Source organism: Kribbella sp. NPDC000426 (assembly GCF_040300265.1).
In the GTDB taxonomy this organism is placed as follows: Bacteria; Actinomycetota; Actinomycetes; order Propionibacteriales; family Kribbellaceae; genus Kribbella.
Genome location: NZ_JBEPDK010000004.1, coordinates 1 through 228,724, shown reverse-complemented (window position 1 = coordinate 228,724; position 228,724 = coordinate 1). Strand labels below are relative to the sequence as shown.

Sequence of the window (228,724 nt, the reverse complement as noted above, 5' to 3'; positions counted from 1 at the left end):
GCCCCGGTGGTCGCCGTCGCCGCCGTCGGCGCCGCGGTGGCCGGCACCCTCGTGATCACCAACCGGGCGCCCTCCGACCCCGGTGTCGCCGGCACCGCGACGGCGGCAGTTCCGACCCCGACAGGCCTTCCGGTCGTGTCCGACGCCGAGGCGATCGCTGCCTACACGGAGTCCTGCGAGCGACGCCTGCACTCGAAGCTCGACCGACCGCTGACGGTGGCTTGGGCACGGCGGGTGCCGGCCGCGAATCCCAGGACCACCGACATCCTGATGGTCGTCAAGGGGTCCGGAGCCTCGGGCGTTGCCACCTGCGTGGTCCCCGCCGGGGGAGGCGGGTGGCAGCGGGATCCGTCGTTCCTCGATGTGCCGACGAAGAAGCAAGGCCTCACAGGCGTCTCCGGCGGCACCTCTTCGGCACCGACGGGCTCCCGGATCTGGACGCTCTACCGGGCCCGTCCCGAGATCGCCCGGATCGAGTCGCGCCTGGTCTGGAAGAGCGTCGTGAGCCCGTGGCAGCGCGGCACCATCGACGACGGTTACGCGTACGCCGACAACCGGGTCACCGCGGTCGTCGACGCGATGTACGTGGAGCAGGAGGTGCGCGCGTACGACGCCCAGGGTCGGCCGGTCCCGGTCGAGCTGAAGACGAAGTAGGGCGTCAGCGGCGGCGGGACATGGTGCGGGCGAAGTTGATGCTGACCAGGCCGATCCAGGCGATCAGCACGCCGAACGGGCCGATCATGCCGGCCGCGATCGCCGTGATCGGGATCGCCGCGACGATCGACACGATCGCCAGTGCCAGTCCCCCGGGATCGGTCTCGCGGCTGGGATGCCGTCGCGGGGCCGGCTCGGGGTACGGGCTGACGCGTCGCTGGACATCCCGGGCATCGAGCTTCTCCAGGAAGCTGTCGATGATCTCGTTCTCGTACTCCGGCCCCAGCTCCTGGCGGGCCGCCACCGCGGCCCGCAGGTCCTTCCGCACCTCATCCGTCGCCATAACAGCAAGCTAGAGCCGCCGCTCCGCCGTACCAATCAGGGAAACCCCCCGATCGCACCGGGTGTTTTGTCTACCCCCTGACGACGAACCGCCCCCGGACCAGCAGGTCCGGGGGCGGTTCGCAGCGTCCTACAGGTACTGACCCGTGTTGGTCGCGGTGTCGATGGAGCGACCCGGCTCGGTGCCCTGCTTGCCGGAGATGAGCGTGCGGATGTAGACGATCCGTTCGCCCTTCTTGCCGGAGATCCGGGCCCAGTCGTCCGGGTTCGTGGTGTTCGGCAGGTCCTCGTTCTCCTTGAACTCGTCCACGCAGGCCTGGAGCAGGTGCTGTACCCGCAGGCCCTTCTGGTTGTCGTCCAGGAAGGCCTTGATCGCCATCTTCTTCGCCCGGTCGACGATGTTCTGGATCATCGCGCCCGAGTTGAAGTCCTTGAAGTACAGGACCTCCTTGTCACCGTTGGCGTAGGTGACCTCGAGGAAGCGGTTCTCGTCGGCCTCGGTGTACATCCGCTCCACCGTGCGCTGGATCATGCCGTCCACGCACGCCTGCCGGTCGCCGCCGAACTCGCCGAGGTCGTCGACGTGCAACGGCAGCCCACTGGTCAGGTACTTCGAGAAGATGTCCCGGGCCGCCTCCGCGTCGGGGCGCTCGATCTTGATCTTCACGTCCAGCCGGCCGGGCCGCAGGATCGCGGGGTCGATCATGTCCTCGCGGTTGGAGGCGCCGATGACCAGGACGTTCTCCAGGCCCTCGACACCGTCGATCTCGCTCAGCAGCTGCGGAACGATGGTGTTCTCCACGTCGGACGACACGCCGGATCCGCGGGTGCGGAACAGCGAGTCCATCTCGTCGAAGAACACGATCACCGGCATACCTTCGGAGGCCTTCTCCCGGGCCCGTTGGAAGACCAGGCGGATGTGCCGCTCGGTCTCACCGACGTACTTGTTCAGCAGCTCGGGGCCCTTGATGTTGAGGAAGAACGACTTCTGCTCGGCGACGCCGGTCTTCTCCGCCACCTTCTTGGCCAGCGAGTTCGCCACCGCCTTCGCGATCAGCGTCTTGCCGCAGCCTGGCGGGCCGTACAGCAGCACGCCCTTCGGCGGCTTCAACTCGTGCTCGAGGAACAGGTCCTTGTGCAGGTACGGCAGCTCGACGGCGTCCCGGATCTGTTCGATCTGGCCGGTCAGGCCGCCGATCTGGGTGTAGTCGATGTCCGGGACCTCTTCGAGCACCAGCTCCTCGACCTCGGACTTCGGGATCTTCTCGTAGACATACCCGGAGCGGGCCTCGAGCAGCAGCGAGTCGCCGCTGCGCAGCGGGATGTCGAGCAGCGGCGACGCGAGCCGCACCACCCGCTCCTCGTCCGCCTGCGCGATGACCAGCGCCCGCTCGCCGTCGGCGAGCAGCTCCTTCAGCATCACCACGTCGCCGACGACCTCGAAGTCACAGGCCTCGACCACGTTGAGTGCTTCGTTCAGCATCAGTTCCTGGCCGAGCTTGAGCGCGTCCAGGTCCACCGACGGGCTCGCCGCGACCCGGAGTTTCCGGCCGCCGGTGAACACGTCGAGCGTGTCGTCTTCGTTCCGTCCGAGGAAGGTGCCGAATCCGGACGGCGGTTGCGCCAGCCGGTCGACTTCCTCCTTCAGGGCGATGATCTTCTCTCGCGCCTCCCGCAGCGTGTCGGCCAGCCGCTCGTTCTGAGCGGTGACACTCGCCAAGGAGGCCTGTGTTTCGGACAGCCTGCTTTCGAGCGACCGGCTGTCTGCCGGGTGCTCGAGCAGCCGCCGTCGCAACGCCGCGACTTCGGCCTCCAGGTACCGGACCTGGTTACGCAGTTCTGCCGCGGTAGGACTCTCGTCTCCAGCCACGATCATCACCTCACCATGTGGGGCTCGACCCTATGGACCTTACCCAGAAAACCTCGCCGGGCAAGCTGAATCCCATCACGTGTCGGTTGCGGATGAATCAGTTGCCTTCGGCATGTCGCCGGTTGATTCCGAACGGACCTCTTCGCGACGGGGTCCGAGGTAATCGTCGCCATACGCACCGGGCGCGGGGCGCCGCTTCTTCCGGGGTGCCTGCACCCCGTGCGCCATCCTTCGTGCTGTGACCAGGAAGGCGGTGTGACCTTGCATCCGGTGGCCCGGACGAACCGCAAGACCTTCTACATGCCAGTCTCGCACGAGAGACTCCCACGCGCGCGGCTCGGTGAACTCACCGTGTGCCCTCAGCGTCTCCACGAAGCGGCTCAGCTGCGTCGTGGTAGCCACGTAGGCGCAGAACACCCCGCCGGGTGACAGCGCCTCGGCGACGACGTCGACGCACTCCCACGGCGCCAGCATGTCGAGTACGACGCGATCCACGTCCTGCTCGTTGAGCTTCTCGACCAGGTCGCCGACCTCCAGCCGCCAGGCCGGGTGCTCGCCGCCGAAGAAACCGGTGACGTTCTTCCGGGCGACCTCGGCGAAGTCCTCCCGGCGCTCGAACGAGATCACCTGTCCGTGAACCCCGACCGCCCGCAGCAACGCCGTGGTCAGCGCGCCGGAACCGGCCCCCGCCTCGACCACCTTGGCGCCCGGGAAGATGTCGGCCATCGTCACGATCTGCGCCGTGTCCTTGGGGTAGATCACGGCCGCGCCGCGCGGCATCGACACCGAGTAGTCGGCCATCAGCGGGCGCAACGCGAGGTACTCGACGCCGCCCTTGGACCTGATCACGACCGCGTCCGGGCCGTCGATCAGGTCGTCGTGCGCGATCCCGCCCTTGGTGGTGTGGAAGATCTTCCCGCGCTCGAGGTTGACCGAGTGGCGGCGGCCCTTCGAGTCCTGCAGGGTGATCCACTCGCCCTCCTGCAGCGGTCCGTGATGGACCCCGGAGTACGCCTGGTCGGGAAAGTCACGCAAGTCAGCCATAAGGCGCTCACCTTAACTTTCGGTCACCGCAACCGAGTAATCAGCGCGAACGGAACGCCTTTTCGACGTCCGCGGTCGCGAGCACGCCGTACACCGCGCCGCTCGCGTCGAGGACCAGGTACTCCGAGGCGGGGTGCTCGCGCAACGTGGCGAGGATCTCCTCGCCGGTGTCGTTGACGCCGATGATGTGGCCCGCGCCGATCGCGGTGGAAACCTCGCTCACGGTGGTCCAGGGCCGCTGGTTCGGGGCGACCGCCGCGACCGCGGTCTCCGACACGAGCGCGTGCGGCTTGCCGTCGCCGTCGATCACCACGACCGCGCCGGCCTGGGTCTGACCCGCCAGCCGGACCGCCTCGGAGATCGGCGTACCGGAATGTACGGCGACTGCGCGGCGGGCCAGCGTCCGGACCTGGAGGCTGGGCAGCTTGCGTCGCAGCCGGGCCTGCATCAGCGACGCCGTCGAGCCGCTCCACAGGAAGAAGCCGACCAGCAGCGCGATGATGAAGTCGATCATCGACGGTTGCCAGCCCCAGATCTCCTCGAGCAGCACCGGCACCGCCAGCACCGAGATCGCCAGCAGCCGCCCGGCCCACGCGGCCACGATCGTGCCGGTGTGCATGTTGCCGGTGATCTTCCAGACGATCGCGCGCAGCACCCAGCCGCCGTCGAGCGGCAGACCGGGCAGCAGGTTGGTGACGCCCACGATCAGGTTCGCGATGCCGAGCTCCCACAGCGCGACGTACCCGACGCCCTCGTCGAAGGCCCGGGACCCGAGGTACGCGAGCCCGCCGACGACCAGCGACGCGATCGGGCCGACCACCGAGACGGCGAATTCCTCGAGCGGTGACTTCCGCTCGCCCTCGATGTGGGTGCCGGCTGCGAAGAAGCCAAGGTTGATCTCGGAGACGCCGATGCCGAACCGCAGCGCCATCAGCGCGTGCGCCAGCTCGTGGACCAAAATCGACAGCGTGAACGCGACCACGAACGCGAACGCCGCGGCGTACCGCCAGCCGCCGAGCTCGGGGAACTGCTGGCCGATGATCGCGGCGAACCCGACCGCGAGCAGCATCGCCACCGGCAGCCAGGTGAAGCGCATCGTCAGCCGGATCCCGCGGACACGACCGAGCACCCAGGTCCCGGGCGGTGGCGGGCCGGCCGGCTGGGCTGGATTCTGGGGATCACGCGTGTCTGGCATCAACCCAAACCTACTTGGCCGACGGTAACTCCGTGCTACACACCCACCGTGAGAGTTGCGGTGTACCCCTGATCGACATCTCCGGTGACGGTGGCGAGCTGATGTACGCCGTCGTCGTCGCCGAACACGTTGTCGTTCTCGAGCGAGGTCCGGCTCAGGTTCTCCGCGCTTCCGTCGTACCCGTTGGCGGCGTAGACAGCGCTGCACGCGTCCTTCGGGAGGGCCAGTTGCGACGTACGCGTGATCTGCCCGGCCTTCGTCGCGTCGTCGATGCTGGAGTAGACCTCGAAGTGGATGTGCGGCCAGCGGCCTTGGTACGCCGCAGGGAAGATCGTGGTGAACGTGACCTTGCCGGTCGCGTCTGCTGATTGGACTCCTCGGAGGTAGTTCTCCTCGGTCGCGCCGTCGGAATACAACGAGTAGCGGCCTTGGGCGTCGCAGTGCCAGAGGTAGATCGCGGCGCCCTCGAACGGGCTGTCCTTGTCGGCGTCGAGGACGGTCAGCTCGACGGACAGCGGTACGCCGGTCGCCTGGCCGGATGCTGTGCCGAAGGACCTGGTGATGTCCTTGCGGACGATGCCGGACTGGTTCAGGACGTTGGGCCCGTTGGAGCCGTCGCCTGGGAACGGACCGCCGGTCTCCTCCGGAATCTCGTCGACGGCGCGGCCGGACGACGCCGTGCTGCTCGTCGGCGTGCCTCCGGAGGTCGGCGTCGTGCCGGTGGCCGGGGTGGTGCCGGTGGCCGGCGTGGTGCCAATGGCCGGCGTGGTGCCAATGGCCGGGGTGCCGGCGTTCGGCGCATCCTGCGACGGCAGCCAGGCCGGCGCCGGCCACGACGCCGAGAAAGCGGCGGCGCCGCAGCGTCGCGAGGTCGTACCCCAGCCCACGATCGTGGTTCGGCGGCGGCTGCTCGGGAGGCGTCATGCGTCCAGGATGGCAATCGCGGCCGATAGCGGGCCGAAAGGCGGCTGGGAGTTTGCTGGGTTTTCCACAGGGCGGAGTGGGGTGCGCGCGAAGTGTCGGTAGTTGTGCCTAGGGTTTCGGTATGAGCGTTGCAGCCGCAGTCGATCCGCACGAGCACTCGCGTGGGGCGTTGTCGCCGTCCCGGGCGGCGGATTTCATGAGCTGCCCGCTGAAGTACCGGTTCCGGGTCGTGGACCGGCTGCCGGAGAAGCCGTCGGCCGCTGCCGTGCGCGGGACCGTCGTCCACGCCGTGCTGGAGCGCCTGTTCGACCTGCCGCGCGGCGAGCGGACGCTGGAGCAGGCGGCGGAGATGCTCGAGCCGCAGTGGGAGCGGATCCTCGAGGAGGAGCCCGAGGTCGCCGAGCTGTTCGCCGAGGACGCGAGCGGCGAGGAGCTGGCGAAGTGGCTCGCCGAGGCACACCAGCTGCTCGGGAAGTACTTCACTCTCGAAGACCCCAACGCCCTCGAGCCCGCCGAGCGCGAGCTGTATGTCGAGACCGCCCTGGAGTCCGGTCTGGTGCTGCGCGGGTACGTCGACCGCCTGGACGTCGCGCCGACCGGCGAGATCCGCGTGGTCGACTACAAGACCGGTCGCTCGCCGTCGGAGTTCTTCGAGGCCAAGGCGCTGTTCCAGATGAAGTTCTACGCCCTCGTGCTGTGGAAGCTGCGCGGTGTCGTCCCGGCCATGCTCCAACTGGTGTATCTGGGCAACGGCGAGATCGTCCGCTACGTCCCCGACGAGGCCGACCTGCGCGCCTGCGAGCGCAAGGTCTCCGCGCTCTGGATCGCGATCACCCGCGCCCTCGACTCCGGCGACTGGCGCCCCAGCCCCGGCCCGCTGTGCGACTGGTGCGACCACAAACCCCTCTGCCCCGCCTGGGGCGGCACACCCCCGCCCCTCCCGACCCGCTCGGTCGAAGAGGTAGCCGCCGAATCAGCCGGCATCGACCTGATCACAGTCGACGGCTGATCCCCCACCTCCACCCCGCCGGAGGAACCCTCGGTCGATACCGTTCGTCGCATGGGCGTGGCTGATGCGGCGGTGCGAGCGGTCGGGGTGTGGAAGGTGTACGGCGGTGGGCAGACGCAGGTGGATGCGTTGGCCGACGTGAGTGTGGAGTTCGGGAAGGGCCGGTTCACCGCGATCATGGGGCCGTCCGGCTCCGGGAAGTCCACGTTGCTGCACTGTCTGGCCGGGCTGGACAAGCCGTCGGACGGGAAGGTGCTGCTCGGTGACGTCGACCTGACCACGCTGCCCGAGAAGCAGCTGACCCATCTGCGCCGGGACCGGATCGGGTTCGTCTTCCAGGCGTTCAACCTGGTCCCGACACTGACCGCGCTGGAGAACATCACGCTTCCGCTCGACCTGGCCGGGCGGAAGCCTGATCAGGAGTGGCTGACTACGGTCATCGACGCGATCGGCCTCAGCGACCGGCTGAGCCACAAGCCGGCCGAGCTGTCCGGCGGCCAGCAGCAGCGCGTCGCCTGCGCCCGCGCCCTCGTGTCCCGCCCGGACGTGGTGTTCGCGGACGAGCCGACCGGCAACCTCGACTCCCGCTCCTCCGCCGACGTCCTCGACTTCCTCCACCGCTCCGTCCGCGACTTCGGCCAGACGGTCGTCATGGTCACGCACGACCCGAGCGCCGCGTCGTACGCCGACCGGGTGCTGTTCCTGGCCGACGGCACGCTGCAGTCCGAGCTGCTCGACCCGACCGCCGAGTTGGTGCTCGACACGATGAAGAAGCTCGAAACGGCCCTGCCTGCCGAACACGTGGCCGGCTGATGTTCCGGCTCGGCCTCCGCTCGGTCCTCGCGCACCGGCTCAGATTCGTCCTGTGCACGCTCGCCGTCACGCTCGGGGTTGCGTTCGCCGGCGGCGCGATGGTTTTCACCGACACCCTGTCCCACGCGCTGAAGAAGAACTTCGCGGTCAGTACGGCGGATATCACCGTCACGCCGGCGTCCCCGGTCGAGACCGGCACCGACCGCCCCGCGACGTTCCAGTCCGAGGTCGCGGACCGGGTCGCCGCCGTGCCCGGGGTGGCGAGCGCGATCCCGCAGCTGATGGTCAGCGATGTCGAGATCCTCGGGCCGGACGGCAAGAAGGTCGAGAACTACGGACTGACCAGCTTCGGGGCCGCCTGGCCACGGGACGCGGCGAGCGCGCCGTTCAAGCTGGTCGACGGGACCCCGCCGTACGGCGGCAGTCAGCTGGCGCTCGACGAGTCGACGGCCAGTCGGGCCGGCTACGACATCGGCGACCAGGTCAGGATCGTCACGCCGACCCAGGCCCTCACCGCGACGCTGACCGGCACCACTACACCTGCCGTTGCAGGTGCCGCGGCGGGCGCGCCGCTGGTCACCTTCGACGGTGCGACGGCTCAGCGCCTGCTGCTCGGCAAGGCGGGCTGGACGTCGGTCACCGTCGCGCTGAAGCCGGGAGCCGACCCCGATACCGTCAGCAAGGCGATCGCCACGACGATCGGCGACTCGGTGAAGGTGCGGACCGCGAAGCAGGTCTCGGCCGACGGGCAGCACGACCTCGACACCACCTTCGGCGGCTTCAGCACGGTGCTCGTGCTGTTCGCCTGCCTCGCGTTGTTCGTCGGCACGTTCCTGATCGTCAACACGTTCGCGATGGTCGTCGCACAGCGGTCCCGCGAGCTCGCGATGCTGCGGGCGATCGGCGCATCCCGCGGTCAGGTCACCAGCTCGATCGTCGCCGAGAGCGCCATCATCGGCTTCCTCGGCTCGACGCTCGGCCTGTTGATCGGCATCGGCGTCGCCGTCGCGATTCGCTTCACGTACGAAACGCTCGACCTCCGCATCCCGACCGCGTCGCTGCAGGTCACCCCGACCACGATCATCGCCTGCTACGTGATCGGCACCGGCGTCACGATCGCCGCCGCGGCACCGGCTGCCCGTCGCGCGGGGAAGCTCCCCCCGATCGCCGCGATGCGCGACGACGTCTCGGTACCGGAGCGCTCGCTGCTCACCCGGATCCTGATCGGCGGCTTCGTCCTGCTGATGGCCGTCCTGTTCTACGCGATCGGCCTGAACACCGGCGGCCTGCCGGGCGTCGTACTCATCGTCCTCGGCGCCGGCACCGCGACCATCGGCATCGTCATGCTCAGCCCGCTGCTCAGCCGGTACGTCGTCCGCGCGCTGATGTACCCGTTCGGCCGCAAGGCGCCGGTCACCCTCGGCCGCCGCAACGCCGAGCGGAACCCGCGCCGTACGTCGGCCACCGCGTCCGCGTTGATGATCTCGGTCTCGCTGATCAGCGGCCTGATGGTGATCGCCGCGTCGGCGAAGGCGTCGATCAACCAGAACATCGCCGACGCGCTCGGCACCTCCCAGATCCTCGTCACCACCGACGGCACGCCGGCCTTCAGCCCCCAGGTCGGCGACCGGACGGAGAAGGTCACCGGCGTACGGTCCGTGCACCGGGTCCGGACGGAGACCGGCAAGGTCGGGAAGACGAACGTGCAGGTCACCGGTGTCAGCGACGGCACGCTGGACGGCCCGATCACGACCAAGTTCGACTCCGGCTCCGCGGCCGCGCTCGGCTCCGGCCAGGCGCTCCTCCCCCGCAACCTCGCGACCACCCTCGGCGTCACTGTCGGCAAGACCTTCGAGGTGGCCACTGCGAACGGGACCCACAAGCTGACCGTCGGCGGGATCCTCGCACCGAACCGGCAGCTCAACGCGGTGATCGTCTCGCTGCCGACGTACCAGACCATCGGCGGCGCGACCAGCGACAACCTCCTGTACGTCGAAGTTGCTGATGGCAACCAAGTGGGTCGGGTCCGGGCCGGCATCCTCGGCCAGTTGACCAAGGACTACCCGTCGATCCAGGTCCGCGACCAGCAGGCGTACGCCGCGGCGGCCCGCGAACCGGTGAACGGCGTACTTGCGGCGGTCGGCTTCCTGCTCGTGCTCGCGGTTCTGATCGCGCTGCTCGGCATCGTGAACACGCTCGGGCTCGGCGTGGTCGAGCGGACCCGGGAGATCGGCCTGTTGCGGGCGGTCGGGATGGACGCGCCGCAGCTGAGCCGGATGCTCCGGGTCGAGTCGATCGCGATCACGATGCTTGGATCGCTGCTGGGCTTGGCACTCGGTGTCGGTGTCGCGGCCGCGATCCAGTCCGCGATGGTCGACAACGGCCTCAACGTCCGCGACATCCCGGTGCTCCAACTGGTCGCCGCGGTGGCGGCCGCGATGCTGTTCGGCGTACTCGCTGCGGTCTGGCCGTCACGCCGCGCGAGACGGCTCAATGTGCTGCGGGCAATCGCTGCCGAGTGAGCACTGCAGTGAACTTCTGAGGTGAAGCCATACCAGTGATTCACAGGTAATCTGCCGTTGTGCCGGGGACTGTGCAGTCGATCGAGCGGGCCGCGGCGGTGCTGCGACTTCTCGCCGCCGCGCCTGACGGGCTGGGGGTCGCCGACCTCGGCAACGCCCTCGGCCTGGCGAAGACGACCGTGCACGGAATCCTGCGGACCCTGCACCAGGTCGGTTTCGTCGAGCAGGATCGCAGCGGCGCGCACTATCACCTGAGCGACGCGTTCGGCCGGCTCGGCGAGAGCTACCTCGATCCGAACGAGCTCCGCAGCCGTGCGATCAACTGGGCCGACTCGCTGGCGTCCCGCAGCGGCGAGGTCGTTCGCGTCGGCCGCCTGGTCGAGGGCAAGGTCGTCGTGGTGCACCACGTGTTCCGGCCCGACGACAGCGACCAGGACCTCGACGTCGGTACGACGCTGCCGCCGCACGCGACTGCGCTGGGCAAGGCAGTGCTCGCGTACGACGCCAGCGGCGCCTCTCGGCCGCGGGTCCTCGAAGCGTTCACCACGAGGACGATCACTGATCCAGCTCGGTTGGCCGAGGAGCTCGCGGCTGTCCGAGCCCGCGGCTGGGCCAGCGAGTTCGAGGAGCACACGGTCGAGCTGGCGAGTATCGCCGCCCCGATCCGCGGCCTGGGCGGCTTGGTCGTCGGTGCCGTCGGCCTGGCCGGCCGGGTCGAGCGCATCTGCGACAGCCGCCTCCGCCACCGCGCCGACCTGGTCACGATGGTCCGCGCCACCGCCGAGGCCATCGCCCGCGACCTCCGGGCGGAAGCATGACTGTGATCGGGGGGTGGGGAGATGGCTGAGCAGTATGTGGCTGCGGTGGATCAGGGGACGAACTCGACGCGGTGCATCCTGTTCGATCGGCGCGGGCGGTTGGTGTCGGTGGCGCAACGTGAGCACCACCAGCTGTTCCCGCGGCCGGGGTGGGTGGAGCACGACGCCGGCGAGATCTGGAACAACGTCACCCGGGTGGTGCCCGCGGCGATCAAGCAGATCGGCGCCTCGCCGTCCCAGATCGTTGCCATCGGCATCGCCAACCAGCGCGAGACCAGCCTGCTCTGGGACCGGCTGACCGGCCGGCCGATCGGGCATGCGGTGACCTGGCAGGACACCCGGACCGACCGGCTCGTCACCGAACTCGCCGGCACCGAGGGCCCGGACCGGTTCGCGGAGTTGTGCGGTCTCCCGCTGACGACGTACTTCTCGGCGCCGCGGATCAAGTGGATGCTCGACCACACGCCGGGGCTGCGGCAGCGCGCGGAGCGCGGCGAGATCCTGTTCGGCACGATGGAGAGCTGGCTGATCTGGAACTTCACCGGCGGCGCGAAGGGCGGGCTGCACGCCACCGACGTGACCAACGCGAGCCGCACGATGCTGATGAACATCGAGACGCTCGAATGGGACGATCGGCTGCTCGAGGCGTTCGACGTACCGCGGGCGATCCTGCCGGAGATCCGCCCGTCGTCCGGGGTGTTCGCGACCGCGACCGAGGTCCTGCCCGGGGTCCGGATCGGTGCCGCGCTCGGCGACCAGCAGGCTGCCCTGTTCGGTCAGACCTGCTTCAGCGCCGGTGAGGCGAAGTGCACGTACGGCACCGGTTCGTTCCTGTTGCTGCACACCGGGCAGGAGATCGTCCGGTCGAAGCACGGGATGCTGACCACGGTCGCGTACCAGATCGGTGACCAGCCCGCGTCGTACGCGCTGGAAGGCTCGATGGCGGTGACCGGGTCGCTGGTGCAGTGGTTCCGGGACGGGCTCGGGATGATCCACACCGCGGCAGAGATCGAGACGCTGGCGCGCACGGTGGAGGACAACGGCGGCGCGTACATCGTGCCGGCGTTCTCCGGCCTGTTCGCACCGCACTGGCGCAGCGAGGCGCGCGGCGTGATCGCCGGGCTTACCGGGTACATCACCAAGGGCCATCTGGCGCGTGCGGTCCTCGAAGCGACCGGCTTCCAGACGCTCGAGGTCGTCGACGCGATGAACGCGGACTCCGGGATCGCGCTGACCGCACTCAAGGTCGACGGCGGGATGACCGCGAACAACCTGCTGATGCAGTTCCTCGCCGACCTGCTCGACGTTCGCGTCGTACGCCCGATGGTGACCGAGACCGTCTCCCTCGGCGCCGCGTACGCCGCCGGCCTGGCCGTCGGGTACTGGCCCGACCTGGAAGGGCTGCGCAGCAACTGGCACCGCGCCGGGCAGTGGATGCCGCACATGGATCCGGCCCGCCGCGAGACGGAGTACGCGAACTGGCAGGCCGCCGTCCAGCGGACCTTCAACTGGATCCGGCCCGAGGACCAGGAGCTTTAGCAACCCTTTCGGGCAGGGGCGAAGAGTGTCAGCCGTGATGTGGCTGTCAAACGCTTGATACACCGGTTGCCTAGCGTCCTGAGCTCAACCACTCGGGAGGAGAAAGCTGATGTCTTCAGTACGCAGGATCGTGGCCGCGGCCGCACTGGGTCTCACCTCGGTCGCGATCGCTCCGGTGATCGCCCAAGCAGGCCCGGTGAGCCCGCAGGCCGGTCTGGTGATCACCCACATCAAGTGCAACGAGCAGGAAGACAACACCGGTGCGGACGACGCGTACCTCGTGGTCGACGGCGCCACCATCTGGGGACCGGTCCAGATGACCACGGGCGACAGCAAGGACGTGCAGCGGGTCGCCGTCCCGCAGGGCAAGGTGCTGACGCTGATGGAGGGTGACTGGCCGGACGACGACGACAACCTCGGCGCCAAGACCATCAACGGTCCCGGTGACTACACGTTCACCGACGACGGCGCCAACTACGTCGTGACCGTCGCGAACGGCTGACAGACGGATGGGGAGGACCGCGTTGGTCCTCCCCGTCCGGGGGTCAGGCTGGGGAGACGATGTCCGGGGCCTCGAGGCGGACCTTGTCGGCGGACTCGTCGTCGGGCTGGTCCTGCGAGTCGCGTTCGGACTGGACTCGCCGGGTGTAGAACGAGACCTCGCGCTCGATCGTCTCCTCGTCCCAGCCCAGGATCGGCGCGACCAGCCGGGCCGCGGCCTCCGCCGCGCCGACGCCGCGGTCCCAGGCCTCGATCGAGATCCGGGTGCGCCGGGCGAGGATGTCGTCGAGGTGACGAGCGCCCTCGGCCTTCGCGCCGTACACGATCTCGGCCTTCAGGTAGTCCTGGGTGCCGGGCAGTTGCTCGCCCAGCGACGGGTCCTCCTCGACGAGCTTCAGTACTTCCTCGATCAGCGCGCCGTACCGGTTCAGCAGATGCTCGATCCGGGCCACGTGCAGACCGGACCGCTGCGCGATCAGGTGGCGCTGGTTCCACAACGCGTGGTACCCGTCGGCGCCGACCAGCGGGATGTTCTTCGTCACGCTCTTCGGCACCCGTCCGTCGAGCGCGTCGGCGACCGCGTCGATCGCGTCCTTCGCCATCACCCGGTACGTCGTGTACTTGCCACCGGCAACTACCACGAGACCCGGCGCGCTGTGCGCCACGACGTGCTCGCGGGACAGCTTCGACGTGCTCTCCGACTCACCGGCGAGCAGCGGCCGCAGTCCGGCGTACACGCCCTCGACGTCCTCGCGGGTGAGCGGGGTCGTCAGCACGGCGTTCACGTGGTCGAGCAGGTACTCGATGTCCTTGCTCGTCGCGGCCGGGTGCGCCTTGTCCAGATGCCAGTCGGTGTCCGTCGTGCCGATCAGCCAGTGCCGGCCCCACGGGATGATGAACAGCACGGACTTCTCCGTCCGCAGGATCATCCCGGTGCTGGACTGGATCCGGTCCTTCGGTACGACGAGGTGGATGCCCTTCGACGCCCGCACGTGGTACTGCCCGCGCTCCCCCACCATCGCCTGCGTGTCGTCGGTCCAGACGCCGGTCGCGTTCACGACCTGCTTCGCGCGGACCTCGAACTCGCGACCGCTCTCCAGGTCCTTCGCCTGCACGCCGGTGACCCGCTCGCCCTGACGCAGGAAGCCCGTCACCTTGACGCGGTTCGCCACGTGCGCGCCGTACGACGCGGCCGTGCGCGCGAGCTCCATCGTGTGACGGGCGTCGTCGACCTGGGCGTCGTAGTACTGCAGTGCGCCGACCAGGGCGGACTTCTTCAACGACGGGACCAGGCGCATCGCGCCGCGGCGGGTCAGGTGGCGGTGGATCGGCAGGCCGGCGCCGTACCCGGAGCTGACCGCCATCCCGTCGTACAGCGCGACGCCGGAGCCGGCGTAGAACCGCTCCCACCAGCGGTGCTGGAGCGGGTACAGGAACGGGACCGGCTTGACCAGGTGCGGCGCCAGGCGTTGCAGCAGCAGACCGCGCTCCTGCAACGCCTCGTGCACCAGCCGGAAATCGAGCATCTCCAGGTAGCGCAGGCCGCCGTGGATCAGCTTGCTGGACCGGCTGGAGGTCCCGCTCGCGAAGTCGCGCGCCTCCAGCAGTCCGGTGGTCAGACCCCGGGTCGCAGCGTCGAGTGCCGACCCGGTGCCGACCACCCCGCCACCGATCACCAGGACGTCCAGTTCGCGTCCGTCGGCCATCGCGTCGATCGCGTCGGCTCTCGCTTGCGGTGACAGAGCAACTACAGCCACAGTGCTTTTCCTTCCGAATTCGTTCTTCCGTTGACGATCAGTCGACGTCGACCCAGTCGAGGGTCCGCTGCACGGCCTTCTGCCAGCCGGCGTACCCCTGCTCGCGCTGCTCGTCGGACCACCGCGGCTCCCACCGCTTGTCCTCGTTCCAGTTCTGGACCAGCTCTTCCTTGGTCTTCCAGAACCCGACCGCGAGACCGGCCGCGTACGCCGCGCCCAGTGCCGTGGTCTCCGCGACGACCGGCTTGCTCACCGGTACGCCGAGGATGTCGGCCTGCATCTGCATCGCCAGCTCGTTGGCCGTCACACCGCCGTCGACCTTGAGTACGTCGAGCCGCACGCCGGAGTCCTTCTCCATCGCGTCGGTGACGTCCTTGCTCTGGTAGCAGATCGCTTCCAGTGTTGCGCGCGCCAGGTGAGCGTTGGTGTTGAACCGCGACAGCCCGACGATCGCCCCGCGTGCGTCGGACCGCCAGTACGGCGCGAACAGCCCGGAGAACGCGGGCACGAAGTACACGCCGCCGTTGTCCTCGACCTGCTTGGCGAGCGTCTCGATCTCCGCGGCACCCGAGATGATGCCCAGCTGGTCGCGCAGCCACTGCACGGCCGACCCGGTCACGGCGATCGAGCCCTCCAGCGCGTAGACCGGCGCCTCGTCGCCGAACTTGTAGCACATCGTGCTGAGCAGACCGGCCTTCGACCGGACCAGCTCGGTGCCGGTGTTCAGCAGCATGAAGTTACCGGTGCCGTAGGTGTTCTTCGCCTCGCCCGGGTTGAAGCAGACCTGGCCGACGGTCGCCGCCTGCTGGTCGCCGAGGTCGCCGGTCAGCGGCACCACGCCGCCCACCGGGCCGTTGGCCAGCGTCTCGCCGTACTTGTTCGGGTCCGACGACGGACGGATCTCCGGCAGCATCTGCCGCGGGATGTTGAAGAAGCTGATCAGCTCGTCGTCCCAGTCGAGCGTCTCCAGGTTCATCAGCATCGTCCGGCTGGCGTTCGTCACATCGGTGATGTGGACGCCGCCCTCGGTGCCGCCGGTCAGGTTCCACAGCAGCCAGGTGTCGGTGTTGCCGAACACGGCGTCACCGGCCTCGGCGGCCTCGCGGACCCCGTCGACGTTCTCCAGGATCCATTGCACCTTGCCGGCCGAGAAGTACGTCGCCGGCGGCAGACCGGCCTTCTGCCGGATCACGTCGCCCTTGCCCTCGCGCTCCAGCGCCGAGGCGATCCGGTCGGTCCGGGTGTCCTGCCAGACGATCGCGTTGTAGTACGGGCGACCGGTCTTGCGGTTCCACACCACCGCGGTCTCGCGCTGGTTGGTGATGCCGAGCGCGGCCAGGTCGCTGGCCTGCAGGTTGTTCGCGTTCAACGCGGTCCGGATCACCGAGTTGGTCCGCTCCATGATCTCCACCGGGTTGTGCTCGACCCACCCCGCCTGCGGCAGGATCTGCTCGTGCTCCAGCTGGTGGATGCCCACCGCGTTGCCGGAGTGGTCGAAGATCATGAATCGGGTGCTCGTGGTGCCCTGGTCGACGGCACCGACGAAGTCAGCCATGGAAAGTCCTCTCCTCACAAAGCGCGGTGCTGCGCTGCATCATGCTGTCGCCTCCTCCTCGGGAACCCGTCCCGGTTCCTCGTCCGCGTCGCCCACCGGCAAGTACCGGCCGACCAGCAGGTCGTAGAGCAGACCGCCGACGAGCGCCCCAATGATCGGTCCCACGATCGGAACCCAGAAATACGGATCTCCGAACTGGTCCTTGAACGCTCCTCCGTAACCGGTCAGGTAGGAGGCCAACCGCGGACCGAAGTCACGCGCCGGGTTGATCGCGTACCCGGCCAGGGTGCCCCAGGCCATCCCGATACCGACGACCAGCAGGCCGATGATGAACGGGCCGAGGTTCGCCGCGGGTGCTGTGTTGCGCAGGTCGACGAGGGCCAGGATGACCAGCATCAGGATCGCCGTGCCGATGACCTGGTCCAGGAATCCGCTCCACATGCCGGCCCCGAGCTCGACGTTGCCGTTGCCCGGGAGGGTGGAGAAGACGCCCTGGCTCTTGATCGTCAGTCCGGGGTCGAAGTGGTGCAGGACCTTGGAGTAGTTCCAGCGGACCACCAGAGCCGCCGCGAACGCGCCCAGAAACTGCGCCCCGATGTATGGCAGCACCTTCCGCCAGGCGAACCCGCGGAAGACCGCCAGCGCGATCGTGACCGCGGGATTGATGTGGCCACCGCTGAGCCGGGCGGACACGTAGACGCCCATGATGACGCCGATTCCCCAGGCCCACGAGATTGAGTCGTGATCCCCGATGCCGCCCGCCACCACTTGGGCGACCACCCCGACACCGAACAGGATCAGGATGAACGTTCCGGCGAATTCCGCCGAACACTCCCCCAGAAGGGTTCTAGGTTTGACCGCTTCGGTCGTAGCCATGCTTGGCCTCCCTTCCACGCCGTGACGACCACGGCTGGCTGGAATCTAGGAGCGACAACCGGACGAGACAACGCCCACCGTTCGACATTGTCGAACGCCGATTCCCGCCACCCGGGCTGCGACACACGGTGATACCCTGATCACTCAAGGAGAACTTCAGGCTGGTCGGCGACGACGATAGGTTGACCTTCCGCGTCCGACTCGTCCGAGGAGCTCCCGCCAGTGGCTCTGTCGCCCTACACCTTCCGCGGTGCGCTGTCCGTGCTCGACCTGGACCGGCGGAGCCGCTCGGTGCTCGACCGCCTGTTCGGTACGGCGATCTTCGCCGGGGCGGGCGCGGCGACGGTCGTCGGCGGCCCGGTCGCCGGGATCACGGCCGCGGCCTGGCTCTCGCTGGTCGACCCCAAGAACGAGGCGGTCAGCCTGCTCGACGCAGCCGTGAGCGAGCTGTCCAAGCGGCTGCGCGGCACGAAGGACCAGAACCAGCTCGAGCTGATCGCCACCGCCCACACGATCACCGCCGTCTCCTCGTTCTTCGACGCACTGCAGCACATCATCGGACCTGTCTACCGCGACCTCGCCCTGACCGACACGGAACGGCGGCGTCTCCTCGACGTACCCGAGGCCGATCACGACGACCTCTTCGACGTCGCCGTACCGCTGTCGTCGCCGAAGCTCGGGATGGAGGAGAACCTCGAGCGCAATCTGAAGCCGTACTACGAACACCTCGGCCGCCGCTGCCTCGACTTCTTCACCGGCCTCGAGGCGTGGACCCGGCTCGCCCCCACCCCGTCCTCCGGCCTCCTGGACGCGATCGTCGAACGCGCCGCCTGGCTCTACCGAAGCCGCATGCTCGAGCTCAGCCCGTCCGCTCCGTTCGGCCTATGGGTGACACTCAACGAGTTCTCGGCGACCCGCGAGCTGGTCCGCGCGCAGTCGAAGGCCCTGGGCGAGCTGCACACGATGCTGGCCATGGTCATGCCGGGGACGCCCGCGCCGCGGAACAGCTACCGCGAGAAGCTGTCGCTCGCGGCCCGCGAGATCCTCGACGAACCGCTGCTCCGCTCCCGGACCCGATCCGTCGCATCGCCGACGGTCCGGGACGGCTTCGTCGAGCCGTCGTTCCACCACGCCGTCGCAGATCACCGATCGCGTCCGGCCGACGAGGGCTGGTGGTCGCTGCGGCCGGAGCATTCGTCGCTCGTCGACTACCTCGCCAGCTATCTGGCCAGTCCTGAAGGCGCCCGTCGGCCCTTGCTGCTCCTCGGTCATCCGGGCGCCGGGAAGTCGTTGCTGACCGAGGTCCTGGCGGCACAGCTGCCGGCCGATGCGTTTGCCGTCGTACGGGTGCCGCTGCGGTCGATCAACCCGGACGACGACCTGACGATCCAGATCAACAAGGAGCTGCAACGTACGCTCCAGCGGCCTCAGGCGGACCTGGACGAGCTGCGCCAGGAGTGCGGCTCGTGCGAGGACTGCGACGATCCGGCGGCCTGCCCGCACCGGTGCCGCCTCGTCGTACTCCTCGACGGCTTCGACGAGCTCGTCCAGGCGACCGGGGCGACGCAATCGGCGTACCTGACGAAGGTGGAGGCGTTCCAGAAGCGGGCCCGCACGTTGGGTACGCCGACGTCGGTGATCGTCACGTCCCGCACGGTCGTCGCCGACCGCGCCGACATCGCCCCGGAGACGCCGATCATCAAGCTCCGGGAGTTCGACCGCGAGCGGGTCGGGCAATGGCTGGCGGCCTGGAACGCGGCCCACGGCGCGGACCCTGACTTCGCGCCGCTGGAGCTCGGCGAGATGACGGAGTCACCCCAGGTCAGCGAGCTGACCTGCCATCCGCTGCTGCTGCTCATGCTCGCCGTCTACCTCGCCGAACTCGGCACCGGCAAACTCGGCGGAGCCGACCTGACCCAGAGCGAGCTCTACCAGCGGATCATCGACCGCTTCATCAGCCGCCAGGTCACCGAGAAGACCGCCCCGGACCTTTCGGAAGCGGATCAGAAGCTCCTGGAGCATCAACAACGCCGCCGGCTCCAGTACGCCGCGCTCGGCATGTTCAACCGCGGCCGCCAGCACATCACCGACACCGAACTCAACGCGGACCTGACCGCCCTGGAAGCAGCCACGAGTACGTCGCCGGCCGTCCAGCCGCTGAGCTCCGCCGACCGGGTCCTCGGCGAGTTCATGTTCGTCCACAACCCCCGCGCCGATCGGGAACAGCGCAGCGCGTACGAGTTCCTGCACGCCACCTTCGGCGAGTACCTGGTCGCGGAACTCGTGCTGCAGCACCTCGCCCGGCTGACGCGGTACCGCGAGGTCGAGGCCGGCGACCCTGCGCTCACCGCCGGCGGGGATCTGGACGACAGCTTCCTTCGCCGTCTGCTGAGCCATCAGCCACTGAGCACCCGTCAGCCGACCCTCACGTTCGTCTGCGAACTGGCCCCGGCCGACCGCCGGTCCCTCCTCGAGACCATCACCCAGCTCCTGCGCGCCCACCTGAACCGCCCGGACACCGCCGACGACCTGTACGGCCCGCTCCCCTACGACCCCGTACGCCGCCGCGCCGCCTACACCGCGAACCTCGTGCTGCTCCGCGTCGTCCTGGACGACAAGCCGGTGCCGATCACCGCCCTGACCGGCGACTCCCTCGAGCGCTGGCAGCGTTGCGTCCGCCTGTGGCGTGCGGGGCTGGATCATCAGGCCTGGTTCAGCGTCATCGAGACCCTGGGGACCGCCGACGCCGAAGACTTGGCGCTGGAGCGACGCACGACGTCCTGGTCGAACCCTGATGTGCAGGAGGCCGAGCTCGTCGGCGAACGCGAGACGATGGCCCAGTTGATCGCCGGACACCTGGCCACCGACGGCGGTCAGCAATGGAGCGTCACGGACCTGACGGCGATCGGCCAGCTCTCGGAGATCCACTTCACTGCCACCGGCACCCCCGGCCTCCAGGGGATGTTGCCGTGGGACGAGGACTTGTACGAGGACGTCGTCGTCTCGGAGGAACCGCTCAACAGCAGCCTCCGGCGAGCCCTGCTGATCCAGCTGTCGCGGACCGCGGGCGACCTGCCGGACCCGCTGGTGAAGAAGCTGCTGGCACGAGCCTTGCCTCCCCCGGCGGACCAGCACCTGCGGCTCAGCGCCGAGCTCGCGGCCGTCGTGGCCGCCAAGCCGGCCCTCCTGGACGAGATTCCGGCTCTGGGCGGCTTCATCATGGCCGTCGAAGCCAACAACTCCGCGGCCGTGATCGCGATCCTCTGGCGTGCCGAGCAGCAGGCCGACGAGGCGACGGCGGCGCGGTTGCGCGACTTCCGCAAGCACCTGGAGCTCCGGGTGGTCCGCAAGCTGCCGTTCCGGCTCAACGCCGGCTACTTCACACCCGAGTTCGTCACGTATCTGCGAACCGAGCAGCCGGGCCATTGGACCGTGGAGGCGGACGTCGCAGGCATGTTCGAGGACCTTCCCGACTACGCCCTCGCGGCGATCGAGTTCGAGGACGCGATGTACGTCGCCCGGACCTGGCCCACGGTCGGCGCCCGCTTCCTCCGGTCCTACATCGAGGCCTGCGGCGGACTCGACGCCGACCCGCGCTTCGCGAGCGTTCGGCCGCAGCTGTCCGAACAGATTCCGACCTGAGATGCCAACCTGTCGGCGGTGCTGGGCGTCTCGCCTTTGGGTCTAGTCGGCTTGGAGGGGTTGGATGAGTGTGTCGCTGCTTGGGGGATGGTTTCCGGCGGTGCTGGATGTGGTGGCGGGGGGTGCGTTGGTTGCTGCCGTGGGGTGGCGGGATCGGCGGTGGCGGCTGGGGAGGTTGCCGGTTGTCGCGTTGGGGGCCGTGTTCGTGACGTTGTTCGCGGCGTACCCGGGGGCCGCCCTCATCGGGTTGACGGATCCGTTGCCGTTCTCGGTGTGGTTGTGGTTCGGGCTGGCCGTGGCGGCGTTGATCGTGCTGGGGGCCGGGTGGCGGACGGCGCGGTGGTGGCGGCGGGGTACGGCGGTGGTCGCGGCGGCACTGGCTGCGTTGGTGTGCGCGAACGGGATCAACCAGTTCGTCGGCTACTACCCGACGATCGACTCCGCGGTGAACGACTGGACCGACACACCGCTGCCGGGTCAGGTATCGATGTCGGGTCTCGCCCACACGGCCAGTACGACGAAGCTGCCGCCGGCCGGGCGGCTGGTCGCTGTGAACATCCCGGCGACATACAGCCATTTCAAGCACCGGCAGGAGCTGGTGTACCTGCCGCCGATCTGGTTCCGCGGTGACCACCGGCCCGCGCTGCCGGTCGTCGAGCTCATCGGCGGTGAGCGCGGCGGTCCGGGCGACTGGGTGCGGCTCGGCAACGCCATCCAGGTGTCCGACGCGTACGCGCACCGGCACCACGGGTATGCGCCGATCCTGGTCTTCGTCGACGCGACCGAGCGGTTCGACAACGACACCGAGTGCGTCAACGGCCCGCGCGGGAACTCCGCCGACCACCTGGACCAGGACATCCCGCACTACGTCGAGAAGACCTTCGGCGCCTCGCACGACCCGCGGCAGTGGGCCGTCGCCGGGTTCTCGATGGGCGGCACCTGCGCCATCGACCTGGTCGTCGAGCACCCGGACGTCTTCGACCACTTCGTCGACATCTCCGGCGACCTCGCGCCGTACACGACCACGCCCGCGGCCAGCCTGCACGACCTGTACGGCGGCAACGTGGCGCTCGAGCAGGCCAACGAGCCGCTGCTGGTGATGCGTGCCCATGGCAAGTACACGAACGTCAACGGCCTGTTCCTCACCAGCACCCAGGAGCTGCGTCACCAGCACGAGGCCGAGGAGCTCTCGACGGCCGCCGCCAAGGTCGGGATCTGGTCCCGGGTCGAGATCTCGCCCGGCACGCACGTGTGGCAGTTCGCCGCCCCCGCGTTCGCCACGGCCTATCCTTGGCTGGCGAACCAGCTCGCGCTCCCGGCGAGCCCTCATCACGGAACGAGGCACACGAAAACGGCGTGATCCAGACACTCCGACGACTCGCGATCGGTCTGGTCGTCCTGGCGATCGTCACCGCGATCAGCAGCGCCGACACGATCAGCGAGGTCCTCCGGCCGCAGCCCCAGGCTGCCGGTCAGGTCCGGGTCGTCGCGCTCGGCGACTCGGTCACGTCCGGCCACAACTGCAACTGCTCCGCGTTCCCCCAGATGTACGGCGACCTGCTCCACGACCGCTCCGGCGGGTCCGTGATCGTCAACAACCTCGGCGTCGCCGGCATCGACTCGAACGGCCTGCTGCAACTGCTGAACCAGTCGCCCGCCGAGCAGGCCACCGCCGCGGCCGACGTCGTACTGATCACGATCGGAGCCAACGATTTCGGCGACCACCACGACGACGTCACCAGCGGACAGTGCACCGGCGACTGCGTGTCCGACGAGTTCGAGCAGCTCCAGGCCAACCTGGGCAAGATCCTCGAGCGCATCCACGTCCTGCGGGCCGGGCTCCCGACCACGATCCTGATGACCGGGTACTGGAACGTCTTCAAGGACGGCGACGTCGCCGAACGCCAGTACACCCCGAGCGGCCGGATCGCCAGTGACCAGCTCACCGTCCGTACCAACGCCGCGATCGCGGCCGCGGCCCGCGCGGACGACGCGACGTACGTCGACATCTACACCCCGTTCGAGGACAGCAGCGACATCACCGGCCTGCTCGCCGCCGACGGCGACCACCCGGACGCGGCCGGTCACGCCCTGATCGCCCGCACTCTTCTCGCCGCAACACCCAACCCTTTGACGACGTCCGCACGTCAGGGAGGGTAGATCGACCGAGGGGAACCAGATGAGCTTCGCGGACTTCGCGACCAGCCGGCACGCCGCGCTCTACCGGTACGCGTACCTGCTGGCCGGCGACCGCGGTCTGGCCGAGGACCTCGTCCAGGAAGCCCTGGTCAAGACGTACGTCGGCTGGCACCGCCTCCGCGACCCGAACAACGCCGAGGCCTACACCCGCCGCGTGATCACCACGACCGCGATCGGCTGGTGGCGCCGCAAGTCGTGGCGCGCCGAGCTGCCGAACGACGACGTACCGGACCGCCCCGCCGACCCGGACGACGTCACCGCCCGGGTCTGGCTGTGGCACGAGCTGCAGAAACTCCCGCCCAGGCAACGCGCGGCGCTGGTACTGCGGTACTACGAGGACCTCACCGAGCCGCAGACGGCCGAGGTGCTCGGCTGCAGCGTCGGGACCGTGAAGAGCCAGGTCTCCGACGCACTCAAGAAGCTCCGGACCCGTCTCGGGTCCGACGTCGTGCTGAAAGCAGGGATGACGGAATGACCGACCTCCTCCGCGAGACCCTCAACGAGCACGCCGACGGGATCGAACCGCCGCCTCTCGACCTCGACGGCATCGTTGCTGCCGGCAACCGGCAGGTCTCGCGCCGGCGCGCCCTGACCGTCCTCGGCGGCGCGGTCGCGACGGCAGCCGTCGCGGTGGGCGGCGCAGCCGTGCTCCGGCCGCGCGGGCAGCAACCCCAACCGGCGCGGCCGGCTCCATTCGCCGAGCGCCGCGTAACGTATGCCCTGGGCAACGAGATCCACTACGGCCAGGACGTTGTCAGTGTCACTCCGCACCGGGTGAACGCCTTCGTGCAGACCGACGCCGGCTTCGTGTTCCTTGACGAAGGCAACAACATCCACATCGCCGACCGCGCCGGTGTCCGGTCGACCGGCAAGGCCGCGTGGACCCTGACGGCCGACCACCGCGGCAGCTTGGTCGCGTGGGTCGAGGGCTTCAACGACCGCTGCGAGTCGGTGGTGTACGACGTCGCGACGAGCCGCGAGCTCGTCCGAACAGCGATCGGCAACGCCATCCCCCCGAACGTCAGCCTCGCCTACAGCCCCAGGATCGTCGCCCTCGACGGCACGACGGCGTACTTCGGAACGCTGAAAGGTCTGTACCGCTGGAACATCGCCACGAACAAGGGCGAACTGATCGCCGAGGTATCACCGGTCGCCGTCCGCACCGTCACAGCCGGCCGGATCGTCCACCAGGTCCCGCTCGAACAACCCGGGACCGGCACCAGCCTCGCCATCGGAACGACGGTGTCCGCGACCGCCCCCGCCAGGTTCGTCGGCCAGCAGGCGTTCCTCTCACCCGGCGCGCGGTACCTCGTCACGGAACCGGACGACGCGATGCCGGGCATTCAGCCGCTCTGGGCGGATCTGCTGATGTACGACGCCACCACCGCGACGCCGTCCCACATGCCGCGCGACTACTTCAGCACGGTCTTCGGGCAGTGGCTCGATGACACGACCTTCACCGCCGCGGCCGGACGCAACACTTCGCCGGCGCCGGTCGCGGATCTGGTCGTCGTCGACGCCGCGACCGGCTCCGTCCGGGTCGTACTGGAGAAGTTTTCGACCTTCACCTTCGGCAGGTCGGCACCGCGAACGACCGCGTTCGCGCTGCCGACCGGTTCGCCGATCGTGGATCGCTAGTCGGCCTTGGCGGCCGGCTGGTTCTCCGGGAAGTGGCAGGCGGTCTGGTGGCCGGGGGCCAGCTCGACCAGCGGCGGTTCGACGGCCTTGCAGATGTCCTGGGCCTTCCAGCACCGGGTGTGGAAGCGGCAGGCCGGCGGCGGGTTGATCGGGCTCGGGACGTCGCCTTGCAACCGGATCCGCTCCTGCTTGCCCTTCCGCTTGGTGTCCGGCACCGGGACCGCGGACAGCAGCGCGACCGTGTACGGGTGCATCGGCTTCTCGTACAGGCTCACCCGGTCGGCGAGCTCGACGATCTTGCCGAGGTACATGACCGCGACCCGGTCCGACACATGCCGTACGACGGACAGGTCGTGCGCGATCATCACGTACGTCAGGTCGAACTCTTCCTGCAGGTCCTCGAGCAGGTTCACGACCTGGGCCTGGATCGACACGTCCAGCGCCGACACCGGCTCGTCGGCCACGATCAGCTTCGGCCGCAGCGCGAGCGTGCGGGCGATACCGATGCGCTGCCGCTGCCCGCCGGAGAACTCGTGCGGGTACCGGTTGTAGTGCTCCGGGCTCAGACCGACCAGCTCGAGCAGCTCCTGCACGGCCTTCTTCACGCCGTTCTCGGTCTTCACGTGCTGCAGCTTGAACGGCGCGCCGACGATCTTGCCGACCGTGTGCCGCGGGTTCAGCGAACCGTACGGGTCCTGGAAGATCATCTGCACGTCGCGGCGCAGCGGCCGCATCCGGGCCTCGCCGAGCTTGCTGATGTCACGGCCCTCGAAGACGATCCGGCCGTCGGTCGGCGTCTCCAGCCGGGTGAGCAGCCGGCCCGTCGTGGTCTTGCCGCAGCCCGACTCGCCCACCAGCGACAACGTCTCGCCGCGGGTCACGTTGAACGTCAGGCCGTCGACCGCCTGGACGGCGCCGACCTGGCGCTGCAGGATGCCCTTGCGGATGGGGAAGTGCTTGACGAGTCCGGTGACCGACAGCAGTTCCTCGCCCATCGCGGGAACGGCAGGAGTCGATGCAGACTCAGAGCCGGCGTCAGTAGTAGTCACAGTCGTCCCGTCACAGGTTCGGCTTGATGTCGGTCTCCCACGCCTGCTGGCGGTTCTTCGGGGAGAGATGGCAGGCGACCTTGTGGCCGTTGCCGATGTCGAGCAACTCCGGACGCTCGGTCTCGCTGGCGCCGCCGTTCAGGTGCGCGTAGTTGCAGCGCGGGTTGAACGCGCAGCCCGGCGGCACGTTGATCAGGCTCGGCGGCGTGCCCTTGATCGGTATCAGCCGCTCGGTGCGCTCCCGGTCGATCCGCGGCATCGAACCGAGCAGACCCCAGGTGTACGGGTGCTGCGGCTCGTCGAAGATCTCCTCCGCGGTGCCGTACTCCGCCGCGCGCCCGGCGTACATCACCTGGATGTCGTCGGCCAGCTCGGCGACCACGCCGAGGTCGTGGGTGATGATGATGACCGCGGAGTTGAACTCGCGCTGCAGGTCGCGGATCAGGTCCAGGATCTGCGCCTGCACGGTGACGTCGAGGGCCGTGGTCGGCTCGTCGGCGATCAGCAGGTCCGGGTCGCAGGACAGCGCCATCGCGATCATCGCGCGCTGCCGCATACCGCCGGAGAACTGGTGCGGGTAGGCGTCCACGCGCCGGTCCGGCTGCGGGATGCCGACCCGGTCCAGCATCTCGATCGCGTGCTTCTTCGCGACCTGCTTGCTGACCTGGTTGTGCACCCGGTAGGCCTCGATGATCTGGTGCCCGACGGTGTAGAAGGGGTGCATCGCCGACAGCGGGTCCTGGAAGATCATCGCCATCCGCTTGCCGCGCAGCAACCGGACCTCTTCCCGGCTGGCCGAGACCAGGTCCTGCCCGTCCAGGAAGATCTGGCCGCTGATCCTGGCGACACCCGGCGGGTGCAGGCCCATGATCGACAGGCTGGTCACGCTCTTGCCCGAGCCGGACTCCCCCACGATGCCGAGGGTCTTACCGCGCTCGAGCTGGAACGAGATGCCGTCGACGGACTTCACCAGACCGTCGTCGGTCGGGAAGTGCACCTTGAGGTCGCGGACGTCGAGGAATGCCTCGCCGCGGTCGATCCGCTGCACGGATTCCGGCGGCTGGCTGAGGTCTTCAGACTCGGTCACGAGATCCGCACTCTCGGGTCGACGACGGCGTACAGCAGGTCAACGATCAGGTTGGCCAGCACGATGAAGAAGGCGGCGACCAGCGTCACGCCGAGCACCTTCGGCAGGTCGTTGGCGCGCAGCGCGATGACGGCGTACTGACCGATGCCCGGCAGCGAGAACGTGGTCTCGGTGAGGATCGCACCGCCCATCAGCAGCCCGAGGTCCAGGCCGAAGATCGTCAGGATCGGCGTCAGCGCGGACCGCAGCCCGTGTTTGAGGATGACGTCCCGCTCCGTCAGGCCCTTGGCCCGTGCCGTCCGGACGTAATCGTCGTTCATCGTCTCGAGCATGCCGGCCCGGGTGAGTCGCGCGTACGCCGCGGCGTACAGGAACGCGAGCGTCGTCCACGGAAGTATCAGGTCGTAGGCCCACCAGATCGGATTGGTCTCGTCGAGTGGGTTCGTACCGCCTTGCGCGGTCCAGCCGAGGCCGTAGCTGAAGATCGAGAGCGACAGCAGGCCGGTGAAGAAGATCGGCAGCGACACCCCGGCCAGTGCCACCGACATCAGTGATCGGTCCAGGACCGATCCGCGTCTCAGCGCGGAGATGACACCGGTGCCGACACCGGTGACGAGCCAGATGAACGCCGCACCGCCGGCCAGCGAGGCGGTGACGGGTATTCGTGACACCAGGTCCGGCCAGACCGGCTGCTGGGTCAGGAACGAGTAGCCGAAGCACGGCGGCGGGCAGTGCTCGGTCGACGGGCCGTAGTTGTAGTCGGTCCCGACGACCAGGCCCTTCACGAAGCGCCCGTACTGCACGTAGAGCGGATCGGTGAAGCCGAGCCGCTCCGCGGTCTGGTGGATCTGTTCCTTGCCGACACTGCGGCCCACGTACCGCGAGGCCAGGTCGTCCGCCGTGGCACCGCCGAGTCGCGGGACCAGGAAGAAGATCGAGAACGTGACTGCCGTGACGATGAAGAGCAGGATGACTGCCCCGATCAACCGGCGGACGAGATATGCGAGCACCGTGTGCGGCGTGGTGGCCGGTGATCATCGCTGATCACCGGCCACCTCAGCCTTCACCTACCTCTGCTGGCGAAATGATGGTTGGTCAGGGCAACTACTTCTGCGCGAGCCCGATCGCCGCGTAGTCGTACATGTTCTGACCGTCGTTGCTGAAGACGTTGGCCAGGGTGTCCGGACGGTACAGCAGGCCCTTGGCCCAGATGCCCGGCAGCGCCGCCGCCTGCTCCATGACCTTCTTGTCGACGTCGACCCACAGCTTGTTACGGGCGGTCTCGTCGGTGGTGGACATCGCCTGGTCGATCAGCTTGTCGACCTCGGGGATCCGGATACCCAGGTTGGTGTTACCACCGGTGTCCCGGATGACCCGGCTGTCGACGATCTGGCTGAGGAAGCCGAAGCCGTCGTTCCAGTCCGCGCCCCAGCTGTAGACGATCAGGCCGAGACGGTTCGCCTTCGCGAAGTCCGGCTTGCCGGCGTACAGCTTGGTGTAGTCACCGGTCGGGTACGGCTTGGTGGTCAGGTTGATGCCGACCCGCTTCAGCGACTGCTGCAGCGTCTCGGCGACCGCCTTCTCCTTGGCCCGGTCGGTGCGGTAGGTGATGTTGATCGCGAAGCCGTTCGGCTGACCGCACTGCTTCAGCTCGTCCTTGGCCTTGTCGACGTTTCCGTTCTTGTCGGTCAGGAAGCCGTAGTCGTCGAAGCTCTCCGCACCGGTGACACCCGGCGGCATCAGGTTCGTCGCGATGTCGCCGCCGATCGGACCGCCGTACGCGCGCTGGTAGCCCTCGTGGTCGGCGGCGTACAGGACGGCCTTGCGGCAGTGCACGTTGTCCAGCGGCGGGACCTGGCTGTTCAGCACGGTCCAGTTCAGCCGCGGCGCCGGCACGTTGTCGGCGTGCGCCTTCAGGTTCGGGTCGGCCAGGATCTTCGCCTGGGTCTCAGGCTGCACACCGGTACCGGCGAGGTCGACGTCCAGGTCACCGGCCAGCAGCCGGTTGTCGATGTCCGTGCCGTCGACGTTGTACGCGATGGTGATCTTGTCCGGCAGTGCCTTGCGGCCCGAGTCCGGGTCGGTGGCCGGGTCGTACTGGTCGTTGCGGACCAGGTCGAAGCCCTTGTTCGCGTCGTAGGTGCCGAACTTGTACGGGCCCGTCGCGATCGGGTGCTCCTTGTACTTCGCACCCGTGTCCTTGGCCTGCGGCACCGGGGCCGTCGACGGCAGCTGCGCGAAGTAGTCGAAGCTCGCGAACGGCTTGCTCAGGTGGAACACGATGGTCTGGTCGTCCGGCGTCTCGATCGCCTGTGCGACCCCGGCCAGCGACTTGTCCTTGTAGACGCTGTAGCCCTTCGGGACGCCCTTCAGGAAGTCGTTGAAGTACGTCGGGCCGTTCGGCAGCGTCGCCTTGTCCAGCGAACGCGCGACGGCGTACTTCACGTCCTTCGAGGTGACCGGCGTGCCGTCCTCGTACTTGACGCCCTTGCGGAGCTTGTACGTCCAGGTCATCGCGTTGTCACTGGGCACACCAGGAGCCTCGGCCAGGTCCGGGACCGGCTTCGCGCCCTCGGCGCCGGGCACCGCCTTGAACGTCATCAGCGGACGGACATAGTTGCGAACCAGGTTCCAGGACAGGCCGTAGTAGGTGTCACCGGGGTCAGTGGAGTCCCACTGCTCGGTGATCGCCATCCGCAGCGTGCCGCCCTTCTTGTCGCTCGGGTTGAAGTTCTTCCCGACGGCCGCGTTGAACTCGGCCTTCGCGGAACTCCCACCGCTGGACCCCCCGCCAGGCGTCGCCTTGGGTCCCCCGCAAGCCACCAGGCTGAGGGCGACGGCCGCACTGACGGCGGTAACCGTCGTGATGCGATTCCATCTCATCTGTTGTTGCACCCCTTTTTTCGTGAGAGCCAGGCTCCCTGGTTGGAGAGAAGTCCTAGCGCGACCGCGGGTCGAGCGCGTCGCGCAGCCCGTCGCCGAACAGGTTGAACGCCAGCACGGTGATGAAGATCGCCAGACCCGGCGAGAGCATGTACCACGGGTCGACGGCGTACCACTTGGCCGCGATCGACAGCATGTCTCCCCAGCTGGCGGTCGGCGGACGGACGCCGACGCCGAGGTAGGACAGGCCCGCCTCGAACAGCACGTTGGTCGGGATCAGCAGCGTCGCGTAGACCAGGATCGGGGCGATCAGATTCGGGAGCAGCTCGGTGAACAGGATGTACGGGCGGCGCGCGCCGAGGCTGCGGGCCGCGTCGACGAACTCGCGCTCACGCAGTGACAGCGTCTGGCCGCGGATGATCCGGCCGATGTACGGCCAGCTGAAGAAGCCGATGATGAACACGATCAGCCCCACCCGCAGCGCATCGCCGGTCAGGCCGAGCAGCGTGTCCGGCACCGCACCGACCAGCGCCAACGCGAACAGCACCAGCGGGAACGCCAGGAAGATGTCCATCAGCCGGCTGATCACCGCGTCGACCCAGCCGCCGAAGTACCCGGCGACGACACCCATCACGACGCCGATGACCACCGACATCAGCGTCGCCAGGAAGGCGATCAGCAGCGAGATCCGGGCGCCGTAGACGATCCGGGCGAAGATGTCGCGGCCGTTGAGCGGCTCGACGCCGAGCGGGTGGTCCCAGCTGATGCCCCCGAACCGGCCGAGCGGCACCTGCCGCGACGGGTCGACCAGATCCTGGTGGAAGTCGTTCGGGGTGACGCCGACGAGTTTGCACAGCAACGGCGCGAAGATCGCGACCAGGATCAGGAGCAGCACGACGACGCCGCCGCCGATCGCGACCTTGTCGCGCTTCAGCCGCGTCCAGGAGATCTGCCACAGCGACCTGCCCTCGATCTTGCCGACGCCCTCGAGGATGGCGTCAGGCTGGGCCGACGATGCTCCGGGCTCGACCTCGAGTGGCGCACTCACGCGATAGGTCCCCCTGACTGGTTCGGTTTTGAACAGGAACGAAATCCCGTATGGCTGCGGCCTTAACCTGCCGCCATTACAGCGCGGAGTCAAACGCGGAAAGTGCTGCGTTGCCCGATCGTGATCGTCAGGAAATCGTCCCGTATCGTGGACGTTCCGCAGTAAACCACGGTGTCGCACCCACGGTCGCCGGGGCCTCGCGAACCGTTACTGCCATGGCATTTTTGTGTCAGTACCGAGATCAGAGCCGAGATCAGCGCCGTAATCCGGAGAGGTAAAGGAAGGACAACGGATCCACGCCGGCCTTGACGTTCTGAATGTCGTTGTGGGCGACTACGCAGAGCCGTCCCTGCCAGCTCGGGATCACCGGCACCTCCCGCGCGATCACGGTCTGTAGCTGCCCGATGAGCTCGTCGCGCTTCAGCCCGTTCTGCTCGGTCCGTTGCTGCTGCAGCAGCTTCGTGGCGGCGGCCGAGCGGTACCCGTTCTGGAACGGTACGTCGGTGACGAACGGCGCCAGGTAATCGTCGGCGTCCGGGTACTCCGGGATCCAGCCGAACTGGTACATGTCGTACGCCCCGGCCTTCGCCGCCACCTGGTACTGCGGCCACTCCGCACTCCGCAAGGTCACCCGGAACAGGCCGGACGCCTCCAGCTGGCGCTTCAGCTCGAGCACCTCGGCCTTCGCGCCGGTGCCGAACTGCGTCGGCGTCCAGCCGACCGTCAACGGGACCGGCGCGGCGATGTTCGCGGCCTTGAGGATCGCCGCGGCCGCCGTCTTGCTCGGCTGCTTGTACTCGGTCTTGAACGCGTCGGTCTGACCGCCGAACCCGGGCGGCACCACGGAGTACAGCGGCGACACGTGGTCGCCGTACGCCTTCTTCGCGATCGCCGGCCGGTCGATCAGCTGGGCGACCGCTTGCCGGATCGCCGGCTTGCGGGCCAGCAGCGACTTCATCTGGAAGGCGAAGAACCGGATCTCCGCGGAGTTGGTCTCGACCACCTGCACCTGGTCGGACTTGCGCAGCTTGTCCAGCAGGCTCGGGCCGAACCCGTGGAAGGCGACGTCCGCCTGGCCGGACGTGACGGCCTGGTAGAGCGCGGTCGAGTCCTTCAGCCGGCTGATCGTGGCGCCGTCGTTCTGCGCGGCCCGCGGGCCCTTGTACCCGGCGAACTTGGCGAGCGTGACCTCGACGCCGGGTTTGTACGCCGCCAGCTGGTACGGCCCGCTACCGACCGCCTTGCCGTCGAGCAGTTGGTTCGCCGGGTACGACTGCTCGTCGACGATCGACGCGGCGGTCGTGGTCAGCAGGTACGGCAGGCGGGCGTCGGGGGCGGTCAGGTTGAACACCGCGGTCAGGTCGTCCGGAGTGGTCACGGACTTCACCGAGGAGAACAGGTGAGCCGCTCCCCCGGGCGTCTTCAGCCGCATCATCCGGTCGAAGCTGAACTTCACGTCCGACGAGGTCAAGTCGTGCCCGTTCGGGAAGGTGAGGTGCTCCTTCAGGCTGCACGTGTAGGTCGTCGGCGAGTCGAACTGACAGTCCGCTGCGTCCGGCACCGGGGTCGGCTTGTCGGGCAGGATCGTCAGCAGCGTCTGGTACAGGTTCGCCTGGACGGTGCGGGAGTCGGCGTCGTACGGGCCGGCCGGGTCGAGGGAGGACATCGAGTCGGTGGTGACGACCCGCAGCAGCATCAGCTTCGGCGACGACTCACCCGGGTGCGGCGCATTGTCGTCCGGCTGACCGCAGGCAGCCAGAGACACCCCCAGGGCACCCACCGCCACGGCCGCCGACATCCGGCGCACCCACTCACTCACCGTCTCACCTTCCCCAGACTGATACCCAGACAACGCCCCCGCGGGCACCAAAGTGACGGTAGCCCGTCAATGGAGCAGGGAGCGCAGCGACTCCGGGGTGAGCGGTTCGAGCGACTTCACGACCAGCCGGCGCGGCGCGTCCGGGATCGAGATCCACTGCGGTACGGCGACGACGTACGCGCCGGCCGCCGTACCGGCCTGGGTGCCTGTCATCGAGTCCTCGATCACCACGCAGTTGGCCGGGTCGACGCCGAGCTTGGCGGCGGCGGTCAGGTAGGGCTCCGGGTTCGGCTTGCCCAATGTCACCTCGTCGCCGGCGACGATCACGTCGAACGGGTCCGGCGGCAGGTGCAGGAGGACCGCGTCGATCATCTGCCGGTACGACGCCGAGACCAGCGCGCACGGCACCTCTTCCTTCCGCAGCGCCTGCAGCAGCTCGAGCGCGCCTGGCTGGAACGTGACCTCCCGACGGAGCGCCACGATCACCTCGGAGAACATCCGCTCGGCCAGCTCCTCGGCGGTGATCACGCCGGCCGGGATCCGCGCCATCCAGACCTGGACGGCGTCGCGCAGGTCGCTGCCGATCAGCGTCATGCAGTCGTCGATCGTCCAGGTCGCGCCGAGCTCGGCGAGCAGCTCGAGCTGGACCTCCGCCCAGACCTTCTCGGAGTCGACCAACGTCCCGTCCATGTCCCACAGCACCGCTTGCAGGGCCGGCAACTACCGCTCCTCTGTGTCGTCTCTTCGATCAGGTCGGTTCCATTCTCCCTGGTCGGGCCAGCTCCGGACCGTCCGGGTCTCACCCGACACGTTCCGCTGCGCGTGAAACGGGGCACACCGGTGCGCCGGAACACGTAGGCTGGCAGTCCGGTTCCCGCCGGATTGCCTACAGACGACAGGGGGCCTGCGAGTGGTTGACCTCGCGAACCTGAGGGACCCGGTCGTGATCGCCGCGTTCGAGGGCTGGAACGACGCGGCCGAGGCGGCCACCGGAGCGGTCGACCATCTCGTCGACGAATGGGACGCGGAGCTCGTCACGGCGATCGACCCCGAGGACTACTACGACTTCCAGGTGAACCGTCCCCAGGTCGGCCTCGACGACGACGGCGTACGGCGGTTGTCCTGGCCGACGACCCGGATCTACCTGGCCCGGCCCGACGACACCGGCCGCGACGTGCTGCTGATCCGCGGTATCGAGCCGAACATGCGCTGGCGCGCGTTCTCCCGCGAGCTGCTGGAGATCGTCGACGAGTCCAACGCGCAGATCGTCGTCGTGCTCGGCGCGCTGCTCGCCGACTCGCCGCACACCCGCCCGATCCCGGTGTCCGCGACGTCGTCCGACCCGGAGCTCACGGCGTCCTGGAGCCTGGAGGCGTCGACGTACGAGGGCCCGACTGGCATCACCGGTGTGTTCGCCGACCTGTGCACCACGCTCGGCGTCCCGTCGGTCTCGATCTGGTCCGCGATCCCGCACTACATCGCCGGCACACCCTGCCCGAAGGCCTCGCTCGCTCTGCTCGGCAAGATCGAGGCGCTGCTCGACCTGGCCATCCCCGAGGGTGAGCTGCCGGAGCTGGCCCGCGCCTGGCAGCGCGGCGCCGACGAGCTCAGCGAAGAGGACCCCGAGGTCGCGGAGTATGTCCAGTCGCTCGAGGAGCAGCGCGACACGGCCGACCTCCCGGAAGCCACCGGCGAGGCGATCGCGGCCGAGTTCGAGCGCTACCTCAGACGCCGTAACAAGAACCACCCGAGCGATTAGGACTAAGCCGGCATCTCACGGGTCGCGGTGGTGATCACGTCGTCGAGGACCGCGCGGGAGGTGGTCAGGTCGGCGATCATCTGGTCGATGCGGTCCCGCTCAGCGGTCAGCGACATGACCAGCTCGGGCGTGGCCCGCTCGTTCGGGCCACCGTCCGGGTCCCGCATGCACGGCAGCAGTTCAGCGATCTTCTTGCTGTGCAGCCCGGCCGCGAACAACTCCTGGATCAGGATCACCCGGTCAACCGCGCGTTCGGCGTACTCACGCTGACCGCCGGCCGTCCGGTCCGACACGAGCAGGCCCTGCGCTTCGTAGTACCGCAGCGACCGCACGCTGACTCCAGCCCGCTCCGCCAGCTCGCCGATCCGCACCACGCCTCCAGGACTTGAACCTGACACTGATGTCAGACTTTACCGTCCCGGTATGACGCTCTACGACTACAGCCCGATCACCGAACGACCCGCCCTGAACTGGCCCGATGGCAAGCGCGTGGCCTTCTACGTCGGCCTCAATATCGAGCACTTCCTGCCCGACGAACCTTCCACCAGCATCTGGCCGCTCGACCTCAAGCCCGACCCGTTGAACCACGGTTGGCGCGAGTACGGCGCACGGGTCGGCATCTGGCGGATCATCGACATCCTCGACCGGTACGGCGTGCGCGCGAGCGCGCTGATCAACTCGATGGTTGCCGAGCACAACCCGCAGATCCTCAAGGCGGGTTCCGAACGCGACTGGGCCTGGCTCGCGCACGGGCAGACCAACTCGATCCTGCACACCGGCTACGAGCCCGACGAGGAACGCCGCATCCTGACGGATATCACCAGCACGATCGAGACCGCCACCGGCAAGCGGCCGAAGGGCTGGATGGGGCCGGCGCTGACCGAGACCCACAACACCCCGGAGCTGCTCGCCGACCTCGGGTACCAGTACGTCCTCGACTGGACCAACGACGACCAGCCGTACCGCCTCAACGTCCCCGGGATGCTCAGCGTCCCGTACACCCTCGAGCTCAACGACCTCGGCCTGTTCCTCCGCGGCCTGTCCGGCCCCGACTTCCTCCAGATGGTGAAGGACCAGTACGACGTACTGCGCGAAGAGGGCGGCCGGGTGATGGCGCTCGCGCTGCATCCGTTCGTGATCGGGCAGCCGTTCCGGGCGAAGTACCTGAACCTCGCGCTGGAGTACATTGCCGCGCAGAGCGACGCCTGGCTGACCACGAGTGACGACATCGCCGCCCACTACTCGACCACGTAACCCGGCGGGGCATGGCGCGTTGTTACTAATGGGTTTATTCTCGTCCGGATAACTGGGGGGTGACGGCGCGCCGTCACCGGGAGCACGGGGAGTAACGCATGCGGAACGAGCGGGGCGGTAGTTCGATCCCTGCCCTCGCCGTGCTCGTGCTGCTCGGCATCGTCGCCGCGGTCGGCATCTTCGGCAACAAGGCCGGCAAGCACATCACCGTCGACCTCGCTACGCTGACGGCCTCGACGACCGCCACCACGATCGCGACCGCACCGCTCGATACGCAGCCGTTCACCGGCACCGACGGTCTGGTCGTCCACCCGCGCGCCGAGGCCGCGCTGTTCACCGCCCCGAACGCCGACGCGTTCGGGAAGATCGGGCCGACGCAGTTCGGCCAGACCTGGCTGCCGGTGGTCGAGCAGACCGACGGATGGGTCCGGGTCCTGCTCCCCTCCAAGCCCAACCGGTCCACCGGCTGGCTCCAGGACGAGGATCTCGACCGCGCCTCCTCGTCATACCTGATCCGCGTGCACACCAGCTCGCGGACCATCGAGCTCTTCCACAACAACAAGAGCCTCGGCAGCTGGAAGGCCGGGGTCGGCGCGAAGAAGACGCCGACACCGCCCGGCCGGACGTTCCTGCTCGGCTCGATCATCGACCACAAGCGGTCGGCGTCCCCGATCGTGCTCCCGCTGGGTGCACACAGTCCCACCTTGGACACGTTCGGTGGCGGCCCTGGTACGGTCGCGATCCACGGCTGGCCGAATCCGCACGTCTTCGGCGCGGCGATCAGCGCCGGCTGCGTCCGGGTGCCGAAGACCGCCCTCGCCGATCTGCAGAAGGTTCCGCTCGGGACGCTCGTCCTGATCGACAGCAAATAAGGGAGATTCCGATGCGACGACAGTTGACTCCGACCGTGCTCACGGCTGCGGCCGTGGCGGGGGTCGTGACGTTCAGCCTGGTCGCCAGTGCGCCGGCCGGCAACGCCGCGGCCCGGCCGTCGTCGGCTTACGCCGTGAGCGCGGAAGGCCAGGTGCCGATCCCGAAGACGCCGTACGCCGAATCGCTCGACGGCAAGCGGCAGACGACCTCCGCGCTGGAGCTCCCGAAGAACCCGCTGCTCTCGGTCCGGGCCGGTACGGCGACCGCGGGCAACGACTCCGCGTCGGTCGAGCTGTTCGACATCGTGGTCGGTCCGGACATCCTCAGCCAGGTGCAGATCCCGCCGGAGCTGAAGCAGCAGTGCGCGAGCCTGCCGAAGACCGGCGCCGAGGATCTGCCGCTGCCGGACATCGCGCTGCCCGACCTGGGCCTGCCGCTGCCGAAGCTGAGCACCAAGGACCTGCCGGTCAAGAACCTCCCCGACCTGTGCAACCTGCTGCTCAACCCGCCGACGTCGCTGCTCGCCATCGACTCGCTGAACGTCTACTGCTCGGGTGACTCCGGCGGCGTCGACCTCGGCACGATCACGCTGCTCGGTCAGACCCTGAAGCTGCCGAGCACGAAGCAGGGCGCGTCCCTGCCGTCCAACCCGCTGGCGGCCATCAGCGTCAACAGCCAGGGCAAGCACTCGGACGGCTCGTTCACGATCACCGGCCTGAGCATCAACCTGGGCGGCGGCGCCGAGGTCATCAACCTCGCCTCGGCCACCTGTGCCAAGCCCGCTGCGAAGCCGAAGCCCACTCCCAAGCCGACCCAGCCGGACGTCCAGGCCCCGCCCGTCGACCACGTCCCCGCGGCCCCCGTCCCCACCCCCGTCAAAACCCACCAGCCCGTCACCGGCTGACCTACATCATGCGAGTTGGGGAGGATCCTGCACCGAATCGGGCGCAAGATCCTCCCCAACCTCTGTTAGAGCTTGACGCCCAGTAGGGCGTCTACGGCTTGGGCGACGAGGGCGGGAGCCTCGTGGTCGTCGCCTTCGGTTTCGGCCCAGGCGTCGACGGCGGCCAGGGCCGCGACCGTGTCCAGGTCGTTCGTGAGCGCGGCCCGCAGCGCATCGACCGCCGCCGCGCCGTCGGGCCCGGACCCGCGGCCCACCGCACCGCGCCACACGTCCAGCCGTGCCTGCGCGTCGGTCAGGTCCGACTCCATCCAGAACCAGTCGGTGCGGTAGTGATGCGTGAGCAGCGCCAGCCGGATCGCCATCGGGTCCGCGCCCGCCAGCCGCTCCTTCGACACCAGCACCAAGTTGCCCTTGGATTTAGACATCTTCTCGCCGTCGAGCCCGACCATCGCCTGGTGCACGTACGCCCGCGCGAACGGGTGCTTACCGGTTGCGACCTGCGCACCGCTCGCCGACATCTCGTGGTGCGGGAAGATCAGGTCGGAACCGCCGCCCTGGACGTCGAACGTCATCCCGAGGTACTTCAGCGCGATCGCCGAGCACTCCACATGCCACCCCGGCCGGCCGCGCCCGAGCGCCGAGTCCCACGAGGGCTCCCCCGGCCGCTCGTGCCGCCAGAGCAGGCTGTCCAGCGGGTCCTGCTTGCCCTCACGGTCCGGGTCGCCGCCGCGCTCCGCGAACAGCTCCCGCATGGTCTCGCGGTCGTAGTTCGACACGCCGCCGAACAGCGGGTCGGTCTTCACCGCGAAGTACAGGTCGCCGTCGACGGAGTACACGGCCCCGGCCCGGCGCAGGTCCTCGACCGCGTCCGAGACTAGGCCGATCGACTCGACGACGCCGATGTAGTGCTGCGGCGGGATCACCCGCAGCGCGGTCATGTCGTCGCGGAACAACTGGATCTCCTGCGCGGCCAGATCGGTCCACTCCACGCCGGTCGCGGTCGCCCGCTCGAGTAGCGGGTCGTCGACGTCGGTGATGTTCTGGGTGTAGTGGACGTCGTACCCGCTGTCCCGCCACAGCCGGTTGATCAGGTCGAACGTGACGTACGTCGCCGCGTGGCCCATGTGCGTCGCGTCGTACGGCGTGATGCCGCACACGTACATCCGGGCGGTCTCGCTGTCGACGGGCGGCACCTCGACCAGGCCGCGGGAGGCGGTGTCGTAGAGGCGCAGCCGCCGGGCCGGCCCGGGTACGACCGGGATGTCTGGTTTCGTCCACGCCTGCATGTATCGGAGCTTATGCCAGTCCGATTTTCAATGACGCGACACGGTTCCAATCCGTGGTCGCCCACACCGGCCGAGGACCGGTCCGGTAGGTCGGCGCCGGAGGCCTAGAACGCCGGCCAGGGGATCGCGGGCCAGTCGTCGCTCGGGTACGGGAAGGTGCCGGTCTTGAGCAGCGTCGCGCAGCGCTCGCGGGTCGCGGTCAGCTCGACCGTGGTGATCAGTTCGCACAGTTGTTGCCCGAAGCCACCAGCCAGCTGATCGGCCAACCGGCGTACGTCGTCGAGCAGGTCGGCCGGGATCGGGTCGCCGGCCCAGCCCCACAGCACCGTCCGGAGCTTGTCGTCGGCGTTGAAGGTGACGCCGTGGTCCACGCCGTACACGCGGCCGTCGCCCGGGTTCAGCACGTGGCCGCCCTTGCGGTCGGCATTGTTGACGACGGCATCGAACACTGCCATCCGCTTCAGCGCCTCGTTGTCCGCGTGCACGAGCGTGACCGGATTGTGCCGGCCGTCGAGCGCCTCGAGGACGCCGACCCAGCCCTTCGGCACGCGGCCCTGCGGCACGATGTCGACCAGCTCGGTCTCCCCCGGGCCGAGCTCGGCCTCGTCGATCCACAGCTGCACCATGCCCTCGCCGAGCGGCCCGTCCCGCAGCAGCGTCGGCGGCACGACCGACCAGCCGAGCGCCTCGGAGACGACGTACGCCGCGAACTCGCGCTGCGCCAGCGTGCCGTCGGGGAAGTCCCACAGCGGCCGCTCGCCCTCGACCGGCTTGTAGACCACCGTCGCGGTCTCGCCGTCCAGGCTCACCGAGCCCTGGAACGTACCGTTCGAGGCCGCGACGAGGCGGCCGTGCAGTGACAGCTCCCCGCGGGCGAGCAGGTCGGGATCGGTCATCATTCGGGCAGGTGCCGGCGGTAACCGTTGGCGCGCGGGCAGATGTGTCCGTCGGCGTCGATCGGCCGGCCGCAGAACGGGCAGCTCGGGCGACCGGACGCGACCAGCGCGACCGCGCGCCGGGCGAATGCCCTGGCCTGCTCCTCGGTGATCCGGACGACGAACACCTCGGCGTCGTCTGACTCCATCGCGGCCGTGACCGGATCGGTCTCCTCGAGGTCGGCCTGCTCACCGGTGACGACCGCGAACACCTCGATCACCACCCGCTCGGCGTCGGCCTCCCAGGCCAGCGTCATCGTCCCGGCCCGGAACTCCTCCTCGATCGGCTGCTCCAGCGGCGCCGTGTCGTCGGCCGAGGTCTGCGTCACCGGATCGCGGTCGAAGCGCCGGGCGACCTCGTCCAGCATCACGTCGAGCCGCTCCGCGAGTGCCATCACCTGTTCCTTCTCGCACGCGACCGACGTCAGCCGTTGCCCGGCCCTGGCCTGCAGGAAGAACGTCCTCGCACCCGGTTCCCCGACGGTGCCGGCGACGAACCGCTCTGGGTCGTCGTAGGTGTGTACAACTCGCGCCATACCTAGACCCTATTACCGTCCGCCTACTACCGCGTCCGAGGACTGCTTCTTGGGCTTGCCTTTCGCTGACGGCTTAGGGACCAGCGAGGCCAGCTCGCTGCCGGAGTCGTTCAGGCGGACCAGGAACGGGCGGGTCGCGGTGTAGGTGATGATCGTGGTCGACGCGGTGTCCACGACGATCCGCTGGAACGTGTCCAGGTGCTGGCCGAGCGCGTCCGCGACGATCGCCTTGATCACGTCGCCGTGCGAGACCGCGACCCAGATCGCGTTGCTGCCATGGGACTTGGCCAGCTCCTGGTCGTGCGCCCGTACGGCGTCGACCGCGCGCTGCTGCATCGCCCGCATCGACTCGCCGTTCGGGAACGTGACCGCGGACGGGTGCTGCTGGACGACGGCCCAGAGCGGGTCCTTCGCCAGCGTCGCGATCTTCTTGCCGGTCCAGTCGCCGTACCCGCACTCCGTCAGCCGGCGGTCGGTTGCCGGACGCAACGCGGGGTGGTGCTCGGCGTGGTGCTTCGCGATCGCGGCCGCGGTCTGTTTGCAGCGCTCGAGCGGCGAGGTGACGATCGCGGCCAGCGGCAGCTCGGCCAGCCGCTGCGCGACCGCCTCGGCCTGCTCGACACCGGTCGCATCCAGCTTCACACCGGGCGTCCGACCGGCCAGCGTGCCGGAAGTGTTCGCTGCACTACGACCGTGCCGGACCAGAATCACCGTGGGCATGGTGTGCACGTTATCCGGTCCGGCAAACCGTGATGCCATCATGGGTGGGTGATCGTGGACTGCGGGGTGTACGCCGAGGGGGAACGGCGGGATCTGCCCAAGGACCCGGAGACCGTTGCCCAGGCCATCGACGACGACCACGAGTCGTTCGGGTGGATCGGGCTGCACGACCCGTCCGACGCCGAGATGGAGCGGGTGCAGCGGCTGTTCGACCTGCACGACCTCGCGGTCGAGGACGCGCTGCAGATCCACCAGCGGCCGAAGGTCGAACGCTTCGGCGACATGATCCTCGTCGTCCTGCGGACCCTCTGGTACGTCGACGAGGGCGACGCGGTCGAGACCGGCCAGGTGACCGCGTTCATCGGCCAGCGGTACGTCGTGACCGTGCGCCACGGGGAAGGCGGCGAGCTCGCGACCACCCGCCACCAGCTGGAGGAGCGCGCGTCGATGCTAGGGCACGGGCCGGCCGCCGTCCTGTGGGCGATCTGCGACGCGATCGTGGACCAGTACGAGACCGTCGCCGAACAGGTCGAGATCGACGTCGACGAGATCGAGAGCTCGGTCTTCTCACCCGAGCGGACCAGCGACGCCGAACGGATCTACCGGCTCAAGCGCGAGGTGCTCGAGATGCGCCGGGCGATCGATCCGCTCCGTGAGCCGATGGAGGAGTTCGCGCACGGCGTCGCGGGGCTCGGCCCGAAGGCGAGCCCGTTCTTCCGCGACGTCGCCGACCACCTCACCCGCGTGTCCGAGCAGACCGAGTCCATCGACGTCCTGCTGCAGTCGGCGCTGAACGCACACCTCGCCCGGGTGTCCGTCCAGCAGAACGACGACATGCGAAAGATCTCGGCCTGGGTTGCCATCGCAGCCGTGCCCACGATGCTGGCGGGCATCTACGGCATGAACTTCGACAACATGCCAGAACTCCGCTGGCACTTCGGGTACTACGCCGTACTCCTGCTGATGGCCGTCGTCTGCACCACCATGTACCGCTTCTTCCGCAAAGTCGGCTGGCTCTAGGTTGCTGTGATCGTGCTGGTGGCCAGGAGGATCACCAGGACGATGCCCAGCAGGACCCGGTAGAAGGCGAACACCTCGATCGTGTGCTTGGCGACGAAGCGGAGCAGCCAGGCGATCGAGGCGTAAGCGACGATGAAGCTGACCACCGTGCCGACGAGCAGCGGCACGGCGCCCACGTTGCCGTGAAGCGCGTCCTTCAGCTCGTAGACGCCGGCGCCGACGAGCGCAGGGATGCCCAGGAGGAACGAGATCCGGGTGGCCGCGACCCGGTCCAGACCTCGGAAGAGGCCGGCCGAGATCGTGGCGCCGGAGCGGGAGATGCCGGGGATGAGGGCCAGGCACTGGACCAGGCCCATGACGAGCGCATCGACGAACGTGATGCGGGTCAGCGGCCGTTCCTTGGTGCCGATGCGTTCGGCGGCGACCATCACGATCGACCAGCCGATCAGTGCGGCGGCGACCCACCACAGGCTGCGGAGCGGGCCGGAGATCAGGTCGCGGGCGAGGAAGCCGACGATCACGATCGGGACCGAGCCGACGATGACGTACCAGCCCATCCGGTGGTCGAACTCGCCGCGGTGTTCGGGGTTCGCCAGCCCGCGGACCCAGGCGACGGCGATCCGGGAGATGTCCTTCCAGAAATACAGGACGACCGCGGCGATCGCGCCGACCTGGATCACCGCGGTGAAGCCGGTGATCGACGGGTCGTCGATCTTCAGGCCGAGCATCTTCGACACGATGGTCAGGTGCCCGGTGCTGGAGACCGGGAGGAATTCGGTCAGGCCCTCGACGATGCCGAGGATGATGGAGTCCCAGATCGTCATCAGCCCGCGACCCCGGACAGCTCGAGCGCCTCGGCGGCGGTGTGCAGGTCGGCGATCCGCTGCTCGAGGGTCGACGCGAACGGCGTCAGCGCGACGGTGGTCGCCCCGGCCTCGGCGTACGCCGTCAGCTTCTCGGCCATCCGCTCCTTCGAACCGAGCAGCGAGATCGAGTCCAGGAACCCGAACGGTACGGCGGCCATCGCCTCGCGGTGCTTCTTGTCCAGGTACAGGTCCTGGATCTGCTTGGCCTCCTCGGCGTACCCCATCCGGACCGCGAGCGCGTTGTAGAAGTTCTTCTCCCGGCTGCCCATGCCGCCGATGTACAGCGCGGCGTACCCCCGGACCGGATCGGCCGCGACCTGCAGGTCGTCACCCGTCATCAGCGGAGTGGTGACCACGACATCGAATCCATCGAGGTCCTGCTGACGGACTGCGCGGCCCGCCTTGATGTGCGTCAACTGCTCTCCCAGATAGGCAGGATCGTTCAGGATGCCGAGCCAGCCGTCGGCGATCTCGCCGGCCAGCTCGAGGTTCTTCGGACCGACCGCCGCCAGGTACACCGGCACGTGGTCGCGGATCGGCCGCACGGTCAGTTTCAGCGCCTTGCCCGGTCCGTCCGGCAGCGGCAGCGTGAAGTGCTTCCCCTCGTACGCGACCGTCTCCCGCCGGAGCGCCGCGTTCACGATGTCAACGTACTCACGCGTCCTGAGCAGAGGCTGAGAAAAACGGACCCCGTGCCACCCCTCCGAGACCTGCGGCCCCGACACGCCCAGCCCCAGCCGGAACCGGCCGTTCGACAGCCGGTCCAGGGTCGCGGCCGTCATCGCGGTCATGGCCGGCGTCCGCGCCGGGATCTGGAAAACGGCCGCGCCGACGTCGATCGTGGTGGTCTGGGCGGCGATCCAGCTGAGCAGCGTGGCCGCGTCCGAGCCGTACGCCTCCGCGGCCCAGGTGACCGCGAAGCCGAGTGCCTCGGCCTCCTTCACCAGCCTCAGGTGGTCGAGGTGGTCGTCGCCGCCGAAGACGAAGCCGATGTTGAGTCCGAGTCGCATGACTGGCGAGCCTAGCGAGAGGTTGTCGGTGGCCCGCAATAGGCTCGGGTCATGCAGCAGCGCTATCTCGGTCACAGTGGTCTGGCGGTGAGCCGGCTCGGCCTGGGCACCATGTCGTGGGGCCGGGACACCGACGAGCATGAGGCGCGCGAGCAGCTGGCCGCGTTCGTGTCCGCGGGCGGGACGCTGATCGACACCGCCGCGGCGTACGGCGACGGTGACAGCGAGCTGCTGATCGGGTCGCTGCTCGGCGACGTGGTGGACCGCGACGACCTGGTGATCGCGACCAAGGCCGGGTTCAGCGTCCGCCGGGGCGAGCGGATCACCGACACCTCGCGCGGTGCCCTGCTGCGTGACCTCGACGGCTCGCTGCGGCGGCTCGGGGTCGACCACATCGACCTTTGGCAGCTGCACACCTGGTCCGACGACGTCCCGCTGGAGGAGACGCTGTCGGCGCTGGATCACGCGGTCAGCTCCGGCAAGGTGCGGTATGTCGGCATCTCGAACTACGCGGGCTGGAAGTCGGCCCGGGCTGTCACCTGGCAGCAGGCGTGGCCGGGCCGAGCGGTCCCGGTGTCGAACCAGGTGGAGTACTCGCTGCTCGCCCGGGACGCCGAGGTGGACGCCCTCCGGGCCGCCGCCGGGCTCGGCATCGGAGTGCTGGCGTGGTCCCCGCTCGGGCGCGGTGTGCTGACCGGGAAGTACCGGACCGGCATCCCGGCGGACTCGCGGGCGGCGTCTCAGCATCTGTCCAGATTCGTCGACCCCTATCTCGATGCGCGGGCTTCAGGCATCGTGGAAGCGGTTGCCCGGGCAGCGGACGGGCTCGGCTGGACCCCGCTCGAGGTCGCGCTGACCTGGGTGCGGGACCGGCCCGGCGTGTCGGCGGCCATCGTCGGAGCCCGGACTGCGCTGCAATTGAAGTCGGTGCTCGGAGTGGAGGAACTCACCCTGCCGCCCGCGATCGCGGCGGCGCTGGAGGATGTTTCGTGAGGGCTTTGTTGTTGAGGTAGCAGGAGGTGCGGATGGCCGAATACGAGCTGCAGCAGTTCGAGGTGTCCAGGACGGAGTCCCGCGGTGCGGTGCGCAGGTTGCTCACCGAGCACGCGGAGTACGGCGGGTGGGAGCTTGCCCGTCTGCGTCGCTATCCCGACGGCACCCGGCGCGTCTGGCTCCGCCGCCGCATCATCCGCGTGATGCGGACCCTCTGAGCAACACACTCACCAGCTCGCGCTGGCTCCCGACGCCGACCTTGTCGAACGACGCCCGCACGTGTTCCTGCACGGTGTGCGGCGACAGACACAACCGCTCGACGATCTGCCGCGTGGAGTAGCCGCGCAACAGCAGCCCCGTGACCCGTTGCTGGGCCGGGGTGAGTCCGTGCAGATCCAGCAGCAACGACCCCAGCTGGCCCGCTGTCACCGGCTCGATCACGACGACGATCTGCCCGTCCTCCCCGAGCCGCGACGCCTGAAGCTGTAACCAGTCGCCGGTCCGCGTCCTGACCTTCACCCTCGCGGTCGCCTGGTCGAGCTGCATCCGCGCGGCCACCGCCCGAACCGCAACGGGCAGCTCACCCGCCCGCAGGTTGTCCGCCTGCGGGTTGTGCGCCTGCAGGTGGGGCCGGCCGCCGGGGGTCCGGCTCGCGCCGAGCTCCGAGAGCCAGTGGTCCGCCTCGGCGCTCGACGACTGCAGCCGGAGCCGGGTGTCCAGCATCACCACGCCCGGCCCGACTCTCGGGCCTCCGGCATACCAAACGGTATGGTCTGTCAGGCCCGGATCAAACTCCTGCGTCTCGGAGGCGGTGGGGCGGAGTCCGAGGCGTAGGGCCTCGCCGAGGTGCGGCGCAAGACGGCGTACCAGCTGGACCTCGTGGTCCGCGAAGCCTGCCTGCGCCTTCTCGCGGTGCAGGCACAGGACGCCCCAGCAGCGGCCGTTCGACAGCAGCGCGGCGCGGAGCTCGTCGCCGAGACCGAGCGGGCGCATGACCTCGGCGTACCGCGGGCTGCTCCCCCAGTCGCCCTTCGTCGCCTGGCCCAGCGACCGCACCGGATCACGGCCGCCGGCCAGTACGGCGAACTTGTTCACGTCGTCCTGCCCGAACTCGTTCGCGATGAACTGCTCGGTGACGGCGCCCAGCGGCTCGTCGACCATCGCCGACGTGAACAGCACCGTCGCCGGATCCACCGTCGCGAAGAACGCCGCGTCGACCGTCAGCACACCCCGCAGCCGCGCGAGCACCTCGGACCGCAACTGATCGGCGTCCAGCCCCGCGTAACAGCGCTGGATCAGCACTTCCAGGCGATCCATCGGCCCCTACCCCCGCCCCGCCCCCATGATCGGGATGCTACGCCGGTACGACGCCGAGTTGCCGGAGCAGACCCAGGTCGTCGAGCCGGCCCCAGCGCTCGACGATCAGGCCGTCGCGGAGCCGCCAGATGTTGATCCCCGGCAGGCTGACCGCCTTGCCGTCGGGTGGCACGCCCATCACCTGGCCGCGCTGCGTCCCGCCGGCCGTGAAGCGTTCGACGACGAGGTCGCCCTCGGCGATCAGCTCGTGCAGGTCGCTGTGCCAGTCCGGGAACGCGGCCCGCATCATCTTCGCGGCGTCCCGCATCCCCTCCCGGTCCGCGCTGACCCCGAACGGCGGGTCGTGGTTGATGAAGTCCTCGGCCAGGTAGGTGTCCACGACGCCGAGATCCCCCTTGGTGAACAGTCCGTCGATGAAGTCCTTGACGACGGTCTTGTTGCTCTCTGTTGTGCTCATGGCTCGATCGTGCGCGGGTCCGGATCCCGGCTGTACCCCGATTAGTTGGGGTTCTCCCGGTGAAATATCTCTGCGACAGAGGTAATCTCGGAGATGTGACCGAGACTCTCGCCGAGGACCTGCTGGCCGCCATCGGGCTGGTGCGCCGTCGCCTTCGCCGAACTGCGGGCCGGCCGTTGGCGCTCAGCACGCTGACCGGCTCGCAGGCGGAGCTGGTCCGGCTCGTACGGCGCAACCCGGGCATCTCCGTCGCCGAGGCCGCCGCCGAGCTCGGTCTCGTCGCGAACACCGTGTCGACCCTGGTCGGCCAGCTCACCGAGCGCGGCATGCTGCTGCGCGCCCCCGACGAGACGGACCGCCGGGTCGCCCGGCTGACCCTGACCGAGCCCGCACGCGAGCAGGTCGAAGCCTGGCGCGACCGCCGCGCCGCCCTCGTCACAGAGGCGCTCGACGGTCTCGCAGGCGAGGACCGAGACGCCATCCGGGCCGCCTTACCGGTCCTCGCCGTCCTCGCGGAGCGGCTACATCCGAACCAGGAAGCCCAGATGTCACACGCACACGGCGCCTTCAAATGACACGAAGGAGCGCGTTTGACGTCCTCCACCGCCCGAAGGCGGAGGATTCCAACCGCTGCGGGTTGAGGTTTGCGGTTCATGGCCGTGCCTTACTGCGCAAGAAGGCTCCCCGCACTGCCACGGCCCGCCCGGCCGCGGTTATTGCTTGTGCTTCGACTGCTGACTGCTTGGTTATCGCAGCCAGGGAGGACGCTACCTCGCCCGACCGACAAAACCTGAAGGGAGGGAGATGGCGTCTGTGCAGCTCGGTCAACGACCGCGATCCAGCGCCATCAAACCTATGAGTGCCGAACCCGCGTCGGCAGTGCCGGCCGCCGAGATCATCGGGTTGAGTCACCGGTTCGGCGACCATCTCGCGGTCGACAGCCTCGACCTGACCGTCTCCCCCGGTGAGTGCTTCGGCCTGCTCGGTCCGAACGGCGCCGGCAAGACCACGACCCTCCGGGTGCTCAACACGCTCTACCCGCCGCAGTCGGGTTCGGTCCGCGTCTTCGGCCTCGATGTCCGCAGCGATGCCATGTCGGTACGGCGGATGCTCGGCTACGTCCCGCAGCAGTTGTCGATCGAGGGCGCGCTCACCGGCCGGGAGAACGTGTCGTGGTTCGCCCGGTTGTTCGACGTACCGCGGCGTGAACGGGCGGCTCGGGTGGCCGAAGTACTCGAGATCGTCGACCTGACCGATGCGGCAGACCGGCTCGCATCGACGTACTCCGGCGGGATGGTACGGCGCCTCGAGCTTGCGCAGGCGCTGGTGAATCGGCCCGCGCTGCTCGTGCTCGACGAGCCGACCGTCGGGCTGGATCCGGTCGCGCGGGACTCGGTGTGGGCGCGCGTACAGGACATGCAGGAGCGGTACGGGATGACCGTGCTGCTGACCACGCACTACATGGAGGAGGCCGACATCCTCTGCGACCGGGTTGCGCTGATGCACCTGGGCCGGCTGCGGGCGCTCGGCACCCCGACCGACTTGAAGGCCGAGCTCGGCCCCGAGGCGAGCCTCGAGGACGTGTTCCGGCACCACACCGGCGAGAGCCTCGCCGACGGCGAGAAGGGAGGCCTGCGCGATGTCCGTGGCACCCGTCGCACCGCCCAGCGCCTGGGTTGATTCGCGGCCGCGAGCGGCGCTCCGGCTGTTCTCCAGGATCGGCACGTTCTGCCTGGTCGAGCTGCAGAAGCTGCGGCACGACCGGACCGAACTCATCACCCGCGCGATCCAGCCGATCCTGTGGCTGGTGATCTTCGGCCAGACGTTCAGCCGGATCCGCGCCATCCCGACCGGCAACGTCCCGTACCTCGACTACCTCGCGCCCGGCATCATCGCCCAGTCGGCGCTGTTCGTCGCGATCTTCTACGGCATCCAGATCATCTGGGAACGCGACGCCGGCATCCTCACCAAGCTCCTCGTCACGCCCAGCCCGCGCTCGGCGCTGGTCGCGGGCAAGGCGTTCGCGGCCGGCGTCCGGACGATCTCGCAAGCGATCGTGGTGATCATCGTCGCCGCGCTGCTCGGCGTGCATCTGACCTGGAATCCGTTGAAGCTTCTCGCCGTTCTTGTCGTCGTAGTACTGGGCGCGGCGTTCTTCTCGTGCCTCTCGATGACCATCGCCGGCCTGGTCCTGCGCCGCGACCGCCTGATGGGTATCGGCCAGGCGATCACGATGCCGCTGTTCTTCGCGTCGAGCGCGCTGTACCCGATCGCGATCATGCCCGGCTGGCTGAAGGTGCTGAGCCACGCGAATCCCCTGACCTACGAGGTCAGCGCCCTCCGCGGCCTCCTCATCGGCCAACCCACCAACTACCTTTTGGACTTCGCAGTCCTGATCGTGGCCGCGTTCGCAGGCATCTGCGCAGCCTCGGCGTTGCTCAGCCGGCTGGCGCGCTAGAGGTCGTGGCGGACCCAGACGTTGGGTTCGACGTAGACGGCGTGGTTGTGGGTGACGTCTGCGTGGACGGGGACCAGGGCCTTGGGTACGACGACGTCGCCGGTGGTGTCGAACGGGAGGCCGGTCCACTCGCGCCACTCGTCGAGGGTGCCGGCGATGACCATCGAGCGTGGGGCGACCTGGACGATCGTGCCGCCGGCTTTGACGTGGACGCGTAGCCAGGGATCGATCGGCAGGCCGTCCGGCCGGGTCTCCTGGATGTACTGCGTCATCGGTTGGTGCGGGTCGGTCTTGCCGTTCGGGCGGACCGGCGCGTACAGGGCGGTGTGGCCTTTCGCCTTCACGGCTTGGCGCATGGCAGCGAGCATGTCGTGCGAGAGGCCGCGGCCGAGGTGGGTCGGACGGATCAGGATCTCGAGCGCACTCGACACGTTCGGCTCGCGGCCGGTGCGGAGGTCCTGGAAGCCCCAGTGCAGGACGCGGTCCCAGCCGCCGGTGGGCAGGTCGGTGCGGTCCTCGTCCGGGTACACGAACGGGATGCTCCGGCCGTGCGCGACCAGCTCGCCGTCCTCGGTCGCGACGATGCACTGGTCCGGGAAATGCCGTGGCACCTGACCCATGAACGCGTTGCCGATCGGGTCGTTGTGCATGAACGCCGGCCAGACGTCGGCGAACTCGTACAGCTTGTCCAGGTACTCAGGCCGCTCGGCCAGCGTGCTGATCACGATCGCTCGACTGTTCTCCGGCATGTGCCGCAGTCTGGCACTGCACCAGGACGGTCAGCGACACAATTGCGGTGACGAGTCCGGCGCCGACCAGGGTGTGCTCGGCGCCCAGCGTGGCGATGATCGGGCCGCCGCACAGCATGCCGGCGGAGCTGCCCGCATTCACCACGACCGTCTGTCCCGACAACAGCGCGCGCCGATCGGCGCCCGATGACTCCCGGGTGATCAACTGGGAGATCGCGGCGTTCCCGACGGCGACGGTCAGGCCGGCCCCTGCCCCGAGAGCCGCGATCGCCGGCGGTGTCGACCACAGGCCCATGCCGACGAAGCACAGACCGGCGCTGGCCCACGCGATCGAGGCGAGCGGCACCGGCCTGACCCGGCGGATGACCGCGAGCGAAGCGGCCGACCCGATCAGCGAGCCGACGCCGTACCCGGTCATGCCGGCGGCCAGGTAGACCCCCGGGCGCCCGCGTTGCTCACCGATAATCGACAGGCCGAGACTGAACGCGAACCACATCACGCAGCCGGTCCCGCGAACGATCCAGCCCTGGAGTACGCCGGGCCGGCCTTCGAGGCTCGCGCGGATCGACGGCGTCGCCGTAGCGTCCGGGGCGCGTTCCGCCCGCACTGTGCAGGCGAGAAGACCGGCTACGAGTACTGCGACAGCCTCGATCCACAGCAGACCGTTGGTGAGACCGGTCGACACGGCGAGCGCGCCGGCCGAGGGTCCGAGCAGCATGCCGATCCTACGCAGACCGTCCTGCCACGTGAGCAGTACGACGGCCTGCCCCTCGCGCCGGCGGTCTCCGGTGTCGGCCAGCAGCGCTGATCGCCCCGGGCTCGACAGCGCGTCACCGAAGCCGAGGAGCAATCCGCTCAGCACGAGCAGTCCCGGCGTGAGCAGGCCCACCTCGGCCGCTGCCGGTACGGACGCCAGCGCGAGAGCAGAAATCGCCGCCACGACGGCGAGCCGGGGACCGGAGTCCACCCACTGACGAGCCTTCCGTGCCCACCACGGCGAGAGCAGCATCGGTACGCCGGCAACCCCGCCGACCAGTCCGGTCGCGGCGACAGAGCCGGTCTCCCGCAGGATCACCAGCGGCAGCGCGACCTGCGTGAATCGGAGCGCGAAGTCCGCCACTCCTCCCCCGGCCAGTAGTGCGATCGCTTCGGTCCGGGCCTTCATGCCTTTGATTCTTGGCGAATCCGGTCCGCTCAGGTAGCCGTCGGGAGTTGGGTGATTGCCATAGGCTGAGCCTATGGCCTCATTACCAGCGGTAGAGGATCTGCGTCTGGTCCAGGCGATCAGCCGGACCGGCGCCGTCGCCACCGCCGCCCGTGAGCTGCGCATCTCGCAGCCGTCGGCTTCGCAGCGGCTGAGCCGACTGGAGCGGACCTGCGGCGTGAAGCTCTTCGAGCGCGACACCCGGGGCGCCACGCCGACCCCGGCCGGCGCCGAACTGAGTCGCCGCGCCGACCACATCCTGCGCCACCTCGAGGAGGTGTACGACGCGACCCGAGCTGCCGCGACCGGGCAGCGCCTGGTGATCGGCACCTTCGGGGGCCTGTCGCCGATCCTCTTCCCGGTCCTCGACGCTCTGCTGCCCGACATCGACATCGAGCAGCAGGTCGACCACGGTCACTTCCTGGTCGAGCGCGTCGCCGAGGGCACGATGGACGCCGCCTTCATCGCGATCGCCGAGCAGATGACCCTCCCCCGCGGGACCGTCGCCCGGCGCATCGGGTACGACGACCTCGTGCTGTTCGTTCCGTCCGGCGCCCGACCACCTGGTCGCGGCCGGCAGCCCCTCAAGGGCCGGCCGATCGTGTTCGCGACGTACGACCGCCGCGTGGACGAGATCCACGCCCGCCTGGTCGCCCTCGGCGCGACCCCGCGCCGCGGCGTCAACCTCGGCACCACCGTCGCCATGGCCCGCCGCCGCTCCCACCTGGCCCTGGTCCCCCGCACCGCCCTCGCCACCGAACTCCGCCCCGGCGAGCACCTCGCAACCGCACCGTTCCGCTACCGCCTCACCCTCTCCGTCGTCACCACCCCAACCCCACCCAAGACCCTGATGACCCACCTCCCCGACCTCCGCGCCACGTTGAACTTGTCGTGAACAACGGCGCGTCGGGGCGGTTGAGGCGGCAGACTCGGGGGCATGAACGTGGGGCGGTTGGCGCGTGGGCGGCGGGTGTTGGCGGGGTTCTGGGGTGCCACGGTCGTGCAGGTCGCGGCGGTGGCTTTTGACGTCAAGATCCTCAAGCAGGCCAGTAAGGCGACGTTGATGCCGCTGTTGTGGCAGTGGTCGCGCACGCAGGACGCGCCGCCGCTGCTTCAGGCGGCGCTGCTTGCGTCCGCAGCTGGGGATCTCTTGCTCGAGACTGATGCGCAGCTGGCCGGGATGGCGGCCTTCGCGGCAGCGCACGCGTGCTACCTCGCGGTGTTCCTTGCCAATCCGGCGCAGCGGTCCTGGCGGGTGCTCGCGGCGTACGCGGCGCTGTGGGCGGCGCTGATCGCGGTGCTGTCGCCGGGGCTCGGGGGTCAGCGCGTGCCCGTGGCGGTGTACGCGTTGTTGCTCACGGCAACTGCGGTCGCGTCGCGCTGGCACAGCTCGCGGAGCGGGGTCGGCGGTGCGCTGTTCCTGGTCTCGGATGCGTTGATCGCGGTGCGGATGTCCGGGCGGGACTTCCCCGGCCGCGGCGCGCTGACGATGTCGACGTACGCCGTCGGTCAGTACCTGCTGACCTCAGGAGTGACCAAATCTGACCGGTAGTGGTCATCCTCGTTGACCGCCGGTGGCCTCCGCTGTGGGGTGAAGGGTATGGCGACCGTCGACGACGTACGACGACAGTTCCGGAACCCGCCGCCCGAGGCGCGGCCGATGATGCGCTGGTGGTGGTTCGGGCCGTCCATCGACCGAGACGAGATCGACCGCGAGCTGGGCGCGATGGCCGCGGCGGGGCTGGGCGGCGCGGAGGTCGCGTTCGTCTACCCGATGGGCCCGGTCACGGCGCCGTTCGGGTCGCCGGAGCTGCTCGACCTGGTCGGACACGCGGCGCGGACGGCGCGTTCGCTCGGGCTGCGGCTCGACGTGACGCTCGGCAGCGGCTGGTCGTACGGCGGCCCGCACGTCGGGATCGAGCACGCGGCCCGGCAGCTGCACTGGGATCGGCGCGAGATCGGCGCGGCGGCGTACGACGTGCCGATCGTTGCGGCCTGGCCGGGTGACGAGTTCGTCGCTGCTTTCGTCGGCGACGGGTCGCTCGGCGCGCCGTCGTCGTACGTCGAGGTGCCGGTGCGCGACGGGGTGATCGAGGTACCGGCCGGCGGGCAACCGCGGGAGGTGCTGATCGCGACGTCGCGGGTGACCGGACAGAACGTGAAGCGGGCCGCCGTCGGCGCTGAGGGGCACACGCTCGACCACTACTCGGCGGCCGCGGCGAACGAGCACATCCGGCGGGTCGCTGAGCCTTTGCTGCAGGCGGCGACGCCGGAGCTGCTCGGGTCCGTGTTCTGCGACAGCCTCGAGGTGTACAAGGGCGACTGGACGCCGGGGATCTTCGAGGAGTTCGCCAAACGCCGGGGGTACGACCTGCGGCCGCGGCTGTGTGAGCTGTTCGTCGCCCGCGGCGAGTGGAGGCAGCTGCGAATCGATTTCGGGCGGACGCTGTCGGAGCTGTACGAGGACAATTTCCTGAAGGTGTTCCAGCAGTGGGCGGCCGGGCACGGCGTACCGTTCCGCATCCAGAGCTACGGCGAACCGCCGGCGACGATGAGCAGCTACCGGTTCGCGGACATGTTCGAGGGCGAGGGCTGGGGCTGGACGCGCATCCCGGAGACTCGCTGGGCGTCGTCGGCGGCCAACATCTACGGGCGGTCGGTCGTGTCGGCGGAGGTCTGGACCTGGGTGCATTCGCCGTCGTTCCGCGCGACGCCGCTCGACCTCCAGGGTGAGGCGCACGAACACTTCCTGTCCGGCGTGAACCAGCTCATCGGCCACGGCTGGCCGTACTCGCCGACCGACGGACCCGGCCTCGGCTGGATCTTCTACGCGGCCGGCGCCCTCGACGACCGCAACCCATGGTGGCCGGTGGCAACCGATCTGTTCGGCTCGCTCCACCGCCTGTCCTGGCTCCTCCAGCAAGGTACGCCGGTCCGCCCGGTCAAGATCTACATCCCGGCCTCCGACGCGTACGCCGACAACGGCGTCGACGAGCCGAACAACCTGTACCGCGTAGTCCGCCGCCTGATCCCGGAGAGCATCCCGCGCACGATCCGTGAGGCCGGGCTCGACTTCGACCTGATCGACGACGACGCCACCTCCGTCGTCGATCCTGCGGACGTGCCGCTGATCGTCGTACCGGAAGGAAGTACGACGCCCCCGGACACTCGGCGTTGGCTCGACGCTGTGATCGCGTCGGGCGGGCAGGTGGTCAGCGATCCGGCCGGTCACTTGCCGACGGCACCGATCACACCGCCGCCCGGCGTGGGCGTCGTCCACCGCCGGCTCGACGACGGCGAGTTCTACTTCGTCGCCAACACCTCGGCCGAGTCCCGCACCCTGACCTTCGACCATCCGATGGAGAACTGGACCGCCGCCAACGAGCCGACGCTCAGCCTCACACTGCACCCGTACGAGTCCGCCGTACTGACCTCCGCCACGGCCGCCGGCACCCAGCCGGCCGACCAGCTCGTCGGATCGGTCGACGGCAGCTGGTCTGTTGCCTTTGACAACAACACTCGCCCGGTCACGCTCCCCCACCGCTGGGAAGACGATCCCGAGCTGGCGACGTACTCCGGCTCCGCCACCTACGAAGTCGAGCTGCAACTGGAGCAGACAGACGGCAGGCTCCTCCTGGACTTCGGCCCCGGCGAGCCCGTCGCCCTCGACAGCGAGCCCTATCTGCCGGGCAACTCCTACCGCGCCCTCATCATCCCGCCGGTGGGCGTCGCCGCTGAGATCTACCTCAACGACAAGCCCTGCGGCACCCTCTGGGCTCCGCCGTACCGCGTCGACGTTACCGACGCCGCACGGGCAGGCGCCAACGTCCTGCGCATCGTCGTACACAACACGGCGGCGAACGCGCTCTCCGCCGATCGGCACCTGCTGGAAACGGAAGCGGATGTGACGGCGGAGTTCGGGCGACGCTTCGACCTGCAGCATGTCGAGCACGCCGCCGACTACCTGCACTCCGGGCTGCTCGCCGTACCGAGGCTCGTCCGGCAGGTCTAGCTCGGTTCGTGTGCCTCGGCGTGCCGTTCGTGGTGGTGGATGACCTCGGCGATGACGAACGCGAGGAACTTCTCGGCGAAGACCGGGTCGAGACCGGACTCGGCGGCGAGCGCGCGGAGCCGGGCCACCTGGGCCTGCTCGCGCGACTTGTCGGCGGGCGGCATCCCCGTCCGCGCCTTCAGCGCACCCACCTGCTGGGTGCACTTGAAGCGCTCGGCCAGCAGGTGGATCAGCGCGGCGTCGATGTTGTCGATGCTGCTACGGAGCCGGGAGAGTTCCTCGGTGGGCGTCGCGTTCATGCCTGGTCCAGGAAGCGGTCGAGCACCCGGGAGCCGAACTCGAGCGACGCCGTCGGCACCCGCTCGTCGATGCCGTGGAACATGCCCATGAAGTCCAGATCCGGCGGCAGCTGTAGCGGTACGAACCCGAAGCATCGCACGCCGAGCCGGCTCCACGACTTCGCGTCCGTGCCACCCGACATCAGCAGCGGGGCGAACCGGCTCTGCGAGTCCTCGGCCGCGATGCACGCCTTCATCGCCTCGACCAGTCCCCCGCTGAACTCGGTCTCCAGCGCGATGTCGTTGACGACCGTCTCCCGCTGCACCTTGTCGCCGAGCAGCTCGTCGATGGTCGCGTAGAACTCGTCCTCGTACCCGGGCAGGAACCGGCCGTCGATATGCGCCTCGGCGTCGCCGGGGATCACGTTCACCTTGTAGCCGGCGTTCAGCATCGTCGGGTTCGAGGTGTTGCGGATCGTGGCGCCGAACATCCGGCTGAATGTACCCAGCTTCGCCAACGTCGAGGTCATGTCCTCGGGATCGAGCTCGACCCCGAGCACGTCCTCCAGCGTCTTCAGGAACTCACGCACGGTCGGCGTGATCCGCAGCGGCCACTCGTGCGCGCCGATCCGAGTGACCGCCTCGACCAGGTTGGTGACCGCGTTGTCGTTGTTCACCATCGACCCGTGACCCGCCGTACCGCGGGCCTTGAGCCGCATCCAGTTCATACCCTTCTCGGCCGTCTCGATCAGGTACAGCCGCAGGTCGTCCTTGACCGTGATCGAGAACCCGCCGACCTCGCCGATGCCCTCGGTGCAGTCGGCGACGGTCTCCGGGTGGTTGTTGATCAGCCACTGTGCGCCGTACACGCCGCCGGCCTCTTCGTCGGCGGTGAAGACCAGCCGCACCGGCCGCCGCGGCTTCACGCCGGCCCGCTGCCGGGCGCGCACCACCGACAGCACCATCGCGTCGAAGTCCTTCATGTCGACCGCGCCGCGACCCCACACGCAGCCGTCGAAGATCTCGCCGGCGAACGGGTCGACCTTCCAGTCCTTCGGGTCCGCCGGTACGACGTCCAGGTGCCCGTGGACGAGCAGCGGGTCCGCATCCTGGTCCTCGCCGTCCCAGTGGGCGACCAGTGTCGCGCGGCCCGGCTCCGACTCGTAGATCGTCGACGCGATCCCGACCTCGTCCAGCTTCGCGGCGACGTACTCGGCCGCGACCCGCTCCCCGTTGCTCTTGCCGTTGCCGTAGTTCGTGGTGTCGATCCGGATCAGCTCACTGCAGAGCTCCACCACCTCGGCGTCGGGGGCGTACGACGGACGGTCGCTTGGGGTCGTCATGGTGCCCATCCTCCCCCACCGCGCCCGGGGAGGCATCCCGAGGTCGGTCAGACCAGCGTGATCGAGTCCCCGGAGATCGTGATCTCCTTCGGCGGCAGCGGACGCGGCGCCGGTCCGGCCACCACGGAGCCGTCCTTCACGGAGTACTTGCTGCCGTGGCACGGGCAGTCGATGGTGCCGTTGGCAACAGTCGTGACCTGGCAGCCCTGATGCGTGCAGGTCGAGCTGAACGCCTTGAACGTACCCTTCACCGGCTGCGTGACGACGACCTGGTTCTGGTCGAAGATCTTGCCCTCGCCGACCGGGATCTCCTCGGTCTTCCCGAGTACGGCGTTCGCGGGCGCGGTCTGGCTCTGCGCGTTCTGCGGCGGCGGGTTCGAGGGTTCGCCGTACTTCGAGCAGCCGGCGGCCGTCGCTCCGAGTACGACGGCCAGCACTGCGCGACGGCCTGGTGGGTGCGTCATCGGATCACTCCGAACGTCGTGAAGAACCACAGCGCCGACGTCAGCCAGAGGCCGATCAGCGCGGTGAACAAGGCCCCGCCGACGACCGGCAGGAGCCACTTGGGGGTGTCGGTCCGGCTCAGGACGAGCATCTTCGCGACGAACGCGCCGTAGAAGAAGCAGCCGAGCAACGAGTGGATCAGCACGCGCGGTTCGCCGTACTGGAAGCCGAGTGCATAGAGACAGTGCGCGACCACGGGGAGCGTGACGACGACGGCCACACGGCCGGACCAGCGGTGGAGCGGCGCGACCTTGGGGCGGCCGTGGTACAGGAGGTAGGCGCTGACCACCTGGACCAGGCCCAGGATCGCCGCGAGTGTGGCGAGCCAGGTTTTGACGGATTGGAAGCTCGAGAAGCCGGAGAGGTTGATCGCGACGCCGGTAGGCTCGTGGAGGCGGCCGTAGACACCGAGGGCGACGGCCACCGCGGCGCCGAGCGCCAGCGGGACGGCGATCGTGGTCGCTTTGTGAACCTGTGTTGTGCTCATCAGAACGTCTCATCTCCGACGACTGCCTGCGCGGTCACGGGTACGCCGTTCACGGTCGCGGCGCGGGTGGTGGTGTCGAGCAGCGGAGCGGGTGCCGGCGTACCGTCGTCGTCCACACCGACCTGCTTGCCGTCGGGCAGGACGATCCAGCCGATCGTGCTGGTGGAGTTCTTCGCGCGGTACAGGCCTGCGGGCGGGCCGGCCTTGGCGATCGAGAACCGCAGCGTGCGGCCGCTGAGTGTGAACGTGCCGGTGGCGGTATTGGTCGTGATGATCGCGGTCAGGCGCTCGCCGGTCTTGGAGCGGAGCAGGAGCCGGCCGTTGGTGTAGGTGCCGGCCAGCCAGGCTTCCAGGCTGCGGCCGTCGCAGACGTACGCCGCGGCTCGATCGCCCTTCGTGGCGATCGCCAACGAGGTTTGGCGTTCGTTGGTCCGACCCGCATAGACGGCTGGGGGTTTGGCGACGGCTGTAGTGGCGGGCGCGGGTGGCGGCGTCGTTTCTCGGGTGGCGGCGTAGTTTTCTCGGGTGCCGTCGGCGTGACGGTGCCTTGGGCGGCCGGCGTCACCGCGGGGGGACTGCTCGCGGGAGTCGGGTTCCCGGTCTGGGTGCTGTTGACCACCAGGAACCCGGCCAGCCCGACGGCCGTCACCGCCAACGTCACCAACGGACTTCGCTGCCCCATCGCCGCCCCACCACCCCAAGACTCAGCCCGACGCCGGTCTCACCCCGAGACGAGGATCCCGCCGACCCTTCGCCTGGTCAACGGCTCGGCGGCCGAGCCGGTTCAGAGGACTTTCAGCCCGTACATCTCGCCGAGCGGATCCGAGATCAACTCGATCCGCGCGCCGTCTGGGTCGCGGAAGTAGATCGACGTACCGCTCTCCTCCTGGAACTCGACCTCGTGCGCGGTCAGGCTCTGCTTGAGCTGCTCCCACTGCGCCGGCTCCACCGAGATCGCCATGTGGTGCAGGCCGCCGAGCACCTCGGCGTACGGCCCGAGATCCAGGCCGGGGAAGTCGAAGAACGCCAGCAGGTTCCCGTTGCCGATGTCGAAGAAGAAGTGCGTCGAGCCCTCGTAGTCCCGGTTCCCGACCATCTCGGTCAACGGGAACCCGAGCACGTCCTGGTAGAACTTCACCGTCCGCTCGACGTCAGCACACAGCAACGCCGTGTGATGCAGCCCCCGCGCGGACGACTTCGCGCCGGCCTTCAGGTACTCCGTCCTGATCCGGTCCCGCTCGGCTTCGATGGCAGACAGGTCGATGTCGGTCATGCGATCCCCTCAGATCCGGAAGAACAGGTTCAGGTACCGGTCCGCAACAGCCCGGTCGCCACGGATCGTACCGGCGTTGCTCCGGCCGAACGCGGTCAGCACGAAGCTCCCCGGGTCGAACTCGATGACCGCCGGCAGCCCGCTCACGTCACCGGCCGCGTAGTCCATCCCGTCCGGCCCGACCGTCACACGCGTGTCGCCGGCGTTCCGTCCGCTGGTGATCCGGATGCCGAGTTCGCACGGATCCTTGGCCCCGGTCGTGTACTTCCAGAGCACGAACATGAACGGGACCAGCAGGTCGGCCGCCGCGCCCGACAGCCCGTGCGCGCGGCCCGTCCCCTGCCGGATGTCCCAGGAATGGACGCCGTAGTCCATCAACTGGAACGCCGGGAAGAAGAACGCCGGCAGCGGACCCATGTAGAAGTGCGGGACGGTCAGCCCCGCCCACTCGTCCGGCCCGAGCGCGTCGAAGATCCCCATCACCTTGTCGAAGTCGGTCCGGAGCCGCTCGACCAGCTCCTCCCGGGGTACGTCGCGCAGCGCCAGCGCCTGGTTGTCCACCCGCTCGGCCATCCCCGGCAGCCCGTACGCCGCCGGCACTTCGGCGTGCGAGCGGGCGGCGTCGAACGCAACGAAGTACGCCTCGGTGGTGTCCGTGAGATGCGCCACCACGTCCCGCACCTGCCAGTGCCCGGCCCCGGTCGGCGCCTGCCACACGTCGTCCGAGTCGACCATCCCGAAGAACAGCTCCGCCTCCTCCCGAACCACCCGAAGCATCGTCCCCTTGCCCTCGAAGGCCATCCCGTTCCACGCGTCCACGACGCACCTCCTCCGCCCCAGGACCCCTTCCTTGAATTTCAAACTACGCCGCCCCGACCCGCCCGTCACCACCCCGACCGCCCGATGTGAATTCCACCCCTGGAGTTTGCTACTGTTCTCCGGTCGGCACCGCACCCCGGTGCAGACCACTCGTCCGGGTGGCGGAATAGGCAGACGCGCTAGCTTGAGGTGCTAGTGCCCTTCGCGGGGCGTGGGGGTTCAAGTCCCCCCTCGGACACACGTCTTAACCCCACGCAGGGCGGGAGTTATCGACACTTCCGCTACCTGCAGTCTGTGGTCGTAGGCGATCGCCAGGCCCAAGGCTTCGTACAGCTCGGCCAGATCCTCGCGGTCCGCGCGATCCAGCGCCTTGGCCATGTCACCGAGCTGCGTCACCAGGATGCGGATGTCGTTTGCCGTCAGTTGAGGCACTGGATCGACGGCCTTCAGTCCAGATTCCGCAGCTCGCTTGTCGGCCGCTGCCGCGTTGTATTGCTCGGTGAGTGTCTCCGGATCCCAGCCCACCTCGATCGCCCGCCGCAGGCGCTCCATCGTCGACTCTGCGGCCGCGATACGGCGCCGGAATGATTGCGCTTGGGTCTCAATCCTGTCGGCCAGTTCGTCGGCGTCGGCCAGCGCCTCGACAGTGCTGTCGACATGAGCCGGGTCGAACAACCGCGCGATCCACGCGTTGATCTTGCCGGTCAGATGGTCCTCGCGCAGATAGACGTTCGGCGGATGATCCTGCAGCGCGGGTGACCCGGGAGCGAGGCTTCGGGCTCGGCAGCGGTAGAACGTCGCGTGTGATCGGTGCGAGCCCTCCATCCGTCGCCCGCAGATCGTGCACTGGATCCGTCTACGCAGCACGTAGGTGTGCGACGACGCGACGCGGGTCCTTGTTGCTCGCGCCCGCTCGGACATGCTTGCCCCGGCCCGCGCGGACATCTCGAACTGCACTCGCGTGAACGCCTCAACCGACACGATCGCCGGATGGGCAGGCTCGCGTGATCGAACGATCTTCGAGGCCGGCGAACGCCTGTACCTGACAACGTGGCCCGCCGCGACATCATCCGGGTCGAGCAGCTCCTCGACCTTCTGCCACCTGCCGTAGATCGCATAGCCGGTATACCTCGGATTGCACAGGATCGCTCTGACCGTAGAGCCCTGCCAGCCGTCGCCTGCACGATGCCGGTTCTGATGAGGAGTATGGGCTGCCGGGCAAGGGATGTGCTCGACATTCAGCAACTGGGCGATGCCCTTGTGCCCCACTCCCTCGAGGTACAGCGCGAAGATCCGTTCGACGACCGGAGCCGCGACCTCGTCGACGGCGAGGACTCGTAGCCGGTAGCCCTCCTGCGCCTTCCGCGGATTCGGGTGCGGACCTGCGTCGACAACTTGATAGCCGTACGGCGCACGCCCGCCCTGATGCTTGCCGTCGATCAGCACCTGAGCTGCCATCGCGGCTCGAACGCGACGTTGCACGTGCTGACGTTCTGACTTCGACAGGCCGCCCGTGATCGTCATCGCCATGTCGTGCACCGTGTTCTCGGCGTCGAACCGTCCGCCGAGGCTCGGGATCCAGAGAGATACGCCGTACCGGTCGAACTTCGGCCACGTCAGGCTGAACTGGTTGCCGAACCAACAGCGAGTCGCTTCACCGACAACCAGTCCATCCCACCCGCGGTTGGGATTCTTCAAGGCCTGCAACGCACGATTGGCCTCGTCCCGTCGTTCCCACGGCAACGAACGCGACTGCCCGATGTCAAAGAACTCCTCCACAACCAGGCCACCAAGCGGCTCGACGAACCGGTTTGCCTCTCCCAGCTGCCATGCCTTGGACGTCTTCGGATCCTGATTGTCCTCGGTCGAGCACCTTCCGTAGAACGCCAGCCGCCCAATGCCGGTGCCCGTCGGGTGGTCGGGCAGCGCCTCGGTGCCCAGCAGATCATCCAGGGTCGCCCACGGATCTACGCTGTCGCCGCTCATGACGCCCTCTCCCCCGGCCGAGACACATCGTCGGTGCCGCGCCTTGCCCGCGCCAGTCGCACAACTATCCGCCGCACCACGCGGGCGGCCTGCGGATACAGCGCCGGCAGCCTGCCCGGCATCCTCACCTGAATCTGCGGATCCTCACCCACGCGGCCTGCATCTGGCTTCTCCATACCTACTCAACGCATCAGCCACGCAGACTTCCGGCGAGCGAATACGCCGCACAGCCGATCGAGTAAGCAACGATTCGCAACGCTGCCCAACGTCTACGGCTTCGCCGCATGTGTCGACTCAACCGGCCGACCGCGTTGCTGGACGCGTTGGCCGGAGCATTGCGGTCAGGATCGGCCCGTCGACGGACGGTTGCTGTGTGCTGATCGGCTCGTAGCCCCAGGATTCGTACAGCGCCTTGACCTTCCCATCGCCGTTCAAGGCGTTGACCAACAACGACACCTGCGCCTCGGGACGATTGCGGAGCAACTCGTCATGGATCAGCAGCGCGATCCCCTGACCCCGCCACGGCTTGCGCAGCATGATCTCCTTCACCGCCACCGTCGACGTCTCCGTGCAGCCGTCGGGCAGCGGGGTGGTCATCCGGCGCCACCAGCGATCATCGGGCGTGAGGGAGTTCGCGTACGCAAACCCCACCGGCTCGTCCGCGTCGTAGCCGATGACAACTTCCCACCTGGGATCTGACGCATGCCGCGCGAGCTGTTCCCCGAAGCGCTCGACTGAGTAGTTCGGCAGATGAAGCTGATCCGCGCGCACGTCGGCATACACCTCGATCATCGTGCTCCACACATCGTCGATCACGGTGGAGTGGCGCAGCGCAATACCGTCAGGGGTCACAGAAACTTCCTCAGTGAGTCATGTGCGTATTGATCCCAGGCGGTTGCCGGGTCGCTCGATGGTGCAGCTATCTGCAGTGTGCTGCCGAAGTCTTGGAGCATCGAGTTGATGCGCGGATGTACACCGGTCGGCTCGATCGGGATCGACATCGCGGTGGCGACCGCTTCCTCCAGATCGCCTTGGCCGAGCTGTGCTTTGGCCAGTCGCGCGGTCGTGATCGATCGAGTACGACGCATGCCGGGCCGCAGAAGAGCGAGGCTCCGATGCGCGTGGCCCTCGGCCATCTCATAGTCCCCGAGCGCTATGTAGCCCGCTAGGGCAAGATTCTCTAACTCGGCTTGGTCGTAGAACGCGGTCAGCCAGAGCGGACGCTCGTCACCGGGTTCAGATCTGACCAGGGCATCCTCGGCATGAACAATGGCCTGGCGTACTGCACGGTGATCGCCGGTCTGCCCCAGGATCGCCGCATGTCTTGCGTGGCCGAGTGACGCGAACATCGGATCTCGCCTCGCAACCGGCAGCCGACGCGCGACATCGTTCGCAGCCAATGCGTCGACCGGCCGCGCCATGTGACGATACAGGCTGCCGGCGTGTGACCAGATCCTGAACTGGATCGCTGGATCGCCTGACATCGTGGCCAGGCCCGCTGCTCGATCGAAGTGTCGTTGCGCGGTGTCGAACCGGCGCCCGTCGATCGCGGCCCACATTGCACTCGACGTGAACGAGGCCGCGCATCCGTAGAGCGCACTTCGAATGCGCTGACTCGCAGTCCCCCGCGCCTGCAGCGCGAGGGCTTCACCGGCGAGCGCGGACGCTTGCGTCTCGATGGTGAGCTTTCCGCCGTACTGGTGATCGCTCGCAACGATCAACGCGAACTTGGACAACAGCCGCTCGACGTCACCAGCACCGACCCGAGAACGGGCAGCGCGATGCGTCGACGCCCCAGCGGCGACCATGACTGTCGCCGCGGACGTACCGATGAACCGCCGCCTCGGGACGGGCCCCGGCTCGGCCGGAGCGACGAATCCGAGATCCGTGATCGGACAGCCGAAGACTGCGGAGAGTGCGTCGCGCTGGCGGTGATGTGGCCAGCGAGTCTTCCCAGTCAGCCAGTTCCGCACCGTTCGATCGCTGACGGTGCCTCCGTAGCCAGCGCGCCGAAGGTCGGCGTTGACCGCCTCGGCCAACTCGGCCTGGGTCAGGCCGACCTCGGCCATCCGCGCCTTCAGGACCTGGTTTCCATCCATACCCCAACAATATGTACGGCCAGTCACCAGCCGACAGCGTTCTGCCGGAAATTTCCGGTTGGCGCCGAGCAACAGGCAGCAACTTCTTCCTTACGTTCCGCAGTCAGAGGTCCTTGGATGGAGACCAAGGACCTCGAAGGGGAACTCCAATGAACATCGATGCACAGCTCGAACACTCAGCCAGGAGGGTCACGGCACCACGCCGGTTCGTCCTCCGTCGCGCCGTCGATGTCAGCGGAGTCAGCGGCACCGGCGACGTGGCGGAAGGAGTCGAGTGGTCGGACGGGACCGTGGCGCTGCGGTGGCGCGGAAAGTGGGCTACCACCGTCGTCTGGGACTACGGCCTCGACGCCCTGCTTGCAGTACACGGCCACAACGGTTCCACCGTCGTGCGGTGGCTCGACGCCGACCGCCCGGCCTGAGCGGCCCGCGAGTTCGATGGCCGAGCAGGAACTCTGGCGCGTGCAGCTGTGGCTGGGCGACTACCTGATCGAGGAGCACGTCGCCCCGACTGCACTGGCGGAGCAGTACGCGCTCGTCATCACCCTTCGGATCCGCGGTCTGCCGGGCCGACACCTGCGGTGTCAGCGGATCGCCTACGCCGCAACCCAGAAGCCGGCCGGCGCGGGACGAGATAGCGAGTCCGTCCTGGGCCGGCCGTTCCAAACCCTCACCGACATTGGAGATTCACCATGAGCAACGAGATGAGCGCAGTTCCCTTCGGCGTCCGTCACCTGGCGTCCGGGCCGGACACCACGCCGATGGAACTGCCGATGACCTACAGCGGCAACCTCCAATTGAACGTATCCGCGACCGGCAACCCGTACCACGCAATCGCCGCGGCCCTGCCGGAGACCAACACCGAGACACCGATCCCCGACGGCCAGCGGCCAGGATCGGACACTTCGACCGACAACTACTGACCCATGGACACAGTCCTGGTGCTGACCGGTCGCGACGACCTCACCGCCGACGCCGTCATCGACGAGCTGACCCGGCGAAATGCGTCGGTCGTCCGGTACGACACCTCCGACTTCCCGCAGTCGTCCCGCGTCACCGCCACACTCGGGACGCAAGGCTGGAACGGGCACCTGACCGGTGACCGGTCGGTTGACCTCAGCGCGGTCAGCGCCGTGTGGTGGCGACGCCCCGCCGAATTCGCTGTGCCGAGCACCTGGCCGGACGAAGCCCGGGCATTCGCAGTATCTGAGGCGCGCGTCGGAGTTCTCGGCGTACTGGGATCGCTTCCGGTTCGATGGATCAATCATCCGGCCAAGGACTCGGCCGCCAACTACAAGCCAGTGCAACTGGCCGTCGCGGCGCGCGCAGGCCTCGACGTACCGAAGACGATCATCACCTCAGATCCAGCTCATGCACGGGAGTTCATCGGCGCCGACGAGGTCATCTACAAAGGCCTCAGCGGCGGCGTGCTCACCGCGGAACGCCGTCATCGATACCTGCCGACCACGGTGCTGCGCGCCGATGAGATCGACGCGAGCCTCACCGGCACTGCGCATCTGTTTCAAGAGCGAGTCCGCAAGCAATGCGAAGTACGCCTGACCGTGATCGGGCAGCGGATGTTCCCGGTCGCGATCCACGCCGGAAGCGCGGCTGCCAGACTGGACTGGAGAACGGACTACCCATCCCTCACCTACGGCCCGATCGAGCTTCCGGTTGACGTCGAGAAGGGTGTCCGGCTGCTGATGGACGAGTTGGGCTTGTTCTTCGGGGCGATCGACTTCGCCGTGACCCCGGACGGCCGATGGGTGTTCTTCGAAGTGAACCCCAACGGCCAATGGCACTGGCTCGCGGTCAAGGCCGGCGTACCGATGATCGAGGCAATGGCCGACGCCCTCCAAGGAAAGGACGATTGACTCCGTGACTGACTGGACCGACGCCGCCCGCAAGCTCGCCGACCAGGTAACCGCAACGGCACCGGAGTGGCACGACTCGGTCGGCTCCACACCTCGGCACCAACTCGTGCCGAGGTGGTGGGAGCCGATTCCCGACAGCTATCCGTTCGCCTGGGGACTCCGAACGCCGCAGCCGAACCATCAGTGGGCAGAGATCTACGCCGACGAGACGCTGGTGACCCGTGTGGGCTCCTTTCACGCGGACGCTGCTGACTTGTCCGATCGTCCGACGGGTCTCCCGACCTCGTCCTCGACGCTGCCCGGCTTGATCGTGCGCATGCTCCACCTGCTCGACCCCGACGAGCAGAACCGTGTGCTGGACGTCGGCACTGGCTCCGGCTATTCCGCCGCCCTCCTCGCCCGTCGCCTCGGCGACACGCAGGTGACCAGCATCGATGTAGACGCCTACCTCGTCGACGCCGCCCGCGAACGCCTCGCCGACTTCGGCCGAACACCACACCTCGAGGTCGCCGATGCCACCGGCTCGCTACCGGACACCGACTATGACCGCATCATCGCAACCGTCTCTGTCCGACCCATCCCGCGGGCATGGCTCGACGCGCTCCGACCTGGCGGAAAGATCGTCACCACCATCACCGGCACCTCACTCCTCATCAACGCCGAGAAACACGCAGACGGAGTCGTCCGTGGCCGCGTCCAACCCGATCCGGCCACCTTCATGCGCACCCGCCGCGACACGGACTACCCAGCTCGCCTCGACCACGTGTACGACGACGCCCGCGACCAGCCAGGCACCGACACCCGCCCAGTGGCCGGCCCCCTGCCCGACCTGTGGGAAGACTGGGAACTGCGCTGCCTGTACGAACTCGACACCCCCGACATCGAGAACCGCTCCGCAACCCGCGAAGACGGCACCCAACTCCTGTGGCTCCTAGCAGCCGACGGATCCTGGGCCCGCGCCGACAGCGAATCCAAGACGGTCCATCAGAGCGGCCCGCGCCGCCTATGGGACGACTTGGAGCGCGTCCAAGCCAAATGGACAGCCGCAGGTCACTTCCCCCTCCACACCATGACCGTCGAACTGGGCACCGACGGGAGCATCCTCACCAGCAGCGACGGCAACTGGACACTCGAACTGTGACCGGGTCTCGACACCACGCCTCATCCTCGACCACGACGGTAGCCGCGATCTCCGAAGCGAGCGGTCGATGGGTGCGCTGATGACAACCTCAGTGACTCCGGGGACCTCCTTCGACATGCCGCGATTCGGTCGATGACGTCCTTCACATGCGACCTTCCCACGGTCGACGAGTCTCGCCATTGGCGCACGTCGACCGCCAAACTGGTCAATGTTGTCTGAGGCGGCTACCTCCCGAGTCCCCCTCGGAGATGGTGTAGATCTTCTTCAGCGTGGCATGGCTTTGGCGCAGAACTCTGGATATCGCCTCTGACCTGCAGTTCTGGCTCTGATCGATCATCAGCAGTTGCGAGCGTTTCGCAACCTCTCACGGAGCTGTGACGGAGCGGGAATTTGCCTATAGCAACAGTCTGATCGCTGCAGGCGGGGCATCGGATCCCGCATCCCCGACAACCAAGGAGGTCACCCAGATCGTCCACGACCTTTGGTAGGGCGCGTCGAGCGACCCACAATCAGCCGCAATTTGTTGCCAAATTCAATCGGGAAGGTGGTCGCGCGGGCCACTGCTCGGGCGGTGTGTCTGGCGCTGGCCGAGGGGAAGGCCCGGATGTCCCCGTCTACAGATGCGCGACACTCATCCGCTAGGCGATCTGCGACAGCCGAAGGGGACGGATCGCGGCAGATGAGTGCATTCCATGCATCGCGCGCACTGGCACTCGTCCTGGTAGCTTGTGCCGTCGTAGGAGAGGTTGGATGAATGGGTTTTGATGACTGGCTGGTTGCCGAGACCCTTTTGGAGCAGGCGCGCAGCATCGATGGCCCGAGGGCGACGTGTCCACGCTCGAGGTTGTCGATGTTTGTCATCGGCGATCGCGGGGTGCCACCCGCGTGACTGGTTGATGGTCCCGCCTGTCTGACCTACGCGGTTAGGCAGGACGAGGATGTAGCCGCCAATGGTGGATGCGATCCGGTAGAAATCATCCGAGTCCCTTGCGATTTCTTCGGCCAGGTCAGGAGCGAACCTGTTGGTCCAGCCTGGAGTCGACCAAGTCCTGATGATGCCGTCACTGCCAAGCCAAAACTCGGCGCCATCGGCGACACGGAGTCGAATGGCGTATCCGGGGTCGTAGGTGATCTCGAGTTCGGAGGGCCCGACACCCAGGTACGGCACGACTCCACAGGGCGCGATGCCACAGATAGAGACGCTCACAGTCGCGATCCGGGCCGCCGCCGCCCTGGTAGTACGACGCGAAGTCGAGGTCAGGATCGTTGGTTGCGCTCACGGCTGCCATTATTCACCGATTTGATCTGCGTTTGCGGAACGCACCCATTTCGACATGAGGGGAATTCGAGGTCAGCTATTATGAAGGATCGAGCCAGAAGTACTCTCCAGAAACATGATTGATCATGACCACCTGCCCGGCCGTATCATTCAACGACTCGGCCACCACCGCTGCAGCTTCGGCGAACCGCCTCTGGGCGAGATCCAACATATCAATCGGAAACTCAGCTCCACCAATAGAGACAAACCCAGTAGTTGCCGCGTCTACCGAGACCGACAGTCTTTTCCGCAAGGCTTGACGTATTTGATCGGATACTCGCGATTCAGTGCTCTTCTTGCGCCTCAGGCTATGATCCTCGCCGTAACTAGAAAGGCGTCGCGCAATGTTAGCGCTTTCGCCTATATAGATTGCCCGCTCGCCATGCGTCCCCAGTGGGATGATGATCCTATACAGGCCTGCTTTTCTGGGTGCTCGAACGGGCGACCACACGATGTGGGAAAGATCAGGATTCGTGTAGGGATCCGAAAAATCGCCGACACTCCGCCACTTGAGGCGCACGCCGATTTCTGTCGTCTTAGATCGATGCTTCCTCGACTTCTCCACCCCCGTATCGTACGCTGATCGGGGAATTGATTCGATCTGCAAATCGCTGGACGCACAAGCGATCGGAGGTGAAGTCACAGGCTCCGGGCACTCATGACCTTGTTCAAGGAGCGCCTCAGTCGCACTCAACTCGGCACGACCGTGCCGCGCGAATACCACAAAGCGTCGACGAGCTGTTGCTTCGTCTCCGCCGCACGAAGTCTTTTGTCGACAGTCTTTGGAGTCCGAGCATCAGAGCGTCCACGGGTCGACCGTAGGGATGAGCATCGCGCAAGTAGGTCTCCGAACCGCTCTTCAGGAACGTCCTCAACTCGGCAGATCCGTGCGTTGCTCCGACACGTGGACAGAGTTCTAGCATGTCGCACATCAGTTGGCGGATCGGCAGTAGCCTCGAGCCTCTCGACAATCGCCTCACTGAACCACCAAGCCAACCACCCGAGCCGGAGCGTCGCCCTTCGACCCATCCGCGTTCACCTGGTGCCTCCGTCTAGTCCTGGATCCCGCGGCCCAGGACCTCCGTCCCAGGTCACCGAGACTCAACGGCTGCCACAGACAACTTTTCGCCAGAACCGATCACTTCGTGAGCTACGCCCTGCGCAATCTGAGTCGCGGCGGAGGAATCGCCCAGCGCTCTGACGAGCTGCAGACGGCGGACGTGGGTGCAGGCAGATTGGGACGACGAAGCCTTCTGCGAGTACGTGGGTGAACAAGCCGAACTGTCCGATAACAGACAGCCCTGGACCTCGGCGGGGCAGGTCGCCAGAAACTGTCGGGGCGGACGGCTACCGTCTGCTTCAACACCGACGACGGATGAGGTTAATGTGGGGAAGAGGAACTACAGCGAAGCGACCAGAAGCGCGCTCTTCGCGCTCAGCACGAAGTGCTACTTTCCCGAGTGCAATCAGCCAACCATCACCTTCTTCGACGACGAACCGGAGAAGAAGGTACAGATTGCCCACATACATGCGGTCTCACCCAACGGGCCGCGCTGGATCACGGACGTGGACGTCGACGCGTTCGCCAACCTGATTCTTTTGTGTACGCTCCATCACCGAAAAGTCGACAACAAGGCTAACGAGGAGATCTACCCGGCAGGCCTTCTTCGAAAATGGAAGGCGGCGGCAGAGCGTGAGGTCCGCTCGAAGGTCGATGGACTGGATCGTCTCACCGAGCAGCGGCTCGAAGAGATGCTCGAGCAGTCCACGCGCCTCGTGCGGACCGAACTTGAGTCGGCTCTTCAAGTCGTCCACGGGATCAACGAAGGAGCGGCGGATCTGCTCCGTGCAGTCCTGCAGAGACTCAACGATCACTATCTCGACAACGACGCCATCGCCTCCTTGGCGGAATCCTCCTACCGTCTGATGAACCTCGAGGACAATGTGGCTGTTCTCTGGGAAGCCTCCCGACGTCTGGATGGACTGGAAGGGAATGCTCAGCTTCTCTCCGGTGCCGGCGAGACGCTTGACGGCTTGGAATGGCGGATCGAGGCGCTGACGCGAGCGGCTGGTGCTGCTGAGGCGTCGGCAGATCGGGCAGCTGAGTTGGTGGACTCGATCGACAACGCCGGCGATCGAGTTCTTCTCCAGTTGCAGGTTGCTGCGTCGTCGATCGATCTCGGTGTCATCAGCAGGGACGCCAATCGTTGGAAGTACTTCGCCGCGGGCGTCATCGTCGCTACCGTCCTCGCTATCACTGGTGCTGTCGTGCAAGCTCACGGCATCTGACGACCGGCAAGCTAATCGAACGGGCGGGTCGGCGCCCCAAGAGTTCACCGGTCCGTACGACGGGGCCGAAGCGCAGAGATACTTCCATCGGGGCTCTGTCCGTCGACGACCTCGACGGAACCTTCGCTCTCACGCTCGTCGCCGGCGCCACAGAGGTCTCCGCACCGGGTCCGGAGGCGCCCGCTTCGCTTACGTAAAGTACCTAGCGGGCAACCTCCTGGAGCTGATCAGCAACAGATCATTGCCTGCAGGCTTCGGCTCATGCGGGCATCCGCTTTGCTCACCAAGTCAACGATCGGCGCGGTGAACCGTTAGCGTGCAGTCGAGGAGCTATCCCATTCTCGAAGGCGACGCAGAGCGAGGGCACGAGCGCGAGTACCGGCTTGGCCACCCTGATTATGGGCGGCGAACTGGCGGGCGAACTTGGTGATGTCCCCACGGGCGAGAATGCGCCAATCTGCCAGGCTCATGACCGCTAGCCAGGGCCGGCATGGCGCGATTCAGGGCAGTTGTACGCCGAGGAGTCCGGCCAGTTCCCTTGCGAAGCGGGAGTACCCGTCTTTCCTGGGTTTGTTTCGGTTGTCCACACCTTCGGTCGAGGCGAAGAGCAGCACCGATCCGCGGCTGCGGGTAAGGGCCACGTAGAAGTATCGACGTTCCTCAGCAACGGTCGCTGCCGGCGGAGGGACCGGTCGTCCGTAGTCGAGCGCCCAGACGGGCACTACACCCTCCGTCAGCGCAGGAAGGATTACTGCCGAGAAGGTCCGTCCCTTGGCTCCGTGGTAAGTCCCGATTGTCACGCGACCCGTGGACAATAGATCATCGGCGAAGTCGCTCACAGGCTGTCCGGCCGGCATGTTGACGAGCGCCTCGATCTCATCCTTGTTGCGCTCGTCGCCGAGTTGCCGAGCTAGCTCGACGAGCTCCAGATCTTCTACGACCTGCCTCGCCCAGGTCGGAAGGTCCGGTGGCGCGTCACCAGAAAACTCGGTCAAGATCGAGTGCAGGGCGTGAAGTCTCTCCAGATAGGGGGCTGCACTTCGTCCATGCCCCGCCTGACTGCGGAATCTCTCGAGTTGACCGAGGAGCGCCTCTGCGGCGTCGGGCGAGGGCCTTACTACGGCGGCCGTCCCTGCCCATTGCCCTATTTGCATCGCGTAGAGGGCACAGGAGGACAGCCATTTGCCGAGTGGGCTGCGGGGTGAGGTTGGAGTGTCCTCGAGCCGGACCTGCACATCCGCCGCGGCGAGTCCGTCGCGGATGAGTGGCGCGAGGGGCTCGCGGAATCTGAGCAGGACAGCGATCTCATGCGCCGGAACGCCGGCTGCGAGGAATTCGAGGACTGCGGTCACGACGTCGCGAGCCTGAGCGTTGCTGTCGCCACTCGCGGTTCGGATTTCGATCGTGCCCGGGTCAGCCCGACTTGGGTCGGCCCGCCAGTCACGAGATTCCGCCAGCGCCACCTCGGCCGCGGCGATCACCGCCGAGCCGCACCGGTAGTTCGTCTTCAGGGGGATCGTCTCGAAGTCACATCGCTCGCTCAATGCGTACAGGTACCGAGGATCGCCGCCGGCGAACTCAAACATGCTCTGGTCGGCGTCCCCGACGGCGGTCACCTCCACGTCGGCATCGACGAGCGTCTCCACCAATCGATGCAAAGCCGCGCCGAGGTCTTGGTATTCGTCGACCAAGACGACTGGGAATTTCGCCTGGACGACAGAGCTGACCTCGGGATGCTCGCGCAGTAGCGCGACCGCCTTGAAGACAACGCCGTCGAAGTCCCAGATCGACAGACGGTCGCACTCCCGCTCGTAGCGCTGGACAGCAGCCATGTGGTTCGGGTTCTCGTCGGTGAGATCCTCGCCGGCGGCAAATCGCCGTCGCAATGAAGGAAACACCTTCTTGAGGGCCCATTTGTCCGTGTGCGCGGCTGCAGCGCACTCGTCGCGGAGCCCGTCGCTCTGCTGCTTCGACATGAGGGCGCCGGCCGGTGGAACCTTGACATCCACCAGGTCGGCGTACGGCAATACCTGGCTCAGGCAGAAGGAATGAACTGTGCCGGCGACCAAACGTCGTGGCTGCAGAATGCCGAGGCGGGAGAGGCGCTGCTGCAACTCGAGTGCGGCTTGGTTCGTGTAGGTGATGGCCGCCAGGCCGCGGAACGGACTGATCGTTGTCGACAACAGGTATCCCGCACGGGCCACCAGCGTGCGGGTCTTCCCGCTCCCCGGCCCGGCGATGATGACGAGGTTGCCTGGAGCGATAACGGCAGCCTGCTGCTCTTGATCCATCTCCTGGATGTCATCGGCCAGGAGCCGCGGCAGGCGGAACTTTTGGCTCGGATCGCTGCCTGTCACCGCAGTCTTCAATTCTTCTTGGCGAAGAGTGGCACGTGCCTGGCCTCGCGGCTCGCCCAGTCCAAGATGCGGAGTACAGCCCTCGCGCTCCCGGTCCGCCTCAGCAGCTGGCGGCTGATCGGTTCCTCACCATCGAGCACCTTCTTCGGGACCAGCACTCCACGAGCCTTGAGAAGAGCGACAACGCGATCCTGTAGATCAATCGATGCGACATGGTCAGCAAGCCGCTGCGCGGTGCGTCCTTTGCCCCGATCCTCAACTCGCGAGAGAACCCGTCCAACACGGTCTCCACGTCCCGATTTCTCTGGATTCTCCGCATCGGCGGCCGCGACCAGATCAGCCCGCTCGGGAGCAAAGAGAGAACTCGCATTGGAGTCGGTCATCAGCGCGGCAACGTCCCGAGCCATGTTCGCGCCACGCTTCCGGGCCACGAGCTCGGAGAATGCAATGACCAACTCGTTGCCGACGAGCGGAAGCAAGTCGATCTCCAAGGTGTCGTCGCCAACGAACACTCGCCCAGGCGCGCAGCGGTTCTGTAGCTTCCGGCGCAGGCGCAGCGCCGGAAGCTGTGAGCCCTGGTCCTGCAAGAGGATCAGCTCCTCGACGCCATCTACAACCTCGTCACGGTCATCCCCGTCCGCCAGCAGGTCGGCTGCACGCAGCAGGCCCTGCTCGCGCCGCTCCTTGTCAGGGAGCGGATCGCCGTCGGTAAGGACCGCGTGCGGGATGCCGAGTCCGTCTTGACCGAGCAGTTTGATGTACGGGGCGAAGTCTGTGCCAGCGACGTTGACGATGGCCACACCGTGCTCGTCGAGGTCGAAGCCGGCTGCCTTCGCGAGCGCGGGGAGCAGGAACACCTCCGCGGTCCCCTCGACCAGGAGCACTACGCGGGCGAAGAGCAACTCGGCTCGGCTGACGTCGAGGTACCGGCTGATGTCTTTGCGCTCTGCAGTGTCCAGTCCGGCCTGGAGTGTCGTCGACGCCAGCGTCTCGCCCTTTACTGTCCGGAGCAACAACAACGAGTCCAGCGGCGCTACGGCCGCAATGTGCGGGCTGTGCGTCGTCAGGAGAAGGGCCGGCTCGGTCTCGAGTAGGTGGCGAAAGAGCCGTCGCTGGATTCCGACGTGGAGGTGAGCTTCTGGTTCCTCAACGCCGAGCATGGTGGTGACGAACTCGCTGGCGGCTCGTCGGACCTCCAACGCCTCCATCAGCATGCCGAGGTAGAGAACGTTCGCAGCCCCGAGGCTGATGTCGGTCACGCTGCGGGTGCGGGCGGCATCGACGAACAGTCGAAGGTTTCGCAGCAGCACCTCCGGTCGGCTCGAGGTGACACCGACCGTCGGCTCGACGGGCAACCGCGGACCGACCAGCTTCTGCAACCGATCACCAAGCCGCGTCTGGAGGTCGTCGACCTCCGGATCAAGCGCCAGCTTGCTCGTGGCTTTGTCGATCTCCTGTGCGGCAGCTGCCAGCTTGGCGGGATCCAGGTCGAGGTCCTCGAGCAGTGTTCGCAGCGGGCTCCGATTCCATCGGCTGAGATCCGACTCCACGTCGCGAAGCGCCGGCAATACCCGCAGACTAACCAGCCGGCGGATCCGACTTGCGTCCGTCGCCAGATCGTCGCGGCGCATGACCCGGAAGTCGTAGTCGCTCGGGGTGTAACCTTCCTGACCGGCACTGTCGCTCAGGACTCCGTCGTCAGTCTCGAGCACTGCACGTGGTGCGAAACGGTACGTCAGCTTCGCTCGTCTCGGCTTCGTGAGACCGGTCAGCGCGCCCGACAGGGCAGCGATCGCCTCCTTGTCGTCGTCGAAGCCGCCGAACTCCACCTCGATTTGTACCTCGGCGCCACCCGCCAAGCCCGGACCGTGTGACCCACTCGCACCGTCGTGGATGTCCTCTGGCTTCAGCTGGCGTGCGGAGTCCGGGAGATCCGGATCGAGGACCAGGCGGAGGGCGTAAAGGAAGTTGCTCTTGCCGACGCCGTTCTCACCGACGATGACGGCCGGCGCCGGGAACGGATCGATGTCGAGTTCGTCGAAGTTCCGGAAGTTCGAGATACGAACCCGGCTTATGTGCAACGACATCGCGACCCCATCAGACGAGAACTCACGCCAACCGCCCGACAGTACTGCGTCGGCTCACGCGGCGCACCCCTTTCCGGCGAGAGTGGCAGGTAGCTCGCGGTGCAGCGCATCAGCGGAGGCACCACGGTCACACTTCTGGCACTCGAGGCGTTTCCGCCGTTTGCAACGGATACTCGGCTCTGTCGCGGCACGCACGTTGAGCATATATGGACGATCTTCCACCGCCCTTCGGAAGCGATCTGAGTGCGCGCCAACACGTCTGCGAGCACTGTGCCGACACCTACACCGCGTCCAGATCCGACCAGCGCTTCTGCTCGGATCACTGCCGGCTTCGCAACTGGCGCAGCCGAAAACGCGTGCGTTCAGCAGACGCAATCGAGGCTGAACACGTCACCGTGGTACTCGCGGAAGTCGATCGACTGCAGCACCAGGTCGCCGAACTTCAGCGTGCCAATGCGGCCCTCCGCGAAGCCCTAAGCCGCGCGCAAGCGTGCCTGATGGCAGCTCGAAACCCGTACCGCCGGTGGGATCAGATGTAGACACACAGCGCGCAATCCGTGTTCGAGATGCGGCGTAGGCGGAGCTCGGGTGACCGCTTTTGCTGGATTGGTCCGCGAGAGATGCACCGGTTCGGTCGGCGCTGAGAAGTGTTAGCACCAACCGAACCGGTCTCAGATCCTCGACCGTGATCCGTGAGGGGATGCCGCGGTGAGGTTCTGATGGAGGGCGGAACGGGCGCGGAGTGCAGGGCGATTGAGGAGGAGAGCCCCTCTCAGCACACCCGCCCCACCTGCTTGGAAACCTCCGACAAAAGGACATCGATGTGGCTGGCGAGGAGGTGCTGGCGCAGTGCGATCGGATTTCCAACCGACGCGAGATGATGGAGGTTCGGCAGGATCATCACGCCTTCGTCGACCTTCATCACGGCAGCGAGCACCTTGAGTAGTTCTTCGGGTGCAGTCTCCAACTCATCGATGAAGAGGGCGATGAGCACACAATCGTTCGCTCCCGCGCAATCGACAATCGCTTGCCGACGCGCCGCGATCTCGGGGTCGCTCATCAGGAAGGGGACTGCCCCGAGTTCAGTTGACTCGCGGGGTGTGGTGGTTCAGGCCGCGAGTGCGACGGGTTGGATTGTCTCAAACTCGATGGGTGTGAGTTTGCCGAGTCGGCGTTGCCGGCGCCTTCGGTGGTAGCTGGTTTCGATCCAGGACACGATCGCTAGTCTGAGTTCGTGACGGCTGGTCCAGCGTTGCCGGTCCAGGACGTTCTTCTGGAGCAGGGCGAAGAACGATTCCATGGCGGCGTTGTCGCCGCAGGCTCCGACACGACCCATCGAGCCGCGTAGCTGATGAGCTTTGAGGACCCGGACGAACTTCTTGGACCGGAACTGGCTGCCGCGGTCGCTGTGAACGATCAGCCCGGCAGCCGGTGCCCTCAGTGCGACCGCGTTCCTCAGCGCGGCGACGGCCAGCGATGCCTTCATGCGTGAGTCGATGGAGTAGCCGACGATCCGGTTGGAGTAGACGTCCTTGATCGCGCACAAGTACAGCTTGTCCTCGGCGGTGGCGTGTTCGGTGATGTCGGTCAGCCAGACCAGGTTCGGCGCGGGCGCGGTGAACACCCGCTTGACGTGGTCGTCGTGCACGGGCGGGCCGGCCTTGCGGTTCAGGCCGCGTTTCTTGGCGTGGATCGACCAGATCCGCTCCTGCGAACACAGCCTGGCGACCCGGTTCTCGCCGGCGGTGATGCCCAAGGCCTGGAGCTCGTCGGCGATGAACCGGTATCCGAACGCCGGGTCGTCGGCGTGGATGTCTCGCGCGGCGTCAATCAGATGCGCATCGTCGTAATCTCTTTGTGTGACGGGGTTTGCGCGCCATTTGTAGAAGGCTTGTTTGGTGAAGCCGAGTACCCGGCAGGTCACCGCGACAGGGATCTTGTCGGCGGCTAGATCGAGGACCAGCGGGTAGATCATTTTGGGTTGATGTCACGAGCGAAGTAGGCCGCTGCCCGGCGCAGGATCTCGTTCTCCTGCTCCAGTTGCCGGTTGCGCTTCTTCAATTCCTTCAGCTCGTCCGACTCCTGCGGGGTGGTGTCTGGGCGGTTGCCGTCTTCGATGTCGGCCAGTTTCAGCCAACGTGTCAGACACCACTGGGAGATCCCGAAGTCCTTCGCGATCTGAGTGATCGGTGCCTCGCCCTTGCGGGCGACCGCGACCACATCACGACGGAACTCCTCAGGAAAAGCTTTCGGCACGACAGACATCCTTCCAGCAAGGACCGAAGCCCTCACAGGTCAGGAGTCAACCGAACCGGGGGCAGTCCCACCCTCTATAGCCTCTTACTTAACCAGTCCAACTTTCCGGGACCAGTTCACAGGCGCCACATCGGCCTGGCGCTCGGCGTCACCGAGAACGCCTAAACAGACCCAGACGTCATCAACGCCCTCGCTGAGGCAAAGCGCGCCGTCTGGAGCCGGTTCTGGCACTAGCCCCGCCTGCGCATCACCGACTGTTGACAGAACTCAGTGCAGAAAGCGTCCCACTTCAACTCGAAGCGGGCCCCATCCGGCATGCCCTTCGGCCCGGGCAAGGCTTCCTGGGTCCAGCTCCAACCCCGACCGGCCTGAGCAGGTCGGCCGCCAGCATGGCCATAAGCAGTTCGGCGCCCCCAGTGCCTGATCGCGGTCAGCACGCGCTCCAGCGCGCGTTCGGTCAGCTCGTACGCCGAGGTATTGCTAGGCGCGAACCCTGCGTCGGCGTACGACCTCCGACTTCGAGCTCGCGCAGCCGCTGGGACAGCTCGCGTCGCTCCAACGTCAAATCCCGCCGACGAACCAGCTCGAGAGTCAGAGCATCGCGCCATTACCTGGCCAGCCCTGACGAGCAGAATCACCACGGCACATCGGCTGCCGTGAAGGCGTACACACCTGTTGCCTCCTGTCCCGAATCGGTCTCAACCTTCATGTGCAGCCGATACTGGCCAACCGGTATGGCGCGATTCTGTCCCAGGAAGATCATGGAGTCGCAACCCGAACCAGACTTGGTATCGATCACCTTCTTGGTACCAACGCGATACAGGGTCCACGTCAGGTAGCAGCCGTACGAGCTGAGCGTTCCGCTCGTCGCGGTCACGATGGGCATGAGGGGAACACAGATATAGAGGGCCTCCGGGCAGGCCCTTGCCCGATTTGGACCAATCTTGTTGAAGGGTTGTATCTCGGCGGTGATACCGAGGATCTTGTCTGCAGGTGTCGACGAGGACCGAGGTGAAGCCTGAGTTGACGGTACGGCGGATCGTCCCGCGGATGCGGTTTCAGGCTGGCCATGGGAGGAGTTTGTGTCGCCTGAGGGTCTGAAGTTGAAGTAGGCGAGGATCGTGACTATGGCTGCGCCCGTGGCCAGCCATGTAGCTACTCCACCGTGTCCGCTGCTCGATGACATAGGCCCAGCCCGTTCGTTGCTCGGCGCCCCCCACAGGCACTACTTCCCTGAGACTTGCACACGATACGCGGAAGGCCCCGCGGGTGGAATGCCCTGCTCAACTTGTCGGCCGGCGTCTTACGCAAAATTTGGTGACGCCAGATCTTAGCGAGCTGAACCAGTCTCGGAACTCGAACACTCTGCGAATGGCACTCGGTCGATTACTCAATCGTTTTATTCAAACGGCGTTGACGGCGACGCCCGAGGTTGCGGCTTTGTGTCGTTTCTCGTCGGTCTTGTAACGAAGGTCACCACTTTCGCCGATGAGGTCAATATGTTGGTGAGCCTGACCCGGAACGGGGCAACGCGGCAGCGGTTCGACAAAGCCTTCGTCGTACACGGAGTCGACCTCGAAGCCATGACCAGAGCATCTACTGTGGGAAGGCTGCGAGTGACACAGGTTGATGGCCAGCGCGGCTTGCTCGTGTGCAGCCAGCCGATGTCTTGGCTGGGCACACGCTCCGCGCGCGATGAAGAGTATTCGGCGCTCGCGGAGGCCTTCAAACGATGGACAGAACTGGCCGAGACCGCGGGCGGCGCGCTGGTTCCCACGGCTGTAGGTACCAAGCAGTACGGTGGCGTGCTGGGCGGCGACATCCATACCATCGAGGTGCTGTCCCCAGTAGAGCAAGAAGTGCTGTGCAACCTGCTGCGTACGCACGTTCCCGTACTCATCTCCCTGTTCGGCCGAGGAGTCGGCATGCCCGGCGGGCATCGCGACAGGATCGGTTCGCGATGGTTGGCTGAGTCGCGCACTCACCTCGCGACCAGATTTCTTGCATCGACCACAGGCGGGCACCTCGAACGGGTCAAGGCTGAGCTCCGTCGACGGGACGGCGTGGCGCTGCTCGAGCGCATGGACGTATACCCCGGCGAGGATGCGGACGGGACGCTGACGGTCACCATTCGCTGCTTGGATTCGGCGGCAACATTGGCAGGTACCCGTGCGCAAGTGTTGATGGTCGCTGCTCTTGCGATGTACGCGCGGCGAATGGTGCGAGGTGGCAGACGGACAGGGAACATGCCACAGCGGTTGCTGGAAGAGAACCGCGCCCGAGCGATTGCTGACGGACTTCGTGCTCGCCTAGTCGTCGAGGACGCACAACCAGTGCGAAGTCGATCGGATGGCGGCAAAGGAACCGCTAGCCGGCGGCAGGCGACACCGGATCAGCGATCGAATCGTGCCGAGCCCAGAACGCGACCGGCCCGGGATATCGCGAGAGAACTCGTCCGTTCGCTTGCAGTCGAGCTTCGCAACCTGGACGCGGGCGCTGAGGAACTCGCAGCCGTACTACTGGCGCTTGACCTCCCAGGTTTGGGAATCACGTCAGGAGCCTCTGAAGCCGACCTCTTCGCGCGATCCGCAAAAGATGGCGATGCGTCGCTCCTCAAGCAATGCCGACTCGGTCTGACTGACCCGGCGCCCGGAGGACCGCTGCTGGCGTGGGGGAACCAGACCGCCGCGAGTCAGACGTCGATCGTGCTCGAGTCGTGGCGGGCACGCATCGCAGAGGCCGACTCGGCACGACCGGCGAGGAAGCAGAATCGAGACGACAAGCGATCCGGCCAAAGGACGCGACAAGGGAATCGGGGAGCATCCGGCGGACGCGGCGGGGCGCGTGGCAACGACCGGGCACGTGCAGACGAGACCAGAAAGGGCGACCAGCGGACGCGTCATTCAAGTCGGCGTAACGAACACAGGGGGACAGACGGATGACGAACGGAGCCGTCGAGTTGGTTGTTGATCTGCGAGGGCTGCGGCGGACGCCCGCCACCGCGGACGAGTTCGCAACACTCTGGAACGAACTTGAACCTGCCCTGCACGGCCGAGACCTAAGGCAACGCCGGCTGCACGAGCTCGAGGGCCCGGACGGCGAGATCCGGCTGGAAGTCGTCCATCTTTCCTCCACCGTCGACCGGGTCGACACAAGCACTAGATTCGTAATCGTCGCCGTGCGCGAACGCCCACGTCTCCAATACCGGTGTAAGCACTGCCGCGAGGCGGGTGTGGCGCGGTATGCGCCGTTTGTCTGTCCGGCCTGCCGGTCGGACAGTGAGGACAATCGAGTCTGCGACGAACACGTTGTGATCCTGGATGGCGCGCTAACGCCAACTTGCGGACAGCACCATCCCGTCTGCCACGGTTGCTCGTCGCCAGCCGTGTTTCGCTGCGCGGGGAAGGCCTGCCGTCGTGAACGCGTGTGGTGTGCGACTCACCGACGCAGGCATCCGAGGGATCTCGATGTTGACTATTGCCCGTCTTGCTACGACGAGACCTTTCCGAGCTGCGAGCATCCGCGCTGTCCAGACGTCGGCACAGTTCGCTGCGAACATGTGTCCCGGTCATTCCAGCAATGCCCGCGTCGCATGTGCACCAGGCACGCGATGCGCTGGCAGGTGTTCGGCGGCGAGCGGATCGGCCTTGGCCAGTGCACCGACCACGCGGATCTTCGCGGACTCCAACCCTCCGAGTTGCTGTTCCGCATCATAGGTGGCGCCTCCAACAGATGGCCCCGGGAGCGGATGCCCAGCCTGCAGGGCTTTGCGCACGCCCTGAGGAACAGCGGCCACACCACCCTGGCCATCAACTACACGGAGATCAGCCGATTACTCGACGCAGAAGCGCCCACGATGCAGAAAAACAAAGCAGCAGGTATTGCCTTCAGCCGCGCCCAAGCCGACTGGAAGCGACAACTCGGAATGGTGGCTGCGCGGAGCGAGGAAGGCGCGCAGTTGGTGGAGAGGCTCAAGGCGTTGGTGGTGGCTAATAGTCCCCGGTTCGGGGAAGAAATCGCAGCCAGTCTTGAGCTGGCTGAGTATAAGGCGGCAATCGACCGCGCGGGGAAAACACGGCCGGCGCTCTTATTTGTCAAGGTGCCTGAGCATCTGCGCGGCAGGTTCATCGGGACCGGTGGACAGAGCATCCGGCTCTATACCCAGCAACTCGGTGTGCAGGTACAGATCGAGGGGGGTAAGCGCTGATGACCAGCGTTGATTCGCGATCCTGCACCCTGGTCGTCGTACCGGCAAGCGGCCCGATCGCTGGTAATCGCATCGGGCTTCCAACAGGCTCGTCCGGCGGCGCCGGAGTACTGCGGCTCGGTACGGGACACGACGCGGTGAACATCGGCGTGCAAGCCATCGAAGTGCCTGAGGTTCCTGCAGATTACGTGGCGGTGGCCGAGGATTTGGCCGCCGACTGGGACATCGGAACCTTTGTCGACGACCAGGCCTGGCAGTTCGAGCAGGTCCGGCCACATCGGGTACGCCGAATCGTGCTCGAATTACCGACAGAACGCGAGCCGGCTGACGTCACTCGCGATATCGCTCATGCGGGTCTTGCGGGCACGCTTCTGTGGACGGTGCCCGACACAACTGATCTCTTCCTCTCGGTCAACGGCGTTCCGCATCGGGTGCTCGAGATCGACGTCGATGGCCAGCAGACCGGGCTGGTATCCCTGAGCCAGGAGACCGCAGTCGAACTGTACGCATCGTCTGTGCGTGCCGGTGTGGATGTCGTCGTCCTCGCCGATATCAGTAACTCGATGACGGTGGACGACCTGCCCGTCGACGTGGAAGGTCCGCGGCTGTTCGGGTCCAGGAACAAATGGATCACGCGCATTGACGCGCTGAAACAGGCCCTGCAGGAGATGCTCGACATACGCCTGCAGGTATCAGGCCGCGTGTCTCGGCTGGCCCTCTTGGAGTTCAACCAGAGCGTCCGGCAGAAGTTCCCGCGCGGCGGCGGAATGGCTCAACTCGACGGCAGCTCCCCGGACGAACTGGTGACGGATTTTCGGCACGCCATCGCTCTGCTCCGGCCGGAAGGCGCCACCGACATCGGCAACGCCCTGCACGAGGCGGCCAACCTTCTGTATCAGCACGGGCGACCAGGAAACGAGAAGCTCATCGTGCTGGTGAGTGATGGAGCGAACTGGACACCATCGGGCGAGCAGGGCACCGGCGAGATCGTGCACACCGTAAAAGAGCCGGTCAGCCTTGTTGCCCACTTGCATCGTGATGTCGGCATCCGCCTGCACGCCATCGGGATCAGCACGGCGGAGCTGTTTCACCGCCGTGGGAAGTATCAGCCGAGCGAGGCCATCGTTCCTAATCACACTCTTCTGGAGGAGCTCGTCAAGGTCGGCGGCGGCGACCCAACAACGGTCGGCGGATTGGACGTGCTCGCGGAGTACTTCACCGGTCTGGGCGGTGGCATCACACACCGTGTCAGCGAGCGACTGTCCGAACCATCCCCGCCCGGGCCGATGGCCGACCGTACCCGTGCTGCGCTCACCCGGCTGCACGTCGCCGGCACAGCCGATTGGGACAAGCGCCGAGATGAGCTGCGCAGCCTCATCGCTGACCATGCCAAAGGTTGTAACGACCAGGCGAACCGTGCATATGGCCGTCCATTGTGGTCATATCTCCACCTGCATCAGCTCCTCACCCGCGAACTCGGTCAACCGACAGAAAACCTCAAGACATTCATCGGCGGCTTGACGCGTGGACTGCACGTTGCACAGGGCGGTCCACCATTTGACGCGCTCCGAGGACTTCTCGAGCAGTTGGCCACCGCTGACGCCGAATATGCCGCGCTCGGCCATCTGGTCGGAGCGGTCGTCGATTCACCACCCAGCGGCCAGGTGCTGATCATGCAGCGAGTCAATGACGAGCTGCTCGAGCTGCACAACACGCTGGCCGCGATGCCAGCGGTCTCCGAGGCGAACAACCACATGGAGGACGACACGATCACGAGAGGCACCAAATCAGGATTCATCTATCGTGATTGAGTTGCGAGACGCCGACGAGTCCGAGATCCAGCCTGGTTTCTATGTGGGAGATGCCGACGACCCAGATCTTTACCGTCTCGAGCGGGAGGTCGGCGGAGGTGGAGAGGGCGCCGTGTGGCTCGCCACCTCTCCCCGGCGCGATGGTGATGACCATCGCTGGGCCATAAAGATACTGCACGCACGGAACATCCGGGCGAAGCACGACGAGTCGGCGGCCGACGCACTCGAGCGCTGGTATCAGCGCTCGCAGGAGGCCCTGCACTTGACCAGTCAGTTGCAGCATTTAGTGCCTGGCGTGGTCGGGCCGAGCAGGGTCTTCCGTGGAGCGCCACCGCATCGGCCAGGGGCAGCCGGCTGTACCCGGACTCTTTTCGCGGTCTCTCCATGGATCGATCGCGCGGACATCACCAAGTGGCTGAAGCAGAGTCCAACCTTCGAGCAGGTCTGCGCTGTCGCGTCAGGACTTGCTGCGATCGTCGACGGCATCGCCGACAACGAACGGCTCGCAGTTGCTCACCGCGATATCTCGCCTGCCAATGTCCTGGTAGATGCGGGCACGCTGGCGGTCTCGTTGATCGACTTCACCTGGGCTGTGCCCCCCGGAAGTGGCCCGGTGACCGCCATCACCAACGCCGGTTACACCGCGCCCGAGGCACGGAATGGTCAGGGAAGTGCCGCGGCAGACAGGTACTCGTTCGGCGGAGTTGTCTTCTACCTACTCACCGGCCGACCGCCGGCGCCGGAGGAGGCCAGAGCAGACTGCTACGACCAACTCCTCCGAGCCAGCTTTCCGGCGGCCCTCGCGGCACATGTCAGCGCTCTGCTGGCGGTAGACGCGATCGATCGGCCTCCGTCCTTGGTGCAGTGGACGAAGCAGCTTGTCGACCTGAGCGCCGATGTGCCAAGTGGGCTGCGTTATGCGGATCTCGATCTTGCGATCGACGGTTTCCGAACCGCCATAGTGAGCGCCGTCGGAGGAAACGCGTTGGCTCGGGCATGGCTTGGCCAAGCTGCCCTCTGGACTCTCGTGCCAGACAGTGACGCACCCACCGGTCCGGTTGTCGTGCGCTCAGTCGTCAACGGTATCGGAGACGTGGTCGAATTCGTCATCGACAACTCTGCTCGAGTCCTGGTCAGGCATGCTGGGTGCTGGCAAGAACTCGGTAAGGCCTCGGTGCCTGCGGGTCTTGCTGTCGTACCGGCGCCAAATGGTTCGGCGACGGCGTACATCGTTGATCCATCTCGAGATCAGCTGGCCGCAATCGAGGTTGGGATCGACGGGACGGTCCAGCGCGGCTCGGGGCCTTACCTGCGTCGCGTCCTCGCGGCGACGATTGACCACGACGGGATCCCGATCGTCGCGGCTACGTCTACCACTGGCGAGCTCGTCGCGATCGGCGCGAACGACCCTCAGCATATGCATCGCCTCGGCGCGATGAACGTCAGATCTGCGAGCGTGGGTATCAGTCGATTGGGCGAGCCCGTCTGCATCGCTGCCACAGGCGCAGGGCCACCCACGGAGCTCACAACCTTCGAGCAACGCTATGGACATTGGCTCCTGACTGGCACTGTTGCGGCTCCCGGAATGGTGCACGACCTCGCATGCGTGGGCCAGCGCGATGGCCTGACGCTCGCCGTCGCCTGCAACGACGGGGTGTGGATCACCTCGGCGTTCGACGGCGTCCACGCCGATTGGAAACCCATCATCGATCGGGCCTGCCACCGACTCGCTGTGGGAGTCGGACCTGCCTGGCGACTCCAGTTGGCCGCAATAACTGATGGCGAGGTCGTGGTCGCGACCGAGGACTTCGCCGGCAACTGGTCCCCGAGCGCCATCGCACAGTAGAACGGAGCCCACCGATGTATCACGAGTTCGTCTACCTGTCTGATGAGAAGGTTCGTCAGTTCGTTCCGATCGAGGCGGCTTGGTGGAGAGGGCTACGTGCCAAGAAGATCGGAGCCGGTCTGGGCATGACGCCGGTCGAGGCCTCACTCGAAGTGGAGATGGCGGAGGTCGCCGGCGATGACAGGAAGCTCCCCAGGCTGATCCGCTACCTCGAGGAATCCGCCCGGTACTACACGGAGCCTGACTTGATCCCGGGTGAGTGGGTGATGTTCGATGGGCGGATCGGTATCGCTCATCTCGACGCTCCCCCCGCGGTAGGAGCTGTTCTGTTCTGCGAGGCCGCGCCGATCACCGTCGAGACGCCACGCATTATCCTGCATGGTTCAGCTCGGCATTTCCGTCCCGGAACGGCGCTGGACGCCGATACCTCGACGGTCAGGCAAGCCGGTGGGTACTCCCTCCCATCGGGTCTTGCACCGATTCTTGAGTCCGCGAATAGAGCCGGACGCGGTCGGCAGCACCTGGGCATGTTGCGAGAAGTCTTCAATCGTTCGACCACTCCGGATTCTGATCTGAACGTGAACTTGACGAAGTACTTTCACGACGTCGCATGCAGCGGTGAATACTTAGACGTCGCTCCGTACCTTGGCGGGCTCGCCCGCGTCACAGCAGTGGTCGACCCGCCTCGCCTGCCATTTCCCGTCGTCGTAGCATCTCCGCTGTTTGTCCGCTACGAGCGTCCGTAATCAGAGCGTCGTCTATTCGAACTCGCGCAGGCTGGCCCGTCCAGCCGTTCACGCTAGTCACCAGGTTGCGAACGATGGACGGTTCGGGTGCAGCCGAGAAGCGTGGTCCAGCCTCGGAGGCGGCGGGTAGCGAGGATTAGGTCTCGATGGAAGGCGAGGGGGTCGGAGGGGGCGTCGTCTTCTTGGTAACAGGCTTCCCAGAAAGTGCGGAGGGCCGGCGGCTTGGCCTTCCAGTTCTTCTGTCGTGGTGGTGGGATCGAGGTCGCGCCAGCAGATCACGTACGGGTCGGCACCAGCGGCTAGGTGTGATGTCCAGGGAGGTTGTTCGTCGGGTGGGCGGTGAGTCTGTGTGACAGGTGAAGGCCTCCGGTTGTGAAGTGGAGCTGTCTAAGGAACCGCTTCACACACCAGGAGGCCTTCGTGTTCCACGCTAACGCGACTCTGACCCCACGGACGCGGCTGAGGCTGGCGCGTCTGATCGTGGAGCAGGGCTGGACGTATGCGGCGACGGCGAAGATGTTCATGGTTTCTGCCCGGACGGCCGCCAAATGGACCGAGCGGTACCGGTGCGAGGGTCCGGTCGGGATGGCTGATCGCAGGTCGAGGCCGCATCACAGCCCGGCCGATACACCACCGCAGACGGTGCGCCGGATCGTGCGGTTGCGGTGGCGGCTTCGGCTCGGCCTGGTGCAGATCGCCGGTCGTGTCGGCGTGCCGGCCTCGACCGTTCACGCCGTACTGGCTGGCGCGGCCCTGCGCCATGGCCGTCTCCCCTGCATCGCCGGCGTGGGCACTCCTTATGAACCTGAATCAGCACGAAGATGGTCAGCGATGAGAAGCCGCGAACATGCGGTGACCAACGACCGCGTTGCTAGCAGGGGACTCCAATCGTCGACGGGAGTCAACGACCGCATCGGCTGCAAATCAGCGATTACAGGTCCGCGCCGGCGGATCGAGGTCGAGGTCAAGGCGTGTGGTTAAGGTGCGTGTTCCTCCTCGGACACCAGGCAAGGCCTCGAATCTCGGTAGATTCGGGGCCTTTGTGTTGGTTGGGACGGTCGTCGGGCGGTTGTCCACAGGTTCCGAATTTGTCCGGTTCCGGGCTCTCAAAGTCCGTATGTTCTTTGGGCAAGGAGGTGCTCGATGAGTACTGGCAGGAGCAAGGACCGTCGGCGCGGCAGTCGTGCCGGACGACAGCGCGAGAGCGCGCCCGGGGATCGACCGCACCCGGCGCTCGAGCCACTGACGGTGGCCCAGGCGAAACGTTTGGTGCGGCTGGCAGAGACTGCTGTCGCGGAACGCGGTCTGACTTTGCGGTACGACGGTGCGGCGGCGCTCGTGCCGGTCGGCGGTGATGGCGACGCAGCGGGCGACGTGTCCGCAGGTCTGGTGAATCTTGCCCGCACGGTTGCCGGGCTGCCGAGACAGCAGTGGCGATCAGCGGTCGCGGCGCACTTCAACCAGATGCCGCCCGCAGGCGCGCGACCGGAGGTCCCGGAGGACCTGGAGCGCGAGCTCTACCTTCGCCTGGTCTGTGCGTCGACGATCGAGACCAGCTGGGCAGAGCGTGTGCCCGAGTTCGTGCCCGGCGTCCTCACTGCGCCGGCCAGCTACACCGGGCGCGCCGTTGCGATGCATTTCGACCTCGACAGCCTCGGGGTGCCGTGGGAGGAGGTTGTCCGGATCGGGCTGGCCAACCTGCGCCGGCTCAAGGACGACGTCGAGTACGTGCAATCCCGAGACGCCGAGGTTGCCATGCTCAGTGGCAGTATGTTCACGGCCTCACGAGCGCTTGTTCTCGATACGGTGCTACGCGAGTCGCTGAAGGTCGAGAATCCGACGCTCGGCTGTCTCGTAGCCATGCCGACCCGAGACATGCTGCTGATCCACGTGTTGCGAGATCACACCGTCGTCGGCGCTTTCCAGATGCTAGTCCGGATGGCGACCTGCTTCTTCGCTGACTCGCCAGGCCCGGTGAGTCCCCACGTCTACTACGTGACAGGCCACGACTGGCAACAGGTGACCGACTACACCAGCGGTGCCGCGCGCCTCCAGACCAGCCAACAGTTCTCGGATGCCTTGCAGCACCTCAGCAGCCAGGCGAACCTGTTCGGACAATCCCCTTGATCGGCACCGTCAGGGCGCCGCGTCGAGCAGACCTCAGATGCTCTCTTCGTAACTGTCGAGGTGAATCGCAACATCGCACAGCGGGGTCAACCAATCCGTGACGACGATGTCCGACGGCTCCCCCGCCGGTGCAGCAACCGCGTCGGCGTCGTACCACTGCGAGGGCCCAGAAGCATCGACCTGCTTCAGCCCTTGGACATCAATCAAGTGAGCGGGTGGCGCGGCTGTCGTCGATCCAGCCGTCGTCCAGTCGAGGTGCAGCAAGAAGTACGTGCAGCGATCGTCAAGCGCCCTCGACTGACGGGCCGGCGGCCCATGCCAGGGACGGCACCGTGGCAGCGAGCAGTGCGAGTGCATTGGCAGCCGCCACCACGAGACGGGAGAAGCGATAAGGCGTGACGACAGACCCTTTCAAGGAAGAAGTGGAGAGTTGCCCGTGTCTCGTCCCGGTGCGATTCACGCGGGACGGACACGAGTGGGACGGCTCAGCGGCCGTAGGCTTCCAGCAGCCGCAGCCATACCTCGCTGACGGTCGGGAACGCGGGGACCGCGTGCCAGAGCCGGTCCAGCGGGACCTCGCCGACGATCGCGATCGTTGCCGCGTGCACCATTTCCGCGACGTCCGGGCCGACCAGCGTGAAGCCGACGATCACCTTGCGGTCCTCGTCGACGACCATCCGAGCGTGGCCCTGGTACCCCTCGGCGTACAGCGAGGATCCGGCGGTGGCGGCCAGGTCGTAGTCGACGGCCCGGATCCGGAGCCCGGCTGCCTCGGCGGCAGCCACGGTCAGTCCGACCGAAGCGACCTCCGGATCGGTGAACACCACCTGCGGCACCGCGCGCTCGTCGGCGGTCGCCGCATGACGGCCCCACCGGCCGTCCTCGACCGGCTCGCCCTTCACACGCGCCACGATGACATCGCCCACGGCGCGGGCCTGGTACTTGCCCTGGTGCGTGAGCAGGACGCGGTGGTTTACGTCACCGGCGGCGTACAGCCATCCGTCGCCGAGCGGTACGCCGTCCGGCCCGACAACCCGCATCGTGTCGTCGACCGTCAGCCACGAGCCCGGCGTCAGGCCGACGGCCTCCAGACCGATGTCATGGGTGTTCGGGGTGCGCCCGATCGCGACCAGCAGTTCGTCGGCGTCAATCTGCTCGCCGTCGACCAGCGTGACGGAGACTGTGCCGTCGTCGTTACGCTTCACCGAACCGGCCTCGGCCCCGATCCGCACCGACACACCCTTGTCCCGCAGTGAATCCGCCACCCGCTCCCCCACGAACGGCTCCGCGAGGTGCAGTACGCCGTCACGCGCCAGCATCGTCACCGACGACCCCAGCTCGCTGAATGCGGTCGCCATCTCCGAGGCCACCACCCCGCCACCGACGATGGCGAGCCGGCCCGGAACCGCCTTGGCCGCAACCGCCTCCCGGCTGGTCCACGGCGCCGCCGCGCGGAGCCCCTCGATGTCCGGAACCAGCGCGCCACTCCCGGTCGAGACGACCACGGCGTGCCGCGCCGTCAGCGTCGTCGTCGTACCGTCGCCCGCCGTCACCTCAACGACCCGGTCGGAGCTGATCCGGCCGTGTCCGCGGTACAGCGGAACACCCACCGATTCCAGCCACGCCGCCTGTCCGTCGTCCTGCCAGTTCGACGCGAAGGAGTCGCGACGGCCGAGCACCGCGGCCACGTCCAGGTCACCGGTCACGGCTTCCCGCGCGCCGGGCACCTGCCGGGCCGCTCGGAGCGCTGCCGCGCTGCGCAGCAACGCCTTGGTGGGCATGCAGGCCCAGTAGGAGCACTCGCCCCCGACAAGTTCCCGCTCGACGATGGCGGCGGTCAGGCCGCCCTGAACGAGGCGGTCGGCGACGTTCTCCCCGACGGGTCCCGCGCCGATGACGACAACGTCGTACGTCGTGGTCATGTCAGTTCCCGTTCGCGGCGCGGCCGAGCCGGATCGCCGAGACGAGGAAGAAGATGCCGCCGAGAGTCGCATAGCCCGCGATGTTGGTCAGCTTCGGGTGCTCCGCGGAGGCACCGGCGACGAACGACGCGCCGGCCAGCACGGACAGGCCACCGCTCAGGATCATCGGCCACTGCCCACCCATCGAGCGACGGCCGAGGGCCACGATCAACTGGACCAGCCCGGCGACGATCGCCCAGGCGCCCCAGACCCGCAGGACAGCCGGCACACCGGAGCTGCTGGCGATCGCCAGGCCGATGGTCGCGATCAGGCTGATCGCGATGTTCACGTACAGGCCGCGGACCGAACGAGCACCCCGGGACGACCGGGCGTCGACGATCGCCGCGGCGACGTCGAACAGCGGATACAGCACGACCAGAACGGTGCCGAGCGCTCCCAGGTCGGACTTGGTGGTGAACAGCAGGATCGCCCAGACGACAGCGAAGGCGAACCTGACGAAGTACAGCCGGCGCAGTGCCGCTGCGACGCCTCCGACGGCAGGTGATTCAACGATGCTCACGATGATCCTCTCGAGTGATGTGGACGGAACCATCGATCGAAGTAGACCGAACGTTCCGTTCACACAGCATGTCGAGAGCTCCGCAGTCTGTCAAGACAGAACGTTCTACCTCCAGCGCCCTTCGCCACTCACTAGAAGACCGAACGTTCTATCGCTATCATGGCCGGCATGACCACAGCCGAAACGGGAACCCGGCCCTCCGAGGCGAGGCAGCGGCTGCTCGCCGCGGCTACCAAGACCTTCTACGCGGAGGGCATCCATTCAGTTGGCGTCGATCGACTCATCGCCGAGGCCAAGGTGACCCGGGCCACTTTCTACCGGCACTTCCCGGGCAAGGAGGACCTCGTCCTCCGCTACCTGCGCCAGGTCCACGCGATGGAGCGCGCCACCGTCGATGCAGCGATCGCCGACAACGCGTCACCCGTCGACGCACTCCTGGCCATCGCAGGCTCGATCGCCCAGGGCATCCAGTCCCCCGGATTCCGCGGTTGCGCGTTCCTGAACGCTGCGGCGGAGTATCCCGCCACCGACGAACCGGTACACCAGGAGATCATCGCCCACCGGCAGTGGTTCCTCGACACACTGACCACGATGATGGCCAAGGTGCACCAGGAGACGGCGGAGTCGGCCGCGCGCCACTTCGTGATGCTGCGCGACGGCGCGATGGCCGCAGGCTGCCTGTTCGACCCTGCCCTGGTGGCCGAGACCTTTCTCCACGGCATCGAAGGACTCCTGCGCGTCAACGCGGAACGCAGGTCGAAGGAATCCGCCTCCTAGCCACAGTCCCATCATGAGATAGAACGATCGGTCTTGACGGCGGAAGCGCCACTCCTCTACTGTCGATGTGACAGAACGTTCGTTCCACCATTCGGTTGACTCGAACGTCCACTCGGCAAGGAGAACCTCGTGCCAACCAAGATCACGCTGGTCATCGACAACCCGGCGAACCCCGAGGAGTTCGAACGCGCCTACGCCGACCTCAAGCAGGCCGCGGAGAAGCTCCCGAAGCTCCAACGGCTCGAGTCCGCCAAGGTGTGGCCGAAGGAAGACGGCACCGCCACCCCGGCGTACCGCACCCTCGACCTGTACTTCGACAACTATGACGACGCGTCCGCCGCGGTCACGACACCCGCCGCCGCCGATCTGTTCGGCACGCTCATCGGCACTGAGGTCCCGTTCAAGGGTCTGTTCTCGGACATCGAGCAGGTGTAGGGATCCCCTGTCTCTCCGCCCAGGCAAGCAGGTCCACGTCGCGATGATCTCCGAGCCTCGCCTCACCGCCGACTTCATCAAGGCCGCCTCCCGCTGATGGGAGCCGAGATGGGTCCGACCCGCTCGCCTATGTCCGAGTCAAGGACGGGGCACCTGCATTCGACGTCCGGGTGTGCCGTCCATCTCCAACTGCGGGACGCGTTCGGCTCGCAGCGACAGCACGGCGGAGCCGAACAGCAGCGTGGCGATGAGGACCGACACCGCGGTGATGGCGTACGGCGAACCGAACGCGCAGGCGGCGGTGTAGTAGACGCCGCCGATGACCGGGCGAACTCGCGGTAGAGCTCGCGGGCCATCGCGTTCGCACCCAGGATGTCCTGCGCCGCACCGAGCAGGAAGGCGGGCACGTCCGGCATGCCGTCCATCAGCCGCACCAGCTCCGGAGCGACGGTCAGCGGCGCTGCCGCACCCGCCCCGAACACCGGCAACCCGAGGCGGAACAGGTGCGCCGGTTCGGCGTCGTCCAGCCGTAGTGCTCTGGCGATCGACCGTAGCACCTGATCGGACGGATGCCGTTCCCTGCCCTGTTCCAGCCGCATGTAGTAGTCAGTACTCACCCCGGCGAGCAGCGCCACTTCGTCGCGACGAAGCCCCGGGACCTGCCGCGGGCCGACGTCCGGCAGACCGACGTCCTGCACCCGGACCAGGGCCCGCCGGGCACGCAGGTAGTCACCGAGCTTGTTCTCACTGTCCACATTCACGACGGTAGTGCGGGCGGGCGCCGGACGCGTGGGTGCAGCGCACCCATGTCGACATCACAGAATCCGTTCGACCCGCGACGGCGTACGACCTCGTGCGCTCGGGACGGAGGACGCGAACTTGGTGGACGTTCGGCCCTGCTGGTCTGCGTGCGGTGGCGATGTCCTGAAGTGAGGCAGGTGGTCCCTGGCGGTACCGGAGGATGTGGTCCCAATGACAACAGCCATCGCGATCTCTGGACTGGTGAAGAACTTCGGTCCGAGCATCCGGGCTCTCGACGGCCTGGATCTCCAGGTCGAGACCGGGGAGGTGCACGGCTTCCTCGGTCCGAACGGCGCCGGGAAGACGACGACGATCCGTGTTCTGCTGGGCCTGCTGCGTGCCGACGGCGGGCACGTTGCCCTGCTCGGAGGTGACCCTTGGCGTGCGGCGGCGAGGCTGCACCGACGTCTCGCCTACGTTCCGGGCGAAGTGAATTTGTGGCCGAACCTGACCGGCGGCGAGGTGATCGACGTACTAGGGGACCTGCGCGGCGGCCTGGACCCGCACCGACGCGCGGAACTGCTCGAGCGCCTCCAGCTCGATCCGACGAAGAAGATCCGGGCATACTCGAAGGGCAACCGGCAGAAGGTTGCCCTGGTGGCGGCGTTCGCCTCCGATGTGGAGCTCTACCTTCTGGACGAGCCGACGTCCGGGCTGGACCCGCTGATGGAGGCGGTGTTCCAGGAACTGGTCCAGGAGTTGCGTGTCGCCGGACGCAGCATCTTGCTGTCGAGCCACATCCTCGCCGAGGTGGAAGCGCTGTGCGACCGGGTCACGATCATCCGGGCCGGTCGTGCCGCCGAGACCGGTACATTCGGCGAGCTGCGCCACCTCACGCGGACGTCGGTGGTGGTGGACACCGTCAGGTCGCCGGGGTCGGCCGGAACGTGGCCCGGCGTCCACGACGCGCGCGTGAACGATCATCACGCCGAGTTCAGCGTCGACCCGGGCGAGTTGAGTCACGTGCTGGGGCGCCTGGTCGACCTCGAGGTGCGGTCGATGGTGACGTCGCCGCCGACCCTCGAGGAGCTGTTCCTGCGGCACTACGGCGAGGACATCGCCGCCGTACCTGCTCGTGAGGCAGAGGCGGTGATGGGACGATGAACGGCTTCACCGGCACGTTCCGGCTGCTTCGCCTCGCAGTGCGGCGGGACCGGTTCACCTTGCCTGCCTGGATCGTTGGTCTGGCGGCCTTTCTGGCCGCAACCACCGCGATGTTCCAGAACACGTACACGACGCACCCCGAGCAGCTTGCACCGGACACTCGAATCGTCGTCGAGAATCCCGGCATGCGGGTGCTCGGACTCGTCACCGGCACGAGTGTCGGGGGCTACACCTTGCACCGGGACGCGCTCACGTTCGCCATCCTCGCGGCGATGATGAGCGTGCTGGCTGTTGTCCGGCACACGCGTCAGTCCGAGGAGCTCGGTCGTGAGGAGATGCTGCGCGCCGGCGTGGTCGGCCCGCGTGCTTCGCTCGCCGCTGCTGTCCTGGTGGCGCTCGCGGCGAACGTCGTACTCATGTTCGCGCTGGCGCTCAGCCTGGTGATCGCGGGGCAGCCCTTGTCAGGCTCACTGGTCGGTGGCGGGTCGATTGCCCTGGTGGGCGTCGTCTTCACGGGAGTCGCTGCCGTGACGTCCCAGCTGGTGTCGACGGCGCGTGGGGCGATCGGTCTGGCCGGCGGCGTGCTCGGCGTCTCGTTCCTGCTTGCGGCTCTCGGCAACATGCTCGGAACGGTGGACACGGCCGCCCTCAGGGTCAGCAGCGCCTGGCCCGCTTGGCTCTCGCCGGTCGGCTGGAGCCAGCAGATGCGGCCGTTCGCGGACAACACTTGGTGGCCGTTGGCGCTTGCGGTGCTGACGCTGGCCGTGACCTGCTTGGTGGCGATCGTCCTCGACGGGCACCGTGACGTCGGTCGCGGCACCTGGCCCGAACGCAGAGGTGCCGCCGAAGCGAGCCCCGCCCTGCTGGGCACGATCGGACTCGTGTGGAGGCTGCAGCGCGGAGCGTGCCTGGGCTGGGTCATTGGTCTGCTCGGGTTCGGCCTGGTGTTCGGGGCGTTGAGTGACCAGATCAGGGGACTTCAGGGAGCGGCGACCGAGTGGTACCGCACCTTCGGCGGTGCCGCGAACCTGATCGGCGCCTACTGGGCCTCGATGATGCAGCTGGCCGGAATGGCTGTGGCGATCTATGTAGTCACGTTGTTACTGCACTTGCACCACGACGAGACGCAGGGCCAGCTGGAGTCGGTGCTCGGCACCGCGGTGTCGCGAGTCCGCTGGCTGGGAGCGTACGCCGTCAACGCGCTGGTCAGCTCCGTGGCGCTACTCCTCGTCTTCGCCCTGGCCATGACCATCTCCGGTGCTCAGGTCCTCGGCAACGCCGGATCGCTGCTCGGCGATCTGCTCGGAGCGGCACTGATCCAGCTCCCCGCCATCATCGTCCTGGGAGCTGCGGTGGTCATGGCAATGATGCTGGTGCCGCGATGGTCGGTCGGTCTGTCGTGGGCACTCGTGATTGCCTCGATCTTCATCGGACCGATGTTCGGGCCGTCACTCGGACTGCCGACCTGGCTGTTGGACGTTTCGCCCTTCACCCACGTACCGAACGCACCGGCCGTCAGCCCCAGCGCCGGCCCGATCGTCGGCCTCTGCCTGGCCGGCGGACTGCTCGCTGCAGCAGCGGTCCTGTTCCTGCGTCGCAGAAACCTCAGCCTGCCTGCCTGACCCCATCATGCGTGCGCTGTGACCTCGCCCGGTACGCGGGGTTGCCTTCGTGGCCGGAGGGTCAGGGATGACTCAGCTTCTCCTCGAAGAAGCTGAGGACCCGGTCGACACCCTCCTGCTGGCGGTGCTCGGTCAGGGTGGAGTGTCTGCGGCCGGGGAACTCCACCGCGATGAAGTTCGCGCCGAGCTCACGGCGAAGAGTGTCGAACCGCGTGCCCACAGCGGGATCGCCCTCGTAGCGCAGACCCAGGACCTGGCATCCCGCAGCGACCTTCGCTTTGACCGACTTGAGGTCGTCCGGGCTGAGGCCCAGGTCGGCCTTGCGGGCCGTGCCTACCGGTGCGGGCGAGGCCGGCTGGGCGAGGACCGGGGCCGCGACCGGCGCATCGGCCAGCATCGCAAGTGCGAAGCCGCCGGTCATGCACATGCCGACGGCACCCACACCAGGCCCTCCCAGTTCCTCGTGCAGCTCGCGAGCCAGCGACCGCAGCCAGCCGGCCACCGGGGTCGTGCGCCCCATCGCGAACATGCTGAACTCGCGGCTGACGCAGATATCCGCGATGCTCCGGACGGTCTCCCGCACCGTCGCCGGTGCCCCCGGACGGCCGAACAGCGACGGCATCACGACGGTGAAGCCACGAGCCACGACCTCTTCGGCGAAATCGAGCACCGCGGGCGTGATCCCGGGGATCTCGTGGATCACGATCACGCCCGGCCCGCTGCCCTTGCGGTACGTCGGGTGCGTGACACCACCGGCCGTGTGACCGCCGAGGGCCCAGGAATCGAGCGAGCTCATGACATCGGACCCTAAGCGGCACCCGTGGGCAGATCAATGATCTGTGTGGACGCCGACAGCGGATCAGACTTTGGTCCCGGTGACCGCCGGACCCGGTGACGAGGAGGCCGTGTCATGACCACGATCAAGCGGCGTACGCCGGACTCGCACGACTTCCCGACTCGTCATCGCACTTGTGGTGGTCGCCGTGCTCACCACGGTCCTGGCTGCCGTGTTCTCGCCGGCACGACGACCAGCGCGCAGTACGGTCCGCCGTACAACCACGCCGCGACCGGGCAGACACTCGGCCCGGCGGAGCTGCAGAACTGGGCCGGCGTACGGATTCCGATCGACTCGGCGAACGACCTCGTCATCACGCCGCTGCGTGGTGTGAACGGTGATCAGGAGCTCGCCGGCCTTCGGCTGCCTTCGGACCGTACACACACCTGACGGCGCCGGCTTGGCGCCTGGGTCTCCGCGTCCTCTCAGCGACCGTTGGCTACGATGGAGCCGACCTGGGAGGGTGTCGGTTGGGGGTTGCGCGAACGCTGGCGGCCGGCGTGATGCTGCTGGCCTTGGCGACCGGTTGCCAAGGTGCGTCGGATGCGACGAACAACACACCGAAGGAAGGCCAGGCAAGCTCGGCGGTGCCGGCATATCGGCCGATCGGAGCCCCCGACACCGAGTGGCGGATTCCGGGCCGGCTGGTCGCCGGTCCGATGGAACTGGCCGGTTACGCGGATCACGTGAGCGTCCGCAGCGGCGAGCCGTTCCGGCTGTTCGTCACCTCGTCCGCACCCGCCTTCACCATCCGCGCCTTCCGGATCGGTTGGTACGGCGGAGCCGGTGCGAAACTGATCTGGACCTCACCGGCCGTGCCGGGCAAGAGGCAGCCGCCTCCGCTTCTGACCAAGGACCGGATGATCACGGCGATCAACTGGTCCCCGACGACGACCGTCCAGACGAGGGACTGGCCGGCCGGCAGCTACCTGTTGTTGCTTCGGGCATCGACCGGCAAGGAGGCCTACGTACCGATCGTGATCCGGTCCGGCACTGCCCGTGATGCCGTGCTCGTCGTCAGCGGCGTCAACACCGACGAGGCCTACAACGGATGGGGCGGATACAACCTGTACGTCGGCCTGCCCAAGCACTCGCACGAGCGGCGGTCGTTGATGGTCACCTTCGACCGCCCGTACGGGTACAACCCCGCTCGCGGCGTACTCCATGACAACCTCCCGCTCGTCCAGCTGGCCGAACGCAGCGGCGTACGGCTCGCCTACGCGACCAGCGCGGATCTGCAGGCGGATCCCGGCCTGCTCGACGGTGCCCGGGCGATCGTCTTCGGCGGACACGACGAGTACTGGTCGCTGCCCATGCGCCAAGCGGTCACCAAGGCCCGGGACGCCGGCACGAACCTCGCCTTCCTCGGCGCGAACTCGGTCTACCGGCGGATCCGCTACGCCGCCGACCCGCACGGCCCGAACCGAATCATCGTGGACTACAAGGACTCCAGACTGGACCCGATCCACCATGCGCCGGACACCACCGTGAACTGGGGGCAGAACCCGTACCCCGACCCGGAGAACAGCCTGGTCGGCATGCTGTACGAATGCCATCCGGCAAGCGGCGCGTTCACGATCCGCGAGCCGAACTTCTTTCTCTTCGCGGGCACCGGCGCGAAGGCGGGATCGGCGTACCCCGGCCTGGTCGGTAACGAAGCGGACCGGGCCTACCCGGTCGCCGGCACACCGGCCAACCTGCAGGTGGTGGCCCACTCACCCACGACCTGCGGCAAGCGCCACACGTTCTCGGACGCGACGTACTACACGGTGAAGTCCGGCGCCGGGGTGTTCGCCACCGGGACGATCGAGTGGGTCCGTGCGCTGGAGGGCCCGGATCCGACGTACGGCGTCGGCCCGGCCGCGTCGGCCTTCGCCCAGAAGGTCACGCTCAATCTGTTCACCGCGCTGGCCGCCGGCCCGATGGGCCGCATCCATCCAGCCATCGGCAACCTGACGGCTGTCCGCCAGGACCTTCGGGTGCCGTAGGACAGGACCAGCCGCGGCCGTAGCTCGCGACATCCTCCTGCCCATCACCAAGGGCTTGCAGGAAAGCATTCACGCGTTCCGCGAGATCGACGACGAGATCGACCTGAAGCCGATCCTGGCGCAACTGACGAAATGGCCACCGCTCGACGTGACTCTCGCCGAGGAGACCGAATCCCGGTTGCCGGAGGTGGTCGGAGGATTGAGCGTCGCACTCGCTCGCACCTTCAAAGTCATCGACCCCGATGTCAAGAATCCCCAGACAACCCACTGGGAAGACGCCTTCCACATCTTCAGCCTGCTGTTGTAGCTTGTGCCGTGCCTGGGCAGATCTCAGCCGACGCTGGGAACGTACTCGCGCAGGTAGCGATAGGAGTTGTGTTCGTCGACGGTGCCGTCGGGGTTGGTGACGATGTGGTCCACGCCGTACCACTGCGCCACGCTCGCGCCTTGAGCGACCTGGCGGTCCTTACCGCCGCCGGCGGCGAACGGTGTCGTACTGCTGCGCCAGCGGGATTTCCAGATCCCGTTCTCGCAGTACGTCTCGACGTCGTCACTGGCCATCATGGCTCCTTGTGGTCAAGCGTGACCCAGCGGCGCCCGCCGACTCGGTGGTCGGACCGGTGACTGGGCGAGGCGGTTCCCAGTGCACTGCGCCGACCCGGATCGCCGGGCCGACCCTGATCGGCGACAGATCCGGCACCAGCGCGTCTGCCGCACAGCTGGATGCCGCCGGTTGCGGTACCGGGGCGGTGGATCTGGCGCGGGCCCGGTCATAGGCCGCGCGACGGACGGGGTCGCGCAAGGTCGCGTAGGCGTTCAGAAGTTGTTGCAGTCCTTCGTCGGCTTCGTCCTCGGAGCCGCCCGGCACTGCGGACGCGGTTGACTCGATCGGTAAGGCCGGTCGGCGGGTGTCCGGGTGGAGCTGGCGGACCAGCCTACGGAAGGCATGGTCGAGGTCGTCGTCCGACGCCTCGGTGGCTACTCCGAGGATCGCGTAAGGATCGACGAGCGGGGCGGTCATGGCTGGATCTCCTGAAGGCGTCGATGTCGCCCGGGGTGATGCGGCGGCCCGCGCCGTAAGTTCGTCCTGGGAAGGACAGCCGGCGGGGAACGTGCGGTCGCCGGTTCGAAGGGTGTGGCTCGCGGGCGGCCGCATCACCGGGTCAAGAACTGTGTGTCAGGGACTCTGCAATCGGTGTTTGTTCGCTACAGCATCACTCCTTTCGATGCACACGTTTTAGGGCCAAAGCGTCAGCCACCGCCGCCCGGAGGGCCCCGTCCTCGACCGGCCGGGCGTCGACCCGGAGTGCGGCCGGGTCGGGCGCCCGGGAGACATGGCCACGATGGATGTGACCTCGACTCCCAGGGCCCTCCGGGCGGACTCGGCTTGTCGGGTGGCGGCTCGCACGACGACTCCCAGCACGCCGCGATCAGTGCGTCGAACTCAGCCCGCACCAGTTCGTCGTCGCCGAGCGCGAGATCGAGGAAAACCTCGCGCTCCGCCCGTAGCAGTTCGCTCGTCGGCATCGATCTCACCTCTCGACAAGACCTGCACCCTGGCGTCGCACTGACTGTCAGTGCCGGCCGGGTGCCCGTCCGATGTGGATCAGGCGTCGATCTGTTTGCGGTCGCCGCCGGCAGCCGTGATCGTGATCTTGCGCGGCTTGGCCTGCTCCGCGATCGGGATCTTCAGCGTCAGTACGCCCGCCTCGTAGGTGGCCTCGATCCGGTTCGGGTCCAGGGTGTCGCCCAGGAACACCTGCCGGGAGAACACCCCCAGCGGACGCTCGGAAACCTGCATCTCAGCCCCCTCGGTGAGCTCGACCGGCCGCCGCTCGGCCTTCACCGTCAGCACGTTGCGCTCGACGTCCAGATCGATCGCATCGGGCGCGATGCCGGGAAGGTCGAACGCGACCACGTACTGGTCGCCGTCGCGGTAGGCGTCCATCGGCATCGGACTCGGGCGTGACCACGTGCCCGGCGACTGGCTGCCGAAGAACTGCTGTGCGAGCCGATCGAACTCCCGGAACGGATCTGTGCGTATCAACATCGTCCTGCACCTCCTCAGGTCATCGACTGTGGGTGGTGTCAACACGCACTACTGATATAACATGTCATCGAAACGATGACAAGTAGGTCAGTCATCCAAACGCTGACATTTTCGCCAGGTCGAAGAGAAGAGGTGACGAATGGCAGCCGATGAACGACATCACCCGACCACCGACTCAGCTGCAGACACGAGCACCGGCCCGGCTGGATCGACGGCCGGGCAGACGAACGGGCAGACCGCTGCGTGGACCGCGTTCGCCACCGTCGACCGGACGGTTCAGCAACTCATGTCCCCGAACGGGCACCGGCGCCAGACCCGACCCGGCCACCCCGCACCCACCGACCAGACCGCCGGCTCGACTGCTGACACGGGGGTCAGTTCGGTCGACGTGCTCGCCGCGTTGGCCGGCCTCCGGGCTCTACAGGACCAGCTGGCCGTGTGGGAGCCGGTGCTCATCGGAGCGGCCCGCGACCGCGGCGCCAGCTGGGCGACGATCGCCCCTGCCCTCGGCTTGGCCAGCCGCCAGGCCGCCGAGCGACGCTACCTGCGACTGAACCCGCACACCACCGATCCCGAAGGGATGACGGGCGAGCAGCGCGTCCAGGCAGCACGTGACCGGCGTGCCGGGGACCGCGCGGTCACCCGGTGGGCGCGGGACAACGCGGGCATGCTGCGCCGACTCGCGGCACAGATCACCGCGCTGGACAACCTCGCCCCAGACACCCAGCAGACGGCCGAACGGCTCCTGCACGCCCTCGGCGACAGCGACACCGCAACCTTGCTCGGACCGCTGGCCGAAGCCGGCTCCAAACTCGAGGACAGCCACCCGAAGTTGGCCGGACAAGTCTCCGACATCAACGACACCACCGACCAGCTGCGCACCGGACACACCAGCAAACCGCAGTAGCAGAACGCAAGAGAGCTCGCATGTCACTCGCGTCGGCACCGGCGCGTCGTACTGCGCACGCAACTCGACCGGATCCCAACCAGCGTCCAATGCCTTGCGCAACGAACGGACGATCGGGCTCGAGAAATGGACCCATAGGTGCGGCGGAACCAGGCGTGCTCGGTGCGCGTCTCACGCGCGATCAGCCCTGCCGACCCGAAAGGCTCATCGCGTGAGCGAGCAGCACCGGCAACCGCAGCCCGGCCACATCCCGGTTCTCGACACCAAGGTCGGCTGGAGTTCGCTCCACGCCGACGGGCAGCAGATCAGTTACGGCCGGCGGTCGATGCCGCTCGACGAGATCGAGTGGGTCGGCTACTGGGTCGAGCAGGTCACCGAGAAGCGCTTCATGTTCCCGACCACGTACACCACCTACTGGCACTTCGAGGTCGGCAAGTACCCGCACAAGGCGGCGCCGGCAGTCACGGTGACCGACTCGCGGATGGGCCGCCAGAACGAGCTGCCGGACTGGTGGAGGTTCCTGGTGAACCTGTCAGCGCAGGTCGTCGAACCACGCCTGCTGACCGACCTCGTCACCCGGGTCCGTCAAGGCGAGACCGTGACGATCGGCGGCAGCATCAAGGTGAACCAGCAGGGCATCAGCTGCAAGCGCCCGAAGCTGTCACTGGACTGGAACTCGATCCACCCACCCGAGCCAGACGCCGGCCTCATCTACATCTACGCGACCACCTCCGACCAGGCCGTCCTCGCCGTCCCGATGGGCCATCCCAACGCAGTCCTGATCCAACCCCTCTTCGCAGCACTCAGCCGATAGCGAGACTCAGCAAGCCGGTCAGCCAGACCTCAAGGCGCGTAGCGGCAGGACTCATTGTTCGTTGCTGCCCGGGCACTCGCGTCCGTTCTGACATGGACGATCTCACAACTGCACCACCTTGTTCGTCATCCTGACGAAACGTATTCCACGAACGTAGGTTGGACGGTCATGAGTGGTACGAATCGCGTTGAGGTGGTGGTGATCGGCGCTGGGTACGCCGGTGCGATCGCAACCAACCGCCTGCTCGCCTCGCTGACCGAGGCCGAGCGCCGTCAGGTGCGGGTGAGTCGGTGCCGATCGTGTCGTCCGAGGGCAGCGCGCGGGTCTGCCTCGGCATCGCGCGAGCCCACGCGGGTGTCGGTTAGATATGTTGTGCAATGCATCAGCCTGGGGAGACGGAGCGGTTATATCCAGGCTGTGCGGGCCGATGACTCGCCGCGACCTCTTCACCGACCGACGGTCGCCGCATGACCCCCGTCCCGGATCCCCACGACAGCCGTGATGCCACCGGGGACGCGGCAGTTCGGCGGCGGCTTCTCGCCATCGCTTACCGGATGACCGGGTCACGTCACGACGCCGAGGACGTCGTACAAGAAGGCCTGACACGCTGGCACCAACTCACCGATGATCAGCGGAACCTCGTGCGGGAACCGCTCGCCTGGCTGACTCGGGTCGTCAGCCGGCTGTGCCTGGACCAGTTGCGGTCTGCGCGAGCACAACGCGAGCAGTACCGCGGGATCTGGCTGCCAGAACCTGAGCTCGGCGACTCCGGATCCGAGCCGGCCGATCCGGCCGACCGCGTCACGCTGGACGATTCGGTCTCCTACGCGTTCCTGGTGGCGCTGGAGAAGTTGACCCCGGCAGAACGCGTGAGCTTCATCCTCCACGATGTGTTCGCCGTTCCGTTCGCGGAGATTGCCGGAACGGTCGGACGCAGCCCGGCGGCTTGCCGTCAGCTAGCGGTCACCGCGCGGGCACACCTGGCCGCGGAACCGCGCTTCGACGTTGCCGGACCCGAGCGTGATCGCGCGGTGGCCGCGTTCCTCGACGCGTGCCGCGGCGGTGACCTGCGCAGCCTGGCCGAGGTGCTCGATCCCGATGTGGTGTCGGTCGCTGACGGCGGCGAGCAGATCCTGGTCGCCCGCCGGCCGGTCGTCGGCGCGGACGCCGTGGCGACGTACCTGCTGGGCGTCCTCGCGACGCAGGATGGTCACGCAACTCTGTCGCTGGAGCAGATCAATGGTCGCCTCGGAATCGCGGTCCGCGACGGCGCGGCCCTCGTCGGCACAGTCGATCTCGCGATCGTCAATCGGCGGGTTGTCCGGATCGCGATGCAGGTCAACCCGGACAAGCTGACCACGCACGTCGATGACTGAAGACCTCGAGTACGTCGCCGCCGTCCGCCAACCGTTGTCCAGCAAGGAGCCCCCCATGTCCACTCCGATGTCGAAGCCACCCCGGCTCAAGACCGCAGCTCTGCGTGCAGCGTTCGCGCTCCCCCGTCCGGTGCAACGAATACTCGCCGGGCGGCCCGTCGTGCTGGACGGCCAGCGGCTCGCAGTGGAGGCCCAACTGCTGCTTCGGTTGTTGCGGTTGGATGGCAGAGACGAGCTGTGGGCCGGATCGGTGGCGGACTCACGAATCGCCATCGACGAGAGCGCGCAGATGGTCGACTTTCACCGGGCGCCGGTCAGGCGGGTGGAGACCAGCGTCCCCCGGCCGGGCGGCCAACTGGCGGCACGCCTTTACACCCCTGCGTCCATCGCTCCCGGCTCGGGACTACTGGTGTTCTTGCACGGTGGCGGCTGGGTGATCGGCAGTCTGCGCACTCACGACGCACTCTGCGCCTACCTTGCCGACAAGGCCCAGGTGCGGGTACTGGCCGTCGACTACCGGCTGGCCCCGGAGCATCCGTTCCCAGCTGCCGTCCACGACGCCTACGCGGCGTACGACCACGCGGTTCGCTTCGCCGCGAGCTTCGGCGCCGATCCGAACCGGGTCGCCGTCGGCGGCGACAGCGCAGGCGCCAACCTGGCCGCAGTGGTGGCTGCCTCACCGAGCCGGCGACCGGCATACACGCTGCTGCTCTATCCCCGCGTCGACTTCAGCACACGGCGACGTTCGCATGACCTGTTCCGCAGCGGCTTCTTCCTCACCGCTCGCAGCATCCACAACTTCGAAAGCCTCTACCTCGGCGCCGAGTACGCGACAGACCCGCGCGCGTCGGTCTTGCTCACCGACGATCTTGCAGACTTCCCGGCGACATATCTGAGCACCGCCGGTTTCGATCCACTTCGCGACGAGGGCCAGGCGTTCGCCGGCAAGCTGGCCGCCGCCGGCGTACCGGTCGTGCTGAGTCAGCATCCGGACCTGATCCACGGATACGCCAACCTCTTCGCCCTCGGCGGTCGGTTCCAGCAAGCCACTGCGGAAGCGGCTGATGCGTTGCGCACCGGGCTCGCACTGCGGCCGGAGGCCGAAGGGATCCAGCTCCTACCGTGACCAGCAAATAGTCGAGCGGCCGGGCACAGTCGGGTGCATCAGGAATTTCGCCGTACCGACCTCTAGCTCCAGGCGTGTGGTGCGCGTCCGGCCGCCACAGGTGGCCTATGCGGCCGGTGCCGTGTTGAGGAGGGTCCAGCGGGGGTCGTTGTCGGGCCAGTGGTGGATCAGGGCGTCGACGGCCAGTTCGTGGAGTTTGGGGTCGAGCATGCCTTGTTCAGTTGCTGCGGTCAGGACCTGGAGGTATGTCGCGACGGACTCGATGGGGAGGTGGCGGGCGGTCGGGGTGATCCGGCCCGAGACCTCGCGCATGTCGACGACGGTGAACACGCCTGACACGGTTGCGCCGGCGTCTACGAGCTCGCGGGTGAAAGCCTGCAGAGCTGTGCCCTGAGCTACTGCGTCGTCGACCAGGAGTACGTGTTTGCCGGCGACGGATGCGCCACGGACGGTCGGTTCGTGGTCCTCGTGGCCGACGTAGCCGGGCTTGCGGACGAACGCGAACGGCAAGTCTGCGGCCAGCGCGACCGAGGTTGCCAACGGGATGCCGCCGGTTTCGGCGCCGACGATCAACTCGACGCCGAGCTTCTCGGCGAAGACGGCACCGGGTTCGGCGAGATCTGGCAGCAGGCGCGGGTCGCCGTACGCGTTCTCGACCGAGAGCGGGTGCAGCGGCAGCCGGGTCTTCATGTCCAAGTGCGAGATTCCTGGGCGGACGAGTCCCGGCACTGCAGCCAGCCGGGAGACGAGTGAGGTGGTCATGGTCGTCGCCTCCATCAGAGTTCGTTGAACACTTACGACGATCCACCCGCACCGCGGCGCTCACCCCAGGGCAAATCCCTGGCTCATCGGTACGGCGTTCCGGCGAGCTTCTCGTGGAGCAGGTGGGAGAAGAACATCAACGCGCTGAGTGGGCGGTAGTTGACGATGATGTGCTGAGCTTCCCCGTCGGCGTTGAACTCGATCAGATGAACAGACCCGATCGGCGTACCGCGGACCACTGCCGTGTAGTCCTCGATGAAGCTGCTGTCGCCCCAAGGGCCGACGAACTTGAAATCCTGACGGGTCGTACAGTTGGCGGGCTCCGCCGATGACGGCACGGACTGCATCCACGCCCTGCACGGCCCCGTCCAGAATCGAACCTTCCAGAGTGACGTCGTCAGCCATCTTGTCCACCCACTCGGGGTGGTAGTCCGAAAACCTGTCGTCGGGATCACTCCGGTCCAGATAGGTCGGCACGCCATCGCTGTCTTGGGCACTACGGATGTTGGTCATGCCACCACGCTCGCTCGCCAGGTAAGCCATCGCACCAGTAGAACCACCGGGCCCATCAGGCCTCTGTCACAAGGTGCCGGCTGGTTCGGTCTTCTTGTGTAGGGGCAGATCGCCTAGTCGCCGAAAGGACTCCTGCCATGAAGACCATCGTTCTTGTCCACGGGTTCTGGGTTACTCCGCGTAGTTGGGAACACTGGATAGAGCGCTATCAGCAGGCCGGCTACAACGTCGTCGCGCCCGCCTATCCCGCGCAAGGGTGACAGTCATGGCCGACAACCGCACCGAGCCGCCTGGCTTCGAGAGCGACATCAAGCCGTTGTTCCGCGAGAAGGACCGCCAGGCGATGCTCCGGTTCTTCGATCTGTGGTCGTACGACGATGTCAGCGAGCACTCCGACCGCATCCTCGCGCGCCTCCGGGCCGGCACCATGCCCTGCGACACCGCCTGGCCCGAAGCACAGACCGACCTCTTCCAGCAATGGACCGAAAGCGCAAAACCTCGTTGAATACGAACGCCCGGCGCAAGATCTTGTACGCCGTCGCGGTGGTCAGCCCGTAGGTGAGGTGCGCGGTGAGGTCCTTGGCCAGGACCTTGTAGTTGTACTTCCAGATCGGTTCGTACAGTCCCGCAGCCGGCAGTACGACGTATCCGCCGCCGCAGACTGCCCCGCCGAACGGCACGCCGTACCGGATGCGAGGCTCGGGGGCGCGACAACTCCCAGCGGCCGAAGCCGCTCTTTCCGCCGTCCGCCCGATACTCCGCGTACAGCAGCGCGTCCATCGCGAGCGTGCCGACCGCGCAGGCAACCAGTCCGCGTGTGCAGTACGTCGCAGGCACGGCGGCACTCTTTGCCCTTGGCACCTACCTCGGCCGCAACCTGCCCGGTCCGATCGGCATCATCTCGTTCATCGCCGCTTTCGTCGGCCGAATGAGTGAACCGAGTCAGCGTAGGTCTGCCAGCCTGCGGCGCGCGACGGTGAGGCTGGCCGCGGCGCGCTCCAGGTGCTGGTAGGCCTCGAGCAGGTCTTGCTCGACCGCCTCGAGTTGGGCCGAGGGTGTCGAGTTGTCCGATCCCTCCGGTTCGGCGCCCGGCGCCCACTTGACCGTGGCACCGTGCTGGCCCAGGTGGAACGACCGCATCATCTGCGCGGCCGCCGACATCAGCACGCGGAGCTCGTGCAGGTCGGACACCACCGAGGCGGTGTCGATCCGGTCGTCGGGGCGGCGTCGGGTGAGCTCGACGGCCCGCACCAGGTCGCCGTACGCGCTCTGTAGCGCGGAGGTCACTTCGTTGCCGTCCACCCGGACTTCTTACCCTGCCCCGTAGTGACCCGGCCAGCCGAAAGTGTTTGTTTGTAGCTTTTCGTTACAACACGTGCATCGCCGGGTCAGGGATGCATGACCGCAAACCTCGGCCGGCCACCCCCTGAGGTGGTCGGCCGAGGTAGTCAGCTCCTCAGAGGGTGATCGCGGCTACGACCTTGTCCGGGTCTTGCAGGAACGGCGCCACTGCCTTCAGGACGTCGGCCTTCGGAATGCCGACCTCGGTCGATCCCATGTAGACGCCGCCCTCGGGCTTCAGTCCGAGGAGGTTGCCGACCACGGCGGCGTGCCGGGCCTCGACCCCGAAGATCCCCGCGGCCGCCTGCAGGATCATCTTGTCCTTCACGAACCCTGCCGCGCCCAGGTACGCACCCACGCCCTTGTTCTCGAAGATGTGTGACGTGGTCAGATAGCTCTTCCGGCTGTCGAACGCGCCGCCGAAGTCGACCGCGGGCGCGCCGACCGGCGTACCGCCGAGCTTCTGGATCGTCGCCGTCACGGTCGCGACGTGCGACGCCTCGTCGGCGCCGATCTGCATCAGGTACTGCTTCTCCTTGCCCTTCAGCAGCCCGGCCGCATTGCCCTGCCGGTAGAACTCGGCCTCCAGGTACTCCAGCGTCAACGCATAGTTCAGCACCTCGACATCGCTGCCGAAGTCCTTCGTCGACGCCAACTCGAACCCGTGCGTCAGGGCGCCCAGCGCCGCGCCGGGGGCTACTGCGGAGGCATTGCCGTGGATCAGATCACGAACAGCACCAGTCTGGTCGGTCATCAGCTGTCCTCCCTACTTCGCAATGAACGGCATGGCGGCCTTGAGTACCGGCGCCATCCCGAGATGGGCCTCGATCGGCGCCGGGAACGGGTTCCCGCCGGAGATCTGGGCGATGATCGCCGCATGCCGCGACTCGACCCCGGCGATCGACGCCGCGGCCGCCAGGATGTGGCCGTCCTTCACCAGCGGCACCTGGCCGTGATACGCCTTCACGCCGAGTTCCTCGAACGTGCCCGCGGTCTTCAGGAACGCGGCCCGGCTGGAGAACGTGCCGGCCGGGAACTTGACCTTCGGCGCCGCCACCGGTTTGCCACCGAGGTCCTGGATCGTGGTCCGGACCGCCGTCACGTGGTTGGCCTCGTGCTGCTGGATCGGATCGATCAACTCCAGCTCACGACCCTTCAGCACCTTGGCCTTCAGACCCATCGTGTAGAACGCCGACTCCAGATACTCCAGCGTCAGGGCGTAGTTCAGGATGTCGAGATCACTCTTCGCGGCGTCGTTCCCGAAGCCGCGATCGGAGTTGCCGAAGGCAACGGGATCGCCGGCCCGGGAGGCGGCGTACGTCAGACCGACGCCGACCAGCGCCGCGTTGCGCAGGAAGCTGCGCCGGCTGTGCTCGTCGGCGAACTCGAGGACCGGACGGCCCCCGAAAATCGTGCGGATACCCATGACTCTCCTTCGAAGGATCGATTCAGGATTCCGTGCACACACTGCTCTTAGTTATCGCCTCCTCACGCCGTCGCCCGGACGACGATGCGCTGGTTATGCGCGGTGATCGGGTTGCAGGCGAACAAGGTGATGTCCCTCTCGCCCGGCCTGGTGGGCTGCCGCAGCACGTACTTCACGTACTGCGCCTGCGGCACGATCGTCACCGCGACGACCTTGTACGTCGTCCGCGCGGAACCGACCGTCGCGATGATCGGATCGCCAGGACGCAGCCGATTCAGGTACAGGAACGGTTTCTCGTGAGTACTGCGGTGCCCGCTGATCACACTGTTGCCCGCAGCACCAGGCAGCGGCGTACCCGGCCAATGTCCCACGCCGGCGACCAGAGCAGCCTCGTCGACCCCGTTGTTCAACGGCTGGTCCACCTTCAACCGGGGGATCTGCAACCGGCCCAACCGCAACTGCTCCCCCGGCCTGGCCTTGATCGCGTCGATCGGCACACCCGCCGCTGGATTGTCACCGGCCGCGAACTGCGGCTCCACCGGCTTGCCCGCACGGAGCTGATCGAGCATCCGGTTCACGAGCGCCTCAGGCTCACCGGCCGCAGACGGTGATGCCGTTGCCGCAGGGCGAGCGCTCGACGGAGGCGTCGTACCGAGTTGCTTGTTGTCCGGACCGAAGACGATGACACCGGCGGTGACCACCGCGGCGAAACCGGTACTTGCCGCGAGCCACTTGTAGACGGGCTTCCAGCTCCTCATACGGCCGACCATCTCCTCAGGAAGCGGATCATCAGGCAGGCCTTCGGCGCCAACCGCTGACCGGATAGGTGTCAGGGCAAGAACTTTTCCGCCCATCCGCGCAGGGAGCGGCAACGAACTACCTGTGCGGGGCGCTGGGACCTTCACGGATTCGTCGTCCCGGCGTCCCGCTTCCCCGAGCGGAAGTCGGTCAGTGTCGCTCGTGGGCGGGGACGAAGCTGCTTGCCCCGGCTGCTTCCTCGGCGCGGATGATGTGGGTGATGGCGTTGATCAGCGCCAGGTGAGTGAAGGCCTGGGGGAAGTTGCCGAGGTGGCGGCCGGTGAGCGGGTCGATCTCCTCGGCGTAGAGGCCGAGAGGGCTCGCGTACGACAACAGTTTCTCGCAGAGCGCCGTGGCCTCCGACAGTTCGCCGACTTCGACGAGGGCGGAGACCAGCCAGAACGAGCAGATCGTGAAGGTGCCCTCGGCACCATGCAGCCCGTCGTCGGTCTCCTCGACCCGGTAGCGCAGCACCATGCCGTCCTCAGTCAGCTCGTCCGCAATCGCGCGCACAGTCGCCCGAACCCGCGGATCCTCGGCAGGCAGGAATCGCAGCAACGGCAGCAACAACAGCGAGGCATCGAGCGTGGACGCGCCGTACCGCTGCACGAAGACGCCCCGGTCGTCGACACCATGAGCACAGATGTCCGCGTGGATCTCGGCGGCGATGGCCTCCCAGTCCTCGGCGAACCCCGGTTCGTCGTGCAACCGGGCCAGCTTGGCGCCTCGATCCATGGCAACCCAGCACATCAGTTTGGACGAGGTGAAGTGCTGCGGTTCACCACGCGATTCCCAGATTCCGTTGTCGGGCTCGCGCCAATGCTTCGCCGCTGCCTCCGTCTGCCGTTTCAGGAACGGCCACAGGCTCTCGGTGACCTGATCGCGCGTTCTCGCGTGCAGATACAGCGAGTCGAGGACGGCGCCCCAGACATCGTGCTGGGACTGAAGGTACGCCGCGTTGCCGACCCGGACCGGCCTGGCGCCCTCGTAGCCGCTCAAGTAGTCCAGCGTCCGCTCGGGTAGGTCACGCTCACCGCCGATGCCGTACATGATCTGGATGTCCTGATCGCCGGCGCACAGCTCGGTGAGGAACGAGAAGAAGTCGTTCGCCTCCCGATCGAGCCCGATGGTGTACAGACCCCAGAGCGCGAAGGTGGAGTCACGGATCCACGAGTAGCGGTAGTCCCAGTTGCGCTCACCCCTCGGCGTCTCGGGCAGAGAGGTCGTCGCCGCGGCAAGCAACGCCCCGGTCGGCGCGTAGGTGAGCCCTTTCAGGGTGAGAGCGCTGCGCGCCAAGTGGTGGCTCCAACGATGATCCGGGAAGACGCCGACGTTGATCCATTGCCGCCAGTACTCCGCCGTACGGCCCGTCGCTTCAAGGGCTTCGTCCCAGGTCCGCGGCGTCGGCAGCTGCGACCACGACAGCGCCACGAACGCCGCATCGCCGTGCGACATCCGGGTCCGCGCCTGCGCCGTGGGGCCCTCGAGACCGAGGCGTAGGTCGGTCGTGAGCTTGAGGGTGACGGCGTCCTCCAGATCGGGGCAGTTGGCCACCGCTTCGCCGTACGCAAGGCCTTCGTACTGCCAGCTCGCCGGCCAACGGCCGTAGCCGAACATCGGCTCACACACCATCGCGAGATCCACGGTTCCACTCACGCATTTCACGGTCCGCAGCAAACAGTGCTCGGCGTCGTAGTCGGTCGGCGTACGACGATGCGTCACCGACCGCTCGGAGATGTTGTGCCACGGCCCCATCACCAGCGAGTCCCGGACCAGCAGCCAGCCCGTCGGCGTCTTCCACGTCGTCTCCAGCATCAGACTGCCCGGCAGATACCGCCGGGCCGCGGGCACCTGCACACCGTGCGGACCAAGCCGGAAGCTCCCCGCGGCAAGCACATCCATTCGACGGCTCCGCTCGGCGCGATCAGGCAGTTGGACTCGCAGTCGGACAGAAACGCGTAGTCCGCTATCGGCGGGTGTGCGCTGCGAGCCAAGCTTCCAGCCATCGTCGTCCTCCGTGGCACGTCACTCCAACCATCATGACCCTGCACGTCGCAGCTGCGAGGTGGTATCAGACGCAACGCCGCTTTCCTCCGAGGTATTGAGGACTTCTAGGGGGACGTGATGACTGAGGAACTTGAGATCATCGTCGAGGAATATCGGGACGAACTGACCGAGCGGGTCCTGTACTGGCGGGATGCGCTCGTGCGGCACGACCGCGTCCGGGAGGTGCTGGGCGACGTCGATCCGGCCGATCTGAGCATTCTCGGCCCCACGTTGCCGGGCCGGAAGCGTGACCAGAGTTCGCCGTTCGTCGCGACGATCTTCGACCCGCGGGAGAACCGATCGGTCGAGGTGCGGGGGCGACTCGACGGCGATGACGTCGAGGTGACGACGAGCTCGTTCCGGCCGAATCCGACCGGCGAGGAACTCGGAGCCGCGCTCGGCGTGCTCCGCGAGGATCCGGATTTCGCCGAGCTGCGGGACCGGGACGACGTCGTCGTCTACCAGCCGATGCCGCCGTTGGCAGACCTCGAACAGGACGACGGGTCGGTCGTGCGCAGGGTCGCACTCGGCGTGTTCGACCCGCGGTCGGACCGGCGGCATCGATTCGCCGCCGTCGGGGTCAACGATCGAGTCGTGGAGTGGGACCCCGAGCTCCGGCATCCTCTGGACGGGGATTGCGAGGAACACCTGCCGGTCGGTGTCAACAGCATGCCCGACGACGACGGCCGCGACTCGGTCCGCGTCCGCGTACTGCGTGGCGGCCTGGAGCTGTGGAACCTAGTAGTCGTCCGGCCCCGCGCGTCCGAGCCATCCCATTTCGGCAAGGGATCCGGAGTCGAACTGAAGTACGTCACCTACCGCGGCCGCCTGGTGCTCTGGCAAGCGCATGTGCCGATTCTCAACGTGCTCTACGACGATGGCGTCACGTATCGCGACTGGCAGAACCAGGAAACGCCATTCATCGCCAACGGCGTCGACCCGGTCGGACCGGGCTGGCGTGTGTGTACGTCGCCACCGGCAACGATCCTCGAATCCGGTACGGACGCCGGAAACTTCCAAGGGGTCGCCTTCTGGTACGACGACGGCGAACTGCGGATCGTGAGCGAGGTCCAGGCCGGCTGGTACCGCTACATGTCGGACTGGCGGCTGCGCGACGACGGCACCATCGCACCGCGATTCGGATTCGCGGGCACCCGCAATCCACGCACCTGCATGCCACACCAGCACCACGTCTACTGGCGTCTGGACTTCGACATCGAAGGCGCCGGCAACGACGTCGTCGAGCAACGCGGCCTCTTCTTCCCGCATCTTCCGTTGTGGTGGCGGGTCGTCCGCGAAACCAAACGGAGTCGCTCGCTGTTCGCACATCGCTGGCGTGTACTCGATTCCCAGAGCGGCCGCGGCTACGCCATCAACCCAGGACCAGCCGACGGCACCGCCGACTCCTACGGCGTCGCCGACCTGTGGTTCTTGCGCTACAGGTTCACCGAACTCGACGACGGCGTCAGCGTCGTCGGCGGGACACCCTCGGACACCCAATGCCGCCTCGACCAGTACCTGACCGCCGAGTCCATCGACTCCACCGACCTAGTCATCTGGTACGCCGGCCACTTCCGCCACGACGAAGCCCACCCCAGCCCTCACCAGGGCCACATCCTCGGCCCCGAACTACGCCCAATCAACTGGTGAAGTAGTCGCCGGAGTTCCTCCAACGACCGCTACGTCGGCCTCTTGACAGGCTCTGAGCGCGGCGAGTTACTTAGCAATATGGCTAAGGAACCTGTGATCTGTACGTATCGGGTGCGCGCCGATGCCGAGGAGGAGTTCCGCGTGCTACTCGCGGAGCATTGGCCGACGCTTCGGGACCTCGGTTTCGTCACCGAGGAGCGGTCCGCCGTACTGCGAGACGTGGACGGACCGACGTACATCGAGATCTTCACCTGGGTCGACGGGGGCTTCGGACGCGCGCATGAGCATCCCGACGTGCTCATGCTCTGGGAGCGGATGGACCCGTTGCTCGAGGACCGTGACGGCCGGCCGAAGTGGGAGTTCCCGCACTATCTGCCACAGGACTTGTCGGCTTGACGGCTCGTGGCGGGCGGGAACTGGACGATCTGGACCGGGTGTTCACCGCCCTGGCGCACCACTCGCGGCGGACGATCTTGCTGGTTCTGCATCTCAGGGGTGGCGAGATGACCTCCGGCGAGATCGCAGGGCGCTTCGACCACTCGTGGCCGACGATCAGCCGTCACCTGCGAATACTCGAGCAGGCCGGCCTCGTCGAGGTCGTACAGCGCGGGCGGGAGCACGTCTACCGTTTGCAGGCTGACCCGCTCTTCGCGGTGGGCGAGTCCTGGATCGACCGCTTCCGCGTCCTCCCGTGATGACGCTCATGACGGAGTCCCCCGCGGGAACTTCCGCCCACTCACCACCTTGAGTTTGCCCGACCGGAACGTGATATCGGAACTCCCGGCCCGCCGTAGCCGTCGTACTGAACCGCACGCATCGTGTCTGACACGGTGATCTCCCCTTCGAAGAGCTGACACCGGTACAGACACCGCCCGACCTCAATTCCGGGCTCCGCGGCAGCGAAAGCGGCTGTCGGTCTACCAGACGACATCGTCGAGCGCCGGCCACGGCGGACCCTCTCGTAGCGCGCGAAGGAACGCCTCTCCCGATGCTCTGCCGCTCGGGTGGTGGTCGTTCAGGCTCCAGCGATGCGTTGCGATGATTGCGAGTACGACGCCCCTGCACTCGCCGACCAGATCTTGGTCAGCGTCGGGATAGCGCCGGCTGACCTCGCTCGGCACCCAAGCCAGGTCGTACTCGACAGGCCCACGGGCTGCGTTCTCGAAGTCGATGAAGAGCGGCCCCTTCTTCGTGTTGAGGATGTTGAACGGGTGCGGCTCGCCGTGCAGCAACTGCTCGGCACCGCGCCGGTCGACGATTGATCGCCCAAGCTCCTGCAGCGTGTTGGCGAGTAGCGCCCGGTCCGTATCCGCGAGATCGGGAGTGACGTCACGGTCGGCAACGTCTCGTCGGGTAGTAGCCACTCGATCCATGAAGTGTGGCGTCGGGACCTCGATCTGCCGCAGGCCGGCATGAAGACGTGCGAGCGCCTGCGCGTACTCGGCCGGCGGAAGCATCCGAGACTGCACAGGTTCGACGTAGGCCCACAGGGCGATCTGGAACCCTTCACGCACGAAGACGCGTGGTGCGACCCGGGCCTCGAGCGGGGCGACCGGGCTGTCCGTCCGCGCCAGCCGTCTCACGAGTTCGACTTCTTGCTCCGCGCTGGCGAAATGCGTGATGGGCGTGACGCGGGCGACGGTGTTGCACGGCGTCAGGCGGATCACGAGTCGGTTGGAGTCGCTGAGAACGATCGCGTCGTCGACGGCCAGGTCGAGCTCTGCGGCGGTCGACATCGCCGCAGCCACCGCACGCTGCGCCTCAGTTGCTTCCATCTCGGTGCCCCCTCTCCGCGACGTCTCCTGACCTGTCGAGGAATTCCCGGATGGCCCGTTTGGACTTGAGCACGTGCTTGGCCGTGTGCTGCCCGTGTCGGGCGATGATCGCCTGTTCACGTTCGAGTTCCGCGCGCCGGTTCCGCCAGATGATCGGAACCAGACGCCATTCATCGCGCAGCCGCTGCCAGGCCGAGTACTCGCATCCTTCCGGCAACGTGTCCGGCATTCGGCAGCCGCGCAGCAACGCTCGTCCGGCGCACCGCCACCACGGCGTGGCCAGGACCACCACGGTGTCGGCGCGTTCGAGCCGGAGATCGAGCGTCTCGGCGTAGTTGCCATCGGCAATCCACGCGTCGTCAGCAAGGAGACTGCGTTGTTTCTCGCGCCACTCGGCTTCCGACGGTTCGGTCCAGCCCGCCTTCCAGAACTGGAGGTCAAGATGAATGAGCGGCAGTCCGGATCGGACCGCGAGTGCACGGGAGAACGTGGATTTCCCAGATCCAGCCATCCCGGTGACGACGATACGACGTTGAATTTCGTGGGAGTGCATGACACCTCGCAGGGTCGCAACGGTGCCAGATCCGACCATCTGGAGGCTGTCTACGCCGCAGCGTCGAAGCTGGCAAATGACCTTCTGCGACACGGAGGAACACGGGCTCCCCGCTATCAGGAAGCTCCCGGCAGCACCGCATTGCTGCATACCCGCGCAGCACGCGACAACACGACCGTACCTACCGTGTCAGCGCGTGCCCTGCCGACCGGGTAGGTCGCGATGCACCCGACCCCAGACGCCATCTGCCATGAGCAGCCTCTCCGACGAAATTCAAAGAACCGACGAGCGGCGAATCTTACTCGTGCCGACGCGTGACCACGACGGTCCAGCGCGCCGACCGATCCCCGACCACGCTGATCGAATCGCCACCGACCATTTCCTGGCGTGTCTGCGTGAGTCCGCAAGGGACCTGGATATCCTGGCCGGACTCGTTGCCGAGTGAAACCCTGCCTCCGCTGCACTGTACGTACAACACGATCCCGGGAGCAGCGGGGAGCGCAACGCCACTCCGACTGTCACCAGCACCCGACCTGATCGTCAGAACGGTCTCTTCAACAGGGATATGAACGATGGTGTCAGGCACGCCCACGGCGCGGCCCGGAATCGGATCAGGACCAGCAGCGTCGCGGCGCTGATCACCGCTCGTGTAGGTGTGCGCTTGGTTATCTGGAGACGATGCACAGCCGGTCGTCAGCAGCGCGGCACCGACCACGCCTCCGACGATCCGGCCAAGTGGGGTGAACGTAAGTACCAACTCCTGTGAGTCCGGCGCGCCCGCCGGACGGGCGCTGAGCGATGGAAACGGAACCTCGCCTGACGAATCTCATCGGAGAACCCCTTTCACTCAGCAGAGATGGAGCGGCAACCAGCAGAGCTCACAGAGCCCGTGCGGTCTCAACGCTCGCCACTCTGGCACTCGTCTAGTCCACTGTCCACGCAATTAGCCGGCAGCCGATGGCGACGCTGAGTGCGGACTGGTCGAGGCGACATGCCGACGGCCTGCTTGCTCCCCGCCCGCGCCGTGGGAGAGGGTTGGGGACGGAGCGCCGGGAAGTCTGGTCGGCAGTGCCCGTCCCCGAGCCGGGGTGCGGGTTGACCTGCGACCCCGGAGGAGACCGCATGAGAAGGCCGGTAGAGCTCCGAGCGGCTGCGTGCCGACGTACTCCGATCGTCGTATCGTGCAAGCGTGCACGCAGACCAGATGGCCGAGGAGTACCCGGTGGTCAGCCTGGACACGGACGCTCTCGAAGCCGTGTCGTTGCTGGCGAGCCGTCGGCTGCCCGGGCTCATCGTCGTGGACGATCGCGGGCGGCCGCATTCGGTGCTGCCCGCCTCACAGGTGGTGCGTTTCCTGGTGCCGAGTTACGTCCAGGACGATCCTTCGCTGGCCCGCGTGATCGACGAACCGCTGGCCGATCAGGTGGCGAGCAAGCTGGCCGGGCTGCCGGTCCGCAAGCTGCTGCCGTCCGAGCCGGTCGAGCTGCCGGCTGTCAACTACGACGACACCGTCATCGAGGTCGCTGCGCTTATGGCCCGGTTGCGCTGCCCGCTGGTTGCCGTTGTGAAAGACGAGGAGATCCTGGGCGCGATCACCGCCTCCCGCCTGTTGGAGTTGGTCGTTCCCTGATCGCGGGGGCGATCGCGTGACCGCGGTCGCTCTGATCGTCTTCCTCGTCGCGTACGTCCTGATCGCGACCGAGTGGACACACAAACTGCTCGCGGCGCTCGGAGGCGCCGCGGTCCTGTTCGCGCTCGGCGTCACCGATCCCGACCACGCGTTCTACTCGCAGGAGACCGGGATCGACTGGAACGTCATCTTCCTGCTGCTCGGGATGATGATCATCGTCGGCGTACTCCGTCGTACGGGCGTCTTCGAGTACGTCGCGATCTGGTCGGCCAAGCGGGCCAAGGGATCGCCACTGCGGGTGATGATCCTGCTGACGCTGATCACCGCGACCGCGTCGGCCTTCCTGGACAACGTGACCACGGTGCTGCTGGTCGCGCCGGTCACGCTGCTGGTCTGCGACCGGCTCGGGATCAGTCCGGTCCCGTTCCTGATCGCCGAGGTGATGGCCTCGAACATCGGCGGAACCGCGACCCTCATCGGCGACCCGCCGAACATCATCATCGCCAGCCGTTCCGGGCTCACGTTCAACGACTTCCTGATCCACCTGACCCCGCTGGTCCTGATCCAGCTGCTCGTCTTCATCCTCGTGCTTCCACGGTTGTTCAAGGGTTCTTTCGCTGCCGACCCGGATCGGGTCCAGGACATCCTGCGGCTGAACGAGCGTGAGGCGATCCAGGACCCGCGCCTGCTGATCAAGTGCGGCGTCGTCCTGCTCGCAGTCTTCACCGGCTTCATCGGCCATGCGATCTTTCACATCGAACCCGCGATCGTCGCCCTGCTCGGCGCCGGCCTGCTGGTGCTGATCTCGAAGGTGCCGACCAGGGACTACATGGGCAGCGTCGAATGGCAGACCCTGCTGTTCTTCGCCGGGCTCTTCGTCATGGTCGGCGCGCTGGTCAAGACAGGACTGATCAGCGGCCTCGCCCGGGCCGTCGGCGACGCCACCGGCGGCCGGCCGCTGCTGGCGACGATGTTGATCCTCGTCGTCTCCGCGATCCTGTCCGGGATCGTCGACAACATCCCGTACGTCGCCACGATGAGCCCCGTCGTCCAGGAACTCGCCAAGAACGTCACCGACCCCAGCCACGCCAACGCCCTCTGGTGGGCTCTGGCCGCCGGCGCCGACTTCGGCGGCAACGCGACTGCCGTCGGCGCCAGCGCCAACGTCGTGGTCATCGGCATCGCCCTCCGGGCCGGCCACCCGATCAGCTTCTGGGAATTCACCGGCAAAGGCGCCGTCGTCACTGCGATTACCGTCCTCGTCGCCGCGCCCTACCTCTGGCTGCGTTACTTCGTCCTGTCCTGACCGCCTGATGCGGCTGCCGGGTCGCCAGGTGGCATAGTGCCTCCAGCGAGCCGGAGGAGGCAGTGGAGTTGGACAACTGGCGGGACAGAGTCCGGTATTGGTTCGACAACACCATGGCGCGGGGAACGCCGGCGCTGATCGGATGGCTGGGGCTCGCGTCGGCGCTGCTCGTGGTCGCGGTGTCGGTGCTGGTGCTGCTGTTCGCTCCCGGCGACGTCGGCGACCACGGCGGATGGCACGGGCTGCTCTGGATGAGTCTGCTGCGGACGCTGGATCCCGGCACGATGGGCGGCGACCAGGGCGGACTGGTGTTCCTCGGGCTGATGCTGGCCGCGACCCTCGGCGGCATCTTCATCGTCAGCGCGTTCATCGGCGTGATGACGACCGGGCTGGAGAGCAAGATCGCCGTACTGCGCAAGGGCCGCTCGCGCATTGTGGAGCGCGACCACACCGTCGTCCTCGGCTGGTCGGAGCAGATCTTCACCGTGGTCGCCGAACTCGTCCAGGCCAACCAGAGCAACCGCCGGTCGTGCGTCGCGATCCTCGCCGACAAGGACAAGGTCGAGATGGAGGACGCGATCCGGGCCCGCGTCCCCGACCTCGGCCGGACCCGGATCGCCTGCCGTTCCGGCAATCCGCTCCACCCGGCCGACCTCGAACTCGTGAGCCTCCCGTCGGCCCGTTCGGTGATGGTCCTGCCGTCCGACGGTCCGGATTCGGATATTCATGTCGTCAAGGTCCTGCTGTCGCTGGGCAGCCTGGGAGCCGCAGGCGAAGGCCCACACATCGTGGCCGCGGTGTCCGACTCCACCAATCTGCCCGCGGCCCAGCTCGCGGGTGGTCGGCGAGCACAACTGGTCCGGGCCGACGAACTCGCCGTACGGCTGATCGTCAACGCTCACAGGCAATCCGGCCTGTCCGCCGTCTGCGCGGATCTGCTCGCGTTCGCGGGCAACGAGTTCTACCTGCGCCTCGAACCGAAACTGGCCGGGACAACCTTCGGTACGGCGCTGCACGCCTACGATCTCGGCGTACCGGTTGGGTTGCGGCACGCGGACGGCACAATCACGCTCAACCCCGCGACCGACCACCCGATCACGTCGACCGACGAACTGATCGTCCTGGCCGAGGACGACACCCTGATCCGACTAGCCGGCGCGCCGCCACGCATCATCGACGGCGCGATCTCGAACCGCCTGCGGCACAACCCCGGCCCCGAACGCACCCTGATGCTCGGCTGGAACCAGCGTGCGCCACAGATCATCGAGCTCATGGACGCCTTCGCCTTCCCGGGATCACACCTGCTCATCGCCTGCCCGGACCCGGTCGACCGGCTCATCGCCTCGACGACCAATCTCACCGTCGAGGTGAGCAGCACCGATCCCACCGACCGAGTCGATCTCGAAGCGCTCGATCCACGGGCCTGCCAGCACGTCATCGTGTTGTCGGCGGACGGTCTCGGCGCACAGGAAGCCGACGCGAGAACCCTGATCACGCTGCTGCACCTGCGCGACCTGGCCGAGTCCCTGGATCAGCCGTACTCGATCGTGAGCGAGATCAACGACGACGCCAATCGCGAGATCGCCGAGGTCACCCGCGCGGACGACTTCGTGGTCAGCGACAAACTGATCAGCCTCCTGCTCACCCAGCTGACCGAGAACCGCCATCTGGCTGCCGTCTTCGAGGACCTCTTCAACCCCACCGGTGCCGAGATCTACCTGAAACCCGCCTCCGGCTACCTGCTCCCGGGAATGCCGGCCAACTTCAGCACCATCGCCGACGCCGCAGCCCGCCACGGCGAGACGGCCATCGGGTACCGGGTCCACGCCGAGTTCTACCAACCACCGGCGTACGGCGTCGTCCTCAACCCACCCAAGCAGTCCCCACTAACCCTGACCGACAAGGACCGAGTCATCGTCCTCGCCGAAGACTGACGAGCCCTGTCCCCAGGCACAGGCTGATGTCCGTGGCCGTCAGGTGGGTGGTGTCCCCTGCTCGGTTCCGGCCGACCTCGGTCGGCGCTTCCGACGCCGTGCCGACCAGCGCGCTGGTGACGAGCCGCTCCACCCCGGCGATCGTCACCAGCGTCGCGCCGACCGCCGCCGAACCGGAAACCGACTGCGCCCGCCCGCGCACCTGATCTCCTGGGAAGCGCGCCACGCCGCTGGGTGTGCTGGTGACGGCTGCTGAGGGGACGCTTGTCATCAGCACACCCCGTGAGGGCCGGCCACAGATGAGGAGACCGCGGATGCGATCTGCAGAATCGAACGATCGGCTCGCACCGTCGCCGGCTCAGGTCAGCGCGCTGTGGCTCGCCGGAGCCTTCATCGCGCTGGCCGGCCTCGGGGCGGCCCACTACATCGCCGTGCTGACGCCGTGGATCCCGAGTCCCGAATCAGCCGTTTCCGGTCTCTTCCACGCTCCGGTCCTGCACATCATCGTGCACCTGGGTCTCGGCACGGCCGGGCTTCTCGCGGCGGGATCAGGTCGAACGTGTGTCATCTTCCTGGCCGCAGTCGGTGCGACCATGCTGGTGTTCGCTGGATACGGATTCGTCGATGAGAGTCCGGCATTGACCCGCGTTGTGCCTGTGGAGGGAGCAGACGTCTGGCTGCACGTGGTCCTGGCAGTCGGCGCTATCGCGGGCTGTCTGACTGCGCTGCCTCGTCGGCTGGCAAGCCAGTGACCGCTCAGTCGGCGTTGGGCGAGTTGGGGCGGACCCGGACGTCGGAGGCGATGTCCCGGTGACAGGATCGAGGTACGCGGTGTGCGCGGCGAACTCGACGACAGTCACGTCCACGTAGCGTCGGCGGATCGAGCGGGCTCGGGCGGGCCTGCAGCGCGACAGGGTCACGCGGCCTCGACGTCGAATACGCGGTCGAGGCCGGTACGGCGGAGTACGTCGGTCATCTTGCGGCTGGCGTGCCGGATCACCACTCCCCCGCCCCGGCGGCGGCACACGCGGTGGGTGTCCAGCAGAGCCGCCAGCAGGGTCGACGACATCTCCCCGATGTCGGACACGTCGATGACGACCAGGCAGGCACCTTCGTTCACCAGGCCACGCAAGCGCCAGCGCAGAGCGGTCAGGCCGCTGCCCAGGTCCGCGTCGGAGATCGTCACGATGGCCTTCTGCGGCAGCGGGCTATGGATAGCATCGGTCATCGGCTGTCGCCTTCCGGAGTGATCTGGCATTGGTACCGCCCAGATACCAGCCTGCACCGCCGACGTTGAGATCGGTCGTCGTCCTTCTTGACGATCAGATGACATGCGGTGCCCCGAGGACACATCGCGGCGGATGATTGCGACGATAGGGAGATGCCGATGCAAGTCCTGATAGTGGAGGACGACGACCGTATCCGGGCCATGTTGCGGCTGGCGCTCGAGGACGAGGGCTACCAGGTCGTCGAGTCCGCGGACACTCCATCCGCTCTGGCAGAAGTACGCTCGTCGCTTCCCGACCTGGTGATGGTGGACCTGATGCTCGGCGAGATCGACGGATACACGTGCATCCGCGAGATACGCCGGCTGAGCGACATCCCGATCGTGATCGTCAGCGCTCGCTCCGACACGCACGACATCGTCGCCGGGCTCGAGGCCGGCGCGGACGACTACGTCACCAAACCCTTTCAGATCAAGGAGATCACCGCACGACTGCGCGCCCTGCGACGACGGCTCCGGAGCAGCTCCGACCCGGTCGAGGCCGACATCGTCCTCGACGCAGGCCCGGGCCGCCGGCTGGTGTTGTCCACGTCCCGCGGTGCGGTAAGTCTCGACGGCATCGACCTGCCGCTGACGGTCACGGAGTACAGGCTGCTGGTCGAGCTGGCACAGCCTCCGGGCCGGGTGCTCAGCCGGCCCGCGTTGCTCGCCTCGGTCTGGGAGCACGGGTACTACGGGGACGAGCGCATCGTCGACGTACACATCAGGAGGCTCCGGACGAAGATCGAACGCGACCCGGGCAAGCCGCAGATCGTCGTCACGATGCGGGGAATGGGCTACCGGCTGGACCCGCAATGAAGTTCGTCCCGTTCGGCCGTCGCGCCCTCGGGCTGCGACACCGGCTGGTTCTCGCGTTCGCGCTGGTGGCCCTCCTCGTCTCGGCAGTCTTTGCCATCAGCACCTATCTGCTGGCCCGGGGGTATCTGCTGTCACAGCGGGAGCGCGTCGTACAACATCAGTCCTTCGCCGACGCGGTCTTCATCCAGCGCCGGCTCGAGAGCGCCGGCGCCGATGTCTCGGCGGTCCTGACCGCCGCCGGTACGCCGGCCGGACACACGATCGTCCTCAAGTGGCAAGGCCAGTGGTACGCGTCATCGCTGGATCAGGGCCGCGACGCCGTACCGGCCGCGATCCGCGAGGACGTTGCCGACGGTACGGCGACCAGTCAGCGCTTCCGTTCCGACGACGGGCCCGCGATGGTCATCGGGGTACCGGTTCCAGCTGTCCAGGCGGAGTTCTACGAGATCGCCCCGCTGACCGAACTGGACGGGACCCTGCGCCTGCTCAGCGGGATCCTGTCCGGCGGAGCGCTACTCGCGACCGCTGCGGGCGCCGCCCTCGGAGTGTGGGGCAGCAAATCAGTCGTCACGCCGCTGAACCGGGTTGCCGCGACCGCTGCATCGATCGCCGGCGGAGACCTCGACAACCGGCTGCCGGCGACGCTCGATCCGGAACTCGCCACGATCGTCGGCTCGTTCAACAGCATGGTCGACACGCTGCAGCAACGCATCAATCGGGACGCGCGGCTGGCCGCCGACGTGAGCCACGAGCTCCGCTCACCGCTGACCACCTTGGTCGGCAGCGTCGACCTGTTGAACGCCCGCCGGCACGAGCTGTCCGATCGCTCCCAACGCGTCCTGGACCTGGTGACCGCTGATCTGCAGCGGTTCCGGCGACTGCTCGAAGACCTCCTCGAACTCGCGCGCTCCGACGGTGGACTCGATCTGCGACCGAGCACGGTGGTCGAGCTGACCCCATTGCTGCGACAGGTGCTCGGGGAGGTCGGCCGCGACGCCTCGCTCCTGACCGGCGCCGAGGATGTGCACGTGCTCGCCGACAAACCGCGCCTCGGGCGGCTCTTCCGCAACCTTTTCGAGAACGCCGAACGCCACGGCGACGGGTTGGTCGACGTGCAGCTCGCCCGCTCCGACGGAGACGTTCTGGTGTTCGTCGACGACGCCGGGCCGGGCATCCCGGCCGACGACCGCGAACGCGTCTTCGAACGCTTCTCCACCAGGCCCGGCGGGCGAGGCTCGTCGTCCGGCACCGGACTCGGCCTGGCGCTGGTCGCCGAGACCGCGACGGCTCACGGCGGCACCGTCTGGTGTTCGGCGTCGCCGGCCGGCGGCGCCCGGCTCGTCGTCCGGCTCCCGGAGGCCGGCATACAAGAGCTCCGGGAGACCGGCATATGAGAGCACCAGGAGGCCGCCACGTGAGGGCGGTGCTGACGGCCCTCGCGGTCGTCCTGCTGGCAGGCTGTGGCGTGCCGGTCCAACGGCAGCCGGCGCCGATCGATCCGGCGGCGGTACCGTCACGGCTACAGGGCAGCGGCTCGGCAACGCCTGGGCCCGCCTCGGCGACACCAGGCAAACCGGCGATCCAGGTGGTCTTCGTCCGGAAGGATCAGCTGGTGACCTTCGTCCGTAACGCCCCCAGTCCGGCGCCGACGGACCGCCTCCAGACGGTCATCTCAGCGCTGCTCGCCGGCCCGAGTGCGACCGAGCAGGGCGACGGTGTCACGTCCGCGCTGCCGCCCGAACTCACCCTGACCGTGGCCGGGGTCCAAGGCAAGCGGGTCGACCTGGAACTCTCCGGCGAGACCGACGGCAGGTCCGCCACCGAGAACGTTCTCGCCGTCGGCCAGATCGTGCTCTCCGTCACCGCGCTCCCCACCATCGACGAGGTCAGCTTCTCGCGGAACGGCCAGCCGGTCGAGGCCCTGCTCGCCGACGGAGCGCTCACCGCCGATCCGCTCACCGCTTCCGACTACGGCGTACTGCGGGCCCGCTGAGCTCACCAGCCCAGACGGCCGGCAGCCTCCGCTACCACGGCGGGCTCGTCGGCCGCCGTCGCGAACGACTCCAGCGCACGGACGAGCTCGCGGCGCCGAGTCACCGGCATCGCGCGGACAACGCGCTCGATCTCCGTACGGCGTACCCGGGTCACCTTCCGGACCAGCGATCGTCCTGCCGCCGTCAGGTCGATGACGACCTCCCGGCGGTCCTGCTCGTTCTCCCGGCGATCGACCAGACCCGCCGCGATCAACCGATCGACCATCCGCAGCGCCGTCGAAGCAGTCACCTCGAGCCGCTCGGCGAGCCGGTTCAGCCGGCTCGGGCCATGCCCCTCGAGGACGACCAGCATCCGGAACTGCGTCAGCGTGACGGACTCCTCGACCCCGGCCAGCGACCGCGCGGAGATACCGACCAGCACCCGCGAGGCGGTCAGCACCGCGGCGACGAGTTCGTCGACCGGCTCATCCGTCGACGCGTTCGCGGCACTGGTACGCGAGCCTGCCACAGCTCCACCTCCGAAAGCTTGCACTGGCTGATATTTGCCGAGGGTAATCGACCGCGCCGCAGCTCACCTAGCCGCGTACTCGATCCACACCAGCGGCAGCCGCTCCCCGACATCTGCTAGGAGGACGCGGGGAATCCTCCGGGTCATCGGACTCCACCCCGGATGCGTTCACTTGGCAGAGCACTCAGTGCGACGCGGTAGCTGATCCAGCCGACGACGTGGCCGTGATCGAGCACGGGGACGGCCGCGCAGCCACTGCGGTCGAGAGCCTCGATCGCCTGGTCAAGGTGATTGTCGCGGCGTACCTGGAGTGGGAGCTCGAGAACCAGCGACGCGGGATCGGCATCATGCCGACCGTCAGCGAGAGCCTCGGCGACCACCCGCGCCGTCACGACTCCGAGGTAGTTGCCCTGATCCCCGATCACCGGCAACACCCCGGACCCGGACCGGGCCAGCATGACGGCCACATCGCGGAGCGGCAGATCCGCCTGCACACCGTCCGGAACGGCGGTCATCACCTCGGCGACCCTGGTTCGCGCCGCCGTACTGATGACCTCGCGACGTCCCAGGTCGATACCGCGGCGACGGAGTTTCAGGGTGTAGATCGTGTCGGCCGACAGCGCGTGACTGACGCCGGTTGCCAGGACGATCGCCGTCATCAACGGCAGGATGATCGAGTACTCCCCGGTCAGCTCGAACAAGATGACCACGGCGGTGATCGGCGCTCGGGCGGCGCCGGCGAAGACCGCACCCATCCCGATCAGGCCGTACGCCCCGGCGGGCCCGGCCGTGCCCGGCAGCACACCGTGAGCCAGTTGCCCGAACGCCGAACCGAGCACCGCACCGATGAACAGGCCCGGCGCGAACACACCGCCGGAACCGCCGATCCCGATCGTCAGACTGGTGGCCAGCATCTTGGCTCCCGCCAGCAGCAGAAGGAAGCCGACGCCGTACAGGCCGAAGACAGCGTTGCCGAGCACCGGATAGCCGACGCCGTACATCTGCGGGACCGCGATAAGCAGCAGCCCGAGCAGGACGCCGCCGACCGCGGGCCGCAGCCATGCCGGACCCCGCCAGATCGCGTCGCACGCGTCCTCGATCAGATACATGACGCGGGTGAAGAGGACTCCGACACCGCCTGCCAGCAAACCGAGAACGGCGAACAGGCCGTACTGACCGACGTGCTGCACCGTGAACGGCGGAAGCGAGAGGAACGGCGCATCCCCCAGCGCTGCCCGCCCGATCGCCGCCGACACGACCGCCGAGACCACAACCATCCCGAACGCCTGGGCAGTGAAGTCGGCCAGGACCAGTTCCATCGCGAAGAAGACCCCGGCCAGCGGCGCGTTGAACGTCGCCGCGATTCCGCCGGCCGCCCCGCATGCCACCAGCACCCGAAGCCGCGGCTCGGCAACCCGAGCGAGCCGGCCCACGGTGGATCCCAACGCCGAGCCGATCTGGACGATCGGCCCCTCCCGGCCCACCGATCCGCCACCACCGATGCACAGCGCCGACGGCAGCGCCTTCACCGCGGCGACCTGCGGCGGAATCCGGGCGCCGCGGCGACCCACGGCGTACATCACCTCCGGTACGCCGTGACCGCGAGCCTCCCGGGCGAAGAAGTGCACCAGCGGCCCGTACAGCAGGCCTGCGACCACTGGTACCCCCAGGAGGAACCAGCGCCCGAGACCCGGCAAGCCTGGATGCACCGCGCCCGGCGCCGCCGCGTAGTCGGCACGACCAGTCGCCAGGTGCGTGAAGGTCGCGATCAACCAGCGGAACACGATCGCGAAGCCGGCCGACCCGGCACCGACGAGCAACGCCAGCGTGAGCAGCCCGCCTTCGGACGCCTGCAGCAGCTGCCGCAGTCGCTGGCGGTACGACGGCGGGGGCAGGTCTGTGGCGATCTCGGCGGACATGAATTGCATTATGCAATATTTGGCGTACACAACTCTCACCCTGTCTCACGGTTGACGACCAGGCTGCGGAAAGTTTGAGATCACGTGTCGTTCCCCCGGCGTCAGGTGATCACAGCCCGCGAGGAGGTTAGACAGGACGTGAAGGCCGCCGCGCTAACTGTGAGGACCGATTCTGCCGATGCGGATTTACTCTCTCGTCTGGTCGACCGTGAGCGCACTGGCAGTCCTTGCGGGGATCGCGCTCGCGTTGACGATCGAGTCGGTGCCCGCCATGCTCGGCCTGTTCGCGACCGTAACCATCTGCGTGGCGGTGATCTGGGCGAACCTGCGAACGCTGGAGTCCGGGCCGGCGCGGTTCGCAACCCATGCCCGGATCGCGGCTGACTCCGCCGCAGCCGGTCTGACGGCCGTCGCCGCCTTCGGGCTGGGTCTCACCGTCGGCGCTTGGCTGCTCCTGGTCGTCGCCGTGCTCGCCGTTGCCTCACCATGGACCTTCGACCTGGTCAGGCACCGAGCACGCCGAGGCATTCGCTCCGACGTCACCGGCGAATCCCGCCTGCTCGACGTACGCGACGGGTACCTGGAGACCTGGACGGACGAGGAGCTGTACTCGGTGTGGCAGGCGACCAGCACCCGGCTCGCGGAGGCGGCCGGTGAGCAAGCCACAACGGCCGCGCAGGCACGGCACTTGCTGCTCGCTGAGATCGAGCGGAGACACCCGGACGAGACCCACGCGTGGCTGTCATCCGACGCCGCCCTGAACGGCGAACCACCACGCTTCCTGCAACCTCCAGCCAACTGATCAGCTCAATGCCGCACGTGGCGCAGATCGGCTGCCGCGTGCAGGGCCGTCAACGCCTGGTGCAGATCTTCCAGGACGAGATGTTGGAACGACGCACGGACCGCGAACACTCCTCGACGAGCGGCAGGCTCGATGGTCGTTCTTGACGGACGGTTGACGCTTACATTGAGATTTGTTGACGCTGCGCGGCAACGATGTACGTCTGCTGGAGACCGGCCCGTTACTCGTCTACGGTCGCGCTCAGACCGGGGCCACGAACAGGCGCAAGGTCCTGGCCGAGTGGTGCTGGACGGCGGTCGTCGACAGGCGGCCGCCGCCGGCATCCACCACCGATCGGGTCACTGGCCTGGTTCGTCGCGCCGCCCGGCCGCTAGTCGCTCGACCATCGCGTTATAGGCGTCGTACGCCTCATCGCTGTCGGGATCGAGCTGATGCCCCGGATCGGCGCCGACTTCGGTCGCGATGACAGTTCGACGTACGCCGTCCAGCCAGGCGCCGGTCATCCGCTCGCGCTTGCTCGGCGAGGTGACGACACTGATCATCAGCCCGACGGCAACGAACATCATCAGCCCGTCACCGCCGGCCCACATCAGCCCGCCGGCGGTATGCACATCCGTCAACCCCGCCGGCGCCCACGATGGATGGCGTTGCGCCATGATCGGGAACGGGTCGCGCGTGGCCTGGAGCAGCACGATGCCGACGAGGGTGTCGGGGATCATCGCGATCAGGAACAGCATGAACCGCGCCAGGTAACCCGGGACCGACCGGATCGGTTCCTCGCCGAGAAGAGGCAGGAACAACAGGAATCCGCTGACCACGTACAGCACCTGCTCAGCTGTCATCAGCCTGGGATGCAGCACCATCTGATCCATGAATCCGGTCAGGTGGGTCCCGACGATCACCGACGTGTAGACCACGAGCCCGGTCGCGGGATGGAGGAGGTAGCCGAGTGGCCGCGATGCCATCACTCGCCGCGCCCGGGCCTGGCGACCCGCGGGAACGGCCTCGAGGCCGACGGTGATCGGATGCCCGAGGACGAGCAGCACGGGGACCACCATGATGAGCAGCAGATGGAGCACCATATGCATCCAGAACACCGCCATCGAGTAGCGATCGATCCCGGAAGCGACACAGACCCACATCAGCGCGCACCCGAGAACGAACGACACCGCTCGCCACGGATGAACCGTCGACCGTCCGCGGCCGCGCACCCGCAGTACGACGTACCCGCCCGCGAGCAGCAAGGCGACCGCAAGCCATCCGGGCGCGAGCCGCCAACTCTCCAGGAAAGAGTCCCAGCCCAGCGGCGGCATCATCGGATCGGCCATCCGCACCTCCACAACTTGTCCGCTGCAAGCATTGCACACTGCAATCATCGCGCCGGTCCGGGTGTGCAGCGGACCGGGTGGTAGGTCTGGAGAGCGAGGTCCTCGCCGACGGGCCGGGTGTTCGACATCGCCACGCAGGCTCGTGCTCGTGGCCAAGCTGCGGCACCTCGACGACCCGGGCGCGATCGCGGACGGCCTGCTGGATCGTTTCTCGCTGACCGAGGCCGCCACGCGCAGGGTGTCGACGTACTCCGGTGGCATGCGCCGCCGCTTGGACATCGCGATGAGCCTGATCTTCCTGGACGAGCCGACCGCCGGGCTCGACCCAGAGGCTCGCATCGAGGTGTGGCAGACAGTCAAGGAGCTCGCCGGCTCCGGTACGACGGTGCTGCTCACCACGGCTCAGACGGGGCCGGTTCGGCCGCACCGAGCAGGTACGGATCCCTGGGTCGAATCGCGAAGAGCATCAGCCATGGTTTGCCGGTCATCGGTCATCTGTGGGCACGCATCCGGGTACGCGTCGTATGTCTGTTCCGGCATGGTTGAACTGGTTCGGGAGGACAATCGGGGGCGGTACTGGGAAGAGCGGTAGCGGGCTGGGGGACGAACCGTGGAGAAGGTGTTCGACAGCGATGACTTTGCAGCGCGCGATGCGTTGTCGGTGTGGGAGGAGATCACAGCGGATGCGCTGATGCCGACGGCGTTCAAGCTGATTGGTACGGACGTGTTCCGGGGACGGCTCAGCACGGTGCCACTGGGCCCGGTACAGGTGTCGGCGATGGCGTACTCGTCGTTCCTTTCCCGCAGGACCCCGAAGCTGATCGGCGCTTCGGACCCGGAGATTGTTGCCGTCGGCGTCACGCACTCCGGGCCGCATGTGTTCGAGCAGAGTCGCAATCGCACTGCGCTCCGGCCGGGTGAGCTCCTGGTCTTCGAGAGCTCGCATCCGTTCGATACCTACGCTGACGTCAGGGCATGGGGCGGCTGCTGACCGGCTTCCTCACCCAGTTGGCACAAGACAACACGAGCTACACGCCACACGACGCCGTACGTCTCGGTACCGTCGGACTGGACTTGGTCACCGCGACGCTGGCGCATTTCCTCGAACGCGACGACGACATTCCGGCCGACTCCCGACAACGCGTGCTGTACCTGAGGATCACCGCCTTCATAGAACACCACCTCGGCGACACCACCCTCACTGCGGGCGAGATAGCGGCAGCGCATCACATCTCGGTTCGCTCACTGCACAGGCTTTTCCAGCAGCACGGCATGACCGTCCGTACCTGGGTACGCGGCCAGCGCCTCGAGCGGTGCCGCCGTGACCTGGCTGACCCGTTGCGGCATCGCGTACCGATCCAGGCGATCGCAGCACGCTGGGGATTCGCCCATCCGGCGGACTTCACCCGCGCCTTCCGTGCGCTGCACGGCATCACCCCAAGCGACTACCGGTCCCAGGCCCTGCCTCACAGCACGCAGGCTGGCACGCGAGGCTAAGTACCTGGCGCATTTGGCCAAGGCGCCGCGGGCGGCTGTCTGGTGATGATCGGGTGACAGCAATTGACCCGGCGCCGATCCCCTTGACGGGAGCCGGCGGCCGACGAAGAGGGGACTTACATGAACCTACGCAGGATGACCATGCGCCGCGGCGCGGTGGCCGCGATGGGAATCGCGATGCTCGGAGGGATGACCGTTGCCACGCCGGCCCAGGCCGGCCCGGCGGCCGAGCCTACCCCTACGGCGTGGCCGCGGCAGCTGAGTCCGCCGTGAGCCCACCCTGCAAGATCTACCACCACGGCGTCGTCCGGCTCGGCGTACACACCTACTGCTCCAACCAGCCTCATGGCGTCGGCACCGTGCCCGCGCCACCTGCGTCGACCACAACCACCCGCAGATCAAGTACACGCGGTGGGGCCCTTGGCGCAAACCCGGTCAGAAGTCCTCCATGACCTGCAACTTCATGGACGGCTACGAGTACGCCTGGATGGACCTGCGCTAACAGGCGGATGCGGCGTCCACGACAAATACAGCCGCCCTGACCTGCAGCATGGCCCGCATAGCCACCCCGGCGATGTAGCCCTCCAAGTCAGTGCCGCAGACCATGGCCCCAAGGCCCGCGCCGGGCGAGCACCATCGCGGCGTAGAGCGCCGCGGCCACTGCAGTGGCCGCGGCCGGCAGCACGAACAGACGCGGGATACCCAGGCTGTCACCCGCAACGCCTGTGTAGAGACCGCCGAGCGCTCCGGAGACCATCACCGAACTGCTGAACGTGTTCGTTGCGGTGGCGAGCCGTTCGGGCACGAGGTCCTGAGCGATCGCAACGCCCAACGCACCCGTCGCCGCGACGGCGACCGACATGAACACCTGGCCGATCGCGATCGCGACGAGGTTCTGCGCGACGGCGTAGGACAGGTAGGCCCCGAATGCTGCCACGATGCCGAGCGTGAACACCCTCAGCGCGCCGAACCGCCCGGCGAGCCGGGCCAACGTGGCCATGAAGACGACCTCCAGCAGCGGCTGCAACGAGATGACCGCACCACGGGCGAACGCGCTCACGCGCAGGGTCTCGGCCATGTAGATCGAGAGGAACGACAGTTTGATCGACTCACCCGACATCACCAGCACACCGACCGCCGTGAACATCGCCAACAACGCGAACCGGCCCCGCGGCACGGCCGGCTCGGCTTCTCGAGCTGCCACAACAGTCGCATCCGAACGCGGCTTCGTACGCTCCGAGGGCAGGTGCCGACCGGCCAGGACCACAGGAACCACCCCTATGACTGACAACGCGGCCGTGGCCAGCAACGTCTCCCGCAGCCCGGCCACCGTGGCGAGCCACGCACCGATCGCCGGCCCGGTGATCCAGCCGACCGCCTGGCTGATCCGCAACAGCGCGAGAACGCCGTACCGCGACGGCGTCGGATGCCGCTCCAGATAGCCACGGGCCACGGTGAACAGCAGTCCACCAGAGGTCCCGGCCAGGCTGAGGACCACGACGTTCACCACGTACGGCACCCACGGCTGCTCCCACATCGCAATCACGGTCCAGCCCGCGGCAGCAAGCAGCGAACCTCCCACGGCGAGCGAGATCGGCTTGTCGAATCGATCCGAGAGCGCGCCGACAAGGAATCCGGCGACCGGGGCAGCCAGGTTCGTCACGTAGTACAGCCCGGCGGCCCGCACCGACAGATGCAGCTCCTGAGTCAGGAAGAGGCCCATCTGCGGCCAGCTCAACGACAGGGCAAAACCTGACAGCAACATCGCCACGAAAAGCCATCGCAGCACGACATGCCCGATCAAGTAACGCCAGGCAGACTCCGTAGCCACCTCGACTTGCGGTGATCGCATCGATGCGCTGTCTCCTGGTCGAGGTGCACGGTGTGCCACGCGCTACGGAAATCCCTCGAAGAGACGGACACGCCGGGCACGCACATTTTCACAGACCCGCCCACCACCCACACCAAGGGGCCCCGCCGTCGAGCCGGACGTCTCCTCGCCCAACAGAGCATCGTTCCAGTTCAAACCCGTGACGCACTTGACGGGCGATGGGCCCCCGGCAGGGCGATCGCAGCCGCACGCAGAGATGCCGAGAGTTCCCAACACCGTTTGCTGCCACCAGGAACTCCGCCACTGGCGGTTTCCGCCTCACCGTCGAGGCGCCCCAAGCCGAGACTGCGCTCGCCCAGACCAGGTTGGAGGACGCCGTTCCGGGTACGTCCAACGCACGATCCGCGACGTCCTCAAGCTGGGCCGATGCCCAGCCTCGACCAGCAGGTGCCGTTGCGGGCCTCCTCGGCGCCGCCGAGCATCATTGGCACCCGATCATGGCCGTCGCCTCGAAGTCATCACCGCGGCCGCTGTCGCCAGCAGGATGGTCCTGACCGCCGGATCCCGGCAGATCCATGACCTCTTGATCGGCAACGCCCGAACCCACGACGGCGGCACTGTCCGGCTCCACGCCCAGGGGGCGTCCAGGAGTCAACGCCTTCGTGGTCAGCGACTCCGGGTGTTCGCCATCCGCACGGGCTCTTCGAAGGGCTGGCGCGCGGCCAAGCGGGTCAGAGCGTCGGCTCGGTCCTGAAAGATCTGCGTCATCCCTGCGGGGAGGGCGAGGGAGTGAGTTTTCGTAACCAGTCTGCTTTGTCAGCGTCTGACAGCATGACGCCTTTGATGCTCGAGGTCCCCTTTTCCTGCCGGCGGCCGAGGGCCGCCACAAGAGGTTGGAACATCGAACTTGGGAACGTGTTCGAGGACGATGCGGCCGTCACCAGGCCCATGATGCGCACGAGATTCTGTGCTTCGTGACTGGAACTTGTTTGGCCTGCTTCGCCCTGCGGCCATGGCCGATTCAGCGTCCCGTTTCCAAGGCCCTGACGCACCGGGATTCATCGCTTCCTCCTTCCGAAGTGGTTGTCTGAAGCGCCAGATCTGCTGACGCCGAACAGTCGCCCCGGGCGGGATGTCCATATGGCTGTCTGCCTCGTGGTCTGAGGTCAGGCGATGCCGACTGCCTCGAAGGCGGCTTCTACTGCGGCGATCTTGCTGAGGCGCTCGCTCGCAGGCAGGCGGCGGAACAAGCTTCGGGCGCTGGACAGCGTGAAGCGGCGGCTGTCGGTGAACTGCGACGTTCGGGACAGTCGTTGAGTCAGTGCCAGGTAGAACACAGCGGCCACCTCGGCCGGGGCGAGGATCAAGTCGCCGGCGTCGTCCAGGGCGGTGAACATGTTGAACGCCGCCTTGTTGTGGATGCCGCTGTTGATGTGGACTCCGCCCCAGTCGCCCTCGCGGGTGTATGGAAGGTCCTGGTAGTTCTTCATGTGGTCCGGCTGCCTGAAACGTGGCGGGTTCGACAGGTCACGGAAAGGCTCGTTCCCGAGCTTGAGGTTCTCGCCCAGCTCCCAGTTCCAGGTCCGTGGATCTGGGTTACCGAGGTTGGCGACGACCGTACCGAATATGTCGGAGATCGATTCGTTCAGCGCGCCCGACTGGAAGGCGTACTCGATCCGGGCCGTGCGGTCCGTCACGCCGTGGAACATCTCGTGCGCGACCACGTCGATGTTGGCGGCCAGTGACCGTAGGTCGCTCGGGTGTCGCACCTGGCCGTACACCATCTGCTCGTCGTTCCAGAACGCGTTGACCCAATCGTCGGGCCGGCCGGGGCGGGTCGGCTGGACGATGCAGTTGACGGACGACTTCATGGTTCCGCCACGTCCGTCGATGTTGTCCCGCCGCAAGGCAGTGCGCAGGAACTCCGACACCACCACCGCGTTCGCGTGGGCACTCACCGCAGCGGGAGTCCAGGGCGGCGAGTCGTCGACGATGTCTCCCGGCAACTGGTCTCTGGCGACGACCGGGTCGGCAAAGTGGAAGTCGTACGTCTCGACGTTGTGGACCGGGTCGATCAGCACGAAACCACCGGGCTTGGATGTCACGGTGAACGTCCGCGCAGCGCCGAAGCTGTCGGCCGCAGTCTGTTCCTCGGTGGCCATGCTCGGCGTGCGCGGCAGGATCGTGACGATCTGGCCGTCATGGGCATCCACCACATAGTCGACGAACCGTGGCGGCTCGGGGCTGGTGTCGTCCGCCGCTTGGTCCAGCCTGACCGGCACGTCCTCGAGGATGTACACGAGCCGCCAGCGAGCAATCTTGACGTCGTAGTAGTAGTTCTGTCGCGGAACCACGCCGGTCAGGTTCGGCCGGTAACCGTCCTGTGCGGCGGCGGCTGCTCGCAGTACGTCGGCCGGCGAGACACTGGCAACCGGGTCGACATTCTTTGGCTCGCCGAGGGCGGCGTCGATCCCGACCAGGCTGTTCGTATCGTCGAGCTCCACTGTCACCAGCGAGCCGTAGACCGGGATGTCGTGAAACATCTGGCGGAACTTCACCGTGCGCGTCTCGGTCAGCGGGACCGTCTCGGTCCCGATCGTCTTGAACTGGGCGACGGTGCCGTTGTCCTCCGGAGCCGTGAGTGACGGCACCGCTGTGCTGGCCACGGCCTGGTCCAGGAATCGCCGCGCCGCGGTCTCCGGATCGAGGTCGCTCTCGCGGTCGGCTCCTAGCGGGCGAAGACCCGGATAGGCCGACCGCTCCGCTGCCAGTTCCTCGATGGCGCCCGCCGACGACTCGTCCGCTGCATGCAAGGAGAATGAATTCAGTCCGTTGGCGGAGTCGATTGCCATGACGGTCCCTTCCTTCCGGTCAAACTGTCGGTGGTACGGCGAGATCAGCCGCAACCAGGTGGAGCGCGTGCAGCGGGTGGGGCGATACGCGGAAGCCGACGGTGTCGGCGGTGCGCCGTTCGTCCGCGTCCTCGCCGACGAAGACACAACGGGCGGCCGGCAGACCGGCACGTTCACTGGCCAGGACGAAGAAGCTGGGCTGGGATTTGTTCATACCCTCGAGCGAACTGAACAGGCAGAGCTCGGAGTCGACGACAGCAGACAGCCCCGATTCGCGCAGCAGCTTGTTCATCGCGGCGGCAGTTTCGTTGCCGGTATTCGAGATCAGGCCGACCCCGGCACCTCCTTCCCGCATCCTGGCCAGGACGTCCGGCACGAACGGGTAGACATCCAGGCGGGCCAGATGCGCGCCCTCCACCACGGCACTCGCCAAGGTGTCACCGATATCGAAGAAGACTGCTGGTCCGCTGCTCATCTGCCCTCCCACGCCAGGTGCTACGGCGAAGGGCGTGGCAGGCGCCGGATCAACCGGAGCCGGGCGAATGCCGCAAGCGCCGACAGCGGCCTCCCCAGCGGCTGTCGACAGATCCCCCTCGCGACGCAGAGCGTCACCTTTCAGCGTTCCACTCGTGCCGAATTCGTGCAAGACAGCAAAACTAGCTCACCTGTTTGAACGAGAAATCGGCAATGGAAATACCCGCTGAGGCATTGCACATTCGCGGTCTTGACGGTGGTTGGGACTCGGGGGACTGTGGAAATTCGACGTGCGGCCGACGGACCTGGGGCGGGACCGCTGCCGTACTCGTTGGGGGGTGGACGACACATGAGCGAGAACGAGCAGGATCCCGGTCCGGTCCTCCAAGGATTCGCTGTCAAGACGACCGCTCGCGCGGCGCAACAGAAAGTGGATCGTGCGATCCGCGACGTACTCGGCGAGGGCTGGCGAGCTACCAACTACGGGGACCGCAACAACCAGTTCGAAGTGACTGCCGAAGAAGGTGCACTCAGCCCGCGCGATGCATGGGACCGGACCTACCAGCTTCGTGGGCACAAAGGCATCGTGAGCGCCGAACCGTTGTTCAAGGCCTGGGTCACCGACCGTCCGGAGTGGGGCTTCGACGGCGACGAGGAAGCAGCCGCTGCCTTCGGTCCGTCGAGCTTCGGCTGTGGCAGTGGTGAGGACCTCGCCGAAGCCAAGGATCACGAGTGGAGCATCGAGTTGGCCAATGTCCCGCTCGCCTGGCAGAACCACTTTGCCGGCGCACAGCCGGGCGAAGGAGTCGTCATCGGCCACCCGGACACCGGCTATCGGCGTCACCCGGAGATCGCGGCCAACTTGCAGACCGGCGGCCGCGACCTGGTCGACCACGACGACGACCCGCAGGACGAGCTGAAGAAGACCTTCCCGTGGCAGAACGGCGGCCACGGCACGGGTACGGCGAGCGTCATCATCAGCCCACGAGGCGCCGCCAACGGGAACCCGGCCGACGCGGTCAGTGGTACGGCGCCGCACGCCGAGCTGATCCCCTTCCGGGTCTCCGACAGCGTGGTCCTCCTCGACACTCTCAACCTCGCCCGCGCGATCGAGATGGCGACAGACCGGGGCGTCCACGTCATCTCCATCAGCATGGGCGGCCTCAGCAGTGACCGTCTACATGACGCCGTGACCTACGCGACGAGCCGAGGCGTCATCGTGCTCGCTGCCGCCGGCAACTGCGTCCGGTTCGTGGTGTTCCCCGCGGCGTACGACGAGGTCGTCGCCGTCGCCGCGTGTGATGCTGAACGTGGCATCTGGAAGGGTTCGTCACATGGACGTGCGGTGGACATCACCGCCCCCGGTGACCGGGTCTGGCATGCAGTCGCGAACGCCAACGATTCCCTCAACAATGTGGGCCAGGGCTCAGGTACGTCGTACGCCGTGGCCGCCGTCGCAGGGATCGCCGCCTTGTGGCTCGCCAAACACGGCCGGAACAAGATCATCAACGCGTGCGGCGGCAAGGAGCGGATCGCGTCGACTTTCTCGCAACTGCTGCGAGACACCGCGACCCCGGTCCCCAGCTGGCCGTCCGGACAGTTCGGCGGCGGGCTCGTGGATGCCGACAGACTGCTGTCGGCACAGCTGCCCAACGGCCGAACGGTACCGACGCTCGCACCGACTGCGAGCCAACACGTACCGCTGGCACGCGGCGGCCTCACCACGTTCGGTCATCTCTTCGAGGACACTGTCCGCAATGCCCGACCATCTCTGCTCGCCGCGGTCGACGAACCGAGCCCCCTCGACGGCGGACTGGCAGACCTCTTGGGGACATCTGCCGACAAAGTCCCGGCCGACCTCGGCCAGGTCGGTCAGGAACTCGCGTTCTACCTGGCGACCGACCCGAGGCTCTACCGCCGATTCGAAAACGCCGTCTCCGCCGGGCATGACGAGGTCGCCATCGACGACGTCCGCGAGCAACTGCTCAAGAACGGCGTCTCGGACGCGCTGGAGGTCAAGCTCCGACGCTAATCACCCGTGAGGGTGCTTCGTCAGCCGTGGAGGGTGCGGTAGCGGGTGGTGGCGCCTGGGTGGAGGTTCAGGGGGCTGGTGCCGATGAGGGAGTTCGGGTCGAGGTAGTGGGCGCCGATCGCGGCGGCCGGGACGAGGCCGGCTGCGTGCTTGACGAGGACGTCGACGATCTTCGAGGCGACTGCGCGGGAGAGTTCGGGTCGGCAGATCAGGAGGTTCGGTACGCCGATGGTGCTGACCTCTTCGACACCGCCGTACGTGCCGGCCGGGATCTGGGCCCTCTGGTAGACCACGCCGTACGCCGTGCGCAGCGTGGACAGCCAGCGGTCGAGAGGCAGCAGGCGGACGGGGATCTGAGCGGAGAGATCCGACAGTCGCCGGGTCGGTACCCCACCGGACCAGAACATCGCGTCGATCCGTCCTGCGGCAAGCGCGTCGGCGGCGTCCGAGAGATGCAGGTTGGCGATCACGGGGGCACGCTCGGCGTGCATGCCGGCTGCGATCAGGAGCCGGTTCGTGGTCAGCGCGGCACCGGCGCCTGGTGGTCCGGAGGAAACCCGCTTGCCGACGAGGTCAGGCAACTGGCGGACGGGTCCGGCCGCGGGGACAACGCACTGCAGATAGTTTTCGTAGACCCTGCCGAGAGCGACAACCTCGCGAGAGTGCGCCGTGGCATCGGCGAGGCAGATCGCCAAGTCTGCTTGCCGGAGACGCAGGAGCTCGAGGTTCTGCAGGCTGCCCTCGGTCGACCGCACCTCGACGGTCCGGGCGACCTTTGCAGCCGTCAGCTGCGTCGCGAGGAGCTGTGCGAACTCCAGGTAGAACCCGCCACGCTCACCGCCGGCCACCACCAGCCGGTCCACGAGAGGGCGGTCGGAGCTGCAACCACCGACGTACGACGCCAGTCCGGCCGCCAGCAGAGCCCGCCGGGACAAGCGCAGGCCGCTCATGTCGCCGCCCGCAGGTCGACGTGAACCGCCAGGCCGTGTGGCGTCACCGCCTCGATCGTGAGCTTCCCACCGGCGGCGCTGACCAGTTGGTCGACGATCGCCAGACCGAGACCGCTGCCTCGCGGCGACTGGTGCTGATCGGCGCGCCAGAACCGCTGCGACGCCAGCTCACGTTGCTCCTGAGGAAGCCCTGGCCCGTCGTCGACGACAGTCAGCCGTACGCCGTCCGCGCCTGTCCGCTCGATCCGGACAATCACCCGCGCTCCGTCGCCGGCGTACTTGATCGCATTGTCGACGAGGGCCCCGACGATCTGTCGCAGGTCGGTTTCGCTGACGGCAACCGGCGGTACGACGGCGAGATCGGCTGCCAGGTCGACTCCGCTTTCGGCGGCGAGCAGTCGCCACGCCCCCACCTCACCGGGCAGCACCTCGGAGACGACCGACTGACCGGCCACGGCATCCGGGCGCCGGCTCTCGGCCTCGGCAAGCCTGAGCAGATCGTTGAGCAGCGCCTCGAGCCGATCAAGGTCCTGCTGGATGCCGGCGAACCGCGGGCTGGACGGATCGCGGAGCTCCGAGGCCAGGGCGTCGAGCCGGAGCCGGACGGCCGCCAGCGGGTTCCGCAGCTGGTGCGACGAATCGGCCACCATCCGGCGCTGCATCTCCAGGGATCGGGTGACCGTGGCCGCCATGTCCGCGAACGATCGGGTCAGATGGCGCAGCTCCGGCGGCCCGGACAGCATGACGGCCGGGCCCGTCGTCGGCGTCTCGGCAAGGCCGACGACGGCCTCCTCGAGCCGCCGGACCGGAAGGACCACCCAGCGGGTGAGCAGCATCGCCAGCAGAAGGAGGAGCAGTTCGACGGCGATCGCCCCGGTCACGATCAGCGCCCAGTCGCGACGTACGTCGGAGATCGCCCGGCCGGCGTCGACGCGCAGCACGACTGCGCCGGCCAACTCATGCGGGGTGCCGACGGGACGGGCCAGCAGATGCCGCCGCTCGCTCCACGGCCGAACCGGGTCGAGGGTCGTCTGCGCAAGGTTCCGCGACGCGGATGCCAGGGTCTCTCGCACACCCGGATCGTCGAGGTCCAGCGAGCCGGTGGACATCAGCGGGTGTCCGCTCGGGCCTACCAGCAGCAGGTCTTCGCCGTACACCTCGGTCATCCGGGATGCTTCCGCCTGCACGGCGGCCAGGTCGCCGGCGTCCTTCACCTCCCTGGCCAGTGCAGCGAGCCGGTCGAGCGTTGCAACGCGGTTGAGCAACAGCGTCTGCGTGCGGGCCTGAGAGGTGGTCGCGAGCAGCGGCAGGACCAGCCCGGCGACTGCGACGAGGGAGAAGACCGTCAGCACGATCAGAACTCGCGTTCTCATGAGCCGAGTCGGTATCCGAAACCGCGGATGGTGGTGATCAGGCCGGGACAGCCGAGTTTGACGCGTAGCTGGGCGAGATGGACGTCGAGCGCCCGCGAGCTCGCCAGGAAAGCGTCGCCCCACAACTCGTCGAGGATCACCTCGCGGCTCACCGCGGCACCCACCCGGCGCGCCAGCGCCCCGAGCAGGTCGAACTCCTTCGGAGTCAGCGTGATCTCCCGCTCGCCGACCCGGACGCGTCGAGCGGTCAGGTCGATCACGACGTCACATACCTCGACCACCCCGGCCGGCAGCGAGCTCCTGGCGCGACGGGTGACCACCACGTCGATCCGGGCCAGGAGCTCGCCCAACCGTACGGGCTTCACCAGGTAGTCGTCGGCGCCGAGCCGCAGGCCGCGCACCACCGACCGCTCGTCACCGCGCGCGGTGACGACCAGCAGCGGTACCTCGCTGACCAGGCGCAGCTTTCGCAGCACGTCGAGCCCGTCGCCGTCGGGCAGGCCGAGGTCCAGCAACACCACATCGGCCGAGCTGTGCCGAAGCAGCACGTCGGCGCCTCTGGAGACCCGACGTGGTTGGTGACCGTGCGCGCCGAGCACATCGACCAGTGCCGCACCGACGCTGTCGTCGTCCTCGGCGATCAGTATCCGCACGACGTCAATGTCGTGACAACCGCCGTACTGCGCAACCCCGGGCGCCGAATCCTTACGTGGCCTTGAGCACAACCCTGAGGTGCCGATCGACACGCGCACGGCTGTTGTCGATACGCGCAGGATCGTGGGGCACTTCGTGGACGCCACTGCGCCGGACCATGTTCCTTGGCACGGAGGACTCAGTTCTTCCTTCGTCGCCCCGTGGAGGCCGTCATGCCGTCTCGTACTCTTCAACGCCCACGTAAGGCCGGTCGGTTGGCGGTGGCGATGAGCAGTGTCCTCGCCCTCCTCGGAAGTCTGCTGGTCGTCATCGCCTCGACGCCGGCTCGAGCCGCGACGGTGCTGGGCGAAGCGCAGGCGCGCGATGTCGCCGCCAGGACCGGGCGCCAGGTCGAGGTCGGCACGCTGACCACTGAGACAGGGCAGGTGTTCGCCAATCCCGACGGTTCGTTCACCCGGCACGAGTCGGCGTTGCCGGTACGGGTACATGGATCGTCCGGCTGGGTGCCGGTGGATATGACGTTGCAGGCCCGAACGGACGGAACGGTAGCGCCGGTCGCCGGCCCGCTCGATCTGGCGTTCTCCGGGGGCGGCGATACGCCTCTGGTTCGGCTTCGCCGAGACGGCCGTGAGCTGGCTGTCGGCTGGCCGGGCAGTCTGCCCCAGCCGACGTTGTCCGGCGACACCGCGACGTACCGCGAGGTCTTCCCCGGTGTCGACCTCGTCCTGACTGCCTCGACTGCCGGTCTGTCGCAGATCCTGGTGGTCAAGAACGCGGCGGCCGCGACGAACCCGGCGCTCGCATCGCTGCCGTATCGCCTGACTGCCAAGGGTTTGGCGGTTCATGCCACGGCGGCCGGTCTGACCGCGACGGATCCGGCCGGCGAGGTCGTGTTCAGCGGACCCGCGCCGTACATGTGGGATTCCTCCGGTCACGGGTCCGCCGTACAGCCCGGTGGCCGGGTAACGGCAGTCGGTGCCAAGGTCGCCGGGGATCAGCTGTCACTCGTGCCGGATCGGGCGATGCTGACCAGCAGCACCACCCGGTTCCCGGTCTTCATCGACCCGTCGTGGTCCGGCGTCAAGCAGGCCTGGACCCAGGTGTGGAGCAACTACCCGACCACGTCGTTCTACAACGGCGCGAACCTCGGAACCTCGGAGAAAGTCGCCCGGGTCGGCTACGACGGCACGGACCAGAAGCGCACGCGCTCGTTCTTCCAGTTCGACACCAGCGGCGTGAAGTACAAGCACATCCTCAAGGCCACGCTGCAGACGTTCGAGAACTGGTCGTGGTCCTGCACGGTGCGCGAGGTGCAGGTGTGGGCGACCAACCCGATCTCGTCGGCGACGACCTGGAAGAACCAGCCGACGTGGGCGTACCAGATGGAGAAGAAGAGCTTCGCGAGGGGCTTCTCGTCGTCCAGTTGCCCGGCGGGCGGGGTGGAGTTCAACGTGACCAGCCAGGTCACGAACGCCGCCGCCAACGGCTGGTCCAACGTCACGCAGGGACTTCGGGCCTCGACGAAGGCGGAGAGCACCAGCGATTCGTACTCGTGGAAGAAGTTCGCCAACAACCCGAGTATCACCATCGACTACAACACGATCCCCGACAACCCCGCCAACCTCACCACCGAAGGCTCGGCGTCGTGTGTTACGGGTGCCGATCGGTTGGTCGTGTCCACGGTGACGCCGACACTCCGAGCGACTCTCCAAGACGCCGACAACTCGGTCCAGGCGCACTTCGAATGGTGGACGGTCGACGGTTCGGCCCCGGTCGGGGAGTACGTCTCGCCGACCGTCGCGGGCGCGACGCCGACGGTCGTCGCGACCACCGTTCCGTCGGGTGCCTTCGGCAACGGTGCGGTCGGCAAGTGGCGGGTCCGGGCCGAGGACGGCATCGACGTCAGCGCGTGGAGTCCGTGGTGTGAGTTCGCCGTGGATGCCACCGTGCCCGAGGCGCCGACGGCAGTGTCGTCGGGGTTCCCGGACAACGGAGCCGGCGACGCGGTGATGGGGACGAGCCTGCCGGTGACGTTCGGCGCCAACGGTGAGTCCGATGTCGTCAGGTACGAGTACGCCCTGAACGGGACCTCGACCGCGCTGAACCTGACCGCGACACCGTCGGCGCCGGGCGGCGAGGTGACGGTCTCGGTCGTCCCGGATCGGTACGTGAACTGGGTGCACGTCCGCTCGGTCGATGCCGGGGGCAACCGTTCCGCGGTGGTGACGGCGGTGTTCTACGCCGGCCCGGCGCCGGGTCCGGTCGCGGACTGGGGGCTGGACGAGACCGGTGACGGCACGGTGGCGGTCGACTCCGGGCAGGGCGGGCACAACGCCGCCCTCGGTGGCGGCGCGTCTTGGGGCGACGGCCGGCAAGGCGGTGCCCTGACGCTCAACGGTACGTCGGGGTATGCGGCGACGACCGGGTCGGTGGTCAACACGCTGAATTCGTTGTCCGTGTCGGGCTGGGTGCGCCTGACCGACACGTCGCGCAACGCGGTGGTGGCCACCCAGGTCGGGAGCCGGGCCGGCGCCTTCTCGTTGTACTACTCGAGCTCGTACCGGCGGTGGATCTTCAACCGCACCTCGGCCGACGTCGCCGCGCCGACCTACGTCCGGGCGATCTCCACCACCGTGCCCGCGGCGGACGGCAGGTGGGTGCACCTGACCGGTGTGTACGACGCGCCGAACGCCCAGATCCGGCTCTACGTCAACGGTGTCCTCGAGGCCACGACGGCGTACACCACGCCGTGGAGCGCGGCCGGGTCGTTCCAGATCGGGCGGTCGAAGGTCAACGGCGTCTACGGCGAGTACTGGCCGGGCGATCTGGATCAGCTGCAGGTGTACAACCGGGTGTTGCTGCCAGGCGAGATCCAGCAGATCGCGCGGCGCGACGGTGCCTGGCTGATGGACGAGACCTCCGGCACGACGGCCGGGGACGCCGCCGGGGCGCATCCGGCCAGTTGGTCGGCCGGCGGTGTGTCACGCGTGGCCGGCAAGAGCGGCAACGCGGTGCAGCTCAACGGCAGCGCCGGTGTGTTGACGGCGTCGGGGCCGGCGGTCCGGACCGACGGCAGCTTCACGGTGGCCGCCTGGGTGAAGCCGTCCGCGGTCGGCAAGAACGAGGTCGTGATCAGTCAGGACGGCTCGCAGGTGAGCGGTTTCAGCCTGGGATACGGCTGGGACGACATGTACGGCGGTTACCGCTGGTCGGTGGCGATGCCGGTCGAGGACTCGGCTGCGGCGGAGGTGCACGCCGCGGTCAGCCCGTTCGACGAGCCGGTGGCCGGTGGGTGGACGCACGTCGCGGGGGTGTACGACGCGAAGGACCAGACGCTGCGGCTGTACGTGAACGGACAGTTCGCGGCCGAGGCGTATCACCGCAGCGCCTGGAGCGCGACCGGGGCGGCGCGCTTCGGAGCGGCGTGGACGTCGGCAGCCGGTCTCGGTGGCTTCTTCACCGGCGCCATCGACGACGTGCAGATGTACTCCGGTGTGCTTACGGATCAGCAGATCGCCGACCTGTTCTTGCCGTCCCAGCTGTGACCCACGCGCTCGTGGGAGTAGTTCCGCCCCGCCCAATGAAAGGAGTGGCGCCATGCTGGTGCCGTTCACCGGAATAGTCACGGCCGTCGCGCTCGCCGCCGGCAGCCTGGTCGCCGCGCCCGCAGCGCGGGCTGATGTTGGTGCATCGGATGCGTGGCGGCCCGCGGCGCAGACCGAGTGGTCGGTGCCTGGGCGCGATTCCGCGCCCAGGTCGCGCCCGGCCGATCCGAAAGCGGCGTCCGTGCTGCATCAACCTCCACAGGTGAGCCGACCGGAGGCGGGTGAGGCGGAGGTGTCGCTCCCCCGCGACGGCACCACTACGCAGGCCGGCCGGTTGCCCGTTCGGGTCGGCGCGGGGCGGGTCCAGGGCGCCGCGTTGACGCCGGTGAACCGGGTCCGCGTTCAGGTTCACGACCGTTCGGCCGCTGAGAAGGTCGGCGCCTCGGGGATGCTGTTCAGCGTCGGTCGCACCGACCAGGTTGCGACCAGTGGCCAGGTGAAGGTCGAGGTGGACTACTCGGCGTTCCGTTCGGCGTACGGCGGCGACTGGGCAAGCCGCGTGCGGCTGGTGCGGCTGCCTGCGTGTGCGCTGACCACACCAGGCAAGGCCGGATGCTCGGACGGGCAGGTGCTGACGTCCAAGGCGACCGGCGACAACCGGATCGCTACCGAGATCGCCGCGTCGAGAGCGGCGACGGTGCTGGCGTTGTCGTCGGCGCCGGCGGGCAGCGCGGGCAGTTACAAGGCGACTGCGTTGTCCGCGTCGGCGTCGTGGAACGCGGGCGGCTCGTCGGGTGCGTTCACGTGGGCCTACTCGATGGACGGCCCGGAGGGTTTCGGCGGCCCGGAACCGGATCTGAACCTGGGCTATTCGTCGGGTGACATCGACGGCCGGGTGGCGTCGACGAACAACCAGTCGTCGTGGGTCGGTGAGGGCTGGGGCCTGGACGAGGGGTTCGTCGAGCGGCGGTACACCTCCTGCGCGGATGAGGTGACGACGACACCGAAGCCGCAGGACTTGTGCTGGGAGACCGACAACGCCTACCTGGTGTTGGGTGGGACCGCGTCCGAGCTGGTCCGTGACGACGCCACCGGTACCTGGAAACTGCGGGACGACGACGGTTCGCGGCTGGAGCGGTTGACCGGTGGAGTGAACGGCGACAACGACGGCGAGCACTGGCGGCTCACGTCGCTGGACGGCACGCAGTACTACTTCGGCCTGAACCGGTTGCCCGGGTGGGCCGCGGGTAATGAGGAGACCGGTTCGGTCTGGACGGCGCCGGTGTTCGGCAACGACACGGGCGAGCCCTGCCACGGGGCGTCGTTCGCGGCGTCGTACTGCACGCAGGCATGGCGCTGGAACCTGGACTACGTGGTCGACCCGAACGGCAACGCGATGTCGTACTTCTACGGCAGCGAGACGAACTATTACGGCCGGAACCTGACCGCGAGCGCCGGCACCCAGTACGTGCGCGGCGGGTACCCGAAGCGGGTCGACTACGGCCAGCGGTCCACGTCGATGTACTCGGCGGCGGCTCCGATGCGGGTGTCGTTCGCGGTGGACGAGCGCTGCGCAGCGGGTGCGACCTGCGGCACCGGCGACATCACGTCGGCCACTGCCGCGAACTGGCCGGACGTGCCGTACGACCAGAACTGTTCGGCCGGCAAGTCGTGCACCGGCTTGTATTCGCCGACGTTCTGGACGCGCAAGCGGTTGGCGTCGGTGACGACCCAGCTGTGGGTGTCGGGGACGACGTACCGCGATGTCACGTCGTGGGCGTTGGGCTATGAGTTCCGTGACCCGGGCGACGGCACCTCGCCGGCGCTGTGGCTGGCATCGATCACCGCGACCGGCAAGGTCGGCGGGACCGCGTCGCTTCCTTCGGTGTCGTTCCAGGGCGTGCAGCTGGGCAACCGGGTGGACGCCGTGGAGGGTATTCCGCCGATGTACAAGTGGCGGTTGACCGACGTGTACGACGAGGCCGGTGGGCACGTCCACGTGAACTACTCGGCGGCGGAGTGTACGGCGGGTTCGTTGCCGGCTCCGGACCAGAACACCAAGCGGTGTTTCCCCCAGTACTGGCAGGCCGACGGGTCCGAGTCGTTGACGCTGGACTGGTTCCACAAGTACGTGCCGATCACGGTGCTCGAGGACGACCAGTCCGGCGTGGCCGGGATCGAGCGCACCGACTATGAGTACGTCGGCGGCGGCGCGTGGCACTACGACGACAACGAGCTGACGCCCACGAAGTACCGCACGTGGGGAGAGTGGCGCGGCTACAGCCGGGTCCGGGAGCTCCACGGCAACCCCGGTGAGACCCGCTCCCAGGAGGAGACCCTCTATCTGCGCGGCATGGACGGCGACAAACTCGCGGCCGGTGGCACCCGCTCGGTGACCGTCACCGACTCCCTCGGCGGCACGATCGCCGATCATCCCGCGCTGGCCGGGTTCGAACGCGAGACCCTCACCTACACCGAGGCCGGCGGCAGCGTGCTGGAGGGCGTGATCACCGACCCGACGATCTCCGCCCCCACCGCCACCCGGGTCACCGTCAACGGCTCGCTCAAGGCCTACATGGTCGACGAGGCCGCCGAACGGTCCCGCGAGGCGCTGTCGTCCGGTGGATGGCGCAACACCGAGACCCGCACCACCTACGACTCGTACGGGCTCGAGATCGAGGAGAACGACCTCGGCGACACCGCCAAGACCGGCGACGAGGAATGCACGCGTACGACGTACGCCCGCAACACGTCGTCGTACCTGATCGATCTCGAGGCTCGCGAACAGACCGTGTCCGTGGCCTGCACCGTGACACCGTCGTACCCGGCCGACGCGGTGTCGGACGACCTGACCTACTACGACGGATCCACCACGCTGGGTGCGGCGCCGACCAAGGGCGACGAGACCCTCACCAAGGAACTCGCCTCCTTCTCGGGCACCACACCGGTCTACACGCAGGAGGGACGCACGACCTACGACTCCTACGGCCGGCCGATCGAGACCTACGACCAGCTGGACCGCAAGACGTCGGCCACCTACACCCCGGCCAGTGGCGCGGCCGTCACCGACATCACCGTGACCAACCCGGCCGGGTATGTGACCACGACGACCGTCGAGCCCGCGTTCGGTGAGTCGGTCGCCGAGGTCGACCAGAACGGGCGGCGGACCGACACGACGCGGGACCCGCTCGGCCGCATCACCGCGGTGTGGCTACCGGACCGGTCCAAGGCGGCCGGGAAGACCCCGAACACCAAGTACTCCTACCTGATCCGCCAGGACGCGCCGTCGGTGATCACCACCGAGGAGATCCGCGACGACGGCACGTACGAGGCCGGCTACGACCTGTACGACGGGCAGTTGCGCGAACGGCAGACCCAGGACCCGGCGCCCGACGGCGGCCGGGTCGTGACCGACACGTTCTACGACGCACGCGGCCTGGAAGTGAAGTCCAACGGCGCGTACTGGAACAGCGGCGCCGCCGGTACGACGTTGCTGACCGGGGTGAGCGACGCGGCCGTGCCCGGCCAGGACCTGACCGTCTACGACGGCGCCGAACGCGAAACGGTGGAGATCTTCCGCTCGCACGGGTTCGAGAAGTGGCGCACCACCACCACGTACGGCGGTGACCGCATCAGCGTGGATCCGCCGGACGGCGACACGGCCACCACGTCCATCACCGACGCGGACGACGCGGTCGTTGAGCTGCGCCAGTACACCGGCGGCTCGCCGACCGGTTCCTACGACGCGACCACCTACACCTACAACAAGCGTGGCGACATGGTCACCACGACCGACCCGGCGGGCAACACCTGGGACACCACCTACGACCTTCGCGGTCGCGTCACCCAACGCGAAGACCCCGACACCGGGACGAGCAGTTTCACCTACGACAACGCGGGCCAGCTGCTCACCAGCACCGATGCGCGCGGCACCACCCTCGCTTACACCTACGACGCCCTGGGCCGCCGTACCGGCATGTACGACGGATCGACCTCCGGCACCAAACGTGCTCAGTGGACCTACGACACCCTCGTCTCGGGCACCAGCGTCAAGGGCATGCTCGCGACGTCGACCCGCTTCGTGAACGGCAACGCGTACACCAAGTCGGTCGACGCCTACGACATCCGGTACCGGCCGCTGACCAGCACGGTCACGATTCCCGCGTCCGAGGGCGCGTTGGCCGGGTCGTACAAGACCAACACCGGCTACACCGCCACCGGGCTGCCGTCGCTGGTGTCGTACCCGGCAGCGGGTGGGCTCGCGGCCGAGACGCTGCGGTACGGCTACGACGCGTCCGGGCGGTTGCAGACCGCGGGCAGTGGTCTCGGCGCGATGCTCACCGCGGCGACCTACACGCCGTACGACGAAGTCGCCCAGTCGACCCTGTCCGCCGCGGCCGGCAAGCAACTCGTCCACACCGCGTTCTACGACGACGCGACCCGGAACCTGGATCGCGTCCTGGTCGACCGCTCCACTGCGCCCGAACACCTGGCGGACGTGAAGTACACCTACGATCCGGCCGGCAACATCACCAAGATCGCCGACACGCCCCAAGGCGGTGTCAGTGATGTCCAGTGCTTCAGCTACGACTACCTGCGCCGACTCACCGAGGCATGGACCCCTGCGGCCGACTGCTCCGCCCAGCCCAGCGCCGGCGCACTGACGGGACCCGCGCCGTACTGGCAGGGCTGGACGTATGACAAGACTGGCAACCGACTGAGCGAGACCAACCACGACCCGGTCACCGGTGCCGCCACCACCTCCAACTACACCTATCCCGCCGCCGGAGCAGCCCGGCCGCACGCGCTGGCCGGCGTCGCCACCGGCACCCGGAACGACACCTTCACCTACGATGCCGCGGGCAACACCACCGCCCGCAACGTCGCCGGGAAGGCCCAGACTCTCACGTGGGACGCCGAAGGCAATCTGGCCACCCTCACCGAGAACGGCAAGGCGACCAGCTACCTGTACGACGCCGACGGTGAGCGGCTCATCGCCCGCGACGCCGACAGCACCACCCTCTATCTCGACAACTCCGAACTCCGCCTCAGCCTCGCCGGCACGGTGACGGCCACCCGCTACTACGACCTCGGCAGCACCAGCGCCGTCCGGACCGAGTCGGGTCTCGACTTCACCGTTGCCGACCGCAACGGCACCAACACCCTTTCGGTCAACGCCACCGACCTCAGCCAGACGCAGCGCCGCTTCACGCCCTTCGGCGTCGACCGCGGCACCAAGCCCGCAACCTGGCCCGACCGGCACGGCTACGTCGACGGCGTCGACGACCCGACCGGACTCACCCACCTCGGCGCCCGCGAATACGACTCCGCCCGCGGACGCTTCATCTCCACCGACCCCGTCGCCGACTTCGACAACCCGCAACAGTTGAACGGCTACGCGTACGCCGACAACACGCCGATCACGGCCAGCGACCCCGACGGCCAGTGGCGCGTCCTGCCCGGCGGGCACTACTGCGACGGCTGCGGCGGCTACAACCACGCCCCCAAGAAAAAGAAGAAGGCGGCAAAGAAGCACAAGAAGGCCACCAAGAGTGCCGCCTCCCGCTACTACTGCGACAGCTGCGACTACCAGCGCTACCTCGCGAAGAAGAAGAAAGAGAAGATCGCGGCGGCCAAGCGGGCCGCCAAGAAGGCGGCGGAAAAGAAGGCCCGCGAGAAGGCGGCCAAGCTCAAGAAGAAGAAGGCCAAGAAGGCTGCCAAGAAGCCCAAGAAGAAAGAACAGCGCAAGCGGCCCAAGAAGGGCGGGAAATCCATCCTCGGCGGCGAGGACTACGCGCTGGTGAAGGTCGCCGGCGCCGGCTACGCGATCTGCCGGTTCATCAGGGGCACCCCGGCCAACACCTGCGCCGTCCTCGGCTCGGCGATCGCCAAGGGGAAGACCGACGGCGGCGGGTGGTACTACGTCAAGTGGTACGTCGTCGCCCGCGGCAGCTGGACCCTCTACCGGGTCGGCGAGATCTGGAAGAAGGGCGGCGTCACCCCGAGGGGCCAACTCGGCAAGGTCAAGGGCGAGTTCAGAGCCGACGGAAAGGTCATGAGACGAGGTCTCGGCCTGTGGTTCCTCTACGACATGCTCAGCGGCGACACCCGCTCGCCACATCGCAACGACAAGCCCAAGCAGAAGACGAAGTGCGTGGTCTCGTGGAAGGTCTGGGGCCACAACGTCTTCAGCATCTGCTGACCCTGTAGCGCCCGACCAGCGCCGACGACACCTTGTCGTCGGCGCTGGTCGTTTGTTGTCCAGCGATTCTTCTTAAGGCGAGGTAAGGATGGGCCGGTCGGGGTTGTGGCGCAGCTGCGAACTGGAGATTCTTTGCGAAAGATCATTCACAGGAGGCCCTTTATGACAACCAGCGCCATATCGGTTGACACCGGCCCCAGCGCAGAAGAGTTGGCTGCTTTCGAGCAGGAAAGGCCGGCGCGAAGGCTGAGCCCGGCCCTGGACCGCGCTATCTCGGTGTGCTGCGCATTGATCAGTGTCGGCGTTCTGGTGCAGGTATTCTTTCCGATTCCCGCGGGGACGCAGTTCTACCTCATGCTGTTTCTTGCGGCGGTGTTGCCGGGTGCACTGCTGTGTTACCGCGGTTGGCGGGTGCCGGCGTTCCTCAACCCGTTCCGCGGAGATCGACGCAGCGACGACCCGCCGGTGACGGACTGGATCCTGGCATCGGTCGCGCTGGTGGTCTCGTTGTATCCGTTGCTGGACTTCGACGCGTTCCTCGAGCGGCGGCAGGCTCCTACGCAGCTCGATCTGCTGGCGGGGTCGTTGCTGCTGGTGCTGGCATTGGAGGCCTGCCGGCGTACGACGGGCTGGGTGCTGCCGGTAGTGAGCCTGTTGTTCATCGCATACGCCTATTACGGCGGCTATTTGCCGTACACCTGGTCGTTGGCGCACCAGGGTTTCGACTTCTCGGCGATCGTGGCGCAGTTGTTCATGGGTACGGCGGGCTTTTACGGAACGCCCTTGGGCGTGGCGGCGAGCTACATCGTCTTGTTCACGATCTATGGCGCCGTACTGGACGCCTCAGGTGCGGGAAAGTTCTTCATCGACGTGTCGTTCGCGGCATTCAAACGCAGCCGCACGGCACCCGGGCGGACCGTCACCCTGGCGGGCTTCCTGCTCGGCACAGTGTCGGGTTCCGGTACGGCGACGGCAGTGTCGCTGGGCACGGTCGCCTGGCCGATCCTGCGCCGCGCGGGATATCCGTCGGAGCCGGCGGGCGGCATGCTGGCAGCGGCCGGTATCGGGGCGATCCTGTCTCCGCCCACGCTCGGCGCGGCGGCGTTCATCATCGCCGAGTACCTCCAGGTGAGCTATCTCGTGGTGCTCGGCTACGCGACGATCCCGACCGTCCTGTACTACCTCGGCATCTTGCTGGCGATCGAGATGGACGCCCGGCGACACGGCACCGAAGCGGCCGAGCCCTCGACCCGGTCGGCGCGCACGCTGCTGCTCCGGTTCGGATACCACTTCGTGTCGCTGTTCCTGATCATCGGCTTCATGGCGATGGACATTCCGCCGTTCAAGGCCGTCGTCTACGCGACGTTGCTGCAGATCGGGTTGTCGTTCCTCGACCGTGAGCACCGGTTGACGCCACGCCGGCTCGGTACGGCGCTCGCGCAGGGCACCCGTTCGGTGCTACCCGTGGTGGCGACCTGTGCCGTCGCCGGCATCATCGTTGCCGTCGTCACCCAGACCGGTCTCGGTCTGAACCTGGCCGAGATCATCGTGTCCGCGGCATCCGCGATCTCCGAGAACCACACCGTGGTCCTGATCATGACCGTCACGCTGTCGGCGTTCGCGGTCATGGTGCTCGGGTTGGCGGTGCCCGTCACCGCATCGTTCATCATCGCAGCTGTCGTGATCGCGCCGGCCCTGTTCCAGCTCGGCGTCGCACCGGCCGAGGCGTACATGTTCATCTTCTACTACGCCGTCTTGTCGGAGGTCTCGCCGCCCACCGCTCTGGCGGCCGTCGCGACAGCGGCGATCACCGGCGGCCGGGCGATCCCGACGATGTGGCAGGCATGGAAGTACACGCTGCCGGCGTTCCTGGTCCCCTTCGCGTTCGTGCTGACGCCGAACGGGGCCAACCTGCTGGGTCTCGAGGGTCTGGGTGGTGCGGCGTGGACGCTGGTGGTCTCGGCGCTCGCCGTCGCCGCGCTGGCGGTGGTCACCGGCGGATGGATCGTCGTCCAGACCGGCTGGCTCGAGCGTCTCGTCTGTTTACCTGCCGCGTTGTTGCTGCTCTATCTCGCACCCGCCACCATCGGCGTCGGCCTGGGGCTGCTCGGGATCGCCGTCGTCATCAACCTCGCACGGCGTCAACGCCTGCGGAACACCACGGAAGGGCCACTACCCACATGAGACTCCGTTCTTTGTCCACTCTGGTGGTCGCACTCGCGTTGACGGTCTCGATGGCCGCCTGCGGCGGGCAACGCAAGGCCGAGAAGGGTGACGGCGCGGGAGGTGGTCGCCTCACCATCGCCACCGGTAACACCACCGGCGTGTACTACCAGCTCGGCGGTGCCCTGGCCGCACTGATCTCGGACAACCTCGAGGGATACCGCGCCACCGCCAGCGAGACCGGCGCCTCCGTGCAGAACATCCAAGGACTGACCGCCGGGAACTACGACATCGCCTTCTCCCTGGCCGACACCGCCGCCGACGCGGTCGAGGGCAAGGACAGCTTCTCGGCACCGCAGGAGGTCGTGGCGCTGACTCGCCTGTACTCGAACTACACCCAGGTCGTCGTACGGGCGGCGTCCGGAATCACGAAGATGTCCGACCTGAAGGGGAAGCGAGTCTCCACCGGCTCGCCGAACTCGGGGACCGAGGTCATCGCGCGGCGCCTGCTCGCCGCCGCCGGCGTCGACCCGGTGAAGGACGTCACCGCCCAGCGGCTCGGCCTGCCCGAGTCGGTGGACGCGATGAAGAGCGGACAGATCGACGCGCTGGTCTGGTCCGGCGGCCTGCCCACCAGCGGCATCACCGACCTCACCACGTCGATGGGCGCCAAGGTGCGGTTCATCCCTCTCGACGACGTGCTGCCCGCCCTGCAGAAGGAGCACGGCACGGTGTACGCCCCGGGCGTGATCCCGGCCGCGGCGTACAAGCAGCCGGCCGACATCCAGACGATCATCGTGCCGAACCTGCTGCTGGTGCGTAAGGACATGTCCGACGACCTGGCCGGGAAACTCACCAACCTGCTCCTCCAGAACAAGGAAGCCCTCGTGCAGGTCAATCCCGCGGCCAAAGGGATCGACCTCAAGAACGCCGCGATGACCGACCCGGTGCCGTTGCACCCGGCCGCGAAGAAGGCCATCGACGCACTCGATTGACGAGCCGTCAGAAGAGACCGCCCAACGCTCTTTGCACCAGAATCAGGTGAGGCCCGTATGTCAACCGCGATTTCGTCCTGTTCGATCGACTCGTGGACGACGGACGACGTCAGACCACCGGAACGTGTCGAGTACTGGATGAGCGTCATCAGCGCGGCAACCCGCTACCGGGTGGATCCGACCTGTTCGCCAGGGACCTTCCGGGGCCGGTTGCTTCGCATCGGCACGGTCGCCTACACGCTCGGCCGGGCGTCGGCCGACTGCGCGCAGGGACATCGGACCGCCGCCATGGCGTCCGAGGATCCGCACGACGTCCGCACGCTGATGGTGACGATCCGCGGTGAATTGCTGATCCGCCACGATGATCAGGAGTTTCGCGTCGGCCCGGGCGGGGCGTTCCTGGCGTCGTCGAATTCGCCCTTCGAAGCGAAAATCGACCACGCCGACATCGCGCTGCTGACGATTCCCGGGACGGAGATGGACAACCGTCTCCGTCCCGGGGCGCGCCGGTCGGCACCCCGGATTCTCGACACCAACCGCGGCCTGGGCCGGGTCCTCGTGGGCATGCTGGGTGAACTGTTCGCTCAGCGGGCCCACTTGTCGGCAGCCGAATTCGACGCGATCTGCGATCGGCTGGTTGATCTGCTGTGCATGCTCGCCGTCGGTGACGACCGACCGGACGCCGAGGGCGGCCTGGGCGAGGTCGAAGCGATGGTCAGACGCTACGTCCGGGAGCACGCCTCCGATCCGGGGCTGACCGGAGCCACGGTGGCACGTGCCCTGGGCTGGTCGCTGCGACAGGTTCAGTTGGCCATGCAGCAGGCCGGTACGACGCCTCGGGACCTGATCCGGGAAGAACGACTCGCGCTCGTACACGAACGCCTGCGCAGCCCTGTTCACATCGTCATCGGCGAACTCGCCGACAGCTGCGGCTTCTCCTCCAACAGCGCACTGAGCGCCGCGTTCCGCCAGCGCTACGGCATGAGCCCCCGCGAATTCAGAGCGCAGTATCTGCTGGACGCATACGTGCCCGGCCGTGGCGTGCTGAGGGCGGGCACGGCCGGGCGAGTGTGTCAGCGGACGGGGTGATAGGTGTGGAGAGCGAGGTCCTCGCCGACTGGTCGGGTGTTGATCAGGCGTAGATCCGTGGCGTTCCTGGTCTCGGTGAAGAGTCGCTCGCCGGTGCCGACTACGACCGGGTAGGTCATCAGCCGCAGCTCGTCCACCAGGTTGTGTTCCCACAGCGTGTGCACGAGTCGGCCGCTGCCGTACAGGACGATCTCGCCATCGATCTGTTCCTTCAGCTTCGCGACCTCCTCCGGTACGTCGCCCTTCAGGATCGTCACGTTGCCCCAGTCCGGACCCTCGAGGGCTGACGACGACACGACGTACTTCGGCAGACTCCGCAGTCTGTCGGTCCACGTGCCAGTACGCGACGTCGCCCAGCCGCGCGCCAGGAACCATTCGTAACTGCGGCGCCCCATCAGCAGAGCCTCGGCTCCCAGAGCCTCGTTCAGCTCGACTTCGGCCCATAGCCCGCGGGTCTGCTCCCCGATCCGTGCAAACCAGTTGCCGCGCCCGAGGCCGTCCTCGCCGGTCGGGTCCTGGATCACTCCGTCGATCGAGATGTTCTCGCTGACGACCAGCTTTCCCATGGCAGTGCTCCTTCTGTCAGTGTTGTCGACTACCACTGGGACTGACGCCACGACGTACGCAAAGGAGGCGCTCCTCGACCGCCCCTTTCGGCCGTCCGCCGACGTCTACACAGGCGAGAGAGAGGTGGAGTTGATGGGAGCTGACCTGATCAGCCGAGCGCGGGCCGGAGACGGCGAGGCGTTCCGGGCGCTGTCCGAGCCGCACCGCCGAGAGTTGCAGGTGCACTGCTACCGCATGCTCGGATCGTTCCAGGATGCCGAGGACGCGCTCCAGGACACGATGCTGTCCGCCTGGCGCGGCCTCGGAGGGTACGACGGCCGCGCGTCGATCCGCACCTGGCTGTATCGGATCGCCACGAACAGATGCCTCAGCACGCTGCGGTCGGCCAAGCGCCGCCCGGCCAAGGCCTGGGACATCCCCGGTGTCGAACCGCCCGAACCCACTCGGCTCGGCGAAGTCGTCTGGCTCGAACCGTTCCCCGACGTACTCCTCGACGACGCGATCCACGTACCGCTCGGACCCGAGGCCCGCTACGAACAGACCGAATCGATCTCACTCGCCTTCGTCACCGCGCTGCAGCTCCTGCCGCCCCGCCAGATCGCCGTACTGATCCTGCGCGACGTCCTCGGCTTCCATGCGAACGAGGTCGCCGAAATGCTCGACACCACCGTCGAATCGGTCAAGAGCGCCCTCAAACGAGCACGCGCCGGCCTGCAGAGCCGACGAACCGCCGATCACGAACCTCCTCCGGCCGCGGACTCACCCGCCGAGAACACCATCGTCACGAACTTCGTCCAGGCTTGGGAGGCCGCTGACATCGACGCCCTCGTCGCGCTCCTCACCGACGACGTCTTCATGTCCATGCCGCCACTCCCCTTCGAGTACCAAGGCCGCGACGTCGTCCGCCGGTTCTGCGCCACCCTCTTCGGCGCCGGCCGCAGATTCGACCTGGTCCCCACCCGCGCCAACGGCCAACCGGCCTTCGGCGCCTACCTCCAAGGCCCGAACGGCACCCGCCACGGAACCGGCCTCTACGTCCTCACCCTCAACCGCGACCACATCACCGCGATGACCCGCTTCGAGAACAACACCCTCCAACCCTTCGGCCTCCCCCGCTCTCTCCCGGCCCGATAACGCGCGGCTCCGGGCGCGGCAAATAGGACTGGCGATCATCCGGTTGTCTGACTAAAGTCAGATAATATGACGGAACCAGCGGAGGCGGTCTCCACACTCGACCAGGCAGAACGGCTGTTGCGACTCGGCGCGGTCCGGATCGAGCCAACCGACGCAACGTCCCCGGACGCATGCACCTGCCTCACCAACTACGCCGACGAACTGCGCGGCCGGTTCCCCGAGGGCTTCGCCGACGAAGACCTGATTTCGCCCGCAGACACAGTCCTGTTCCTGGTCGCCCGCGAATCCGGGACACCCGTCGGCTGCGCTGCCCTCAGCCAACTCGACGACGACACCTGCGAACTACGTCACCTGTGGGTGCACTCCAGCGCGCGGAGCATCGGACTGGGCCGTCGCCTCCTCACTGAGGTAGAGCGGCACGCCGCTGACCAAGGCTTCGGCCGGCTGCGACTCGGCACACACAAGGTGCTGACCGAGGCAGACAACCTCTACCGGTCAGCCGGCTACCACGAAACCAAGTCGTACGGCGGAGCCACACACACGCACCGCTGGTTCACGAAACAGCTCGGCCGGTAACACCAAGCGCCCTACCTGTTCACCCACGGGTGGGTGCCCATTCTTGCCAAATCGGGGGTTTGGTGGCGAGAACGGGCAATTCGTTTACATCGGTCCTCGACGCTGATCAGATTCGGTCACCCCTGATCACCGAGAGGACACCATGCGCTCTTCCGCCCGTCGGCTGCTCGTGCCGGGCGCCGCGTTTCTCCTGGTCGTCGGTCTTGCCACACCGACGACGGCCGGCGCCGAACCTCCCCCACCACTCCCCTCCGCCGGCGGCGCCGCGGCCGGGGAGACACCTCTCAACCTCACGCTCATCACCGGCGACAAGGTCACGGTCGCGCCCGGTCAAGGCCGCGCCGTGTCGGTGCAGGCCGTCGAACGCGCGCCACGGTCGACCGGACCGGTGCGGGTCAGCGTCGAGAACGGCGACACGTACGTATACCCCGGCGCCGCCCTGCCGTACCTGGCGACCGGGCAGCTCGACAAGCAGCTGTTCAACGTCAGCGAGCTCGTGGCCCAGGGGTACGACGACGCCCGGAGCAAGGAGCTCCCGCTGGTCGTCACCGGCTCGTCCAGCGTGTCCGTCAAGTCCGCGCGCCGCTCGGCGCTACCGGGCACGACCACCACACTCGACCTGCCGTCGGTCGACGGCTCGGCCGTCAAAGCCGAGAAGGCGGAAGCGGGCGCGCTCTGGTCCACGCTGACTGCGCAGAGCGGTCTGCGGGCGAAGGCAAGCGTCGCCGCGGCGCCCTCGTTCGCGGCGGGGATCGGCAAGGTCTGGCTCGACAGCAAGGCGCGGACGATGCTCGCGGACACCACCGCACAGATCGGCGCGCCCGCGGCGTGGGCGACCGGCGTGACCGGCAAGGGCGTGCGGGTCGCGGTACTGGACTCCGGTGCAGACCTCGAGCACCCGGACCTGGCACCGCGGATCGTGGCGACCAAGAGCTTCGTGGCCGGTGAGGACGTCGTCGACCGCAACGGTCACGGCACGCACACCGCATCGACCGTCGCCGGTACCGGCGCGGCCTCGGACGGCAAGGAGCGTGGCGTCGCGCCGGATGCCGACCTGATCGTGGGCAAGGTGCTCGGCAACAGCGGCTCCGGCCCGATCTCCGGCATCATCGCCGGGATGGAGTGGGCGACGCGGACCGAGCACGCCAAAGTCATCAACATGAGCCTCGGCACGGCGGCCTGGCACACCCAGGACGATCCGCTGAGTCAAGCCGTGAACGAGCTGAGCGCCGAGACCGGTGCCCTGTTCGTGATCGCCGCGGGCAACTCGGGCAGCAGTCCGTACAGCGTCAGCTCGCCGGGTACGGCGGACGCCGCCCTGACCGTCGGCGCGGTGGACGGTTCGGACCAGTTGGCCGACTTCTCCAGCGTCGGTCCGCGGTTGATGGACGACGGCCTCAAGCCCGACCTGACCGCACCCGGCGTCGACGTACTGGCCGCGCGGTCGCAGTACACGAACGACGGCGGCGAGGGCTACTACCGGACCGACAGCGGTACGTCGATGGCGGCTCCGCACGTTGCCGGCGCAGCCGTCCTGCTCGCTGCGCAGCACCCGGACTGGACCGGGCAGCAGATCAAGGACGCGCTGATGAGCACCAGCAAGCTGACGCCCGCGTACACGCCGTACCAGGCAGGCACCGGACGCGTCGACGTCGCGGCCGCCTCGCTGCACGGACAGGTCATCGCCAGCGGATCGGTCGACGCCGGGCTCGTCCCGTGGTCGACGAAGCCGACCCGGACGCCGGTGACGCGCCAGATCAGCTACCGCAACATCACGGACAAGCCCCTCACGCTGCAGCTGTCCACCGACCACGCCGGGGTCTTCCGTCTCGCCGCGACCCAGGTGACAGTGCCCGCGATGGGCACCGCCGCGGTCGGTTTCACGGCGGACCCGAACGGATTGGCTCCTGGCCAGTACGCCGCCCAGGTCATCGCGACTTCCTCGACCGGCACCGTGCACACGGCCGTTGGCATGTCCGTCGAGCCCAAGAAGTACAACCTGACCGTCCACTTGAAGGACCAGACCGGCAAGCCGGTCAGCGGCGAGGTCGAGGTCACCGGTGCGGACGGCAAGTCCACGATGCTGTGGGCAACCGACGGCGAGCTCACCAGCCGGTGGGCGCCCGGCTCGTACACGATCGTCTCGACCCTGGACGTGCCCGGCAGCAACGGCCCGCACTCGCTCGGCCTGGCCTTCCTGACCGCGCCCGAGGTCGACCTGACCGCGGACCGGGACGTCGTCCTGGACGCGTCGCGGAGCCGTCCGATCAAGGTCGACACACCCAAGCCGACGACCGTCACCACGAGCAGGTTCGACCTGTTCCGGTCCTTCACCTCGGCGCAGCCGACGCCCGACGACAGGTCGGCGCTGCACGAGATCTTCATGCCGCCGCCGGACTACGACAGCTTCTGGGCGCTGCCGACGAAGAACAAGGTCCGCACCGGCAGCTTCGTGCTGACCACACGGTTCCGGGCCGAACAGACGCCGCTGACGATCAGCTACGACGGCCGCAGCCTCGACGACTCGCTGCTTGTTCAGCCCGGCTCCCCCGCGTTCCGCGCCGGCATGACGCGTGTCACGGCCGTCTTCGCCGGCACCGGCACACCCGCCGAGTACGCCGGTCTGGCCGCACGCGGCAAGGCGGTCGTCGTCCGCAACAGCATCGACGTACCGCCAGCTGACCGGGCCGCCGCTGCCCAAGCCGCCGGCGCGGCCATGCTGCTCGTGGTCAACGACGGCATCGGCCGCTACAACGACTGGTACGGCGGAGCCGACGGTCAAACCCTCGGCCCGATCCCGACGGCGTCGCTCACCCTCGACGACGGCGAGGCCCTGATCAAGAAGCTCAGCACGCGCCGGACCGAGCTGACGGTCACGGCCAACCCGGTGCCGTCGTACCTTTACGACCTGGTCGACTACCACCAGGGCAAGGTCCCGGACGACCCGTCCGCGGCGACGGACCCCGGCAGCCTCGCCAGGATCGACAACGACTTCGCTCCCCCGAACGGGCAGCAGGTCCTGGAGAGCCGCGAGGACAGCCCGGCGTACGAGTACTTTCCGGCCTCCTTCCCGTACGCCGTCTACGGATCGATCCGGGTACCGCGGTTCCCGGCGAAGCCCGCGGTCGGGCACCGGACGGACTGGGTGTCGGCGGGCGTGAAGTGGCAGCAGTACGCCGCGATCAACGGCTGGGCGACGTTCACGGACATCACGAGCTACCAGCCGCGCAGCGTGCAGAGCCAGCGGTGGTTCGGGCCGATCGTGCGGCCGCGGATGCTCGAGTTCGAGCTCCCGCACCGGGTCGGCAACGCGATGGGCGGCATGATCGCCGGGTTCGGCGACGGCGGTTCCGCACACAGCGGCGACTCGATGATGACGCGCAGCTTCGCGCTGTACCAGGGCGACGAGAAGCTGGTCGGGAACGGCCCGCGGCCGGACTTCGGCGTGGGCGACCTGGCGCCGGAGAAGCGCCCGTACCGGTTGGTGGCCGACACCGTCGGGAACGCCGAGCTGACGCCGTACTCGACGAGCACGCACACCGAGTGGACCTTCACGTCCGGGGAGGCGGAGAACCAGGCTTTGCCGCTGGCACAGCTCGACTACGGCGTGGATGTCGACGCGTCAGGGCGCGCCAAGCGGAACTCGGTCTTCGCGATCAAGCCGGTGGTGCTGGGCAGCAGTGCCCGGCAGGACGCGGTGGTCTCGGTCGGGCTGGAGGTCTCGTACGACGACGACGCGACCTGGCAACGCCTGCAACTGAAGCAGACCAACGGCAACTGGGAAACCCGCCTGCAGGCACCACCGCGAGCCGGCCAGGTGTCGGTGCGCGTCACAGCCAAGCAACGCAACGGCGGCGGCATCACCCAGACAATCATCCGAGCCTTCGGCCTCAGATGACGCGCGCGGGCGGCCGGTAAACGCCGGTCGCCCGCACTTCCGCCTCAGAAGTCACTGGTTCTTGAGGAATCTGGAGGGGTCGCCGGCAGCGCTGGCGGATGAGGCCAGCCAGGCCTGCAGGCCCTCCGGGTCGCGGCGGCCGAGTTCGTCCAGGCAGTGCTGGCGTTCCAGCACGATGCGGAGCCGCTGGCGGTCTGTCTTCGCCTGCCGCAGCGCGTCGTAGCTGTCTCGCCATTCGCGGCAAAGGTCCGCGGTACTGCGTTCCGGGACGTTCGCGCGCACGGTCGCCGTACCGAGGTGAAGTTGCCCTCGGCACCAATCGACGACCGGTGGCGACCCGGCAGCTATCAGCACGGTCAGCCACAGCACGCTCGAGCCGAGAACGACCGTCAGCCCCGGAACCAAGGTGATCACGCCGGTGGCTGCAGCCGCGGTGATGACGACCTGCGACTGTCGCCAACGGCCCCGATCATCGTCGCTCCCGACGTAGAAGGTGGCAGCTAGCACCCCGGCCGCCAGCGCCAGCAGGAACGCCAGTCCCAGGATCTCGACCGGCAGCGCGAGCCCGGCGGCGACCATGACGAACACAGCGAGCACACCGCAGAACGCCCGCCAGACAGCGCGATAGACCGCCAACCGCGGACCCGCCGCCCCCTTACCATCAACAGACTTGCCGCCTGCCCCCATCACCGAGCGTCACTCGCCTCGTGACGCGCGCTGGTCCAGCGCGTCCACCAACTCCTCGCTCCGCCACGACTCGAAGCGCACCGAGCGAGCCAACCGATCCAGATAGGCCGAAGACATGCTCATCAGACCCCCAAAGCAGCACAGGCGCCGGGTCCAGGGCAGCCTCGTTCGGCCACTGACGCTACCACTCGGTAGCACCCTGCAACAGGTGTCACTCACAGCCGCATAGCAGGGGCTTTCGGCTGGGCGGAGTGGGACTGATGACCCTGCCCGTCGGCTCTGGCGGCGTCTGAGGGTGGCGGTATGAGTTGGTCGATGGATCCGTACATGTTCGGGGCAGCGCGGTTCTTCTGGTCCTGGACCGAGGCCCGGCCGTCGCGGCCGCGGCCGGCCACGCGCCGCGGCTGGTTCGGCCGTCGGCGTACTCAGGAAGAGCCGGCACCGGAGGTGGATGCCGAATGGCCCGGCCTGTGGTTGCTGGCGCCGGTGGACGAGGACGAGGTCATCGCGTTCGGGCGCGAGCTCGAGGCAGCCGGGGACGTCGTCGGCGCCCTGCTCACCGAGCGCTGATCAGTCGCTCGCAGTACGAAATGTCACGCCAGGGCGAGGAAGAGTTTTTCCATCTTGGCGGTGTCGATGTCGCTGTTCTCGTCGGTCAGGCAGTGTTGCAGGCCGGTGCTGACGATTGCGAAGCCGGCGCGCGACAGTGCCTTGTTCACGGCGGCGAGCTGGGTCAGGACCGCCTCGCAGTCCGCGCCCTCCTCCATCATCCGGATCACGCTGCCGAGATGCCCATGGGCACGCTTCATCCGGGTGACGATCGGCTTGATCTCGTCCGGTTCGAAATCCATCGAAACTCCTCCGTCGGGTCGACGACACACCACTTGACCGGCGCGGTCGACACAGAATCTGTATCCCCCTGGGGGGATGTGCTACGGTCGATCTTAACCCCCCAGGGGGATATTCGGGAACCGGGAACGATCCGGCGGCCCCGTTCACCAGTGAGGACACCATGACCAGCCTGACCATCCGTACCCTCGAGACACCCTCACTCGGGGACCGCAGCTACCTCGTCCACGACGGCGACGTGGCGTTCGTGATCGACCCGCAGCGCGACATCGACCGCGTCCTGAATCTGCTCCGGGACGAGGGCGTCCGGCTGACCCACGTGTTCGAGACCCACATCCACAACGACTACGTCACCGGCGGCCTCGCACTGGCCCGCGCCACCGCTGCGGCGTACCTGATCAACGCCGACGACGAGGTCTCGTTCGACCGGACGCCGCTCCACGACGGCGACACCGTCCGGATCGGTGAACGCATGCAGGTACGGGCGATCCGCACCCCCGGCCACACGTTCACCCACCTCTCGTACGCCCTCACCGACAGCGGCCGGCCGATCGCGGTCTTCACCGGCGGATCACTGCTGTACGGCGCGACCGGGCGACCCGATCTGCTCGGGCCGGACCACACCGAGGCCCTCGTGCATCACCAGCACCACTCCGCCCGCAAACTCGCCCGCGACCTGCCCGACGAGACCGCCGTCTACCCCACCCACGGATTCGGCTCGTTCTGCTCGGCGACCCAGTCCGACGTGACCGAGTCGACGATCGGCGCCGAGAAGCGGCACAACCCGGTGCTCACCCAGGACGAGGCCGACTACGTACGTGACCTGCTCGACGGCCTCGGCGCCTGGCCCGCGTACTACGCACACATGGCTCCGGCCAACTCCGCTGGACCGGAAGCGCCGGACCTGTCACTGCCCGAGCCGGCCGATGCCGCCGAGTTGCGCCGGCGGATCGAGGCGGGCGAATGGGTCGTCGACCTCCGCACCCGCGCCGCGTTCGCGGCCGGCCACGCTCCCGGGACGCTCAACTTCGGGCTGGACGGCTCGTTCTCGACGTACCTCGGTTGGCTGATCACCTGGGGTACGCCGGTGACGCTGCTCGGGGAGACCGCTGCGGACGTGGCACAGGCCCAGCGCGAACTGGTGCGGATCGGCATCGACCGCCCGGCCGCGCACGCGACCGGCCGACCCGAGGACTGGAGCAAGGGCGACCTCGTCTCCTTCCCGACCGCGACGTTCGCCGACCTCGCTCAGGTCCGCCACCATCGCGACGTGGTGGTGCTCGACGTCCGCCGTACCGAGGAGCACCGGGACGCCCGGATCGTGGGCGCGGTCAACATTCCCGTCCACGAGCTGCCCCGACGACTCGGCGAGGTACCGCCCGGCGAACTCTGGATCCACTGCGCGGCCGGCTACCGCGCATCCATCGCCGCCTCGTTCCTGCACGCCGACGGCCGTCAACTCGTCGCCGTCGACGACCAGTTCGAGAACGCCGCCAAGACCGACCTCCAACTGCTCGGCCCGAAAGCCTGATCCCCCGAACTCCACCAACGAAGGAGAATTACATGTGTCGACCTGTTACCTGTAAGACCTGTTCCAAGACCACGTGGGCCGGCTGTGGTCAGCACGTGGCGCAGGTCAAGGCGATGGTTCCGACCGAGCTGTGGTGCCCCGGGCACCCGAAGAGTGAGCGTGCGAGCGGTGGCAGCTGGCTCGGCCGGTTGCTGAACCGCTGACGGCCCGTCCGCCCACACTCGGGACCTTCGGCTCTACGCGGGTGGGGAGGGCGGGCGCAGAGTCGGGGCATGAGAGGCGTGCCTGAGTCGATTCTCGCCTTCAGCGGCTACGATCCGGCCGACGAGCGCCGGCGTGAGGCGCTGTGCGCGACCGGCAACGGGTACTTCGCCACGCGTGGGGCCTGGGCGGGCTCGGTGGCCGGTGATCGGCACTACCCGGGGACGTACCTGGCCGGCTACTACAACCGGCTCGCCGACAGGATCGGCGACGCGAGCGCCGAGAACGAGAGCCTGGTCAATCTTCCGGACTGGCTGCCGGTGACCTTCGCCGTCGACGACGGCGTCTGGTGGACCCCGGACACCAGCGAGGTCGTCGAGTACGACGTCGAGCTCAACACGCTGCGCGGCGTACTGACCCGCAGATTCCTTCTCCGCGACCCCGCCGGCCGGGAGATCCGCGGTGTCGAACGCCGTCTCGTCAGCATGGCCGACGCCCATCTCGCCGCTCAAACTCTTGCTGTCACGGCGGTGAACTGGGACGGCCGGCTCCGCCTCGGAACCGCGGTCCATGGTGACGTCACCAACTCAGGTGTCGAGCGCTACCGTAAGCTCGCCGGCCGCCACCTCACCGACGTCACACCGTTGGTTGCCAACGGCAATCTCCTGGTGACCGCGACCACGAGTCAATCCCACCACCGCGTCTCGGTCGGCACCCGTACGATTGCCTCACACAACGACTCCCGGCTCTCGGGCTGGCTCACGAACACCGACACCGCATCGGCGTACGCCGAGCTCACGGTCGACGTGACAGCAGGCGACGTCGTCACGATCGAGAAGATCGCAGCCGTCCACGGCTCGCGCGACGTCGGCATCTCCGAGCCGCAGCTCGCGACGATGCTTGCCCTGGACAACGCGCCCCCGTTCGGCGAGGTGCTGGAAGCCCACGTGCTGGCCTGGTCGCAGCTCTGGCGCCGGTTCGACGTCGACCTGGAGGAGACGTACGACGGGACCCCCACGGCGCTCCGGCTCAACATCTTCCACCTCCTGCAGTCCGTCTCCCCGCACAGCGCCGACACGGATGCCGGCGTACCGGCCCGCGGGCTGCACGGCGAGGCCTACCGCGGGCACGTCTTCTGGGACGAGCTGTTCGTCTTCCCGGTGCTGACACTCCGGCTCCCCGAACTGACCCGCGCTCTGCTGCGCTACCGGTGCCGGCGTCTGCCCGCCGCCCGGCAGGCGGCCCGCCGACTCGGCTGCCGCGGCGCGATGTACCCGTGGCAGTCGGGCAGCGACGGCCGCGAGGAGAGCGCGCGGATCCACCTCAACCCGTTGTCCGGACACTGGACCGAGGACGCGACGTACCGCCAGCGGCATGTCGGCCTCGCCGTGGCCTACACGATGTGGCAGTACGTCGAAGTCACCGGCGATCTGGACTTCCTGGCCGACAACGGCGCCGAGGTGATCGTCGAGGTTGCCCGGTTCTTCGCCGATCTCGCCGAGTACGACGCCGGCCGCGACCGCTACGTGATCAAGGACGTGGTCGGGCCGGACGAGTTCCACACCCGCATCGACAACAACGCCTACACGAACGTACTGGCGGTCTGGCTGTTCGGTATCGCCGCCCGCGCGCTGGAGCGGCTGCCCGCCTGGCGGCGTACCGAGCTCGTCGAGTCGCTCGGGCTCCGGCAGGAGGAGCAGAACCACTGGGAGGAGCTCACCCGCCGGATGTACGTCCCGTTCCACGACGGCGTCATCAGCCAGTTCGAAGGGTACGAGCGCCTCGCCGAACTCGACTGGCCGGAGTACCGCAAGCGGTACGGCGACATCCGCCGGCTGGACCGGATCCTCGAGGCGGAGGGCCGCGACGTGGCGTCGTACCAGGTCTCCAAACAGGCCGACGTGCTGATGCTGCTCTACCTGCTCCCCCGCCGCGACCTGTACACGTTGATGGAACGGCTCGGCTACCCGCTGACCGCCGGCATCCTCCGGAAGACCGTCGAGTACTACCTCGCGCGGACCTGCCACGGCTCGTCGCTCAGCGCGGTCGTCCACGCCTGGGGCCTGGCGACTCTCGATCCCGACCGCGCACTGGCGTTCCTCGAGCAGGCACTGCACAGCGACGCCGGCGACAAGCAGCGCAACGAAACGACCGCCGAAGGCATCCATCTCGCGGCGATGGCCGGCAGCGCCGACGTGGTCCAGCGGTGCTTCACCGGCCTGACGACGACGAACGACGTCCTGCGGTTCGGTCCGCACTGGCCCGCCAAGCTGGGCAGGTTGCGGATGGCCCTGCGGTACCGCGGCCATCGACTGCTCGCGGACATCTCGGACGCGACCGTTACCGTCACGGTCGACCCTGCTCCCGGACCAGCCATCGAAGTCCGCTGCCACGGACGCTCCCGGCAACTGCAGCCGGGCGACAGCCACACCTGGACGACCCTGACCTGAGCAACTGCCCTTTCAGTCCGCGCGCGACGACGTCAACTCGGCCACCACCGAGTCGACCAGACCGGGCAGCGCGGCGGCGACCGCGGCCGACAGGTCGGTGCCGAAGGCAACGTCCGCGGCCTCGACCGCGTACACCACGAGCTGCTTCGGCAACCGGTCCAATGCCTGCCCGAGCCGCAGCGCGTCCGGAATGCCGAGGCTGTGCGACCCCGCGGTGTGCGGATGCGATTCGAGCAGCGCATCGTGATCAGCCTGTCCGTGCAGCGGTACGTCGGTGCGGTAGACCGCGCCGGGCGTCGACGGCTCGCACAGTACGGCGTCGACAACGATCGCCAGCGGTACGCCGTCCCAGTCGTCGATCAGCCTCGTGGGTTCACCGTCGGAGACGAAAAGCTCCACGCCGGGCAGCCACCGGTCCTCGAGCTCCACGACCAGGGCCGGTCCGATGCCGTCGTCGCGGCGGTACTCGTTGCCGACGCCGATCACCACGGCCCCGGTCACTGGCGGTCCACGGTGAGCTCGAGGAAATGCGTCGAACAGGAGATGCACGGGTCGTAGTTCCGGATCGTCTGCTCGCACAGAGCGGTCAAGCGGTCGTCCCCCAGATCCAGGTTGGCAGCGACCACCTGCCGGAGGTCCTCCTCGATCGCTGCCTGGTTCTGCGCGGTTGGCGGCACGATCACCGCTCCCCGGACCAGTCCGTCGGCTCCGATCTCGTACCGGTGGTACAGCAGCCCCCGCGGAGCCTCGCTGACACCGCGCCCGGTCCCGTCCCGCGCAGGTACGTCGATGTGCGCCGGCTGCGGCGGCTCGTACGACTCGATCAACCGCAGTGCCTCCTCGACGGCGTACACGGTCTCGACCGCGCGCACCACGATGCTCCGGAACGGGTTACGGCACTCGTTCCCGAGCCCGGCCGCCGCCGCGAGGCCGAGGGCCAGCGGTGAGAGCTGATCGTGGTTGAGGGTGTAGCGGGCCAGCGGTCCGGTCAGGTACCGGCGACCGTCGAGCCGGGCGTGCAACGCGGTCGAGTGCGGCACGTGTTCCTCGACGACATGGTTGTCAAAGGCATCGACCTCGAAGGCGGGACCGGCGCTGCGGCGCAGCGTCGCACCGCCTTCGATCGGGTAGCGCGCCGGGTCGTGGACGGCGAGCAGCTCGTGGTCCAGCTCCAGATCGGGGAAGTCGAAGCCGGCCACCCAGTGCGCCGTCGCGATCGCGGCATCGAGCGCCGGACGCAGCTGCTCGGCGAGACGGTCGAGCTGGGCCCGGCCCGGCGCCGAGTAGAAGCCGCCGATGCGGACGTTGATCGGGTGGATCGCCCGGCCGCCGACCAGCTCCAGGATCGCGTTGCCGGCCTTCTTCAGCATCAGCCCGCGCTCGACGATCGCCCGGTGGTCCCTCGCCAGGGTGATCGCGTCCGGGTAGCCGAGGAAGTCCGGTGCGTGCAGCAGGTAGATGTGCAGCGCATGGCTCGAGATCCACTCCCCGCAGTACAGCAGCCGGCGCAGCTCTCGGATCGGGCCGTCGACGCGCACCCCGCAGGCGTCCTCGATCGCGTTGCAGGCGCTCGTCTGGTAGGCGACCGGACAGATACCGCAGATCCGGGCGGTGATGTCCGGCGGCTCGGTGTAGCTCCGGCCGCGCAACAGCGCCTCGAAGAAGCGCGGCGGCTCGTAGATCTGCAGGTCCGCACGCTCGACCTCGCCGTCCCGGACGGTCACGTGCAGCGCGCCCTCCCCCTCGACCCTGGCGAGCGAACTGACTTTCAGCTGGCGTGCACGGTGGCTCATGACGACCAGCCCTTGGACGCCGCGTTGAAGGTGAGGAACACCCTGTCGACCTCGTCCTCGGTCATCCCGGCTTCCCGCAGCCGCGGGATCAGCGCTTTCACGTTGGGCTTGGTCATCGGGCCGAAGCAGCCGAAGCATCCCCGCCGGTACGCCGGGCACAGCGCACCGCACCCGGCGTGCGTGACCGGACCGAGGCACGGCGTACCGTCGGCGACCATCACGCAGGTGAGGCCGCGGCGCTTGCACTCGGTGCACACCGACGTGTCCGGCAGGTCCGGTTTCCGGCCGGCCAGGAACGCGGTCAGCACCTCGAGCAGCTGCCGCCGGTCGATCGGGCAGCCGCGCAGTTCGAAGTCGACGGTGACGTGGTCGGCGATCGCCGTCGACGTGGCCAGCGTCTGGATGTACTCCGGCCGCGCGTACACCACCGACGCGAACTCCGCCACGTCACCGAAGTTCCGCAGCGCCTGGATGCCGCCGGCCGTCGCACACGCGCCGATCGCCACCAGGACCCGGGACTGCGAACGGATCTGCCGGATCCGCTCCGCGTCGGCCGGGGTCGTGATCGAGCCCTCGACCAGTGTCACGTCGTACGGACCGGGCAGGACCGCGCTGGAAGCCTCCAGGAAGTGAGCGATCCGGACCTGCCCGGCCAGCGCGAGTAGCTCGTCCTCGCAGTCCAGCACGGTGAGCTGGCAACCGTCACACGAGGCGAGCTTGAAGACCGCAAGCGTCGGAGTGTCCATCCTTGCGAGCACACCAACTCCCGGGCCGCGCCGCCAGGGACCGATGGTCACCTCCGGCGGGACCTTCGGCCCTTGGCCGGTACGGCGGCGCCCGGGACGATCGCGCTATGAGCCGGGCGATCCTGAACGACCTCACCGAGCTGGTCGCGGTGCTGATCGGCGACGGATACCAGGTCGTCGGACCGACGATGTCCGGAAGTGCGATCGAACTGGCCGAGCTGACCGACGCCGGCCAGCTGCCCGCCGGGTGGAGCGTGGACACGGGTCCGGGGTACTACCGGCTGCGACGTCGTGACGACGACGCGGTGTTCGCCCACTCCGCCGGGCCGCAGTCGTGGAAGACGTTCCTGCATCCGCCGCACCGCAAGCTCTGGTCCGCCGACGCGGATGGGGCGTTCCAGGCCGCGGAGGAGCAGACGCCGCGTTATGCGTTTCTCGGTGTCCGGGGTTGTGATCTGGCCGCGATCGGGCGGCTTCGCGACGTACTGCGGCTGGACGGGTCGTTCGAGGCTCGGCACCAGTCGTTGTTCGTCGTCGCGGTGAACTGCACCGAGCCCGGCGGCGTCTGCTTCTGCGCCTCGATGGGCACCGGTCCCGCGGCCGGACCGGGCGCGGACCTGACGCTGACCGAGATGTCCGGTCACTTCGTCGCCGAGGCCGGGACCGACGCCGGGCACGATCTGCTCGCCCGGATCGACCACCGTCAGGCGACGGGCCACGAGGCGGACGACGCGTACACCGCTGTCGAAGCGGCCGCTGATCGGATGGGCCGCGCGATGCCCGAGGTCGACCTCCGCGCACTGCTGGCCGACAACCGCGAGTCCGCGCACTGGGCAGACGTCGCCGATCGGTGTCTGACCTGTGGCAACTGCACGATGGTCTGTCCGACCTGCTTCTGCACCACCACCGAGGACGTCACCGATCTCACCGGCGACCACGCCGAACGCTGGCAACGCTGGTCGTCGTGCTTCGAGCTCGACTTCTCCGCCGTTCACGGCGGCAGCGTCCGCAGCTCCGAAGACAGCCGCTACCGGCAGTGGATCAGCCACAAGCTGAGCACCTGGTACGACCAGTTCGGCGGCTCCGGGTGCGTCGGCTGCGGCCGCTGCATCGCGTGGTGCCCGGTAGGCATCGACATCACCGAAGAGGTCGGCCGGCTCGCCGAGACGGCTCATGGCTAGCGCCCGGATCTTCGACGGACTCACCTCCCCCGAGCGCGAGGCGCTGTTCCTCACCTCCCACGAGGTGTTCTACGACGACGCCGAGCGGCTGTTCGACGAAGGCGGTCCGGCCGGCTGCTACTGGCTGATCCGGCACGGGCGGGTCGCACTCGATACCGCCGTCCCCGGCCGAGGGCTGGTCGTCATCGAGACCCTCGGCCCCGACGATCTGCTCGGGTGGTCCTGGTTGGTTCCGCCGTACCGCTGGCACTTCGGGGCCCGGGCGATCGGCACCGTCCAGGCGACCGTCTTCGACGCCGAGCAGCTGCGGATCCTCGCGGATCAGAACCCGCGGCTCGGGTACGCGGTGACGCGGCAGCTCCTCGGCGTCGTCCTCGACCGCCTGCAGTCCACCCGCGCGCGCTTGCTGGACCTGTACGCCGATCATGGCTGAGCCGATGCTGCCGGTCAGGTACCGCGTCGTCGATCGCACGGTCGAGACGCACGACTCGGCGACCCTTCGACTCGAACCGGTCGACCGGCCGCTCGCGCCGTTCCGGCCCGGGCAGTTCGCAATGCTTTACGCGTACGGCGTCGGCGAGGTGCCGATCTCGATCAGCGGCATCGGCGACGACGGAACGCTGTTGCACACCATCCGGTCCGTGGGAGCGGTCAGCCGGGCCCTGCACGGCGCCGGACCCGGAACCGTGATCGGCGCCCGCGGCCCGTTCGGGACGGCCTGGGCAGCGGAAGATGCTGTTGGCAACGATCTTGTCGTGGTGGCCGGCGGTGTCGGGCTGGCGCCGCTGCGCCCGGTCGTGCTGGCCGCGCTGGCGACGCGCGCGGCGTACCGCCGGGTGGTCGTGATCGCCGGGGCGCGAACACCGGACGAGTTTCTGTTCCGTGCAGAGCTTGACCGCTGGGCCGCACACGACGACCTCGAAGTCGAGCTCACCATCGACAGCCCGTCAACCGGCTGGAACGGCACCGTCGGCTTCGTCACCGAGCCATTGGCCAGGCTCCGGCTTGACCCGGAGCGGACCGTCGCGTTCCTGTGCGGTCCGGAGCCGATGATGCGCTTCAGCGCCCGCGTCCTGCTTCGCGCACTGGTGCCGGCCGAACGGATCCGGGTCTCGCTAGAACGCTCGATGAAGTGCGGCATCGGTCTGTGCGGACACTGTCAGCTCGGGCCGTTGCTGCTCTGCCGCGACGGCCCGGTCGTCACCTCCGCGGTCGCCGAACCCTTGCTGACCGTGGCCGAGTTGTGAGCCCCTGGTGGCTCCGTTCTCCGAGCGCTACGGAGCAGTTTCGCGGCGGTGTCGACGAGGAGCAGGACGACCGCGGATGCGCCGGCATACAGCCAGCCCTGGTACGACGGCCAACTGCCGCCGAGCAGATCCGCCACCGGGGGCACGCCGAGGAAGATCAGCAGCAGGACGACCTCGATCGAGAGCGCCAGCAGCAGCGGCCGGTTGGTGGTGAAGCCGACCTTGAAGACGGTGCTCCGCTCGCTGCGGCACGCGAAGGTGTTCGCGTACTGCGTCAGCGCGATCACCGCGAACGCCGTACCTGAAGCGACGGCGAGCGCCGCGACCGACGGCTCGGCGCCGAAGTGCCAGCCGTGACCGGTCAGGACGATGAGGAACGCCGCCATGGCCAGCATGGCCTCTGTCATCCCGAGTAGGCCGAACGCCCGCAGGAGCAGACCACGGTCGACCAACCGATGGTGACGGGCAGGCCCGTCCAGGACGCGTGGGCCGGGTCGCTCGATACCGAGCGCGAGCGCCGGCAGTACGTCGGTGCCGATGTCCAGCGCCAGCACCTGCAGGACGCCGATCGCCAGCGGGATCGAGCCGCCGGAGAGCGCCCAGGCCACGAACGGGGCGAGCTCGGCGACGTTATCGGCGAGGTGGTAGGAGAGGAACCGCCGTACGTTCGAGAACGTCGCGCGGCCGAGCCGGATCGCGGTCACGATGCTGGCGAAATGATCGTCCAGCAGCACCAGGTCGGCCGTGGCCCGCGCGACGTCGCTGCCCGAGGCGCCCATGGCGACGCCGACGTCCGCCTCCCGCAGCGCCGGGGCGTCGTTCACACCGTCACCGGTCATCGCGACCACATGGCCGCGAGAACGCAGCGCACGGGCGATCCGGAGCTTGTCCGCCGGCGTCACCCGGGCGACTACCACGCCGTCGTCACGATCCAGCAGCTCGCCCAGCTGCTCGTCGTCGGCGGGCAGCTCGTTGCCCGTGACAACCAATCCACCGGCTTGGAGCAGACCGACCTCGCGGGCGACCACGGCCGCGGTCGCCGCGTGATCGCCGGTGACGACCGCGATCCGGACACCGGCCTGGCGGCAGGTCGTCAGCGCGGTGTGCACGTCGGTTCGGGGCGGGTCTTCCAGGCCCACCACGGCCAGCAACTCGAGTGCGTCCGCCGCGAGCTCGAGCCGGCCGTCGCTGACGAGGATGCCGGATGCCCCGGCCACCGCGAGTACACGCCTGCCCCGCCCGGCCAGACTCTCGACCGCGGGTGCGGCGGCGCCGTCGGACCGGCAGTACGGCAGCAGCGCATCCGGGGCGCCGATCACCATCGTGTTGCCGTTGGCAACGACCGCGCTGTACCTCGTCTCGCTGGTGAACGTGACCCGGTGCGTGATCGTGTCCGGATCCACGGCCGGCACGTCGAGTCGCCGGGCCAGCACGTCGAGGGCCACCTCCATCGGGTCGCCTTCAGCGACCCATCGGTCCTTGACCCGCACGGCCCGGCCGCGGATACACGCCACGGCCGAGCCGGCGGCTCGCGCGACCGCATCGACGGCCTCCGGGGCGCCCTCCGCGGATCCCTCGGGGTCGTATCCGTCGCCGTGCATCCGGACGGTTCCGGACGGCGTCCAGACCTCCAGGACCTCCATCTGATTCATCGTCAGCGTGCCGGTCTTGTCGGTGCAGACGAAGGTCGTCGCACCGAGCGTCTCGACCGCGTCCAGCCGCCGGACCAGGGCGTTCCCGTGCGCCATCCGCTGCGCCCCGCGGGCCAGCGACAACGTCACCGTCGGCAGCAGACCCTCGGGAACGAGTGCAACCATCACACCGACCCCGAACAGGAACGCCTCGGTCGGGCGCAGGCCGAGCAGCAGCGAGACCGCCGTCAGCGAGACGCCGACGGCGACGGCGATCACCGCGATGACCCGGATCAACCGGTGCAGCTCGACGGTCAGCGGGCTGGCCGGTCGCTGTGCGCTCTCAGTCAGTGTCTGGATCCCAGCCAACCGGGTCTGCCCGGCTACGGCCGCCACGACCGCCTCCGCTTCGCCCTGTACGACGAACGTCCCGGCGTACACCTGGTCACCGCTCGCCGGGCGCACCGGCACCGACTCGCCGGTGAGCATCGACTCGTCCACCGCCAAGGCGTGCACCGTCATCAGGCGTAGATCGGCCGATACCCGGTCACCCGCGCTCAGCAGGACCAGATCGTCGCGGACCAGCTCGGTCGCGTCGATACTGCTCATCGCCCCGTCGCGGATCACCTGGACCTTCGCCGGCAACAGGTCACGTAGGCGTTCGGCGGCCCGGTCGGCGCGGTACTCCTGCGCGAACGCGAAGACCCCGTTCAGGATGATGATCACCACGATCGCCACGGCCAGCGGGGCGAGTCCGCCCGCGACCGCGAGCACTGCCGCGACCCAGAGGATCATCGCGAACAGGTGCGTCAGCTGTCCGGCGAGCAGTCTCCAGGGCGCGGGTCGCCGGGGTGCCGGAAGCTCGTTGCGGCCTTCGTCGGCGAGCCGGCGTGCGGCCTCGGCCGCTGACAGGCCGCGAATGCTCGGTGACTGGACGCTGGTCATGACCACCTCCCCCACGAGACTCGCCGCGCGGCCCGTGCCGATGGCAGGGCCTAACGACCCGACCTCGGGGCCGAACGGACCTTCGCCGCCGGCACCGGGAGGTGTCTGCCGGGCGGCTCGGCGGCACGGGACCTTCGGCCCTGCTCGACCGCGGGAGCCGGCGATGTACTGGGCATGGACGGAGAACGCCAGGGGCTTTCTCCGTCCACGGACACCGGTAGGAGGGCGGACCTCCTGGTGGAACAGGAAGTGATGATGATGCGCATCAAGGAGCTGATGACGACGCCGGCGATCACGGTGCTCGGCGAGACACCGGTGAGTGAGGCACTCCGCCTGCTCGACCGGAACCAGATCACGGCGCTGCCCGTCGTCGATCGCCAGGGCCGGCTGATCGGCGAGGTCAGCGAGGCGGATCTGATCCCGGACATGTTGCTGGTCGAGGACCGCGTTCCGTCGTACCCGATGAAGCTGTCGGGCAGCCTCCGCCCGCGCCGGGTCGCCGAGGTGATGGCGAACCTGGTCATCAGCGTGCAGGCCGACGAGGACCTCGACGCGGCCATCGACCTGCTCCGGGCGACGATGGTGAAGAGTCTTCCGGTCGTCGAGGGCGATCGCGTGGTCGGAGTGATCAGCCGCAGCGACGTCATCCACTATCTGGCCGGACGCGACGCCAGCATCCGCAACCGGATCCTCGACCTGCTTCGGGAGCGGAATCTCGGCTGGCAGGTCGAGGTCGACGACGGCATCGTCCACGTACACGGCCCGATCGGCGAACTCGAGCGCGAACGCGCCGAGGCCATCGCCGGCGCCGTCCCCGGCGTCATCGCCGTCCACACGACCTGATCCGGTCCGACACATGTACATCCGCCCCATGGGCGTCGGCTGAAGAGCTTCAGCAGGCGTAGAGGTTGACTGTCCAGGTGCCGGAGCTGCTCAGGTCGGCGCTGAAGGAGATGCCGTTGATGGTGCCCTTGGCGTCCGGGAGGCCCGGCACGGTCTTCCACACGATCTTCGGCAGCTCGGTGACGATCACGCCGCCGCGGGATTCGCAGCCGCCGTTGGCGGTGTTCACGTACCGCGCCAGCAGCATGGCCTCTGCGGTCAGCCGGGAGGTCTGCGGTACGGCGGCGATCGGCGCGGTCTCGGATGCGATCGCGCGCAAGGTTGCGAGGTCACGGTCGAATCGCGCCGCGGCGGGATGGCCGTTGCTCAGCTCGCGCAGCAGGTCCGCGGTGGTGCCGTGCGGCGTCACCGGCGGGGTCTGCTCGAACGAGGCGAGCGCGTACCGCCGTGACGACAGGTCACTCAGGACCAGGACCACCGACTGCTGCAGCGACTGAGGCAGGCCGGCCGGGATCGCGCGGCTGACCGGTCCGAGGTCCGCGGTCCGGACCGAACGCGCAACGCTGGGACCGACCGAACTCCACGGTGGTCCGCTGGCGTTGATGGCAGCGGCCGCCGCCTGCAGCTGGCGGTCGAGAGTGACAGCAGCCGACAGGAACGGTTCGAGCGCGGTGGTCGCGCTTGCAGTCGGTGTCGTGCTCGGGCTCTGGCCCTGACTCGGCACGACCGTCGTCGTCACCGTCGGACCTGGCTGCGTGACGGTCGGAACCGGTCCGGTCGGGGACCCCGACGTTCCGGCTTGTTCATCGGACACCTTCACCAGGACGACGATCAGCACGGCAACGATGGCGAGAACGGCGAGGACCGCCGTTGCGATCAGCCAGCGGTCGCGCCGCGGCCCGGAGTCTGTGGTGGGATGCATGACCAACTCCTCCCCTTACCCCTACAACTCCAGCGTCTCCGGCTGCCGATGACCCGGCCAGGGACCAATGCCCTCGCTTCGGGGCCGAACGGACCTGCTCGGAGGCCGGATCCCCTGCCAGCCTGGAGCGACAGGAGCTATGGAGGAGGCGGGCGACATGGGCAGGCTGGACGATCGGGTCGCACTGGTTACAGGCGCGGCCAGTGGTATCGGACTGGCGACCGCGTGGCGGCTCGCGGCGGAGGGTGCGGCGGTCCTGCTGACCGACATCGCGGTCGAGGCCGGCGAGGCTGTCGCGGAGGCGCTGCGGGATTCCGGCGCGCGCGCCGCGTTCGCCGGGCACGACGTCGCGAGCGAAACGGACTGGGAGACCGTCTGCACACTGGCCGCCGAGCAGTTCGGCGGCATCGACATCCTCGTCAACAACGCCGGGATGGGTGATCTGGCAACGATCGAGGAGACGACGCTGAAGGACTGGCAGCACACGATCGACGTCGACCAGACCGGCGTCTTCCTCGGGATGCGGACCGCCGCGCCGTACCTCAAGGCCTCCGGTCACGCCTCGGTGATCAACATCAGCTCGATCTTCGGGACGAGCGGAGGCTTCGGCACGTCTCCGGCGTACCACGCCGCGAAGGGCGCCGTCCGGACGCTGACCAAGAACGCTGCTCTGCACTGGGCTGCCGACGGTATCCGGGTCAACTCGATCCACCCCGGGTTCATCGACACCCCGATCCTCGACCCGGCCCGCGGTACGCCGTTCTGGGCCACGATGACCGAGCTCACGCCGATGGGCCGCCTCGGCCGTCCCGACGAGATCGCCGCCGGGGTCGCGTACCTGGCCAGTGACGACGCCTCGTTCGTGACCGGGCTCGAGTTGTACATCGACGGCGGCTACGTGGCGCGCTGATGTTGTCGTGCGGGCGCGGGATCGCGGACATCACCGGCGAACCCGCTGACACCGGGATGCTCGGCTACGGCAAGTCCTGGCAGCGGAGCGACGGCATCCACCTGCGCCTGCGTTCCCGCGCCTTCGTGATCGCGGACGGCGATCGACGGATCCTGATCGTCGTCAACGATCTGCCGATGGTGTTCGACAGCGTCCGGCGCGCCCTGCTCGACCAGCTGCAGCAGCGGTACGGCGCCGTCTACACCGAGCACAACACGATGATCACGGCGACGCACACCCACTGCGGCCCCGGAGGCTACTCGCACCACCGGCTGTACCACTCCAATACCGGCGGCTTCCGGCCGAAAACGTTCGCGGCCATAGTCGACGGGATGACCGAGGCCGTCGTCCGCGCCCACGACGACCTCTCCCCCGCCGTACTCACGCTGTCGCACGGTGAACTCCGCGACGCCAGCGCGAACCGCTCGAAAGTGGCCTTCGACAACAATCCGGCATCGGACCGGGCTTGGTTCCCCGATGCCGTCGACCCGCAGACCACGCTGCTGCGGATCGAACGCGACGGCCGGGCCGTCGGCGCGATCAACTGGTTCGCCGTACACAACACCAGCATGACCAACGCGAACACCCTGATCAGCGGCGACAACAAGGGGTACGCCGCGTACCACTGGGAGCGTCTGGTGGCCGGCGTCGACTACCTGGACCGCCGCCCGGACGACTTCGTGGCAGCCTTCGCGCAGACCAACGCCGGCGACCTGACCCCGAACCTGGACCTGCAACCCGGCCGCGGTCCGACCGCCGACGAGCTCGAGAACACCCGCATCATCGGCCTGCGCCAGTACGAGGCCGCGGCCCGGTTGATGACCGAACCCGGCCGGACGATTGCCGACGGCATCGATTCCCGGTTGACCCACGTCGACCTGAGCGCCGTGATGGTCCGGCCGGAGTTCACCGGCGACGGCCGTGAGCATCGCACCGGAGCACCGGTGGGCGGCGCGTCCGCCCTGGCCGGCAGCGAGGAGGACGGGCCGGCGTTCCGCGGCTTTCACGAGGGCCGGAATCCCTTGTGGGACGGGGTCTCGAGCCTGATCTACCGCCGTACGCCGGGACTGCGCGACGTCCAGGCACCCAAGGCGCTCGTCGTCGGTGGCCTGCGCGGACACTATGTCGCCCGCGGCGCGCCGGTGCAGCTGCTGCGGATCGGGCCGCTGTACCTGCTCGGGATCCCGGCCGAGGTCACGATCGTCGCCGGCCTCCGGTTGCGTCGTACCGTCGCGGCGATCGTCGGCGCACAACTGGCCGACGTCCTCGTCGTGGGCTACACCAACGGATACCTGCACTACATCACGACACCCGAGGAGTACGAGACCCAGCAGTACGAGGGCGGCAGCACGCTCTTCGGCCGCTGGACCTTGCCCGCGCTCCAACAGGTCGCCAGTGAGCTCGCCACGGCCATGCGCGACGGACGGCCGGCGGCGTACGGCGACCCGGAGCCGGACCTGTCGCAGCGGCTGCGGCCCGCCCGTCCGCGGATCCCCCACGACAGATCCCCGGCCGGTCGCGAGTTCGGTGACGTGCTGGTCGAACCACGACGGCACTACCGGCCCGGCGACGTGGTGACGGCGGTCTTCGTGGCGGCGTACCCGAACAACGACCTGCACCGCAACGGCACGTACCTGGAGATCCAGCGGCGGGCCCCCGAGGGCTGGTCGACCGTCGCCGACGACGGAGATTGGTCCACAACGTTCCGCTGGCGCCGTACCCGCTCCGGGCAGCTCGCCGTGGTGACCTGGACCGTCCCCGCTGATGCCTGCGGCGAGTATCGGATCCGGTGCTACGGAAAGGCCCGGCGACAGGTCCTTCGACCCTACTCAGGCAGCTCCCGGCTGTTCACCATCGAGAACGAGGGAGGCCACCATGCGCACCGCACTCCGCCGCCGTGACGGCCGGCTCGTCACCGACATGCCGGACGAACGGGCGATCATGCCCTTCATCATGCGTCGCCGGACCGAGTCGACGGTGTACTTCGAGCAGCTCGTCGACATCACCGCGGCACAGGACTGGGTCCGGCGCTGGAACGCGGCCGGCGGGCCGCGACTGAGCCTGTTCGTCCTGGTCCTGCACGAGGTCGCCCGGATGCTGCACACCCGCCCGCGGCTGAACCGCTTCGTCGCCCGCCGCCGGCTGTACGAGCGCGACGGTGTCTACCTGTCCTTCGGCGCGATGAAGGAGTTCGCCGACAACGCGCCGCTGGAGATGATCAAGCGGCGCTTCGAACCGGACGAGAGCCTCGGCGCGGCGGTCCGCAGTCTCGGCGCCGCGATCGACGAGGCCCGCACGGCCGGCGTGGCGGGCGTCGACAAGGAGCTGAAACTGTTCCTGTCGCTGCCGGTGCCGCTGCTCGACATCGCGGTCTCGCTGTTCCATTGGCTCGATGCCCGTGGCCTGTTGCCGGCCTCCCTGACCAGTGCGGATCCGATGTTCTCGTCGGCCGTCGTGTCGAACCTCGGCAGTCTCAAGACCGACGCGGCCTTCCACCATCTCTACGAACACGGCAACTGCCCACTGTTCCTGGTCGTCGGCAGCATCCGGCCGACACCGGTCGTCCACGACGGCGAGATCACGATCCGGCAGATCCTGCCGCTGCGCTGGACGTTCGACGAGCGGATCGAGGACGGCCTGTACGCCGCCCGCTCGGCCGAACTGCTCCGCCGCCGGCTTGAGGATCCGATCGGGCATCTCGGGCTGCCGGAGGACGCCGTACGCGCCGACCGCGCCCGGGAGGAGTCGTGACGATGCAGCAGGTCGACGACCTCGGCGCGATGTACCTCGCCGCGGAGAACAGCCGGGTGACCACGCACACGGCCGCCCTGATCACGCTCGACCCGGCGAAGCTTGCCGGCGGCAAACTCACGCTCGACAAGCTGCGCGCAGTCGTACTCGAGCGGCTGGAACTCGTGCCGGCGTTCCACCAGAGGCTGGCCGAGGTGCCGTTCGGTCTCGACCGGCCGTACTGGGTCGAGACCGACGTCGACCTCGACTACCACGTCCGGGAGATCTCGCTCCCGGCGCCGGGCGACGACGAGCAGCTCCGAGAACAGGTGGCACGGATCTTCTCCCGCCCGCTGGACCGCACGCGGCCGCTGTGGGAGATCTACCTGATCCAAGGGCTCGCCGACGGCCGTGCCGCGGTGCTGACCAAGGTTCATCACGCGATCGCCGACGGACGGACCGGCGTACGCATCCTCACCGCGCTGACCGACAGCAAACCGCGACCGCGCCGCCGCCGCCCGTCGCCGCGGCCGCCCGCTCCACCGGCGCCGGCGTCCGCCTCGATGCTGCTGCGCGGCCTGAGCGGCGCCGTCCTGCAACCGGTGCGGGCGGTGGCCGGCCTACCCGCGGCGCTGTCCGGACTCGACGAACTGCCGGTCTTCGGCACCATGCCCGGGGTTCGGCTCGTGGGCGCCACGACAGCGCTGGTACGGCGCGGACGCCCGCACAAGCCCGTCGCCACGGCACCACGAACGTCGTTCAATCAGCAGATTTCCAGGAATCGCCGGATCGGCATCGCGACCGTGGCGCTCGACGACGTCAAGCAGGTGAAGACCCACTTCGCGGTGAGCGTGAACGACGTGGTGCTCGCGATGGCGGCCGGCGCCTTGCGTCGCTGGCTGATCGAGCACTCGGAACTCCCCAAGGAGCCGTTGACCGCGGTGATACCGGTCGGGCTGCGGGACACCGGTCCGGACTCGACGGCCAACGAACTCAGTGCTGTCGTCGTGCCGATTCCGACCGACGTGGACGACGCCGCTGCCAGGCTGGGCGTCGCGCACCGTGCGATGCTCGGGGCACTGCGCGACCTCGGCACGACCGCACCGGACGCGTTGATCGACACGGTCCGTATGGTTCCGCCGGCGTTCGTCGTACGGACCGTCCAGCTGCTCACACAGCTCAACACCTGGGCTCCGCTGACGCCGGCGATGAATGTGAACATCTCGAACGTCCGCGGCCCCGAGCAACTGCTGTACCTCGCCGGGGCGCGGGTGTGCTCGATGGTGCCGCTGGCCGGGATCACAGACGGTCTCGGTGTGAACCTGACGGTGATGAGCTACAACGGCCGGCTGGCAATCGGCGTCGTCGCCGACCGCGAGCAGGTGCCCGACGTACAGGACATTGCCGACTGGACGGCGGCGGAACTGGATTCGCTGCTCACGTTTGCTCGCGGGTGAATGCCTGCAGCTTCGAGGTCAACAGGCGATGGACGTGCCGGTCCGTGCCCATCCCGTTGTGCGTGCTGATCACTTCGATCTGCTCGGCCGCGGGATCGAGACACGCGCGCCAGTCGACGACGCCGTCGACGCGCGAGTACACCGACACGAACGGCAGTCCTGGCGGCCATGGTGATGCGAGGAGGGCGCTGGTGCGCTCGGCGCAGCCTCCCGCCAAGCAGTCTGCCGTCAGCAGCCACGGCCAGCCGACGACGTTCATGCGCGCAATGAACTCGACCTGCGCGACAAGCGCCCGAGTGGTCGCGAGTTGATGCAGCAGTGGAGATGCCAGCGTGACCACGCCCGCGACGAGCTCCGGACGCCGCACGGCCAGCATCCGGCAGAGTGTGCCGCCGCGACTCTGACCCACGAGCGCCACGGATCTGCCGGCTTCCTCGGCGACCCGCTCGAGCCGGTGTTCGAGCAGGTCGAGCAGCATCTCGGTGCATCCGGAGTTGATGACGACGCCGCTGGCGAACGTCGCATGCCCGGACCTGCGCAGATGCCGCGCCAACGGGACCAGCGACCAGTCGCCGGTCAGGAATCCCGGCACCATCAGCACCGGCACGGCCGCCGAACTCCGCGGATCCACCGCCGGCACGCGCGGACCGATGGCCTGGACGTACCCGAGCCACCCGAGCACCTCACGCCCGCGCAACCCGGCCCGCGGCGTGAACGGCTCCCAAGCAGTCACACCGACCATGTGCCCTCACCGTCCCTGTCTCGCAGTGTAAGCACGACACCGCCCACTCCACGACAACGGGACCAAGGGCCCTTCCGGCTCCGGTCCTGCCGGACGAGAGTCGAATCAGAGGAGATCGTCAGGAGGAGTCATGAGCACGCAATCGGTTACCGTCGCGACGCCTGCGCCGTTCGAGGCGTTCGTTGCCTGTCCGACCCATCACTGCGTCACCGGGTCGCTGAAGCACATTTACGACTTTCACGGCTACCCGATCTCGGAGGAGCTGCTGCTCGGACTCGGTCGTGGACTCGGCTTCGTCTACTTCCACTTCAAGGGCGCCGATCCGTTCTACGGCGGCCGGGCCAACCACGCGAGCCCGCGGGAGGAGGGGCTGGAGAAGACCGCGGGACGGCGTACCGGCGTTGCCGTCACGGTCGGCTCTACGTCCAGCAGCCGGGTCGCCCAGGACGGGCTCCGCGACCTGCTGCGGGTGGGCGAGCCGGTGCTGCTGTACGTCGACATGGGGTTCCTGCCGTACTTCGACCTGCCGGCCGGCTACCACTTCGGCGGGCATGTCGTCGTTGCGGTGGGCTACGACCCGGATACCGAACAGGTGCTGATCGCCGACCGTGATCTCGAGCTGCACCCGGTCGACTGGGACGTGCTCGAGAAGGCGCGCGGTTCGGCGTACAAGCCGTTCCCGCCGCACCACACCTGGTACACGTTCGACTTCAGCAGGGCACGCGAACCCCGCCCTGAGGATGTGCACGCGGCGATCCGCGAGGTGTGCGACGGCATGCTGACGCCGCCGATCGCCAACCTGGGCGTCCGCGGGATCCGCAAGGCGATCCAGGAGACGCTGCGCTGGCCGGAGTCACTCGGCCCCGACGAGTTACGTCGCACCTGCTTCAACACCGCGATGTTCATCGACGCCCGCGGCGGCACCGGGGGCGGCATCTTCCGGTACATGTACGCGCGCTTCCTGACCGAGGCCGCGATCCTCACCGGCGAACCCCGGTTCGGCGACCTCGCTCCGGAGCTCACCGCGATCGGCGATCTGTGGGAGGACGTCGCCGCCACCTTCGCCGACGCCGCCGAACTCGACCACCCCGCGGACCTGCTGGCCGCGGCGACCACCCCGATGCTTGAGATCGCCGACCGCGAACAGCTGTTCTGGCAGCGGTTGCGCGCTCTCACGATCGTCTGAGCACCGACTAGGGACCGAGGCCCCGGCCAACTCGGGACCTTCGGCCCACCGTCGGCGGGTGACCGTGCGGGAGAGTGCTGGTGAGATCCTGTCGATCCCTCCGGCCAGGTCTGGGGCTGGGCCGGCACCACCGGCTGGGAGGGCAGCCTGATGACAACCTTTGAAGCCGCCGGATTCGATGCCGGCAGCGAGCTCCACGCGGACGTGGAGACGTACTACCGGGACGGCGAGTGGCACACCCGCCGCTGTGACTCCCCCGAACCGTTCGCCTCGGGACCCAGCCGGATCCGGCTGATCGCCGTCGGCGTCGAGGTGGCCAGGTGGAACGGCCTGCGCCACATCATCCGGGACATCAACGGCGCCGTCGTGGAGTCCAACCGGTACGCCACCGGACCACACCCGAGCCGCTCCCCCGCCACCATCGGCCACCCCGGCCGCTGACCTCACCCCGGCGGTACGGCGGCCGTCACGTCAGAAGCGCAGCAGGCGGCCCGAGGGCGTCCGCAGGTCGATGGTCATCGGCCGGCGTGGCCGCTGTGGGCGCTGGATCCTCACCTGGGTGCGTTTCATGACCGGCCCCTCCGCGGTCCGTGGCTTCGGCGGTTCCTCAGCCGGTTGATATCCATCAGCCTTCCGCATCTCGGCTGAGCGTCACCAGGACCGGAGGACCCCAGCTGCCAGGGCCCAACGACCGCCGTACCAGGCCCCTTCCGAACCGCCTCCCCAGGCCGGACGGCTCTGCCGCGTCGAACCCGGCCGGCGAACCCTGGAGATGCCGACCGACAAGCGAAGGGACGGAGTCATGGCACAGCACATCCGCGAGGTGATGACGACGCCGGCCGCAACGAGGAGCATCCCGCGCGACGCGGTCGCCGTCCGTCCCGACGACGAACTCCCGGCCGTGGTCGCGTTGATGCGGTCGGCCGGGACGACGGTCCTTCCGGTCGTCGACGGCGCCCGGACGATCGGAACGGTCAGCCTGGACGACCTGCTCGCCGTCCTCCTGATGGAGACCGACAACACAGCCGACCCGTACTACCGCCGGCTCGCCGAAGCATCCGCGGGCACGGCCGGTCCTTAGGACCGTGTCACGGGTGACGGCGGTGTTCGGGGGAAGGTTGGATGGTGGGGGCGCTCATCGTGTCGTCGTACATCCACTTCAGCTGGTTGTCGACGCCGACCACGCCGTCGACCTCCGTGGTCAGCTTCTCCGCGAGTTCGGCGGTGCTGTGGCGGTCGACCTCGCCGGCCAGCGTCACGACGCCGTCCTGGACGGTCAGCTCGATCCTGAAGGGGTCGTCCCAGAGAGCGTGCACGACAACCTCACGGCGGACCCGCTGCAGCAGGCGTTCATCCGTTTCCAGGAACGCCTTCAGCAGGTCGGACCGCGTCGCGATGCCGGTCAGTACGCCGTCGTGGGTGACGACCAGCCGGGTGATGTCCCGGGCCGCCAGCAACCTGGCCGCCTCGGGGATCGTGGCGGTCTGCTCGATCGTCACCGCGGGACGCGACATCACGTCGCCGGCCCGCAGACCGGCAGCCGTCGACCGAGCCCGACGACGCCACCACCGCAGTACCCACGGCGGTCGCGGAGACCCCTGGAACTGCTCCTTCCGGATCAGGTCCGTCTCCGAGACGACACCTTCCACACCGCCGTCCGCGTTCACCACCGGTACGGCGCTGATGTGGTTCGCGGCCAGCAGCGCGACGACCTCCTTGTACGGCGTGTCCGCGGTGACCGTCAGCACGTCGTGCGTCATCACGTCCGAAACCTTCAACGGATGCCTCATGGCTCCTCCAGCCCACTCGGTTGTCACTTCAACCGAACGCCGATGGAGCTTCCGCCTGTAGAGCCTGTGTCCTCCGGTCGCGTGGTCCGAAAGTCCTCAATCGGGCGGCAGCGACGACGTCCGACCGGCCATACCGGCCTGCCGGATGAGGTTGGACACGAGCTCCTGCGCCTGCTCGATCGTGTCCTCGAGGGTCTTCAGACCCGCGTCCGTCCGGCCCGCTTCCAGTGCCCAGCGGGCGGCGGCCATGCCTTGCACCAGTGAGTCGTTGATCTCGATCGCCTCGCGGTACAGCAACTCCGCCGACTCCAGTCGCCGCCGCTCGTCCTCCGCGCGCCGCAGCCGGTCGGACGCGTCGCCGAGCAGGAAGCCCAGGAGGATCTCCGGCACCAGGCGGGAGATCCACCCGACCGGAGTCAAGGTCGCGTCCGTCGTCACCACCCAGAGCACGATGAGCACGACTGCCGACCCGCCCGCGATCACTCCGGCGCGCAGCCCGAAGGCGACAGCGACCAGGGCCACCGGCAAGGTGAACAGAAGAGTCGACGCCTCGACCGGGTCAGCGGCGAACAGACGCAACGACAGCACGGCCGCGAAGAGCAGGCCCGCGACGGCCACCGCAGTCCTCGGGTGTCTGCGGAACCACGGGTCTCGCGGAGATCCGGCCGGTTCGCCGGCGTACGTGCTCATCCTCCCAGCGTGCGCCGTACCCCGCCGCCAGCACAGGGGCCGAAGGTCACTTGCCTCGAAGACACCGGCCGCGCCGCAATGTCCTGCCGGTGAGGGGACCTTCGACCCTACTGGCGGTCCTGACCACCCCAGACAGTGGGGACACTGAGCAGGAAGGCACTCCCATGACCACGGCGCAACGATTCGACCATTCACGTCTCGAGATCGTCGAACGGACCGAGTGTCTACGACTGCTGAGTTCGGTCCCCCTGGGCCGGCTGGTGTACACCAGCGGTGGCCTGCCGGCGGTCCGGCTGGTCAACTTCGTCATCGACGACGACACGATCGTGTTCAGCTCCGCTCGCGGTGACAAGTTCCGCGCCGCGGAGCGCGGCGATGTCGTGGCGTTCGAGGCCGACGACGTCGATCTGGAGCGCCACAACGGCTGGACGGTCACCGCGATCGGGCGGCTGTCCGTGGTCACCGACGACGAGGCCGGCGAGCTGCGCCGCGTACTGCCGCTGCATTCCTGGCTGCCGATGGACGATCCGGCGCTGGTCCGCGTGGGCGTCGAGTCCGTCCACGGGAGGCGGCTGGTGCCCTGGGGCAAACGTCCGCGCACCGGAGCCTGACCAAGACGAAGAGACTTCACATCGGCGGGCCGATTATCTACCCTGGGTGCGTGACCGGCGACTCGCACACGGGGCGAGGAACCTGGGACGAGGGGGCGCTGGAGTACGCCGGGTTGTCCCGGGTGCGTCTTGATGCGCTGTTACAGGAGCTCCTCGGCCGGGTCGACGAGATCATGGAGTACCAGGAGCGGCTGCGGGCACTGCTCGACGCCGTCGTCGGGATCGGCGCGGATCTCGACCTGAACAGCACCCTCGACCGGATCGTCAGCGCGGCCTGCGAACTGGCCGGAGCCCGGTACGGCGCGCTCGGCGTCGTCGGCCCGGACGGCAAACGGCTGGTCCGGTTCATCACCCACGGCGTGACCGACGACGAGATCGCGGCGATCGGGCCGTACCCCGAAGGACACGGCATCCTCGGTCTGCTGATCGAGCATCCGGAGCCGATCCGGATGCACGACCTCGCCGAACACCCGAGGTCGTACGGCTTCCCCACGAACCACCCGCCGATGAAGAGTTTCCTCGGTGTCCCGATCCGGACCCGGGAACATGCCTACGGCAACCTTTACCTGACCGAGAAGACCGGCGGCGCGGATTTCACCGAGGACGACGAGCGGACGGTCACCGCGCTGGCCACAGCGGCCGGTGTCGTCATCGACAACGCCAGGCTGTACGCCGACACCGAGCAACGCCGGCGCTGGCACGAGGTCAACGCCGAGATCAACCAACTGATGCTCGGCGAGTTCGATCCCGATCAAGCGCTCCAGCTGATCGCCCAGCGGGCCCGGGAGATCTCGGGCGCCCAGGTGTCCGGCGTACTCGTGGCCGATCAGGACGAAGGCGGCGAGCTGGTCGTCCGTGCGGTCGACGGCCCAGCCGTGGCCGGCCATCTCGGTCGGCGGATTCCGGCGGATCTGCCGGTCCTCGGCCGGATCGCCACCGGGGACGGGCAGGTGGTTGTGATCGAGGACCTCGCGCAGGTTCTCAAGGACGCCGGAGCGCTGACCGACTTCCCGGCCGGCGCCGGACTCGGCCGCACCACCATCGCCCCGTTGCCGGGCGGCCGGACCGGCACCGGAGGCATCCTCGTCGTGGCGCTGGAACAGGGCTCGAACGCCCGCGTCACCGAGAGCGCCGACCTGGTCCGGATGTTCGCCGGCCAGGCCACCCTCGCCATCGAGCGCGCCCAGGCCCAGCACGACCGCGACATGCTCGCCGTCCTCGAGGACCGCGACCGGATCGCCCGCGACCTGCACGACCTGGTGATCCAGCGTTTGTTCGCGACCGGCCTGCAACTGCAGGGCATGCACCGGCTGGCCCGTCCCGAGCACCAGGAGCGGCTCAGCCGAGCAGTCGAGGACATCGACACCACCATCCACGACCTCCGCGCCGCCATCTTCGAGCTCCAGCAGGCCCCGAACGCCAGCTCGTTGCGGAGCGACCTGCAGAGCCTGGTCTCGGAGTACACCGAACTGCTCGGCTTCCGCCCGCAGCTGATCTGTACCGGACCGATCGACACGGCGGTACCGGCCGCCGTCCGGCCGCAGATCCTCGCCACGGTCCGCGAGTCGCTGTCGAACGTCGTCCGCCATGCGCACGCGTCGCTGGCCGTCGTCGAGGTCACGGTCGGGTCCGGGCAGGTCGTGGCACGGATCTCGGACAACGGCGACGGGATCGGCACCAGCACCCGCCGCAGCGGCCTGCGGAACCTGACCGAGCGGGCGAACGCGCTCGGCGGCACCGTGACGGTCGCCGGCAACGATCCGCGCGGCACCGTCGTCGAGCTCACCGCACCGACTGACTAACGGCCTCCCCGGTCGGGACTCTTGCCCGCAGCGCCGCCCGCCTCCCGGCGGCGAAGCTGAGGTAGGAGAACCAACGGGAGGAGCCTCCGGTGTCCGATCAGCTGCCGGCGAAAGACGTCGAAGTACTGCTCGCGGCGGCCGTGGCCGCGCCGAGTATGCACAACACCCAGCCGTGGCGGTTCGCGGTCGAGGGTCACGCGATCGACGTGTACCTGGACGGATCCCGCGCGTTGCCCGCGGAGGACCCGACCGGACGGGCGATGCGGATCGCCGCCGGCGCGGCGACGTTCAACCTGCGCTGCGCGGCCGAGAGCCTCGGGTACCGCACCTGGTTCGGGCTGGCGCCGTACCCGGACGAACCCGACCTGCTGGCCCGCGTGGTGATCGAGCCCACGGCCGACCGGGACGAGGAGCTGCGAGATCTCGCCGTCCAGATCCCCTATCGCCACACCGATCGCCATCCGTCCGACATCGAGCCGATGCCAGAGAGCGTGCGGATCGCGTTGCTGCAAGCGGCGTACGCCGAAGGTGCCCAGCTCACGTGGCTCGCCGAGGACGACGTCCGCGCCGTACTCGACCTGGTGCTCGACACCGATCTGCGCGAGGTCCACGACTGGCACCGCAGCGCCGAACGTTCGCACTGGGTCGGCGGCGAACGCACCACGGACGGGATCCCCAGCGACGCGCTCGGGCCGCGATCCGCGACGTACCCGGCCGCGGTCCGCGACATGGGCACCCGGCCGGCGGACCGGATGCGCGGGGCGACCCGGTTCGAGGACCACCCGGACGTCGCCGTGCTGTCGACCGACTACGACGAGCCCGCCGATCAGGTCACTGCCGGCGCCGCACTCGAGCGCGTGTTGCTGACCGCCACGCGGGCCGGGCTCAGCGCATCGTTCCTCAACCAGCCGCTGGAGTACGACGATCTGCGCCGCTCGGTGCAGCGCCTGACCCGGTGTCCCGGTCACGCCCACATGATCATCCGCTTCGGTCACAGCACACCGGACGGACCGCGTCACGGTACCGCCCGCCGGCCTGTTGCCGATTTCCTTCCCAAGGAGGAATCATGACCACCCTGCGCGAAGAGATCGACCGCTGGGAGGCCGACCTCGAGAACATCGCCGAGGCCAGCCAGTGCAACGACTGGTTCCTGGAGGAACAGCGGCTGGCCGAGGCACTGCACACGATCACCGCCTTCCGCGAGCGGATCGTCCCGACGCTCACCGCCCGCCAACCGCACGAGACAGTGATCCTCGCCGAGATCGAGCGCCTGCTCGACTCGCTCGAACTCCTCCGTGACGACCTGTACCGGACCGTCCACCCGGCGGACTCGTACCTGGAGGTCGCGGAGAAGGTCGCTTCCCTCCGCACCCTCGTCCGCGTCGCCGCCAGCCTCACCCCGAGCCTCGAAGACGCCCAGTGAGCACACTCACCTTCCTCGGCGGGGCCGGCACAGTCACCGGCAGCAAGTTCCTGGTCGAGCAGGACCGGCAACGGTTCCTGCTCGACTGCGGCATGTTCCAGGGCGAGGCCCGGTGGCGGCGGCGCAACTGGGATCCGTTCCCGGTCGACCCGGCATCCGTCGACGCCGTCGTCCTCACACACGCTCATCTCGACCACTGCGGCTATCTGCCCGGCCTGGTCAGGCAAGGGTTCCGCGGACCGGTCATCTGCACGCCCGGTACGGCGGAGGTCGCCGCGATCGTGTTACGCGATGCGGCTCATCTCCAGATGGAGGACGCGCAGCATGCCCGCGCCGAGGGCTACTCCCGCCACGATCCACCGCTGCCGCTGTTCGACACCGACGACGCCGAGCGAGCCATCCAGCTCTTCCGGCCCATCGTCGGACGGATCGCGCTGTCCGGCGCAGCGATCACGCTGCACCGTGCGGGCCACATCCTCGGCTCGGCGTTCGCGGAGGTCGAGGTCCACGGCCGTCGTCTGGTGGTCAGTGGCGATCTCGGCCGCCAGGAACACCCGCTGCTGCTCCCACCCGAGCCACGCCCCGCGGCCGACGCGGTCCTGATCGAGGCGACGTACGGCGACCGCCGGCACCAGCCGCTGGACCACGCCCAGCTCGGCCGCCTGATCAGCGCCACCGCGGCCCGGGGCGGCGTCGTGCTGATGCCGGCGTTCGCGATCGACCGGACCGCCGTCCTGCTGCACGAACTCGCCGGCCTCATGCGTGACGGGCTGATCCCCCATCTGCCTGTGTACGTGAACAGCCCGATGGCCCTGGCCGCGCTGAACGTGTACCGCGCGGCCGTCACGGCGAAGTCGCCCGAGCTCCGGCCAGAGATCGTCGGCGGGCCCGACCCGTTCGACCCGGGGACTCTGCGCCTGGTCCACTCGGTCGAGGAGTCCATGCGGATCAGCGACCCGGGTCGCCCGTCGATCGTGATCTCGGCGTCCGGCATGGCCACCGGCGGGCGCGTTCTCTACCATCTGGCCAGACTCCTGCCGGGCAAGCGCAACACCGTGATCCTTCCCGGCTTCCAGGTCCCGGGCACCCGTGGCCGCGCGCTCCTGGACGGCACTCGCGCGGTCAAGATCCACGGCCGCTACGTACCGGTCCGGGCCCAGGTCGTCGGATTGTCCGAGTTCTCCGCGCACGCCGACTCCGACGAGCTCATCGGATGGCTCAACTCGGCCGGCGAACCCGAGATCGTGCATGTCGTCCACGGTGAGGACCACGCGCGGGCCGAGCTCGTCCGGCGCATCGGCGACGAGCTCGGCTGGACCGCGGTGGCACCGGCGTACCAGGAGCGCGTCCGGCTCTGAAAGTCGCCCCGGGCCCGGCTGTCCTCAGTCGGCGCGCAGGTGGCGGGCGTGCCAGTCGGGCTCGGGCGACGCCGGGGTGAGGCGGATGCGGATATCGACGGCGACCGCCCCGGCCGGGGCAGCGACGAGTGGGTTGATGTCGAGTTCGGCCAGCTCCGGCACCTGCTCCGCGAGCCAGGCAATCCGGTGGATCAGATCCAGAACGGCGGCCTGGTCGGCGGCGTCCGCGCCGCGGTAGCCGGCCAGCAACGGTGCGCACCGGAGCGAGCGGACCATGTCGGCCGCGTCGAGATCGGTCAGCGGCAGACCACGCCATTGCCGGTCGGCCAGCAGGTCGGTGAGAATCCCGCCGCTGCCCGCCATCAGCAGCGGCCCGAACAGCCGGTCCCGCACTGCGCCGATGACCAGCTCGGTCCCGGCCGGCGCCATCGCCTGGACGACGACCTGCGGGTCTCCGGCCGCGGCCGTCACCTCGTCGTACGCAAGCCCGACCTGTACTGCGTTCGTCAGTCCGACCCGCACTCCGCCGATATCGGTCTTGTGCAGTACGCCGGGTGCCGCGGTCTTCAGCGCAACCGGATACCCCGCCGTCTCCGCGGCCTTGATCGCCTCCGAGCGATTCAGCGCGGTGACGACCGGGATCACCGAGACGCCGGCGCACTGCAGCAGCTGGCATGCCCGGCGCGGATCCAGCCAACCGCCCTCGGGCTGGTGCTTCAAGAACCGCTGGACCACGACCCGCGCACCGGCAGCGTCCACGCGGGCCAGCTCGGGTACTGCGCCTTGGGGCCGGGACCGCCACTCGGCGTACCGGACGGCGTGCGCGAGAGCGCGAACCGCGCTCTCCGGGAACGGGAACACAGGCAGCCGGCGTCCGTCGGCCAATGCGATCTCGGGGGTGGCGTGGGTCGAGCCGACGCAGTTCACCACGATCGGCAGCTCGGCCTGCGTGGCCGCGGTCGCGATCGTCTCGTAGATGTCCTCCACCCGGCCCGCGCGGGTCACGGCGTAGTTGATCACGATGCTGTCGACCTCGGCGCTGTCGATGATCGCCTTCAACGCCTGCGCCAGACTCGCCGGTGAGGCGGCGGCGCCAAGGTCGACCGGATTCCCGGTCCCGACCGCGCCCGCGGCTTCGAGCCGGCGTTGCACGTCTTCGCTCAGCTCGGGCAGTTCGAGCCCGAGCCGGCCGGCCGCGTCCGCCGCGAGGATTCCCGCTCCACCGGCGTTGCCGACGACAGCGATCCGCCGGCCCCGCGGCAGCGGCGGGACGGCCAGCACCCGCGCGGTCTCGACGAGTTCCTCGATCGTGTCCATCCGGAGTACGCCGGACTGTGCGAACAACGCGTCGACCGCCGTCTCCGGTGTCGCGGCGGCCGCGGTGTGGGACGCACCGGCCCGCCGGCCGCCCGCCGAGCGGCCGCCCTTGACGACCAGGATCGGTTTGGTCCGTCCGATCATCCGGGCCAGCCCGCCGAACTTGCGCGGGTTGCCGAACGACTCCAGGTACAGCCCGATCACGGTCGTTCGTTGGTCGGCCCACCAGTGCAGCAGCACATCGTTGCCGCTGACATCTACTTTGTTGCCGAGGGAGACGAACTCCGAGATGCCCAGCCCGGTGCGGCCGGCGTGCTCCAGTACGGCGATGCCGACGGCGCCGGACTGCGCCGCGATCGCAAGCGCTCCCGGGGTCGGCGTGACCTCGGCGAAGGTCGCGTTCAGGCTCACCGCGGAGGCCGTGTTGACCAGCCCGAGGCAGTTCGGTCCGACCAGGCGGATGCTGTGCCGGCGGGCAACCGCGAGCATCTGCTGCTGCAGCTCGGGACCGGCGGCCCCCAGCTCGGAGAATCCGGCCGTCAGCACGACTGCACCGCCGACCCCGGCCTGGCCGCATTCGGTCAGTACGTCGGCCACCTGCTCGGCGGGAACCGCGATCACCGCCAGGTCGACCTGCCGCGGCACCGCCGTGATCGACGGGTAGGTGGACACGTCGGCGATCAGGGCGGCGTGCGGGTTCACGGCGTACACCGAGCCGGTGAAGCCGCCCTTGACGATGTTCCGCAGTACCTCGTGACCGATGCCGCCGGGCTTGCGGCCGGCGCCGATCACGGCGACGGTCTGCGGCGAGAACAGCCGGTGCAAGGAGCGGTTCTCGGCCGCGCGCTCACGGTCCGCCATCCGCTCCAGGGTCAGTGGGTGGTACGCCGTGTCGAGCACCAGCTCGACCACGCCGCTGTCGAGCCTGCGGGCCTGCTCGAACCCGGAGTCCACGAGCACGCGCAGCATCTTGGCGTTCTCGCCGAGGGTGTCGGCCCGCAGCCGCTGGATACCGTTCTCCCGAGCGGTGGCCGCCAGTTGCTCGAGCAGCAGCGTGCCGATCCCCCGGCCGTGCACCGAGTCCTGGACCAGGAAGGCCATCTCGGCCTCCCCCGGCCGCAGCAGCTCGTAGCTCGCGATCCCGACGAGATCGCCGCCGTACTCCGCCACCAGCGCGACGTGTCCGTCGTGCTCCACGGCAAGGTGGCGCGTGTACTCGTCGGCCATCAGCCGGTTGATACCGAAGAACCGCAGGTAGATCGACTCGTCCGAGACCCGCCCGTTCATCGCCTCCAGCGCCGGCTCGTCGTCGGCCCGTACCGGCCGGATCCGCACCACGGACCCGTCCGAGGCCAGCACGTCCCAGCCTGCCCCAGCCAGCACTCCCGGCCGCTCGATCGTCGTCATCGTGGCTCCCTCCGACACCCCACCAGCCCACCGCGCCCGGGCCGCCGGGTGCCAGTGCCGTTGGGTCCCGGGCCGCCGGGACCTTCGCCTCTAGGACCTCCCCCGGGCGGACCGGGACGCTGTGGACCATGGATGCGATCGACCTGGCACGGTGGCAGTTCGGGATCACCACCGTCTACCACTTCTTGTTCGTGCCGATCACCATCGGCCTGTCGGCCCTCGTGGCCGGCCTGCACACCGCCTGGTACCGGACCGGGAAGGTGAAGTACCGGCAGCTCACCCAGTTCTGGGGCAAGCTGTTCCTGATCAACTTCGCGATGGGCGTCGTCACCGGCATCGTGCAGGAGTTCCAGTTCGGGATGAACTGGAGCGCCTACTCGAAGTTCGTCGGCGACATCTTCGGCGCTCCGCTGGCGATCGAGGGCCTGCTCGCGTTCTTCCTGGAGTCGACCTTCCTCGGGTTGTGGATCTTCGGCTGGGACCGGCTGCCGAAGCGGGTACACCTGGCCTCGATCTGGCTCGTTGCCATCGGCACCCAGTTGTCGGCGTACTTCATCCTGGCCGCGAACTCCTGGATGCAGTGGCCGGTCGGCTACCGCTACGACCGCGCCTCCGGGCGGGCAGAACTCCAGGACTTCGGTGCGGTGCTGACCAACAAGGTCGCGCTCGCGACCTTCCCGCACACCATCGCGGCCAGCTTCCTGACGGCCGGTGCGTTCATGCTCGGCATCGCCCTGTGGCATGTCCTCCGCGGCGGGGAGGAACGTACGGCGCTCTTCCGGCCGGCCGCGAAGCTCGGCGCCATCACGGTGCTCGTGGCGGCGGTCGCGGTCTTCGTGACCGGTGACATCCAGGGCAAGATCATGACCGAGACCCAGCCGATGAAGATGGCCGCGGCAGAGGCGCTCTACGACACCGCCCAGCCGGCCGGCTTCTCGCTGCTGACGATCGGCTCCCTCGACGGGCAACGTGAACTCTGGTCGGTGACCGTCCCGCACGGCCTGTCGTTCCTCGCCACCGGCAGCTGGAACGGGAAGGTGCAGGGGATCAACGACCTGCAGCAAGCCTACGAACAGCGGTTCGGACCGGGCAGCTACAAGCCGAACATCCCGGTCACCTACTGGACGTTCCGTTCGATGATTCTGTTCGGCGCCCTGGCGGCCCTGATCGCGCTGATCGCGCTGTGGCGGCTGCGCCGCCCGGAGCAGCGACCGTCACGGTGGCTCACCCGCGCTGCGATCGTACTTCCGCTGCTACCGCTGGCCGCCAACAGCTTCGGCTGGATCTTCACCGAGATGGGCCGCCAGCCGTGGATCGTGTTCGGCCTGATGCAGACCCGCGACGGGGTCTCCCCCACGGTCGGCGCCGGCTCGGTGCTCACCTCGATGATCACCTTCACGGTCCTGTACGCCGTCCTCGCGGTGATCGAGGTCGCACTCCTGCTCCGGTTCGCCCGGATCGTCCCGGCAGTGCCGGACCCGGACCTGTCCGAGCCCGACGCCGCCTTCCTGTACTGATCTCCCGTACCGAGGAGCCCCGATGGAACTCACCGATGTCTGGTTCGTGCTGATCGCGGTCCTGTGGACCGGCTACCTGGTGCTCGAGGGATTCGACTTCGGCGTCGGCATCCTGCTGCCCGCGGTCGCCAAGGACCCGGTCGACCGGCAGGTGACCCTGCGCACCATCGGCCCGGTGTGGGACGGCAACGAGGTCTGGCTGCTGGTCGCCGGCGGCGCCACCTTCGCCGCGTTCCCGTACTGGTACGCCAGCCTGTTCTCCGGGTTCTACCTGGCCCTGCTGGTGATCCTGGTCGCGCTGATCGTGCGCGGCATCGCGCTCGAGTACCGCAACAAGCTCCACGACGCGGACTGGCACCGGCGCTGGGACGTCGCGATCGTGACCGGCAGCGCCGTACCGGCTCTGCTCTGGGGAGTCGCACTGGCGAACATCGTCCGCGGCGTCCCGCTCGACGCCAATCACGACTACACGGGCACCTTCTTCACGCTGCTGAACCCGTACGCGCTGCTCGGCGGCCTGACGACGCTGGTGCTCTTCGCCCTGCACGGCGCGATCTTCCTCGCGCTCAAGACGCACGGACCGGTTCGGGACCGGGCTCGCGGGCTCATCCTGCCGCTGGGTGCGGTCACCGTGCCGCTCGCGGCCGCGTTCCTGATCTGGACGCAGTCGTACGACGGATCGTGGATCACCTGGGCACTCGCACTGCTGGCCGCCGTCTGCCTCGTCGGCGGCATCCTCGCCTCACGCGCCGGCCGCGACGGCCTGGGCTTCCTCGGCACGGCGGCGACCATCGTGCTGGCCGCGGCGACGCTGTTCGTGACGTTGTATCCGGACGTGCTGCCGTCCACGATCGATCCGGCCTACAGCCTGACCACCGAGAACGCGGCGTCGACGCCGTACACGCTGAAGATCATGACCTGGGTGGCAGTGGTCTTCACCCCGATCGTGCTGCTCTACCAGGGCTACACGTACTGGGTGTTCCGTCGCCGCCTCACCCGCGACGACGTCCCGCAGGTCGAGGTCGCCTGATGCCGGCCGTAGACCGGCGGCTGGTCCGGCATGCGCGCGGCACGAGGATCTTCCTCGCGTTGTCGGCCGTCATCGGTACGGCGCAGGCCGTGCTCGTCCTGCTCCAGGCGTGGCTGCTGGCCGGCATCATCACCGACGCATTCCTCGGCGGCGCCGGGCTCGAACAGCTTCGTGTCCCCGCGGCGGTACTCGCGGCCACGCTGCTTGCCCGGGCCGTGCTGTCCTGGCTGGCCGAGGTCGTCGCCCAGCGCTGCTCGGCGGCGGTCAAGTCCGAGCTGCGGATGCGGTTCCTCGCCAAGATCGTTGCCCTCGGCCCGCGGTGGCTCACAGGCGAACGCAGCGGCGAACTCACCACGCTCGCGACCCGCGGCATCGATGCCCTCGACGACTACTTCTCGCGGTACCTGCCGCAGCTCGTCCTCGTCGCCGTCGTACCGGCGGCCGTCGCGGCCCGGATGCTCGCGGCGGACTGGCTGAGCGCCGTGATCGTGGTCGCGACCTTGCCGTTGATCCCGATCTTCATGGTCCTCGTCGGCCTCACCACCAAAGCGGCGACCGCGCGCCAGTGGGAGACACTGCAGACGCTGGCGCATCATTTCCTCGACGTGCTCGCCGGGATCGGGACGCTCAAGGTCTTCGGCCGTTCCCGGGCGCAGGTCGAGACGATCCGGCGGCTCGCCGACCGGCAGCGACGTACGACGCTGGCGACGTTGCGGATCGCCTTCCTGTCGTCGCTCGTCCTCGAGCTCCTCGCCACGCTGTCGGTCGCTCTCGTAGCTGTCTCGGTGGGTCTGCGGCTGGTCGACGGGCGGCTCGATCTGCGGACTGCCCTCCTTGTCCTGATCCTTGCTCCCGAGGCCTACCTGCCGCTGCGTCTGCTCGGCGCTCACTACCACGCCAGCGCCGAGGGCCTGGCGGCCGCGGATCAGTTGTTCCGGGTCATCGAAGAGGCCACTCCGGAGCCCGGGCACCTGATCGCAGATGCGTCCGGCCCGATCGTTCTGCGTGAGGTCACGGTGCACAGCCGCGAGGCCGAGGTGCCCGCCGTCGACGACATGTCGGCCGTTGTTCCGCCTGGGCAGATCACCGGGATCGTCGGACCCAGCGGCGCCGGGAAGTCGACCGTGCTCGGACTGCTGCTCGGCACGATCCGCCCGGACCAGGGACAAGTCCTTGCCGGAGGCATCGATCTGATCGGTGCCGACCTCACCCGCTGGCGGCAGGACGTCGCCTGGATGGGGCAGGATCCGGCCTTGTTCAGCGGGACGACCGCGGACAACATCCGGCTCGGCGACGACCAGGCCGACGATCTCGCCGTTCGCAGAGCGGCCCGGCTGGCGCGGGTCGACGTACCGCTGGATCTCGTCCTCGGCGAGCGTGGCGAGGGGGTGTCGGCCGGGCAGCGCCGCCGGATCGCCCTCGCGCGGGCCATCCTGCGCGATGCTCCACTGCTGCTCCTGGACGAACCTACCGAGAGCGTCGATCCGGACACCGAGCAGGCGCTGTTGAAGTCGCTCCCAGAGGCGTTCACGGGCCGGACCGTCGTCATCGTCACGCATCGACCGGCCCTGCTCGAGCTCTGCGACCACGTGATCCACCTCGACCGGACGGCGGTGCCGGCATGACGACGATGCGCTGGCTGGGTCGCGTCGTACGGCCCGAGCTCACCCGGCTGATCGCTGCCGCGCTGCTCGGCGTACTGGCGATGGCGTGTTCGATCGGGCTGCTCGCAACCTCGGCGTGGCTGATCTCCCGCGCCGCGCAGCACCCGCCGGTGCTCTATCTGACCGTGGCGATCGTCGCCGTGCGCGCCTTCGGCATCGGACGCGGAGTACTGCGGTACGCCGAACGGCTCGTCGGTCACGACGCCGCGTTCCGGGTCCTCGGGCGCACCCGCGTGCAGGCCTGGATCGATCTCGACCGCGCCGCACCCGCCGGTCTCGGCGGCACCCGCGCGGGCGATCTGCTGACCCGTGTCACCCGCGACGTCGACGCGATCCAGGATCTCCTGGTCCGCGCCGTACTGCCGATCGCGGTGAGCCTGATCACCGGAGTCGCCACCGTCGCCCTGCTCTCCGCCCTGCTGCCGGCCGCCGGCGCCGTCCTGCTGATCGGGCTGTCCGTCGCGGGGATCGGCGGACCGGTGGTGTCGCTCGCGCTCTCGGCCCACGCCGAGCGTCGGTTCGCGCCCGTCCGATCGACGCTGACGAGCGACGTCCACGCTCTCCTCACCGGTCTGCCGGACCTCACGGCGTACGGCGCCACCGACGAAAGGCTGCGGCAGGTCCGCGAACAGGACGCCCGACTGACCGGGATCCTGAAGCGCTCGGCGTCGTCGACCGGGCTCGGCGCGGCAGTCGCGAACGTCGCACTCGCCTGCACGGTGACGGGCGAGATCCTGGTCGGAGTTCCCGCAGTACGCGACGGGCGACTCGCAGGCGTCATACTGGCGGTTCTCGTGCTCACACCGCTGGCCGCCTTCGAGCTTGTCACGCCGTTGCCCGGAGCCGCTCGACACCTCATCCGCGGCTGGCAAGCGGCCGACCGGCTGCACGCACTGGCGGGCCTCCCAGCGCCATCGGTTGCCTGGGGCACCGAAACGGCCGAGCCCGGCACGCTCTCGCTGCGCAACCTCGACCTTCGGTGGCCGGGAGCCGACGCGCCCGCGGTGGCAGGCGTCGACCTCGAGCTCCGGCCCGGTCAAGGGGTCGGGCTGATCGGTCCGAGCGGATCCGGCAAGAGCACACTCGCCGCGGCCCTCGTCGGCTTCCTCGCGCCCGAGACCGGCCGGATCACACTGTCCGGCGCCGACCTGAGCGCGCTCGACGAGACGTCGTACCGGCGCCTCGTCGTACTGTGCGGGCAGGACGACCATGTCTTCGACGCCACGATCCGCGACAACCTCCGGATCGGCAGCCCGGACGCGGACGACGAGGAGCTGTTCGCCGCGCTCGACCAGGTCCGCCTCGGTGACTGGGTACGGCGGCAACCCGGCGGGCTGGACACGACCGTCGGTGAACGCGGCGCACGGATCTCCGGCGGCGAGCGCCAGCGTCTCGTGCTCGCCCGGGCGCTGCTCGCGAATCCCGCCGTACTCGTCCTCGACGAGCCCACCGCTCACCTCGACGGCCCGACCGCGGACGACCTGATCCACGACATCGTCCACGCCACCGAGGGCCGTACCACGCTCCTCATCACCCACCGCTACCGCGACCTCGAGGACGTCGACTGCGTCTTCGAGCTCGCCCAGCAGGGCGCCGTCTCCGAGGCGCCCGAGACCCGGCACTGGCGAAGGAGGCCGGCATGACCGTTGTCGTAGGCATCGACGGTGCGCCCGACTGTGAGAACGCGATCCGCTGGGGCGCCGCCGAGGCGGAGGCCCGCGGGGTCGGTCTGCGGCTGGTGCACGCGTTCGTCTGGGCGGAGTTCCGCGTGCCGCTCGGACCGAGCGACATGGCGCCGGGGCTACGGGCCAACGCCGACCGGATCGTCGAGGAAGCGGTGGCGGTCGCCCGTGAGTTCGCACCGGGACTGGAGGTGACAGGGCATCGGGTCGACGGGTTCCCGTCCGCGGTTCTGCTGGCGGAGTCGCGGTCCGCGGAGCTTGTCGTGATCGGGAGCCGGGTCGTCGGACGGCTGCTCAGCGCGGTGATCAGTTCGGCGGGTGTCGACCTGGCCGCGCACGCACGGTGCCCGGTCGTCGTCGTACGCCCGACCGAGGATGCGCTCGCGGGCAATGAGGTCGTGATCGGGTACGACGGGTCGCGGGCGGCGGACGCTGCGGTCGACTTCGGCCTGGAGTACGCCAAACGGCACGGGCTGGCCGCGCGGATCGTCGCGGTGCTGGCGGACGACGAGGACGAGGACCACGACCTGCTGGCCGGTGTCCGCGCGCACGCGCTCGCCCAGGACGCCGAGCTGATCGAGGTGAGCGGACATCCGTCCGAGCTCCTGCTGGAATGGTCGGCCGACGCGCAGTTGCTCGTCGTCGGGTCGCGCGGCCGCGGCGGGTTCGCCGGGCTGCTGCTCGGCTCGGTGAGCCAGACCATGCTGCATCAGGCGGCCTGTCCGGTCGCCGTCATCCCGCACGGCGCGATCGAACGTCCCGCCTAGGCGGGTCGTTCGGCACTGCCCGGGCGTGGCTCCCGGGTGGTGTCCTGAGGGTGACGAAGGAGGCTGTGATGTCGAAGAAGGTACTGGTCGCCTATGCCAGCAAGTCGGGCGCGACCGCCGGGATCGCCGAGGCGATCGGCACCGAGCTCCGCGCGCACAACCACGTGGTCGACGTCCTGGACGTCAACCAGGTCAAGGACATCACGCCGTACGACGCAGTCGTGCTGGGCAGCGCCATCTACATCCGCCGGTGGCGGCGGGAGGCGGTCCGGTTCCTGCGCCACCACGTCGACGAACTCCGCGCGCGCCAGGTCTGGCTCTTCCACAGCGGCCCGGTCGGGCCCGACAAGGACGAGGAACAGACGATGCCGCCGGCCGTCCGCCACCTGGCCCACGAGATCGGCGCGACCCCCGCGGTCACTTTCCCCGGCAGCCTCGACCCGGACACGGCCAAAGGCTTCCTCGCGCGACACATGGCCACCGGCGACCTCGCGGGTGACTCCCGCGACTGGACTGTGATCCGCGCCTGGGCCACCGACATCAACGCCGCCCTCGAAGCCACCGAACGCAGCACCTGGCACCGTCCGCCCACCCCCACCCCCACCCGCCCAGCCGGCCACTTCCTCGGCTGAGCGGCCCCGCGGGTCAGCCGCGCTGTTGCTTCTTGGCGTGTTCGATCGCGAAGACGGCTGCCTCGGTGCGGCGCTCGAGGCCGAGCTTGCGTAGTAGCGAGGAGACGTAGTTCTTGACTGTCTTCTCGGCCAGGTACAGGGACTGGGCGATCTGGCGGTTGGTCTTGCCTTCGGCGATCTCAGCGAGAATGCGCCGTTCCTGGTCGGTGAGGGACGCGTACCTGGGGTCCTCCGCCTCGGCCGGGTGGCGTAGGCGTTCCAGGACCTTGGCCGTCATCGAAGGGTCGAGCAGGGATTCGCCGGCGGCGAGACGGCGTACGGCGTCGATCAACGCCTGGCCGTGGATCTGCTTCAGCAGATACCCGGACGCGCCGGCCATGATCGCGGTGAACAGCGCCTCGTCGTCCGAGAACGACGTCAGCATCAAGCACGCCGGCGGCTCGTCCATCAGCGAACGGACCTCACGGCACACGGTGATCCCGTCGCCGTCCGGCAGCCGTACGTCGAGGACCGCGACATCGGGACGGACGGCGGGGATCCGCGCGATCGCCTCCGCGGCGGTCGACGCGTCGCCGACCACCTCGATGTCCGGCTCCGCCTCCAGCAGCTGGTGCAGCCCCAGGCGGACCACCTCGTGGTCGTCGAGCAGGAACACCTTGATCGTCATCACCGACTCCTTCGGATGGCTCGCGTCGCGGCCCGTCGGCCGGGCGCCCCCACAGCATCCCGCGTCCACCACGTTACTCGCCAGGGACCACGGTCCCGGCCTGTTCGGGACCTTCGGCCGGGCCGTCCGGCAGCGCCTGACGAGGGCCCCACCGTGCCGTCCGGCCCGGTCGGCAGTGACCTCGGACCCTGCCCGCACGGACGTCCGGCTGGTTGGCTGAAGGTGACAGCTCGACAGGGAAGGCAGACTCCGATGGACACACAGACCGCAGGCGGGCCGAGCGAGCTCGGCACCCGGATTCGGCATCGGCGGTTGGCGCTTGGTCTGCGGCCGTCGGAGGTCGCGGAGCGGACCGGTCTGACCACGGACCGGATCGAGCAGATCGAGAGCCGGCCGTTCGCGCTCTCCGGCGGGGAGCTGGTGCGGCTTGCACACGCTCTCGGCGTTACCGTCCCGGACCTCACCGGTCCGCCGGCCCCGACGACGGCGCTGCGTCCGACGGCACCCGTACTGGAGCCCATGCGGACCGACGAGTGCATCACGCTGATCCGGTCCGCGACCGTCGGGCGGATCGCGTACCGCGGGGTCGACGAACTGGTGGTGATCCCGGTCAACTACTGCTACCGCGACGAGCTGATCATCTTCCGTACGGCGGCCGACAGCGCAGTCGCGCAGTACGACCTCGAGCCGATCGCGTTCGAGCTCGACCTGTTCGACGAAGGCATGCAGGACGGCTGGAGCGTGCTGGTCAACGGCACGGTCCGCCCCGCCACCGAGCCCGAGATCCGCACCGCACACGACCACGTCGAGCCGTGGGCCGGCGGCACTCGCGAGACCTACCTGGCCATCGAGCCCCGCCGCATCACCGGTCGCCGCATCCGCAACTGGTGAGAACCTGCACGAGGGCCGCACCGGGAATCCCGGTGCGGCCCTCGGCCTTTGCTGTCAGACATCCAGCTCGTGCTCGCGTACGCGGGCGCGGGCCTCGTCGAACTCGTCGCGGGTGATTTCGCCGGCGGCGAAGCGGCGCTCGAGGATGTCGAGCGGCGACGGCAGCACCGGCGGCCGGGGGCGCGGCCGCCGCGTCATCCACACCGTCGCCCACGCCGCGCCGCCGACTGCCACGACCCACAGCACGAGCACGGTCACCGACCAGAAGGCGGCACCTGCGGTCGAGTGCATCATCGGTCCTCCTCACGCGACCTTGGTCGATCCGGTCAGCAGCCGGCCGAGCTCGGCGCCCCATCGGTGCGCGCGCTCGATCTCGACGTCGCGGATCGGGCCGGTCGTCTCGTTCACGAAGAAGCTCTCCGACGGGATCATCCGGTAGCCCTTGCGCCGCAACAGCTTCGCCGCGGACCGGGCCGCCGATCCCGGCAGCCGCCGTACCTTGGCGATCCGGGTGTCGAAGGTCGCCACCTGGGGCGGTCGCGGGCGGCTCTCCGCCGCTTCCAGTGCCGCCAGCCATTCGCGGATGCCGACCTCGACCGGCGTCACCAGGTCACCCTGCTTCCAGGCTTCCTGCCGGGTCGACACGCGGCTCATCGAGAACGCGTGCGTCGGTCCGCCGACGACCAGCAGCCGCAGGTCGTCGGACAGCACGCTGGGCGCGCGGTTCACCGCCACCACGTCGGCCGGCAGGTAGCCACGCAATCCGTCCCGGATCGCCCGCCCGATCCGCTCGGTGTTGCCGAACATCGACTCGTACACCACGAGTGCACGATCACTTCCGGACATGATGCGCCTCCGATCAATGCGCTGGTACGGCGGAGGCCGCGCGCCGGCCGGCCCGCGACTTCACGCTCTCGGTCGGGTGGTGGGGCACGATGGCCACCGGGCAGGTCATCGCGGCCATCGAGCGCCGCGCGACCGGGTCGACCGGCAACGCACCGCTGTGGGCGCCGACGACGACCAGGCCGACGTCGCTGCTCTCGTGCACGAGCGCCGCGGCCGGCGGCCGGCTGCTCAGGAACCGGGTCACTCGGACCCGCGGGAACCGGCTCGTCCACGGGCCGAGCGTCTCCGACATCAGGTACTCCGCCCGGCTGATCCACGCGCCTTCCGGATCCTCGTCGTTGAACGGACGCTCCGCCGGCAGCCCGGCGTGGACCACGATCAGGTCGCCGTCACGACCGGCCGCCATACTGAACGCGAACTCCAGTGCCTCGTCTGACAACGGCGTACCGTCGATGCCAACGGCAACTTTCCGGTCGAGCAGCGAAGGCTTCCACGACAGCGGTACGACGATCACCGGGCAGCCCGCCCGGGCCGCCAGGGTCAGGTTGGCCTGGGTGTGCACGAGCCGTTGCGGACCACGGCTGCGGGACCTGCCGACCACCAGCATGCGCGCGGCCCGGGCGGCGTGCGCGAGCACCCTGGCCCGCGATCCCTCACCGGCGACGGCCGCCAGCTCGAGGCCGTACCCGTGCTGGTGCCGTACATGCGCGACCGCGATCCGCAAGGTGGCATCGGCCAGCTCCGCGGGCGGCTTCGACGCGTACGCCGGCATCATCGGACTGTACGAACCATGTGCCGAGTACGGCGCCACGAGCACCAGCTCGGCACCGGACTGCAGCGCCTCCGCGGCGGCGTAGTCCACCACCCGCAGGTTCTCCGCGCTGCCGTCGACTTCGACCACAACGGATCCGGTCCGATTCCAGGCAGTCATTTCTCTCACCTCACACTTGAACTGGTACGACGGCCAACGGGCACGTCGCGTGGTGCAGTACGCCTCTGGTCACCGAGCCGAGCAGGACCGACATCAATCGCGTGTGGTGGCGGGTGCCGACGACCAGCAGCTGGGCGTCGCACTGCTCGGCGGCCGTGATGACGCCGTCGACCGCGTGGCCGCGCCGGACCGCGACCTGGATGGTCGCGTTCGGGCACTTCGCCTGCCATTCGGCCGCGACGTTCTCCAGGTGCCGCTGCGCGTTCTCGGCCCACTCTGACTCGACGCCGGCGGTGTTCATCGCGTCCCAGCTGAAGATGGCCGGCAGGTCCCACACATGCAGGATCCGGATCGGCACGTCCCGTTCGGCCGCCGCAGCGGTCGCGAACTCCAGCACGGCTGCGTTGTCCTCGCCGTCGTCGACCGCAGCCAGCACCGGGCCGGCGTGATCGGCCGGCCTCCAATGCGCCGGTACGACGACAACCGGGACCTGCGCCCGCGTCACGACCGCCTCCGACGTGGAGCCGATCAGCAGCCGCTTGAACACCCCCAGGCCCCGGCGGCCGACGACCAGCATCCGGCTGCCGGCAGCTGCTTCGGCCAGCGTCCGGGCCGGTGGCCCGACCATCAGCCCCGCCTCGTGGTCGAGGGCGTCCGGGCTTTCGTCCAGGAACTTCTGGACGTCGTTGACAAGATCCGTCGACGCGTCGTCGACGGCGTCCGGCTCCCAGCCAGGGGCCTGCCGGACCTGCTCCTCGATCACGTGCACCACCTGGAGGGGCTCCTGCCGGAGCAACGACTCCTGCAGGGCCCACTCCAGGGCACCGGTGTCACGCCAGGAGCCGTCGACTCCCACGTGAATGACCGGCTTGACGGTCATCCGACTCACCGCAGCCACGGGTACTTGCGGACGAAGTCCAGGCTGCTCCACCACTTGCCCAGACCCCAAACGTTGCCAGCGGCAACCAGTGCGAGCGCGATGACGGTGATGGCGCCGACGATGTGGTCGTCCAGGACCGGGTTGTTCTCCGGCGGCAGGTTCGCCGACCACATCAGCAGGTACAGCAGCGTGCCGGCGCCGGCCGCGATCCGCATGCCGATACCGAGGGTCAGCGCGAGACCGATACCGGCCAAGCCGACCATGAACAGCGGGGTGACCCACCAGTCACCGACCAGCGAGTGGTAGAAGTCGGCCATCGGGCCGGTCGTCCCCTTGCCCAGGAAGCCGGCGGTCGGGTCGCCACCGTCGATCCAGCCCTTGCCGGACGGTGTCGCGTAGCCCCAGCCGAACAGCTTGTCGAAGAAGGCCCACAAGAAGGTCAGGCCGTAGACGATCCGCAGTACGGCGAGCATTCGCCCGGCCGCAGTGGTGATGATCGGATGGCGATCGCCGTCGGGCTCGATCGCAGGAGCCGGCAGGTGCTGCCGATTCGGCGTGGTGGTCATGATGTCGTCCTTTCACTGGTTTCCGACACCTCGATCGTGCGGTTCCGCGGCGCCGATGGTCAGAGCCGTTGTCACCCCACGTACCGGGGGCGAACGGCCCCTCGCGCCCGGGACGTATGCCGCTGTCCGCCGCGCGACGCGCGGCCCACGCTGGAATCGGAAGGACCACAGCCCGAGGGGAGGCGCCGATGCTGACCGACCAGCTCACGTCCACAACGCTCGGCGTACTGCTGCACGCTGCCGACACCGCTCCGGGGCTGCACGTCCCGCGCCCCTGGCGGATCGAGGCGAACGGGCACCTGATCGACGTCTACCTCGACGAGAGCCCGCAGCCCGATCCGGTCGCGAGGCTCCAGCGCATTGCCACCGGCGCAGCCGTCTTCAACATCCGCTGTGCGGCCGCATCGCTCAGGTACGACAGCTGGACGAGCCTCTACCCCTACCCGAGCGACCCCGGCCTCGCCGCCCGGATCCTCGTCGAACCGACCGGACTCCCCGACCAGGAGCTCCAGCAGCTGTACGCCGCGATCCTGAGCCGGCACCTGGTCCGTCCCGCCACCCCGCCGGACGACCAGGTACGCCGTGAGCTCGAGCGGGCCGCGGCGATCGAGGACGCGCAACTGACCTGGATCCCGGTCGGGTCGCTCGCCGTCGTCGTCACCCACCGCGGTGAACCCGCGGATCAGGTCCAGGCCGGCATCGCACTCGAACGGGTCCTGCTCACTGCTACCGCACGCGATGTCCGGGCCGAATGCGTGAACCACACACTGATCCGCTTCGGCGAGCGGACCGGAACGGACAAGCCATGAACGCTGCACTGACCGACGACGAGATCGGCATCCTGCTGACGGCGGCCGTCCAGGCGCCCTCGATCCACAACACCCAGCCCTGGCGGTTCGAGGTGCACGGGCCGGTGGTCGACGTACTGCTCGACGAGGAGCGCACGCTTCCGGTCGAGGACGCGTCCGGGCGCGCGGCCCACATCGGCGCCGGCGCGGCGGCCTTCAACGTCCAGGTCGCGGCCGCGATGCTCGGCCACGAGTCCCGCCTCGCGATCCATCCGGATCCGGCTCGCCCGGAGGTCACGGCCCGGATCTTCCTCGCCGCCCGCAGTACGCCGGTCCCCGGGCTGAGCCGTCTGTACGGCGAGGTGTCCCGGCGGCACACCTATCGCGGGCCGCTCCTCGAGCACCGGATCCCGTCGCAGTTGCAGCGCCGGCTGAGCGACGCCGCGCGCACCGAAGGCGCGAGGCTGCGGTGGCTCGACCCCGCCGACCGGTCCGAGCTCGGCACGCTGCTCAAGCAGACCGACGTCCTCGAGATGCACGACGAGGACCGTCTCCACGAGCGGCACAGCTGGGTCGGCGGCGACCGATCGAGCGACGGAGTCCCCGGCAACGCTCTCGGGCCGTCCCCCGTGCGGGACGCGCTGGTCCGCGATCTGTCCGCGGGCTACGACAGCGCGCATCGTAGTCAGGCCGTCTTCGAGACCGATCCGACCATCGTCGTGCTCGCCACGCCCGAGGAGGACGCCGACGCGTGGGTCCGGGCCGGCGCCGCCCTGCAGCGGGTGCTGCTGACGGCCACGTCGTACGGCCTCGTCGCGTCGTTCCTCGACCAACTGCTCGAACACGCGCCGGCGCGCTACCAGGTCCGGGAGCTGATCGGCGGCGAGCAGTGGCCGCAGATGGTGATCCGGATCGGCTACCCCGCACAGTCCGTGCCACACCCGAGTCGCCGCAACTGGCGCGACTCCTTCGACCAATGGTTCTAGACAAGGAGAACACCATGACCACCCAGTCCGCCCCGATCGTCGTCGGGTACGACGGTTCCACCGGCAGCCAGAGTGCGCTGCGCTGGGCGACCGACGAGGCCGTCCGGACGATGGCGCCGCTCCGGATCGTCGAAGCCTTCGAGATCGTCATCGTCACCCGTCCGTCACCCGGCCAGGTCGTCCCGCTCGACGCTCTCCGGGCGGCACGGGAGAAGGGTCTCTCGGCAGTTGCCGAAGGCATCCGTCTCCACCACCCGGAGCTCACCGTCGAGACGACGCTGGTGGGCGGCGCGGCGCCGAAGGTGCTGATCGAGGCCGCCGAGGACGCTCGGCTGGTCGTCCTCGGTTCACGCGGCCTCGGCGGCTGGACCGGACTTCTCGTCGGGTCGGTCGCCGTCCAGGTCACCACCCACGCGGTGTGCCCCGTGCTGGTCGTACCGCACGACCCGCGGCCGCAGATCCAGCACCGGCCCACGGTCGTCGTCGGCGTGGACGGCTCGAAGGCCTCCGCCAAGGCGATCGACTTCGCCTTCGACCAGGCCGACGCCCGGCACGCCCGGGTGGTCGCGATGCACGCCTGGACCTCGCCGTTCCTCACCTACGACGACGGCGCGTCGATGCTGCAGTTCGACGAGGAGAAGGTCCGGGACGAGTCCAGGTTGCTCGTCGCCGAGTCCGTCGCCGGCGCGGCCGCGGACCACCCCGACGTCGAGTGGACCACCGAACTGGTCTCCGGGTCCGCGGCGCAGGCCCTGGTACGGCGCTCCGAGACCGCGGACCTGCTGGTGGTCGGATCCCGCGGCCGCGGCGGATTCACCGGCCTCCTGATCGGATCCGTCGGCCAGAGCGCCCTCCACCACACCCACTGCCCGATCGCGATCGTCCGTTGAACGGAGCCTGGAGGCACCCCATGTCCCAGGTCAGAGCCCTCACCGAGCAGCCGACCGCGGTTCGCCGCACGCTGCTGATTCCTGAGCAGCTGGCGGACTGGGTGCCGTCGGCGTGCGCCGTCGTCGCGGAGCATCTGCGGCATCACGGCATCGCGCCGATCGGTTTCCCCTACGCCCGCTGCCATTCGCTGCCCGACGGGCTGGTCGAGGCGGAGGCCGGCTTCCCGGTCGCCGCACCGATCGCCGACAGCGGAGTCGTCGTGCCGTCGACACTTCCCGGCGGGCCGGTGCTGGTCTTCTGGCACACCGACCCGGACGAGAAGCCGGCCCAGACCTACCAGGCCATCGAGGAATGGCTGCAGGCCGAGGGCGCGGTAGCCACCGGGGACAGCTGGGAGGTCTACCACGACCTGCCCAGCTGCGACCAGGTCGGAACCCGTATCGAGATCATCCAGCCGATCAGCTTCTGTCGAACCTGAGCGTTGAAGAGCCGCGGTCCGCGACGTGTTGTCGCGGGCCGCGGCTGTTGTTCGGCTACTCGAGGCCCTTGTCGCCGAAGAGGGCGACCTTCAGGGCGCCGGTCGTGGCCGGGTCGGCGAAGACGTCGTACGCGTCCTGCATCTCGTCGAGGCCGAAGCGGTGGGTGACCAGGCCGGGCATCTACAGCCGGCCGGCGGCCAGCATCGACAGCAGCCGCGGCGTCGAGAACGTGTCGACCAGACCCGTCGTGATGGTGACGTTCTTGATCCACAGGTCCTCGAGGTGCAGGGTCGCCGGCGCGCCATGGACACCGACGTTCGCGACCGTGCCGCCGGGGCGGACGACCTGCGTGCACAGCTCGAACGTGGCCGGGATGCCGACCGCCTCGATCGCGACGTCCGCGCCGAGTCCGCCGGTCAGCTCGCGGATCCTGGCGACCACGTCCTCGTCCGGGCCGAGCGCGAGATCGGCGCCCCGCTCCAGCGCGGCCTTGCGGCGCGAGTCGGCTGCGTCGACCACGACGACGTACGACGGCGTGAACAACTTGCTGGTCGCCAGTGCCGCCAGCCCGATCGGACCGGCGCCGACGATCACCACGGTGTCACCCGGCGAGACCTTGCCGTTGAGTACGCCGACCTCGAACGACGTCGGCAGGATGTCCGCCAGCAGCACCGCCTCCTCGTTCGTGACGTTGTCCGGCAGCCTGTACACGGACCGGTCGGCGAACGGGACCCGGACCTGCTCGGCCTGCGTGCCGTCGATCAGGTGACCGAGGATCCAGCCGCCACCACCCAGGCACTGGCCGTAGTGTCCTTGCCGGCAGTACTCGCAGCGCCCGCAGGCCGTGATGCACGAGATCAGCACCCGGTCGCCGATCGCCACGCCGCGGACGCCGCTGCCGACGGCCGTGATCGTGCCGACCGCTTCGTGCCCGAGGATCCGTCCGGGCTGCACCGTCGGCACGTCGCCTTTCAGGATGTGCAGATCGGTACCGCAGATCGTGACCGCGTCGACGCGAACGATCGCGTCCTCCGGGTCCTGGATCACCGGGTCCGGCACCTCGCGCCAGCTCCGCTGTCCCGGACCGTTGTAGACCAATGCCTTCATCGCAAACCTCCCTGGACGAGACTTTCCACCCTCGACTCTGGTCCGCCGGATCGGCAGCCACAGCGGCCGAACCGCACTGTTCGGCGGGACCTTCGGCCCTGCCCGCGGCGCAATCCCCCGGTTTGACTGGAACTGCAGGAGTACGAGCCCCGGGAGGTGCCATGTCCACCCAAGAACCTGTGCTGGTGGGGATCGACGGATCCCGAGACGGTCTGATCGCACTGACCTGGGCAGCGTCGTACGCCACGCTGCACGACGCACCGCTGCACGCCGTACACGTCATCGACGACGATCGGCAACTGTCCACCGGCTCATCGTCCGACGGGCCGGACGACGGCAGTGAGGTGATCGACGACGCACTGCACGAGCTCGAACGGATCGGCTTCCGGACGGCTTCGCTCGAGGTACGGCACGGCCATCCCGCCCAGGTGCTCCTCGAGCTCTCCAAGCACGCACAAGCCCTGGTCGTCGGCCGCCGCGGGATGGGTGGCTTCGCCGAACTCGTCCTCGGCTCGACCTCTCAGGTCTGTACGGCGCTCGCCACCGACGTCCCGCTGATCGTCGTCCCCGACACGTGGGACCCAGCCGCACCCGCACGCGGCCGGATCGTCGTCGGTGTCGACGGATCCAGCGAGGGCCAGGAAGCGCTGCGGTTCGCCTTCGAACTCGGGGAGACGACCGGCGCGGAGGTCCACGGCGTCCACGCGATCGAAGTACGCGAGAGCTACCCGGACCCCAACGTCTGGGTCGACCCGAGCCGGCAGCCGTGGATCGACACCGCCGACGAACTGCTCACCCGGACCCTCGAAGGCTGGACCGAGAAGTACCCGGACGTCCGGGCCGAGAGTCGCGCTGTCACCGATCACCCGGTGCTCGTCCTGGCCCGCGAGTCCCAGGACGCCGACCTCGTGGTCGTCGGCGGCATCGGCCGGACGGCGTTCTCCGAGCTGCGGATGGGTTCCGTGGCCCGCGGGCTGCTGTACCACTCGCACTGCCCGGTTGCCGTCGTACACCATCAGGAGCACTGAGATGGACATGGTCATCAGGACGCGCGGGCTGACCAAGCGCTTCGGTCGCCGGACCGCCCTCGACAAGCTGGACCTCGACGTACCGGCCGGCGTGATCGTCGGGTACCTCGGTCCGAACGGGGCTGGCAAGACCACCACGATCCGCCTGCTGGCCGGACTGATCCGGCCGACCGACGGCTCCGCGGTCGTGTTCGGGTTCGACGCCGCCGATCAGTACGACGTGATCCAGCGGCGGATCGGCTACCTGCCGGGCGACTTCGTGGCCTATCCCGATCTCACCGGCACGCAGTACCTGGACTACTTCGCGCATCTGTACGGCGGTGTCGACCGCGAGCGGATCAAGCTGCTCGCGAAGCGGTTCGACCTGGACCTCGGCGTCCGCATCGGGTCGCTGTCGCGCGGCAACCGGCAGAAGGTCGGGATCGTACAGGCGTTCATGCACGAGCCGGATCTGCTGATCCTCGACGAGCCGACGTCCGGCCTCGATCCGCTGATGCAACGCGAGTTCCGGTCGCTGCTCCGCGAGACCCGCGACGCCGGCCGGACCGTGTTCCTGTCCTCGCACGTGCTGTCCGAGGTCGAAGCCGTCGCCGACACCGTCGCGATCCTCCGCGCCGGTCGCCTGGTGACCGTCCAGTCGGTGCAGGCGTTGAAGGACACCGCGCGCCGCCGCCTCGACCTCACCTTCGCTGGTGAACCGCCGGCCGACCGGATCCACGCCGTACCAGGAGTCCAGGAAGTCACCGTCGACGGACACACCGCTCGCGTGGCGGTGACCGGATCGACGGCCGAGCTGATCCGGACGGTCGCGCCGTACGACGTGACCAACGTGCTCAGTCACGAGGCCGATCTCGAGGCGGCGTTCCTCGACTACTACGACGGCCAGAGGTGAGAGCCGTGTTCCGCAACGTCTTCCTGAAGTCCCTGTACGACGCGCGCCGCGGCCTGATCGGCTGGTCGATCGCGATCGCCGTCCTCGTGCTGCTCGAGTGCGCGCTCTGGCCGTCGGTCCGGGACATGCCGGACCTCCAGCAGCTGTACCAGTCGTTCCCCGAGCAGCTGCGCAAGTTCTTCAACCTCGACGCGATGACGACCGGCAACGGATTCCTCAACGCCGAGCTGTTCACGCTGATGCTGCCCGGTCTGTTCCTCGTCTACAGCATCGGCCACGGCGCCCGCACGCTGGCCGGCGAGGAGGAACGTGGCACGCTCGAACTGTTGCTCGTCACCCCGGTCTCCGGCGCCCGCATCGTGGTCGACAAGGCCCTCGCGCTGGCGGTCTCGGTCGTTGCCCTGGGCGCCGTGTTGTTCACGGCAACGATCGTCGGCAGTCTGGCCTTCGGCCTGGGCATCTCCGCATCGGCCGCGGCCGGCGGCGCCCTCGCGCTGACGTTGCTCGGCCTCGAGTACGGTGTACTGGCGCTCACGGTCGGCGCGATCACGGGCCGCCGTACCACGGCGATCGGGATCGCGGCGGCTGCTGCGGCCGCGGCGTACGTCGTGTACGCCGCCGGCCTGATCCTTCCGCGCTTCGAGTCCTGGCAGCCCTACTCCCCCATCCACCAGGCCTTCCACAACGGCCCGCTCGGCGCCGGGCTCCAACTCAGCTACCTGTGGCTGCTCGCGGGCACAGTCGTTCTGACCCTGTTCGCCCTGCCCGCGTTGGACGGCCGCGACATCTCCACGGCGCACTGACCATGTCCGGACTGTCCCGCCGCGACACCTCGACCACCGTCCTGATGGTCGCACTGCTGGCCGTCCATCTGCCGTTCGTTGCACTAAGCAACCGAGCGACGAGCTGCCTGTCACTGCTCCTGATCGGCGCTGCCGTGCTCGTCCTGACCCCCGCCCTGCGTCCGGATCTCACCGGCTGGCTCTCGGCGTTCCTCGCCCTCACGTCCGTGACCGCAGGCGCGATCGTGATCGGTCTGCCGACGTCGTCGGTCCTCGCGACGGTCTCGGTCGCGACGGCCCTGGTTCTGTGGTCCGTCAACCTCGCCGACCACCTGACCTTCTCCACTCCCGAGGAGCACCACGATGACCCAGTTGATTCCGCTGCCGTTGCACGCCGGTGAGGAGATGAAGCGCCTGGCGCGCTTCCTGCGAGACGTTCGCTGGACGGGCGCCATCGAGGCCGGTGCGATGGGCCCCGACAGCCCCGCGATGACAGCGACCGGCGAAGGCCGGCACCACGCGATCCAGGACGGCTTGTGGATCGTCGGCGACTACCAGCAGGACCAGTTCCTTGCCGACGGCACCTTTGTCCTGCACTGGGAGCTGCATTGGGTCTCCGGCTGGGATCCCCGGTCCGCCGAGTACCGCGCCTCGATCGCCGACAACTACGGTCACGTGGAGCTGCTGTCAGGGCGCATCGACGGCGACCTGCTCACCTTCCGCAGTATCGGCCGACCGCCCATCCGCACACAGCTGTCCTGGCAGATCGTCGACGACGACACGATGACCTGGCGCAACGATGTCTCCATCCAGAACGGACCCTTCGAACTGGTCGAACAGTACGTCTGCACCACGATCACCTGAGTGCTTCAGCGGTTTGCGGCCCAGTTGTTCCAGCTCGCCTTCGCGCCGGAGTCGCCGATGCGTACGACGTCGTACACGGCGGCAGCCGAGACCACGAGCGCGACGACCGTCAGCGCTGCGGTAAGGGCGCTTGACGCAGGCGCGAGGAAGGTGCGCTTGGCGGGCGTCCGTCCGGTGCTCTCGCGCTGTCGCCACCACACCACGACCGCCAGCACGGCGACCGCGATCGCAGCGTAGATCGCCGTGTCACCGAGCTCGGTGTGCCGGTGGATGAGCGGGTTCGGGGTCAGCCGGTGCTCCAGCCACTCCCCGGCACTCGTCGTGATCGGCACCAGTACGACGACCACCAACGACAGGATCGCGTTCGGACCGGCAAGCCGGCGCCGGGCCGCGGGCCACAGCGCGGTGAGCGCCAGCAAGGCCGCGGACAGCGGTAGCAGGACGACGATGGCGTGCACGAGGAGCACGTGGGCGGGGAGCCCGTTGACTGTCTGCATCACGTTCCTTCAGATCGGTCCGGTTCGGAACGCCCAGGCTGGCAGCGCGATCTTGGGGAATTCTTGGAACGCCTCAGCCGGCGGCCCGGAAGTGCGCGGCGTCCAGGGCCGCCTGCAGTGAACGGCGATACCCGTCCGAGGTGAACGTTGCCCCCGACACCGTGTCGATGTGGGCGCTCTGCGCGGAGATCGCCTCCTGCTGCAGTTGCGGCAGCGCGAACGAGCTGATCTCACGGTCGCGCCCGCCCGACGAGGGATACACCAGCGCGTCTACGCCGACCAGGCGCCGGCTCCGGATGGTGACCCGGACCTGCACCGGCCCGTACCGCGTACCTTCCGACGTACCGTTCACCGTCAGATCGCCGGTCCCCGGGGACGTGCTGACCACGCCTGGGGTCGCTGTCGGAACGGACTGGCTGGAGACATGGTTCCGGCTCGTCGGGAACAGGAAGAGCAGGACAAGCAGTACGCCGGTGCTCCCGCCGACCAGCAGGTTGCGCCGCAGCCGTTCCGAGTGTGCCGTCATCGCGCACCGGCCTTGTGCGCCGCGTCGAGTGCGGACTGCAGTGACTGGCGATACCCCTCCGAGGTGAACGTTGCACCGGACACCGTGTCGATCTGCGCGCTCTGGGCGGTCATCGTCTCCTGGTTGAGCTGCGGTACCGCATAGCCGTTGATCTGGTCCGTCTGCCCGTCACCGCTCGGGTGCTGCAACGTGTGGGCCTTGGTGATGCGCCCGCCGCGCACGGTGATCCCGACCTGCACCGGCCCGTACTGCGTGTCGACCACACCACCTGCCACGACAACCGAAGTGGCCGGAGGTTGCGGAGTCGCGGAGTGGTCCTTCGGCGCTGTGGTCCGCGAACCGGTCGGACTGGTAGGTGGAGACGTCGGCGTACGCACCGGTGTCCGACTCGCGCCCCTGCTGGACGGCGAGGAGGCGCGGCCGGACGTGTGCCTCGGTTGCTCGGTGCTGACCACTGCGGCAGCTCCAGTGGTCGTGTGTTGCTGCTGGACGCTCGCCCGGAAAGCGACGGCGACCACCGCAGTGGTCGCCACCGTCATCAGCAGCTTGATCCCACGCCTCACCCACGCACTCCTCTCACCACGAGAACCGTTCCTGATGCAACTGGTTGGCCGGCAGCCCGAGCTCGAGCGCAGCCGCGCACACCGCGTCCATCCACTGGTCCGGCCCGCAGACATAGACGTCGTACTGCTCGATCCCTGGCACGAGATCCCACATCGCATCCGCGTCGGACCATCCCTTGGCGCTCTCCGGAAGCCACGACACCCGTTTCCGCTGCCGCGGCCCGAGTACGTAGTGCAGGCTGATCCCACGCCGCACCGCCAGCTGTTCCAGCTCGTCGCGGAACACCAGGTCCGCCGGACTGTGCGCACGGTAAACGAGGATCGCGGCGCCCGGTGGATAGTCCAGCTCCTCCAGCAACGCCCGCAGCGGAGTGATACCGATGCCGCAGGCAAACATCGCCACCCGGTCGGTGACCCGACGCTCCGCGGTCAACCGACCGTACGGACCCTCGACAGCTACCCGCGTACCAGGCCGCAACCGGGCCAGACGACTGCTGCCGTCGCCCGCCGCTTTCGCGGTCACCCGGAGCCGGTCCGGCGCCGGGGAGGCCGACAGCGAGTACGGGTTGCCCCGTGACCAGCCCGGACCGTCGAGGAACCGGAAGACGAAGTACTGCCCGGCCCGGACCGGCATCCGGTGCAGCCCGCGACCGCCGAGCAGGACCGTCACCACTCCGGGCGCCTCGTGAACCACCTCGCGCACCGTCAGCCCGTGCCGCAACGTCCGCCACAACGGCAGGGCGAACCGGAACAGCACGATCGCCCCGAGCGCCACGCCGTACGCCGACCACCAGTACAGCCGCGCCATCCGCGAGGTCGTGAAGTCCGCGCCGGTCCAGATCTCGTGCGGGATCGACAGTCCCACACCGACGTACGCGTACAGGTGGAGCAGGTGCCAGGACTCGTATCGCAGGGCCTTCCGCGCAACCTTGACCGACGTGACGACGACCAGTGTCAGCGCAGCGCTCGCAGCGACGGCCAGCAGCATCCCGCCGTACGTCGTGACGACGGTCCACGTCTCACGCAGCAGGTTGTTGTGGTCGCGCAGCGTATAGCCGGCCAGGATCAGAACGATATGCACCAGCAGCAGGTTGAACGACCAGAAGCCGACCAGCCGGTGCCGGCGGGTTAGTTCGTCCTGCCCGTAGCTCCGCTCGATCATCGGCACCCGAGCCATCAGGAACACCTGTACCAGCAGGAGATCCGCTGCGATCAGCCCGGACAGTCTGCCCAACGAGGTGAGCAGGTCCGCCGGACCGCTCGCGAGTGTCTGCAAGCCGCGCCCGGACACCCACAGCGCGATCACGATCAGCACACTCGCCCAGCACAGGACGCCGGCTGCGTCGCGCCACCACGACGGAGTGGTCCGTGGCCGGCGACGCAGGTGCATGGTCCGCGGCCGGCTGGCCTCCTGTGCTGGACCGCGGTTCGTCATGCTTCGACGATGACCGGGGATTCTTAGCCGTTCCTTGGACCGTCGTCCCTGGTCGCGGGCAGGACGAGCTCGAAGGTCGCGCCGACCTCGCTCGGCGCCAGCCGAAGCTGTCCGCCGAGCCGGTTCGCCACGTCGTGGGCGAGCGCGAGACCGAGGCCGTAGTGCTTGCGTCCGGCCCGGTGCCCGCCTGAGTCGAACCGGCGCAGTACCCGTTCCGCCGCCTCCGGGCCGATGCCCGGGCCGGTGTCACTGACAGCGAGGATCACGTCGCCCCGCTGCCGCCGTACGGCGATCCGCACCTCGCCGCCCCGCGGGGTGTGGTCGACCGCGTTGTCGACCAGCGCGATCGTGGCGCGCCGGATCGCGCTCGGTGAACCGAAGGCGGGCGCAGAGTCACCATCGGAGGTCCAGTGCAGTCGTACGCCGGCCTGCTCGGCATGCGCGCCCGCCGCGTGAGCCACGTCCTGCGCGATCCGGACCAGGTCGACCGACTCGTGGTTGTCCGAGCCGCGCGGATCAGCGGCTGCCAGCAGGTCGTCGACGACCTCCGCCAGCCGCCGGGTGTCGCCGACGACCCCGTCCGCGTCGTCCAGAATCTCGGCACTGGCTCCACTGCGCCGTAGCGACCGCCCGAGAACCTGGGCCCTGGTGCTCAGCAACGTCAACGGCGTCCGCAGTTCATGCCCGGCATCGGCCACGAACGCACGCTGCAGCGTCAACGCCTGCACCAGCGGCCGGACCGCTCGCCGCCCGATGAAGACGCCCAGCAAACCGGCCAGCAACAGGCCCAGCACGGCCGCGAAACCCATCACGAGCAGCAGGCGGGCTCGCTCCTTGTGCGCCGTCGCCAGGCTCAGCACCGCCTGCACCTGCCTGCCCTTCGTGACTCCGGTGGCGACGCGGTACTCGCCGTCGTCGTTCTCCACCGTGATCAGCTGAACCTGTCCGGTGGCACGGTCCCGCAGCGCGGTCAACTCGGGCATGAGCTCCGCAGGCAAGCCGGGCGAGGTACTCGTGCCCGAGGGCCCGGTCATCACCAGCCAGGCGCCTTCCGGCGGGTCACCGACATCGTCGGCCGTGGCGACAGCAGACCGGAGCAGGTCGTCGGCCGCACCCGTCTGCCCGCGGACCACCACGATCGTCACCAAGGCGATCAGCACCAGCATGGCCACCGCGACCAATGCCGCCGCCTGTACGGCGACACCGCGCGCGGCCCGCCGTACCAGGACCTCGTCGCCGATCGGGCGGCCGCTCACGACTTGCCCAACCGGTACCCGAGTCCCCGCACCGTGCTGATCACGTCGCGTCCCAACTTCCGCCGGCAGTAGTGGACGTACGTGTCGACGACAGTCTCGGACTCCGCGTCGCCGAACACGCGGTCGAGCAGGTCCGCCCGGCTGAAGACGACGCCGGGTCGGGCCGCAAGCAGACCGAGCAACGCCGCCTCGCGCTCCGACAACTCCACCGTGCCGCCGTCAGTCCGCCGTACCGTCCTGGTCGCCAGATCCAAGGAGCCGCCCGGCACGGCGAGCTCGACCGCGCGATCCAGATGGCGACGCAGCAGCGCACGGACCCGGGCCAGCAACTCCGACAGCTCGAACGGCTTCGTCAGGTAGTCCTCGGCGCCGGCGTCCAGCCCCTCGACCCGGTCCTCGGTGCTGTTCCGCGCGGACAGCACGAGAATCGGCGTGCCGATCCCGCGGCTGCGCAGCCGCGCGATCAGGTCCAGTCCCTCGACGGCGGGCAGGCCGCGGTCCACGATCATCGCGTCCACCTCGCGGGTGAGCGCGAGATGCAGGCCGGTGTGCCCGTCGCCGGCCCGCGTCACGGCGTACCCCTCGTCGGTCAGGACGCGTTCGAGGAGACGGGCCAGGTCGGCGTCGTCCTCGATCAGCAGGATCCGCCCCGTCATCCGGCGGTCCAGCCCGGTGTCGCGAACAGGTTGCCATCGGCAAGGATTCCGAGACCCTCGTACTCCGGGAGCAGAACTCCCGGCCAGTCGTCGCCGGCGACGAACGCGGCTGTCGCGAGGACATCGGCGTACTCCAGCGACGGACCCGTCACCGACACGGACAGCCAACGACCGGCCGCCGCCTGCCCGCTGCGCGGGTCGTAGAGGTGCGCGCCGCGGGCCGCGGTGCCGCTGGTTGCGACCGCTCCCCCGGTGCGCGCCACGCTCGCCACCACCTGGCCGGGATCGCGTGGATCCTGGATGCCGACCACGAACGGCTCACCGCTCGGACACACCACGAGCACGTCACCGCCCGCGTTCAGGCACCAATCCACGTCAACGACCTCTCGCAGCCGCAGGCCGGCCCGCTCGACCGCCCAGCCCTTCACCAGTCCCGAAGGATCCCACGAACCCGCGGGCGTCTGCGCATCGAACAACCCATCGGTCAACTCCCGCGCGGCGACACACCGGTCGGCCACCTCATGCACCACCGGGTCAACACCATCCCAACCCATCTCGCCGCGCGCCAGCAGGCTCACCGCGCTGTCCGCCTTGTACGGCGAGAACACCCGATCAACCTCGACCAGCTCGGCGAAGACTTCCCGCACCGCACTCTCCGCCCGCACCGACCCGGCCCCGTCCCCGCGAGCGAGCACACTGATGGGCAGCCCCATGATCTGCTCCACCCAACTCCGCCGTTCCACACCGCCACCGTACGACGGCTCACCGAACCCCGGACGGTTCCCGCTCCACAGACGCCGCAACCGCGACCCGCGCCCGGCGATGCCGACGAACGAGAAGTACACCGGCAGCCGCGCCCAGAAGGGCGAACGCCGAGGCCGCCGCCGCGGTCCACGGCGCCAGCGGACGGTTCGACACCACGACCGGCCGCGGGGCCGAGCCCGACGGCACGACCCAGGTCGTCGTCACCACGGCAGGACCCGGATGGTTGCGACCGGCCACGATCCGCAGCGGCAACGGCCCCGTCGCCTCCACATCGACGGCGGCCTGCCACCGGCTGTCGCCCTGCGCACCGCCCGCAGTACGCCGAAGGACGATGCCCGGCGTCGATCCGAGGTCGGCGGTCAGCGTCGTGATCGGGCCCGGCGACGGACGGCGGCTGCTCACCACGTCGACCAGCAGCAGGCTGCGGCCGGGTTGGTTCGGCCCGAGCGAGACCGTGATCAGGAGATCGTCCACCTGGTAGTCGGCGCGCGAGATCGCTGCTTCGGGCTTGTCGAACTGCGGACCGCGGGCCGGTGGAGTCCCGGCCAGCACCACGGCCATCAAGACGACTGCGACACCCAGCACCGGCGCGAGCGATTGTGCACGCGCCGACGGACCGGCGGCCGGCTGCGGCCGACGCACCAGCCACGGATGCAGCCGGATGGCATGCCTCAGGCCGAGGGCCATCAGCACGCCGGCCAACGTCAGCTTGACCAGCAGCGCCCGGCCGTACGGCGTACCGAGCGCGGCGTCCACAGTCGCGACCTGACGGCCCGTCAGCAGCAACCCGGTGATGGTCAGCACCGCGACCGAGCAGGCGGCAGCCGGACCGAAGCGGCGCCAGATCTCGACCGCACCCTCCCGCCGGCCGGGCAGCCGGGCGGTCAGGATGCCGAGCACGACCAGGCCTCCGACCCAGGTCAGGGCGGCTGCCTGATGAAGCGCCAGTACGGCGAGCGTCAGCGGACCGCCCCGCGCATGGCTCGTGCCCGCCCGGAGCACGAGATCCGCGAGCAGGAGGCACGACAGCGTGGCGACGCCCGCCCGGCTCGATCTCCCGAGGCGTGACTGCCGGACGAGCAGCACGCAGATCGCGAGCAGGACCACTTCGCGGAGGGACCATCGCAGCAACTGACCCGAGTCCTTGAGCACGGCCAGACCGGAGTCCGTCCCGGCTGCCTCCGACCATTGCCGGCCGCCCCGGGCCAGAGACGCGAACACTGTGAGAAAGCCGAATGCACCTGCTAGACCGCGGAGCGCGGCCATCGGCTCTGAGGGGACGTCGACTCTGCCGCGGCTCAGCAGCGCGGTCACCAGCACCCAGCCGCACAGCACCGAGGTTGCAGCGAGGTCGAGCCAGCCCAGTACGACGTCCGCCACTGTGCCCGCCGGACCAGTGACCGTTTCCGCCGGCCGCCCGTTCGCGGTCGCAGCAAGGCCGACACCGAAGACAAGCGTTCCCTGGAGCCGGTGCAGGTCGTACTTCGACACCACGCTCCAGCGCAGTTCGTACACCGACCGCGGCAGCTCGGGAAAGCCCGTGAGGACGACATGGATGCCCTGGTCCGCGATCCGCGCAGTCACCGGAAAGGCTTTGCCGTCCCGGTCGGAGAGGGCGACGTCGAGACCGGCGGCAGTCGGCGGCTCGGAGAACCAGAGGTCGATCTGCGTGGGGGCGGCCCGGACCGTCTGGCCCTCGGACGGGGACGAACGGAGCAGCACGGGGTGCGCCTCGGCGACCCCGGCCTGGCTCAGCCAGACGATTCCGGCCACGGCCAGTAGGACCAGTACTCGCGTGGGACCGCCGCGTCGCCACACCGCCCAGCTCATGTCCACGGTTGCCCCCCTCGGACACCACCAGTGCTGGTCGTGACGATCCCGTACGGCGCCCTGCGGAGACATCAGATGACGGAATTCTCATCTGGTTGTCACGCTCCGCCGCCGCCGGGTGAAGGCTCCGGGGCTTCCCTCCGGCGTCCGGCAGCGTCAATATGTGCAGTGGGCTCGGGGGAGCAATCCGGAACAGCGGGCACGCCAGGCGTGACCCGGCTGGGGGGAACACATGACGACAGTGCTGGTGATAGACGACGAGCCCGAGGTGGTCCGCTTCGTGCGCCGCGGGCTCGAGGCGGAGGGCTATCAGGTGCTGACCGCGACCGACGGGGGCGACGGTCTGCGGATGGCGCTGACGAAGCGGCCCGATCTGATGGTGGTCGACCTGCGGATGCCCGAGGTGGACGGCGAAGCGGTGATCGCTGCCGTCCTGGTCAGCAGTCCGCAGACCCGGGTGCTGGTGCTCTCGGCCGTCGCGGACGCCGAGGTCCGGGTCCGTTGCCTCGAGCAAGGGGTCGACATCCTGCCGAAGCCGTTCTCGATCCGGGAGCTGCTGGCCCGGGTGCGGTTCGGGCTGCGCGACGCGACCGGCAAGACCACCGAGGAGCTGGTCCTGCGGGTCGGCCGGGTGATGCTCGACATCCGGACCCGCAAGCTCCGCGTCGACGGGAGCGAGTCGGCCCTGTCGGAACGGGAGTTCCTGCTGATGCAGCACCTGATGCGCAAACCCGACCTGGTCTGCACCCGCAGCGAACTGCTCTCCGCGGTCTGGGGTTACGACTTCGATCCGGCCACCAATGTCGTCGACGTCTACGTGCGCCGGCTGCGCAGCAAGATGACCCGCGACGTGATCCAGACCGTGCGCAATGTCGGCTATCAGCTTCAGAGCGCGTGACGTCGCGCGGGACCGGACCGCGCGGACCTCCGACAGCCGGACCGGTCCGCGCTGGCACCGCCTGACCGACGCGCTCCTCGCGGTGTTCGTGGTGGCCATGCTGGCGCTGATGAACGTGATGATCGAGCGCGAGGTGATCCCGTACCACCTGTTGTTCCTCGGTCTGACGCTGGTCTACGGGTTCCGGGTCTGGCCGCTGCGGCCCACGCTGGTCGTCACGTTCCTCGTCACCGTGAGCACCGGCTGGATCCTGGTCGTCCATCAGCTCCAGGACGGCAGCAGCCGCGCGGAGTGGGCGGAGATCCCGCTGATGCCGATGCTCTTCCTGGCCATGGTCTGGCACGCCCGGCGGCGCAAGGCCGCACAGGAGCAGCTGGTGCTGATGTCGGAGGAGAGGCTGGCGGTCTTCGAGCGGGAGCGCGACTTCTTCCGCGACGCGTCGCACGCCATGCGTACGCCGGTCACCATCGCCATCGGCCACCTCGAGCTGCTGGAACCCACGGTCGACACCCCCGAGTCCGCCGACGACTACGCGATCGTGCGCCGCCAGATGGATCGGCTGGCCGCGCTGTCCACTCGTCTGCTCGCACTTGCCAAGCTGGACTCGGGCCGGGCGCTGCGGTATGTCGGCCTCGACCTCGGCGAGTTCCTCGACGATGTCGCGCGCAACTGGCGTGAGAGCGCCGACCGGGACTGGGTCCTCGAGCGGCCCTCCGGGGCCCAGATCGTGGCAGCGGACCGAGCCTGGCTCGAGCTCGCCGTCGACGCGCTCATCGAGAACGCGGTGCATTTCACCGTGCCCGGAGACCGGATCCGGCTGACCTGCGAGCGCTCCGGTTCCTGGTACATGCTCAGCGTCGCCGACGCCGGGCCGGGCATCCGGGACGTAGACCTGCCACATGTCTTCGAGCGCTTCTGGCACCGCCGACCGCCGGCCGCTGTGCCGATGGGTAGCGGGCTCGGGCTGGCGATGGCCCAGGCCACGGTGCAGGCGCACGGCGGCCGCATCGTCGCCGGGAAAGCTCCCGAAGGCGGTGCCCTGTTCCAGCTGTTCCTGCCGGTCGCCAGGGACGCGGACAACGCGGCCGGCTGAAGCAGCCGCTGGTGCCGGTTCACAGCACCGGCGCATGGCGCAAGGTGAGACTGCTGAGCTGGATGGACGCCTTCTCGCCATGGCGAAGCGCGCCCTTGGTGTTCTGGTAGACCAGGTAGTAGGTCTGGCCGGGGCGCAGCGTGTGTCCCTGCTTCATCACCGAGACGCGCTTCGTTCCGCCGTCCCGGTTCTCACTGAGCAGCTCCGGCGGATGCTGTACGTCGGACTGGAAACGCCCGGCCTTCTCGCTGTCCAGGACGACGTACGTCAGCGTGATCAGTCCGCCGTCCCCGACGACCGCGATCCGGCTGAACCGGACGCCGTACTGCTGCTCGATCGCCGCGCTCTGCGGGAACGATCCGGTATCTGCCGACGACGACCGCAGCTTGAGCACGACGAGCAGGCCGACGACCAGGGCCGTCGCCAGCACCGCGCTCAGCACCACCAGGCGATTGACTCTCGGTGTCCGGCCGGTGGTCCGGCGGACTGTTGCCTCGAGCATGTGGGTTCCCCTCCCCGGCAGCGGAGCCGGGACCGCGCCGCGATCCCGGCTCCGGCCCGTCACGGCATCGTGTATCTGGTCGAGTTGAAGGTGTCGAAGTACGCCTGCCCGGCCGAGCTGGAGCTCATCCCGGCCGAGAGCCCGAGCCAGGTCGTCTCGATCCGCAGCGTGCTGGTGTTGCCGGTCTGCAGCGAGCGACTCACCCCGTCGACCAGCAGCCGTAGCGAGCCGGCCGAACCGCCGGTCGCCGGGCCGGACGTCCAGTCGACCTGCAGGGTGTGGTTCCCCGTCGTCAGCGTCACCCAGGCACCGGTCAGGGTCCCGGCTCCGCTGCGATCGAGGACCGTCCGCACCTGCGCCGAGCCTGCCGAGAACCTGTACTCGAGTGCGAACACCTGGCCGTTGGCAGCACTTCTCGTCTGCAGCAGGCTGATTGCCGTGTTCGCGTTCGTGCCCGACGTCAGCGTGTTCCGGTTGAAGACGAACCGGGCGTGGTACGACGTCTCCGCCGTCGGCGTGTTGTCGGTGAGATAACCGGCACCAGGCAGCGTGACCTGCAGCCCGTGCAGGCTACCCGGCTCCAGCGGACCCGGCCGCGCTGCGGTCGTCGTGTTGGCGACCCCGCCGGTGCTGCCACTCCAGAACCCGAACCCGCCGGACTCGAAGTCGTCCGCGAAGATCCGGTTCGGCCGCTGGACCGAGACGGTCGTGTTCACCGGCTTGCTCCAGTTGCCCGCCAGATCCTGCACCCGCAGGTTGAAGACCTGGTTCCCCGGCGTCACCGAGGTCAGCGGGACGGTCACCTGGACCTTGCCCGCCACCACGCTCACCGGCACGGAGATCCCCTTGCCGACCCCCGGATCGGTGGTGCCCAGCCAGTACTCCGCCTTCGCGATCAGCGAGGCGTCCGTGACCGGCGCGGTGAGTGTGAGGTTCTCCGCCCCGTTCGTCGGGTTCGGCGCGGCTGCCAACGCGCCCAGCACCGGCGCGGTCTTGTCGACGACCAGGTTGACCGCGAAGAGCGCTCCCCAGTTCCCCGCCGCGTCCTGCCCGCGGACGTAGACGTGATGGGTGCCGTCGGCAAGTGCCTTCACCTGGGTGAGCGGGATCAGACCGTAGAACGTCTCACCGGTCGAATCCAGCTTGGCGTCCACCGGCAGCAGCTGCAGCCCGGTGCCGCCGGGTGGGTTCGGAACGGTCGGGTCCACGAACGCCTCGGCGTCCACCAGCAGACTCTGCAGAGCTCCGCCGGCGTCCTTGTCGGTGATCTCCGCCGACACCAGCAGATTGCCCGGGTGGCTCTTGTCCGCCAGGATCCCGTTGGTCGGGTTCGGCCCGACCGCGGCCGCGTCGACCGCGGGCCCGGTCACATCGATCGGCAACGGGATGTCGAGCAGCGGTCCCCACAGTCCCAGCGAGTCCTTGCTGTGCACCAGCACGTGATGCGTGCCCTCGGTCAGGGTCTGCAGGACAGCGGCGGACAGGTCGGTCTCCTCCGACACCACCGTCGCGCTGCGGTTCAGCGTCAGCGGCGTACCACCTCCGCTTGTTCCCGGCGTGTCGAGGAAGTACTCCGCCGCTGTGATCAGCCCGCCCGCGTCCGAATCGTCGCCGGTCGCGGACACGGTCACCGGAACCGTCGCATTGGCCGGCACGTCGGCGATCGAGCCGTTGATGGTCTGCGGACCGGTCTTCGGCAGGTTCAAGATCACCGATCCGACCACACCCCAGTTGCCGGCCGCGTCGAGGGCGCGGACGAACACCGTGTGCCGGCCGGCATCGAGCGCCGCCAGCGTCGCGGTCGTGATCACCCCGGTTGCACCGACGACGGTCACTCCTCCGCCTGGCAAGCTCATCGGCGTGCCGAAACCAGGCCCGACGGTGACCGCGTCGTCGATCACGAACTCAGCCTGGGTCACCGCAGAACCGCCGGTGGTCGCATCGCTGAGGTCCGCGGTCACGGTCACCGGCGCCTGTCCGGTGGCCGGGTTCGGGGCCAGCCGGAGATGCGTCGAGACCGGCCCGACCGCGTCGGTGCTCGGCGGCGGCGCGTTCGTGTCCAGGAAGGTGAGCATGCCGCCGAAGGCGAACTGCCCCGGGTCGGCGGTGTGCTGCCCGTTGTTGTCGAGATGCCGGGCCGGCTCGTACAGCGCCAGTTTCGACTCGGGTCCCGTCGGCATCGTGACCAGGGCGTCCAGGGTCTGGCCCGGGTCGACACTCTCCGCGGCCACTGTGGTCGCGTAGTGCATCGGGTGCCCGCCCTGGGCGATCTCGGTCTGCGACCCGCCCAGCACCGTCATCGGATGCGTCACCGAACCGGCGTTGACATAGCGCAGCAGGACCTTGTGGCCCTGGTCGGTCGCGACCGGATCGGTGGCCGGGAACGGCTTGCCGTTGATCAGCCGGTACTTCGGGGCGAACTTGCGCAGGTCGAAACCAGCCGGGTTCGCGTTGAAAGCCGGGTCGATTTCACTCAGCACGACGACAGCGTCGTCGTCGTACCCGCTCGCGGGGTACCCCGCCGGCTGGCTGCCGTACGCCGTACCGTCGGGCGGCAGCACGACCAGCGCACCGGCCAGACCCATCGCGACCTGGCGCGCGCCCGCCGGCGTGTGGCCCGCCTCGTACAGGAATGTTCCCGGCTTGGCGGCGGTGAACGTGTAGGTCTTGGTCCCCGACGCGATACCGGTGGTGTCCTCGCCTCCGGTGGGCATCGGCTGGCCCGGGAAGGCCAGTGCGACGGTCTGACCGGCGAGCTGGTTGTGCAGGGTGACTGTCACCTCGTCGCCCTGACGAACGACCAGCAGCGGTCCCGGGGCCGTCGCCGTACCGGTCACGCCGGTCGACGAGAAGCCCCAGATCGGAACGGCTGTCCCGAGCAGAGATGCCGTACCGGCGAGCGCGTACAGATCGCAGGCGGCCGTGCCGGTTCCGAACGTACAGCCCCGGGGCGTAAGTTTGCCGACGGCAACCGATGCGTGGGCCGGCGCCTGCGGCAGGGTCGCGGGTGCGGCGACGGCCGGAACCGGTGTCAGCAGTGCAGCGGCCAGGGCTGTCGACGCGACGCCCACGGTGGCGATCCGAAGTCTGTTCGTCATCGTCGTGTCCTCACTGGCTCACACAGCCGGCGGGCGGGTCGATGCGGAAGACCGTCATCATGCCGCCGAAGGCTGCCCCGTAGTTGGTGGCCTGCTCGAGTGCGTGGCTGTGGGCGATGTGGTAGTACTCGCCGCATTCGTTGTTCTGGGTCAGGTTCGACGGCACCGCGTTCTTGGTACCGAGGTAGCCGCTCTCCGAGAACCAGGTGTCCGGCCCGACCAGCAACTGGTCGGTGATCGCCGGGATCTGCGTCGGGATCGGGTTCGTGGTCGCGTTCCAGTGCTCGACGTCGCGCCAGTCCATCAGTACGTCGAGGGTCTGCCCCGGACCGACGTCCAGGTCGTACTTGAGGTACGACAGATCCTCACCGGACGGGCCCTGCAGTGCACGACCGTCGCGGTTGACGATCCGCTCGTCGCTGCCGTGCGGGTGGAACGGATAGTTCACAGTGCCCGCGTTCAGGTAGTGGATGGTCGCCGGCAGCGGGTTGGTCGCCGCGTCGTACGGCTTGATGTGCACCAGCGCGCCGTACGGCTGGCCAGGCAGCCAGGGCGCGTTGTTCGGCGCCAGGGTGTCAGGCATGCTGCGGCCGTTGATCATGAAGTACCGCGACTTCGAGGCGTTCACGTTGACGGTCTGGTTGCGCTCGACCGCCAGGTGGACGTCCGGGTCGACCTCGGACAGCAGGTAGACGTACTCCTTGCCGTTCGCGAACGCCGAGTCGGCGCGGTCGTTCACCTGGTTCGGGTGACCGGCCGGCCGGACCACGAGGGCGCCGTACAGACCCATCTGGAGCTGCTTGTCGACGTCGGTGCCGGTCTCGTAAAGGTAGCTGCCCGGGCTGCCCGCGGTGAAGGTGTAGGTGACCGAGCCGTCGGTCGCCGCGGCGGACTGGACCAACGAGGTCAACGAGCCGCCCGCGTCGAACTGCGGTTGCGCCGGGTTGCCGTTCGCCTTCACGGCGGTCTGCCCGGGGAACACGATGGACGTTGCTTCTGGCAACGTGTTGTGCAGGATCACGGTCACCTGCCGGCCGGACTCGACGCACAGCGTCGGTCCGGGCAGCTGGAAGCCGCGCTTGCTGTTGCCGTAGCTCCACATGTAGATCGAGTTGCCGTCCGGAGTGGAGATGTAGCCGTCGCGCGCGGTCAGCGAGAACGTCTGGTTCGGGTCGGTGTCGCACAGCAGGCCTTCGGACATCTCCGCGGCCGACGCCTGCGTCCGTACCACGACCGGTGTCAGCGCCAGCACCGCGGCCGCGGTCAGCGCCAGCAGCCGCTGGACTGAGATTCGTCTCATCGGATCATCGCCCCCGTCACGCATTCGCTGCGGTCTGGGCGGGATAGGTCCCGGGCGGTCCGACGACGATCTTCGTCATCATGCCGCCGTACCCGGCCCCGCCGCCGTTGTCGAGATAGGAGTACTTGCGGTCGTAGAGCAGGTACTCGCCGGGACCGGGCGCGACGAAGATCGCGTCCCGGCTCTCTCCGGGGCCGACCTCGACCGCGTTCGTCGTCAGGTAGTTCGTCGTACCGTCGCGCCCCTTCAGCAGGCTCGCGTCCTTCGCGATCACGGTCAGGTCGATGTTGTCGACCGTCAGCACGTGGTTCTGGTAGCCGAGGTTCGACATCCGCAGCAGCACCCGGTCGCCGGCGTTGCAGCGGATCAGCGACGAGATCGGCTGGTACTGCAATCGGCCGGCCGCCGTACTGAGCGGATCGCCGTTCGGGGCGGTCGTGTCCGGGTAGGCACGGCCGTTCAGGAGCCAGAAGCTCGGGTCGTAGTCGGTCCAGTCGTTCACCTGGATGTGGGCGTCGCGGTAGTGCGCAGCCGACCACAGCTCGGTGATCATGAACGCGAACTCCCGGTCGTAGGCCGTCGACCCGTCGCCGTCGTTGTACGCGTACCGCTCCCCCGGGTGCAGCGGCGTACGGTTCTGCGCCGGCCGGGCGAAGACCATGCCGGTCATGCCCATCTGGACGTGTTCGACGTCCTCGAAGTGGCAGTGGTACATGTACGTCCCGGCGTCGTGCGGACGATAGAAGTACGTCAGGTCCCGGCCGATCGGCACCGCGAGCGACAGCTCGGGTACGCCGTCGAACAACGGGATCGCGTTCACGAACCCGTGCCAGTGCAACGTGTGCCCGTCGAACAGGTCCGGCCGCTGCGCCAGTCCGAGGTTGGTCAGCGTGAGGTAGATGTCGTCGTCCTCGTCGAACGCCATCATCGGCGCGCTGATCTGCGCCTTGCCGCGCTGGGCGGCGACCAGGTTCGAGGTCATCCCGGTCACGTCGCGGAAACCGAAGACGTAGGTGTTGAACGGGCTCGGCGCCAACGGGTCGGGGAAGAACGGCGGGTCCGGCGGCGCGTCGCCGGGCATCCCCACCCAGCCGTCGGTACCGGCCAGGTGGACCTGCTTGACCGGATGGGTGACGGCGGCCGCCACGGCCGCTGTCCGGCCGGGCGCCGCCATCACGCTGCTGGTGGTGAGAAGCCGGCCGCCGAGCGCCACGCCTGCGGCAGCTCCCGCGCCGGTGAGAAATGAACGCCGCGTGAAGCCACGCGACACAGAGTTGTCGGTCACTGGTGTCTCCCGTTGCTGGTTCGTGGTGAGCGGGAAGTGGGGGGGCGCCGGGGGGGGCGCGCGGGGGCGGGCGGCGGCCCGCGGGTAATTGTAGGGGTACGGGGGGAGGAGGGGGGGGGGGGGCGGGTCACGCGGTCGGGG

The 228,724-nt window shown here is 68.2% G+C and carries 214 protein-coding genes, 1 tRNA gene and 2 pseudogenes (1 of these 217 cut by a window edge); 113 read left to right on the top strand and 104 right to left on the bottom strand.

Annotation, left to right across the window (positions count from 1 at the left end; genetic code table 11):
- Positions 1–654, top strand: the 3' portion of a protein-coding gene (locus ABT313_RS20280) for a hypothetical protein (RefSeq protein ID WP_350855767.1). It extends 123 nt beyond the left edge of the window; only the last 654 of its 777 coding nucleotides appear in the window; its start codon lies off the left edge, out of view; the stop codon is at positions 652–654.
- Positions 655–658: 4 nt separating this feature from the next.
- Here ABT313_RS20280 and ABT313_RS20275 read toward each other — a convergent pair whose 3' ends face one another.
- From ABT313_RS20275 to ABT313_RS20255, 5 genes are all read right to left on the bottom strand, one after another.
- The gene (locus ABT313_RS20275; RefSeq protein ID WP_350855764.1) at positions 659–997 is read right to left on the bottom strand and encodes a hypothetical protein; all 339 of its coding nucleotides are present in this window, start codon (positions 995–997) and stop codon (positions 659–661) included.
- A 129-nt stretch (positions 998–1,126) separates the two neighbouring features.
- Positions 1,127–2,872 (bottom strand): proteasome ATPase, encoded by a 1,746-nt coding sequence (gene arc / locus ABT313_RS20270; protein WP_350855761.1) that lies wholly within the window; start codon positions 2,870–2,872, stop codon positions 1,127–1,129.
- A 69-nt stretch (positions 2,873–2,941) separates the two neighbouring features.
- Complete coding sequence (locus ABT313_RS20265) at positions 2,942–3,910, bottom strand: tRNA (adenine-N1)-methyltransferase (RefSeq protein ID WP_350855758.1); 969 nt, start codon at positions 3,908–3,910, stop codon at positions 2,942–2,944.
- A 40-nt stretch (positions 3,911–3,950) separates the two neighbouring features.
- Complete coding sequence (locus ABT313_RS20260; protein WP_350855755.1) at positions 3,951–5,105, bottom strand: M50 family metallopeptidase; 1,155 nt, start codon at positions 5,103–5,105, stop codon at positions 3,951–3,953.
- Between the two features lie 35 nt (positions 5,106–5,140).
- Entirely contained in the window at positions 5,141–5,992 is an 852-nt protein-coding gene (locus ABT313_RS20255; protein ID WP_350855752.1) for an intradiol ring-cleavage dioxygenase, read from the bottom strand.
- 158 nt (positions 5,993–6,150) lie between these two features.
- On the opposite strand from ABT313_RS20255, the gene ABT313_RS20250 reads away from it, so the two are divergent.
- The 6 genes from ABT313_RS20250 to ABT313_RS20225 all read left to right on the top strand — a co-directional run bounded on the left by ABT313_RS20250 (position 6,151) and on the right by ABT313_RS20225 (position 13,232).
- Positions 6,151–7,038, top strand: coding sequence for a RecB family exonuclease (locus tag ABT313_RS20250; RefSeq protein WP_350855749.1), 888 nt, complete (start codon positions 6,151–6,153; stop codon positions 7,036–7,038).
- A gap of 51 nt (positions 7,039–7,089) precedes the next feature.
- Positions 7,090–7,851, top strand: coding sequence for an ABC transporter ATP-binding protein (locus ABT313_RS20245; RefSeq protein ID WP_350855746.1), 762 nt, complete (start codon positions 7,090–7,092; stop codon positions 7,849–7,851).
- Positions 7,851–10,373, top strand: coding sequence for an ABC transporter permease (locus tag ABT313_RS20240; protein ID WP_350855744.1), 2,523 nt, complete (start codon positions 7,851–7,853; stop codon positions 10,371–10,373). The genes ABT313_RS20245 and ABT313_RS20240 overlap by 1 nt, the downstream gene beginning before the upstream one ends.
- Before the next feature lie 59 nt (positions 10,374–10,432).
- Positions 10,433–11,191: an IclR family transcriptional regulator gene (locus tag ABT313_RS20235; RefSeq protein ID WP_350855741.1), complete on the top strand. Its 759-nt coding sequence runs from the start codon at positions 10,433–10,435 to the stop codon at positions 11,189–11,191.
- 21 nt (positions 11,192–11,212) lie between these two features.
- Complete coding sequence (gene glpK / locus ABT313_RS20230) at positions 11,213–12,730, top strand: glycerol kinase GlpK (RefSeq protein WP_350855738.1); 1,518 nt, start codon at positions 11,213–11,215, stop codon at positions 12,728–12,730.
- A 109-nt stretch (positions 12,731–12,839) separates the two neighbouring features.
- On the top strand, positions 12,840–13,232 hold the full coding sequence (locus tag ABT313_RS20225) for a hypothetical protein (RefSeq protein ID WP_350855735.1): 393 nt from the start codon (positions 12,840–12,842) through the stop codon (positions 13,230–13,232).
- Positions 13,233–13,275: 43 nt separating this feature from the next.
- Here ABT313_RS20225 and ABT313_RS20220 read toward each other — a convergent pair whose 3' ends face one another.
- From ABT313_RS20220 to ABT313_RS20210, 3 genes are read right to left on the bottom strand one after another with little or no spacing between them, the layout of a single operon-like run.
- Positions 13,276–14,988, bottom strand: a complete 1,713-nt coding sequence (locus tag ABT313_RS20220) for a glycerol-3-phosphate dehydrogenase/oxidase (RefSeq protein ID WP_350855732.1) — start codon at positions 14,986–14,988, stop codon at positions 13,276–13,278.
- 37 nt (positions 14,989–15,025) lie between these two features.
- A complete protein-coding gene (gene glpK, locus ABT313_RS20215; protein WP_350855729.1) occupies positions 15,026–16,543 on the bottom strand; it encodes a glycerol kinase GlpK in 1,518 nt (505 codons plus the stop codon).
- A 39-nt stretch (positions 16,544–16,582) separates the two neighbouring features.
- On the bottom strand, positions 16,583–17,419 hold the full coding sequence (locus ABT313_RS20210) for an MIP/aquaporin family protein (protein ID WP_350855726.1): 837 nt from the start codon (positions 17,417–17,419) through the stop codon (positions 16,583–16,585).
- A gap of 222 nt (positions 17,420–17,641) precedes the next feature.
- Between ABT313_RS20210 and ABT313_RS20205 the strand changes: the two genes are divergently transcribed.
- The 5 genes from ABT313_RS20205 to ABT313_RS20185 all read left to right on the top strand — a co-directional run bounded on the left by ABT313_RS20205 (position 17,642) and on the right by ABT313_RS20185 (position 24,898).
- Complete coding sequence (locus ABT313_RS20205) at positions 17,642–21,061, top strand: NACHT domain-containing protein (protein WP_350855723.1); 3,420 nt, start codon at positions 17,642–17,644, stop codon at positions 21,059–21,061.
- A gap of 64 nt (positions 21,062–21,125) precedes the next feature.
- Entirely contained in the window at positions 21,126–22,421 is a 1,296-nt protein-coding gene (locus ABT313_RS20200) for an alpha/beta hydrolase (RefSeq protein ID WP_350855720.1), read from the top strand.
- On the top strand, positions 22,418–23,221 hold the full coding sequence (locus ABT313_RS20195) for an SGNH/GDSL hydrolase family protein (RefSeq protein WP_350855717.1): 804 nt from the start codon (positions 22,418–22,420) through the stop codon (positions 23,219–23,221). Before ABT313_RS20200 ends, ABT313_RS20195 begins: the two co-directional genes overlap by 4 nt.
- Positions 23,222–23,240: 19 nt before the next feature.
- Positions 23,241–23,735 carry a SigE family RNA polymerase sigma factor gene (locus ABT313_RS20190; protein ID WP_350855714.1) on the top strand — a complete coding sequence of 165 codons (495 nt, stop codon included), beginning with the start codon at positions 23,241–23,243 and terminating at the stop codon, positions 23,733–23,735.
- Positions 23,732–24,898, top strand: a complete 1,167-nt coding sequence (locus ABT313_RS20185) for a hypothetical protein (RefSeq protein ID WP_350855712.1) — start codon at positions 23,732–23,734, stop codon at positions 24,896–24,898. Before ABT313_RS20190 ends, ABT313_RS20185 begins: the two co-directional genes overlap by 4 nt.
- Here the strand turns inward: ABT313_RS20185 and ABT313_RS20180 are convergent.
- From ABT313_RS20180 to ABT313_RS20150, 7 genes are all read right to left on the bottom strand, one after another.
- On the bottom strand, positions 24,895–25,893 hold the full coding sequence (locus ABT313_RS20180) for an ABC transporter ATP-binding protein (RefSeq protein ID WP_350855709.1): 999 nt from the start codon (positions 25,891–25,893) through the stop codon (positions 24,895–24,897). The two genes, ABT313_RS20185 and ABT313_RS20180, sit on opposite strands and share 4 nt — an antisense overlap.
- Before the next feature lie 64 nt (positions 25,894–25,957).
- On the bottom strand, positions 25,958–26,986 hold the full coding sequence (locus ABT313_RS20175; RefSeq protein WP_350857790.1) for an ABC transporter ATP-binding protein: 1,029 nt from the start codon (positions 26,984–26,986) through the stop codon (positions 25,958–25,960).
- A 44-nt stretch (positions 26,987–27,030) separates the two neighbouring features.
- Positions 27,031–28,044 (bottom strand): ABC transporter permease, encoded by a 1,014-nt coding sequence (locus tag ABT313_RS20170; RefSeq protein ID WP_350855706.1) that lies wholly within the window; start codon positions 28,042–28,044, stop codon positions 27,031–27,033.
- Between the two features lie 94 nt (positions 28,045–28,138).
- Positions 28,139–29,917: an ABC transporter substrate-binding protein gene (locus tag ABT313_RS20165; protein ID WP_350855703.1), complete on the bottom strand. Its 1,779-nt coding sequence runs from the start codon at positions 29,915–29,917 to the stop codon at positions 28,139–28,141.
- Positions 29,918–29,972: 55 nt separating this feature from the next.
- Positions 29,973–30,965 (bottom strand): ABC transporter permease, encoded by a 993-nt coding sequence (locus ABT313_RS20160; RefSeq protein ID WP_350855700.1) that lies wholly within the window; start codon positions 30,963–30,965, stop codon positions 29,973–29,975.
- Positions 30,966–31,218: 253 nt separating this feature from the next.
- Positions 31,219–32,784 carry an ABC transporter substrate-binding protein gene (locus tag ABT313_RS20155; protein WP_350855698.1) on the bottom strand — a complete coding sequence of 522 codons (1,566 nt, stop codon included), beginning with the start codon at positions 32,782–32,784 and terminating at the stop codon, positions 31,219–31,221.
- 66 nt (positions 32,785–32,850) lie between these two features.
- Positions 32,851–33,504: an HAD family hydrolase gene (locus ABT313_RS20150; RefSeq protein ID WP_350855696.1), complete on the bottom strand. Its 654-nt coding sequence runs from the start codon at positions 33,502–33,504 to the stop codon at positions 32,851–32,853.
- 190 nt (positions 33,505–33,694) lie between these two features.
- Here ABT313_RS20150 and ABT313_RS20145 point away from each other — a divergent pair, with 190 nt between their 5' ends.
- Positions 33,695–34,543 (top strand): PAC2 family protein, encoded by an 849-nt coding sequence (locus tag ABT313_RS20145; protein ID WP_350855693.1) that lies wholly within the window; start codon positions 33,695–33,697, stop codon positions 34,541–34,543.
- Positions 34,544–34,545: 2 nt separating this feature from the next.
- Here the strand turns inward: ABT313_RS20145 and ABT313_RS20140 are convergent, their stop codons facing one another.
- Positions 34,546–34,914 (bottom strand): MerR family transcriptional regulator, encoded by a 369-nt coding sequence (locus ABT313_RS20140; RefSeq protein ID WP_350855690.1) that lies wholly within the window; start codon positions 34,912–34,914, stop codon positions 34,546–34,548.
- A gap of 52 nt (positions 34,915–34,966) precedes the next feature.
- Between ABT313_RS20140 and ABT313_RS20135 the strand changes: the two genes are divergently transcribed.
- The 3 genes from ABT313_RS20135 (at position 34,967) to ABT313_RS20125 (ending at position 37,574) form a co-directional block, all read left to right on the top strand.
- On the top strand, positions 34,967–35,797 hold the full coding sequence (locus ABT313_RS20135) for a polysaccharide deacetylase family protein (protein ID WP_350855687.1): 831 nt from the start codon (positions 34,967–34,969) through the stop codon (positions 35,795–35,797).
- 98 nt (positions 35,798–35,895) lie between these two features.
- On the top strand, positions 35,896–36,669 hold the full coding sequence (locus ABT313_RS20130; protein WP_350855684.1) for a L,D-transpeptidase: 774 nt from the start codon (positions 35,896–35,898) through the stop codon (positions 36,667–36,669).
- Positions 36,670–36,680: 11 nt separating this feature from the next.
- Positions 36,681–37,574 carry a hypothetical protein gene (locus ABT313_RS20125; RefSeq protein WP_350855681.1) on the top strand — a complete coding sequence of 298 codons (894 nt, stop codon included), beginning with the start codon at positions 36,681–36,683 and terminating at the stop codon, positions 37,572–37,574.
- A gap of 65 nt (positions 37,575–37,639) precedes the next feature.
- Here ABT313_RS20125 and mshC read toward each other — a convergent pair whose 3' ends face one another.
- The 4 genes from mshC to ABT313_RS20105 all read right to left on the bottom strand — a co-directional run bounded on the left by mshC (position 37,640) and on the right by ABT313_RS20105 (position 41,051).
- The gene (mshC, locus tag ABT313_RS20120) at positions 37,640–38,860 is read right to left on the bottom strand and encodes a cysteine--1-D-myo-inosityl 2-amino-2-deoxy-alpha-D-glucopyranoside ligase (protein ID WP_350855678.1); all 1,221 of its coding nucleotides are present in this window, start codon (positions 38,858–38,860) and stop codon (positions 37,640–37,642) included.
- A gap of 104 nt (positions 38,861–38,964) precedes the next feature.
- Entirely contained in the window at positions 38,965–39,756 is a 792-nt protein-coding gene (locus ABT313_RS20115; RefSeq protein WP_350857787.1) for an SCO1664 family protein, read from the bottom strand.
- Positions 39,756–40,331 (bottom strand): DUF3090 family protein, encoded by a 576-nt coding sequence (locus ABT313_RS20110; RefSeq protein WP_350855675.1) that lies wholly within the window; start codon positions 40,329–40,331, stop codon positions 39,756–39,758. The genes ABT313_RS20115 and ABT313_RS20110 overlap by 1 nt, the downstream gene beginning before the upstream one ends.
- Positions 40,332–40,343: 12 nt before the next feature.
- Positions 40,344–41,051, bottom strand: coding sequence for a histidine phosphatase family protein (locus ABT313_RS20105; RefSeq protein WP_350855672.1), 708 nt, complete (start codon positions 41,049–41,051; stop codon positions 40,344–40,346).
- A 48-nt stretch (positions 41,052–41,099) separates the two neighbouring features.
- On the opposite strand from ABT313_RS20105, the gene corA reads away from it, so the two are divergent.
- Positions 41,100–42,071 (top strand): magnesium/cobalt transporter CorA, encoded by a 972-nt coding sequence (gene corA, locus ABT313_RS20100; RefSeq protein ID WP_350855669.1) that lies wholly within the window; start codon positions 41,100–41,102, stop codon positions 42,069–42,071.
- Here the strand turns inward: corA and ABT313_RS20095 are convergent.
- Together ABT313_RS20095 and ABT313_RS20090 are read right to left on the bottom strand one after the other, a co-directional pair.
- Positions 42,068–42,895 carry an undecaprenyl-diphosphate phosphatase gene (locus ABT313_RS20095; protein WP_350855666.1) on the bottom strand — a complete coding sequence of 276 codons (828 nt, stop codon included), beginning with the start codon at positions 42,893–42,895 and terminating at the stop codon, positions 42,068–42,070. The two genes, corA and ABT313_RS20095, sit on opposite strands and share 4 nt — an antisense overlap.
- Positions 42,895–43,947, bottom strand: a complete 1,053-nt coding sequence (locus ABT313_RS20090; RefSeq protein ID WP_350855664.1) for an LLM class F420-dependent oxidoreductase — start codon at positions 43,945–43,947, stop codon at positions 42,895–42,897. Before ABT313_RS20090 ends, ABT313_RS20095 begins: the two co-directional genes overlap by 1 nt.
- A gap of 51 nt (positions 43,948–43,998) precedes the next feature.
- Here ABT313_RS20090 and ABT313_RS20085 point away from each other — a divergent pair, with 51 nt between their 5' ends.
- Together ABT313_RS20085 and ABT313_RS20080 are read left to right on the top strand one after the other, a co-directional pair.
- Complete coding sequence (locus tag ABT313_RS20085; RefSeq protein WP_350855661.1) at positions 43,999–44,940, top strand: aldo/keto reductase; 942 nt, start codon at positions 43,999–44,001, stop codon at positions 44,938–44,940.
- 32 nt (positions 44,941–44,972) lie between these two features.
- Positions 44,973–45,158 (top strand): DUF5703 family protein, encoded by a 186-nt coding sequence (locus ABT313_RS20080; protein WP_130448421.1) that lies wholly within the window; start codon positions 44,973–44,975, stop codon positions 45,156–45,158.
- On the opposite strand, the gene ABT313_RS20075 is transcribed toward ABT313_RS20080, so the two are convergent.
- Together ABT313_RS20075 and ABT313_RS20070 are read right to left on the bottom strand one after the other, a co-directional pair.
- On the bottom strand, positions 45,133–46,257 hold the full coding sequence (locus tag ABT313_RS20075) for a GAF domain-containing protein (RefSeq protein WP_350855656.1): 1,125 nt from the start codon (positions 46,255–46,257) through the stop codon (positions 45,133–45,135). The genes ABT313_RS20080 and ABT313_RS20075 overlap by 26 nt on opposite strands.
- 37 nt (positions 46,258–46,294) lie before the next feature.
- Entirely contained in the window at positions 46,295–46,714 is a 420-nt protein-coding gene (locus ABT313_RS20070; protein WP_350855652.1) for an ester cyclase, read from the bottom strand.
- Between the two features lie 95 nt (positions 46,715–46,809).
- Between ABT313_RS20070 and ABT313_RS20065 the strand changes: the two genes are divergently transcribed.
- From ABT313_RS20065 to ABT313_RS20055, 3 genes are all read left to right on the top strand, one after another.
- On the top strand, positions 46,810–47,289 hold the full coding sequence (locus ABT313_RS20065) for a MarR family winged helix-turn-helix transcriptional regulator (RefSeq protein ID WP_350855649.1): 480 nt from the start codon (positions 46,810–46,812) through the stop codon (positions 47,287–47,289).
- Between the two features lie 280 nt (positions 47,290–47,569).
- Entirely contained in the window at positions 47,570–48,394 is an 825-nt protein-coding gene (locus ABT313_RS20060; protein WP_350855646.1) for an ABC transporter ATP-binding protein, read from the top strand.
- A complete protein-coding gene (locus ABT313_RS20055; protein WP_350855643.1) occupies positions 48,354–49,172 on the top strand; it encodes an ABC transporter permease in 819 nt (272 codons plus the stop codon). Before ABT313_RS20060 ends, ABT313_RS20055 begins: the two co-directional genes overlap by 41 nt.
- Here the strand turns inward: ABT313_RS20055 and ABT313_RS20050 are convergent.
- Both ABT313_RS20050 and ABT313_RS20045 read right to left on the bottom strand, forming a co-directional pair.
- Positions 49,169–49,921 (bottom strand): N-acetyltransferase, encoded by a 753-nt coding sequence (locus ABT313_RS20050; protein ID WP_350855640.1) that lies wholly within the window; start codon positions 49,919–49,921, stop codon positions 49,169–49,171. The genes ABT313_RS20055 and ABT313_RS20050 overlap by 4 nt on opposite strands.
- Complete coding sequence (locus ABT313_RS20045) at positions 49,869–51,086, bottom strand: MFS transporter (protein WP_350855637.1); 1,218 nt, start codon at positions 51,084–51,086, stop codon at positions 49,869–49,871. Before ABT313_RS20045 ends, ABT313_RS20050 begins: the two co-directional genes overlap by 53 nt.
- A gap of 73 nt (positions 51,087–51,159) precedes the next feature.
- On the opposite strand from ABT313_RS20045, the gene ABT313_RS20040 reads away from it, so the two are divergent.
- Genes ABT313_RS20040 through ABT313_RS20030 form a run of 3 tightly spaced genes read left to right on the top strand, consistent with a single transcriptional unit; the run spans position 51,160 to position 55,137 of the window.
- The gene (locus ABT313_RS20040; protein WP_350855634.1) at positions 51,160–52,020 is read left to right on the top strand and encodes a LysR family transcriptional regulator; all 861 of its coding nucleotides are present in this window, start codon (positions 51,160–51,162) and stop codon (positions 52,018–52,020) included.
- A gap of 42 nt (positions 52,021–52,062) precedes the next feature.
- A complete protein-coding gene (locus ABT313_RS20035; protein ID WP_350855631.1) occupies positions 52,063–52,677 on the top strand; it encodes a lysoplasmalogenase family protein in 615 nt (204 codons plus the stop codon).
- Between the two features lie 48 nt (positions 52,678–52,725).
- Entirely contained in the window at positions 52,726–55,137 is a 2,412-nt protein-coding gene (locus ABT313_RS20030) for a glycosyl hydrolase (protein WP_350855629.1), read from the top strand.
- Here ABT313_RS20030 and ABT313_RS20025 read toward each other — a convergent pair.
- The 7 genes from ABT313_RS20025 to ABT313_RS19995 form a co-directional block, all read right to left on the bottom strand.
- Positions 55,134–55,436: a chorismate mutase gene (locus ABT313_RS20025; RefSeq protein WP_350855626.1), complete on the bottom strand. Its 303-nt coding sequence runs from the start codon at positions 55,434–55,436 to the stop codon at positions 55,134–55,136. The two genes, ABT313_RS20030 and ABT313_RS20025, sit on opposite strands and share 4 nt — an antisense overlap.
- Entirely contained in the window at positions 55,433–56,758 is a 1,326-nt protein-coding gene (locus tag ABT313_RS20020; protein WP_350855623.1) for a M20/M25/M40 family metallo-hydrolase, read from the bottom strand. Before ABT313_RS20020 ends, ABT313_RS20025 begins: the two co-directional genes overlap by 4 nt.
- Positions 56,759–56,805: 47 nt before the next feature.
- On the bottom strand, positions 56,806–57,222 hold the full coding sequence (locus tag ABT313_RS20015) for a Rieske (2Fe-2S) protein (RefSeq protein ID WP_350855620.1): 417 nt from the start codon (positions 57,220–57,222) through the stop codon (positions 56,806–56,808).
- Complete coding sequence (locus ABT313_RS20010) at positions 57,219–57,749, bottom strand: DUF6529 family protein (protein WP_350855618.1); 531 nt, start codon at positions 57,747–57,749, stop codon at positions 57,219–57,221. The genes ABT313_RS20015 and ABT313_RS20010 overlap by 4 nt, the downstream gene beginning before the upstream one ends.
- Positions 57,749–58,159: a hypothetical protein gene (locus ABT313_RS20005; RefSeq protein ID WP_350855615.1), complete on the bottom strand. Its 411-nt coding sequence runs from the start codon at positions 58,157–58,159 to the stop codon at positions 57,749–57,751. Before ABT313_RS20005 ends, ABT313_RS20010 begins: the two co-directional genes overlap by 1 nt.
- A 374-nt stretch (positions 58,160–58,533) precedes the next feature.
- Positions 58,534–59,022, bottom strand: coding sequence for a VOC family protein (locus tag ABT313_RS20000; protein ID WP_350855612.1), 489 nt, complete (start codon positions 59,020–59,022; stop codon positions 58,534–58,536).
- Between the two features lie 9 nt (positions 59,023–59,031).
- Positions 59,032–59,841, bottom strand: coding sequence for a maleylpyruvate isomerase family mycothiol-dependent enzyme (locus ABT313_RS19995; RefSeq protein ID WP_350855609.1), 810 nt, complete (start codon positions 59,839–59,841; stop codon positions 59,032–59,034).
- Positions 59,842–59,993: 152 nt separating this feature from the next.
- On the opposite strand from ABT313_RS19995, the gene ABT313_RS19990 reads away from it, so the two are divergent.
- A tRNA-Leu gene (locus tag ABT313_RS19990) sits at positions 59,994–60,079 on the top strand.
- Here ABT313_RS19990 and ABT313_RS19985 read toward each other — a convergent pair.
- From ABT313_RS19985 to ABT313_RS19975, 3 genes are all read right to left on the bottom strand, one after another.
- Complete coding sequence (locus ABT313_RS19985; protein ID WP_350855606.1) at positions 60,061–61,827, bottom strand: recombinase family protein; 1,767 nt, start codon at positions 61,825–61,827, stop codon at positions 60,061–60,063. The genes ABT313_RS19990 and ABT313_RS19985 overlap by 19 nt on opposite strands.
- Positions 61,828–62,121: 294 nt before the next feature.
- Positions 62,122–62,679, bottom strand: coding sequence for a GNAT family N-acetyltransferase (locus ABT313_RS19980; RefSeq protein ID WP_350855603.1), 558 nt, complete (start codon positions 62,677–62,679; stop codon positions 62,122–62,124).
- Positions 62,676–63,998 (bottom strand): helix-turn-helix transcriptional regulator, encoded by a 1,323-nt coding sequence (locus tag ABT313_RS19975; RefSeq protein ID WP_350855601.1) that lies wholly within the window; start codon positions 63,996–63,998, stop codon positions 62,676–62,678. Before ABT313_RS19975 ends, ABT313_RS19980 begins: the two co-directional genes overlap by 4 nt.
- Positions 63,999–64,075: 77 nt before the next feature.
- Here ABT313_RS19975 and ABT313_RS19970 point away from each other — a divergent pair, with 77 nt between their 5' ends.
- Genes ABT313_RS19970 through ABT313_RS19950 form a run of 5 tightly spaced genes read left to right on the top strand, consistent with a single transcriptional unit; the run spans position 64,076 to position 66,941 of the window.
- Positions 64,076–64,348, top strand: coding sequence for a hypothetical protein (locus ABT313_RS19970; RefSeq protein WP_350855599.1), 273 nt, complete (start codon positions 64,076–64,078; stop codon positions 64,346–64,348).
- Between the two features lie 16 nt (positions 64,349–64,364).
- Entirely contained in the window at positions 64,365–64,622 is a 258-nt protein-coding gene (locus tag ABT313_RS19965; protein WP_350855597.1) for a hypothetical protein, read from the top strand.
- Positions 64,619–64,849 (top strand): putative ATP-grasp-modified RiPP, encoded by a 231-nt coding sequence (gene tgmA / locus ABT313_RS19960; protein WP_350855594.1) that lies wholly within the window; start codon positions 64,619–64,621, stop codon positions 64,847–64,849. Before ABT313_RS19965 ends, tgmA begins: the two co-directional genes overlap by 4 nt.
- Before the next feature lie 3 nt (positions 64,850–64,852).
- Positions 64,853–65,800 (top strand): ATP-grasp ribosomal peptide maturase, encoded by a 948-nt coding sequence (tgmB, locus tag ABT313_RS19955; protein WP_350855592.1) that lies wholly within the window; start codon positions 64,853–64,855, stop codon positions 65,798–65,800.
- A 4-nt stretch (positions 65,801–65,804) separates the two neighbouring features.
- On the top strand, positions 65,805–66,941 hold the full coding sequence (locus ABT313_RS19950; RefSeq protein ID WP_350855589.1) for a methyltransferase domain-containing protein: 1,137 nt from the start codon (positions 65,805–65,807) through the stop codon (positions 66,939–66,941).
- Positions 66,942–67,572: 631 nt separating this feature from the next.
- On the opposite strand, the gene ABT313_RS44725 is transcribed toward ABT313_RS19950, so the two are convergent.
- The 3 genes from ABT313_RS44725 to ABT313_RS19945 all read right to left on the bottom strand — a co-directional run bounded on the left by ABT313_RS44725 (position 67,573) and on the right by ABT313_RS19945 (position 68,824).
- On the bottom strand, positions 67,573–68,109 hold the full coding sequence (locus ABT313_RS44725) for a DUF6994 family protein (protein WP_502884003.1): 537 nt from the start codon (positions 68,107–68,109) through the stop codon (positions 67,573–67,575).
- Positions 68,003–68,230, bottom strand: a complete 228-nt coding sequence (locus ABT313_RS44720; RefSeq protein ID WP_502884002.1) for a DUF6994 family protein — start codon at positions 68,228–68,230, stop codon at positions 68,003–68,005. The genes ABT313_RS44725 and ABT313_RS44720 overlap by 107 nt, the downstream gene beginning before the upstream one ends.
- A gap of 69 nt (positions 68,231–68,299) precedes the next feature.
- Entirely contained in the window at positions 68,300–68,824 is a 525-nt protein-coding gene (locus ABT313_RS19945) for a GIY-YIG nuclease family protein (protein WP_350855586.1), read from the bottom strand.
- 821 nt (positions 68,825–69,645) lie between these two features.
- Here ABT313_RS19945 and ABT313_RS19940 point away from each other — a divergent pair.
- Positions 69,646–70,548, top strand: coding sequence for a hypothetical protein (locus ABT313_RS19940; RefSeq protein WP_350855583.1), 903 nt, complete (start codon positions 69,646–69,648; stop codon positions 70,546–70,548).
- A gap of 500 nt (positions 70,549–71,048) precedes the next feature.
- Here the strand turns inward: ABT313_RS19940 and ABT313_RS19935 are convergent, their stop codons facing one another.
- The 6 genes from ABT313_RS19935 to ABT313_RS19905 form a co-directional block, all read right to left on the bottom strand.
- Positions 71,049–72,917 (bottom strand): ATP-dependent helicase, encoded by a 1,869-nt coding sequence (locus tag ABT313_RS19935; RefSeq protein ID WP_350855580.1) that lies wholly within the window; start codon positions 72,915–72,917, stop codon positions 71,049–71,051.
- Entirely contained in the window at positions 72,914–74,992 is a 2,079-nt protein-coding gene (locus ABT313_RS19930) for an ATP-dependent nuclease (RefSeq protein WP_350855579.1), read from the bottom strand. Before ABT313_RS19930 ends, ABT313_RS19935 begins: the two co-directional genes overlap by 4 nt.
- Before the next feature lie 772 nt (positions 74,993–75,764).
- Positions 75,765–76,052 (bottom strand): hypothetical protein, encoded by a 288-nt coding sequence (locus ABT313_RS19920; protein WP_350855573.1) that lies wholly within the window; start codon positions 76,050–76,052, stop codon positions 75,765–75,767.
- A gap of 48 nt (positions 76,053–76,100) precedes the next feature.
- Positions 76,101–77,248 (bottom strand): IS3 family transposase gene (locus tag ABT313_RS19915; RefSeq protein ID WP_350855570.1). Its coding sequence is split into 2 segments (ribosomal slippage): positions 76,101–76,978 and positions 76,978–77,248, totalling 1,149 coding nucleotides; the frame shifts between segments, so codons are not numbered across the junction.
- Positions 77,249–77,882: 634 nt separating this feature from the next.
- Positions 77,883–78,134 (bottom strand): hypothetical protein, encoded by a 252-nt coding sequence (locus ABT313_RS19910; protein WP_350855567.1) that lies wholly within the window; start codon positions 78,132–78,134, stop codon positions 77,883–77,885.
- Positions 78,135–78,651: 517 nt separating this feature from the next.
- Entirely contained in the window at positions 78,652–79,188 is a 537-nt protein-coding gene (locus ABT313_RS19905) for a hypothetical protein (protein WP_350855564.1), read from the bottom strand.
- A gap of 1,670 nt (positions 79,189–80,858) precedes the next feature.
- On the opposite strand from ABT313_RS19905, the gene ABT313_RS19900 reads away from it, so the two are divergent.
- The 6 genes and pseudogenes from ABT313_RS19900 (at position 80,859) to ABT313_RS19875 (ending at position 87,985) form a co-directional block, all read left to right on the top strand.
- Positions 80,859–81,455 carry a KH domain-containing protein gene (locus ABT313_RS19900; protein WP_350855562.1) on the top strand — a complete coding sequence of 199 codons (597 nt, stop codon included), beginning with the start codon at positions 80,859–80,861 and terminating at the stop codon, positions 81,453–81,455.
- The gene (locus ABT313_RS19895) at positions 81,455–83,266 is read left to right on the top strand and encodes a vWA domain-containing protein (RefSeq protein ID WP_350855560.1); all 1,812 of its coding nucleotides are present in this window, start codon (positions 81,455–81,457) and stop codon (positions 83,264–83,266) included. Before ABT313_RS19900 ends, ABT313_RS19895 begins: the two co-directional genes overlap by 1 nt.
- Positions 83,259–85,112 (top strand): protein kinase domain-containing protein, encoded by a 1,854-nt coding sequence (locus tag ABT313_RS19890; protein WP_350855557.1) that lies wholly within the window; start codon positions 83,259–83,261, stop codon positions 85,110–85,112. Before ABT313_RS19895 ends, ABT313_RS19890 begins: the two co-directional genes overlap by 8 nt.
- 14 nt (positions 85,113–85,126) lie before the next feature.
- Entirely contained in the window at positions 85,127–85,858 is a 732-nt protein-coding gene (locus ABT313_RS19885) for an SAVMC3_10250 family protein (RefSeq protein WP_350855554.1), read from the top strand.
- Positions 85,859–86,278: 420 nt separating this feature from the next.
- Positions 86,279–86,599 (top strand): annotated as a pseudogene (locus ABT313_RS19880) (leucine zipper domain-containing protein); the annotation flags it as partial.
- 402 nt (positions 86,600–87,001) lie between these two features.
- Positions 87,002–87,985: a DUF1444 domain-containing protein gene (locus tag ABT313_RS19875; protein ID WP_350855551.1), complete on the top strand. Its 984-nt coding sequence runs from the start codon at positions 87,002–87,004 to the stop codon at positions 87,983–87,985.
- 485 nt (positions 87,986–88,470) lie between these two features.
- Here ABT313_RS19875 and ABT313_RS19870 read toward each other — a convergent pair whose 3' ends face one another.
- A complete protein-coding gene (locus tag ABT313_RS19870; RefSeq protein ID WP_350855548.1) occupies positions 88,471–89,907 on the bottom strand; it encodes a dihydrolipoyl dehydrogenase family protein in 1,437 nt (478 codons plus the stop codon).
- Between the two features lies 1 nt (position 89,908).
- Complete coding sequence (locus ABT313_RS19865) at positions 89,909–90,466, bottom strand: hypothetical protein (protein ID WP_350855546.1); 558 nt, start codon at positions 90,464–90,466, stop codon at positions 89,909–89,911.
- Between the two features lie 168 nt (positions 90,467–90,634).
- Here ABT313_RS19865 and ABT313_RS19860 point away from each other — a divergent pair, with 168 nt between their 5' ends.
- A complete protein-coding gene (locus tag ABT313_RS19860) occupies positions 90,635–91,243 on the top strand; it encodes a TetR/AcrR family transcriptional regulator (RefSeq protein WP_350855543.1) in 609 nt (202 codons plus the stop codon).
- Between the two features lie 129 nt (positions 91,244–91,372).
- Positions 91,373–91,678, top strand: a complete 306-nt coding sequence (locus tag ABT313_RS19855; protein ID WP_350855540.1) for an EthD domain-containing protein — start codon at positions 91,373–91,375, stop codon at positions 91,676–91,678.
- Between the two features lie 77 nt (positions 91,679–91,755).
- Here ABT313_RS19855 and ABT313_RS19850 read toward each other — a convergent pair whose 3' ends face one another.
- The gene (locus ABT313_RS19850; RefSeq protein ID WP_350855537.1) at positions 91,756–92,433 is read right to left on the bottom strand and encodes a helix-turn-helix domain-containing protein; all 678 of its coding nucleotides are present in this window, start codon (positions 92,431–92,433) and stop codon (positions 91,756–91,758) included.
- 217 nt (positions 92,434–92,650) lie between these two features.
- On the opposite strand from ABT313_RS19850, the gene ABT313_RS19845 reads away from it, so the two are divergent.
- The gene (locus ABT313_RS19845) at positions 92,651–93,583 is read left to right on the top strand and encodes an ABC transporter ATP-binding protein (RefSeq protein WP_350855534.1); all 933 of its coding nucleotides are present in this window, start codon (positions 92,651–92,653) and stop codon (positions 93,581–93,583) included.
- Positions 93,580–95,205, top strand: a complete 1,626-nt coding sequence (locus ABT313_RS19840) for an ABC transporter permease (protein ID WP_350855531.1) — start codon at positions 93,580–93,582, stop codon at positions 95,203–95,205. The genes ABT313_RS19845 and ABT313_RS19840 overlap by 4 nt, the downstream gene beginning before the upstream one ends.
- Before the next feature lie 61 nt (positions 95,206–95,266).
- On the opposite strand, the gene ABT313_RS19835 is transcribed toward ABT313_RS19840, so the two are convergent.
- A complete protein-coding gene (locus tag ABT313_RS19835; RefSeq protein WP_350855528.1) occupies positions 95,267–96,001 on the bottom strand; it encodes a dienelactone hydrolase family protein in 735 nt (244 codons plus the stop codon).
- 114 nt (positions 96,002–96,115) lie between these two features.
- Between ABT313_RS19835 and ABT313_RS19830 the strand changes: the two genes are divergently transcribed.
- The 3 genes from ABT313_RS19830 to ABT313_RS19820 all read left to right on the top strand — a co-directional run bounded on the left by ABT313_RS19830 (position 96,116) and on the right by ABT313_RS19820 (position 98,335).
- Positions 96,116–96,430 carry a hypothetical protein gene (locus tag ABT313_RS19830; protein WP_350855526.1) on the top strand — a complete coding sequence of 105 codons (315 nt, stop codon included), beginning with the start codon at positions 96,116–96,118 and terminating at the stop codon, positions 96,428–96,430.
- Between the two features lie 80 nt (positions 96,431–96,510).
- Entirely contained in the window at positions 96,511–98,028 is a 1,518-nt protein-coding gene (locus tag ABT313_RS19825; protein WP_350855523.1) for a N,N-dimethylformamidase beta subunit family domain-containing protein, read from the top strand.
- On the top strand, positions 98,000–98,335 hold the full coding sequence (locus tag ABT313_RS19820) for a DUF1931 family protein (RefSeq protein ID WP_350857784.1): 336 nt from the start codon (positions 98,000–98,002) through the stop codon (positions 98,333–98,335). The genes ABT313_RS19825 and ABT313_RS19820 overlap by 29 nt, the downstream gene beginning before the upstream one ends.
- Before the next feature lie 23 nt (positions 98,336–98,358).
- Here ABT313_RS19820 and ABT313_RS19815 read toward each other — a convergent pair whose 3' ends face one another.
- The 3 genes from ABT313_RS19815 to ABT313_RS19805 form a co-directional block, all read right to left on the bottom strand.
- Positions 98,359–98,589: a hypothetical protein gene (locus tag ABT313_RS19815; RefSeq protein ID WP_350855520.1), complete on the bottom strand. Its 231-nt coding sequence runs from the start codon at positions 98,587–98,589 to the stop codon at positions 98,359–98,361.
- A complete protein-coding gene (locus ABT313_RS19810) occupies positions 98,579–99,049 on the bottom strand; it encodes a J domain-containing protein (RefSeq protein WP_350855517.1) in 471 nt (156 codons plus the stop codon). Before ABT313_RS19810 ends, ABT313_RS19815 begins: the two co-directional genes overlap by 11 nt.
- Positions 99,050–99,634: 585 nt before the next feature.
- Positions 99,635–100,078 (bottom strand): Hsp20/alpha crystallin family protein, encoded by a 444-nt coding sequence (locus ABT313_RS19805; RefSeq protein WP_350855514.1) that lies wholly within the window; start codon positions 100,076–100,078, stop codon positions 99,635–99,637.
- Between the two features lie 139 nt (positions 100,079–100,217).
- Between ABT313_RS19805 and ABT313_RS19800 the strand changes: the two genes are divergently transcribed.
- From ABT313_RS19800 to ABT313_RS19785, 4 genes are all read left to right on the top strand, one after another.
- Positions 100,218–100,985 carry a hypothetical protein gene (locus ABT313_RS19800; RefSeq protein ID WP_350855511.1) on the top strand — a complete coding sequence of 256 codons (768 nt, stop codon included), beginning with the start codon at positions 100,218–100,220 and terminating at the stop codon, positions 100,983–100,985.
- A 211-nt stretch (positions 100,986–101,196) separates the two neighbouring features.
- Positions 101,197–101,799 carry a hypothetical protein gene (locus tag ABT313_RS19795; protein ID WP_350855508.1) on the top strand — a complete coding sequence of 201 codons (603 nt, stop codon included), beginning with the start codon at positions 101,197–101,199 and terminating at the stop codon, positions 101,797–101,799.
- 467 nt (positions 101,800–102,266) lie between these two features.
- Positions 102,267–103,175, top strand: coding sequence for an RNA polymerase sigma factor SigJ (sigJ, locus tag ABT313_RS19790; protein ID WP_350855505.1), 909 nt, complete (start codon positions 102,267–102,269; stop codon positions 103,173–103,175).
- Between the two features lie 55 nt (positions 103,176–103,230).
- The gene (locus ABT313_RS19785; protein ID WP_350855502.1) at positions 103,231–104,301 is read left to right on the top strand and encodes an alpha/beta hydrolase; all 1,071 of its coding nucleotides are present in this window, start codon (positions 103,231–103,233) and stop codon (positions 104,299–104,301) included.
- Positions 104,302–104,406: 105 nt separating this feature from the next.
- Here ABT313_RS19785 and ABT313_RS19780 read toward each other — a convergent pair whose 3' ends face one another.
- Positions 104,407–105,063, bottom strand: a complete 657-nt coding sequence (locus tag ABT313_RS19780; RefSeq protein WP_350855499.1) for an orotate phosphoribosyltransferase — start codon at positions 105,061–105,063, stop codon at positions 104,407–104,409.
- Positions 105,064–105,146: 83 nt separating this feature from the next.
- Positions 105,147–105,401, bottom strand: a complete 255-nt coding sequence (locus ABT313_RS19775; protein ID WP_350855496.1) for a hypothetical protein — start codon at positions 105,399–105,401, stop codon at positions 105,147–105,149.
- A 312-nt stretch (positions 105,402–105,713) separates the two neighbouring features.
- On the opposite strand from ABT313_RS19775, the gene ABT313_RS19770 reads away from it, so the two are divergent.
- Both ABT313_RS19770 and ABT313_RS19765 read left to right on the top strand, forming a co-directional pair.
- On the top strand, positions 105,714–105,836 hold the full coding sequence (locus ABT313_RS19770; protein ID WP_350855494.1) for an alpha/beta fold hydrolase: 123 nt from the start codon (positions 105,714–105,716) through the stop codon (positions 105,834–105,836).
- Positions 105,837–105,841: 5 nt separating this feature from the next.
- Positions 105,842–106,081 (top strand): hypothetical protein, encoded by a 240-nt coding sequence (locus tag ABT313_RS19765; protein ID WP_350855491.1) that lies wholly within the window; start codon positions 105,842–105,844, stop codon positions 106,079–106,081.
- Positions 106,082–106,518: 437 nt separating this feature from the next.
- Here the strand turns inward: ABT313_RS19765 and ABT313_RS19760 are convergent, their stop codons facing one another.
- From ABT313_RS19760 to ABT313_RS19740, 5 genes are all read right to left on the bottom strand, one after another.
- On the bottom strand, positions 106,519–106,878 hold the full coding sequence (locus ABT313_RS19760; RefSeq protein WP_350855488.1) for a hypothetical protein: 360 nt from the start codon (positions 106,876–106,878) through the stop codon (positions 106,519–106,521).
- Between the two features lie 154 nt (positions 106,879–107,032).
- Positions 107,033–107,671: a ferritin-like domain-containing protein gene (locus ABT313_RS19755; RefSeq protein WP_350855486.1), complete on the bottom strand. Its 639-nt coding sequence runs from the start codon at positions 107,669–107,671 to the stop codon at positions 107,033–107,035.
- Positions 107,672–107,683: 12 nt separating this feature from the next.
- The gene (locus tag ABT313_RS19750) at positions 107,684–108,343 is read right to left on the bottom strand and encodes a ferritin-like domain-containing protein (RefSeq protein WP_350855484.1); all 660 of its coding nucleotides are present in this window, start codon (positions 108,341–108,343) and stop codon (positions 107,684–107,686) included.
- 62 nt (positions 108,344–108,405) lie between these two features.
- Positions 108,406–109,101: a class E sortase gene (locus ABT313_RS19745; protein WP_350855482.1), complete on the bottom strand. Its 696-nt coding sequence runs from the start codon at positions 109,099–109,101 to the stop codon at positions 108,406–108,408.
- A gap of 190 nt (positions 109,102–109,291) precedes the next feature.
- Positions 109,292–111,043, bottom strand: coding sequence for a glycoside hydrolase family 15 protein (locus ABT313_RS19740; protein WP_350855479.1), 1,752 nt, complete (start codon positions 111,041–111,043; stop codon positions 109,292–109,294).
- A gap of 222 nt (positions 111,044–111,265) precedes the next feature.
- On the opposite strand from ABT313_RS19740, the gene ABT313_RS19735 reads away from it, so the two are divergent.
- From ABT313_RS19735 to ABT313_RS19725, 3 genes are all read left to right on the top strand, one after another.
- Entirely contained in the window at positions 111,266–112,837 is a 1,572-nt protein-coding gene (locus ABT313_RS19735) for a hypothetical protein (RefSeq protein ID WP_350855476.1), read from the top strand.
- 78 nt (positions 112,838–112,915) lie between these two features.
- Positions 112,916–113,233 carry a hypothetical protein gene (locus tag ABT313_RS19730; protein WP_350855473.1) on the top strand — a complete coding sequence of 106 codons (318 nt, stop codon included), beginning with the start codon at positions 112,916–112,918 and terminating at the stop codon, positions 113,231–113,233.
- A complete protein-coding gene (locus tag ABT313_RS19725; RefSeq protein ID WP_350855470.1) occupies positions 113,230–113,532 on the top strand; it encodes an ArsR/SmtB family transcription factor in 303 nt (100 codons plus the stop codon). Before ABT313_RS19730 ends, ABT313_RS19725 begins: the two co-directional genes overlap by 4 nt.
- 222 nt (positions 113,533–113,754) lie before the next feature.
- Here ABT313_RS19725 and ABT313_RS19720 read toward each other — a convergent pair whose 3' ends face one another.
- Positions 113,755–114,612, bottom strand: a complete 858-nt coding sequence (locus ABT313_RS19720) for a phosphotransferase (RefSeq protein ID WP_350855467.1) — start codon at positions 114,610–114,612, stop codon at positions 113,755–113,757.
- Positions 114,599–115,165 carry a P-loop NTPase family protein gene (locus ABT313_RS19715; RefSeq protein WP_350855464.1) on the bottom strand — a complete coding sequence of 189 codons (567 nt, stop codon included), beginning with the start codon at positions 115,163–115,165 and terminating at the stop codon, positions 114,599–114,601. The genes ABT313_RS19720 and ABT313_RS19715 overlap by 14 nt, the downstream gene beginning before the upstream one ends.
- A gap of 1,189 nt (positions 115,166–116,354) precedes the next feature.
- Between ABT313_RS19715 and ABT313_RS19710 the strand changes: the two genes are divergently transcribed.
- The 3 genes from ABT313_RS19710 to ABT313_RS19700 all read left to right on the top strand — a co-directional run bounded on the left by ABT313_RS19710 (position 116,355) and on the right by ABT313_RS19700 (position 120,035).
- The gene (locus ABT313_RS19710) at positions 116,355–116,795 is read left to right on the top strand and encodes a CBS domain-containing protein (RefSeq protein ID WP_350855461.1); all 441 of its coding nucleotides are present in this window, start codon (positions 116,355–116,357) and stop codon (positions 116,793–116,795) included.
- Positions 116,796–116,811: 16 nt separating this feature from the next.
- On the top strand, positions 116,812–118,101 hold the full coding sequence (locus ABT313_RS19705) for an ArsB/NhaD family transporter (protein WP_350855458.1): 1,290 nt from the start codon (positions 116,812–116,814) through the stop codon (positions 118,099–118,101).
- Between the two features lie 113 nt (positions 118,102–118,214).
- The gene (locus ABT313_RS19700) at positions 118,215–120,035 is read left to right on the top strand and encodes a CASTOR/POLLUX-related putative ion channel (RefSeq protein ID WP_350855455.1); all 1,821 of its coding nucleotides are present in this window, start codon (positions 118,215–118,217) and stop codon (positions 120,033–120,035) included.
- Here ABT313_RS19700 and ABT313_RS19695 read toward each other — a convergent pair.
- Positions 120,013–120,306, bottom strand: a complete 294-nt coding sequence (locus ABT313_RS19695) for a hypothetical protein (protein WP_350855452.1) — start codon at positions 120,304–120,306, stop codon at positions 120,013–120,015. The two genes, ABT313_RS19700 and ABT313_RS19695, sit on opposite strands and share 23 nt — an antisense overlap.
- 43 nt (positions 120,307–120,349) lie before the next feature.
- Here ABT313_RS19695 and ABT313_RS19690 point away from each other — a divergent pair, with 43 nt between their 5' ends.
- Positions 120,350–120,787, top strand: a complete 438-nt coding sequence (locus ABT313_RS19690; protein WP_350855449.1) for a DUF4383 domain-containing protein — start codon at positions 120,350–120,352, stop codon at positions 120,785–120,787.
- Positions 120,788–120,951: 164 nt separating this feature from the next.
- Here ABT313_RS19690 and ABT313_RS19685 read toward each other — a convergent pair whose 3' ends face one another.
- Positions 120,952–121,263, bottom strand: coding sequence for an STAS domain-containing protein (locus ABT313_RS19685; RefSeq protein WP_350855446.1), 312 nt, complete (start codon positions 121,261–121,263; stop codon positions 120,952–120,954).
- A 159-nt stretch (positions 121,264–121,422) separates the two neighbouring features.
- Between ABT313_RS19685 and ABT313_RS19680 the strand changes: the two genes are divergently transcribed.
- Genes ABT313_RS19680 through ABT313_RS19670 form a run of 3 tightly spaced genes read left to right on the top strand, consistent with a single transcriptional unit; the run spans position 121,423 to position 124,111 of the window.
- On the top strand, positions 121,423–122,118 hold the full coding sequence (locus tag ABT313_RS19680; protein WP_350855443.1) for a response regulator: 696 nt from the start codon (positions 121,423–121,425) through the stop codon (positions 122,116–122,118).
- Positions 122,115–123,512: a sensor histidine kinase gene (locus tag ABT313_RS19675; protein ID WP_350855441.1), complete on the top strand. Its 1,398-nt coding sequence runs from the start codon at positions 122,115–122,117 to the stop codon at positions 123,510–123,512. Before ABT313_RS19680 ends, ABT313_RS19675 begins: the two co-directional genes overlap by 4 nt.
- 20 nt (positions 123,513–123,532) lie before the next feature.
- Entirely contained in the window at positions 123,533–124,111 is a 579-nt protein-coding gene (locus tag ABT313_RS19670) for a GerMN domain-containing protein (RefSeq protein ID WP_350855439.1), read from the top strand.
- Positions 124,112–124,113: 2 nt separating this feature from the next.
- Here ABT313_RS19670 and ABT313_RS19665 read toward each other — a convergent pair whose 3' ends face one another.
- Positions 124,114–124,620, bottom strand: coding sequence for a MarR family winged helix-turn-helix transcriptional regulator (locus ABT313_RS19665; protein WP_350855436.1), 507 nt, complete (start codon positions 124,618–124,620; stop codon positions 124,114–124,116).
- Positions 124,621–124,763: 143 nt separating this feature from the next.
- Positions 124,764–126,539 carry a chloride channel protein gene (locus ABT313_RS19660; protein WP_350855433.1) on the bottom strand — a complete coding sequence of 592 codons (1,776 nt, stop codon included), beginning with the start codon at positions 126,537–126,539 and terminating at the stop codon, positions 124,764–124,766.
- 178 nt (positions 126,540–126,717) lie between these two features.
- Between ABT313_RS19660 and ABT313_RS19655 the strand changes: the two genes are divergently transcribed.
- Entirely contained in the window at positions 126,718–127,341 is a 624-nt protein-coding gene (locus ABT313_RS19655) for a hypothetical protein (protein ID WP_350855431.1), read from the top strand.
- 338 nt (positions 127,342–127,679) lie between these two features.
- On the opposite strand, the gene ABT313_RS19650 is transcribed toward ABT313_RS19655, so the two are convergent.
- Positions 127,680–128,669, bottom strand: coding sequence for a cytochrome c oxidase assembly protein (locus ABT313_RS19650; protein WP_350855428.1), 990 nt, complete (start codon positions 128,667–128,669; stop codon positions 127,680–127,682).
- A 139-nt stretch (positions 128,670–128,808) separates the two neighbouring features.
- Here ABT313_RS19650 and ABT313_RS19645 point away from each other — a divergent pair.
- From ABT313_RS19645 to ABT313_RS19630, 4 genes and pseudogenes are all read left to right on the top strand, one after another.
- Positions 128,809–129,069 (top strand): annotated as a pseudogene (locus ABT313_RS19645) (ATP-binding cassette domain-containing protein); the annotation flags it as partial.
- 219 nt (positions 129,070–129,288) lie between these two features.
- Positions 129,289–129,660 carry an AraC-like ligand-binding domain-containing protein gene (locus ABT313_RS19640; protein ID WP_350855425.1) on the top strand — a complete coding sequence of 124 codons (372 nt, stop codon included), beginning with the start codon at positions 129,289–129,291 and terminating at the stop codon, positions 129,658–129,660.
- Positions 129,645–130,166 (top strand): helix-turn-helix transcriptional regulator, encoded by a 522-nt coding sequence (locus ABT313_RS19635; protein ID WP_350855422.1) that lies wholly within the window; start codon positions 129,645–129,647, stop codon positions 130,164–130,166. Before ABT313_RS19640 ends, ABT313_RS19635 begins: the two co-directional genes overlap by 16 nt.
- A gap of 120 nt (positions 130,167–130,286) precedes the next feature.
- Positions 130,287–130,439, top strand: a complete 153-nt coding sequence (locus tag ABT313_RS19630) for a hypothetical protein (protein ID WP_350855419.1) — start codon at positions 130,287–130,289, stop codon at positions 130,437–130,439.
- Between the two features lie 316 nt (positions 130,440–130,755).
- Here the strand turns inward: ABT313_RS19630 and ABT313_RS19625 are convergent, their stop codons facing one another.
- From ABT313_RS19625 to ABT313_RS19615, 3 genes are all read right to left on the bottom strand, one after another.
- Positions 130,756–132,018: an MFS transporter gene (locus tag ABT313_RS19625; RefSeq protein ID WP_350855416.1), complete on the bottom strand. Its 1,263-nt coding sequence runs from the start codon at positions 132,016–132,018 to the stop codon at positions 130,756–130,758.
- Positions 132,019–133,163: 1,145 nt separating this feature from the next.
- Positions 133,164–134,849, bottom strand: a complete 1,686-nt coding sequence (locus ABT313_RS19620) for a M4 family metallopeptidase (RefSeq protein ID WP_350855413.1) — start codon at positions 134,847–134,849, stop codon at positions 133,164–133,166.
- 19 nt (positions 134,850–134,868) lie between these two features.
- Entirely contained in the window at positions 134,869–135,324 is a 456-nt protein-coding gene (locus tag ABT313_RS19615; RefSeq protein WP_350855411.1) for an HAD family hydrolase, read from the bottom strand.
- Positions 135,325–135,672: 348 nt separating this feature from the next.
- Here ABT313_RS19615 and ABT313_RS19610 point away from each other — a divergent pair, with 348 nt between their 5' ends.
- On the top strand, positions 135,673–137,355 hold the full coding sequence (locus ABT313_RS19610; RefSeq protein WP_350855408.1) for a S8 family peptidase: 1,683 nt from the start codon (positions 135,673–135,675) through the stop codon (positions 137,353–137,355).
- A gap of 20 nt (positions 137,356–137,375) precedes the next feature.
- Here ABT313_RS19610 and ABT313_RS19605 read toward each other — a convergent pair whose 3' ends face one another.
- The 3 genes from ABT313_RS19605 to ABT313_RS19595 are packed head-to-tail and all read right to left on the bottom strand — an operon-like array spanning position 137,376 to position 140,331.
- Positions 137,376–138,305 carry a TAXI family TRAP transporter solute-binding subunit gene (locus ABT313_RS19605; protein ID WP_350855405.1) on the bottom strand — a complete coding sequence of 310 codons (930 nt, stop codon included), beginning with the start codon at positions 138,303–138,305 and terminating at the stop codon, positions 137,376–137,378.
- Positions 138,302–139,678: a sensor histidine kinase gene (locus ABT313_RS19600; RefSeq protein WP_350855402.1), complete on the bottom strand. Its 1,377-nt coding sequence runs from the start codon at positions 139,676–139,678 to the stop codon at positions 138,302–138,304. Before ABT313_RS19600 ends, ABT313_RS19605 begins: the two co-directional genes overlap by 4 nt.
- Positions 139,675–140,331, bottom strand: coding sequence for a response regulator transcription factor (locus ABT313_RS19595; protein ID WP_350855399.1), 657 nt, complete (start codon positions 140,329–140,331; stop codon positions 139,675–139,677). The genes ABT313_RS19600 and ABT313_RS19595 overlap by 4 nt, the downstream gene beginning before the upstream one ends.
- 267 nt (positions 140,332–140,598) lie before the next feature.
- On the opposite strand from ABT313_RS19595, the gene ABT313_RS19590 reads away from it, so the two are divergent.
- The 5 genes from ABT313_RS19590 to ABT313_RS19570 all read left to right on the top strand — a co-directional run bounded on the left by ABT313_RS19590 (position 140,599) and on the right by ABT313_RS19570 (position 154,326).
- Positions 140,599–143,877 carry a LamG-like jellyroll fold domain-containing protein gene (locus ABT313_RS19590; protein ID WP_350855396.1) on the top strand — a complete coding sequence of 1,093 codons (3,279 nt, stop codon included), beginning with the start codon at positions 140,599–140,601 and terminating at the stop codon, positions 143,875–143,877.
- A 52-nt stretch (positions 143,878–143,929) separates the two neighbouring features.
- Entirely contained in the window at positions 143,930–150,079 is a 6,150-nt protein-coding gene (locus ABT313_RS19585; protein WP_350855393.1) for an RHS repeat-associated core domain-containing protein, read from the top strand.
- 162 nt (positions 150,080–150,241) lie between these two features.
- Positions 150,242–152,263: a TRAP transporter permease gene (locus tag ABT313_RS19580; protein ID WP_350855390.1), complete on the top strand. Its 2,022-nt coding sequence runs from the start codon at positions 150,242–150,244 to the stop codon at positions 152,261–152,263.
- Between the two features lie 11 nt (positions 152,264–152,274).
- Positions 152,275–153,237 (top strand): TAXI family TRAP transporter solute-binding subunit, encoded by a 963-nt coding sequence (locus ABT313_RS19575; protein ID WP_350855387.1) that lies wholly within the window; start codon positions 152,275–152,277, stop codon positions 153,235–153,237.
- Positions 153,238–153,294: 57 nt separating this feature from the next.
- Positions 153,295–154,326: an AraC family transcriptional regulator gene (locus ABT313_RS19570; protein WP_350855384.1), complete on the top strand. Its 1,032-nt coding sequence runs from the start codon at positions 153,295–153,297 to the stop codon at positions 154,324–154,326.
- On the opposite strand, the gene ABT313_RS19565 is transcribed toward ABT313_RS19570, so the two are convergent.
- Positions 154,311–154,892, bottom strand: a complete 582-nt coding sequence (locus tag ABT313_RS19565; RefSeq protein ID WP_350855381.1) for a dihydrofolate reductase family protein — start codon at positions 154,890–154,892, stop codon at positions 154,311–154,313. The genes ABT313_RS19570 and ABT313_RS19565 overlap by 16 nt on opposite strands.
- 133 nt (positions 154,893–155,025) lie before the next feature.
- On the opposite strand from ABT313_RS19565, the gene ABT313_RS19560 reads away from it, so the two are divergent.
- The 3 genes from ABT313_RS19560 to ABT313_RS19550 all read left to right on the top strand — a co-directional run bounded on the left by ABT313_RS19560 (position 155,026) and on the right by ABT313_RS19550 (position 160,501).
- Positions 155,026–156,027 (top strand): sigma-70 family RNA polymerase sigma factor, encoded by a 1,002-nt coding sequence (locus tag ABT313_RS19560; protein ID WP_350855379.1) that lies wholly within the window; start codon positions 155,026–155,028, stop codon positions 156,025–156,027.
- Between the two features lie 66 nt (positions 156,028–156,093).
- Positions 156,094–156,603, top strand: a complete 510-nt coding sequence (locus ABT313_RS19555; RefSeq protein ID WP_350855376.1) for a GNAT family N-acetyltransferase — start codon at positions 156,094–156,096, stop codon at positions 156,601–156,603.
- 142 nt (positions 156,604–156,745) lie between these two features.
- Entirely contained in the window at positions 156,746–160,501 is a 3,756-nt protein-coding gene (locus ABT313_RS19550) for a S8 family serine peptidase (protein WP_350855373.1), read from the top strand.
- 51 nt (positions 160,502–160,552) lie between these two features.
- On the opposite strand, the gene ABT313_RS19545 is transcribed toward ABT313_RS19550, so the two are convergent.
- Positions 160,553–161,137, bottom strand: coding sequence for a hypothetical protein (locus tag ABT313_RS19545; RefSeq protein WP_350855370.1), 585 nt, complete (start codon positions 161,135–161,137; stop codon positions 160,553–160,555).
- Positions 161,138–161,491: 354 nt separating this feature from the next.
- Between ABT313_RS19545 and ABT313_RS19540 the strand changes: the two genes are divergently transcribed.
- Complete coding sequence (locus tag ABT313_RS19540) at positions 161,492–161,758, top strand: hypothetical protein (protein WP_350855368.1); 267 nt, start codon at positions 161,492–161,494, stop codon at positions 161,756–161,758.
- A gap of 23 nt (positions 161,759–161,781) precedes the next feature.
- Here the strand turns inward: ABT313_RS19540 and ABT313_RS19535 are convergent, their stop codons facing one another.
- The gene (locus tag ABT313_RS19535; protein WP_350855365.1) at positions 161,782–162,039 is read right to left on the bottom strand and encodes a metal-sensitive transcriptional regulator; all 258 of its coding nucleotides are present in this window, start codon (positions 162,037–162,039) and stop codon (positions 161,782–161,784) included.
- A gap of 161 nt (positions 162,040–162,200) precedes the next feature.
- Between ABT313_RS19535 and ABT313_RS19530 the strand changes: the two genes are divergently transcribed.
- The 3 genes from ABT313_RS19530 to ABT313_RS19520 all read left to right on the top strand — a co-directional run bounded on the left by ABT313_RS19530 (position 162,201) and on the right by ABT313_RS19520 (position 166,219).
- Positions 162,201–163,568: an MBL fold metallo-hydrolase gene (locus ABT313_RS19530; protein WP_350855363.1), complete on the top strand. Its 1,368-nt coding sequence runs from the start codon at positions 162,201–162,203 to the stop codon at positions 163,566–163,568.
- Positions 163,569–163,600: 32 nt separating this feature from the next.
- Entirely contained in the window at positions 163,601–163,771 is a 171-nt protein-coding gene (locus tag ABT313_RS19525) for a DUF8730 family Cys-rich protein (RefSeq protein ID WP_350855360.1), read from the top strand.
- A gap of 69 nt (positions 163,772–163,840) precedes the next feature.
- Positions 163,841–166,219, top strand: coding sequence for a glycoside hydrolase family 65 protein (locus ABT313_RS19520; RefSeq protein WP_350855357.1), 2,379 nt, complete (start codon positions 163,841–163,843; stop codon positions 166,217–166,219).
- A gap of 12 nt (positions 166,220–166,231) precedes the next feature.
- On the opposite strand, the gene ABT313_RS19515 is transcribed toward ABT313_RS19520, so the two are convergent.
- From ABT313_RS19515 to ABT313_RS19505, 3 genes are read right to left on the bottom strand one after another with little or no spacing between them, the layout of a single operon-like run.
- Positions 166,232–166,720 carry a hydrogenase maturation protease gene (locus ABT313_RS19515; RefSeq protein ID WP_350855354.1) on the bottom strand — a complete coding sequence of 163 codons (489 nt, stop codon included), beginning with the start codon at positions 166,718–166,720 and terminating at the stop codon, positions 166,232–166,234.
- Positions 166,717–168,012, bottom strand: a complete 1,296-nt coding sequence (locus ABT313_RS19510; RefSeq protein ID WP_350855350.1) for a Ni/Fe hydrogenase subunit alpha — start codon at positions 168,010–168,012, stop codon at positions 166,717–166,719. The genes ABT313_RS19515 and ABT313_RS19510 overlap by 4 nt, the downstream gene beginning before the upstream one ends.
- Positions 168,009–168,758, bottom strand: a complete 750-nt coding sequence (locus ABT313_RS19505) for an NADH-quinone oxidoreductase subunit B family protein (protein WP_350855347.1) — start codon at positions 168,756–168,758, stop codon at positions 168,009–168,011. Before ABT313_RS19505 ends, ABT313_RS19510 begins: the two co-directional genes overlap by 4 nt.
- 107 nt (positions 168,759–168,865) lie before the next feature.
- On the opposite strand from ABT313_RS19505, the gene ABT313_RS19500 reads away from it, so the two are divergent.
- From ABT313_RS19500 to ABT313_RS19490, 3 genes are read left to right on the top strand one after another with little or no spacing between them, the layout of a single operon-like run.
- The gene (locus ABT313_RS19500; RefSeq protein ID WP_350855344.1) at positions 168,866–169,939 is read left to right on the top strand and encodes a 4Fe-4S dicluster domain-containing protein; all 1,074 of its coding nucleotides are present in this window, start codon (positions 168,866–168,868) and stop codon (positions 169,937–169,939) included.
- Complete coding sequence (locus ABT313_RS19495; RefSeq protein ID WP_350855341.1) at positions 169,932–170,372, top strand: cyclic nucleotide-binding domain-containing protein; 441 nt, start codon at positions 169,932–169,934, stop codon at positions 170,370–170,372. Before ABT313_RS19500 ends, ABT313_RS19495 begins: the two co-directional genes overlap by 8 nt.
- Entirely contained in the window at positions 170,365–171,186 is an 822-nt protein-coding gene (locus ABT313_RS19490) for an FAD/NAD(P)-binding protein (protein WP_350855338.1), read from the top strand. Before ABT313_RS19495 ends, ABT313_RS19490 begins: the two co-directional genes overlap by 8 nt.
- Here the strand turns inward: ABT313_RS19490 and ABT313_RS19485 are convergent.
- Positions 171,099–173,762 carry a cation-translocating P-type ATPase gene (locus ABT313_RS19485; protein ID WP_350855336.1) on the bottom strand — a complete coding sequence of 888 codons (2,664 nt, stop codon included), beginning with the start codon at positions 173,760–173,762 and terminating at the stop codon, positions 171,099–171,101. The genes ABT313_RS19490 and ABT313_RS19485 overlap by 88 nt on opposite strands.
- 237 nt (positions 173,763–173,999) lie before the next feature.
- Here ABT313_RS19485 and ABT313_RS19480 point away from each other — a divergent pair, with 237 nt between their 5' ends.
- A complete protein-coding gene (locus tag ABT313_RS19480) occupies positions 174,000–174,605 on the top strand; it encodes a CBS domain-containing protein (RefSeq protein WP_350855333.1) in 606 nt (201 codons plus the stop codon).
- A gap of 49 nt (positions 174,606–174,654) precedes the next feature.
- Here the strand turns inward: ABT313_RS19480 and ABT313_RS19475 are convergent, their stop codons facing one another.
- Entirely contained in the window at positions 174,655–175,527 is an 873-nt protein-coding gene (locus tag ABT313_RS19475) for a hypothetical protein (protein WP_350855331.1), read from the bottom strand.
- A 157-nt stretch (positions 175,528–175,684) separates the two neighbouring features.
- On the opposite strand from ABT313_RS19475, the gene ABT313_RS19470 reads away from it, so the two are divergent.
- From ABT313_RS19470 to ABT313_RS19455, 4 genes are read left to right on the top strand one after another with little or no spacing between them, the layout of a single operon-like run.
- Positions 175,685–176,437: an SDR family NAD(P)-dependent oxidoreductase gene (locus ABT313_RS19470; RefSeq protein ID WP_350855328.1), complete on the top strand. Its 753-nt coding sequence runs from the start codon at positions 175,685–175,687 to the stop codon at positions 176,435–176,437.
- Positions 176,437–178,377, top strand: coding sequence for a neutral/alkaline non-lysosomal ceramidase N-terminal domain-containing protein (locus tag ABT313_RS19465; protein WP_350855325.1), 1,941 nt, complete (start codon positions 176,437–176,439; stop codon positions 178,375–178,377). The genes ABT313_RS19470 and ABT313_RS19465 overlap by 1 nt, the downstream gene beginning before the upstream one ends.
- A complete protein-coding gene (locus ABT313_RS19460; RefSeq protein ID WP_350855322.1) occupies positions 178,352–179,227 on the top strand; it encodes a 2-oxo acid dehydrogenase subunit E2 in 876 nt (291 codons plus the stop codon). The genes ABT313_RS19465 and ABT313_RS19460 overlap by 26 nt, the downstream gene beginning before the upstream one ends.
- 2 nt (positions 179,228–179,229) lie before the next feature.
- Positions 179,230–180,663, top strand: coding sequence for a wax ester/triacylglycerol synthase family O-acyltransferase (locus ABT313_RS19455; protein ID WP_350857781.1), 1,434 nt, complete (start codon positions 179,230–179,232; stop codon positions 180,661–180,663).
- Here the strand turns inward: ABT313_RS19455 and ABT313_RS19450 are convergent.
- On the bottom strand, positions 180,644–181,396 hold the full coding sequence (locus ABT313_RS19450; protein WP_350855319.1) for an esterase/lipase family protein: 753 nt from the start codon (positions 181,394–181,396) through the stop codon (positions 180,644–180,646). The genes ABT313_RS19455 and ABT313_RS19450 overlap by 20 nt on opposite strands.
- A 139-nt stretch (positions 181,397–181,535) precedes the next feature.
- Here ABT313_RS19450 and ABT313_RS19445 point away from each other — a divergent pair, with 139 nt between their 5' ends.
- The 3 genes from ABT313_RS19445 to ABT313_RS19435 all read left to right on the top strand — a co-directional run bounded on the left by ABT313_RS19445 (position 181,536) and on the right by ABT313_RS19435 (position 183,672).
- Positions 181,536–182,591 carry a BtrH N-terminal domain-containing protein gene (locus tag ABT313_RS19445; RefSeq protein ID WP_350855317.1) on the top strand — a complete coding sequence of 352 codons (1,056 nt, stop codon included), beginning with the start codon at positions 181,536–181,538 and terminating at the stop codon, positions 182,589–182,591.
- A 150-nt stretch (positions 182,592–182,741) separates the two neighbouring features.
- Positions 182,742–183,032, top strand: coding sequence for a hypothetical protein (locus tag ABT313_RS19440; protein WP_350855314.1), 291 nt, complete (start codon positions 182,742–182,744; stop codon positions 183,030–183,032).
- A gap of 361 nt (positions 183,033–183,393) precedes the next feature.
- Positions 183,394–183,672, top strand: a complete 279-nt coding sequence (locus tag ABT313_RS19435) for a CBS domain-containing protein (protein WP_350855311.1) — start codon at positions 183,394–183,396, stop codon at positions 183,670–183,672.
- 7 nt (positions 183,673–183,679) lie between these two features.
- Here the strand turns inward: ABT313_RS19435 and ABT313_RS19430 are convergent, their stop codons facing one another.
- Both ABT313_RS19430 and ABT313_RS19425 read right to left on the bottom strand, forming a co-directional pair.
- Positions 183,680–184,381: a CBS domain-containing protein gene (locus ABT313_RS19430; RefSeq protein WP_350855308.1), complete on the bottom strand. Its 702-nt coding sequence runs from the start codon at positions 184,379–184,381 to the stop codon at positions 183,680–183,682.
- Between the two features lie 96 nt (positions 184,382–184,477).
- On the bottom strand, positions 184,478–185,071 hold the full coding sequence (locus ABT313_RS19425) for a hypothetical protein (protein ID WP_350855305.1): 594 nt from the start codon (positions 185,069–185,071) through the stop codon (positions 184,478–184,480).
- Positions 185,072–185,235: 164 nt separating this feature from the next.
- Here ABT313_RS19425 and ABT313_RS19420 point away from each other — a divergent pair, with 164 nt between their 5' ends.
- The 5 genes from ABT313_RS19420 (at position 185,236) to ABT313_RS19400 (ending at position 190,265) form a co-directional block, all read left to right on the top strand.
- Positions 185,236–185,682 carry a pyridoxamine 5'-phosphate oxidase family protein gene (locus ABT313_RS19420; RefSeq protein WP_350855302.1) on the top strand — a complete coding sequence of 149 codons (447 nt, stop codon included), beginning with the start codon at positions 185,236–185,238 and terminating at the stop codon, positions 185,680–185,682.
- A 50-nt stretch (positions 185,683–185,732) separates the two neighbouring features.
- Positions 185,733–187,484, top strand: a complete 1,752-nt coding sequence (locus tag ABT313_RS19415) for a sensor histidine kinase (RefSeq protein WP_350855299.1) — start codon at positions 185,733–185,735, stop codon at positions 187,482–187,484.
- Between the two features lie 89 nt (positions 187,485–187,573).
- Positions 187,574–188,554 (top strand): Acg family FMN-binding oxidoreductase, encoded by a 981-nt coding sequence (locus ABT313_RS19410; RefSeq protein WP_350855297.1) that lies wholly within the window; start codon positions 187,574–187,576, stop codon positions 188,552–188,554.
- Positions 188,551–188,907 carry a hypothetical protein gene (locus ABT313_RS19405; RefSeq protein ID WP_350855294.1) on the top strand — a complete coding sequence of 119 codons (357 nt, stop codon included), beginning with the start codon at positions 188,551–188,553 and terminating at the stop codon, positions 188,905–188,907. Before ABT313_RS19410 ends, ABT313_RS19405 begins: the two co-directional genes overlap by 4 nt.
- On the top strand, positions 188,904–190,265 hold the full coding sequence (locus ABT313_RS19400; RefSeq protein WP_350855291.1) for an MBL fold metallo-hydrolase RNA specificity domain-containing protein: 1,362 nt from the start codon (positions 188,904–188,906) through the stop codon (positions 190,263–190,265). The genes ABT313_RS19405 and ABT313_RS19400 overlap by 4 nt, the downstream gene beginning before the upstream one ends.
- Positions 190,266–190,289: 24 nt before the next feature.
- Here the strand turns inward: ABT313_RS19400 and ABT313_RS19395 are convergent, their stop codons facing one another.
- Positions 190,290–192,989: a bifunctional acetate--CoA ligase family protein/GNAT family N-acetyltransferase gene (locus ABT313_RS19395; RefSeq protein WP_350855289.1), complete on the bottom strand. Its 2,700-nt coding sequence runs from the start codon at positions 192,987–192,989 to the stop codon at positions 190,290–190,292.
- 128 nt (positions 192,990–193,117) lie between these two features.
- Between ABT313_RS19395 and ABT313_RS19390 the strand changes: the two genes are divergently transcribed.
- The 6 genes from ABT313_RS19390 (at position 193,118) to ABT313_RS19365 (ending at position 200,281) form a co-directional block, all read left to right on the top strand.
- The gene (locus tag ABT313_RS19390) at positions 193,118–194,506 is read left to right on the top strand and encodes a cytochrome ubiquinol oxidase subunit I (protein WP_350855286.1); all 1,389 of its coding nucleotides are present in this window, start codon (positions 193,118–193,120) and stop codon (positions 194,504–194,506) included.
- Between the two features lie 22 nt (positions 194,507–194,528).
- Complete coding sequence (cydB, locus tag ABT313_RS19385) at positions 194,529–195,536, top strand: cytochrome d ubiquinol oxidase subunit II (RefSeq protein ID WP_350855283.1); 1,008 nt, start codon at positions 194,529–194,531, stop codon at positions 195,534–195,536.
- Complete coding sequence (gene cydD, locus ABT313_RS19380) at positions 195,536–197,161, top strand: thiol reductant ABC exporter subunit CydD (protein WP_350855280.1); 1,626 nt, start codon at positions 195,536–195,538, stop codon at positions 197,159–197,161. The genes cydB and cydD overlap by 1 nt, the downstream gene beginning before the upstream one ends.
- Positions 197,158–198,843, top strand: coding sequence for a thiol reductant ABC exporter subunit CydC (gene cydC, locus ABT313_RS19375; RefSeq protein ID WP_350855277.1), 1,686 nt, complete (start codon positions 197,158–197,160; stop codon positions 198,841–198,843). Before cydD ends, cydC begins: the two co-directional genes overlap by 4 nt.
- Entirely contained in the window at positions 198,840–199,649 is an 810-nt protein-coding gene (locus ABT313_RS19370) for a universal stress protein (RefSeq protein WP_350855274.1), read from the top strand. The genes cydC and ABT313_RS19370 overlap by 4 nt, the downstream gene beginning before the upstream one ends.
- Positions 199,650–199,717: 68 nt before the next feature.
- The gene (locus ABT313_RS19365) at positions 199,718–200,281 is read left to right on the top strand and encodes a flavodoxin domain-containing protein (RefSeq protein WP_350855271.1); all 564 of its coding nucleotides are present in this window, start codon (positions 199,718–199,720) and stop codon (positions 200,279–200,281) included.
- Positions 200,282–200,294: 13 nt separating this feature from the next.
- Here ABT313_RS19365 and ABT313_RS19360 read toward each other — a convergent pair whose 3' ends face one another.
- Positions 200,295–200,948 (bottom strand): response regulator, encoded by a 654-nt coding sequence (locus ABT313_RS19360; protein WP_350855268.1) that lies wholly within the window; start codon positions 200,946–200,948, stop codon positions 200,295–200,297.
- Positions 200,949–201,200: 252 nt separating this feature from the next.
- On the opposite strand from ABT313_RS19360, the gene ABT313_RS19355 reads away from it, so the two are divergent.
- Positions 201,201–201,839, top strand: coding sequence for a helix-turn-helix domain-containing protein (locus ABT313_RS19355; RefSeq protein WP_350855265.1), 639 nt, complete (start codon positions 201,201–201,203; stop codon positions 201,837–201,839).
- A gap of 54 nt (positions 201,840–201,893) precedes the next feature.
- Here the strand turns inward: ABT313_RS19355 and ABT313_RS19350 are convergent, their stop codons facing one another.
- Genes ABT313_RS19350 through ABT313_RS19330 form a run of 5 tightly spaced genes read right to left on the bottom strand, consistent with a single transcriptional unit; the run spans position 201,894 to position 205,062 of the window.
- On the bottom strand, positions 201,894–202,133 hold the full coding sequence (locus ABT313_RS19350) for an SHOCT domain-containing protein (protein WP_350855262.1): 240 nt from the start codon (positions 202,131–202,133) through the stop codon (positions 201,894–201,896).
- A 9-nt stretch (positions 202,134–202,142) separates the two neighbouring features.
- Positions 202,143–202,685 (bottom strand): flavodoxin family protein, encoded by a 543-nt coding sequence (locus ABT313_RS19345; protein ID WP_350855259.1) that lies wholly within the window; start codon positions 202,683–202,685, stop codon positions 202,143–202,145.
- Positions 202,686–202,698: 13 nt separating this feature from the next.
- Entirely contained in the window at positions 202,699–203,616 is a 918-nt protein-coding gene (locus tag ABT313_RS19340) for a universal stress protein (RefSeq protein ID WP_350855256.1), read from the bottom strand.
- Positions 203,617–203,626: 10 nt separating this feature from the next.
- Positions 203,627–204,496: a universal stress protein gene (locus tag ABT313_RS19335; RefSeq protein ID WP_350855253.1), complete on the bottom strand. Its 870-nt coding sequence runs from the start codon at positions 204,494–204,496 to the stop codon at positions 203,627–203,629.
- Between the two features lie 5 nt (positions 204,497–204,501).
- Positions 204,502–205,062 (bottom strand): hypothetical protein, encoded by a 561-nt coding sequence (locus tag ABT313_RS19330; RefSeq protein ID WP_350855251.1) that lies wholly within the window; start codon positions 205,060–205,062, stop codon positions 204,502–204,504.
- 188 nt (positions 205,063–205,250) lie between these two features.
- Here ABT313_RS19330 and ABT313_RS19325 point away from each other — a divergent pair, with 188 nt between their 5' ends.
- Genes ABT313_RS19325 through ABT313_RS19310 form a run of 4 tightly spaced genes read left to right on the top strand, consistent with a single transcriptional unit; the run spans position 205,251 to position 208,205 of the window.
- A complete protein-coding gene (locus ABT313_RS19325) occupies positions 205,251–205,871 on the top strand; it encodes a hypothetical protein (RefSeq protein ID WP_350855248.1) in 621 nt (206 codons plus the stop codon).
- A complete protein-coding gene (locus ABT313_RS19320) occupies positions 205,868–206,836 on the top strand; it encodes an Acg family FMN-binding oxidoreductase (protein WP_350855245.1) in 969 nt (322 codons plus the stop codon). The genes ABT313_RS19325 and ABT313_RS19320 overlap by 4 nt, the downstream gene beginning before the upstream one ends.
- Positions 206,837–206,850: 14 nt before the next feature.
- Positions 206,851–207,726, top strand: coding sequence for a universal stress protein (locus ABT313_RS19315; protein WP_350855242.1), 876 nt, complete (start codon positions 206,851–206,853; stop codon positions 207,724–207,726).
- Positions 207,727–207,746: 20 nt separating this feature from the next.
- Entirely contained in the window at positions 207,747–208,205 is a 459-nt protein-coding gene (locus ABT313_RS19310) for a GyrI-like domain-containing protein (protein WP_350855239.1), read from the top strand.
- A gap of 55 nt (positions 208,206–208,260) precedes the next feature.
- Here the strand turns inward: ABT313_RS19310 and ABT313_RS19305 are convergent, their stop codons facing one another.
- On the bottom strand, positions 208,261–208,386 hold the full coding sequence (locus tag ABT313_RS19305; RefSeq protein ID WP_350855237.1) for a hypothetical protein: 126 nt from the start codon (positions 208,384–208,386) through the stop codon (positions 208,261–208,263).
- Positions 208,387–209,313 carry an alcohol dehydrogenase catalytic domain-containing protein gene (locus tag ABT313_RS19300; protein WP_350855234.1) on the bottom strand — a complete coding sequence of 309 codons (927 nt, stop codon included), beginning with the start codon at positions 209,311–209,313 and terminating at the stop codon, positions 208,387–208,389.
- 161 nt (positions 209,314–209,474) lie between these two features.
- On the opposite strand from ABT313_RS19300, the gene ABT313_RS19295 reads away from it, so the two are divergent.
- The 5 genes from ABT313_RS19295 to ABT313_RS19275 are packed head-to-tail and all read left to right on the top strand — an operon-like array spanning position 209,475 to position 212,879.
- Positions 209,475–210,341 (top strand): universal stress protein, encoded by an 867-nt coding sequence (locus tag ABT313_RS19295; protein WP_350855232.1) that lies wholly within the window; start codon positions 209,475–209,477, stop codon positions 210,339–210,341.
- 1 nt (position 210,342) lies between these two features.
- Complete coding sequence (locus tag ABT313_RS19290; protein ID WP_350855229.1) at positions 210,343–211,233, top strand: ABC transporter ATP-binding protein; 891 nt, start codon at positions 210,343–210,345, stop codon at positions 211,231–211,233.
- A gap of 5 nt (positions 211,234–211,238) precedes the next feature.
- Positions 211,239–212,036, top strand: a complete 798-nt coding sequence (locus ABT313_RS19285; protein WP_350855226.1) for an ABC transporter permease subunit — start codon at positions 211,239–211,241, stop codon at positions 212,034–212,036.
- Positions 212,037–212,038: 2 nt separating this feature from the next.
- Positions 212,039–212,416, top strand: coding sequence for a hypothetical protein (locus ABT313_RS19280; RefSeq protein ID WP_350855223.1), 378 nt, complete (start codon positions 212,039–212,041; stop codon positions 212,414–212,416).
- A complete protein-coding gene (locus ABT313_RS19275) occupies positions 212,379–212,879 on the top strand; it encodes a DUF1579 family protein (RefSeq protein ID WP_350855220.1) in 501 nt (166 codons plus the stop codon). The genes ABT313_RS19280 and ABT313_RS19275 overlap by 38 nt, the downstream gene beginning before the upstream one ends.
- A gap of 5 nt (positions 212,880–212,884) precedes the next feature.
- Here the strand turns inward: ABT313_RS19275 and ABT313_RS19270 are convergent, their stop codons facing one another.
- The 8 genes from ABT313_RS19270 to ABT313_RS19235 form a co-directional block, all read right to left on the bottom strand.
- Entirely contained in the window at positions 212,885–213,376 is a 492-nt protein-coding gene (locus tag ABT313_RS19270) for a DUF2231 domain-containing protein (protein WP_350855218.1), read from the bottom strand.
- Between the two features lie 73 nt (positions 213,377–213,449).
- Entirely contained in the window at positions 213,450–213,902 is a 453-nt protein-coding gene (locus ABT313_RS19265; protein WP_350855215.1) for an FMN-binding protein, read from the bottom strand.
- Positions 213,899–214,465, bottom strand: a complete 567-nt coding sequence (locus ABT313_RS19260; protein ID WP_350855212.1) for an FMN-binding protein — start codon at positions 214,463–214,465, stop codon at positions 213,899–213,901. The genes ABT313_RS19265 and ABT313_RS19260 overlap by 4 nt, the downstream gene beginning before the upstream one ends.
- Positions 214,466–214,478: 13 nt before the next feature.
- A complete protein-coding gene (locus ABT313_RS19255) occupies positions 214,479–215,900 on the bottom strand; it encodes a ferredoxin reductase family protein (RefSeq protein WP_350855210.1) in 1,422 nt (473 codons plus the stop codon).
- 23 nt (positions 215,901–215,923) lie between these two features.
- Positions 215,924–217,156, bottom strand: a complete 1,233-nt coding sequence (locus ABT313_RS19250) for a sensor histidine kinase (RefSeq protein WP_350855208.1) — start codon at positions 217,154–217,156, stop codon at positions 215,924–215,926.
- Positions 217,153–217,812 (bottom strand): response regulator transcription factor, encoded by a 660-nt coding sequence (locus ABT313_RS19245; RefSeq protein ID WP_350855205.1) that lies wholly within the window; start codon positions 217,810–217,812, stop codon positions 217,153–217,155. Before ABT313_RS19245 ends, ABT313_RS19250 begins: the two co-directional genes overlap by 4 nt.
- Positions 217,809–218,555, bottom strand: coding sequence for an FAD:protein FMN transferase (locus ABT313_RS19240; RefSeq protein WP_350855202.1), 747 nt, complete (start codon positions 218,553–218,555; stop codon positions 217,809–217,811). Before ABT313_RS19240 ends, ABT313_RS19245 begins: the two co-directional genes overlap by 4 nt.
- Positions 218,556–218,574: 19 nt before the next feature.
- Entirely contained in the window at positions 218,575–220,407 is a 1,833-nt protein-coding gene (locus ABT313_RS19235; protein WP_350857778.1) for a copper resistance CopC/CopD family protein, read from the bottom strand.
- Positions 220,408–220,639: 232 nt separating this feature from the next.
- On the opposite strand from ABT313_RS19235, the gene ABT313_RS19230 reads away from it, so the two are divergent.
- Positions 220,640–221,305: a response regulator transcription factor gene (locus ABT313_RS19230; RefSeq protein WP_350855199.1), complete on the top strand. Its 666-nt coding sequence runs from the start codon at positions 220,640–220,642 to the stop codon at positions 221,303–221,305.
- Complete coding sequence (locus tag ABT313_RS19225; protein WP_350855197.1) at positions 221,277–222,398, top strand: sensor histidine kinase; 1,122 nt, start codon at positions 221,277–221,279, stop codon at positions 222,396–222,398. Before ABT313_RS19230 ends, ABT313_RS19225 begins: the two co-directional genes overlap by 29 nt.
- Positions 222,399–222,417: 19 nt before the next feature.
- On the opposite strand, the gene ABT313_RS19220 is transcribed toward ABT313_RS19225, so the two are convergent.
- The 4 genes from ABT313_RS19220 to ABT313_RS19205 are packed head-to-tail and all read right to left on the bottom strand — an operon-like array spanning position 222,418 to position 228,583.
- Positions 222,418–222,900, bottom strand: a complete 483-nt coding sequence (locus ABT313_RS19220) for a hypothetical protein (protein WP_350855194.1) — start codon at positions 222,898–222,900, stop codon at positions 222,418–222,420.
- A gap of 59 nt (positions 222,901–222,959) precedes the next feature.
- Positions 222,960–225,998: a multicopper oxidase domain-containing protein gene (locus ABT313_RS19215; RefSeq protein WP_350855191.1), complete on the bottom strand. Its 3,039-nt coding sequence runs from the start codon at positions 225,996–225,998 to the stop codon at positions 222,960–222,962.
- Between the two features lie 10 nt (positions 225,999–226,008).
- Positions 226,009–227,298, bottom strand: a complete 1,290-nt coding sequence (locus ABT313_RS19210; RefSeq protein WP_350855188.1) for a multicopper oxidase domain-containing protein — start codon at positions 227,296–227,298, stop codon at positions 226,009–226,011.
- A gap of 16 nt (positions 227,299–227,314) precedes the next feature.
- Entirely contained in the window at positions 227,315–228,583 is a 1,269-nt protein-coding gene (locus ABT313_RS19205; protein ID WP_350855186.1) for a multicopper oxidase domain-containing protein, read from the bottom strand.
- Between the last annotated feature and the right edge of the window lie 141 nt (positions 228,584–228,724).

Bases quoted from the DNA above. Each gene is read 5' to 3' on its own strand.
- ABT313_RS19905 (WP_350855564.1), bottom strand. From the start codon at position 79,188: ATGCCCGCCGGGCATGCCGACTCCTCGGCCGAACAGGGAGATGAGTAC.
- ABT313_RS20105 (WP_350855672.1), bottom strand. From the start codon at position 41,051: ATGCCCACGGTGATTCTGGTCCGGCACGGTCGTAGTGCAGCGAACACT.
- ABT313_RS19525 (WP_350855360.1), top strand. From the start codon at position 163,601: ATGTGTCGACCTGTTACCTGTAAGACCTGTTCCAAGACCACGTGGGCC.
- ABT313_RS20070 (WP_350855652.1), bottom strand. From the start codon at position 46,714: ATGAGCACAACAGAGAGCAACAAGACCGTCGTCAAGGACTTCATCGAC.
- ABT313_RS19320 (WP_350855245.1), top strand. From the start codon at position 205,868: ATGAACGCTGCACTGACCGACGACGAGATCGGCATCCTGCTGACGGCG.
- ABT313_RS19590 (WP_350855396.1), top strand. From the start codon at position 140,599: ATGAGCAGTGTCCTCGCCCTCCTCGGAAGTCTGCTGGTCGTCATCGCC.
- glpK (WP_350855729.1), bottom strand. From the start codon at position 16,543: ATGGCTGACTTCGTCGGTGCCGTCGACCAGGGCACCACGAGCACCCGA.
- ABT313_RS19225 (WP_350855197.1), top strand. From the start codon at position 221,277: ATGTCGGCTATCAGCTTCAGAGCGCGTGACGTCGCGCGGGACCGGACC.
- arc (WP_350855761.1), bottom strand. From the start codon at position 2,872: ATGATCGTGGCTGGAGACGAGAGTCCTACCGCGGCAGAACTGCGTAAC.
- ABT313_RS19445 (WP_350855317.1), top strand. From the start codon at position 181,536: ATGAGCACGCAATCGGTTACCGTCGCGACGCCTGCGCCGTTCGAGGCG.
- tgmA (WP_350855594.1), top strand. From the start codon at position 64,619: ATGAGCAACGAGATGAGCGCAGTTCCCTTCGGCGTCCGTCACCTGGCG.
- ABT313_RS19660 (WP_350855433.1), bottom strand. From the start codon at position 126,539: ATGTCCGCCGAGATCGCCACAGACCTGCCCCCGCCGTCGTACCGCCAG.
- ABT313_RS19625 (WP_350855416.1), bottom strand. From the start codon at position 132,018: ATGCGATCACCGCAAGTCGAGGTGGCTACGGAGTCTGCCTGGCGTTAC.
- ABT313_RS19395 (WP_350855289.1), bottom strand. From the start codon at position 192,989: ATGACGACGATCGAGCGGCCGGGAGTGCTGGCTGGGGCAGGCTGGGAC.
- ABT313_RS19365 (WP_350855271.1), top strand. From the start codon at position 199,718: ATGTCGAAGAAGGTACTGGTCGCCTATGCCAGCAAGTCGGGCGCGACC.
- ABT313_RS19310 (WP_350855239.1), top strand. From the start codon at position 207,747: ATGTCCCAGGTCAGAGCCCTCACCGAGCAGCCGACCGCGGTTCGCCGC.
- ABT313_RS19885 (WP_350855554.1), top strand. From the start codon at position 85,127: ATGTATCACGAGTTCGTCTACCTGTCTGATGAGAAGGTTCGTCAGTTC.
- ABT313_RS19875 (WP_350855551.1), top strand. From the start codon at position 87,002: ATGAGTACTGGCAGGAGCAAGGACCGTCGGCGCGGCAGTCGTGCCGGA.
- ABT313_RS19275 (WP_350855220.1), top strand. From the start codon at position 212,379: ATGACCCAGTTGATTCCGCTGCCGTTGCACGCCGGTGAGGAGATGAAG.
- cydB (WP_350855283.1), top strand. From the start codon at position 194,529: ATGGAACTCACCGATGTCTGGTTCGTGCTGATCGCGGTCCTGTGGACC.
- ABT313_RS19635 (WP_350855422.1), top strand. From the start codon at position 129,645: ATGGGGCGGCTGCTGACCGGCTTCCTCACCCAGTTGGCACAAGACAAC.
- ABT313_RS20210 (WP_350855726.1), bottom strand. From the start codon at position 17,419: ATGGCTACGACCGAAGCGGTCAAACCTAGAACCCTTCTGGGGGAGTGT.
- ABT313_RS20260 (WP_350855755.1), bottom strand. From the start codon at position 5,105: ATGCCAGACACGCGTGATCCCCAGAATCCAGCCCAGCCGGCCGGCCCG.
- ABT313_RS19510 (WP_350855350.1), bottom strand. From the start codon at position 168,012: ATGAGCCACCGTGCACGCCAGCTGAAAGTCAGTTCGCTCGCCAGGGTC.
- ABT313_RS19615 (WP_350855411.1), bottom strand. From the start codon at position 135,324: ATGAGCAGCGGACCAGCAGTCTTCTTCGATATCGGTGACACCTTGGCG.
- ABT313_RS19495 (WP_350855341.1), top strand. From the start codon at position 169,932: ATGGCTAGCGCCCGGATCTTCGACGGACTCACCTCCCCCGAGCGCGAG.
- ABT313_RS19920 (WP_350855573.1), bottom strand. From the start codon at position 76,052: ATGAGCGACCCCGAGATCGCGGCGCGTCGGCAAGCGATTGTCGATTGC.
- ABT313_RS19930 (WP_350855579.1), bottom strand. From the start codon at position 74,992: ATGTCGTTGCACATAAGCCGGGTTCGTATCTCGAACTTCCGGAACTTC.
- ABT313_RS19965 (WP_350855597.1), top strand. From the start codon at position 64,365: ATGGCCGAGCAGGAACTCTGGCGCGTGCAGCTGTGGCTGGGCGACTAC.
- ABT313_RS19835 (WP_350855528.1), bottom strand. From the start codon at position 96,001: ATGAGCTCGCTCGATTCCTGGGCCCTCGGCGGTCACACGGCCGGTGGT.
- ABT313_RS19815 (WP_350855520.1), bottom strand. From the start codon at position 98,589: ATGGCCAGTGACGACGTCGAGACGTACTGCGAGAACGGGATCTGGAAA.
- ABT313_RS20000 (WP_350855612.1), bottom strand. From the start codon at position 59,022: ATGACCGACATCGACCTGTCTGCCATCGAAGCCGAGCGGGACCGGATC.
- ABT313_RS20125 (WP_350855681.1), top strand. From the start codon at position 36,681: ATGCGACGACAGTTGACTCCGACCGTGCTCACGGCTGCGGCCGTGGCG.
- ABT313_RS19785 (WP_350855502.1), top strand. From the start codon at position 103,231: ATGTCCACTCCGATGTCGAAGCCACCCCGGCTCAAGACCGCAGCTCTG.
- ABT313_RS19405 (WP_350855294.1), top strand. From the start codon at position 188,551: ATGACCACCCTGCGCGAAGAGATCGACCGCTGGGAGGCCGACCTCGAG.
- ABT313_RS19490 (WP_350855338.1), top strand. From the start codon at position 170,365: ATGGCTGAGCCGATGCTGCCGGTCAGGTACCGCGTCGTCGATCGCACG.
- ABT313_RS20055 (WP_350855643.1), top strand. From the start codon at position 48,354: ATGTCCGTGGCACCCGTCGCACCGCCCAGCGCCTGGGTTGATTCGCGG.
- cydD (WP_350855280.1), top strand. From the start codon at position 195,536: ATGCCGGCCGTAGACCGGCGGCTGGTCCGGCATGCGCGCGGCACGAGG.
- ABT313_RS44720 (WP_502884002.1), bottom strand. From the start codon at position 68,230: ATGGCAGCCGTGAGCGCAACCAACGATCCTGACCTCGACTTCGCGTCG.
- ABT313_RS19655 (WP_350855431.1), top strand. From the start codon at position 126,718: ATGCGGATTTACTCTCTCGTCTGGTCGACCGTGAGCGCACTGGCAGTC.
- ABT313_RS19780 (WP_350855499.1), bottom strand. From the start codon at position 105,063: ATGACCACCTCACTCGTCTCCCGGCTGGCTGCAGTGCCGGGACTCGTC.
- ABT313_RS20010 (WP_350855618.1), bottom strand. From the start codon at position 57,749: ATGAGCACAACACAGGTTCACAAAGCGACCACGATCGCCGTCCCGCTG.
- ABT313_RS19215 (WP_350855191.1), bottom strand. From the start codon at position 225,998: ATGACGAACAGACTTCGGATCGCCACCGTGGGCGTCGCGTCGACAGCC.
- ABT313_RS19695 (WP_350855452.1), bottom strand. From the start codon at position 120,306: ATGACAAGCGTCCCCTCAGCAGCCGTCACCAGCACACCCAGCGGCGTG.
- ABT313_RS20075 (WP_350855656.1), bottom strand. From the start codon at position 46,257: ATGGATCGCCTGGAAGTGCTGATCCAGCGCTGTTACGCGGGGCTGGAC.
- glpK (WP_350855738.1), top strand. From the start codon at position 11,213: ATGGCTGAGCAGTATGTGGCTGCGGTGGATCAGGGGACGAACTCGACG.
- ABT313_RS19550 (WP_350855373.1), top strand. From the start codon at position 156,746: ATGCGCTCTTCCGCCCGTCGGCTGCTCGTGCCGGGCGCCGCGTTTCTC.
- ABT313_RS19765 (WP_350855491.1), top strand. From the start codon at position 105,842: ATGGCCGACAACCGCACCGAGCCGCCTGGCTTCGAGAGCGACATCAAG.
- ABT313_RS20180 (WP_350855709.1), bottom strand. From the start codon at position 25,893: ATGGGCGAGGAACTGCTGTCGGTCACCGGACTCGTCAAGCACTTCCCC.
- tgmB (WP_350855592.1), top strand. From the start codon at position 64,853: ATGGACACAGTCCTGGTGCTGACCGGTCGCGACGACCTCACCGCCGAC.
- ABT313_RS19560 (WP_350855379.1), top strand. From the start codon at position 155,026: ATGGGAGCTGACCTGATCAGCCGAGCGCGGGCCGGAGACGGCGAGGCG.
- ABT313_RS20265 (WP_350855758.1), bottom strand. From the start codon at position 3,910: ATGGCTGACTTGCGTGACTTTCCCGACCAGGCGTACTCCGGGGTCCAT.
- ABT313_RS20040 (WP_350855634.1), top strand. From the start codon at position 51,160: ATGGCCTCATTACCAGCGGTAGAGGATCTGCGTCTGGTCCAGGCGATC.
- ABT313_RS19475 (WP_350855331.1), bottom strand. From the start codon at position 175,527: ATGCATCCCACCACAGACTCCGGGCCGCGGCGCGACCGCTGGCTGATC.
- ABT313_RS20030 (WP_350855629.1), top strand. From the start codon at position 52,726: ATGGCGACCGTCGACGACGTACGACGACAGTTCCGGAACCCGCCGCCC.
- ABT313_RS19350 (WP_350855262.1), bottom strand. From the start codon at position 202,133: ATGATGCACTCGACCGCAGGTGCCGCCTTCTGGTCGGTGACCGTGCTC.
- ABT313_RS20025 (WP_350855626.1), bottom strand. From the start codon at position 55,436: ATGAACGCGACGCCCACCGAGGAACTCTCCCGGCTCCGTAGCAGCATC.
- ABT313_RS20130 (WP_350855684.1), top strand. From the start codon at position 35,896: ATGCGGAACGAGCGGGGCGGTAGTTCGATCCCTGCCCTCGCCGTGCTC.
- ABT313_RS20165 (WP_350855703.1), bottom strand. From the start codon at position 29,917: ATGAGATGGAATCGCATCACGACGGTTACCGCCGTCAGTGCGGCCGTC.
- ABT313_RS19985 (WP_350855606.1), bottom strand. From the start codon at position 61,827: ATGAGCGGCGACAGCGTAGATCCGTGGGCGACCCTGGATGATCTGCTG.
- ABT313_RS19745 (WP_350855482.1), bottom strand. From the start codon at position 109,101: ATGAGGAGCTGGAAGCCCGTCTACAAGTGGCTCGCGGCAAGTACCGGT.
- ABT313_RS20190 (WP_350855714.1), top strand. From the start codon at position 23,241: ATGAGCTTCGCGGACTTCGCGACCAGCCGGCACGCCGCGCTCTACCGG.
- ABT313_RS20090 (WP_350855664.1), bottom strand. From the start codon at position 43,947: ATGCGACTCGGACTCAACATCGGCTTCGTCTTCGGCGGCGACGACCAC.
- ABT313_RS20250 (WP_350855749.1), top strand. From the start codon at position 6,151: ATGAGCGTTGCAGCCGCAGTCGATCCGCACGAGCACTCGCGTGGGGCG.
- ABT313_RS19290 (WP_350855229.1), top strand. From the start codon at position 210,343: ATGGACATGGTCATCAGGACGCGCGGGCTGACCAAGCGCTTCGGTCGC.
- ABT313_RS19335 (WP_350855253.1), bottom strand. From the start codon at position 204,496: ATGACCGTCAAGCCGGTCATTCACGTGGGAGTCGACGGCTCCTGGCGT.
- ABT313_RS19210 (WP_350855188.1), bottom strand. From the start codon at position 227,298: ATGAGACGAATCTCAGTCCAGCGGCTGCTGGCGCTGACCGCGGCCGCG.
- ABT313_RS19390 (WP_350855286.1), top strand. From the start codon at position 193,118: ATGGATGCGATCGACCTGGCACGGTGGCAGTTCGGGATCACCACCGTC.
- ABT313_RS19735 (WP_350855476.1), top strand. From the start codon at position 111,266: ATGACTGAGGAACTTGAGATCATCGTCGAGGAATATCGGGACGAACTG.
- ABT313_RS19555 (WP_350855376.1), top strand. From the start codon at position 156,094: ATGACGGAACCAGCGGAGGCGGTCTCCACACTCGACCAGGCAGAACGG.
- ABT313_RS19580 (WP_350855390.1), top strand. From the start codon at position 150,242: ATGACAACCAGCGCCATATCGGTTGACACCGGCCCCAGCGCAGAAGAG.
- ABT313_RS20185 (WP_350855712.1), top strand. From the start codon at position 23,732: ATGACCGACCTCCTCCGCGAGACCCTCAACGAGCACGCCGACGGGATC.
- ABT313_RS19500 (WP_350855344.1), top strand. From the start codon at position 168,866: ATGAGCCGGGCGATCCTGAACGACCTCACCGAGCTGGTCGCGGTGCTG.
- ABT313_RS19360 (WP_350855268.1), bottom strand. From the start codon at position 200,948: ATGACGATCAAGGTGTTCCTGCTCGACGACCACGAGGTGGTCCGCCTG.
- ABT313_RS20035 (WP_350855631.1), top strand. From the start codon at position 52,063: ATGAACGTGGGGCGGTTGGCGCGTGGGCGGCGGGTGTTGGCGGGGTTC.
- ABT313_RS19220 (WP_350855194.1), bottom strand. From the start codon at position 222,900: ATGCTCGAGGCAACAGTCCGCCGGACCACCGGCCGGACACCGAGAGTC.
- ABT313_RS19805 (WP_350855514.1), bottom strand. From the start codon at position 100,078: ATGTTGATACGCACAGATCCGTTCCGGGAGTTCGATCGGCTCGCACAG.
- ABT313_RS19370 (WP_350855274.1), top strand. From the start codon at position 198,840: ATGACCGTTGTCGTAGGCATCGACGGTGCGCCCGACTGTGAGAACGCG.
- ABT313_RS19565 (WP_350855381.1), bottom strand. From the start codon at position 154,892: ATGGGAAAGCTGGTCGTCAGCGAGAACATCTCGATCGACGGAGTGATC.
- ABT313_RS19540 (WP_350855368.1), top strand. From the start codon at position 161,492: ATGAGTTGGTCGATGGATCCGTACATGTTCGGGGCAGCGCGGTTCTTC.
- ABT313_RS19470 (WP_350855328.1), top strand. From the start codon at position 175,685: ATGGGCAGGCTGGACGATCGGGTCGCACTGGTTACAGGCGCGGCCAGT.
- ABT313_RS19845 (WP_350855534.1), top strand. From the start codon at position 92,651: ATGACAACAGCCATCGCGATCTCTGGACTGGTGAAGAACTTCGGTCCG.
- ABT313_RS19520 (WP_350855357.1), top strand. From the start codon at position 163,841: ATGAGAGGCGTGCCTGAGTCGATTCTCGCCTTCAGCGGCTACGATCCG.
- ABT313_RS19305 (WP_350855237.1), bottom strand. From the start codon at position 208,386: ATGCCCGGCCTGGTCACCCACCGCTTCGGCCTCGACGAGATGCAGGAC.
- ABT313_RS19270 (WP_350855218.1), bottom strand. From the start codon at position 213,376: ATGCAGACAGTCAACGGGCTCCCCGCCCACGTGCTCCTCGTGCACGCC.
- ABT313_RS19770 (WP_350855494.1), top strand. From the start codon at position 105,714: ATGAAGACCATCGTTCTTGTCCACGGGTTCTGGGTTACTCCGCGTAGT.
- ABT313_RS19420 (WP_350855302.1), top strand. From the start codon at position 185,236: ATGACCACGGCGCAACGATTCGACCATTCACGTCTCGAGATCGTCGAA.
- ABT313_RS19600 (WP_350855402.1), bottom strand. From the start codon at position 139,678: ATGAGAACGCGAGTTCTGATCGTGCTGACGGTCTTCTCCCTCGTCGCA.
- sigJ (WP_350855505.1), top strand. From the start codon at position 102,267: ATGACCCCCGTCCCGGATCCCCACGACAGCCGTGATGCCACCGGGGAC.
- ABT313_RS19630 (WP_350855419.1), top strand. From the start codon at position 130,287: ATGAACCTACGCAGGATGACCATGCGCCGCGGCGCGGTGGCCGCGATG.
- ABT313_RS19970 (WP_350855599.1), top strand. From the start codon at position 64,076: ATGAACATCGATGCACAGCTCGAACACTCAGCCAGGAGGGTCACGGCA.
- ABT313_RS19900 (WP_350855562.1), top strand. From the start codon at position 80,859: ATGCGCTGGCAGGTGTTCGGCGGCGAGCGGATCGGCCTTGGCCAGTGC.
- ABT313_RS19440 (WP_350855314.1), top strand. From the start codon at position 182,742: ATGACAACCTTTGAAGCCGCCGGATTCGATGCCGGCAGCGAGCTCCAC.
- ABT313_RS19675 (WP_350855441.1), top strand. From the start codon at position 122,115: ATGAAGTTCGTCCCGTTCGGCCGTCGCGCCCTCGGGCTGCGACACCGG.
- ABT313_RS19465 (WP_350855325.1), top strand. From the start codon at position 176,437: ATGTTGTCGTGCGGGCGCGGGATCGCGGACATCACCGGCGAACCCGCT.
- ABT313_RS20020 (WP_350855623.1), bottom strand. From the start codon at position 56,758: ATGACGACCCCAAGCGACCGTCCGTCGTACGCCCCCGACGCCGAGGTG.
- ABT313_RS20060 (WP_350855646.1), top strand. From the start codon at position 47,570: ATGAGTGCCGAACCCGCGTCGGCAGTGCCGGCCGCCGAGATCATCGGG.
- ABT313_RS20200 (WP_350855720.1), top strand. From the start codon at position 21,126: ATGAGTGTGTCGCTGCTTGGGGGATGGTTTCCGGCGGTGCTGGATGTG.
- ABT313_RS19685 (WP_350855446.1), bottom strand. From the start codon at position 121,263: ATGACCGATGCTATCCATAGCCCGCTGCCGCAGAAGGCCATCGTGACG.
- ABT313_RS19435 (WP_350855311.1), top strand. From the start codon at position 183,394: ATGGCACAGCACATCCGCGAGGTGATGACGACGCCGGCCGCAACGAGG.
- ABT313_RS19230 (WP_350855199.1), top strand. From the start codon at position 220,640: ATGACGACAGTGCTGGTGATAGACGACGAGCCCGAGGTGGTCCGCTTC.
- ABT313_RS20115 (WP_350857787.1), bottom strand. From the start codon at position 39,756: ATGACCGATCCCGACCTGCTCGCCCGCGGGGAGCTGTCACTGCACGGC.
- ABT313_RS20240 (WP_350855744.1), top strand. From the start codon at position 7,851: ATGTTCCGGCTCGGCCTCCGCTCGGTCCTCGCGCACCGGCTCAGATTC.
- ABT313_RS19430 (WP_350855308.1), bottom strand. From the start codon at position 184,381: ATGAGGCATCCGTTGAAGGTTTCGGACGTGATGACGCACGACGTGCTG.
- ABT313_RS19895 (WP_350855560.1), top strand. From the start codon at position 81,455: ATGACCAGCGTTGATTCGCGATCCTGCACCCTGGTCGTCGTACCGGCA.
- ABT313_RS20080 (WP_130448421.1), top strand. From the start codon at position 44,973: ATGGCCGAATACGAGCTGCAGCAGTTCGAGGTGTCCAGGACGGAGTCC.
- ABT313_RS19720 (WP_350855467.1), bottom strand. From the start codon at position 114,612: ATGGAAGCAACTGAGGCGCAGCGTGCGGTGGCTGCGGCGATGTCGACC.
- ABT313_RS19235 (WP_350857778.1), bottom strand. From the start codon at position 220,407: ATGAGCTGGGCGGTGTGGCGACGCGGCGGTCCCACGCGAGTACTGGTC.
- ABT313_RS20085 (WP_350855661.1), top strand. From the start codon at position 43,999: ATGCAGCAGCGCTATCTCGGTCACAGTGGTCTGGCGGTGAGCCGGCTC.
- ABT313_RS19680 (WP_350855443.1), top strand. From the start codon at position 121,423: ATGCAAGTCCTGATAGTGGAGGACGACGACCGTATCCGGGCCATGTTG.
- ABT313_RS19280 (WP_350855223.1), top strand. From the start codon at position 212,039: ATGTCCGGACTGTCCCGCCGCGACACCTCGACCACCGTCCTGATGGTC.
- ABT313_RS19840 (WP_350855531.1), top strand. From the start codon at position 93,580: ATGAACGGCTTCACCGGCACGTTCCGGCTGCTTCGCCTCGCAGTGCGG.
- ABT313_RS20135 (WP_350855687.1), top strand. From the start codon at position 34,967: ATGACGCTCTACGACTACAGCCCGATCACCGAACGACCCGCCCTGAAC.
- ABT313_RS19425 (WP_350855305.1), bottom strand. From the start codon at position 185,071: ATGAGCACGTACGCCGGCGAACCGGCCGGATCTCCGCGAGACCCGTGG.
- ABT313_RS19730 (WP_350855473.1), top strand. From the start codon at position 112,916: ATGGCTAAGGAACCTGTGATCTGTACGTATCGGGTGCGCGCCGATGCC.
- ABT313_RS19830 (WP_350855526.1), top strand. From the start codon at position 96,116: ATGACCACGATCAAGCGGCGTACGCCGGACTCGCACGACTTCCCGACT.
- ABT313_RS20015 (WP_350855620.1), bottom strand. From the start codon at position 57,222: ATGACGCACCCACCAGGCCGTCGCGCAGTGCTGGCCGTCGTACTCGGA.
- ABT313_RS20275 (WP_350855764.1), bottom strand. From the start codon at position 997: ATGGCGACGGATGAGGTGCGGAAGGACCTGCGGGCCGCGGTGGCGGCC.
- ABT313_RS19700 (WP_350855455.1), top strand. From the start codon at position 118,215: ATGGCGCGGGGAACGCCGGCGCTGATCGGATGGCTGGGGCTCGCGTCG.
- ABT313_RS19295 (WP_350855232.1), top strand. From the start codon at position 209,475: ATGTCCACCCAAGAACCTGTGCTGGTGGGGATCGACGGATCCCGAGAC.
- ABT313_RS19245 (WP_350855205.1), bottom strand. From the start codon at position 217,812: ATGACGGGGCGGATCCTGCTGATCGAGGACGACGCCGACCTGGCCCGT.
- ABT313_RS19750 (WP_350855484.1), bottom strand. From the start codon at position 108,343: ATGGGTATCCGCACGATTTTCGGGGGCCGTCCGGTCCTCGAGTTCGCC.
- ABT313_RS19610 (WP_350855408.1), top strand. From the start codon at position 135,673: ATGAGCGAGAACGAGCAGGATCCCGGTCCGGTCCTCCAAGGATTCGCT.
- ABT313_RS20050 (WP_350855640.1), bottom strand. From the start codon at position 49,921: ATGCCGGAGAACAGTCGAGCGATCGTGATCAGCACGCTGGCCGAGCGG.
- ABT313_RS19505 (WP_350855347.1), bottom strand. From the start codon at position 168,758: ATGGACACTCCGACGCTTGCGGTCTTCAAGCTCGCCTCGTGTGACGGT.
- ABT313_RS20095 (WP_350855666.1), bottom strand. From the start codon at position 42,895: ATGACGATCTGGGACTCCATCATCCTCGGCATCGTCGAGGGCCTGACC.
- ABT313_RS19340 (WP_350855256.1), bottom strand. From the start codon at position 203,616: ATGACTGCCTGGAATCGGACCGGATCCGTTGTGGTCGAAGTCGACGGC.
- ABT313_RS20225 (WP_350855735.1), top strand. From the start codon at position 12,840: ATGTCTTCAGTACGCAGGATCGTGGCCGCGGCCGCACTGGGTCTCACC.
- ABT313_RS19755 (WP_350855486.1), bottom strand. From the start codon at position 107,671: ATGACCGACCAGACTGGTGCTGTTCGTGATCTGATCCACGGCAATGCC.
- ABT313_RS19255 (WP_350855210.1), bottom strand. From the start codon at position 215,900: ATGACGAACCGCGGTCCAGCACAGGAGGCCAGCCGGCCGCGGACCATG.
- ABT313_RS19605 (WP_350855405.1), bottom strand. From the start codon at position 138,305: ATGAGCGGCCTGCGCTTGTCCCGGCGGGCTCTGCTGGCGGCCGGACTG.
- ABT313_RS19690 (WP_350855449.1), top strand. From the start codon at position 120,350: ATGCGATCTGCAGAATCGAACGATCGGCTCGCACCGTCGCCGGCTCAG.
- ABT313_RS19715 (WP_350855464.1), bottom strand. From the start codon at position 115,165: ATGCACTCCCACGAAATTCAACGTCGTATCGTCGTCACCGGGATGGCT.
- ABT313_RS20245 (WP_350855746.1), top strand. From the start codon at position 7,090: ATGGGCGTGGCTGATGCGGCGGTGCGAGCGGTCGGGGTGTGGAAGGTG.
- ABT313_RS19800 (WP_350855511.1), top strand. From the start codon at position 100,218: ATGGCAGCCGATGAACGACATCACCCGACCACCGACTCAGCTGCAGAC.
- ABT313_RS19315 (WP_350855242.1), top strand. From the start codon at position 206,851: ATGACCACCCAGTCCGCCCCGATCGTCGTCGGGTACGACGGTTCCACC.
- ABT313_RS19530 (WP_350855363.1), top strand. From the start codon at position 162,201: ATGACCAGCCTGACCATCCGTACCCTCGAGACACCCTCACTCGGGGAC.
- ABT313_RS19460 (WP_350855322.1), top strand. From the start codon at position 178,352: ATGCGCACCGCACTCCGCCGCCGTGACGGCCGGCTCGTCACCGACATG.
- ABT313_RS19325 (WP_350855248.1), top strand. From the start codon at position 205,251: ATGCTGACCGACCAGCTCACGTCCACAACGCTCGGCGTACTGCTGCAC.
- ABT313_RS19330 (WP_350855251.1), bottom strand. From the start codon at position 205,062: ATGACCACCACGCCGAATCGGCAGCACCTGCCGGCTCCTGCGATCGAG.
- ABT313_RS19620 (WP_350855413.1), bottom strand. From the start codon at position 134,849: ATGGCAATCGACTCCGCCAACGGACTGAATTCATTCTCCTTGCATGCA.
- ABT313_RS19870 (WP_350855548.1), bottom strand. From the start codon at position 89,907: ATGACCACGACGTACGACGTTGTCGTCATCGGCGCGGGACCCGTCGGG.
- cydC (WP_350855277.1), top strand. From the start codon at position 197,158: ATGACGACGATGCGCTGGCTGGGTCGCGTCGTACGGCCCGAGCTCACC.
- ABT313_RS19535 (WP_350855365.1), bottom strand. From the start codon at position 162,039: ATGGATTTCGAACCGGACGAGATCAAGCCGATCGTCACCCGGATGAAG.
- ABT313_RS19265 (WP_350855215.1), bottom strand. From the start codon at position 213,902: ATGACGGCACACTCGGAACGGCTGCGGCGCAACCTGCTGGTCGGCGGG.
- ABT313_RS19740 (WP_350855479.1), bottom strand. From the start codon at position 111,043: ATGGATGTGCTTGCCGCGGGGAGCTTCCGGCTTGGTCCGCACGGTGTG.
- ABT313_RS20110 (WP_350855675.1), bottom strand. From the start codon at position 40,331: ATGGCGCGAGTTGTACACACCTACGACGACCCAGAGCGGTTCGTCGCC.
- ABT313_RS19650 (WP_350855428.1), bottom strand. From the start codon at position 128,669: ATGGCCGATCCGATGATGCCGCCGCTGGGCTGGGACTCTTTCCTGGAG.
- ABT313_RS19355 (WP_350855265.1), top strand. From the start codon at position 201,201: ATGGACACACAGACCGCAGGCGGGCCGAGCGAGCTCGGCACCCGGATT.
- ABT313_RS19345 (WP_350855259.1), bottom strand. From the start codon at position 202,685: ATGTCCGGAAGTGATCGTGCACTCGTGGTGTACGAGTCGATGTTCGGC.
- ABT313_RS19485 (WP_350855336.1), bottom strand. From the start codon at position 173,762: ATGACCAGCGTCCAGTCACCGAGCATTCGCGGCCTGTCAGCGGCCGAG.
- ABT313_RS19585 (WP_350855393.1), top strand. From the start codon at position 143,930: ATGCTGGTGCCGTTCACCGGAATAGTCACGGCCGTCGCGCTCGCCGCC.
- ABT313_RS19860 (WP_350855543.1), top strand. From the start codon at position 90,635: ATGACCACAGCCGAAACGGGAACCCGGCCCTCCGAGGCGAGGCAGCGG.
- ABT313_RS19570 (WP_350855384.1), top strand. From the start codon at position 153,295: ATGTCAACCGCGATTTCGTCCTGTTCGATCGACTCGTGGACGACGGAC.
- ABT313_RS19300 (WP_350855234.1), bottom strand. From the start codon at position 209,313: ATGAAGGCATTGGTCTACAACGGTCCGGGACAGCGGAGCTGGCGCGAG.
- ABT313_RS19810 (WP_350855517.1), bottom strand. From the start codon at position 99,049: ATGACCGCCCCGCTCGTCGATCCTTACGCGATCCTCGGAGTAGCCACC.
- ABT313_RS20045 (WP_350855637.1), bottom strand. From the start codon at position 51,086: ATGAAGGCCCGGACCGAAGCGATCGCACTACTGGCCGGGGGAGGAGTG.
- ABT313_RS19455 (WP_350857781.1), top strand. From the start codon at position 179,230: ATGCAGCAGGTCGACGACCTCGGCGCGATGTACCTCGCCGCGGAGAAC.
- mshC (WP_350855678.1), bottom strand. From the start codon at position 38,860: ATGCAGGCGTGGACGAAACCAGACATCCCGGTCGTACCCGGGCCGGCC.
- ABT313_RS19910 (WP_350855567.1), bottom strand. From the start codon at position 78,134: ATGCCCATCGTGACCGCGACGAGCGGAACGCTCAGCTCGTACGGCTGC.